This is a genomic window from Desulfosporosinus lacus DSM 15449 (assembly GCF_900129935.1).
Lineage (GTDB): Bacteria > Bacillota > Desulfitobacteriia > Desulfitobacteriales > Desulfitobacteriaceae > Desulfosporosinus > Desulfosporosinus lacus.
Genome location: NZ_FQXJ01000010.1, coordinates 1 through 174,907 on the forward strand (window position 1 = coordinate 1; position 174,907 = coordinate 174,907).

Here is a 174,907-nt window from a genome sequence, read left to right on the forward strand (position 1 = left end):
TTATTATTTATGATTTGTTTGAATTCCTAAATGTTCTTTTAAGGCTTCCTGAAGAATGGCTGAGAAATTCACATTGTGAGCTTCCGCCTCTTCATTAAGCCATGAGGGAATCGATAGTGTTTTCTTTACAGCCTTTGAACTCTTATGCCGGCGATAGGCTGTCATATCGATATCTATCATTGTCGTAAACTGTCCGTCATCTAAAGGAATATCCCTTGCCCTTGACGGATTTGGGATGACCTCATTTTCGTCTATGAGATAATCTAACCAAGTCGCTAAGGCATCACGTGCCATATAAATAGCGTTTGCAAGATCGTTGCCCTGACTATTGGTTCCGGGCAAATCAGGAAACCGTATAGCATATCCATTTTCTGTGGGCGTAAATATAGCGGGAAAAACGCAAACCATAGCGTTGCCTCCTTTATTATTTTTTATCTATATAGATCCTTGAGATGAGGGTTTATTTCAGCCCTGCATCTTTTAGGATTTGCTTTGCTGTTACTTCGTTAATTTCTCGGTGTCTTGGGACTTGTACGGAGTTTCTTGTTCCAACTGGGTTGTCGTGTTTGTATATGTCATGTTCGTCACCGTGACGTTTAAGGTACCACCCAGCGGATTCAAGCTTTTTTACTAGGTCCCGTCGTTTCATTAGCATCACCTGCCTTCTGATAATTATAATACGTATTTTACGTATTATCAATATGTTTGATGCGTAATTCATTTATTATATTAAAAGCCGCGAGAATCGAGCGGGAAAAACTTAAAAAGAGCCCCCTTAGAAACTCTTTTTAAGTGAGGATAATTTACCACCTTTCATGAGTGGCATACGTTTCAACCGTCCTCATATTCGTCTTGGGAACAGGCGGCCACTCTTTAAGCCTTTCGACCATATACTCAACAAGCTGGCTCGCGTCTTTGCTGCATTTCTCCTTCACCGCCGGATCAAGTCTGGCCAGTTGACCGAGGGTTTCCAGCAACTCCTGGAAGGCATCTGCGATAGTTTGGCAGCAAGCAGTGCATCTTTCTTCATACATCTCTTGTTTAATCTTATTAATCTCAGCCGCGATGACCAGGGGCGTACGTTCAGTGCTGGGTTCATCCATTTTGATTCCCGCCTTTTTAATAGCTTTAATGACAGCATACGCAGGCGGGTTTCGAATGGTGAAGGCTTGGCTATGAACCTGGCAAGGCACCTTCCAAAATTGGGAATCTGGTGACAATTCCGGCTAAGATCATGACGGGCAGCATTATATAATAAAAATGTCGTCGTGGACAGTCTGTTACGTGTAGGTGCCAACTCACCTGCTCGTGCCTGGAAGGGCTCCAACACTTTCAGGTCACGGCGACTTTTCAATTTCCACCTATTTCTAATTATAGCTTTTTTGAAGTCACCGCATCATCAGAAAAAACTGGATGAATTGACGAGATTGTGGCAACGGGTTATCGTCGCACAAGGCACGGAAAACAGTGTTTAGAACTCCGTTTTGACGAAATAGCCGGTTGCCTGAGGACACCGGAAGGCGGCAGCAGCAAACAGTTTTTGATTGTCAAAAAAGATGGAGTCCTGCACGCGAGACTAATATCCCCACGCGAGGCCGCCCGTCTGATGGGCGCGCCCGGATAGTTACACATCCTTCCCGGTACTAACAACGACGGTTATAAAGCTATGGGAGACGCCGTGGCGCTTCCTGTCGCTTCATTTATAGGTAAAAATATTTTTTGACAAAACTGGCGGAGGTTATTGGAAAATATAATACTATTATTGACGTGAAGGAAACAGATCCCAGCCTGCGGATCGAATTTGAAGCGAGGTAGGGCTTAAGCAGCACGCCGAAAAGTCAAGAGCGCCCTTTTCTCACTAAAAAAGCGAGATAAGGGCGCTTCTCTTTAACCAAATGATCTTGCACTTACATTATTCTTACTCCCCCTCTGGATATTGTTCCAAGAGTTCTCCCTTCCCGGCGATCACTTTAGCTGCCGCCACTTCTTCTGCGCTCTTCTCAAAAGTGACGGTAAATCTCCACTCCTCTCCGAAATCAAATAGATAAAGAAATTTTTGCTTCGGCATCAGGTTAAGCCGGAGTAACTTTACTTTATCGGCAAAGGGCCCCCTATCATTGCCAGGGGACCAATAGGTCTCTCCATTACGGGACCATGCTTTATTATCCATGAAAAAAGCATAGAGATGATCATCATTCAGTCCAAAGCCACGCTGAATGATTTGATGGAATTTGTGCAAGGTTGCGTCGGCAGGAATCTGAATTCGCCGCCACTGGCCCCTCCCTAAACTGACTTTCAAGATGTAAGACTCTGCCATTTCTAATACTGCTCCTCCTCATCATCGTCATGATCACAATTGTAACATATGATCGCCCAGTTTCATTTCAGGATCCGTTTAACCGAGTTGAACCACATAGTAATAGGTCAGGGATATATACAGTAGAGTCAAATCGAGTGGGAATACTTTAGTAATATGGAGTGAATATTCGGTGCCCTCCCCCATGACCCAATGTATCTCTAATTCCCATCTTTAAAAGAGACATACTCTGGTTTGTTTTCACTTTTTCGCTCTTTGCCAAGACTATTCAACTATTTTGATTTTTGTTAATTATTTAACATTCTTCTTTTTTACCCCATGTTAAGATTACATAAGACGAGTTAACTTGTTGGATCTAGTGACTAGAGGATAACGCAGCTCAGAGAAGAGGTGATATTAATATGGAGGTGCGTATAGTTGCCTGCGGCATATTCCAACTGGAGCTTGAGCGAGTTCTAGAGGAAATAAGAACTGAATGTGAATCTGATGCTGAGTTTAAAGTTATCTACACAGCACCGGCTCTGCATGTAGACTATGATAAACTGAAAGATGCCATCACCGAGGCTTTAAATAATAATGCGACGGAAGAACAAGCAGTCCTCTTTTTCGGCTCTATGTGCCATCCTGAGATGAACGAGTTCATAGAAGAATACAATGTTATCAAGTTGGAACCTAGGAATTGTATTGAATTGATTTTAGGTAAGGAGAGACAGAATGAGCTAGAAAAATCGGATAAGATATTTTACATTACTCAAGGTTGGTTGCAGAACTGGCGGGAAATTTTCAGTCAGGGACAAGGCTGGGACGAAATTGATGCTAGGCAGAATTTTGGTTTCTACGATAAAATCTTGCTCCTAGACACTGGAGTATCCGAGTTCAAGGATGAGGCTATCTTGGATTTTTTCGAATATACACAGGTACCAATCGAAATTGAAAATATTGATTTGGCAGTTTTTAAAAAGAGTGTGATTGAAACGCTAGAGAAAGCATTAGTCAAGTAAATTCTTACTAACATCGGTTAAATACGCAAAAAAAGTTTAAAGGAGTGAGTTTAATGGTTATAACTCAAGAAATTAAAGATGTAATATCAAAGGCTCCGTTTATTCCCATCACTACTGCTTCTGTCCATGGAGAACCGCACATGATCGTAGTAGGAAAAGTAGCAGAAATAAGAGAAGCTGATATACTAGGGTTTGGTATCTACAAGATGGAGGTCACTCAACAAAACATCAAAGATAACGGAATGATGCAGGTTGTAATAGCAACGATGGAAGGTGGCCCCAAAGGCTACAGGCTCACAGGCAAAGCATGCATAGAAGAGAAACTGGTTTTATTTAAGGCAGAAAAGGCAGAGGTGCTTCTGTAGAATCTCCTGAATGTACAATAATCCCGCTTATGACAGGCGGGATTATTGTGCATTTCAGGTTTTAGTATTGTTGGACATTTTTCTGATACACTCTATTTTAGCAACCCTTATTATGCATGAGGAGGAAAAGTATGAAGCATTGCATTATCTGTCTGCAGCAATTGGACCTATTTCAGGGACTAGAACGAGATCAATTTACTAACTTGTGTCAATGTACGAATAGAAAGAGATTGTCCAGAGGACACTACCTTTTTCGTCAAGGAGAGGCAACAAGTACCCTATACCTAATAAAATCGGGTAAGCTGAAACTCGTACAAACTGCCGAGGATGGCCATGAAACAATACTGGATGTATGCGGCCCCGGTGAAGTCTTAGGTGAATTGTCCTTATATCAAGAACAAAATGAGCACTCAAGCGCCATAGCTATGGAAGAGGTTTGCATATGCTGTTTCAGTAAACTCCAATTTGAAGGGTTAATCAAACAAGATCCTTCGTTTGCCCTGAGGATTATTGGCTACTTAGGGCAAAAACGTTATGAAACCATGTTGAAATTAGGAAAAGAATCCGGATTACCCGTTAAAGAGAGATTGTTGCAACTTTTTTATCGTTTAGCTGAACAATATGGACAAGAAAGGCCGACCTCAACTTTGATAGATCTAAAAATCACCCAGCAAGAATTAGCCGATATGATCGGCTCTTCGCGTATTATGGTCATTAAGGCACTTAAAGAGTTTAAAGCCGCTAATATAATTGACCGGGAAAAAAGATATTTCGTCTTGAAAAACGACCCTTGCATCAGTATTAATACCTTCGAATAATGTAACTACTCTTTAACTCAAAAATAAGATGCGTTGGCGTGAGAATTTTTATCTTCACAACCAGCACATTAAATATTCCTTGTGGCGCGCCGGATAGTTACATCCCTGTCGCTTCATTTATCGGTAAATCCTTTTTGACAAAATTGGCGGAGGTTATCTATGATGAACAGCGCAACCAACCGATTGAAAGAATTTCAAGCGGAGCATAACGCTTACACAAAGGGGCCGCTTAAGCTGGTGGGGCCTTGACGGCAAGGTATGATTCAAAAAGTATTATGTTTGTTAATTATAACTGTTTCATGTCCGGAACTGCTTGGCTGAAATCCGGGAAAAAATACGCGACCATCTTCTCATATTGATCCTGTGCAGACAGGCAGGTATCCATTAAGTACCCTTTTTCTGTTTTGTATTCTTTCAAACCACGATAATAAAAAAGCTTATATTCATAGTCAATGATAAAAGGCAGGATATCATTCTTCAGGCACTCTTTAAACATGATGATACGGCCCACCCGTCCATTACCATCCTGAAAAGGATGTATGCTTTCAAATTTGTAATGGAAATCTACTATATTCTCTATTATAATGTCCTTTTTTTGATGATAATCAGTAAGCAGTTTTTGAATTTCCCTGCTGACTTTTGAGGATGCCGTTGTTTTCATGTCGCCGACCACGTTTGGTCTGGTCTTGTAGTCCCCGACACGGAACCATTCCTTGCGTTCATCGGATGTGTTCCGTTTCAGGAGCCAGTGAAATTCCTTAATCATTTCCTCCGTCAGTTCCTCATCCGCATGAGCAAGCATATAGTCAAAACAGAAAAAGTGATTAACCGTTTCAATGATATCATCAACACTTGCAGCTTCATCCTGTTCCATATTGACAGTATTCGTTTCGTAAATGTACCGGGTCTGATCTTCAGAAAGACGGCTACCTTCAATCCTGTTAGAATTATATGCAAGCTTGATCTGTGTCTGATGGTACAGACCGCCTTTGAGCTTCATTTCCTTTTCTTCCAGCAATTGTCCCAATAGGCGTTGCTTCATGAACGTAACCTCTTACTGTATAATCTCCCATATTAATTATACCATATTTTTACTCCGTTTCATCGCCTTTTGGTGTCAACATAATATGGTTAAATATTCGCAGGTATGTTACTGCAATTGCGAATCATTAAATCGAAAAAGAGCACCCTTAATTGAGCGCTCTTCGGTCTAAACTGCCATGGATTGGTGTCATCTTAAATTCTTTATCTCCTCTTCGGACATACCTGTAATGTCGGAGATTGACTTGAAATCCATACCCTTCTTAAGAAGTTTTTTTGTTACTTTCTTTTTTTCCTCTTCTCTGCCTTCTTCTCTGCCTTCTTTTTTACTTTGCCTTATTGCCTCTCGTAACCTCAGTTCAGCCTCTCTAACCGCAGCCATTTCATCAAGAACTGCCTTGCGCCTATCATAATATTCTTCGCGTATCTTTGGATCATCGCTTGACTTTTCCCATTCGTCCATCGCTTGATTCAACACTGGGTCTTGCATTGCAATCTCCTCCAGTGTCTTCAAAATTTCCTCGTTCTCTGAGCCTTCTAAAAGAAATAACCAGCGTGCAAGCACGTCCTCCCATGGACTTACCAGCCTTTCTCTCCATTTTACGAGAAGTTTTGGTAGTTCTATGAAGTGTATTCCACGTGCAGCAGCCAGCTTCGCTAAAACCTTCCGTCTATGTTATGTTCTTAATTGCCCGGTATTTCTGCCTGCTGCTATTTGGCTTATCCGGCACAGTCATTTCGATCAACCCAAGTTCCAAGGCCGGACGCAAATAGTTATTGCTCAAAGTAGGACGGTGTTTAAGTCTGAGCCGTTCTAAAAGCTCTTTTGCCGAAAGCGTTTCACTCCCCAAGGCCATCATCAGGCGTTGAACTTGTTCGGTGACTTGCTCGCGCACTTGTTCGGTTTGAATAAGCTCCCGCAAAGCATCGCGAATTACCCTAAGCATAAATTCAATAAAGGCAGTGGAATCTGCGGCTTTATCCGCAACAGCCAGCACTTCATAATATTCGTTTTGGCGTTCGTGAATCAGGGTTTCTACCGGAAGCCAATGAAATACCGACTTCCAGGAGCATGTCACCAAACGTTTAAAACGTAGGCGCACATGCTCCTTTGACATTAGGGGTTAGGAGATTCACCCTACTTTAATCGCCCGCTCATGGCAGTTAATCTGACATTTTCCACACTGGGTGCAGGCCGATGCCTTAATGACATAAGCTCTTGAATTACCCTTAACTTTGATTTTCAATCTCCCAAACATACCAAGCCGGTCATAGTCCTCCTGCTTGATTTCTTTTAAGGCCAGTACCTTAGCCGGACATTTGCTGACACAGACACCACAGCCATCGCAGCGATTCAAATTAACGTTTACACTCATAAATCAACACTCCTATGACTACTTTGCACTTTTTCTTTTAATGCTCATTAGATGCACGATTGATAACTTGAACTTATAAGTCTTCAGGAATTAAAGCGGTAACCGGTTCCCCAGAGGGTCTCTATATATTCCGGATTGGCCGGATCTTTTTCAATCTTCTTCCTGATCTTTTGGATATGAACGGCCACAGTTGCCAGATCACCATAGTATTCCGCACTCCAAAGCTTATCGAAAAGGTGCTCCTTACTGAACACCAGGTTGGGATTGGTGGCGAAAAAGAGCAAGAGTTCGTATTCCTTGGCCGTGAGCTGCACTTCTTTGCCGTTGACATAGACTTTATGGGCGGCTGTATTGATTTCCAGCCCGCGGTAATTGATGATTTCCAGAGCTGAATTCCTGCCCGTCAAGCGTTCATAGCGGTTTAAATGGGATTTGATGCGGGCCATCAGCTCCGCTGGACTGAAAGGCTTGGTCAGATAATCATCGGCCCCATAATCCAGTCCCCTGATTTTATCAATATCCTCACTCCTGGCCGACAGAACGATAATCGGAATCTCCAGCTTCCGCCGGACTTCTTTGATAATCGTAAAACCATCTTTTTGCGGCAGCATCAAATCCACAATCAGAATGTCATAGACCCCGGTGAGAGTTTTCTGTAACCCTGCCTCCCCATCCATAACGATGTCCACCTTATAGCCGTTTAGCTGCAGGTAATCCCGCTCCATCTCCGCAATATTTAAATCATCCTCAACGATCAGGACACTTTTCATGATCTCCCACCCACTTTCATGACCTCTATTTCTGAACAGGCAGCTTAATTGTAAAACGGGACCCTTCCCCGCTGATACTGACAACCGTTATTTTTCCTCCCTGAGCCTCAATCAGCTCTTTGGCAATCGCCAGCCCCAGCCCTGTACTCACAAAATCCTTGGAACGTTCAAGGTCAATCCGGTAAAATCGGTCAAAGATGTGCGGGAGCCGGTCGGCCGGAATTCCCGGACCATTGTCTGCGATATTGATGCAAACATACTCCTCCTGCTTAGATAACTCCATGACCACTTTTAAATCCTGCTCCGGACCATATTTCACAGCATTGTCCACGATATTCCTGATTGCCTGATAGACCCGTTTCCCGTCAATCCTGACCGGATAATCCTGGTCTGTCTGATCCCGGTAGGAAAACTCAAGTTGCTTTTCTTCAAATTCAAACTTCAGTTCAATTGCCAAATCTTCCAGGTAGGCTTGGATGTTCAGTATTTCATAATTCATATTTAATTTGTCCATATCCAGTTTTGAGAATAAAAACAGGTCATCAATCAGCTTGTTCATATACACGGTATTACTGTAAATGGTCTTCAGGTACGGATTCAGTTGCTCCGGCTGGGTAACATATCCCTCCATGATCATTTCCAGGTAGCCCTGAATCGACGTGATCGGCGTTTTTAAATCATGAGAAATGTTCGCGACCAAATTCTTTCTGTTTTCCTCATACTCCTGATTGATTCGTTCGCTTTCCTGGAGTTTAAGGGCCATCTCATTAAATGAATGAATTAACTGCGCAAACTCATTTTGAACCTCTGGCTGAATCGACACATTATAATTGCCTTGGCCGATTTCGGTGAATCCATTCTTCAGCTGTTCGATCGGCTTAAAGACCTTCTTTTCCAAGCGCTGGTAAAAGATAAAGTGGACCATTTCCTTGGTAATAAGGATAAGTGCAAAAATTACGCCGATGGCCTTCAGTCCCATCCAATAGTACAGCAGGAATAAAAGAAACAGAGTTAAAAGGAAACCGATGGGGCGGAAAAACTTCATGGATCTGCGCATGCTGCGGAATTCCTCGTAATTCCAGTCCGGGAATTCCCCGTGCTTCAAATGACGATATTTCTCATGATGCAACTTTTCCTGATGAAGCCGATGATAAAACTTACGAAAATCATGGTTTGATCTCAACTTTGTTCACCTTCTTCCTTGATAATTTTTAACATTGTTTTTCCCTTTATCCTAAACCGCTCTTGCTGTTCTCATGTTTTTATTTTAATTCATAGTTTTAAATATACTATAAAGCAATTTTAAAAACTTTATAAAAAATTTATGTTGGATAGGAGTTTTATTTTCCACACATATACGATTTAATCTATTTGATGGTCTATATCAAGGTATTTTTGAGGAAAATTGAACTTGAACAGAATCAGTATTCGGCGAAACATGCTTGAGGGCAATCATATATTGTCGTTTCGCATAGGTACCTGGAACCTGCGCGGAACGACAATATATGACAGCCTGTTAGACGTTCCGCCGAGTAGTCTAAAGAGTAAAAGCATCTGCTTAATTTTGCAGATGCCCCTAATACTCAAAACTACTATATAAATGCTACCAATCAATTTGTTCTGGGTACTCTAATTTAAGACTGATATCCTCAGGGCTACGATTATACTCCTTAGCCGCCTCAAGTATGGTTCTTTCAATAGATCTGTACTCATCGCCCTTTTCAGTTAAGCGTTTAGCCATTATTGAAAGGTTTTTCAGCCTTTTAGACTTGTCCATACCCAAGTATCTTACATTCAAAACGTCTAAGTATTGTGTTATATAATTTTCTAGCCATGCATAGTCCTTGATCATCATATTGACCATCCTAGTATAGGTTTTTCCCTCAACGGTTTCCTGAAGGCATTTTGCTACCTCCGCCTGAAACAACCGAATCTGCACAATGTTATGATCCCAGATTACTGATTTATCTGACATCATATCGTATCTCTTCTTTGTCAGCTTGTACGCATGAAAGCGACAGAAATCGTTTAATGCCATAAGGACAAAAAGCATTTCAGGCCATATTACATTTATGGAGAGATAGACATTCTTATCATGGGTGATCATTCCCATGCGCTTCATCTTTTCTGTGTCCATCCCGTTTTCCACAAATATGATTTTCCTGTCACCCATCAGGGCATGACGAAGGTCATAGCAAACCCCGAGAACACGTAACCGCGTGCCCTCATGGTAAGGATGATCTTCTTCGTCACCTACTATTTCGTGGAGTGAATCATAAAGGGTTTCAAAGTCGCTTTGATCACCAGAAATTGTTACTCCAGCTAGATTTTCCGTAGCCGAAACTTTTAACATTAGCACACCTACCCTTATAAACAGCCTTATTTTACTTTTTCTTCACAAACAGCTTTTGTTCCTAATTCTAAGAATTCAAGTGGCCACTCTGTTTCTTTGGCAATCTTATTGATATCAGCAATTGCCGTTTTTACAGTTGCTACCCGCAATTTAGGAGATCCTCTGGGTGGATCAAATTCTTTCCTGATTTTCTCCTTATATTCTTTGATTATCTCAAGGACAGCCTTCTCACCTTGAAGCTTTATTGAAACAAAAGTCCGTACCTCTTTATCTCCTCTGAGTGTCTCTAGAAAAAACTCAATAGCCTCCTCTTTTGAAAGCTCATTGAGTTTTTGTTTAAGTTGAGTAAGAGTTAATAATTCAATCTGGTTTCGGCTCACATTCTCTACTCCTTACAAAGTCTTGGCTTCCATATCATTTTACTTTTTCAAGCAACACGGGTAAGCCATTCGACCGATTGAGCATGAAAAAGGCAATAAATTTTGCAACAGATTCATCGAAACCTGTAACTTTCTTCATCCTTTTACGAGAATTTTTCAACACATAATCTTTATGATCTATTGCAAATGCAAACGCTAATCCAGACGTCATACTGAACTCGTCTAGGTTAATCAATCTCGTAACCAGAAAAATATTAGGATTTAAGTTTTCTCTCATACCGATATCGATTAGCTTTATAGGTTCAGATTCTTTCATTACATCACTGAGCATGATTATTTCATTCTCTTGAGCATGGTCGGCTATTTTATACAGTCCTATATCAGATTTTTTCATTGCTATCAATAGCTCTTCATCCACTTTGCTGCTAGGTGGATATTTATTTATGTACTCAGAAAATGCATTGCTGCCATTTCTAACGCTTCCATATATGTTAAAATCATAAATGGCATCGTTTTCGGAAGTAGATTCAATAACGACTCTATTATTCTTGTCCAGAATTCCTAAAATTGAAGCAGCTTTCAGGTAGTCCTCCCCATTTACAAATTCTTTTAAAATCTGCATATGAATTTCAACTAGTCTCTTCCGGTAGCTTATATATTTCTCCTTTAAGTCCATCTCTAATTGCTCCTCGCTCAATTTGCTATTAACATTTTATATTTCCTTGCTCAATCCTCAATCCTCAATCCTACTCTATTTTCTCATGCATAGAAACATATTTCTAGTCTGCATTCTGTAATCTACGAGTATTAAAAAGCACCTGCCGAAATGATCCAGCAAATGCCCTTTATCATACCAAAATATTATGTTCCCGCATACACTATAAAAAGAACATACACTTCTCAAACCCGCTCATATCATGGCTTCCACTTGCCTCCGATAGCAATAGGTAAAGCTTTGATATGATCTCCACTTTTTCCCCTGCTCCACACCGTGCACGAAACTTTCGTATTCACACGGCGTTCCATCAACCTAAAGCTACTTCCTTATATCACAATATTTCCTACTTGTACTCTGAATTTATTCACTTTGGCTATCTGCTTTTTAGAAGGTTACTCGTTTAAAACTAGCAAGTTTGACGATAACAAGTTTTACTAAAACACATTCGGTTTACGGCAGCATTGTCTGAAAACACTCCATTATTACTTCCACATATTTCTCTCGATTTCCTCTTTAATATACGCGTAATTATTCGAATAAAACCAAAACAGGCATCCCCTAAAATGGACGACCTGCCATTCAACAACTATATTCCCGCACACATTTCGTCACCCTAAAAAGAACAGATACTTCTCAATCCCGCTCATACCAAGGATTTTAGTGCAATATCATAATTTCCCAAATGATTTATATAACAAAAGTCCTGCCTTCGTGTACACGGACATAGGCCCATGATAGTGTTGTGAACTTGTATTCGGCGAAACATGCTTGAGGGTTGTCATATGTTGTCGTTTCGCATAGGTACCTGGAACCTGCGCGGACCGACAATATATGACAACCCGTTAGACGTTCCGCCGAGTAGTAGCAACTGTCTCGGTCAATGACAGCAAACCAAAGTCCTGTTTTTATCCTCAACATCAAAAGCAATGTCGTAGAGTTACCGATACCTTTGATCAAGGGTCGGCGATTTTCTCTAACGGGGTTGCTTTCAAAACGACTCCATAGTGTTTTTTTCTTTCGCAAATATGCCAATTCATCAGAGAACAACTCCTCAAGTGAGATATCCAGTTTGACCGACAGGACTAATAATTTATCCACTTCAGGATATGCATCGCCTCGTTCCCATTTCGAAACAGACTGTCTGCTGAAGTCATCGCCAACGAACGCTGCCACATCTTCCTGAGTCAGTTCTTTTTCTTCTCTGCGCTGTTTTAATTTTTCTCTGAAATACATGCTGCTGTGTACCCCTCATTCTTTATCTATATTGTATGGGAGTATTATCACGGTGTCTAAAACCTGAATTCGCTTTGCGCAACTTGAAGTTGCGCTCGTCTGTAAAATGATAACCTAGGGGGATACCGGCCCAACAAAACTTACCCCGCAAGCGGTATCGACCTTCGGCAATCATTAGATTGTATCAATCTCTGTATGATTATTTCACATATTTTATCGTTGGGGGTTGGCGCAAAGCAATCTTACCTATCTCGGAACTGAAGCTTGAACTTCAGTTCAAGATTACCATATTTATTATCCAGAAATTTCTTCTTAGTTCGGCATAAAATTCTAATCTTCAATGATTTTGAATCGTTCAAAATCAATTCCCATTAACATACTTTTACACTTATCTATCCAATCGACCTCTAAACCTCTGCTGTTGAGCACCTCAAAAACCGTGTACACGGTAGATTCATCCATTAGCTCGTGAAAAATGAAATTTTATATTTCAGCAATATTAGAAGTTCTAATATATCGTGTTCCTCTGTCCAATTGTCCACGAAATTTTGAGGCACTCTCGTGCCTACGGACTGTCGAACCCGAGACTAACTTAATATTTTTTTGTTAATATACAAAAACCTCTCTCGTGTGGTTCGAGAGAGGTAACTGTTACTTCCAAATACCCAATGCATTCCGAAAATTATTTTAAAAATCATAGATGGATAAAGAATAACTCCCACCATTTTTAACAACTACTCCATTATCATTCAACCTGTCGAGGATCTTCTTAATAAGCTCTTGTTGCAATTCGTTACCCATACGGCGTAACTCAAGTTCAACTTCAGAGATGGTAAAAGGCCTTTTTTGCGATAATACAACATTTGAAACTTTATAATTTGGTGTTTCAGTAATAGGTGACATATCAATCTCTCCTTAAGATTTATTTTCAAACTTTTCCATCAATGTTTTAAGGGAGCCTGCTAATCCATTTCCGATTTCGTTCAGATAACTTGCATGATCTAAAGGCTCACTTTCCATAATGTATATAAAAAATAACGGAAATGCTCTATGGCTAAGAGTTAAATCAGTCTTTAAACGAGACACCTCTTCAAGTTTAACTAACTTCTCAGCCTGACAAAGAAATGGAGGATATTTTTCTAACCCTGTTTTAAGTTTTTTGTTAAAAACCACTACACAGTCTAAAGTTCCATGCCGACATGTTATTTCTTCAATTGTTTTTTCTATAGTATCATAGAAAACATTCTCTTGCCCTAGTGTTGCAAAAAATGTTTTTAGATTTACTAGAAAAAAACCATTTACTAAGAATTCTTGTTGATAGTTTTTTATCTGTTCATTTAATTTTTCAAGCAAAGGCTTCCAAGACTCACCAAGTGTATTTAATATATTATCTACGTTAATTACGAAATTCCGAGCAACTATTTTATCAACTTCAAGGAATGCGTCCATTCTTTTAATCATTGATCTATAATATTTTCTATTGGAAAGTAGTTCCTCCATTTGATATCTTATAATACTTTCTTGATTTTGGAATACCTCAAAAAAACTTCTACGTAAAACTGTCAAAAGCCATGAGTCATCCCATTGAATGAGTGCATTAAAATACTTCTGGTTTGAAACCACTTCTTTTATCGCTAACCAAAGTCCTGAAATATCCATTGGTAATGCTTCATTATTAATTATTACCAATGGCTTACTAGCATCGTTCAGATAATAATTACCTAACGCTACAATTACTTTTTGGAGTAAATTATCTGTTTTTATTACGCGATGATGGAATACTAAATTCTTATAAAGTTGCCACCTTCTTTGAAAAAAGTCTTCTACAGTACTAAGAGTAGTAATACTCTGGCAAAACAGAAAATTTTCACCGTTCTTCGTAAGAATCATAGATGAAATTAATCGGTCATATTCAATACTTCCAAAACTAAAACCTGAGTTTCTCATATCTCTTGTAATATAATCAAGACGATCACAGTCAATAGAAGAGTCAATAAGACGATGCAAGTCAGAAAATATTGAGTTTTTTTCCGAATATACATTTGTTACAAAGTAATCGACAAACCAATAAAAAATTTTCAGATGAGCTTCCAAAACTGTACTGGGGCTTCCCATCATTGTTATTATTGACTTAATCATTCTAGACGCAATTCTTTGGCCAATTTGTTCATGCAGCTGTGAACGCTCATCATCACCATAAAACTTAGTAGATTCAAGAAACAGTCTATGTTTTGCATTTCTTTTTGACTCGGGAATCTGAATAATTTTAAGCCATAAATCCTTTATAGCAGATTCTGCAATATGGCTAAAAGGGGGATGTCCGATATCGTGTAGTAAAGCTGCCAATCTGACAACCTGAAGAACTAATATGTAGGAAAAACCATATTCGGGCTTGATAACACTCGGAGTTAACCTAGTATAAAGTGGATCATCAATCTTAAAATCTTTATAAGAGTTAATTAATTCAACAAAATTTTCTCCAAGGCTAACCCTAAGCAGCTCGACAAATGTTCCATCAATGCTAATAATATTATTTATAGTTTGATTAATGGATGAAAAAAAAGAATCTCTGATTTCCTCATTTGCATTAATAATACTATGATAATACATCATGCTTCCCAAGTGCATGGTCCCAAGCGAATGTTCGAAACGCTTAGTCTTATTGGACGGAAATGTTAAATATGCAGTAGAGTTTTGCAAAACATTATGCAACCTGTTAAAAGCTTGTGTTGAAATAATATTTTTTTCGATATTGCTCAATAGTATTGTTCCATGTAACGAATCTGATATTTGGTTAATCTTCTTACTAGAATTCAAGTGACTAACCCCTCCTCGGATCGTAACGTTTCTCAATAAAGATATAACTTCTACGTAATATTTAATTATCCTCTAGTCAGTTGAATAAAATTAGTCATTGATCTTAGTGAATCTCAAGGCTCTCGCTTTATGAGCATTTTCCCTAGCATTAATGTATTTATCGAAAATCGCCTGAATGGGACTGACTGTGGATTGGGTATTGACCATTGGTAGCGAAGTGCAACCTCACCCAGTTAATCATGTAACCGGTTTGTTGAAATTGCACTTTGCTAAGCACAGACAATCATTCCAAACTTGGGGCGATGTGCAATTGTAATGGGATATTGTTTTTAAACCCGAATTATTTTGAACACCCGCTCTAACACACCCCACCTTATTTTACCATACGAAGAACGAGCCGAGAACGGGTGATCATGGAGTATTCTGGGGACGGCAATTATCTCACCACCTGAGGAGGTGGGAGTCTTCTACTCTCACTTGGATAAACAAATATGCTACATTCTTATCTTTGCGCCTGCTCGTGAAAAAATCTGGCCCAGGGCCATTGCCGCCGACCCTCGGAGCACCTTTCCCGATATTGACACCGTCAAGTGCCATAGTGTCCAGTTTAACCACCAAGCGATGGGCATGAACACGGATACCACTCCAATAACCGCCGCTTAACCCCTACTGACCACTCACCACATTAACCTTCTCGCCTTCATTGAGAAAAATCTGTCCTTCAGTGATGACCTCATCACCGACTTTCAAGCCATCGATAATCTCCGTAAACCTGTCATTGGCTAACCCTGTGGTCACTTGGACTTTTTTTACACTACCCTCTGCAACCAGATATACAACTGACCCACTGTTTTCAGTTTTGATGGCCTCATTAGGAACGGTCAGAACATTTTCTTTTACGGCTTCAGGTAAGACAACTTTGGCGAACATACCTGATTTCAAATCATCCGTAGTATTGAGCAGAATCTTGATCGTATAAGCCTTGGACTTGCTGTCCGCATTAGGGCTTATATAGTCAACCACCCCCTCTACTAGCTTGTTTTCCAGAGCATTCATTTTCAGAGAAATAATTTCTCCTTTTTCAATCTTAGCCACCACTTTATCCGGCACACTGATTTCGGCCATCATGGTATCTGTATCAATGATTGTTAAAGCAGCGGTGGAGCCGGAGATGATCTCCCCTTCATCCACATTCCGCCCGGAGACTGTTCCTGAAATGGGTGCGGTAATAACCGTATTTTTCAGCTGCTCAGAAGCATAATTTACTCCGGCGGCAGCTTGATTTACTTGGGCTGAAGCCACGCTGACTGAATCCGGCCCGGATTTTTCTTTGAGGAGTTTGAGATTATCCTGGGCCGTTCTCAAATCAACCTCTGCACTGGCGTATTGTTTTTGGAAATCATCCAGAGTCAGTTTGGCGATGACTCCGCTGGCATACAATTGTTGATTCAGATCATATTTTTTCTTGGCGTCCTCATAAGTGATTTGTTTATTTTCCACGGTTTGCTCGGCTTGCAGGACTTGCTGATCATAAGCGGAGCCTGCGGTCTTGGCCAGATTGGCCTCGCTTACTTCCAAATTGGCTTGCTGCTGCTGAAGCTGAGCTTGTAAGTCCCCTGAGTCTAAGGTAAACAGCACCTGACCTTTTTCCACTCTATCACCGGCCTCAACCTGAACCGTCGCTACCCTGCCCGCTATTTTAGAGGAAACGGTCACTTCTTGAACCGGCTTCAGAATACTGGCATATTCCACTTCCGTTGTCAGGGTGGCTGCACTTGCTGTCACTGTTGTGACATTTTTTATTGATGGCACAACTTCTGCTTCTTTATTTCCGAATCCGGATATTAAGGCAACCAAGATTATTCCGGAAATCACTACCCCTAAGCCCAGGCCTAGCCCTTTAATATGCTTCATAATCTTCTACCTCCCTGATAATTAGAATTGGCTTCTTTCGTTTCGCCAGATACTGGCGGGCATCATCCATCAAGGTATAAACTACCGGCAGAACAATGGGGGATAAAACTGTCGATGTAATCATGCCTCCGATAATTATGATGGCCATCCCGCTTCTCATTTCACTCCCAGCCCCGCTGGATAGCGCCGAGGGCAGCATACCGACAATCATGGTTGCAGAAGTCATCAGGATGGGTCTTAAGCGAGTGGTTCCCGATTCGATCAGGGCTTCTCGCAGGGGCATTCCTTGTTTCATCAAGGTTTGGGTATAGTCAATCAACAAGGTTCCGTTCTTGGATGCCAAGCCGTCAAGCAAAATCAAGCCGATCATGGACAGGATATTCAAGGATTGCCCGGATAAAGCGAGCAAGCCAAAGGCCCCGATAATTGCGCAAGGCAAGGAAAGCATTCTGATAAAGGGAGTTAAGAAGGATTCATACAAAATGATCAGAATGGCATAGACCAGAACAATCGCCACAACCAGGGCCTGAATCAGGGCGCTGAAGCTCTCGGCCATATTTTCCTGACTGCCGCCGAATTCTATCGTATAGCCATCAGGCAGAATGAAACCATCCAGTTGGTTTTCAATGAGCTTTGTCACATCTCCCAGGAGACTGTTTTGTAAATTTGCTGAGATGGTTACGATGTTCTCTCTATCCTCTCTGGATAGTTTTAAAGGACTTTCGGCGTACTCAATGGCTGCTACCTGATTCAGGGCAATCTGCTCTCCGGCGGAATTCTGAACTTTGACGGCTCCTAAGTCAGCGGGAGTTTGGATCTGGTCATCTATAAACCGGAGGACAATATCATATTCATTCCCGTTCTGCCGGTAGATGCCGGCCTTCGATCCCTGCAGTCCGGTTCTGAGAACCGTAGAAATATCCGGGGTATTTACTCCGTATTGAACTGCCGCCAGCCTGTCAACCTTCACCTGGATCTCGCTCTCACTGGTTCGCTCGGAATTAGTGACGTCAGCCGTCCCCGGGGTGGCTTTGACAATATCCTCTACTTTGTAGGACAACTCTTTTAAAACAGCCGGGTCCTCTCCACTAATGACTAGCTGAACGGGTTTGCCGTTTCCACCGGCAGATTGAGTTTCAGAAACGCTGAATTGAACTCCCGCCAGCGTATTCCCCCACTGGCGCATTTCTGTGGCAATTTCAGTCTGGCTCTTTTGCCGTTCACTTTTGTCCACCAGCTTGACGATAATATTGGCTGAGGATTTATCCGAGTTATATCCCACAGTGGTGAGATAATCCTTCACTTCAGCCATGGTCTGCAGTTGATTTTCAACCAGGCTGACCTTTTCCTCTGTTTGTTTTAAACCGGAACCCGAAGTAAGATTCAGCTCAATGGAGATCTGGCTTTGATCACTTTGGGGGGTAAACTCAGTTTTAATAAAACCCAGAGGCAGCAAGGAGACAGCCAGAATACAGCCGGCAATTAACAGGCTGACAACTTTCCACCTGTGATCCAGGGACCAGATTAATAGCTTCTTATATAGTTCAGTTGCCCGGTCCAGGACAGGGGGAAATCTTCTGGGTTTTTTGGTTTCCGGCTGAAGCTCTCCGGCTTCTTCCGGATTCTTCTTTTTTAGAAATAGGGAAGCCAGCATGGGGGTTACCGTAAAGGAAACTAAAAGGGAAAAGAGGGATGCCACGGCAACCGTGAGGCCGAATTCTTTAAAGAACTGGCCCACCATGCCCGACATAAAGGCTACGGGGATAAAGATGACCACATCACAGAGAGTTATGGCGATTGCTGCCATACCTATCTCCCGGCGCCCTTGGATGGCTGCCTGTTTTGGGTTTTTCCCCATGCCTAAATGTCTCTGAATATTCTCCAGAACCACTATGGAATCATCCACCAGAATACCGATACTCAAGGATAAAGCCATGAGGGTCATCATATTCAAGGTAAAATCAAAGGCATACATCATAAAAAAAGTGGAAACCAAGGAGGTGGGAATGGCCACCAGGACAACTAAGGATGACTGCCAGCTCCGCAGAAACAGCAAGAGTACAAGAGCTGTTGTAATGACTCCTTCCATAAGGCTGGATTTAACATCCTCCAGAGAATCGTTGATGAAAGTAGTACTATCCGTGGTTACTGTGACACTTACTCCTGCTGGCAGCTGTGCTTGAATCTTCAGCAATTCAGCTTTGACATTATTCACAGCCTCGACAACATTGGCATCACTTTGCTTTTGAATGCTGATGCCCAAGGCATTGGTTCCATTCAAGGTTAAGATTTGTTCTTGGTCGGGATATTCCAGCTGGATCTGGGCAATATCTGCCAGCCGAACTGTCCCTCCTTCCGAGTTGGGAATTAACAAATTCTTAATTTCATCGATATCTTTAAACTGTCCCACTACCTTAACGGCTTGGTCGCTGGTATCCAGACTTATCCGGCCGGCAGGCAGATTGCTGTTTTCTGTCTTTAGCTTTGTCAGCAAGGTATTGACATTAATTTGGTAATAATCCAGAGCTGTTTTGTCTAAGCGAATGGCCAGCTGCTTATCCTCGGCACCCTGAAGGCTGACCTGGCCAATGCCGGGTATCTTCGCTAAATCCTCTTTAATCTTTTCTGCTTCATTTTGGAGTTGGTCATAGGGGATTGTGCCGGTGAGGCCCAGAGTCAGGACAGACTGGGCATCCGCGTCAATCTTCCTGAGAATCGGGGAATTGACATCCTCCGGCAGTTTGCCTGAAGCTCCATCCACTGCCTTTTGCACGTCTAAAAAGGCTGAATTCATATCCGTTTCCATCGTGAAGGTTATAATTGTTTGTCCAATACCTTCTTTAGATATTGATTTCAGGGTATCAATTCCACTGATCCCGGAAACTGCATCTTCAATAGGCTTGACAACGTCCTCTTCTATCTCTTCGGCACCTGCACCGCTATAACCGGTGGTGACAGTGATGATGGGTACGTTGATCGAGGGGTATAAATCCGCGCCCAGACTCTTATAGCCGAAAATACCGATACCAATAAATAAGGCCAGCAAGACAAAGACTGCCGAGGGCCTCTTTACCGATAACTCAGTAATACTCATGATTATGTACCTCTTCCATTCTTTTTAATGGAATTATACAAGGCAAAGGTAAACTCCGGCTAAAGAGAAAATAATTATCTGTAAAGCAAATCTAAAAAATAATGAAGTGACCTTTTCCGGTCACTTCACAAGGGGTAAGGCAAAGCGGATGCCCAATCCTCCGTAATTGGAGTGAAAGGCAGATATTTCACCGCCATGATGCTCGATAATGGATTTGCAGCTGGCCAGACCTAATCCCATCCCCCCGTTTTGGTTCTGTCGGGATTTATCCACGGTAAAAAATTTCTGAAACAGCAGAGGCAGTTCCTTTTCCGGCACACCCGCACCATTATCCTCCACCTGGAAAAAGGCATACTCGCCACGGACATAGCCCCGCATATAGACCTTTAAGTCTTTTCTCTCCACATATCTCACGGCATTGCTGAAAAGATTCCCGAAAACCCGGCGTATCATGTGTTCGTCAATCAAAATGTGCTGGTTGGCTTTGAAGCTGTTTTCCCAAGCCAGCTCAAAATCAAAACCGGCTAATTCCGTCTCATATTCAGTGGCAATGCTGGCAAATAGCTTCTGGGCCGGGACGGATTTCACATCCAGCGCATCCAATTCCACCTCCCCCTTAGTATAGGAAGAGAAGGTGTTAATCAGCTCGGCAATATGCTTTGTCTTCTTGAGGATCAGCTCATAATATTCCTGGGTTTCCTTTTCGGAAAGATTTTTCTGCAGGGCTAACAATTCCACAAAGCCATTGATGGTCGTCAAGGGAGTCTTTAAGTCATGAGCCATAGCGGCAATCATCCCGATTTGTTCCTTGTGGGCCTGATAAAGCCTGTCTTCCATTTCATTAAAGTGATTGTATAGTTCTCCGATTTCATCCCTTCGTTTCGAGCTTAAGATCACAGGCCGACTTATGTTTACCCTTTTCAGCCGGGTATTCAGGAACTGAAGGGGTTTTGTAATGTTGAAATGTAAATAGACGGCTAAAATGACAAACACCATACCCGTGAGAATCAGGAAATAAAAGGCCACTTCTAATTGCACGGGCATTAAGGGTAATCTTAAGATTTTTGGCTTTTCTGTCATGAAATTTCTGATAAATACTGCCCCCGGAAAGATGATCAGCACAAAAACCAACATGAACAGCAGCGGCAGCTTGATCTTTAACTTCATAGCCCTTCCTACCCTTCCGTATATTTATAGCCGATACCCCAGATTGTCTTAATAAAGTCATACTTGCTGCCAAGTTTTTTGCGAATGTTTTTGATATGCACCGTGACAGTATTTATCTCACCGTATTCCCCTGCCCAAACATTTTCATAGATTTGCTCCCGGGTCAGGACGTTATTGGGATGATGCATGAGAAAGGACAAGATTTGAAATTCCTTGGTCGACAGCTCAATCTTCTCCTGGTCTAAGTAAGCCTCAAAGGTCTTTTTATTTAAAATCAGGGGTGACGGAGAAGGGAATCTCTGTGGCTCGGCCTCCTGTTTAAGTCCTTTCCATTCGTTGTACAATCGGTCAAACTTTCTGAAATGAGCTTTAATCCTTGAAGTAAGCTCTTGAACACTGAAGGGTTTGGTCATATAGTCGTCGGCACCGATCTCCAGGCCAATAATTTTGTCAATATCCCTATCCCGGGCGCTTAAAAACAGAATGGGAATAGTGTAATTATTTCTGATGTTTCGGCAGACTTCCAGACCGTCCATTTGGGGCATCATAATGTCCAGGACAATAAAATCCACCGGATTTTCTTTAAGTACCGCTAACGCCTCCGGGCCGGAATGGGCAGAAATTACTTCAAATTGTTCAAGGCGTAAACTTTTCGTGATCAGCTTGACAATGTCTGGATCGTCATCGACTACTAAAATTGTCTTCTCCACATGTTTCACCAACTTCTTTGCTTTGCTTTTCTTTATATCATAGCAAACATAAATAAAGCAAAAATAAAAAACTATAAAGATTTGTGATTAGAGTTCACCTTGTTGCACCGAATAATTACGTTCCTTCTAGCTATTGATTTTAATCAATGGCTTTTTTGATTTTCCAGGCATGCTATTAAGGTACTTCCTGCATCCAAGTACGATATAATAGCTCAATTCCTCGATCAATTTCTTCAATATTCATGCCGCCAAACCCAATCATTATTTGAGATCTATTACCGTCTTTGTGAAGAAAAGTTCTAGAGAGTGGGAATAACCGGACTTCGCTCTCCGCAGCACGCTTGATAAGCTCCTCTTCACTAAGAGGATTATCAACTAGCTCTATAACAACGTGGAGCCCCGCTCCTTGACCAATGATTTTAACTTGAGTGCCAAAATGACGGTGAATCGATTGTAGGAGTGCGTCGTGCTTTTCTTTATAAACTGTTCGCATTTTACGCAAATGCCGTTCCCAGTACCCCAGTTCCATGAACTTTTGCAGTGTTCTCTGTTCTAATAGAGATACATTCGTAAAATAATCCCTGAATAACCTACGATAGACAGTTAGTAATCGGTGAGGCAGAACCATATAACTTATTCGAAGCGCAGGAGATAATACCTTAGAAAAAGTACCTACATAGACTATATTCCCTTGCGGGTGTAATCCTTGTAACGCAGGAATTGGTTTGCCGAAGTACCTCAGTTCGCTATCATAGTCGTCTTCAATGATGACTCCCCCGACAGATTCTGCCCAATCAATTAATTTTAATCGTTTTGTCACTGGCATAACATAGCCTAATGGAAATTGATGGGAAGGCGTGACATATACAACGGTACTCTTGGTCTTCTGTAGACACTCCAAGTCTAGACCATCCGAATTTACAGATACGGTTGTGATAGAAAACGAATGATTTCGGAAAACAGCTTTTGGAACGAAATAGCCAGGATCTTCTACAGCTAATTTCGAATGATCTTCTTTCAATATGGGCGCTAAAATAGAAAGACTATCTTGAAGTCCCGAGCAAACAACGATTTGTTCAGGATCACAAGAAACACCACGAGAGCGCGACAGATATCTTTGAATCTCGCAGCGCAAATCAAAATCACCTTGCTGATTACCATCGGAAGCAAGGTGATTTTGATCATCCTTTAAACAATCAACATAAAGTTTACGCCACAGGTTAACAGGGAAACTGCCTGGGGAAAGACGAGCCGGATGAAAATCAAAGGCAAATGTTTTTCCGTCTTCAGAGCCTTCTTTCAGCGACGTGCATACTTGACGAAGAGGCGATTGGCGGAATTCAGGGTCTATTGATGAAACAAAGTATCCGCTTCTTGGCTTGCTGTGTATATACCCTTCTGCATATAACTGTTGATAGGCATACTCCACAGTATTACGGCTTACCGATAATTCACTGGATAAGTTTTTAATAGATGGAAGCTTGGTAGTTGGGGGCAATTCCCCTGTTAATATTTGATTTTTAATCTGGTTATAAATTTTATTGTGCAACGGCTGACGACCCTGACCGTCCAATATAAACATTGCTCTCACCTAATCCTTTATATGTAGGATCTTAATTACCGCCATTATATATAGGGTAATATCTAGCGTCAAGGCTCAGGAAAATTGCGCCAAGGGAAACTGCCCCTGTACATAATTTGAAAATTGCCCCTGTGTTTAGGGGGGATTATATCTTATAATCTGGGTGTCCGGTGGCTAACACATCGATTGCTTTGTGCAGATGTAATCCTAAAATTATTGAGTGCATTGCAGTAATAGCGGACACAATAGTAGTGTCAACCAATGGCCAAGTATGAGTTATCTAACACTTCTTCCAAACAGAAAGGATGTATTCTTATGCTTAATGAAAAATTATTGGAGGTACTTTCTCATCCCACAGACGGAGCCATCTCTATCGTGACCAACGGTGACGACGGTCCGCATTTAGTAAATACCTGGAATAGCTATATTGTGGTTACCCCTGAGGATAAACTATTAATTCCAGCTTACGGCTATAACAAAACGGAAAAAAATCTCAGCGTTCATAACGAGGTTACTCTTTCCATTGCCAGCAAGGAAATCCAGGGTTACAAGGCTAAGGGTACAGGCTTTATCCTGAAAGGAACTACCCGTTTTCTAAAATCAGGTGAAGACTTTGAGCGTATGAAAGAAAAATTCTCTTGGGTTCGAGCAGTATTAGAGATAACTGTGTCATCTGCGAAACAAATGCTTTAAATTAGCTACACTATGTTGAGGTTTCCAATATTGTATTGATACCCTTAGTATTATTAAAATATACTTGAAACCAGCATATCATTTTTGATAATGCTGGTTTTTTTAACCCATCCATATAGCTCCATTAAAAGTAATTGGTTCTAAATACTCAAACAAATCACTATAATTGCCTTCGTTCGTTTAACGAGTTCTAAGAAGTCTGTCCGATTGTCAATATAAATAGTCGATTGGGAGATGGGTTTTATGAATTTAAAAGTAGGCGATGTTAGCAACAACCGTCAAGCTTTACTCTTCATCATTGTCAATGCTACTGGCCAATTACATTAACACTGACAGCTGGTCCAGAATTTGTGACTTTAGTTGGTGAAAGGAAAGGCTCTTGATCAGGGACAAATCTCTGGGCCTGTCAAAGTTTACAGATAACTCCCGTATGATTTCCCCTGGACCCTTGCTGAGGACAATAATTCGGTCGGCCAAGAGCAGGGCCTCTTCGATGTCGTGGGTTACCAAAAGGATAGAAGGCTTGTACTCCTCCCAGAGCTTGAGGGTCAGCCGCTGCATTTCCAGCCTAGACTGATAATCCAGTGCGGAAAAGGGCTCGTCCATTAGGAGCAGCTTCGGCTTCATAATAAGAGCCCGTGCCAGCGCGACACGCTGCTGCATACCACCGGAGAGCTGTTCCGGGTAATAATCCAGAAAATCCAGCATGCCGACGCGTTCAAGAAAGATGCGGGTCTGGGCGCTGATATCTTCTTTCGCCATGTGCTGCCGTTTCGGTCCGAAAGCAATATTGTCCTTGATTTTCAGCCAGGAAAACAGTTGCGGGCTCTGGAACACCATGCCTCTCTCCGTGGCTGGGCAGGTGATTTTCTGCCCGCAGAAGGCAATATCCCCCCGATAGTCTTGATCAAAACCGGCAACCAGATGCAGCAGCGTCGACTTCCCGCAGCCACTGGGGCCGACAACGCCGACAATTTCACCCTGGCCTACCCGGAAGGTTACATTCTTCAGTACTTCAGTTTCCGTATTATCATGGCAATAGCTCTTATGGAGATGGTCGATTATCAATAAACCGTCAGAATGATCATTCATGTCTGATCACCTCTTTCCCGGGGTGCAGCTTCCTGATAACGGCGACAAGAAGTCTGTCTGAAATCCAGCCCAGCAGGGCGATGACGATCATGCAGATGATGATCATCTCCGTATCTCCCAGCATCCTGGCATTCATCATGACGGCACCCAGCCCTTGGGAAACGCCCGTCAGTTCTCCCAGCACCACATAGGCCCAGGAGATTCCCAGACCCAGCCGCATTCCCGACAAAATGCTGGCCGCCGCCGCGGGTATGATGACATAAAAAAAAAGTGCCCAACCCTTTGCCCCCAGCACGCGGGAAGCCTGAATCAGCTTACCCGGGACTTGCCTGACACCTATGGCTGTGTTGAGATAGACAGGGAAAAATGCGGCCAGGGCAATCAAAAATACGGCTGTCGAATGTCCCACGCCAAACCAAACCATGGCAATCGGCAGCCAGCCGATCCCCGGCACCATCCTGATCAGATGAACGAGAGGATCAAAGACCCGTTTGACTTTCAAAAAACTCCCTGTGAGAATCCCCAGGGGCAGGCCGAAGCACAGCGCAAGCAGAAAGCCCTCCATAACGCGCCTGATGCTTGCGGCGGAGTGCATCAGGAATTGCCCCGAATATGGCGACAGCCGGCTGCTGCCGGTCATAAAGTCCGCGAGGCCTAAAGCAATCTGCCTGGGCCCAGGCAGAATATATCCCGGCACCCGCAGCAGATAGGAAGCCGTGCACCAGGCCGTCAGAAGGACAGCGGGCAGCAGCAGGCCTAAAATATCGAGCTTAAACGTTAGTCGCTTTTTCATGCTAACTTTTTACGTTCTGGACAAACTGCAGGTTGATCATGGCCTCAATATCGGGAATTTCCTTAATGATGCCCAGATCGTACATCCGCTGGGCGAGATTTTTAACCTGCCGGACCATTTCGGGTGTGATGTTACAGGCCAGCTCCATGTTGCCCGACGCTTCCTCCAGAACCGCCTTGTCGGTGCCGAATTCCGCTGCCTTTGACAGCCAGGCGTCTTTATTTTGCCGGAGGTACTCTGTTGCCTTGGCGTGGGCGTCGACAAGAGCCTGAATACCCTGAGGGTTATCCTTAATTTCCTTTTCCGTCGACAGCATTGCCCCGTTAAGATAGCCGATGCTGTCGTCATAATAGGGATACTCCAGGATTTTCCCATACCCGGTTGTGACGGCAATGGAGGGATAGGGTTCGCCGCTGCAGAAGGCGTCAATTTGCTTGTTGGCCAGAGCCTGCCCCATATCAAAGAAATCGATTTGAACCAGGGTGACATCCTTCGCGGGATCAAGCCCGGCTCTTTTCAGAGCTTCCAGCAGCAGGATCTGATGCATAGTTCCCGGTACATAAGCGATTTTTTTGTCCTTCAGATCCGCCACGTTATTAATGCCGCTGTCAGCACCAACGACGAGAGCCGAACATTTATTAGTCAGACTGGCGACTACTTTGACGGGTTCCCCTTTGGATGCGGCTGAGATTGCGGTGACCCAGGTTGTCCCGCACATATCCAGGTCGCCGGCCAGCAGTGCCGTCTTTTGATCGCCGGGATTCGTAAAAGGGAGTACTTCAACGGTATGGGACGCCGGCAGATAATCGCCGTAATAAAAGGGCTGAATTGTCTGAGCTGTTTTCCAGGTACCGACCTTGAAGCTTTGACTTGCCGCCGGCTTTTCTGCCGAGCAGCCGGTCAGGGCCAGCAGCAAAACCGCCATGATCAGGCCGGCAAATTTTGTAACTGTGCGCATATATTCCTCCTCAAGTTTATTTTCCGGTTATGTACCGTGATGATATCCGGCTTCTTCAAACCACCCCCGGGCCCTTTGTATATCGAACCCATTCCATTCAGATGCTGAAACACCGATAGCCCTAGGTACAGCGCCCACATCCACAACAACCACATTTGCCCCCCAGGCCATCGCCGTCTTGGAGGGCGGATGCACACAGATATCCGGGGCACTGTAACCGGAGGCGAGGCGTGTCACGGCAGTGATCTGCGCCAGCCGCCGCTCAGCCAGCAGCCCCTGATCATACAGAGGGGTGCCTTTGACGGGCACTCTGGCCATAGCGCCTGATAGCTTGGCACCGTGTTTCATAGCCAGCAGGAAAGTGTCGGCAATTTCTTCATTTGTGTGCTCGACGCCGATGGGTTCAACCAGAAATGCCAAGTCCAGAGCGGAACCGCGAATTTCTTCGAGGGTTTCACCGCGCTCGCTAGGAGAAAACGGCGTATCAATGCCCTCCCTGAGCCGAATGGCATGATAGGCAATACTGAACCCGGCGCTTTTCAGTTCATCAGCTCTTAAAGCATTTATTTCGCCGGTATTGGCGACAAGGCGATAGCCTCCGGGGATTTCCTGCCGAATTTTCCTGGCAAGAGCGACCAGGTCGGAAAAGGCATAGTCTTCCGTCGTCCGGAGGGTAATCCAGTTGGCACCGTTGCCGACAAATTTTTCGGCATAGGAAACGATTTCCTCCGCGGTCAGTGTGTATGTATCCTGTGCCGCACCCCAGGCTTTGCCAAAGGAGCAAAAGCGGCAGTTCATGGCACAAGGCTTGTAATCCACACCGATTGACGCCCAGATCCGCGCCTTGTTTCCGGTTACCTCCGCTGCAACGCGCCTGGCCGCCGCGCCGAGAACATCTGCTGTTTGGGAATCCGGGTCGATCTCCAGCAGCTTGATAATGGTATCTCTGGGGAGGGATTCCCCCGCTAATGCCTTCTTTTCAGCATTGAGTAAGAGCTCTTCTGTCGTCATTTTTTATCTCCTTCAGATTCCTGCGTTCCACTGCTGTCCTTGATGACCTCAGGTCATCTCCATACATGAAGCCAAATCCGATATAATAATGATTCGTTAATGATCAAATGATGAATTTAATTATATCTAAAAATTCACTTTTTGAAAGATACAATATTATTTTACTTCAAGGTCACAATTTGTTCCAAAAAACGCTTAAATATCCTTGCGGAAAACGCAAAAAGCCGATTTTCCTTACTTGCAGGAGAATCAGCTTTTATTCATATATGCCTCCACGAATATCAATAGTCAATATATACGATTTGTTCCGTATGATTAATTTCGAAAATCACTATCACTTGAAACAATACAAAAACCGTCTACATTATTTGAAGATAGAATATCCATTGCAGCGATTATTAACGCTGAATCCGAAGCCGCTGCAAATACCTCCGGAAAGGGAGATTTGGAAATTCGGGCTTTTCCGCCTTACAGTAAGCTAGCTTAATCCCCGTCAAAAAGGGCAATTTCGCAAAACCCCGTCACCCACTTCCGCAACAACCTCCCGCCAGAGCAGCACAGGCTGCCGGGCCAATTCTGCCGGCACTATCTCCGTTAAACAGATTTGCCGGTCACTGAAGCTTTGTTTAACCTCCCGGAAGGCTGCCGCTGCCTGAGCCTCATGGTTATTTTCTAAAAGTATCCGGTCTGCAATCCGCTCCTTGAGTTCGGCCAGCAGCTTGCCGTCCAGGTACTCCGTCATGACCTTTTCCGGCGGGATCACCTTTCCCTGATCATAGGAGCGGATTTTCCCCTCCAGCCAGGCAATGAATTGGGGCGTACTCATGGCGTTCAGTTCGACGCGATATTCTTGCAGCCAGTCCTTCCAGACAGGACTAATATAACCGGCCACGCCTCTCTGGCGGCTTGATGCTTCCACTTTTTCCACCTCCAGCCCCATGAGCACCGCTTCTTCCGGCTCCAGGCCGAGATTGATGATCTTCACCTTGCGGCCCGGTCTGGCTTTGGTTTCATTTTGCAGGGTATCGTAGATGGTTGTGCCGTAGGCATCCGCATCGTGAATGCAGAAAAAAGTGATTTCTTCCCCTCCTTCCTCCCCCAGTGCGTCCAGCAAATCCTTGACTGCCCGGCTGGCGTAGCCCTTGCTGGTGAGGAGTGCCATATCGTATTTCTCCGGAAGCTTCTTCTCTTTAAGTACATTGAAGAAGCCTTCTTTTTCAATATACAAAACCTTGTTGAAGGTCCAGGCGGGCTTGCGGTAATTCTCCACGGCAATGGTGCCGATAGGGATATCCCGGCCTTCGTGGGGATGATACAGAGTTCCCCTGTCATCCCTGTACATCATCGGAATGTCGCCGTGCTCCGCTTCATAACCGCCGATCAGGTCTTTGCAAAAATAGGAGTAATCCGGTTCCTTGCCCAGTTCCCTGATCACATAAGGCCGGACGGCATAATAGAGCTGGCGCAGGCTGAAGCGGTATTCCCCATTGCCGCCGGCTTTGGCAATGGCTTCCTCCAGGCAGGCGGCGACGATTTCTTTCTGGGACCTCATTCTCGCCTGGGCGGCGGGGAGGGTCTTTTTTATTTTGTTCACCGCCTTGGTAATACTGGCACCGATAGTCTCGGCCATCACTCCCAGGTCCGGTTCTTTACCGTCCGTCACAATTGGCACATAGGGTGTCATGACATTGATTAAAAGCCTGACGGGTTTGGCCTTAAAATAATGGCTGAAGCCGCAGCTGAAAATCTTCAGCTCACTTTTATCACGGAAGATGTGAACATCTCCCGTCACCGGGGACTTATTGAGCAGAACCGTGATCCGGGGTTCGTCGGCAAAGTCGGCGTATGCTTCGACCACAAAGGGGATTTCTGCCTCATGGACCCCTCTGACGGATCCCACCGTAAAGGTGCCGCAGCTTCTGTAATAGCCTTTCCAGTACTCCAGCTCGCCGATCCGCCCCAGCCTCTCCGGGTTCGTTTTCGTAACCAGGGTCCTGAGCTCGGCCAACAGTGCTTCCGTTTCGGCGAAGGTCAGGGAAGCGGCGGCTGCCCCGTAGGTATACCTGTGGGATAGTTTCCCGGCTTTCTTACTGCAGCCGTCAAATTGGGCGATCAGTTCCCGGACCGGACCGCTGTAGGCCTGAAACAATTCAAAGAAGTTTTCGCTGGTATACCAATAAGGGGATGTCTTCCCCTGGTAGGTTTGACCTCGGGCATATTGCAGTGCCAATTTGGCCCAAGCCGGATCGATCTCCATTTGGCCCAGGGAAAAGCTGATTTTAGTCCCCCCTTCGCCGTACGGGCCTAAACTTTCCGTCAGGGCCGAACCGTCCTTTTGGCAATGGATCCGGTAGTTTTCCCCCCCGGTGGCAACCAAAAGCCGGCCGCCTGTGGCCTCCACCGCCCCGGCCACCACCCGCAGGCCGTTCCCCAACGCTCCCCGGGTGGGCAGGCGCAAGTATTTGGAGGATTTAAGGGGCCTGTTGATGGCAAACAAGCCGGGATCCATGCCGGGTCCCTGATCTTTGACATAAAAAAAACCGTCCTCAAAGCCGATTTCACACTCACCGCACACATCCAGGGCATTATCCGTGAGTTCTTTGCAAACCAGCAGTGACAGCTTATATTTAGGCACCCCCGCCTTTTGGGGCAGGGTTTCAATATTCCTGAATAATTTCCAGTCTTCCCGTTCAAACAGCATGGCCTGAGTTCACTCCTCCTGATTTGAGATGTTGGAATATCATATGCAATTTCCATCAATCTGTCAGGGGAATTCCCAGGAGGATAATTGCCTGGCACGCAATTATCTTTTTTTCCTCTTCAGCTATATTCAGAAATTCCGCAGAAAAGGCCCCCACCGTTTCGATGAGAGCCGAATGATTAGGATGGTTCGCTTTGACAAGCGCTCCAGATCAAAGTCACCCTTATTATTTATTTGATTTGATTTCCTCAGCTAACTCCAAAATAATTCCCTCTGGCCCACGAACGTAGCATAACTTATAACTTTCTTCATATTGCTGTATCTCAATTTGAACTGCCTTGATCCGTCAGAGAATTTTGGTTATCTCATGCGACTGCGAGCAATCCTTCCCTCCAATACTTTGTCCAGGATTTTAGTAATGTCTTCTTGCTGCGCTGGTTTTATTAATACTCGAAGAGGTGACACAACTTTAAAATCATCTTGCGGGCCAGAGGCTGTTATAAAAACGATATAACAGTCCTTATTGTGCTGCCTTATATACGATGCGGTCTCAAGACCGGTTATTTTTTTCATCCGGTTATCAAGAAAATAAAGGTCATAAAGAATTCTGTCTTGGTTGAATTTCTCCAGAAGTTCCTCCCCGCTGCTAAATTGAAAAAGATTAAATTTGACTCCAAATTTGCTTTCATACTCATGAATTAAAAGAACCACTAACTCCCGCTGAAGCGCCCCATCATCACATATACTAATATTCAGCAATAATATCACCTTTCTCAATTTTAATTGATTAAGTACAGAAGCTTAAAATAGATAACGGCGATTTTTAATTATAGTCCAACGAAAAGCAAGAATCATCAATTTGTTTGCAGTGTAACAACAACATTATACCTTTATATTGCATTCTATTGCAATCGCATTTTAGTTAAACTTATGTTGAACTGTTATCTAAGTGATGGAGGAATCTAAATGCCCCCTAAAAGCAGCAACTCATCGTACTCAAAAGAAGAACAGCAGTTTCTAAAAAATATAGGGTTTAAAATTCAATTCCTTCGGAAACAGCGAGGTATAAGTCAGAGTGAACTTGCTGAAAGTTCAGGCCTTAGTGATACTACGATTAGCCATCTTGAAAGCACCTCTGCTTATGGGATATCTATGATTGCCCTATACAGAATAGCGAAAGCCCTTGATGTAGACCCCAGCCAGCTTCTGACCTTTAGATGATTGTATTGAAAACGAAAAAGAGCAAGTTTCACCATGGTAGCGGTGAAACTGCTCTTTTTGAATCCAGCGAAACTTGTTGTTCCGCGAAGGATCATGGAACCTACGCGGAACGACAGTAAATGACTGCTCCAAATTTGTTCCGCCAATACAAAAGAATATGCAGACGAGCAATAGATCGTAGTCTCATTGGTGTTGACTTAGACGAATACTCACAAAAGCATGGAAACAAACCTCCTAAACCCGTGACTTTGTTTAGCATTATGACTATCCTCCGGAAAATTCATTCGTGCCTTCCGCAGCCTGTTGCACCTCATATTCGAGGAGAAGCATCCCACTGGGATAGGCGCGGTGCCGGACGAGCGCCAAACGCCGATGTACCCCGTGCGGGGAGAGCAACTGCACCCCACCGCCCAGAAGGATCGGAATGATCGCCGGTTCGACCGTATCAACCAGATTCCAGGCGAGAAGTTGGGAGAAGAGATTTCCTCCGCCGTAGAGCCAGATATCTCGACCAGGTTGCGCACGAAGCTCTCGAACTCGTGCTTCAAGGCCCTCGCTCACGATCTCGACATCAGGATGATCCACTGGCCGAAGCGACCGCGAGACGACGATCACTTGCTTTCGGCGAAAACTCTCGCCCGTTGCGCGTACGATCTCGTACGTGCGTCGCCCCATCAGCAACGTGTCGAATTGCGCATACAGCGCCTCAAAGTCGAACGAGGGCTCTGGCGTTATCCAATTAAAATCATCGTTTGGTCCTGCGATGTAGCCATCCAGACTACATGCGACCTGGTATCGCACCCGCCTCATACGATTATCACCTCCAACTTGATTCACTCTTATCCAACTGAAAGGACCTATGTCGTCAACGTCTTAGGATTACCGGAGTGCACAATAATTCCGATATAGGTATTATTTACGAAATAGGTTCGCAAATACAGATGAATATGAATACCACGTGATTACAAATAACGGGGATCAGCCCGCGTAAAACTGTCCTCTGAAACATTAAGCAACCGGTCGAGTTCAGCAATCATGGTCGGTTTATCTGCCGGCAGCTCACCGTTGATCCAGGCAAAGTTGGAAATATGGTCACTCATAAGCCGACCAGGTCCCTGTAAGTTCTCGACAAGCAGGCGAGTCTCCCTGATTGCGGCATGGGGACTCAGCAGCCGGAATTTACCCTGCTGGTATTCTTCGCCTAAAGGCGTTCCTTCTGCTGGATTATATGTGCGTAAACGTGTAAAATCCGGGGCGATAGCGTTTAGTACCCGGGCGCTTTCCAGGGCATGTTCCTGGGAACGCTCATTTCCGCCAATCCCAATTAAAATGTATTCACTCAATTCTATACCCGCTTCTTTCACTTTTCGCCCATTCTCAATCATCTCTGCCGCCGTAAAACCCTTTTGAATATTCGCCAGCACGATATCGTCTCCGCTTTCTAGACCGGAGTGAATCCTAGTCAGGCCAGACGCCCGCAACCGTTGCAATTCCGCCAAAGTTTTTAGTTTCAGAAACTTAGCCGAGCCATACATTGTCATCCGGGAAAGACGGGGAAACAACCGGCCGGCATATTCCAGAATTTCAGCCAATTGCTCAGTTTTCATAACTATCGTATTGCCATCCGGGAAAAAGATGCTCTCTACATCATTTCCGTACAGTTCTTGGGCCCTTTTCAGGTCCTCTTTGATATCTGCTACAGGACGAATCTTGAATTTCTTAGTCCTATACATTCCGCAGAAAGTGCAGCGGTTATGCGGGCAACCAATCGTCGCCTGGATAAGCAAACTTTCGGCCTCGCTGGGCGGTCGGTAAACAATACCTTCATAACGCATAGCAAACACCCTTTCCCAAAGAATCTCTTTTGTGAAACAATATCATCCGCTTGTCTATGAACATCAATCATGAATTTCCACATCTTTCCCAGATTTCCTCCCATGATGTTGGCAATAATCCAAAAAAAGCAGAAACCCGGCCGATGGATGGCAATACACTGACACCAAAGGTTCTCACAAACATTATAAACATCCATCAAAACCGGGAAAAGTTACAATCCCATTTCACGGGAAAGATTTAAAAACCAAAACAGTAAACTCTATCCTAAAACAAGCGGGGCTGAAATAAGCCCCCTTGCCTAGAGTTTACGATAAGCATAGAAGCTGAAAATAATTAATTAACTAGACGAAAGGCGGAATAAGCAATGAGACTTATTTATCCTGCTTGCTTTTACCCAAGCGAAGATGGTTATACTGTGGTCTTTCCTGATTTACCAGGATGCGTAACCGAAGGCGATACTTTACCTGAAGCTATGGATATGGCTATCGACGCAGCTTCTGGTTGGCTGTTAGGCGAAGTTGAGGAGAATAAGCAATTGCCTAAAGCTACAAATATTAAAAATGTAATCCCTAACGAATATGAGAATGGTTTCGTTAGTCTCATTGGTGTTGACTTAGACGAATACTCACAAAAGCACGGAAATAAAGCTGTAAAGAAAACCCTTACAATCCCCGCTTGGTTAAACACTATTGCTGAGGAGAATAATGTAAACTTCTCTCAGGTTCTGCAAAGCGCCCTAAAAGATCAGCTTGGTATTTCGTAATAAAAATAATTTCAGCAGCCTAACCGGCTGCTTTTTTATTGCCTGAAAACGCTGATTTATCTATTTAAACTTGCTCAGCAATTAATCAATCAATAAGGTCATTTTGGAATTTTGAAAGATGCTCGTACGGAAGAATAAGTCTTCCACGGTAGAGGCCACAACCATCGTTGACAAGGGAATTATTCATTGCCGAAAACATATTTACATCCAATTTTGATAATTCAAGCTGCTGCAACATGATACCTCTTTCATAAGCATCATCAAAATAAATATTTTCTCCTTTTGGAATTGCATCTCGTTTAACTCTTTCACTTTCCTGTCGCTTTTCGTAACCTAAATGATTGGCAGGACCGATTTCAGCAAAATCGTCCATTTCTTTTGTACGAAGTTGTACTTCCACATAACAACGGGCAATGTTATCATAAAATGTTATATGCAGCGAACGATAGCCACTAGACTCTGGATTTGCAACGTAATCTCTATAGTATGGGCTTACGCTCTCTCTTAACAAGGGCGATTTTTTCTGACCCATAAATGAAGACAGTTCTGCGGTAAATCCGCGTTCCTCAAGGAAATCAAGCAACTTGTTGGCAACATCATATAGATATTTATTTTCTTCATCCGCGCAAATCTCACCTTCTTTTAAATGACATTTGGGAAGAGAAATCACGATTCTGTATGCAATCAGGTCCCGAAAACAATTTAAATAGTTTTTCAGTTCAGGAAGAGACGGGTAATTGCCATGTTTAATATAATACTCATAAATATATTCTACGATGTATCCATTAAATTTTGCTTCCGCGCGTATCAGAGATTTAATTCGGCCCTTAAAAGTAAATGCAAGAAAAGGATATTCATTTGCCATAAGTTTATAGAATTCCCGAATCCGCTGAGACTGCGAAGTCAGGAATTCGTTGTGCTGCAAAAGTTCCGCAATTTGAAGCAGAAAATTACAGTGCAAAAGATCAATCTGATTATGAGTTTCTTTCGCCGACTGTTTCAAATCCTCAGCATATCTCTGTAATATTTTTAGAACGGTATCGCCTGAGTATAAATAATTATTTAATTTTTTCACAGCTGCACTTTCCTTTCCTGTAAGGTTTTCACCAAAACGATATCAATCCGAGTTTTCATAGCAATGATTCATTCTCTGCCTGCCTTGAGAAGACAAAAATGATGTGTGAGGACCTACCAGTTCCTTGGTTGAAGAGAATTTCTCACTAAAACGAGATTATCAATGAAAAAGAGTCAAGAAACAATATCCTTGAACCTTCCAATCAATTCCTACACATTAATTCCCAAAAGTTTCAACTGTTCATTGATCTTAGCTTCAAGCTCCGCGATTTCTTGTTTATCTTTCTCCAATTGCTTATTCACTTCATCAAGATCAATGGCTTGTTCTTCTTCAGACGTATCTACATAGCGAGAAATATTTAAGTTAAACTCGTTTTCTTTGCTTTCTTCAGGTGATGCCACGTGAGCGTATTTATCAACATCCACACGATTTTTGTAAGTTTCAATAATCTTATTGATGTTTTTATCAGTAAGTCTATTTTGATTCTTACCTTTTTCAAATTCGTTGCTTGCATCGATAAAGAAGATATCCTTTGTTTTACGATTTTTTTTGAATACTAAAATCGTCGTTGGAATTCCTACACCGTAAAACAAGTTGGCAGGTAACCCTATCACTGTATCAAGGTAGTTTTTCTCAATGATGGTTTGACGAATCGCGCCTTCTGCCGCACCTCGGAACAAGACACCGTGGGGCAGTACAATGGCCATTGTTCCCCTATCATTCAGGTGATACAAACTGTGTAAAATGAATGCATAATCTGCCTTAGTTTTCGGAGCAAGTTTACCATAGTCTCGAAAACGCGGATCTTTTAGTTTCGTTTCGCTATTGTCCCAGTGAGCAGAATAAGGGGGATTGGCGACCACGGCATCAAAAGAGCGCGGGTGGTCAATTCCTTTGGCGTCCGGCCCGTCGGGCCAATCCCTTTCAAGGGTGTCAGCATTAGACAGAGTCATGTTGTTAAATGAAACACCATGCATCATCAGGTTCATACGAGCTAAGTTGTAGGTTGTCGTATTCTTTTCCTGACCAAAGAATTTAATCGCCCCCGGTTTATCGCCGCCAGGCAACTCACTTTTAACGGTTAACAGCAATGACCCAGATCCACAAGTCGGGTCATACACAGAAAACGTATGATCTGATTCTTCTACCCCATCCGTTACGACTTTAGCCAAGATCTTAGAAACTTCATGAGGTGTGTAGAACTCCCCGCCTTTTTTGCCTGCACTGGCGGCAAACTGACCGATTAGATATTCATAGATTACACCAAGAATATCTTTGCCATCTTCCCCTTTGTAATCAATACCATTAACCAGCTTGACAATGCGGTTCAGTGATTTCGCCCGTTCATTGGTCGAGGAACCAAGGCGTGAGTCTCCAAGGTTAATGTCATTAAACACACCCCGAAAGTCTTTCACGGCTTCTTTGTTTAGTTCAGCGTTCTTATTGAAGTTATCAAAAATAGTTTGATAATCACTTGGAATCACCATGCTGTTATCAATTTTCTGAACTAAAGATTCCCAAGTATCAAGGGGTGCAATGGCATAGCCTAAACTTGAAGAAATATCTTCTAAGTAGTCATTCAAATCGTCACCGTTGGCTTGTTCTAAATAGGCTTTATTGATGGATTCGCCATCGGCAACATCAAGAACATTATTTTCAACTAAATACTGTTCTTGATGTTCGGACAGATACCGATAAAACATAAAGGCTAAAATGTAGTTCTTGTATTCTGAGGCGTCCATGCTTCCACGAAGCTCATTGGCCATGGCCCACAGCTTTGCTGTAATGGTTTGTAAGTTACTCATGTTGTTATTTTCCTCCTAGACAAACATTTGTTGCAGTAATGCTTTCTTCTGTTCTTGCAGGTGTTTCAGCTTACGCTGGTGAAGGGTGATGAGGTGATCGAGGTTAGCGAAAAAGGCTGTAATTCTCTCCTGCTCTGGCACAGAAGGTATGCGACACAAAACGTTAATAAACGAGTCCCAATATAGTCTTTTTCTGAAGTCGGTGACTCCATAAGAGAGATTGTCCATCTGAATAATCGCTTCATCCCGGCGTAAACAATAATCCATAAACAGAGGGTAAAGCTCTGCACTGGGAATGGCAGTAATATATGCAGGACTTACCATTCCTTCTGACTTTACAACTCCAATTGCCCCTTGCCACGCACGCATCATGTTAAGAACGAGATCGCCGAAATGAACATGTTTATATAGTGACTTATCTGCGCTTCTGCGCACTTTCTTCCCTAAAGTATCACTATCTAATTCTTCGTCTGAAACACCATGATGGATGGAAACGGAAAGGATCTGTAACGAATCGTATCCTCGTTCTTTCCTCTCTGTGTATATTTCCCCCAGCCTCCGTTGTTTCCAAGCGTCAGTGAATCCTGGGAAACGAACTTCCGGAAAATCCTCGCCATCTTTCGGAAACATTTTTTGAAGCAGCCCAGCCTTCAAATTTTTTAGGTTATTTAGCTTACGCTGATGAAGGGTGATGAGGTGGTCAAGGCAAGCGAAGAACGCACCCACTTTACGTTGTTCATTAAGTTCGGGAACTGGAACTTTCATCTCCATCACTTTGTTCTTAGATATGTTGTATCGCGAAACACCTTGGGCCAAGAACATAAATTTCTCCCGAATTAATGATGAGCGTAACATGAATGCTAAATAATATGGATCAAATTCTACTGTTGGTCTGTAACCAAAACAAAAACTATTTAGGTACACATTCTTAGTATTTTCAAGCCATACAGACGACATTCCAACTTCTTCAGGTGTTTCAGATGACGTTGTAAAGAACACATCACCATACTTAACTTGTTTTTGTTTATCATCAATCTCAACACTTTCCACACCATTAGGGTTAGAGATTGCATTACTAAAGACATTAACATAAGTGACAAATTTAGCATCACCATGTCCAAAATCTTCCTTAGCTTTGCCTGACAGTCCAGTGAATGTATCGCCCATTTTACCTAATACACGCTGCTCCCAAGCATCAGTAAACCCCGGAAACCTTATCTTAGGTACATTTTCTTTGTTTTCGCTCATTTCTGCTCTCCCTGTAGTTTCTTAACTTCCCTATCGAAATCAGAAACTATTTTTTGATGCTTATTGAATTCTTTATATTCGCCAATCGCCTTTTTCGCAGCTGTACTCTGGGAAATACGCCCATGCCCCTCCAAGATTTCATAGCGATTGAATTTCAAGTATTCATCAATACTTGTCGCAAAGTCCTGCATTCCCAATAAGGTTTCATCTTCAAGCAGACGCTCTACATAGTCAAAGTAAGCTGATACATTACGCTCCAGGCTGCGAATTTCCTTTTGGGAGAGATAATTCTTTGCAACGACTACATCTGACTGCAAGATTCGTCCGTCAGGTGAGTTCTTCCATGAAGTAAGCCCCATATGCTCTTTGTCTTTATCGGCGCTGTCATAAACAATTTCAGTAGCAGTTTTCCCTGTAATCGCATAATGAAACTTGTTCTGTACTGTTGCATAAAACTTCTTGGTAATATCTGAGTTCTTATCATAATCGAATGAAATTTCCGCAAAGACATCTGTGATCTGTTGCCATATCCGTCGTTCACTTGCTCGAATTGAACGAACGGTTTCAAGCAACTCACGGAAGTAATCCTTGCCAAAAACATTTTCGCCCTGTTTCATACGTTCCACATCAATCTTAAAGCCTTTTTGGATGTATTCTTTTAAGACATTCGTTGCCCATATACGGAACTTCGTCGCCTTTTGAGAATTCACACGATAGCCAATTGAGATAATCCCATCCAAGTTATAATATTTTACCGACTTTGTTTGGGTTTTTCCTTCCATTGCGCCATGTTGAGTGGTATGTGCAATTTCTGCACTAACCATTTTTTCATCGAGCTCACCAGTCTCAAAGATATTTTTCAAATGACGAGAAATTGATGTTCTATCAACATCGAACAATTCTGCAATAGTCTTTTGGGTTGCCCAAATCGTTTCATCTTGAACAAGAACTTCCACTTTTTCATCGGCGTCATACATTAAAAACTGTATCTCGTTCATTATATCCTCCCCTGCAATTCCTTCGACCGGTTTAACTTTCCGCCAATTCATCCGCTAATTGGTAAATTGCTTCCCGCAAACCGTTCCGGTATTTCATTTTAGGTAATGCCTGTATTTCTTTAGCATGGGCAAGTGTCTTATAGTCGGAACTTGCTTGAGAGATAATGTCGCGGATTTGCCCGGTATCATCCAGATCCTGCAAGCCGCAGCGATGACGGCTGAACAGCTCACGCATCCCCGCACTTGTGATAATATCCGTGATTCCCCACTTCACCCGGAAGTCAAGAAACATTCGGTCCAGGCTAACATTGTTCGCCTGCTGGATGATTTGTTCACTGTCACTTAGTCGCACAGGATATTTGAAGTCGGAACCTGCAGGCGGGAAGTAACCTTTGACGATGGCCACAGCCGCATTGATAATCTTAGTGGCATAGTTGCGGTCATCCAGCCCATTGGCAAATTGGTTGATTTTCTCTTGGGTCTCTTTGGCTTTTTCATTTTTGCCTTCGTGAACTTGGTTCAATAATTGTTCCACCAGCTCCGTAAGATAATCATAGTCTACTTTAACATCCTTCACGTGGGTCATCCGCAGTTCAATTTGATATAGAGGGATTTTCTTCTCTTTGACAATATGTGACTTGAGTTCATTGGTTAAGACTGTTGTCAACATAACTTCTTGATCTGAAGTCATCCCCAGTCTTTCTACTAACTCATCTGGATTGTCATAGTTAAATCCGACGTTTTTACCCTCAACTTCATCGAGATTATATTGCTTTAATTTTGCCATGCCTCTGTTATATTCACGAAGCAAATCAAGCATATTGTCCTTTTGTTTTTCAGAGGGTGGCAACTGTTGAAATTCAGTAGTCAAGCTGCTTAATTTCCCAATAACTTCTTTCACTTCATTAAATACATCTTCAAATGGTTTAGCAATAATACCATCCTTTTGATTAGATTCACGCTGTTCATCAACAGACAAAATGGCTGAGTCTTTATTGGCATAAACAGCCAGGGCTTTATTCATCAGCTTCTCGTTTTGCGCAGGCCAGCGGTAATTGACCACACGTCCCCATGGTTTCTCTTGCATATCCGCAATACGATTCGTTCTGGAATAAGCTTGAATTAACCCGGCACCTTTCAGGGTTCTATCCACATAAAGGGTGTTAAGTTCAGGCGCGTCAAAACCGGTTAATAATTGGTCCACCACGATCACCAAATCCAGGAATTTTCCGTCCGCAGCTGATTTATTTAAGCGTGAAGTCACATCTTGGGTGTAGCCTGAAACATCGTCCATCCCAAAAGCTGTGCCAAATTCAGCATTATACGCTTTCATGGCTTCGTGCAAGCCTTGATTTGCAGCCAGCATGCTATCATTATTCGATGTATTTTGACTGAAGGTAACGGCGACTTTTAAAGTCTGCCCGCCCTTCTGCTTATTTTCTTCGTTGACACGCTGAAACTCATAAAAATACATCATCGCCATTGGCGTACTTGCCTTACCACCGCCTACGTGAGTTGTCAACAAGGCATTATATTTTCCTCCATTAGAACGATTACGCCAATTTTTGAAAATGTCTTCCACTACTAATTTAATGTGATCTGGATTTTCATCGTAGAAACTTGGTTCAATCGCATCATCCATATCCTCTTGAGAGAGATGGTTGATTTTCTCTTGAATTTGCTCTTCACTCCATTTGGGATAACGTTCACGGTAAAACCCAGGAAGATATTTTTCTTTCATTTGTTTTTCATCAATTGTTGTCTCAAAGTCCACTTTAAAGCCCAAAACATTGCGGTCCGCAATGGCTTCACGAATGGTATAAGCGTGTAATAGCGGACCAAAAATTTCTTCTGTGCGCAGCCCGCTGGTTGTTTCATCAAACATGGGGGTTCCGGTATAACCCACCCAAGCGGATTTTTTAAAGGCTTTTTGAATTGCCTTAAATGAGTCGCCGCCGGTTGAACGGTGGGCTTCATCCACGATAAATACGATATTCTTATCCGGGGCTTTAAAGGTTTTGCGTTTCACCAACGTATCCAGTTTTTGCACGGAAGTCACAATGATGTTATTGTCTTTACTTTTGAGCTTACGGCTCAAATCTGTCGTGTTGTCTGTGTTTTGAACGCTGCCCCAAGTGTCTTCTGCAGCATCCGGATCATAGGCTTTGTAGTTTTCCATGGTTTGCCTGGTTAAAGCGATTCTATCCACCACAAAGACAACCTTGTCCACTTTGGGCATACGGCTGGCCAGCCATGCGGTTTTAAAACTGGTAATGGTTTTTCCCGATCCGGTTGTGTGCCAGATATAACCAACTTTATTCATACCGAATTCAAAATCGACACCTTTTAAGCTCTCGATAACGTTTTGGGTCGCATACACTTGATAAGGACGCATCACCTTTAACATTTGTTTATTCTTTGTTCCGTCCAAAATCATGTAGTTGGTGGCCATTTGATGGGCCATGGGAATGGAAAGCATTGAATCCGCAAATTCCTTCCAGTTGCGCACGATGGTATTGTCACTCTTGCGCTGCCAGTTAAAGGCGAAGTCTTTATTGAATTGATCCGGCGTAGTATTGGCCATATACTTCACATTGTTTGGCGTGATGGCCACCAAAATCTGTAGTGTAGAGAAAATATCACGATACTGATTTTCATTGGCATATTGGTGCATTTGATTGAGGGCGTCGTTGACATCACGGGTGTCACGCTTTTCTTCAATTTGAATGATGGGCAGACCGTTAATCAAGAGCGTCGTGTCAAAATAGCACTTTTGTTTTCCGGTGATAACCGCGGGGCGATAAATTTGATTGACCACTTGATAAACCGTATCCCCGGCCCCGATTTGCTTTTGATCAAAAACCGTCAGGAAGACATGACGTCCGTCATCTAAATCAATCTCGATTTGGGACACACCATTTAAGCCATACAAGAACTGCCCCGCTTCGTAAGGTGTCCGAAGGTCGGAGATGATTTTCTTAACTTGATTAAATTCCACCACACTTAAAGGATGGTCCAGGGTGTTTTGATTGTGTTGTTCTAAGATCGCCTTAAAGTTATCCCAGAGTTGTGCCGTGGTTTTAATATTGGGTTCATAGTTCCACAGTTTGGTCTTCACTACATAATTAACCTGTGATTCTTTGGCAACAAAGTCGCCGCTGCCTTCCAGATGCTCCGGTTTGGTAATTGTGCCACTGGTAATGTATTGAATGAGTTCTGTTTCAAATTCCTTCTCCTTCATTTCCTGCTCGCCTCCCTAAGCTTTTCTAATACGATGATGGTTTCTGAATTTGCCGCTCTATTTCTTAAGGCTTCCAGCCGCAATTGGTTGAAATAAAGTTCACCGATCAGTCGCTGTGTTTCTATTGCAGGAAAATCCGGCAATTCAAGTTCTTTCACTTGTTTCAGCGTGTATTTTAGAACTTGAGAACCCTGCAAGCCCATTTGAACCTGTTTCTTAATGGATTGATCTTCATTAAGTAAGTAAACAAGATATTTCGCATCAACTTTTTCGTAAGTTACTAACTTAACGTAGTTTTGCGTGTATAGATACCCCTGATGATTCACACCAACCAGAGTGGATTTTCCCGATATCAAACTGAAAATCAGATCACCTTGACAAAGGGTATTTATCTTGTCAAAGGTTCGCACTTGTTTGCTGTCACTACGATTAGAATCCAGGCCAACCAAATCTTCTTCAAGATCCGATTGTCCATAATAGATGTAAAGTGGCGCTTTATCATCGAACACTTCTTTAATCCTAAATTGCGGCGAACCACTCACCAGCTCGACCACGTCTTCCAATCTTTCCATGCAATTCGTGCCTTTCTAAAATTACATTTTTAATGTTTATATTCTATCAAGTTATTTTGCAAATGCAAGCATTAGTTTTGAAATAAAAAAGTTGCTTCCCCTGATTAAAGAGCAAACAACTTCCATTGACTGAGCAACTGCATTTACAAATGACGTATTTTTTTATATCGAATAATTTGCATTTTTAAAGAAACAATATCAGTTTATATTATGGCTACAATTTGATCTAAAGGGCATAATCTGAAAAATTTCAACCAGAAATCCGCTTAAACTCTTTTACCGTATAATCATTTACTTTTTTATTTTCTCTGCCCAAAGCTACAAGAATTTCGTAACACCCAGCTTTATCAGCCAGAACCTTCAGGTCGACATTAGGCCCCACAACTTCCGCATACTTGGCATTTGCTAAAACATCCGCTGGGACATCGGTCACATCAATGGTTGAAGCATCCAGTGATATTTTTCCCATCACGGGAGTCCTGTAACCATCGATGCACATGTACACCCCTTTTGGATCGCTATCAAGCTCACTTAATGTTCTTAAGTAACCGTCCTTATACCCAATATGAACCAGAGCCATCTTCGTATCTCTTTTAGTTACAAATGCCCCTCCATATCCCACGGTTTGTCCTTTCGGAATCTTCTTGATCTGTGATATTTTGGCGTAAATTTCTATAGTGTGCTTTGCTTCAGGTGAGATAGGATGAGCCGCATTGGGCGCTCCTCCCACCAATCCAATCCCTGGTCGGATCATATCAAAGTTTACTTGTTGATTATCCAACAATATAACGCTATCAGTGCAGGCAAAGGTAATTGGCGCTTTGGGAAGTTTGGCCAGATAGTTTTTCAGGATCTCAATCTGCTTATGGCAATTAGTGAAATCATTTCCTTTGATATCATAAAAGTGACTCATGTAAAAATGCACTTCGAGATCGGAAAGGTATTCGTTATAATTATTGCTTAAAATTTCGATCTCATCATCAAGTAAGCCAAGGCGGTTCATATGAGTATCAAGATGGATGATTACTGAGCCTTTCCCATTGTCTCGGCAAAATTTATTCCATCTGGACAGTTGCTCTAAACAATTCACACAAGGAATAATGTTATATTCTTTGAAGTATTGTTCTTCATTGATAAGAATTCCGGCCAGAGTATATATTTGGGCATCCTTTTGGGGCAAGATTTCTCTTAAGCTTATCGCCTCATAGAGTTCGGCAACAAAGAAATACCTCGCGCCGACATTGTATAAAGCCGGAGCCACATCAATCATTTGCAGTCCATGAACTTCTGCTTTTAAGACGGCGGCACAAATAGAATTGGTTTTCTCCGCCTTATTCTTAAATAACAGGTAATTGTGGACTACGGCATCAATGTCTCTGATGCGTACAATTGGCTTGAAACCAAATGCTTGATCCGGAATAGCTCTAAAGGAATCAGTCATTTTTCATCTCTCTCTTCTCTTTTTGGTGGCTTTTTCTTAAAACTTGTTTTCACCCTGTCTATATACAGTACACCATTTCATAAGCAAGATATAGTACCCTTCAGCTTGGTAATGATGTTTTTATGTTTCATAATCCGTAACTACTCTCTCATCTCTTACCTTGGTAACGAATTCCGAAATCTTCAAATGGGCATTTGAAAATTTAAGCGATATTTCTTATTATTATAAACGAGGCAGCACTTGACATAGCTCGGAATGCCGCTGTCGAAAGGTGCATCATTAATGCAAAATTTATTAAGGCCGAAATTAGCGGGTTGCCGCAAGACATTGGGCGGTTTGATGCGATTATCGGACGCAGAGTTCTGATGTATCAACCAGATGCAACTCACAGTGTTAAGAGTCTTCTGCCCTACCTGAAAACAAATGGGTTGGTTGTTTTTCAGGAGAGTGATTCAATGGGATCATTTAAGAATATGGATTTACCGCTACATACACAAGCTCAAGCCTGGATTTGGGATACCGTGGCAAAAGAAGGCGGTAATGTTCATATTGGCTCAAATCTATATTGCGTATTTAAGCAGGCTGGATTAACGATTGCCCAGGTAAGGGCGGAAGTCGTTTTACAAACACCTGAAACAGGCAGCGATCTTGCGTGGGTCGTAAAGATGATGCTGCCCCGGATCATCCAATCGGGTACTGCTACTCAAAAAGAAATCGCTATTGATTTATTGGAAGAAAGACTGAACAGTGAACGGCAAAATGCAGATGCAGTTTTTGTGAGGGATATGACCTTTGGTATCTGGGGAACATTGCAGGCTTGAGCTATCATGATTGGCGGCATCGATAACAGACTCAATAACATACCATCGGCAGAGACAGCGACAGCTTTCATGGAGAAAGGGAGGTTTGGAGGTTTGGAGGTTTGGTTTTTTCCGTCTTTCAATAAGCTAGCTTAATTCCCGTCAAAACAGGTAATTTCGCAAAACCTCGTCAGTTTCGGCGCAACACTAGAATTGGTGCAGGTTAGACCTTGCCCAACAAGGACTTTCACCTTGTAAGAAATACCAAGCTTACTTGGCGTACTAACGTCCCGCGTATTCCCGAAGTCTGCATACTACATTCATATTTTCTCAGATTTGGTAATACGTTATCGGAAGTGTTCCCGTTTCTCTCAACCCATGACTAAATCACTTCATTATGCATAATAATACTACATAACAATTGTTCCAATCGATGAAGGGTGGTACAATATGGATATAGATAGTAACAATATCGAAGGGGATGATCCTATGGCCTTAGCTAAAGAACCTAATAGTAATCTTCAACAAAACACCGCTAATGAGCATAACCAAAAAATCACAAAGGCTATTAAGGAAGTTACTTCTAAACACTCAAAACTACTCAAAAAATTGGCTGAGTAATTATGGAAGATATCGAACTATTATGTATTGATGATATTCTTATTATTCACAAAGAAGCCATTGAAATGTTCGGTGGAAGCTCCGAATATTATCAGGATACCGTAACAAAGGTTAAAAGCATAATTGACCAACAATACCCTCACTTCGATTACGATAAATATCCAACTCCTTATAAGAAAGCCTCCATGCTTTGGTATTTTCTTACCAAGAACCACTGTTTCGTTGATGGAAATAAAAGAGTTGGATTTTATGCCGCAACTGTCCATTTGAAAATAAACGGCTATTCTGATCAAATCGATGACGATGAAGCATAAGCTATTGAAATAACGTGCTTGCACTTAACAGGCGATGACTTAGACCAATATATAAATGAACTTTCAACATGGCTTGAAAAACGATTTACTGAGTAACGCAGATCCTGAGAGATCTGCGTTTGATTTTTCAAGACCCCTTAGATTTACATGTAAGGAACATTTCCGATAACGTCTATCTCACGACACATGTCACAAATGCCTAAAATCTTACGGAATTTGCGACATGTGTCGTATATACCCCCTTTATTTTTCCTGATTATTACCGTTTGAGCTTATCTAATCAAAAGGGCTTCTAATCCTTAGGATATCTTTTTGGGCTACGTGTATATAGATTTCAGTAGTCTTCGAATTCAAATAGCCTAATAATTCTTGGATATATCACAAATCAGTTCCACTTTCCAAGAGATGGGTTGAAAAGAATGCCTCGAAGAATGAACCGAAACATTTTTACAAATTCCAGCCTTTTTCTGTGCATTTTCAAATATTCTTTGTACGGTTCGTTCAGTAATATGTTTATTTGGATTTTCGCCTGGAAAGATCCAATCAATCACATTCAAACCAATATCGATCCACAGGATTCCAGCGTCTTCCCTTGATTCAACACAAATATTTCAATCCCCTTTTATTTGTAATATTTTACACATCAAGAAGCTTTTCCCGCACCTCCCGGTGTTTGTTATTTTCATACCGCAAACCTTAACCCATCGACGATGCGGACAATATCAATATTTCTTGCAATGCGTTTAAACTCTTTTTTAACAAAGTGCTCAATTACAACTGGTCCGACGACGTTATTATCCATCCTGAACGCTAAAAAACAATCTCTTGTAGTAATTGCACCATTACGTGATTATGCATATACTACTGTAATTGATAAATTATTAAAGGAGTGACAATCATGTCAATTGCCTCCCACAAGATTTTCGTTCAAAAACGAAACCTTATAAACCTTCCAAGAGAAATTAGAGAGTATCTCAATATTAATGAAGGTGATGTACTCGATATCCGGATAGATGACGGTAAAATTATTATTGAACCAATGAAGGTTGTCCCTTCTAGCCAAGCATACTTCTGGTCCGAAGCTACTAAAAACGATATGATTGAAGCCAAAAATGATGTTGATTCCGCTAATGTTCGTGAGTTTAAAACCATTAGTGAATTTCTTGACGGTATTGAACAATGACCAGAAGCTTTAAATCTACTCGTAAATTCGATAAGCAATTTAAACAACTAGACCGAAAGGCTTCCGAACAAGCAGAAAAAGCTATTGAGTTATTCATCTCTGATCCCAGCCATCCTTCTTTACGCTATAAAAAAACTCATGGGACGGATAACTTCTATGAAATCAGCGTTAATATGTCGGTAAGAATTATCATCGAAGTTACTTCTGAAAGAAACGATCAGATTAATACGCTTTATATCATCGGAACTCATGATGAAGTTTTCCCACCAAAGTAGCCCCAAGCGGCTATTTTTTTCTTTTCGGTTCCGCCGACTTTCAGATAAAGCCCGCAAGATCAGCTCGGCAGGATCTCCCGGTGCCAGATGGCTCATGCCAAAGGTCAGGATAGAAACCGCTTTAAGACGTAGACCTTCACGATCATACCGCCTTTATTTTTTAGTATTTGATAATGAGTACGTAATACCCACTCAACACAAAAGCCGTTCTCAATGAGACTAAGCTGGGGAATAAGCTTTCCTGGGTTAAAGACAAAGCTTCACACAGGCCTCTTAGTCAAAAGAATCCCGGAGGCCAGGGCTGTAAAAGGAGCCACGGCCACAAGTCCGAAGCTTCCCACAATCGTATGCATAATCTCCATGGAGACATACTTTAAATTAAAGATATCGACAACCGGCGTTCCTTGAGCCATGAAAAACATCAGCAAGGAAATATATCCTCCCGTATAGGCGAACAATAAGGTGGTCGTCATGGTTCCCACCACGGTCCGGCCTACGTTTAGCCCTGAAATTATCGCTTCCGCCCGGGTAATATCCGGTTTATTTTCCACCACCTCATGAACCGCGGCGGCGATGTCCATCGCCAAGTCCATTACCGCTCCTGCTGAAGCGATAAAAACGACGGCAATCAAGATTTGGGTCAAATTCAAATGGGCGTATCCCGCATAGAGCAGGCTTTCGGAATAAGGCAGCACGGCACCATGGATTTTAAAACTGTGGCCAAAAATGATGGCCAAAATAGTGGTGAGTAACGTTCCTGAAAGAGAACCCAAGACCGCTGCCATAGATTGACGGTTCAGCCCCCCCACCATAAAAATAATGATGGAAGTAGCCGTCACTACAAAGTACAAGGAAATAATGATGGGATTCCACCCTTTAAGAAGCAAAGGGACCAGCAGTTTCCAAATCATTAAGACCGTCATTAAAAAAGACAACAGAGCTTTTGCTCCGGTCCATCGCGCAAACAGAATCATGAAGACGGCAAAAATCCCGATCAAAATGCTCTCCAAATTAATGCGGTAATGATCAATCATCGTGACATTTCTAATGTTTTTGTCAGTATAGTCAATGACCGCCAGGGCTCTGTCACCTTTAGTGAAGGATTTATCCACTTCCAGTCTGCCCGTGAACCGGTTGTGAGCAAAGGCTTGCTGCCCTTTAAAGGGACCGTCCAGAACTTCTACTTGACAAACCTGTTCCCCTTCAAAAACAAAACTTACAGTCTTGGAAAGGTTATCGTTATTAACCTCCAATACTTTAACCACTGCCCGCATACTATCCGGATAGGTATTCTCTTTAAATCCCGTTGGCAGGAGAAGCAAAATTACTACAAAGATTATAACAAGAAAGTTAAAAATAAGTTCTCTTAAGGGTATTCTTTTTAGATAAGCAGCTTTCTTCTCTAAAGTCTCAAGAAGTATTCTCTGCAAAACATTCCCTCCCGGCAATTACCAAGGTATCAGTCCTGAGCGGTTTTGACCCCCTCAGGACTGATACCTTATTTAAACAGCTGATTTATGGATTTGACTTCGTCACAGGCGATTACTTCGCCCGTGCGCTTTTGGTGATCGCAGACAGTTTGTTGTAAATCTTAGTATTATCATAGTACCCGCCAAACATCTCTGAACCGGTACCTACAGCATAAACCGGTACAGGTACCCCTGTATGGGAATAGGAGGAGAAGCTTAGTCCGGCTTTGTTATTGATGATATGAGAGAGAGTCACTGATAAGGGGTTATAAGTCCCATAAAGGACATTTTCTTGATCATTTGACGGCTTTGTATCCGTTGCCATAAACTTGGAAAAGGCATTGCTCAACAAAGATGATTCGTAAGAAGTCAGAGTCGCTATATCTAAGCCATAGGCCGCTTTAATCTTATCGCTTAAATCTTCCAGCTTTGGAGTAGCAGGATTGGTTTCTTTGTACTGTTTACTGATTTTGTCAAATTCCTGATAAGACATAGTTACCGGCTGAAGCTTCTCGAAATGGGTGCTGTAACCTGTCAGAGAATAACCAATGGTCATACCGCCGCACTCGTGGTCAGCTGTGACAAGAATCAACGTATCCTTAGGATGGGCATTGTAGAAATCAAAAGCAGCTTTCACAGAATCATCAAAGGCGATGGTATCGTAGATGGAAGCTGTGGCATCGTTGGCATGGTTTGCCCAGTCGATTTTTCCCCCTTCCACCATCATAAAGAAGCCTTTATTATTATCCAATACTTCAATTCCCTTTTTGACATAATCCGCTAGGCCCAGTTCATCTGCCTCGCGGTCGATTTCATAGTCTAAAGCTGTCTCATAATTGTCTGGATCAATGGCAACAACTTTGCCTGAACGGTTATTTAAAGCCTGGATTTCTTCGTTAGTATTGGCTATGGTATAGCCTGCTTTCTCAACAATCTCGTAGATAGGTTGATCAGTTCCCTTAGGCCCGCTTTTTTGATCAAAATCCCCGCCGCCAAAATAATCAAAGCCGCTGGCAGCCAGTTGTTTTCCAATTTCATAAGCATCATTTCTATTGGCCACCTTAGCATAGTAAGCTGCCGGAGTAGCGTGGGTGATGGGAACGCTGGTTACAATACCAATCTTATAGCCTTTGGCCTTCAAATCTTCCGTGATCGGCCTGTAGGCATTAGTTTTAGTCTCGTCCATGTTTATTACCCCAGAAAGAGTTTTGTGACCTGAAGCGAGAGAAGTAGCAGTTGAAGCAGAATCGGGAATAAAGGAAGAAGAATCCTGAGTCATAAGGGCACCGTGAACAGGATACTTAGTGAAGCTCAATTGCTCAGGAGCGAGCTTTCCGGGCAGAGATTTTTCACCCAGATACATTTCAGCGCTGCTAACCTGGGCATAGCTCATGCCATCTCCGATAAACATAAAAACATATTTTGGGGTTTTTCCTTGATAAACCTCTTCCTTCGCTGACTTTGCTATCCCCAGGTTGGGCTGGGCAGCCAAAAGGGATATAAGTACTGTACCAATAACGACTATAGAAGCGATACCTTTGGAATGGTTTCTTTTGAACATTCCTATTTACACCTCCGAAAATTTTTCTTAATTGTACAACACTAGTATTAAGCGCCAATTACGTTTTTGTAAGCTTACTGTTATTTTTTTCTATTTTAGCCAAAAAAGAAAATGCGCCGGTCTAGAGAATCTCGATCCTCTCACCAACGCATCAATCCCATCTTCATTCAATTCTCTACGAAAACAAATCCCGTTGTTTGCCACCCCTAAGCTTTCGCCAACCCTTTCATTCATTTCGTCCCAGTCATTTCCCTTAACCGGCTCATGCTTTCCTTCCCGATAAGCAATAACCCTGAGGGGCATCCTCCAAGGTGATCTCTGCAACCCTGCCTCAGCAAAGATGGACTTCATCTCCTTCTCCTCCGGCAACAGACAGTTCCTCTAGTTCATCTTCAATATCCATAAGCTGCACAATCCACCGAGAGCGTTGTTCTCTTTCCGACATGAATTTTCCTAAAATCTCGCCTTTTTTATCATGCAACGATTGTCTGCGATCTTCGGTCTCCTGTATTCTGGTTCTTTGTTTCATGGCCTAACCCCTCCTGTTTATTAAAAATTCAAATAAATAAGGTTAAAAGAACCATGGGGCTGACTACCTCTCAATGCCAGACCTCTATGTCTTAATATTCTCATTATTTTGTAATATTATTATTCTACAAAAAATTCGAAATACCTTCTTTATTCTACTATTTTTTAATTTTAATAAAGAGTTTTGTCCTTTTTACGGCAAGTTAGATCAGCCAACTTCAAAACCTCGCAGGAATAAGGCACAGTTTATGTTATCGTACATAATCAAATTTCTTAAATCCCGTTTTTTCTTAGCTACTTTTGGAAACCCTGTGTCCTTACAGTTCTGGACGACATAATTTGAAGTGATTTCAAAATCTAATATAATGCAGGGTATATCATCTGCTTCTAGATTAGAGCATAATGTGGTTCTAAACTCATGCGCAAGCCCGCTATTTTTAATGATTTCCACACTTTCTCGAATTGACGATAGCTCTAACCCACCCATCCCTGTAATTTCTTCATATTTATTGAGAGGGGCCTTTAAGTCCATGGCAATAAAATCCAGCAGCTCATCGGCGATCAAGGTTCTCAAAATATCCGGATTAGTTCCGTTGGTATCTAGCTTTACAAGCAGCTTCATGGCTTTTAATTCTTCGATAAAGACTTTAAGATTACTTTGCAGCGTCGGCTCTCCTCCGCTAATAACTACTGCATCAATCATTCCTTTTCTTCTGGAAAGCCACTGGAAAATTTCTTCAGGCAAAATACCCCTGAAATTTTCCTTAGCTTCTATAAGGCCGGCATTATGGCAATAACTACATCTTAGATTACAACCCTGGGTAAAAACTACAGATGCTATCTTGCCGGGATAGTCGACAAATGATGTCTTCATAAATCCTGCAATCTTCATCAAACCGCCTCCCCAATCACGAATTTTTTCCTCAGGTTATACTCTTCCTTTTTGCCAAGATTGTAGTTTTTAACGGGTCTAAGATATCCTGTCACTCTGGACCAAACTTCAGCTTCGGCCCCACATTCAGGACAATTAAAATGCTCTCCACTGATGTATCCATGAGAATCACAGATACTGAAGGTGGGAGTAATGGAGATATAGGGAATCTTATGCTTGTTAAATATCTTTTGGATAAGCCTCTTGCAGACCTCGGTATCCTCAAGGGCATCTCCCAAATAGAGGTGCTGAACCGTCCCCCCGGTATAAAGAGATTGGAGCTCATCCTGTAGCTCTAAAACTTCAAAAATATCTTCCGTATAACCTACGGGCAGTTGGGTCGAGTTGGAATAGTAAGGAACTTGTTCACCTGCCGTAATGATTGAATCGTACTTTTTTGTATCCAGCATGGCCAGCCGATAAGAGGTTCCCTCTGCAGGGGTAGCTTCTAAATTATAGACATTGCCCGTCTCCTGCTGAAACTTAACCAGCAGTTCTCTCAAGTAATTCATCACACTAACCGAAAACTCTCGGCCTTCATTAGTTTCTATTCCTTTTCCCATGAAATTAAGTAAGGCCTCATTCATACCAACGATACCGATGGTACTGAAATGATTATGCCAATATTGCCCGGTTCTCTCCTTGGCATGTCTCAGATAATAGCATGAATAAGGGTACAGTCCCTTATCTGATTGCTGTTCAATCACTTTTCGTTTGATCTCCAAAGCCGTGCGCCCGATTTCTGCCATATGTTTCAAGCGTTCCATAAACTCCCCTTTTGTCTTGGCCAGATAGGCTAATCTGGGCAGGTTAATTGTAAATACACCGATGGAGCCTGTGAGAGGGTTGCTCCCGAACAAACCTCCGCCTCTTTTTCTCAGTTCCCCCGTATCCAACCTTAGCCTACAGCACATGGATACAGCATCTTCCGGCGACAAGTCCGAGTTTACATAATTGGCAAAGTAGGGAATGCCATACTTACAGGTAATTTTCATGAAAGCATCTGCTACAGGGCTGTTCCACTCAAAGTCATTGGTAATATTAAGGGTTGGAATTGGGAAGGTGAACACTCTCCCCTTAGAGTCTCCTTCCAACATCACTTCACAGAAGGCCAGGTTGAACATATCCAGTTCCTTCTGGAAATCTCCGTACTTATCCTCCCTATATTGCCCGCCGATTATGGCATGTTCATCCTTCAAGGTGGAGGGCACCCGAATATCAAAGGTAAGGTTAGAAAAAGGGCATTGAAATCCCACCCGTGTGGGAACATTAATGTTAAAGACAAATTCTTGCAAACACTGTTTGACTTGGGCAAAGGTTAATTGATCCTCCCGGATAAAGGGGGCACAAAAGGTATCAAAGCTTGACCAGGCCTGAGCTCCCGCGGTTTCACCCTGGGTTGTGAAGGTAGAATTAACGATTTGTCCCAGGAAGGATCGTAAATGTTTAGCAGGGCCGCTTTCTACCTTGCCCGGCACTCCTCCGAATCCATCCATAAGGAGTTGACGCAAATCCCAGCCGGCACAATAGGGCCCGAAAAAACCCAGGTCATGGATATGGCAATCTCCACTTTCATGAGCTTCTCGAACCTCTTGTGGATAGATCTCATAAAGCCAATACTTTTTGGTGAATACCTCTCGGATATAATTATTTAGTCCGTTAATACTTTTTTGAGTATTGGCATTCTCCTTGATTTGCCAATCCTTATCCCCCAAGTAGTCAGAAAACATGCCAATGGTGGCCCCGATCAAAGCATCCATTTCACGGCTGTTTTTCCTTTTCTGACGATAAAGAATAAATGCTTTGGCAGTCTTGGCATGTCCATTTTCAATAAGGACCTTTTCAACGATATCTTGGATTGATTCTACATCCGGTTGCTTGTCCTTATAATTTCTTTGTAAGAGTACTACAACCTGCCTGCCTATTTCCTCAGCACGCTCATAATCTGATCCTCCACAAGCAGCAGCGGCTTTAAAAATGGCATGCACTATTTTCTCTTGCTTAAAAGTCTCAAGTCTTCCATCTCGTTTAATAATTTCTGATATCATCCTTTAATACCTCCGATTCTTCCAATTTGAAAAGCCCCTTGACGCTGAGCGCCAAGAGGCTGTGTATATCCCTGAATACAACACTTACTTATGGAACCCCCCTATCGCTCGTAGAGTTATTGGTTCATTAAACAAAGGCAGGTCTTCTGACTCTGGTTCATTAATGCTTCACGCCTTCCCGGTATGTACCAGTGGCCTATATGAAACATCTCCCCATTACAGTGGCGGGACCGTGCAGGACTTTTACCTGCTTCCCTTTTAAGCTGTACTCGCAGTACTTAGCACCTTTATTTTCCATTATTTAATTAATATAATGTTATCGTACATTAGCCTAATGTGTCAACCATTAAGTTTATCTTATCATAGTGCTTATCGGCATCCTATGCCATGTGCTAACTATCCTCCGCAGTCGGTAAGCCGAACAATGCTTGTTTAGCAAAATTTCAGGATATGCCGACAGTTTATACCTAAAATATGGTATTCATATTGACAAGTTGTTCCTATAGAAATAGAATACATACTATAATTATCTTGATTTCATGATCATAATCCATAACAGGAGGTAATCATTATGCCAGATTTCGGCAATCCTTTTTCCGGACTTGCAAAAGACCGTAAATTAACTGACCAGGAATTAATTAGAGCCATTAGATTCATGATTTCCGCAGAATATGAAGCTATTCAATTGTATATGCAACTAGCTGAATCAACAGACAACGAATTAGCCATTGAAGTTTTGAAGGATATTGCTGACGAAGAAAAAGTCCACGCAGGAGAGTTTCTAAGACTATTGAAAGAGTTAGCTCCTGACGAAGAGGAATTCTACAAGGAAGGTGCTCAGGAAGTCGAAGAAGAAATTGAGGCCATGAAGAAAAAATAAGTCTATTTCTGAATGTAAGGTGGATGTAAGGGGCAGTGTGAAAACTCAGTCCCCAAAAACCGAAGTAGATACTGCAATCAAAAAGCGTTCTCATTTCACTGTCAAAGTGGAGTGAGAACGCTTTTATTTTATTGTTATAGCAGCAAAAGTCTCCCCTTTTAAAGCCTTTTAACGATAAGCGCCAAGGTCTTTAGCCTGGCCCAAGTCTTAATTTCATGACAAAGGTAAGGGCAAAAAATCCTGATGTAATCAGCACAATCGTAGCCCCGGTAGCTGTTCCCCAAAAGTAGGATAAGATTAACCCTGACAGTCCTGAAATAAGTGCAATCAGAACTGAGTAGATATGATATTGTCTCATATTTCTAGCGATATTTCGGGATGAAGCTGCCGGTATGATCAAGAGAGAACTAATAATCAGGATCCCTACCCATTGGATAGAGATTGTTACGATAACCGCCATAATTATGGCAAACAAGTATTCATAACGTTTAACCTTTATTCCTCTGCTGCGTGCCAAAGATGGGTTCATACTCGCCAGCAGAAGCTTATTGAAGATTACGACCCATAATGAGATAACTAGTACGAAAACAATTCCAAGTGTCAATAAATCCGAGGGGCTAATATTTAAAAAATCCCCAATCAGATACCCTGAATATTTGTTGAACCCTCCATTGCGTGTAAGTATGACTAATCCCAGTGCCACCGCAGTGGAAGAAAATACTCCAATTATGGTATCGGTGGAAGCTGTATTTGCTTCTTTAACCACAAGAATGGCTATAGTAATCAGCACTGAAAAAACCAACATTGAATAAATAGGCTTAATCTCCACGAAAGGGAAGATGTTCCCCACTATAACTCCGATTGCAATTCCTGTTAGGGCAGAATGCCCTAACGAATCTGAAAAGAAGGCCATTTTATTATTAACAATCATAGTACCCAGCAATCCGAAGATTGGGGTCACCAATAAAACGCCCAAAAGAGCATTCTTCATAAACCCATACTGCATCCATTCGAAAGGAAGTAATAAATCTACTAAGCTATACCATAAGTGCATTGGCCACCCTATCCTTCTCATCCTTTTGGAAACGATTAGACCAATCTAACCCAAAGGTCTGAATTACTTTGTCATTGGTAAAGACTTCTTGTGGAGTCCCGCAGCATTCAATCGTCTTATTATTAACGAAGGCCACCCGGTCAGCATACTCCGCTACCAAATTAAGATCATGGGAAACTAAAATAATGGATAAATCATAGTTTTTACGCAGGGTTGAAACTGTTTGATAGAATAGTTCCAATCCTTTCTGATCAATCCCTGATACGGGTTCATCCAATAGTAGGAGATGAGGAATTGGATCAAGGGCAAGTGCTAATAAGACTCTTTGTAACTCACCGCCCGATAACTCCCCTAAGCGTTTATTAATTAAGTGTTCCCCATGAGTTCGGGCTAGGCTTTCTCTAACACGTTCGCGTATGCTTTTAGGATAGCTGAACCAAATAGGAAGATTCGTATGTGCTGCAGCAAATAAATCAAGGACACTGGTTGGGGAAGTAGAATCTAACTCGAGTTTTTGCGGAACATAACCCATAGATGGTCTTGTTGTTCCATTATTTTTCGCATCAAGAAATTGGAGTTCGCCAGTATGAGAAATATCCCCTAGAATAGCCTTCAAAAGCGTGCTTTTGCCGGCACCATTGGGACCAATAATAGCTGTCAAATCTCCACAATGAATGTGAAGATTGACATCCTTTAATATTTCTACACCGCCGCGTTTAACCCCAAAGTTATTAATTTTGGTACAACATAAATTACATTCACAAGTTTTGCATTCGGAATTGACACATTTAGAATGATTCATTTCAGCGCCTCTTGTAAAGTTATTAAATTACTCTCCATAAGATTAATATAAGCATCTGCCTCCATTGGCCCCGTTACAATTGGATCAAGGGTATAAACCTTAGCCCCCGTCTCTTTGGCAATGGTATCCGCTGCTTTAACAGGATATTGGGGTTCAGCAAATAGAGCCTTTATCTCAAGGCTTTTAACCTGTTCTATGGTTTCGCTCAATTCTTTGGCACTAGGTGCTGAACCCGGTTCACGTTCAATAACCCCTACTGTATTCAAGTTAAATTCCTTTGCAAAATAAGGAAAGGCCTCATGGAATGTGACGATATTACGTTGTTGCACTCCATCTAAAGTTTGATGCATTTTAGTTCTTAGCGCTTCAAGCTTCAAGATATAGGCTTGGGTATTTTCCTGGTATTCGGAGGCATGAGTGGGATCCAAGGAAGCAAGTTGAGCTCCGATGGTTTTAACTTGGGCAATGGCATCGGTAACACTCAACCAAACATGGGGATTATCTCCTTCATCTCCATCTCCTTGGATTAATGGAATACCTTGACTTGATTCAATGACTTTCAGATCTGGAATTTGACTTATAACTTTATCCATAAAGGATTCCATTCCTGCCCCATTAATGACAAGGATTTGGGCACCCTCTAAATTCTTCATATCGTCAGGGGTAACCGCATAGTCATGCAGGCATCCGGTCGTAGGCTTAGTCAAACTTACAACATTCACATTAGGGATGTCCTTAGTAATATTTAAGGTAAAGATATACATAGGGTAGAATGAAGCTGCTATAGTTAAGGAGCTTTCGGTCTTAGTATCAGTGTTCTGACTGACAGTAGGCTTAGCAGCCTCGTTGTTAGCCCCACACCCACTTAATACCAATACCAGAACACTAAATAATACCACCCAGACAAGTTTTGACTTCTTCAAAATACATTTACCTCCTTCGCCAAATGCAACTGCCTTGCATTTGCATCTTCTAAATTGATTATACTCTACTTTTAATAATTGTAAACCATTATTTTACTTCTTAATCATTTATAAATTTATCAAAGTAGTGCCTGGTACTGCATTAAATTCCTGAAAAAGTAATTAACCGAGTAAAAATATTGCTAAAATATAAAAAAGGATTAAAATGGACATAGAAAGCAATTGAAGAATAGGAATGATCTTGTTGGACGAAAACTCAAAGTATAAAGAATTGCTGAATCGTGAAGGTATTAAAAGCACTCGCCACAGAAATGCTATCCTTGAACTCCTCGAAGAATCTGAATTTCCACAAACTGCAGAACAACTATTTATAACCTTACGAGAAAAAACTGCCTCAATTGATTTATCAACTGTATATAGAACGCTTGATACCTTTGCCTCGAAAAACTTAGTCATTAAATCCAATAGAGTAGATGATGGTAAAGCTTTATATGAACTTAACCACAATGAGCATAAACACCATCTTTTATGCGTGGGATGCCACAAGTTAATTTCGATTGAAGACTGTCCTATTGGTGACTTAAAGCAAACTTTAAAGAGTAGAATAGATTTTGACATTACAGGACATAAACTAGAAATCTATGGCTATTGTCATGATTGTAAAAAATACAAACTGCCTCCTGCAGATCATGACAACTTGTAAATCTTTCTATTTCAAAAGAAGTTTTTACTTTTGTTTAGATTTGCAGGAAATATTTTTTAGCTGGCGAATAAATTATAAACCGAAGTAAGTGATTATTCACAAAATAATTATATACAGAAGGTCCTAGAAGTCTGCCAAGATAGCTTAATAGTCTTTTTTACTCTTTTGGAACTGGGCTTGAGACAAGGCGCTGGCATGGCATTAGTTGAAATTATACCCTTGCCATGGGATGGCCGCGTGCCCCTGCAGCCAAGACTCGAACAACGATATTAGAAGTTAGTAACACTGCCATGATGGCAAGGTCTCGTGATGGCGAGAAGGGACCTTCAGAAAGTATGTAACGATAAGTCATACTTCTGTCTAAGAAAGAAAGAAGGAGTAATCTATATGTGTGAAGCCAATGCCTATCTTAAAGATGGCGAAAACGAAGTTATGTTCATGGAATCAGTCGATGTTATTGAGCCCTACGAAAATGGCCTAAAGCTTATCGACATTTTTGGAATGCAGAAGTTTATACAAGCCAAGATCAAAGATATGACCCTTCTTAACCACCGAATTGTATTGGAAAGAGTCGATAAGCAACTGTAAGAAAGGGGCTTCATATGTCCATTACATTTCAATCGATCGGTACAATCCATACACCTTATTTTGCCTTAAATGCCCCTCATCAATCAATCCCTAATGCACCCGGTGATTTCTGGATTACATTACATCCGGACTACGCCTCTGCCTTTGAAGGTTTGCGAACTTTCAACTATATATATGTTATATATCACCTAAATGAGGCGACCTCACCGATAGAACTCCTTACCAGATCCCCTTGGGCTCCTGAAATTGAAATCGGACTCTTTGCCAGCCGTTCTGCTAATAGGCCCAACCCCTTGGGCCTGAGTGTTGTTCAAATAAAAGAAATACGCAATAATGAATTAATTATTTCTGGAATTGATGCCTATAATGGAACTCCCTTAATTGATATTAAGCCGTATATTCATTTCCTCGACAGCAAAGAGGACGCAAATAATGGCTGGTTAGACGCTCTTCCTGAAAGAAAACATGCAATGGCTCATGCTCTTGGGCTTTCTCATAACCACCAAACAGTACAAGATGACAATCAGCACACTCATGATCATCATCACGATCTCTTACATAGACAAACTAAGCATCTGCACAATCATAATGACTAAAACAAATTAGCTTTCCTCCATTTTATAAATAAGTCAGGTCTAACCCCAATAAAAATATAGAGACTGATGTTAACATCAGTCTCTATATTTTTTATCAATTCAAAAAGACACCCACTTCCTATAAGTGGGTGTTCCTTATTCTGCTTCGGTGGAGTTAGAGCCCCACCGAAGTCTCGTTGTTCAGCTTTGGCTGAACGAGTACCCTCTGGGATCTAAGACCCAAGAGGGTTTTAATGTTGGTTAGGAGTAGGAGTAGGATTTGGAGTAGGTTGTGGTTGAGCATACTGCGGGTTATTTCGCGTATGGTCATTATACCCTGGCTGAACTTCCTTGGCTCCCGCTGGTTGAGGATCTTTACCATACTGTGCAGGACCGCCATACTTTTCATTAGGGTTCTCTTCATATGAAATCTCGTTGCCTTGGTTCCAAGGGCCTCTGCTATCTCCCATACCTGTGGACATATTCATGTACTTCTTAGAGAAATCAGAATCACGGAAGTCTTTATTCACTCCGCTGCCTTGCAGAGTATTGATCGCTTGCATGAAGGAGAAGTTATGTGATTCCTCACGACTTAACAGGAATCGGATCATGTCTTTAACCCCTGCGTCGTCTGTTTGTTGGAGAAGGCGCTCATAAATCAGTTTCGCACGAAGTTCAGCTCCGGCGTTTGACGTAAGATCAGTGTATAGATCACCAGTTGAGTTAATGTAGTTAGCCGTCCAAGGTTCACCACCTGAGTTAATCAGAAGTGGGCCACCTCCAAGCAGGGCCATATGATTAGCCGCGAAATCTTTAGGAATGCTATCGACTGGACCAATCAGCATGCCAAGACACTCACCCACCATTTCTAAGTGGCTTAATTCTTCAGCTGCTATGTCTTGCAATAAATCCCGAATCTTTGGATCATTGCATCCTAAACTCTGAGAAAAATATTGCATGGCTGCTTTAAGTTCACCGTTGCCACCGCCAAATTGTTCAAGTAATAGAACTGCAAATCGGGGATCTGGCTGATCGACATGTACGGTATATTCCATATCTTTAACATGTTTAAACATTCTATAAAACCTCCCTCAAATTTATAAATGAGTGATACACACGCATTTCAATATATAGTATCTGTTTCGGCTTAGATTTTTATACAGAGGTGTACCGATATTTGTTTGTTAATAATGGACACATAACAACATAGAGACACCTTATTCATACTTGACAACTTTTTATTTAATTGATATCATTATTAATGATTATGTCATGATAATTCCAAACAACTTAATAATCGTTGTTCGGTTGGGGTAAACTTCGCGAAAGCGAAGGACGCTAAAGTCATGGGTCTAAGGCATAAATTCGGAAGTTTTAAAAGCGCTTTTGAATTACAGGCTAAGATCGCCAGGCTACAAGCTTTGAACTTCTCAGGGGAGAGTAGTCACTTAAGACTGCTCTCTCTTTTTTGGGGATGTTAAAACAAAACTAAATTTTGGAGGTGCATTAATGGTGCCACACTGTTGATTGTCTTTGGTGTTCTTTTAATATTAATCCAAATAAGTTTTTTACGGCTACACTCGTTGGGAGCGCTACGCAGGTTTATTAGCGATATTTGAATACAAAAATGGTAATGCGACAGAATACTACAGTAAGTGACTGAGATGCGAATATTTACAATGTTGTTAGGCAAATATAGAATTTCTCATTTTGGAGGAGAGTCATATTGAAACAGATGGATAACGGACAGGTGAAACAGATGGGTATCGGGCAGGCATTCAGAGCAAATTTTCTGGGTCACGCTCCGAACTGGTACAAAACAACAATTCTTGCTTTTCTGGTGTTGAACCCTATTTTGATGTTTACCGTCGGTAAGTACGTTACCGGTTGGATGTTGATTATCGAATTTATCTTTACCCTTGCAATGGCGCTAAAATGTTATCCGCTCCCTGCAGGTGGACTTCTTGCGATCGAAGCCGTTGTAATCGGGCTTACTCACCCCCATTCGATCTATCACGAAGTTGAATTGAACCTGCCGGTTATTCTGCTCCTAATGTTTATGGTTGCCGGGATCTATTTTATGAAAGAAGGTCTCGTGTACCTGTTTACTAAGATCCTTACCAAGGTACGCTCTAAAGTCGCGCTTGCCTTCCTATTCTCTATATTGGGTGCAGTTCTTTCCGCTTTTCTGGATGCGCTAACCGTAACGGCGGTGATTATTGCCGTGGCATATGGGTTCTACAACATCTTCCACAAGTTTGCTTCCAGCGAAAAAGTATTCGACACGTATGACATCAATCACGACCATATTATTGATAACAAATATCAGGAGGACCTGGACCAGTTCCGTGGTTTTCTGCGCAATCTCATGATGCATGGTGCTGTAGGTACTGCCCTGGGCGGAGCAACAACACTGGTTGGTGAACCGCAGAACCTACTGATCGGCTCCATTATGAAATGGGACTTCGTCGATTTCTTTTTAAACAGCGCACCTGTGTCTATCCCCGTACTGATCGCCGGTCTTCTGACCGCCATCACCCTTGAAGCCACCAAGTTTTGGGGGTACGGCTATCAGCTTCCCGAGTCTGTTCGAAAGGTTATGGAAGATGACGCAAAAGCCAAAGATGCTGCCATGGATACTCGCGGACGTATACGCCTGATTATTATGGCTGTATGCGGCGTTCTGCTGATCTTCTCCCTGGCCTTGCACCTGGCAGAAGTCGGTATTATTGGTCTGATGATTATCATCCTGCTTACCGCATTCAATGGGGTTATTGAAGAAGGGCGCATCGGTCATGCCTTTGAAGAAGCAATGCCATTTACTGCGCTGCTGATCGTATTTTTCTCCATCGTGGCGGTTATTCATGACCAGCATCTGTTTACGCCAATCATTCAGTGGGTACTGCGCCAAGAAGGACAGAATCAGCTTGTCGCTTTCTTTGCGGCAAACGGTATCCTTTCTGCAATCAGTGACAACGTATTTGTTGCTACCGTATATATGACCGAAGCACAGAAAGCGTTTGAAGCTGGGGGCATTGCGCTGGAGCATTACAACAAGATGGCAGTTGCAATCAACATGGGTACAAACATCCCTTCCGTTGCTACACCAAACGGTCAGGCGGCGTTCCTGTTCCTGTTGACCTCTGCACTTGCGCCGCTGATTCGCCTGTCTTACATGGAAATGGTGAAACTGGCTCTGCCATACACCATCGTTATGTCTCTTACAGGTGTACTGGCAACAATGTACCTGTTGTAATCCTAAAAGCATCTAACGAATCATAAAATGTTACATCACTTATTAAGCATAAGGGGGTGTCGCAAAACTACTATAAAAAGTAGTTTGCGATACCCCTAGTTTGTTTTATTGCCATTGAAATCCGTCTGCGGGATCATAACTTATCTGCAATTTCTGAAAGTAGACTTTCTTATTATGCTTCTCTCCAATACGATTTCAGCCGTTTACCTCTTAATCCGTTATTTTCAAGTCATGGCTAGTGACTGAAACTCCTATACCCAAACGTCAAAAGTCTAAAAATCAAAAAAGGAGGCTCAATCAAATATGATTGAGCCTCCTTTTTTGACATTAATATACGCTAAGAGTCTTCCACTTAAATAAACCTTCTAAAACTACTTCATAGCGTTTGTCTTTCTTGATAATAAACGGGTCATAGAAGATTTTGATCCCGTCTTGTTCCTTCACTCCGAAATACCCTTCTTCTTGGGGCTTTCCCGAATGTGCTCCGACAAAGACGATGTTTGTGCAACATCCAGTTTGAGGAGCTTCATCGATGGTGAGGATTCCACCATGTTCTTTGATATATACAATGGCCTGTTCAGATAAATCAACCTGAAGGTCTACTTGGGGTATGACCATTCTTATATCTCACCCCTTTCACCTAAAAACTTTTAGCAACTGCACTCATAAATCCCACATTAAGCTTAAATTTACTTCGCAGAAGAAGCAGGAACAATTTTTTCTGTCTCCAATTTGCGTCCTTTACGCACTTTACTTGCAAACAGTACCGTGATTCCGACGGTAATTAAGAGTCCTGCTGGGTAGGAAATGCTAGTGGGTAGACCGAAGCCTTCAGGAGCTTGTAAAAGATAGGTAAAGGAAACGGCCGTCATGAATATAGCAGGAATTGTGGCAATCCAATGCAAGCGATTTTCCTTGACAAGATACATAGCTGCTGCCCATAGAAGGATCATAGCTGTAGTCTGATTTGCCCAGGAGAAGTATCTCCAGAGGAAGTTAAAGTCAATCAGGCTTAAGCCAAAAGCGACCGCAAAAAGGGGAATAGAAATTGCCAGACGTTTTGACATAGGCTTTTGGTCCATTTTAAAGAAATCAGCGATGACCATTCGTGCACCTCGAAATGCGGTATCTCCGGAAGTAATCGGCAGAATAATAACCCCAATAATGGCCAGGGTTCCTCCGATAGCCCCCAGCATGGTAATCGATACTGTGCGGACGACTCCAGCGGGACCACCGACTGCTAAAGCTTCTTGCAATCCGCCCGTTCCACCAAAGACTGCCATTCCTGCTGCAGCCCAAATGAGGGCGATAGCAGATTCTGCGATCATCATGCCATAGAATACTTTACGCCCGTATTTTTCATTTTGGACCGTACGAGCGATAAGCGGAGATTGGGTCGCATGAAAACCGCTGACTGCGCCACAGGCGATGGTAATAAAGAGTAAGGGCCACATGGGTAAATTCTTAGGATGGAGATTACTCAAGGTCAGTTCAGGAATAGGATATCCCTTGACAACCAATCCGACACCAACGCCGACAGCCATGATAATAAGCAGGAGACCAAAGACTGGGTAAATCTTGCCAATAATCTTATCGATTGGTAAAAGAGTTGCTAAGATATAGTAGATGAAAATCCCAGTAGTCACGACTCCTAAACTAATCCAAGAAGGAGTAAGAGTGACAATCAAATTGGCCGGACCGGCAACAAAAACCGTACCTACTAGAATTAAGAGTACGACAGAAAAGACATTAACAAAGTGGCGCATCCCTTGACCGAGATACTTACCTACAATATCCGGGAGCTGTGCTCCGCCGTTTCTCACGGAAAGCATACCACTAAAATAGTCGTGGACTGCACCCGCAAAAATTCCTCCGAGAACGATCCACAGAAAAGCGACCGGACCCCATAAAGCACCCGCGATCGGTCCAAAGATTGGTCCCAGCCCAGCGATGTTTAAGAGTTGAACCAGGCTTCCTCTGTTTGAGTCCATAGGAACATAGTCGACTCCATCCGTTTTGGTATAGGCAGGAGTTTCAAGGTTTTCATTGATTCCAAAAACCTTTTCTACAAACTTACCATAGACCATGTAACCAATGATAAGTGCTACAAATGAAAGTAAAAAAGTAATCACAAGAATCCTCCTCTCAGATTTAAAACTAGAATAATTGCTGTCAACTGACTGACCTTAGTTTAAATCATGCAAGGAGGAAGATGTTAAATTACAGTCTACAATGTCGAATATGATGTCTGAGAGTGAGTTTTCAAAGTGCGTTTTGTAAAAATACCATTAATTAAATCTCCAGAAGATCTTTTAATGCTTTGACATAGGCTCGGCTCACTGGTACTTCAGAACGTTTTTCGTCATTTAATATTAGAGTGTACGCTCCATTAAACCAAGGGACTAGTTCCTGTACAAAGTTTAAATTTACTAAGTAGCTTCGGTGAGGTCGGAAAAAAGGATAACTTGCTAATTTTTCTTCGAGTGTTTGTAGAGTGTACTTAGTTGAATACACTTTACTAGAGGTTTTGATAAAGACATCCCTAGTTTCACGGTAGACATAGAGAATATCTTTAGGATCAATTAAAACGACGCTTTCTTCCCCTTGAACTGCAAGTTTTGAAATTTTTGGAGCCTGAAATTGACCAGCCACCGTGGACACACTATCTTTGGCGATTTTTTTGAGAAGTTCCACCAGCGAATTATTGAGTGTTTCATTCTGCGAATCGAGTTTAGAGTCACCGACTCTTTGTCGAATTCGTTCAACTGTTTTTAAGACGCGTTCCTCATCAAAAGGCTTCAGCAGATAATCAATAGCATTGACTTCAAAGGCTTGAATGGCATGTTTATCATAAGCTGTTGCAAATACAATCATTAAAGCCGGATCTTCTTCAAGCAATTTCCTCGCCACGGTTAAGCCATCAAGATTGGGCATCTGGATATCTAAGAAGGCTACATCAGGCTTAAGAGTCAAGATTTTTTCTAAAGCTTCAGCGCCTTGGGTCGCCTCTCCCACAATCTTGATATCTTCGCATTGTTTTAAGAGATAAATCAATTCATCCCGAGCAAGTGGTTCATCATCAGCGACAACTACTGAAATCAAGCTATTCCCCCTCCCTGCTGCAGTGGAATTTTAAACCAGACGCACGTTCCCTGCTCCAGTTTACTGTCAATATGAAGTTGGGCTTCCTCGCCAAAATGGTACAACAGACGCTGGTTCACATTATATAGGGCCAGGCCTGTTCCTTCTTGAGATTCGATTTGAGTGTGGAGTAATTTTGAAATTCGTTCCGGGGAAATTCCAATTCCGTTGTCCTTCACAGAAACCAGGGCACACCCTTCAACTTCTGTTACATGAATGATAATTTCGCCGTTTTTTTCAAGCCCTTTTAATCCATGACGTATTCCATTTTCGACGAGAGGTTGAAGGGTAAGTGGCGGTAGAAGAACATTTCCCAGCAAAGGATTGATCTCAAGTTTAACACTTAAACGTTCTGTGAAACGAGCTTGTTCGATATCCAGATAAGCAGAAGTATGGTCCAGTTCCTGCCTTAAGGTAATGAATTCGTGAAGAGAGGCGTTTAAGTTCTGTCTGAAAAAGTTTCCAAGTTGAATGAGAATTTTACGTGCCATATCGGGTTGGGTGCGGACGAGAGCAACAATAGTATTTAAGGAATTAAACAGAAAGTGTGGGTTAATCTGAGCTTGGAGTGCTTTGATTTCAGCCTCTCGGATAAGTTGAGCATGGTTCTGGGCGTCGACCACTTCAAGCTGATGGGAGAGAAGTTTACCTAGGCCTTGGGCTACTTCTTCATCTACCGGTTTAATCTGTTTAGCGTTTGAAAAATAGAATTTTAAAACCCCAATCACTTGATCTGACTTCTTTAAGGGGACAATAATTGCTACCGCAAGCGGACATCCTTTTTGAGTACAGTGAATTTCAGCTAAGGATTTGGGTATGTACAGTTTTCCGGTTCTGAGTACTTGCTTCGTCGCATCAGTCAAAACCCTATGTCCCGGTAAATGATGGTCATCCCCTAAACCGACATGGGAGAGGATCTTTTCATGATCTGTAATTGAGACGGCGGAAACGCCCGTTGTTTTTAAAAGAAGCTTAGAAATTTGGGGTGCAGATTCTTCAGTAAGTCCTCTGCTGAGATTGACCAGCATTTGATCTGCAATATGGAGAACTTTTTGAGCTTGATTGGCTTCGATACGGTCCTCTTCGTGAATAACAGATCGTATGATCACGACAAAAAGTGCTATTCCAAAGCTATTGGCCAGGATCATCGGCAGGGCAATGACTTGAACCAAAGTAACCGCGCTTTCCCAGGGTTTAGCAACGAGAAGGATGATCAGCATTTGAGACGTCTCCGCAACAACCCCTGTCATAAATGCTTTTGAGGTAGGGAGGATTCTGCGATTCCCGATCTTAAGATAAACGAGGCCGGCAATTAAGCCTTCCGTCACTGTGGAAATCCCACAAGCTAACCCAGTAAAGCCACCGAGGAGGGTTCTGTGAATACCAGCGATCAGCCCTGCTCCAAGACCAACCCAAGGCCCCCCTAAAAGTCCGCCGATTACGACCCCAACGACCCGCGAGTTCGCGAGAGCCTCTTCAAAGCCGATTGCTTCTACGCGGGGAATCCAAAGAAGAGAGTCTGTACTGGGCCGAATCGAAATCCCTGTATACGTGCCGACGATTCCGAATAACCCAAATACTAGCGAAAGTTGAATGATCGTCCAACGATCGAGCTTATGATCGATGAGGTTACGAAACGTCGTTAGCCGGGTTAGAATAAAGGCGATGGCCACGATCAGCCCGATATGTTCAATCATTAGGAATAAGAGTTGCACAGTTAGGAGGCTCCTTTACATTTTATCCACCTTTAAACTATCACTTCTGAATTGTGATTTCAATTGATCAATTCCGAGACTCCCACTTATTGTGGGTGTTCCCTATTCTTCTAGTTTTACAGGCCAACCCCGAAAATGCCCTCTCCACATTTTGGGCAACACCCTTGATTCAAACGATTAAGCAAGACAGGTTCGCGCTGAATCACAGCCTCACCGCACTGGGGACAAAACGTGGTACTGCCGCCTCTAATATTTCCTAAATATACATAAGGAAGATGTTCTTTGGCAATATCCCATGCTCTCTCCAAGGTCTTTCGCTCTGTAGGCGGAACCGCCAGTCGATAAGCCGGATGGTAGGCACTCAAATGCCAGGCCAGCGGAACATTAAGCCGGCGCAGCCAACGCGCCAATTCGGTCAGCTCTTGAGGACTGTCATTTGCCCCTTGAATAACAAGTGTTGTAATTTCCAGATGAACCCTGCCAGCCAAACGCTCAACATTATCTAATACCCAAGCCAGTTTGCTTCCACAATAGTGGTGATAAAAATCCTCTGAGAATGCTTTTATATCAATATTCACTGCATCCAACCATGGAATCAGCTCCTCGAGAAAGCGTGGTGAAATAGTTCCGTTACTCACTAAAACTACCTGCCCTCCTTGTGCTCGTACGAGGGGGGCGGTATCTCGGATCATCTCAAACCACACGCTCGGCTCTGAATACGTAAAACACAGCCCCAAGGATTCCTTTTCCTGCAAAGAAAGCTCTGCCAGCTCTGGAGGAGTAACCTTTCTTCCAACTTTATGTTGTTGGGAGATCTCGTGATTTTGACAAAAGGAACAGCTTAGGTTGCAGCCAAAACCCCCAACGGAGAAAATCCAAGAACCGGGATAAAAATGATAAAGGGGTTTTTTCTCAATCGGATCCATATTCCAGGCCGCCACTTCACCATATGTTTTAGATACAACCTCTCCTTCTCGATTTTCCCTGACATGACACCGCCCTGACTGACCATGTCGCAATTGACAACGTTGGGGACACAGCAGACAACTCGCATTATAGGATTCCCTATGCTCCTTAATCGTCTCATGTTGCTTTTCTGTGTTACTTACCTTGTTTTGATCCTTTATATTAGTTTCATTATTCATAATGCCTCTTAACCTCAAAGCGCCAAAGCTCCACCGGGTCTCCTGCTGGAATCCCCGCCTTTTGTTTAGCAATATTAATTTGATCTGAAACCCTATCGACCCCTTCTAAATGGGGGAGTAAAAGTCCGCTTCTGCCACCTTGGCGAACAACAACACCATACTTCCAAGGATCCAACCCTTCAGGTCCTGATATTTTCTCAAGTTCCCCCAGAACATCTACCGTGAAACTTATGGTATCCAATTCCTCGCTTCGAACTGGACGAAAACGTGGATCTTGGGTTCCGGCAGCAATCGCATTATGTTGAATTTCTAACGCTAGATTTTCCTGCCAGGGTTCAGTGGTTCCAATACATCCCCGTAAATTTCCGCCTTGTTTTAGCGTGACAAAACATCCCCTCCGTCCAGTCAACTCGGGTGTGGACATGTAGCTTAAGTCCGATAGCCCAGAGTCCCCCTTCTTTAAATAGGTGGTTAGGCAACGTCGCGCCCACCGTGGCAAAGGTGAAGAATGATATAAATCTGCCACCAGATACCCTACACCAAACGGCCCTTCATAAGAAAGCACTTCAGGTGCTCCCTCTTTAGCAGCCAGCGCCAAGCGGAGACTCCGATACCCACATTCCCCAGCTTTGTCGATGAGGGAATCCGACAAATTATCTATTTTCTTAGAATCCCTCTGAAGAGTATTTACCACGAATTGGTCAAATTCAGGTCCTGCTGAATCAAAGCCATAGGGTCCGTCCTCTTTCAAGCGATGGGAGAGATCCCCACTAGCCACAATAGCATAGCGTCCGGGTAAATCCTCGAGGATTTGTCCTATACGCTCACCATACTCTTCCGGTCGTTCCAAAGGCATTCCTAAGAGAACAACCTTTCCTTTCCACCCTGCTTTTTGTAAAAAATAAAGGGGTACAAATGCGCCATGATCGATAGAACCCTGTATCGGAACAACTCCCGAGAGATTTTGAAATCGTGCCATTACCACTTGATCACTCTCAAAAGACAGACTGACCTGAGCTGCCCCAAACTGAGCAAAACTTCCTTGAATAATATTATCCACTGCGAGAGTCATTCCATCCTTGATAAGAGGGGCATGGGGTGAAACCAGGATTACCGTCTCAACCTCCGCTTGAGCTATGCGCCGTGCAACTTCCTGATAGGCGTCTAAGCTTGCTTGACATTTACGTTCCTCTCCCCGACCCACCTCTGGAATTAGGAGGGGCGGGTGTGGAACAAATATTGTATAAATTAAACTCATGATAAACACTTCCTTTTGAAATATCTTTTATATCTTAATATCCCAAATACCGCTTTTTCACTTTGTGTTCTTGCCTAGTTCACAAATATCCTGCTTATATTCATTTGTTATTTACGCTATACGCTTACAAAGCCTCATATTCAATACTAGGGTTCTCCTTTTACAACCCTAAAATACTAACTCAAATTCCTCCTTAATTTACAACCTTGAGTTTTTAAACTCCTGGTCTTCTTGATGACGTTGATAAAATCCGACTGACCGGGCAAAACTAACCTAAAGTATTCCTCTGCTACCTAAAATCCCAATATCTTGCTTGATTTATTCTTATAAAATCAGGTATACTTAAGTTTAGTTGTGTCATTCAAAAGAGCTTTACGCTAATACATAACAACTTCAAGGAGGTAGATCACCATGAATAAACAAACTCTCAATACTCAAAATGCACCTGCGGCTATCGGACCCTATTCTCAAGGGGTTAAAGTAGGAAACTTGATTTTCACATCCGGACAGCTCCCTATCAACACCCAAAGTGGAGAATTGGTCGCTGATATTGAAGGAGCAACTAAACAATCTTTAGATAATGTCAAAGCCATTCTAGAGTCTTCAGGTTCTTCTATGGACAAAATCGTTAAGACTGTAGTTTTTCTAAGAGACATGAATGACTTTGCTGCTATGAATACCGTATATGCCACCTATTTCCCCACTAATCCACCTGCCCGTTCGGCTGTGCAAGTTGCACGTTTGCCTAAGGATGCTATTGTTGAAATTGAAGCGATTGCTCTCGCTGAATAATACTTTTAACAAAAAGGGTTCCTAAAATTTCGATTACGAATTTTAGGAACCTTTTTTATCCCCAAAAATTGAATTTAACTTTGAAATCAATGCATCAAAATAACTCCTAGGATAAAAACCAAATTTATTATACTAATAATATAATTTTTGGAGGTATTTGCATAATAGCACAGAGAATATGTACTATACTACTGAGGACGTCATAAAAGCACAAGTTACATAATTTACTTACATATTTGAAAGGACGAATGAAATGACCTTAACAGAACGCCTAGAAACATTACCAGTCTCTAGATTTCATTATCTCCTATTGATCTCGGCCGGCTTAGGTTGGATGTTTGACTCTATGGACACCGGTATTATTTCCTTTGTCCTCCCCGTATTAATGAAGGCTTGGAACCTCAGCCCAGAGCAAGTTGGTACAATTGGAAGCATTGGACTTGTGGGTATGGCAATTGGGGCTATTCTTTCCGGAACTATTGCGGACCTTATTGGCCGCAAGAAGGTTTTTGCCTCGACCCTGATTATTTATAGTATTGCCACGGGATTATGCGGACTGTCTTGGAATTATGAATCCCTCTTGTTTTTTCGTTTTTTGGTGGGCTTTGGTTTAGGTGGTCAACTACCTGTCGCAGTAACGTTGGTGAGCGAATTTTCTCCAGCCAAACACCGTGGAAAATTTCTTGTCCTCTTGGAAAGCTTTTGGGCTATTGGGTGGCTCTTAGCTGCTCTAGTCTCATATGTCATCATTCCTTGGTTAGGGTGGCAATCTGCATTTTACATTGGTGCCCTCCCTGCCCTCTATGTATTCTATCTATGGAAGTCTATTCCGGAATCACCACGCTATTTAGCCTCAAAGGGTAAATTAGATCAAGCGGAATCAATTGTTAAGAATATCGAAATCCAATCAGGTATCCAACGCCCCGCAACGAAACAGGTCCCGCAACAGACTTCAAAAACTGCGCCTAAAATGGCAGTAAAAGAACTCTTTTCTAGAAGATTCATCAAGAGAACAGTCTTTCTTTGGCTTCTCTGGTTTGGTATAGTCTTCGCCTATTATGGAATCTTCACTTGGCTTCCTTCCCTATTAGCCCTCAAGGGATTCACTTTAACCAAGAGCTTCCAATATGTTATGACGATGACATTAGCACAAATCCCCGGGTATTTCAGTGCGGCGTATTTGGTGGACAAGATTGGTCGAAAGCCAACGCTGACTATCTATCTCATCGGTACAGCAATTTCCGCCTATTTCTTTGGACTAAGCACGGATGTCCAAACCATCCTTTTGATGGGATCTCTAATGTCCTTCTTTAATCTTGGGGCATGGGGAATTGTCTATACCTATACACCTGAACTTTATCCGACCCATGCTCGGGCCACTGGGTCTGGGTGGGCTGCCGGATTCGGAAGAATCGGAGGAATTCTGGCCCCTATAGTAGTCGGGTTAATGATAGGATCTTACCGGTTATCCTCACAATCTGTTTTCCTTATGTTTTCGACAGTACTAATTCTGACTACCCTCAATGTAATCATCCTTGGCGAAGAAACAAAAGGCAGACCCATGGATGAAGACTCTTAGGTTAAAATCATATTTTCATTAATAACGCAGATGAAGTAATAGGGCAACTGCTTCTTAACATTATTTAATTTCACAACAAGGGGGACGGTCTTTTAACCTATTAATTGTGTTAAAAGAGCTGTCCCCCTACACATTTAATCCAACGATTAACTTATATGGAACATTATTCTTAAAAATGCATACCGTGTATTATGAACTCAAGGATTCACACATTTATATAAGGGGGCTTGCCCATGAAATCGTTGATGGGGCAACGGGGTTACTCTCCAACTCAATTCAACAGGTTCTCCCCCATGCAACGGCAGGAAACTAAACCTGCTCAGCAGCAGGGGCCCGGGCCATCAATTGACCAACTGCAGAATTCCAGACCGGCTTCCGAATCAATGAATAAGCCGGTAGGTCAACCTATAACTCAACCAGTAACTCAACCGGCGTCTCCTATTCAAAAGCAAACAACCTTACCGCAACTTCAATCCTCCTCCACAACAGCAGAATCTCCTGACCTCTGGCAACAACAGGCTGGAATTCTTCTAAAAAAATACGGGCCTTCCCTCATGAAGCAATTCGGACCTCCCTTGGCACGCAAAGTAGGACTTCCCATCGCACAACACGTCGGCCCTCCTTTAGCACGTAAAGTAGGAATTCCTCTCATCCGGCGTGTCGGCCTACCTCTTGTACGCAAAGTATTCTTCCCTCTCGCCAAGCGAGCAGGATTTGCCCTCATTCGACGTATAGGCCTTCCGTTTTAGCCCCTTACTGGAAACTTAACTTATACAATTTCTAATTTAAGAAGGCTGTCGACAAAATTTGATGTCAACAGCCTTTTCAATGTTCAGTGCATTGCTTTATTTCACGATAAGAACAGGACAGGTTGCTTTTCTCAGGACGCGCTGACTCACACTGCCTAATACCGCTCCGGTTATTGGCCCGTAGCCATGACTTCCCATTACTACCAAGTCGATATTCTCATTGATAACTTCTTCTAAAATTACGGTCGATGGGTGTCCTTGTATCATTTTTTTCTTAAAGGGGACGCCGCTAATATCGATTCCTTTAATGGATTCTTCTAACGTCAGCCGCCCTCTTTCTTCAATCTCTTCTCGTGTAATTTCTATGGTATAAGCTGAATTATAACCCCAATAGGCTTCCGGATTATACGTGACAAACAAAAGCACGATTTCAGACTGGAACTTTCGGGCAAGATCCAAAGCATTTTGTAACGCTCGACGTGAATACTCCGAAGCATCCGTGGCTACCAATATCTTTTTAAACATGCTTCACCCTCCTCCTAATTCAGATCTTTAACTGTTTTCTGATGATCTGCCTAACTACGGGGATCTGCGGACTTGGTAAACTAAATTACAGCAAAAACAGAATATAATGACTACATCTGAAGATTATCATTATATATATTAGTAGTCAATAGCATACTCATATTGTCTCTATAGCTTTTAACTATTTCAAACCCCATTTACTTAACAATAAGAACAGGGCATTCTGCACGGTGGAGGACATGCTGACTCACACTTCCTAACAAAGAACCCGTAATCGGTCCATAGCCATGGCTCCCCATGACCACTAAATCAAATCCCTCTTTCTCAACTTCTTCTAAGATCATAGTCGCTGGATATCCTTGTACCTTTTTCCGTTTTAAAACGACATCTCCTACATCAATTCCCTCAAGTGTAGCGTCTAAGGCGCGCTCTCCTGATTCGTCAATTTGTTCCTGAGGAACCAAAACGCCATAAGTCACATTATAGCCCCAATACGCTTCCCTAATGTACGTAACGAAGAGAAGTTCAACCTCAGCGCCATATTTCTGTGCAATTTCTAAAGCAGTCTTTAGCGCTCGTTGCGAATACTCCGAGGCATCTGTAGCTACCAAAATCTTTTTAAACATAAACTCAGCTCCTAACTATTTAGATTATTTTGCTATGCTTATACACTCTATTCTACACTTATTATTTGAATCCTTCTTAATTTAATAAACATTTTAAAGTTTTGATTAAAAATTATCAGAAAGATAGAAAGGTCTCGCTAGTTTTTGGTTCAAAAAAAATATTTTGAGGAATAATTTACGCCGGAAACATATACACTCTTTACATAGAACATTTGTTCTGTTAAAGTAAAGTTATGACAGCTAATAGTACATTCTTTAAATGTAGGCTAGGTGATATATATGAAGATTTTAATGCAGCCAATCGAAATGATTGCATGGTTTACACTAGAAGGAACCCCTAATCCTATTCGATATAAAATGACTTCCGCTGATGCCTCCAACGCAGTTGTTAAGGTAGACCGAATCTTAACCCGCTCCGAAAAGAAACTTGCCGGTAATCGCATGATTATTTTTCGTTGCCAAAGTGAACTGAATGGGCTATTAAAACTCTACGAACTCAAATATGAGCTAAGTACTTGTAAATGGTTTTTATACAAAGCTTAGTTACCTACCTATTTTATCATTTTGAGACTCCCACTTCTTGTAAGGGGGTATTCCTTACTTCACCCAAAATATATTTTCTACCCCTTAGTTATGCCCATACAAACAGCCCCTATGATAGATTCCTACCATAAGGGCTGTTTACTTCACTATTCAAAAGGTTTGGGCATTCGTTTAATCCAAAATCCACCTTTGAAATTTTTAGGTTCATAAGAAACAACAAAAGCTTTGGGGCAATTTTTGTCGAGGATGTCAAGCAGCTTACGTTCATTGCTCCTCTTTGCTAAAACCTGCATCATTAGCCGTTGACCATCTTTACCATCGGCTAACCAAGAAGTAACACCATATCCAGATTCCCGTAATATTGAGGGCAATTCTATTTCAACACAATCTACTGTTACCTGAACGGTCACATAACCTAAAGCAATATATTCCTCGATTCGACTGCCGATATACACTCCTAATCCATAACCAGCACAATAAGAGGCTAGATTCCAATAATTATCAAGATTTTGCAGGACAATCCCCAGACCTGTCATATAAACAAAAATCTCAACTACAGAAAGAACAGATGCCAAAATCCTCTGCCCTTTTATTACGAAAATCATTCGCAAGGTGTATAAAGATACATAGACCACGTTAATTCCGATGATTGTAAGAATAAGTTCCATATTAGCCTCCACTTTCAACTCGCTTTAATCTGTCTCCCTATATTCTACCTTTTTAAACCCGCCTTGTCACCGAATAGATCTAATTTCCGTCATGCTACACCATTACCAGCCTGATCATAAATGTACTGTTTTTCTTTTTCATTCAATAGCTTTTCAGTGACATAAGCTATTAACATCCCCAACCACCCTAATTTCTCTCCGATTAATCCCGAAATAACCTCAGGACTCAAGATTGCCAGCATGATCCCTATAATAACTATAATCGCTAAGAACTGGGGCAGAATATTTTCAAAAGACTTCCAGGCCTTCTTCATAGCTAATAACGTCTTTTTTCTATCTTTTATAAATGAGAGGATAAGCAAGCAGGAAGCCACAATGTACATCATAATCGTAAACATGTTCATACACTCCTTTCTAAATACCTCAGCTTTTCAGCGCACAGATTTTACTCTAACCCAGTCTCTACCTCATCTGCTTCTTTGTCAATATCTGTATCTGGAATAATCAAGGCTTCTACTCGCATGTCCTAATGACGACAGGCCTATTTGTCCCTAAATATATAAGTCAACTCCTTATGACACAATTATGTCACAAACAATACTTAGTTTAGTGCTACAATTGAATTAGAAAAAGAGGGAGGTGTCATTTTGAACAAGAATATCCTAATTGCCGATGATAATGATGACATCCTGGAAATACTTCATAGATATGTCACCAAAGAAGGTTTTTCACCAATCATAGCCCATAATGGCGAAGAAGCCTTGAAAAAATTTTATGAATTCGCACCCGTGCTCTTGCTCTTGGATGTTATGATGCCAGAAAAAGATGGGTTCGAAGTTTGTAAGGAAATCCGCAGTAATTCGAACGTGCCTATCATCTTGATTACTGCCAAGGGAGATGACGGCGACCGCATCATGGGTCTGGACATTGGTGCAGATGACTACATTGTGAAACCCTTCAGTCCCGGTGAAGTCATGGCTCGCATTCGCGCAGTATTAAGGCGCCTTGATATTTCTGAGGAACAGAGAAAAGATATTGTGCGTCACCCCGGTCTGGAAATCAACATTTCAGATTATAAAGTGACATTAAACGGTCAACTTCTTAGTCTTACAAAGAAGGAAACCGAAATTTTTTGGCTTTTAGCATCCAACCCCGGAAAAGTCTTCTCTCGAGACAATCTCTTAACCAGCGTGTGGGGAGATGATTATTTTGGCGATGCCCGTACAGTGGATACTCATATTAAAAGGCTCAGATCAAAGCTTTCTATTAATGAACCCCTTAACTGGGATATTAAAACCATTTGGGGAGTAGGCTATAAATTTGAGGTGAAGCATGTTTAGGGAAAAAATTTCTTTCAAATTAACTGCCAGCTTTGTTATAATCATGCTCATTTCCATGCTTGCAATTGGCCTGGTATTCATCCAGATGTTCCGCCAATATGCCTTTGACAGTCGGGAAGAAACCATGCTGGTACGCGCTCGAAGCATAGCTGAGGTCATGGCCGAAAACTCAGAGAATTTTGGCCAAATTAGAGGTTTGGCTGGAACAATGCGTTTCCTTGATACCATGGCTGAAGCAAATGTTTGGATTACTGACAGTAAAGGCAACCCCTCAACGAAGCCAGGGATGGGGATGGGGATGGGCAAGGGCAATGGTAATGGGCAAAATTCCGGTTTTGGAAAAGGTATGGGTCAGGGGCAAATGTATAACTCTGAGCCACTGCCCTTAGAGGCAGAAGCGGTTATTCAAGAGGTTTTAAAAGGTAAAGAATCCGTCAGTGAAAGTTTCAGCAGCGTCTATAATGAAGCTACTCTTACGGTGGGTGTTCCTATCGTTGATTCCGACCACCGAGTTATTGGCTCAGTGTTGTTGCATACTCCTGTAACAGGAGTTACGGCAACCTTGAATAAGGCAGTTGGAATTTTGGCAATCAGTCTTTTTGTGGCACTTCTGCTAGCCATTGGCTTGGGGATTTTCTACTCCCTGCTCTTTACCCGCCCCTTAAAAGCAATGAATTCTACTGCTCTGGAAATCACCCGAGGAAATTATTCAGCTAGAACGGGAATCAATCGTAAGGATGAATTGGGACAGCTGGGTAACTCTCTAGACCATTTGGCTCTAAAACTGGGACATACTATCAACCAACTTTTTCAGGAGAAAGGAAAACTCGATGACATAATTTCGAGTATTTCCGAAGGAATCGTTGCCTTTGACACGACTCTAAAGCCCATAAGTGTCAATACCGCTCTCGCGGAAATTATGAATAGACCCCAACCTTATCTAGTTGAAGCTGTAGAAAAGGACCTCAATTCCTTAGAGATTGAGGCCCAGCTTACAAGAGTTATGGAAGATAAGAAACCTGCCCAAGTATTTAAAGACTGGCTGGACAAAAAACTTAAGCTTACTCTTTCTCCCATTATTGACAACCACGGAATGGTTACAGGAAGCGTTGCTCTTGTTCAGGATATCAGCCAAAGCGAGCGACTTGAACAACTAAGGAGAGATTTTGTCGCCAATGTATCTCATGAATTTCGAACCCCACTGACCGTCATCCGTGGTTCTGTCGAAGGACTTGTCGATGGAATGGTTGAAAACAGTGAGGATATCAAACGTTACCACCAAAGGATTCTTTCCGAAACACGTGGATTGGAACGTTTAGTTGGCGATCTTATGGAGCTTTCCCGCCTTCAATCCGGCAAAATTATGATTCACCAAAACAGGGTTCATATCTCTAGCCTTCTTGCAGACCTCGTGAAAAGTCTGCAAACAATTGCCGATCAAAAAGAGATTAAAATTCTCTATCAGCCCGAATCAGATCTGCCTCCTTTTCTAGGGGATTATGATCGTCTGCGTCAATTATTTGTTATCTTTTTGGACAATGCCATCAAATATTCGCCCCCTAATACCTTGGTCTGGGTTGAATCAAGAATTCTTGAGAACAATACTCTCTCCATCATCATTCGCGATCAAGGGTATGGAATCGCGGCAGATGAACTCCCCTATATTTGGGACCGTTTTTACAAGGTTGACAGCTCCCGTAAAGGCCTGGGCACAGGACTGGGACTTGCTATAGCCAAGCACCTGCTCGAGCTTCATGACGGCAAGGTTTCTGTTCAGAGTGAACTTGGCAAAGGTACCGAAATAGAGATTAAACTGCCAATGTAGTGAAAACTGCACTTACCATTACTAAATTCAGGGGAGGAAATTGAAATGATTCAAGCTGTTATTCCTGGCCGGGAAACTATGAACCTTGAAGTATTAGTCCTTGATTACAACGGAACATTAGCTTTAGACGGGCAAATGTTTGAATCTGTCAGAGAAAGTATCAGCCGTCTGTCGCCTTTTCTGGAAATCCATATTCTTACTTCAGACACCTTCGGTACCGTGGTACAGCAATGTGAAGGGTTATCCGTTCAGGTAAAGGTATTAGAGAGCATGGAACACGTCAAAGAAAAAGCAGATTATATGTTACAGTTCGGCACTCGTGAGGTTGTAGCTATCGGAAACGGAGCAAACGATCAATTTATGCTTAAACATGCCCGCTTGGGCATTGCCGTCATCGGCCGCGAGGGTGCCTCCACGCAAGCACTCCTCTCTGCCGATTTGATTGTCAATAACATAGATGATGCCCTTGGTTTATTCCTAGAGACCCAACGTCTCAAAGCAACCTTAAGACTCTGAAACACACAAAAGAAAAAACAGAGTGATCAAAATGCATATCCTCTAGATAAAGGTAAATTATATCAGTAACAAAGAATATTAAGGAGGCCCACATGGAATCCGAACTTAATGCTGATGTTTTACCTGCTCTGGTTAATGAGGACACATCCCTCCAAAGAATAGCTCTAGGAATACATGGTATACCTGAATTAAAGCACGACGAAAAAATGAACTATCTAGGCGAATTCCGCGAACGCATCATCCTGCGTTTAACAAAAAGGCAAGTTGCCGAGAAATTAATCTACCCAGAAATTAAGGAAGCCCTTAATCATGAAAAGAGCTCGAAGATGCTTATAAATGGAACCTTGAGCCCTCAATTTACCGATAAGTACATAGAACTCGCCCGAGAAATGGGGAAATCTTATACTATGATTCATGATCCCGAACTTACCGGTGAGACCGGATTGGTTGTAGTGAGCAATGAAGCAGTTGACATAGAAAATATTGATGTAACAAGCCCCAATGTCATATGACCTTGGGGCTTGTTACGCTTAAAATAGATTAGGAATATCTTCACAATAATCCAATAGAGAGTATGACTTATGGGCAGACTGTTATTCCTCGTCCCCAAAGGCAATCTCCACACGCTGGAGCATGGCCTAAGCAATCCATGTCTGCCCGAAGAACCATGTCACAGCCATCGACCCACTTACAATCAGAACACGATGCGTATTCCCCGTGCAGAACATTATAACGATAACTCATAAACTTAGGCGCGGTCCAGATTTCTAGCAACGATTGCTTCTCGAGGGAACCAAAGCTATAAGAATCAATCAACTTATATCTCCCAAAAACATACTCAGGATAAGAATGGAGAAATCGATAACAGGAAGAAACCTGTCCATCCCAACGTACAACCGCACTTTGTGTTTCTACAAACTTGCAATATCGATCTGTTTTCAACTCGCTTTGGGGCAAGACTACCTCCACGCCTTTTGACAGTCCCGCAAGCATAGCTGCTTGGAAAATTTTATCCATCTCGGAAGACTTAGCGGGATAATAAAGCGTTTCTGCCAGCATCTCTTCTCTCATGGGGATAACATGGGAAACAAAGATTCGAGTTACTCCCAATTGTGCAGCTTGGCGTACGGTTTCTACCAGATATGGAAGAGTGCTTTTCATAACTAGAAACTCCCATATAATCTCTGGTCCTCCCTTGACACTTTGTTCTGCTATACGACGTGTACTTTCTAAGATCCCTTGTACATTTTGATGGCGAATGGAAGCAAATGTCTGAACATCTGTCGTATCAACCGACAAAATTATCTTTGCTACTTTCCGAGAAACTAGAAAATCGATCAATTCATCATCTAACGTAGTCCCATTCGTTGTCACAGAAACTTTATACCTGGAAGCGAATAGTTCAACGGCTTGTCGAAAATTATTAGCAATCGTCGGTTCTCCAATCCCTCCAAGGATTACCTCCTGTAGATCAGGGAAAACTTTCACCTCACCGGCAATCGAATTCAAGACTTCTATCGACATATCCCCCATGGGTTCTTGCCACTTCTGTCGGTAACACATTTCGCAAGACAAGTTACAACGGTTGGTTAACTCCAGGTAAAGACGTTCAATAGAAGGCGCAGGATGAAAAACTAAGTCAACTACATCTTTCACGCTATGTCACTCCCCTCAACTCTGAGCCCTTCGTTATACTCTTTACAAAATAGCTCAGTAATCGCAGACAAACAACTATTAGAATCCCATTAAATTACGATTCCTTTTTTGCCCAATTTCCTCCATGTAGTGGACTCCAGGGTCAAAAGTTGCTCGGTGAAGACTTCCATGGCCTCTGAGGTTTCGTGATTTTTCGGTCCTATTAAGTAAAAAGAACGAGTCAGGGGATTTCCTTTAATTCGGATCGTCTTTAATTCCTTGGCATTTAACTCTTTGCGCACAATCCAACGTGAGACGAGTGCAATTCCTAATCCAGCTGTAACCGCCTGCTTAATGGCTTGACCACTTCCAAAGATATAAGATTTTCTGGCCTTGATTCCCCATTCTTGGAAAAGTTTATCGCTGAACGCACGAGTTCCGGAACCGCTTTCTCTGAGAATCCACACTTGGTCTTGGAGATGCTCATGGGTAACAATGGGGAGTCTTGCCAAGGGATGTTGGTTCGGTACTAATAAAATGATTTCATCCTCCATCAATGGACGGACGAGAATATCTGAATGATGATCGACTTCTCCTTCCACAAGGGCAATGTCTAAAGAGTTAGCTTGAACCCCCTGGATTATCTCTCTCGTATTAGCGATAGACGTTTCAATCTCTACCTTAGGATATTGAGCGGCAAATTCCGCTACTACAAAGGGCAAAATATATTCTCCGATTGTATAGCTGGCTCCCACCTTCAAATTCCCAGTCAGCACATTTGAAATCCTCTTGATTTCCTGTTTAGCCTTTTCCTGCAAAAGTAAAATTTGTTTAGCGTATTCATAGTATATCTCACCCGATTGCGTAAGTTCCAAATGCTTTGAAGAGCTGTTAACAAGCTTTGTGCCGAGTTCTTCTTCCAAACTCTGAATTTGCGAACTGACATTGGGATGAGATAGATAAAGTTCTTCTGCCTCCTGAGACAAATCCTTGTTTTCAACTATGGTAACGAAGATTTTTAAGGGATCATTAATCACAGATTACACCTCAGTTTCTAGATCTCAGCATTTATAGATTTGTATAATAATACTTCTTTTCTAACGATTCCACAACGTCTTGACCAACAGATAGCTTTCCTTTCTAAATTAAAAATTTTATCAATAAACTGATGGTAGGAGCCATAGTTGTTAACATTAGTTTAATGTATTATTATAAATAAAGAAAAGCTATTATTCTAATACCTGCTATTAATAATATAATAGATCTATTCAATTTTAAAATATTCTTTCAAGTTTAACAATAGATAAGAGGTTAAAGTAATGCAAACTGTACTTGTCATTGCTGTGGGAGGTGCACTCGGGGCTCTTTCCCGCTATGGTCTTGGAATATATCTTTCAAATAGATGGAATCATGGATTCCCCCTTCATACATTTTTGATTAATATCATGGGTGCTTTTCTCCTAGGCTTCTTGCATATATTATTTGTAGAACGACTAAACGTCAGCCCTCTCTGGCGCCTGGGAATCGGCGTCGGTTTTTTGGGTGCCTTTACGACATTCTCCACCTTTGGTTTTGAAGTGATTTCCTTACTTGAAGGCGGAAGTCTTTTAACAGCAGGTTTATATACCTTGCTCAGCATCATCGTAGGTTTTTCTGGGGTAGCACTAGGAGTAGGCTTAGCTCGTTTACTCTAAATCCAAATGATACTTTTCAAAGACGGTTACATCGTTAACGCGAACTAAAACACAGGGACGGTTCTCTTGACTTTATCCAGACAGAAGAACCGCCCCCATGTATACAACCAATCAGATACAATTGGCATGCAGGGTCCCTTCCCCCCTTACTATTACAAACAACTATCAATTGTCATTTATATAACAAATTCCTGTAAATATTAAGTAAATCCTCCAAGGAACTCTTCCTTGGAGGATTTACTATCTCTTCAGCATCATTCAACAACCCGCCACTGCCCTCTTTACCAGCGTCTTGGCAATATCAACCTTATAGGCATTTTTGGAAAGGGGCTTTGCTCCGACCAGAGCGAGCCTCGCTCCTTCAGCTATAACCTCTTCAGTCAATTCTTTCCCTCTTAAAAATCCCTCCGCCTCACTAACCCGAATCGGTTTCCAAGCTACCGCCCCCAATATAACCCGGGCATCTGTACAGATCCCCCTATCTATTGTAATAAGACTTGCAGCACTTACGATAGCGAAGTCGATGGGTTTCCTTAGGGTGAACTTAAGGAAATTTTGGCTGGCAACAGGGGAAGGCTTTGGGATATTAATCATTGTTATCATCTCATCAGGTACAAGTACATTCCCCATGGGAGTAAAGAACTCCTCCACTGAGATATCTCGGGTTCCCCCTCCACCTGCTATAGTAAGCGTTGCCCCAAGTACGGTTAGCACAACAGCCATATCAGAGGGACAGACTGCAAAACATTTCCTTGCTTCCATAATGGCATGGTAGCGATTCTCTCCAGTGACAGCAGGACATGTCTTTCCCCCTTTCCTGAAGCACTTAATCATACCGCCAATCTCATCAGGATAACGGTAGTACCAGCAACGGGTATCCTGACAAAGGTTTCCACCCATCGTAGCCATATTCCGAATCTGAGGAGAAGCAACAGTTACGGCCGCCTCCTTAAGTATTGAATAAGTCTTTTCGACTAACGGAGACGCAATTATATTTATTAGGGGTGTTAAGGCCCCAATCCTTAGCCCTTCGTCATTCTCTTCAATTGAATTTAATTGGGTTATAGTCTTGATATTTATTATTAGTTCAGGATAATCAGGGAGAATACGGTCTTTTAAAACACCAAGGAGATCCGTCCCACCTGCGTTAAGTTTCGCTTTCCCTTGATATTTGGCGAGTAGCTGGATCACTTCCCCCACCGAGCAGGCATTTATATGAGCAAAGGCTTTCATCCTCTTCCCCCTTTCTTCAGGGTATCCATCTTTCCTAAAGCACTTAAGATCTTATCCGGAGTAAGTGGATAGTCATAGATCCTTACCCCTATAGCATTGGCTACAGCCATGAGGACTGCCGAGGGTCCAGGAGAAGGAGCGATCTCACCAACCCCTATGGCATGGAAGCGATGGCTGGGAAAGGGGGTTTCAAGGATTGCATGTTCCATCTCGGGAAGTTCCGCAAAGGTTCGCCACTTGTAGTCAATCATGTTTGGATTCATGATGCGCCCGAGCCTCGTATCTAAAACCGTCTCTTCGAAGAGAGCGCTGTCAATACCGGCAGAACCCAGACACCCGTTGAGCTGATTTATTAGGGAAGGAGGGTCAATAATCTGTCCTACGTCTGTAGCACTCACGACTTTAATCAGATCAACCTTGCCCGTTTCCGTATCAACTTCCACTTCAGTAAAGATCATCATGAAGTTAGGAAGCGTGAAATCAGGCTGAAAACGGCCGCGGCCCAAACAGGTGCCATGATAACCAAGCCCCGCAATCCACGGGAGCTTTTCTTCGTCTTTCCCTTTTACATACACCATCCCGTTAACCGTCTCCAACTCTTCCGGGGTAACTTTGAACTTGGGAGCCATTAAGTCAAATAGTTGTTTTTTAGCCTTTTCCGCCGCCTCGATTACCGCGCTCCCAATGGCATAGGTTCCCCTCGAACCAACAGGTCCAAACTCAAAGGGGTTAATACTTGAATCAGCCGCTGTGACAGAAACCCATTCAAGAGGAATCTGCAGAATCTCAGCCACCATCTTACAGATGTTGCTGCGCTGACCTGTACCATGTTCAGCCAAACCAGAGTAGATTATGGCCTTACCATCGGGATCAAGGCGCACAAAGGCCTCGGATACATCCTCTCCGACATCGGCATTCCCGTGTACTCCAACTCCCACCCCTCTGCGCTTTGTACCCTCGACAGATGAAGGCTTTAACCACCCCTGCCATTTTTCTTGCCAACCAAAGACCCTCGCGCCTTCTTCGATGGCGTTGGTAAAGTCGATTCCCTTGGATACCCACCATTCTCCATCCCGCCAATAATACCCTTCACCGGGTTTTACGTAATTCTTCTTAAAAAAATCGACCGGATCGATGTTAGCCTTTTCCATACCCAAAGTGAGGATGGGAACCAAGGCGCATTTCAGTTCTTGACCCCCGAAACCTCGCACCTGCCCTGAAGCCGTTCGATTCGTGCACACTACTTTAGGTTTAAGATTCCAATTAGCACACTTCAACATGAGTTGCGCTTCACCGCACCCCACAGCAACCATACCCTGGGCCATTTCTGAGAAGGCACCGGTGTTAACGAACCAATCACCTTCCAAAAACGTTACACTGCCATCCATCTTCATGCCTACCTTGCCATGAATGCGAGATCCGAGGCGAACCGTAAAGGCAGCCAATTGTTCTGCCCTCCCGTAACAAATCTTAACAGGCCTCCTTGTCGCTTTCGCAAGTGCGGCTGCCGGAAAAACATACTGCCAAGACATATACTTGGAACCATAGCTCCCTCCAACAGGACTCCCCATCGACCGTACATTACTGGATCCCATCATTTTCTGAAGAGCAACTTTTAGGATATGGGGACCCTGAGAAGCCGACCAAACTGTTAAGGTATCCTCCCCTTCCCAAACCGCGATTGCTCCGGGAGATTCCGGGGGCAGTGGATTGGGTATATTCTCATAGGAATAAGTTCCTTCAACAATAAAATCCGCCTCGGCTATTCCCTGATCGATATCTCCAATGACAACCTCCTGAAGGGGGTTGGGCCCAAAAACCCGGATTCCCCGGGGCAAGACGTTACCCGGGAACTGCTCATACAATTGCGGCGCCTCAGGCTGCATAGCTTCTTCCACATCATAAACTGCCGGCAGGGGTTCGTACTCAACTATAATCAGGCGGAGTGCCTCTTCCCCAATCTCCTCTGTCTCAGCGGCTACCAAGGCAACCGCATCACCAACATAACGGACTTTACTGTCGAGGACTCGAACGTGCCTTGGTAATCCCCCCATCCAGTCAGGAATATCTTTGTAGGTTAGAACAGCCTTCACACCAGGGAGTTTCATCGCCTTGGCAGTATCGATACTCTTGATGAGAGCATGAGGGAAGGGACTTCTGAGTACCTTAGCGTAAAGCATATTGGGAAAACTAAGATCATTAATGAACTTGGTCTTGCCTGTAACGATGTCCAGAGCATCCTTGCGGGTAGTGGCTTTACCAATAAAGCGGTAGTCTTTCATTACTTAACCTCCCTTTCGGGTAACTGCCATCACCGCATCCAGGACATGATAATGACTGTTGCACCGACAGAAATTCCCTGCAAGGGCTTCTTGGACCTCGCCTCTTGTGGGAGAGGGGTTCTCTGTAAGGAGAGCCTTGGTGCTCATGATGATTCCCGGAGTACAAAACCCGCACTGGAAGGCTGTATGGTCAATAAAAGATTGCTGAATAGGATCAATGGACCCTGTAATAGGATCTCCTAAACCTTCAATTGTAGAAATCACCTTCTCTTCACACTCTACGGTCAAGAGCATACAGGAGAGGACCGCTTTTCCGTCCATCATCACAGTACAACAGCCGCAAGCACCGCGATCACAGGAAATCTTAGTACCAGTAAGCCCTAACCTTTCTCTTAGAGTGAACGCTAAGGTGTGAGAAGGAGAGACCTCGTGACAGCCCTCTCCCAATCTGAATAAGTGAGTATCACCATTAACGGTTAGAGTAATAGTGCTTTCGTATGGGCTTCTATTTATTTCTCCCATTATACTTCCTCCCCTAAATTAATCGCCAAAAGCTCTTTCCATTGCTCCCTCTGCGTCATAGTTAGCCCATATTTGATAACGTAAATCAGGTTTGCCGAAGCCTTATTTCGTATTTATATACCCTAAGCTTTTAGAAATAATTTCACTTGCATCTTTGGTCATCCCAGCAATCTCATCTATTTTCATTCGCATCCGCCTGCTGGGTCCCAATACAGCTATCGCAGCATTAATCTTTTGATCGTAGGAAAAAACCGGAGCTGCACACGCCACAATGTCAATAGTGTATTCTTCAAAATCAAATGCAATCTGCCTTTGCCTGACCTTTAGAACCTCCTCTCTTAGTTCTTCCTTGTCTGTGATTGTGTTTGGAGTCAAAGTCTTCAACTCGTTTCCTTTCAAGTAGCTATCAAATTCTTCTTCTGACAGTCCAGATAAGAATACTTTACCGGTTGCTGTACAATGAGCGGAAAACTTCTTGCCCAATGGAACTAAAACCTTTATGTCGGAAGGACTTTCCCATTGATCAATCAGCATTGCTCTATCCTCATACCAGATTGTCAGGTGAACACTTTCTCCAGTTTTCTGGGCTAAGTCTTTAAGTACATGTCCAGACATCTTTCGTATATCCATACTGTCAAAAAGCGCTAAGCTTAATCCAATCAGAGTGGATCCCAGCCTGAACCCCCCAGAATTTGGGTTTAACTGCACAAACCCGCCTGAAGCCAGAGTTGTCAAGATTCGGTAAACCGTCGTGCGGTTCATATTTAGCTTATTGCTCAGTTCATTAGCAGTCCACTCGGCTTGTTTAGGCGAAAAACACTTTAACAGTTCCATGGTTTTTAAAATTACTTTAATTGAGTACTTCTCTTCAGTTTCCAACTGGTTCACTCCTTGCACGGGAACATATTAATTCACAATGAGAACATATTGTTCACAATAAAATATTAACACGGTATGGGTTTTCCTGTCAAATCATTTTCAGAATAGTTTAAAAATTATCTCTTTTCCCCATCCTTTTACCCTTTAAATACTCTAGGACATGTAGGACATGTAGGACATGTAGGACATGGGGACAAGTTCTCTTGTCCAGGACAAAGGAACCGTCTCCCCTGTCACATGTCATTAGGAGTCGTTCCCATGGCATTCAATACCACTCATTCACCAAGAAATAGATTATATATAACACAAAAAATTAGTAATAACTGTATGTTGACACAGGCCCAAATTTGATTTATAGTAAGCTATATTCCAAGCAAGACAACTGAATATAGAATTTCTCTTATCAAGAGTGGCGGAGGGACTGGCCCAATGATGCCCGGCAACCGATAGCATAAGCTATGAGGTGCTAATTCCAACAGAACCGTAGGTTCTGAGAGATGAGAGTAGCGTGTTAAATAACATCACGACCGCTTCTCTTGAAGTGGTCGTTTTTATTTATCCAAACTACTGTAACCAAACTCCTCTCGCAAATTTAAACTCAATAGTATCTCTCTAAATAATTACTAGGAGGATTTATCATGACTGAGAAACGACAACTAGGCATCGAAACTATTTCCTTACATGGAGGGCAAAGCCCAGATTCTGCGACAAATTCGCGCGCTGTTCCAATCTATCAAACATCCTCCTTTGTCTTCAACGACACGGACCATGCTGCCAATTTATTTGCCTTAAAGGAGTCTGGCAATATCTACACTCGAATCACGAACCCTACACAAGACGTCTTTGAGCAACGCATTGCCTTGCTCGAAGGAGGGGTCGGTGCACTTGCTACCGCCTCCGGCCAAGCTGCTATAACCTATGCCCTTTTAAACATCGCCCAAGCTGGGGATGAAATAGTGGCCTCAAGCTCTCTTTACGGTGGCACTTTCACCTTATTCGCCTATACATTTGCTAAGCTTGGCATCAAAGTCCACTTCGTTGATGTTGACAAACCAGAAGAATTCCGCTCCAAAATTACAGAAAACACCAAGGCGCTCTATACTGAAACCATCGGAAATCCGCTCATTAATGTTGCCGATCTAGAGCAAATCGCTAATATTGCTCACGAAAACGGCCTTCCCCTTATCGTTGACAATACCTTTGCTTCACCCTATTTATGTCGACCCATCGAATACGGTGCGGACATCGTAGTTCATTCTGCTACCAAATTTATTGGCGGACACGGCACTTCCATTGGAGGAGTGATTGTCGACTCTGGAAAATTCGACTGGAGCAACGGCAAATTCTTGGGACTGAGTCAACCGGATCCTAGCTACCACGGCATTATCTTCACAGAAGCCTGCGGTAATGCTGCCTATATCACCAAAGCCAGAGTATCCTTGCTCCGCGACACAGGAGCCTGCCTTTCCCCTTTTAACTCGTTCTTGTTCTTACAAGGATTGGAAACACTTCCCTTGCGCATGGAGCGCCATGTTGAAAACGCAAAAAAGGTGGCGGAATTTCTCGATCAACATGAATTAGTCACTTGGGTTAACTATCCTGACCTTAAAAATAATCCCTATCATGCACTTGCTCAAAAATACTTGCCTAAAGGCTCTGGTGCAATCTTTACCTTCGGCCTTAAAGGCGGCCTGAGCGAAGGTAAGAAGTTCATTAACAGCCTTAAACTATTTTCTCACTTAGCCAACATCGGGGATGCCAAATCACTGGTTATTCATCCGGCAAGCACCACTCATCAACAGCTTGATGAAGAATCCCAGCGCAGTGCAGGAGTCTCGCCTGATATGATTCGCCTATCCATCGGAATAGAGACTATTGACGATCTGCTGTATGATTTGGATCAAGCCCTAGCGGCCAGTCAACAAGCATAAGTTCAAGCAGCAAAGTTATTTCTCGCAGTCCTTGCACCAAAATATATTAGGCGAACTCGATGTGCGACAGTTGTATCTTGAATTTCGAAAAGCCGCGTACATCGAGCCTAACGTCTCAAAAGGGGGTTTATCCATGCCTATAAAAATACCTGAAAATTTACCCGCTCTAGATATATTGCATCAAGAAAACATCTTTGTCATGGGGGAAGAACGAGCCTTTCACCAAGACATCCGTCCTTTGAAAATTGTAATACTCAACCTCATGCCGATTAAAGAAACTACCGAAACACAACTTTTGAGACTGCTCGGCAATTCGCCCTTACAAGTTGATATTGTGCTTTTGCGTATTGACACACATATATCTAAAAATACGGCACAGGAACACTTAGATTCCTTCTATAAAAATTTTGATCAAATCAAACACCAAAAGTTTGACGGTATGATTATTACAGGAGCCCCCGTTGAGCACTTAAAATTTGAGGAAGTAACCTATTGGGAAGAATTTAAAGCAATCCTGGATTGGACAAAAACCCATGTAACCTCCACTCTTCATATCTGCTGGGGAGCCCAAGCTGGTCTGTATCATCATTACGGTATCCCTAAATACCCTCTTGCCGAGAAAATGTTTGGGGTTTTTCAGCACAATGTTAACAAAAGCGGTTTGAATGGAATGCAACTCCTCCGAGGTTTTGACGATGTATTTTATGTTCCCCACTCTCGGCACACCGAAATCAAGCGTTCTGACCTTCAAATACACCCCGAATTAGAGATTTTATCTGAGTCTGACGAAGCAGGTATTTACATCGTCGTATCCAAAGACGGAAGACAAGTCTTTGTCACGGGACATTCAGAGTACGATACATTAACCTTAAAAGATGAATATGATCGAGACATTGCCAAAGGACTTTCTATTGCTCTTCCAAAAAGTTATTTTCCAAATGATGATCCTTCTAAAACGCCAATTCACAATTGGCGCTCGCATACAAGTCTACTCTTCCAAAACTGGTTAAATTACTATGTCTATCAAGAGACTCCCTATGATTTAGGCGGTCGTTAACTAACGATTATTTATCGATATCCAAATAGGGGTCGTGCTCAAACTTTCAGCACGACCCCTATTATTAGGAACTTCTTAAACATTGTTGCCATTAAGCGACTATTTCAGGTCATAAACTCTTTTGCCGCTTCTTCAGTATATTACAAGTGAACTCGTTCAGCTAAAGCTATAAATGTTACATATTAACATACCTATTGAGAAGCTCTTTCTTCATAATCTTTCCGCTATAGTTTTTAGGGAATTCAGTTAGAAATTCTACAACCCTTGGAGCTTTATAGGCCGCCATACGTTCCTTGCAAAAGGCAATTATCTCAGCTTCAATCGCTTGACAATCCGATTTCAAAGTGATAAACGCTTTAGGAATTTCTCCCTTAGAGGGATGCGGAATCCCAATTACTGCTGCCTCTAACACTGCAGGATGGGCATACAAAACCTCTTCAACCTCTCTGGGATAAATATTATAGCCGCCACAGATTAACATATGCTTTTTACGATCAACCACATAAATGTATCCATCCTCATCAACTCGCGCAAGGTCCCCAGTATGGAACCAGCCATCCACCAAAGCTTCCTCCGTCGCTTCAGGCATTTTCCAATACCCTTTAAACAGACCCGGACCTTTGAGAACGATCTCGCCTACTTCTCCTTGGGGGACACTTTGATTATTCTGATCTCCAACGATCACCTCCCAATTATCGGAAGGCAAGCCGATGGAACCGGCCTTCCCATGTCCTAAGCGTCCATAGGCAGCCGTTGAACCGGTTTCAGTCGCACCGTAATTCTCACAGAAATTCACCCTGAAAGAGTCTTCAATTTTGGCAATATACTCAGCAGGCATTGCCGCACCAGCTGACTGGGCATTTCGCCAAGCCCTCAGATTATACCTCTGGGGATCTTTCAGATAGGTTTCCAGCATATAAATATACATTGTCGGTACGGCTGCAAAATGAGTTACTTTGAACTTAGAGATAAGTTCTAAGGCCTTCTCCGGAAAAAAACGAGGTGCAGTTACTACTGCTGCGCCCTTATACATCGGTCCCAAGACCGTGGTGACAAAGAAAATGTGACAAAATGGAGTCCCGGTAAAAGAGATATCTTGATCGGTGATTAAATCTACATAACAAGAATTGAGTTCAGCCATCTTGTAAAAATTATTGTGAGTAAGCATTGCCCCTTTGGGTTGACCTGTTGTTCCAGACGTATAAAGTATCGTTACCACCTCATCCGGAGCACAATCGACCAACTCAAGTTCATCTGATTCCTCCTGCATAATTTGGGGATAAGAGAGAACATTGTCCAGCTCGTGTTCTCCGACTAAGATAATCTTTTCGATCGAAGGTATTTTCTCCCTCATCTTCATAAGACCGTTCATCGTCTCTCCAGCCAAAGCAACCATAACTTTAGGCTCAGAATTGTTGACGATATAGCAGACTTCAGAACTTTTAAACATGATGTTAAACGGTACCGCGATAGCTCCAAGCTTAACAATCGCAAAATAGGTGACAAGATATTCGGGGGAATTTGGCAGACAGATTGCCACACGGTCCCCTTTACTAACTCCCTGCTTTCTTAAGGCATTGCCCATCATATTCACCTGACGATTATATTCTTCCCAAGTATAGTTCCTTGTTTCTGAGAGCACTGCTGACCAATGAGGGATACGACGAACATTCCTTTCTATCATTTGAGCTAAATTCAACGTCATCCTCTCCTTACTTATAACTATCTTGAACCAAATATCTCAACAAGCTCACCAATTCTATCCTCGTTCTGTAGGGGCCATATATCAGAGTCATAACATATATTAATTATATATTAGCTGCTCCTTCGCGCCAATATATTTATTTAATATTCTGAATATTATTTATTTTAATTTAAGCTATAGTATTATAGTATTACTAGTCAACAGGCTCTTCGCGCCGAAGGAAATCCTGTGGGCGGTTGACACGGTGTACCAGCAAAGATGCCTGTAAAAAAACAACGGTTGCCAGACAATGGCAACCGTTGTTTTTAAGTACCTTCCTCACAAGTATCGGAATAAAAAGTTCGCATCTGTGAAAAATTGTTATTGAACTCGTTCAACTAAAGCTGAACATCGAGACTTCGGTGACGATACTCTCCACTGGAGAGTATCGTCACCGAAGTAGAATAAGGAACACCCACTTGAAGAAGTGGGTGTCTCGGAATTAATTAACTACTAAATAAGATCAGCGCTACATAGGAAACTGTATTTTTACCATTATAATAAGGTATTCCAGAGGTTTTCACCAAGTCCATTACGTCAATTCCATTTGCTTCAACTGACGACACGGCCTTATCAGGAAACTGGCACTTTTCTCCCGTAAGATAGGCACACTTTGTACAATAAGTACAGGGACCGGCATTCAACGGGAGGATTTCTTTAAAGTTGTAGTTATTTTCCATACACTCGAGTATCTTCCGAAATATTTTCGTGTGATTAGCCCCTCCCGCCATCATACCTTTCCAGTCAAGAGAACTTGCTATTGGGTGGACAGTCTGGAACAAAAGACCCTGCTTAAATCTTATGGCCCTCTCTTTCAAATCTTTGATAGGACCCACTGCAGGAGGGCACATCCAGTTTTTATTGTAAGATCCACAGGAATTCTGCTCACACAGCTTTCTGAAATCCTCATTAAACTTGATCTCAGCCACTTCAGCAACTGAAGCATGCGTTGCATTTAAAGCAAGGGCGTCCTTGACCAGATTATTTATAACAGTTTCCATTCCAATTGCCACCTTTTCTACTTCGTTACGCTTATGCTGGCGTTTTGTGGCAATGCCATACCAGCCGCCACTTCCACAGTTTTAAGAATTCCTGAAACTCCCGGGCAGCTGGGATGGGGGCTATATTTGGCAAAAATTTCATAAACCTTTCCTGTATGAAGTTTATGCAGAATTTCCTTGTAGGCATCAACCTCAGTCAACTCTTTGGCAATCTTTTGGTAATTAGGACAATCGCTTGTTATCTCCAGTTTTATCATCTTGCTTCTTCGAGAACTTGACTGACTGTCATCGCTCACCGCCTTGACATTAATGGTAAAACCACAGGCCCCGCAGTGAATAATTCCTGTTGCCATCTTAAGTCCCTCCAATGCTCTGTTAATGCAACTCTTCTTCATTCTCAAATTCAAACCTTACACCTGCTTACTATTATCCGCAAGTTTCGTACTTACTCCCATAATCATTATACAGCTGATACCCATTAGAACACCATCTAATATCAAGGGCGTTCCCCAACTTCCTGTGCTGTCTCGAATGGCACCCGAAATTACTGGCGATAATACTGCTCCAATTTCAGACACAAGATTCAGCATCCCAAAAGCTGCTCCGCGTAAATGAACAGGAGCAATTTCTGAGGTAAGGGCGTGGGCAACCGCTTGCAAGGCAAAAAAGATTAAACCCGAAACAAAGAGAATGACTGATTGCACAACCATATCATTTCCTCCGGACATGACATAGGCTGCAAAAACAAAGATAAAGACTGTCAAAAGTGCTTCCATCGCAATTAAGACATTGCGACGACCATTAGTTTTATGGGCTACCATATCTGAGATTTTTCCGCCTAAAGGAAAGCCGATTACCCCAGCTATAGCATTAAACGAAATAACCAACAGTGCGGACGCTAGAGTACCACCGCCAAAATCCTTGATTACGGCGCCCCCCCAAAAGCCATAAAACCAGAGATGCCATAATATCGCAATATAAGAAATATAAATAAGCACAAGATTTTTGTCCTTTAATATTGGGCTAACTTCATGCCCTTTCTTAATAAAGATAAAGGCAATTAATACAAACGCTAAACAGGTTAAGATAACTGCAATCATCACATCGTTTAAATGCAGAGCATTTGTTATGAAATAGACGGCCATAATGGCCACTAAGAATACAATAGCATATTTAAGCAAATTAAATAAAGCCTTGCCGAAATTCTCAGAACCCATTTTCCCTTGAGGTTTTAGAGCCTGACGAATAAAGATTGCAGCAATAATTGTAACTGTCCCCAAGATAAGAAAAGGTGCTTTCCAAGCATTGACACCCATCGAAGGTTGGGCCCACTCAATTAAGTATACTGTTCCTACCAAGGCAGCAGACAAGCCCACAGTGAGTCCGCCCATAACTACTCCCATGCCTAGACCAAGCTTATTAGGCGGAGTCACTTCGGCAACCAGTGAGCGGTCATTAGAATAGAGAACCCCTTCGCCAAGTCCGGTGAAAACCCGCAAGGCAATAAAGGCCACTAAGCCGCCGGTTAGTCCCGTTAATAAGGTGGTAATGCCCGCCCAAAAGATACTGATAACAACGATCGTCCTGTACCCAAACTTATCACCAAAGTACCCTCCCGGAAATTGTGTCAGCATGTATCCAGCGAAAAATAGACTTCCCAGCAAACCGCCCAGAGCATGAGGGTTACTGGCCGCTTCTAAAAAACCAACCTTGTTTGCAATCATCCAGGTAACGACCGGGCCCGTCAATGTTCGGTCAGCATAGGAGACTACCCAGCCAATAAAGAGCATTAGCCAAATCGTATGATACCTTTGCCATCCTTTTTCTTTCTGTTCTGCCATGTTAACCATCTCCTCCTACAATCCTTCTAAAATAGGTAAGAAGTAGTTATATCTTCTTCTGTCTGATTAATTCTTCCACCGTTTGAATCTTTGCATAATCAGCCAGCTGCTTCGCAATTAAAACAACCTCATCGGCTGTAGCAGCCATTTCTTCAGTCGCCGCTGCTTGATTTTCCGAGGAAAGGCTTGTTTTATTAATTCCCCCACTTATAAATTGAATCGCCTTTTTGATTTCCAAAAGTGACCCTGCAACTTTTTCAGCCGAATCCTTGCTTAAGCTTGAGAGTTTGCCCATTTCTTTTGCAACAACACTGAATCCTCGGCCAGCCTCTCCCGCTCTTGCTGCTTCTATAGACGCATTTAAAGCCAGGAGATTTGAATGTTTGGATATGTTTTTAATATCCTCTATGATGCTGTCGATCTCGTTTATCTTTTCTTCAGTTTGCGTGCTGAATTCATCCATTTCTTTAATAAAAGTTGATAGGTGTTGTGAACTCGAAGCAATTTCCTCAACACCAGCGTTCAATTGTTCCATAGAGGAGAAGAGCTTGGAAGTACCTTCTTCGATTTTTGCTTCTTTTTCGATGCTTTTGGAAACCGATACAATGGCAACAACCTCTCCATCTTCATCAAACACTGGCGTAAGAAGACCTTTTGCAGGAACCCCAAAGAATCTCGTGGGAACTATCGATGATAATTGCTTTTTACTTCTCTTAACAAGATTATAGTTTTCCATATTTTTAATGGGATCCCCAACTTTTGAAGGCATTTTGAGTTGGCCTGGTGCATAAGCTGCAATTATTTCTTTTCTAAGATCAAACACTATAGTGGTAATATCGTCCTGCATTACTCCGTTTAAAATTGGCATTACATCAATAAATTTTTGCAGATCTTTTTCTTCCATATTTAACTTCAACTCCTATTTAAAATAAGGTTACTTAAGGACGAATAATCGCTTTACTGTTTGAAGTGAAAATAAGAGAGATGAAGCACAATCATCTCTCTTATTTTTCGAATTGGCATAACTCCCAGTTTTGACTTAGGCTTTTCTGGCCGCGATTTCACTTTGCATTTTTGCAAGACTTTGAGGGGTAATTTTATAGAAGACTATAATGAAGAATAACCCTCCGAGCATTATGACTGCAGGAATCAGAGTTAATCCGTTCTTGATAGAGTCTATTAGCACCGGTGTCGCTTGCATATTTGCAACATATCCTGCCCCAGCAAGCACAGCCGTAATTATGACACTTCTGACAAGAATAGCTGCCTTGATTGGAAAACTAATTAAGGACATGATAAACCCTCTGGCATTCTTGCCGGTTTTCCATTCGCCATAGTCAACTGTAGACGAATACATAACAACACCTAAGGCATCAGGCATTCCATATCCTAAATAGGCAATGAACATTATAATCATGAAGGAAACATAATTCATCGGTAAGGCCCATACAGCCAAAAGTCCAATTATAAAGATTGAAAGTGACAAGATATACGTATTTCGTTCTCCGAATTTCTTAGCAATTGGATTGGCAATCAAAGCGCCAAAGAAACAGACCACGTTAAGTCCTGTCATGAATATTGCAATGACTGCTAGATTATTGACAACATATTTAAAATAATAGAAAGCTAATCCAAAGATAACAAACCTGCCTAAATATCTTCCAAGTTCGCCCAACATTAAGCCCATGAGAGGAGGGTTGACCACGATCTGTTTCAGCATCTCGCTAATAGGCATTTTTTCAACAGGTTTTCCTGATTGAACTGCGGTTCCGTGAAATGCATAGTCTTTGGTCATAAAGAACAAGGCATAATAAGAAGCAATCATGACAATTCCTGTAATTACAACGGTTAGGGTATAACCTGTCGCAGGGTTTCTTCCTTCGCCAAGGGCCAAGATCATCTTCATACCAATTAAGGAAAAGGCGATAGCACCTAAGGAATTAAACATCCCCCTGTTTGTCGACATAGCAATTCTTTCTTCTCGTACAGTTGTCATGGAGGAATTCAAGGCAACATGTCCAGCATAAAAAATATTCCAAATCAAATGACTGACGACAAATCCGACGGTAATAATAATAGCATTTATTGTTGGAGAGCCGATTTTTGAAAACTGTAAAACAAAGAACAATGCAGCAAAAGGTGGTCCTACAAGCAGCCATGAACGGTATTTACCCCACCTCATATTGCTCTTTTCCAAAAGGACCCCCGCAGTTGGAACCCATAAAATATCAAAGATGCTAGTGATCATTAGTACTGTACCAACCAGAGCCATTGGCAGCTTGGCGAAATCTGTTAAAAACGCCGCGAAATAGAATACCTCCATGTTTACAAATAACTGGAACCCAAAGGAAGGTAATCCGTAAAGATTAATAACCGACTTTTTTAATCTCTTTTCCATTTCCATAGTAAATCTCCTCTCAAACTCAATTTCTATAGCTAACCAGCTTTATTCTCATTATTTCCCCTCTTCGCACCTCCTTCTGTGTAATTCCTTGGGATTATCTGCCAAATGCGGGAATATTCAGAAATATTTCAGGCCAAAGGAGGGCAACCTCCGTCCTCGATAAAACATTCCTTTGCAGCACGTGCATAATGATTTCCTGAGGTCCGGTGTTGCCCTTAAAATCAGCCTTAATATGATTGACTTACAATAACAAATCCATGATAAACGTAAACATCGCATCTTCATACTTTTCGATCTTTGGTGCAATTGCCTGTTGAGGCTTACCCTCTAATTCTGGGTGCTCTGCTAAATATTCTTCCCAAGTCACATAATATTTCGAATCCATTTTATCCTCTCCCCCCAGTTTTAGTAGGTTCCGTTTTCATGAACATAATCCAAGACAGCTTTGAGATTTTCCACAACCGGACCACTGGCTTCCAAATGAATAATGCTCTTATCCGCTTGCCACCAATATCTTCCTCCTGGAGCGAGGATATCTAATAATTCCTTGGCCTTATCCACACACTGTTGCTTAGTCCCGGTTTGCAACAATGTCACTGGATAGAGCCCCGAGATGATGTGTTTTTGGCCCAGCTTTTCCTTAATAACTTTTGCATCTCCGTATTCAAACCTCATAATTGTGTTTTCTGGCAATTCATACAGATAATCGAGGTATCTCATCCAGTCTTGTTCCACAAACAGCTGGACATTTTGACCCATACTAGCCAATGTCTCGACTAACTTCTTGAAGGTCGGCCAGTATAATGTTGCAAAGTCCTTATCGCGCAAATAGGGCGCCATGTGAAGCGGAATAAAGGTATACCCTAACATTGAGGGATTCGGCAGAGTACCTTTCTTAATCATCAAAGGTAATACAGCTTCACAGGCTGCCGCCACCTTATCAGGATACCGTCTGACATCACCTGAAATCCCTTTGAAACTTCTCAGAAAGTCAGCCATGAAATCAAAGGGAGCTTCTGTTAGAGCACCAATCATCGTAGCAAAGCCATATTTGGCATTCATTTTTGCCCTGATTGCTCCCAGATAGGCCAGATCATCGGATTGAGCTCGCATCGCCTTAGCCAACGTCATAGCCACTTTGCCAGGTTCCCCGTTAAACCCTGTGTATAACCGAGGCAAAATCGTTTCGACAATACAATCATAAGGGGATGCTATAAATTGGTCATATTCCTCAGCCAGCATGCCCACGACATCGGGATGCTGCATGAATCCGCTGGAACTCATGACAATAGGGGTTGACCCTAGAATTTGATAGTGTGAAGGAATTCTGATGGAACCGCCAGGATAAGTGTCAGTGTAGAAATCTTGACAAAATTTATCGTACACTGGCTCTAATTTAGTTAGATCCCATTGACACTCTGCCAAGTCCAAACCGGCATGTTGAATAGCAAAATCTTGGGTTGCCGGGTTGCTGATCGGCACTCTTTTTGGGGTTTTTCCGCTGAACAGATCGCGGAAAATCTGATTTCGTTCATTCGTCCTAGCTGCAGCATCCGTCATCTTATTTCACCCACCCTTGACAAGTTTTCAGCCCTTCGGCAGCGTTTGTCGTGAAAGCGTCCGCGCCAATTTGCTTACAGGCATCTTCATTAACAGGATTCCCTCCAATGATTATTTTTACGCTATCCCTTAAGCCTGCTTCGTTCAACGCATTAACCGTATTTTTCATAGAGTCGATGGCAAGGGTCAGAACTCCGCTCATCCCAACAATTTGTGGTTTAACCTCTTTCACTTTCTCGACAAACGCACTGGGGGAAACGTCAATTCCTAAGTCGTAAACGTCGAAACCTGCTGCTTCTGCCATACTCCCGAAAATATTCTTGCCAATATCGTGTAAATCTCCTTCAACAGTACCGATAACAATGGAACCAAATTTTTGGGTAGCAACACTGCTTAGAACAGGTTTTAGTAAATCGATGGTTTTCGATAGTAATTCTCCGGCAAAAATCAAGTCACCAACGTAGTATTCGTTCTTTTCAAACAACTCTCCGACAATCGCCATCCCCTGTTGACAAGCGAAAACAACCTTCTGGGCATCTTCACCACTGGGGTTTGTAGCTACAAAATCGCTAATCATCGTTAAAATCGTGTTTTCGTCAAGGTCTCCTACTGCTTGAGTCAGTACCTGTAAATCGATCATGATTAAACCTCCTCTAATTTTAAACAAGTTAGTTATGAGAGATTGGAATATACCTAGATTTAACTGTATATACAAGATTAAGGAAAAAAATAATTCTCTTTATCATCCGAAATCTTAAGCGTCCGTTTTTAGAGGACCGATCTTGTTTTTGCGGTAAGCATTCAAGTAATTTCTGCAAAATCGATCTTTACCCAGTAAAGCATCTGTTATATACAGCGTTGTCACCAAATCCCGATTACAAGGATCTAAGATGGCAGAATCCATTCCTGCGTCAATCGCTAAGGTTAAGAAGTGTTGATTAACCACTTTTCTTAAAGGCATTCCAAAGGATATATTGCTTAACCCAGAAGTTACTTTAATAGCCGGGTATAAGGTTTTAACTTCTTTTAAGGTTTCGACAAAGTTCAGCAGAGATTGATTATCTGCAGACAGTGCCATTACAAGCGGGTCAATGTGGATCCTGTCAGGGCTAATATCATACGTTAGAGCCTTTTCAACCAAGACCTTTGTGATTTCCACCCTTGTTTGAATGTCCTTGGGGATCCCCCTGTTATCACATGTCAGTGCAATAACTTCCCATTTCGTCCCTTTAATAATCGGATAGATTATCTCACATTTTCCGCCTTCTTCAGATACAGAGTTGATCAATCCAGGACGTTTAGCATAAGGGAAAACTTTTTCAATAACGTTCGGATTTGGACTATCGATACATAAAGGAGTATCCACTGCGTTCTGAATAATATCCATCATCCATAATAAAGTATCTACTTCAACATCTGGTGAAGTGCTGGCACAGACATCAAGATAATCTGCACCTGCTTCTGTCTGGCGTATGGCAAGGCTTCGAATAAACTCTTCATCCTTTTGCTCTATGGCCTTTTTAACACTTGGTATAGTTCCGTTTATTTTTTCGCCAATAATAATCATTTGAGGCCCTCCTCGCTTCATATCTACTCCTGTATATACATGTCTTATGAGGATATATTAACAATATTCAATTTACTTGTCAAATTATCTTTTTCACAAGTCATTCAATTTAAACTCTTGCTACAATTTAAAATCTTGATTCAAATTACTTTTAACTGATGGACATACCATTTTTTTAAAGGAAACCTAATGGCACAAGGCCATAGGCACCTTGAAGCATGGAGAAAGACTAATATAGTCATGTTCGAACTATGGTTTGTTCCGTTGGATGCAACCAGTGAACTCGTTCAGCTAAAGCTGAACATCGAGACTTCGGTGGCATAAGGAACACCCCCTTGAATAAGTGGGTGTTCCGGAATTGATAAAGAAAAGAAGCAAAGAACTTTGTCAGTCCCTTGCTCCTTTGGCAATATACGTTATTTTCCATGCTTTATTGTATTTTAAAATATGTGCATTCACCGAAAATACTATTAAATCTAGGATAACTGCCCAATTCAACAAATTTAACAGCCTCAGCAATATCCTTCGTTCTACGGAATTCACTTGAAGAAAGTAACGCCAATTTTGAGCCAGTGCCAGCTGCATTGCCAATCATTTGAATTTTACTTTCCAGCTCAGGGGGAATCAACCCTATAACACAGGCGCTATGCGGATTCAAGTAGTTTCCAAAGGCCCCGGCCAAGAGGACTTCTTTAATATCTTGGGCTTGAATGCCATAGGTCTCCATTAAAACTCTGACCCCTGCCGCCATTGCTCCCTTGGCCATCTGAAGTTCTCTGATATCTGACTGAGTAATCATAATAGGTCTGCCATGACCGGTTATACCGGCTTCAGCAAGCAAAAATGCGCCTTGGCCTTCAAATTGTATGAGATTTTCCTTAAACCTTTGGGCCGCAGGATTTGTTAATTGGTCGAAGGCTAAGATTTTTCCTCTCTTATTAAGAATACCAAGTTCTACTAATCCCGCGACAGCATCAAGCAAAGCAGAACCACATATTCCTAAGGGTTTGCCTCCCCCTATCACGGAATACTCAAGCTTGTCCCGATAGTAAACATGGTCGATGGCCCCCGCGGCACCCCTCATCCCACTACTGATTTGGGCCCCCTCAAAAGCAGGGCCTGCCGCAGCTGAACAGGCAACTATCTTTTCTCTGGAACCAAGGGCAATTTCACCATTAGTTCCAATATCTATAACAAGCTTAATATCTTCACTCTGATCCAACTCGGTGGTCAACAACACTGCAACTGTGTCGGCCCCTACAAAACCAGCAATATTCGGCAGCATAAATACTTTTCCAGCCTGATTAATGCTTATTTCAAGTTCCGAAGCATCTAATGCCAAAGGTTCACTCAGGGCAGGTACATAAGGGGATACGGCAATACTCTGAGGATTTATGCCTAGAAAAATATGATGCATACAAGTATTCGCCGCGATAGAAATGGCGTAGATGTCATTCCTCAAAACAGACACTTTTTGTGCCGCTTCATCAATTAGTTTATTAATAGCCCCAACCACAGCCCTCTGCAGTTTTGTTAGACCATTTTCTTCATGGCTCGCAAAGGTGAGCCTCGAAATTACATCTGCCCCAAACGCAGTCTGAGGATTAAGGGTAGAAACCACACTTAACTCTTTCCCAGTATAAAGATCGAGCAGATAGCCCACAATGGTAGTTGTACCAATATCGAAGGCCATTCCGAGCATCGATTTCGCAGAATCCTGCGGTTCGATTCCAGCTACTTTACTTTGATACATAACTGCCGTAATCCGATTATTGGCACCTCTAATGACATCTGGCATCTGCCTTAGAATAGAGACTGTTGTCTCTAATTCACTCTCCTTATACCCTTGTCTGACTAGACTTTCTATCAAGCGACGCCAATCAGAACTCTGAGTTTCACGCGAAGGCTTATCGACTTCAATGGGTACTTTGAGGAGCAGTGGTTCAATCTTGGAAGTTCTTTCGCTGGCAGCTATTAAAATATTGTGTTTAAGTTTATTTTGGTTTGGAAGCTCCACTATTAGGTCATTGTGCACAGCAGTTAAGCATGCTAAACGAATACCTTCGTCTAATTCCTTCACTTGAAGTATTTCTTGTTCCCTAGTAACCGGTGTCGTCAATCCCTCAGAGACTTTGACCCGACATTTTCCGCAAGTTCCTTGACCGCCGCAGAGAAAATCAAACTCTAACCCGGCTTCATTCATAACTTCCTTGAGTTTGCTGCCATCCGCCGCTTCTACTAATACATTGCCAGGCTGAAAAACCACTTTATGATATTTCAAGAAAGCTCCCTCCACCCTGTATTATTAATACTCTAACCTTTACACTTTGGACTCCGGATTAATCACTGCTGCCTTGCAATTTTATATAGTCTCCCCTATAACTAGTGATACCTATGCCAATTGGCTTGTTCTCATTGTTATAAAGTTTCTGCTCAACCACTAATAAGGCCAGATCATCATAAATATTGAGATATCGTTTAATCTCTTTATTAGGTATCTGAGCACTAATACTAATTCTTTTCTTTAATGCAAAAATGGGCATACTATTCGAGACCATTTCCTGAAATGTGGCTTGTTCAATTTCCTTTTCTACAATAGGCATACCTTTGCTATATAGTAAATATTTTACATCGTAAGCAACGGGACTTCCTTCTGTATAGAATAACCTCCGAATCATAATAACATGCTTATTTCTGGTAGTTTGCAACTCATCTGCTAACTTTTCATCGGGCATAATAATTGACACTTCTAACAGTCTGGCGTTATCAACACTATTAATAGGGTTATTCATCTCATCATAATGTAAAGTATATTTGTTAACCTCTGGTTTTTGGACGTAACTGCCTTTACCAGGAACAGAATAGATGTATCCCTCACTTGCTAAAATAGCCAGCCCTTTTCTAACCGTCATTCGGCTGACACCATATTCTTTACAAAGTGCGGTTTCGGGAGGAACGGTATCACCAGGTTTTAATTCTGCGCTGTTTACTTTTTTCTTGATGTCTTCAACAATTTTGATATAAACCGGATCAGCCATTACCTTCTACTCCTTGTCCATTACCAACATTCATCCATTCCCTGCATAATTTAGCCCCTACTGAAGCATCTGTTGCAAACCCATCTGCACCAATGAATCTGAAGGCCTCTTGTGTAAGATGATTAGCACCTATAATGATCTTAACTTTATCTCTAAGGTGTGCTTCCATCAAAGAGATTACGACTTCTCTCATTTCATCTACAGTGCTCGTTAACACACCGCTCAGCGCTAAAATATCCGGATTATGTTTTTTTACATTTTTTACAAAGAGCTCTCTCGATACATCTACCCCCAGGTCAATCACATCAAAACCATTTGCTTCTAACATATACCTGAAAATGTCTTTTCCAATATCATGTATATCTCCTTTGACAGTGCCTATAACAATCTTTCCGGTTTTTTTATTGTACTTCGCATGGAAAAAGTCAGTCATTTCTTCTAGTTCCAATACTTGTCTAAAGATAAGCCCTGCCATGATCAAGTCTGCAATATAATAGTCTCTGCAGTCATAGAGTTTCCCTACCCTCTTCATTCCTTCATTCATTAAATCAAGCAGGTATAGAGGGTCAATCCCTTCAATTAAGACTTCCTTAGCCAATTTAAGAGAGTTTTCTTCGTCTAACTGTTCCACACATCTGACTAATGATTCCTTTATTTCGCCTAAGTCTTTCATCTTTTCCCTCCCCTAAACCATATTACGGCTTTGCAAGCTTAATCAATGCCTGTTTTATTGATGTTATATATACAGGTATAACAGGAATATTCAAACTAAATCTTATAATCTAAAATTTGTTTTGTCAAACGTTCGACAAAGATTTCAGAATTTGGTCAATCTTCGTTTACATATTAGGGGAGAATCCCCCCAATATGAGATGGGCGCACTCTTCTTTCTTATTTAAGTCTTAACTAAATACTACTCTATAATTACTCTTACACTTTTCTAGCATCATTTTTTATTTCAGCAAGGCTTTGAGGGGTAATTTTATAAACACATAATACGTGAACTCGTTCCCTAAAGCTGAACATCGAGACTTCGGTGACGTAAGTAGAATAAGGAACACCCACTTGAAGAAGAGGGTGTCTCGGAATTGATAAACCTACATAGAGATTGCAGGATATAGCGTTATTCCGGTCTTTTAAAGAGGCACCTCAAAATAATTTGAGGCGCCCCCTTTTTCCAGTCGATTATGCTTTGAAGATTTCTTAGCCTTGGTAGAAGATTTACTTAGCTGCTTGGTTATTGCTCAATCCCAAACCTTTTCTCTTCGCAATAATGTGAGCTTCGATGTTATTGGCGACTTCTACCGGATCATCTCCGAGAGCGACCTTCCCTCCGGTTAGTCCCTCAACATCTTGGGTCAATAATTTAACGAGTTGAGGCGCGCCCGTCACAAAGGGAGTCGGCGACAAATGAGTATACGCACCGTATGCCACAGCAAATACTCCATCAATCGTCGCTTTTTGCTCCATCCATTCAGGGGCAGTTACTGCAATAGGTAATTGAGGTACATCTACATCTAAATGATCTGCCAGCGCTGTAACAAGCATTGAGATTCTTCCTGTGTCTGTACAGGTTCCGAAACTCAAGACCGGCGGAATTTTTAGGGCACCGCATATTTCTCCTAAACCGCTGCCCGCCAATTTAACAGCATCCATGTTACAAAGCCCGGCCACTTCTAAAGCATGATTTCCGCATCCTGCAGACACCACCAAGATATCCTTCTTGATAAGTTCTTTAGCGAGATTCACCGTGTTCCAATCTTGAGGACCATTTCTGATAGTTGAGCAACTCACTAAGGCGACAACACCCTTAATTTTTCCGGCGGCAATGACATCAACCAGTGGATCAAGTTTACCGCCAAGAGCCTCCAAAACCGCTTCTGTGGAGAATCCCGCAATTGCCTTTTGGATAATTTTAGGGACCTGGGGGGTGATTTTCCCTTTACGCTTTTTGAAATTTTCGATACCTAGCTCAATGAGTTGATCTGCCATGGCGTCCGTTTCAGCAGGATGATACGGAATCTTATGTTGAAGGCCTGGTAGACCAATGATGGTGCTGACTGCTACCAAGGTTATTTGGTATTGTTCTGCATACATATCAATAGCCGGTGGCGAACAGTTCTCATCCATAGCAAGGACATCTACGGTTCCTGTCGCTAAGAGAGGCTCTATGGTCAACCAATTCCCCATTAAGCCCACAAAAACATCATCTACCGGAAATCTCTGAACTAATTCTTGTCCCGTTTCGATAGATCCAACGATTCTAAGCCCTTTGGCCCCAGCCGCTTTAGCCCGTTCTTGAACTTCCGCCATTTTAGCCTTTTGGATAGTTGCAACGCCAGGCCAAGGTTGGTGTCCATTAAACACGATATTAACGTAATCCGGGTCCATGATCCCCAAATCAACATTGACTTCGTGTGGTTTAGGCGTACCAAACAAAATATCCTGAGTCATTTCCAACCCAATTTGGGCATTATAGATTGTAGAAAGCCCTAGGCGCAAGGCTTTGAGCGCGAGGGAAACATAATCTCCATCGACATTAGTCAAGCAACTCGCGACACAATTTTGCTCCTCGTGAAGAGCTCCCGCCGGATAAATATGTAAGTCCTTCCAGACCTTTTTCCGCTTCTTTGGCGCAAAGGCTTCAACCATGAGATTTGGCTCTTCTACACCAATGTTCATTTGGGCATTGAGCAGATCCGCTAATTGTATGGCCATCTGGTTAGTATCCTGATTCGTATTGAGTCCAAGCTTTTCACACATCCATTTAAGTTTATTGACATCCGTGATTTTAAATGGTGTTTTCCCTTCTCCTGTGGCCTTAAGGGTTCTGAATGCTTCATAAGCATGATGGCTGTAGGTGCCTGCTCCCATAATATTTTGAAGCAACAACTTTCTCATTGCCATAGCATCAGGTCCGATTCCACAAACCCCTTTATCCTGACCAGTCTTCTCACTGATTCGGCAAGGTCCCTGAGCACATTGTTGACAAGTTAAGCCTTGGAGACAAAATTTACAGCGAATCTTTTCCTGCTCGGTCCAACGATCGAAGGAATTGGACATACCATCTTCCCTGATTCTTCCTATCATTGCTTCAACTGAATCATGGTAACTTATTCGACCCTCAGTCTTTTCCAATATAGTTTCAGACATTACCTATCCCCCTTTTATAATTACTATTGAAAGTTTGCTCATCTGCCGGGCTAAATATGTACGGCTCTGTGATAGTAAAGTAATTAAAGCCTTCTTCAAAGCAACTGATTCGGTTGCTATTTTGTTACTATTTTTCCCGTTCAATTCGGCGTGTAATAGTTCTTAATACAAATTGGAAAGATAAAATCAATAAATAGATATGGAGGGATAATAAATGAACGAAAGTACGGATATAAAAATGAACCAACCTAATTTAAAAGCAAAGAACATAGTATACTATATCTTGGGTGTTCTGGAGGTGCTATTAGCCTTTCGCCTAGTCTTCAAACTTCTTGGAGCAAATCCTCAAAGTCCTTTTGTTTCATTTATATATTCAGTATCACAAGCATTCTTATCCCCTTTTACTGGTATCTTTCGGTCGGCAGTCACTAAAGGGATTGAGGCTCAGTCCATTTTAGAGCCTACGACCATTATTGCTATGATTGTTTATGCAATTATAGCTTGGGGAATTGTCAAGTTAATTGAGATTAGCAGACCTCATCAAACACCAGAAAGTCGTTAGTGAACTCGTTCAGCTAAAGCTGAACATCGAGACTTCGGTGACGTAAGTCTCCGGTGGAGACTTACGCCGAAGACGCAGATCCACAGACGAATAACTTACGCGGCGTAGGATGGTGTTCTACCTCCTTTGCGCCAAGTGTTCCTATTGGGAAAGGCGCTCGGCGATCCTCTTTCCTACGCCAGTAGGCATTCCTATTGGGACCGCGGCTTCGGCGATACTCTCCACCGGAGACTATCGTCACCGAAGTAGAATAAGGAACACCCACTTGAAGATATTAAGAGCAGCCCGTAACAGTTTTTAATTGTTACGGGCTTCAAACTTAACTCAGCTAAAAGCAGTAAAATTTTCAGAAAGCAAAGAAGATGCCATCGTAATAATTAAACAGCTTGAATACACGTAACTCACGCAGATTTGGAGTATTTTCCTATCTGCATAATCTAAAGGATTTATGCCCTTTGCGTCGAAATATTATAACAGTTAGAATTTTTTGTTTATCCGGGTTATTCCTACAGTGATTAACAACAAATCGAGGAGACTGCTATGCCTAAGAGAAATATTGAAAGTTTTCTTGATCCTCAATACTTAGAAGAAATCCTCGCCAGTTTTTCTAAGGCTACAGGGCTGCACATTGAAGCCGTAAATAGAAAAGGAGAAACCCTTGCTATATTGGGTAATAAAAGCAGAAGCGATTTTTGTCAGTTTATCCGAAGCCATAGTAAAGGAGAAAAGAAATGTTTAGATTCATATAAAGAAGCAACTTTAGAATCAGCCAAATGGAATGAGCCCTATTTCTTCCGTTGCCATGCCGGACTTATTATATGGGCCGTCCCGATTATAGTAGATAGTGTATTCTTAGGAAGTATCATATGCGGACAAGTATTATTGTGGAAACCTGATGAATTTTTTCTTCAACAATTAAAGAAATCCAATTCTAAAAATATGGACTTTGATACTTTGCAACAAAAAGTAAAAGAACTCCCCATATCCTCTCCTGAGCAGTCCCAAGCTGCGGCAGACATGCTTTTTGTGGTGGTAAATCACTTGGTGAAAAGAAACATTCATACTATGGAGGAGGAAAATGCTTATCATTTAGAACGCCTTCAAATAAAAGCTGATCTGGAAAACAGAAAGAAGAAAAACGCTGCGGAATTTACAGACTATGGAACCTATTTAAAGAATGAAAGGCGTTTCCTAAGTTATATACGGCTTGGTGATAAAACCAGGGCCGAAAGTACTTTGAAGAATTTATTAACTGACCTCTTAACTAAGACCGCCGGGGATAAAGCTACTATTAAAATACGGGTGCTTGAATTGGCCTCCCTGTCATCGAGGGCCGCCGTCGAAGGAGGAGCTGATGCTGAACAGGTTATGGTTAAACTTCAGGATTTTAATAATGAGATTAACAGCATTGAACGCATAGAAGAATTCTTCTTCAAAGTCCATAAGGTCATAGGGGAATTCCTGGATGGAATTTTTAAACTCGCAGACAAGAAGCACCTCAGCTTAGTTAATAACGCCCGAAATTTCATTATGGAAAATTACCATAAACCACTGACACTTAAAGCAACTGCCGATCATCTCTTTATTAGCCCATCCCATCTATCTCGTTTATTCCGCTTAGAATTAGATTGCACTTTTAATGATTACCTAACTAGAGTCCGTGTTGAAAAAGCAGTAGAACTGATGAAGAAACCAGAGTTCAGTGTTGAACAAGTTTCTAAAGCAATAGGCTTTAAAAGCCAAAGTTATTTCGCTGAAGTATTTCGGAAATATATTGGCGTCACCCCACTGATCTATAAAAATAGCTTATTTTAGGAGCGATTCAATTGATATTTGATGATATTATCTATTCAATTGCTGAAGGGGAATCTGAGGATACGATAGAATTCTGCAAACAAGCTTTAGCACAAGGATATTCTGCCAATTCTATTCTTGAAAAGGGACTAATTACTGGTATTAACATCATCGCTGAAAAATACCGCACGGAAAAAGTTAATGTTCCGGAGGTTTTAATGGCCACCAATTCAATGCATGCGGGCCTATCCGTTATTGAACCAATCTTGACTGCCCCTGCCAAAAAAGGGCTTGGCAAGATAGTCTTGGGTACCGTCGCAGGAGATTTACATGATATTGGCCTCGGCATTGTCAAAACCATGGCTATGACAACCGGCGCCAAAATTATAGATCTTGGGGTTAATGTTACTCCTAAGAAATTTGCCAGTGCTGTTCGCAAGGAAAAGCCTAATATTCTAATGATTTCGGCCTTATTAACCACAACCATGTCTGTTATGAAAGATGTGATTGATGAACTGGACGCTCAGGGACTACGCAACGGGATAAAAATTATAGTAGGTGGAGCACCCATAACTGATGCCTTTGCCAAGGAAATTGGAGCAGATTATACATTTGAAGATGCATTTGAATTCCGCAAGTTTTTAAAGGAAAATCTAAGCAAACTGTTAACCTCCAAAAAAGGCAACTCATAAAAGAATGCAAACCCCTGAATGAACCATAATTAACTAAAAGAACTACTCTTGTTTTGCAGGAGTAGTTCTTTGCATATAAGCTTTTTTTCGACAAATTAATTTCGCTTCATCTCGCCCACTCCTCAAGCTTCTCCCCTAATATGATTGATTCGTTCTTTCCGGGTAAGAATCCTTAAAGTCGCGATCTGGCTCGATCTTTATTTCCATTTTGTGTTCCTGCTAAGATTTCCAATGTAACAACTTGGCCCCCATCGACATAGATGGATTCCGGGACCTTTATTCCTTTGACAATTGAGGTGAGGAGACCTGTATCCCCCTCAATCTCTCCGACTTCCCACCCAAAAAAGTCAGCAATCTCCTGAACTTTTTTTCTGTATCGCTCAAGATCCTTTATCCCGGGAGTCTTAATGAAGATTGCTTTTTGATAACTGCCATACAAAGTTTTAATCAATTTACGCGCTTTCTTTTCACCATATTTCTCTTCATATTCGCAGTATTCCGCTAAGGGAGTTCGCCCATAGTCCAACCATCCCTGGCTAAAATAATAAGTGAGAGAATTCTCCTTGAATAATTCCATATGCCTGGCAGTTGATCCTAACATTAGGCCAATACAATCGTGTGTCGCCGGAAATAAAAGCGGTATACGCGGTGACAGCAACCCAAGCATTGAATTAGAGCAACGTCCATAAGTAAGTATGATCAAATCATAGTCCTGGCTCTGATTAATTATTTCCTGCAGTTTAGCATGTAACCTATCCGGTCGGGCGTGGTAACTGTAATCTAGAAATTCACAATCCATTCCCTGGTTAAGTCCTTGCGCATGGATTTCATTCATAGTTGACTGGCAACCAATCAGCTTAATTCTCAACTGCTATCATCCTCCACAACAAGCTTGCTTAATCCATAGAATCTTAACCGCATAAGAACACCCAGGCCTCCACAATCCAGGTGTTCTTTGATTTGTATCAGGACTTTCCGACTTAAAGCTTCTCCTGACCAAGTGCTTTGTAAATGCTAAAGCACATGGCTATCATAATCAACATGAAGGGGAAGGCCGCGACAATAGAAACTGTCTGCAAGACTGATAACGCTGCAGTGCCGCCGCCGACTAAGATCAGAATGATGGTGAAAGATCCCTGTATGATACCCCAGAAGCTGCGTAATCCCTTGCCTGGGTCCATGTCACCGTTGGAAGTTAACATAGCAAGTACGTAAGTTGCGGAATTCGCAGCTCCAACAAAACAGGCAACAATGAGTAGAATTGCCAGAGGAGCAGTGATTGAATATAAAGGTAACTGTTGCAACATGGCGAACAAAGCGGTAGTATAGTCTGTTTTAACAGCGGCTTGAATGGCTCCATTAGAGAGCTTATCCAGGTTGAAAGCAGCACCGCCGTAAATCGACAGCCAGATCATGGAGAATCCGGAAGGCAATAAGGTCACTGCCAACACAAATTCGCGGATGGTACGACCCTTGGAGACACGGGCGACGAATTGTCCGACGAAGGGTGCCCAGGCAATCCACCATGCCCAGTAGAACACAGTCCAGCCGTTTATCCAGTCTATATTGCCCATCCACAGGGTCTGTCCGACAAAGTTTTGCAAGTAGGCTCCAAGAGTATCTGTAAAGTTGTTCAGGATAATAACCGTCCCCCCGAACAAGAAGATAAATACCATAAAACCAATCGAAAGCCATATCTTAATGTCGGCAGCAATCTGCATAGCCTTGTGCAGGCCGGAGATTGTGGCCAGAGTGAAGAGCAGCGTCATTAATGCGATGACTATTGAAACGGTCGTGGGCGTTGCCTGAATTCCCCAAATATATTGCAACCCTGTGGCTATCTGGTTAGAGCCGAGACCTAAGCTAGTGGCTACACCAAAAACGGTGGCAAACACTGCCAAGATATCAATTGCTTTGCCGATAGGCCCGTAAATCCGCTCCCCAATCAAAGGATAGAAAGCTGAACTGACTAAGAAGGGTAGATCCTTGCGGAATTGGAAGTATGCCAGAGCCAGACCCCCGATGGCGAAAATCACCCAAGGATGAATTCCCCAGTGGAAAAACATGATGCGCATGGCTGTACGCATAGCCTCAGGGGTACCCGCTGTATCCATCGGCGGGGATAGGTAATGCATCATTGGCTCGGCAACTGACCAGAACACAAGCCCGATACCCATACCTCCTCCGAACAACATAGAAAACCACTGGAAGTTACTGAACTCAGGCTTGTCGTCGTCTTTTCCCAGTTTGATTTTACCAAAACGACTAAAGGCTATTCCGAAAATAAAAATCGTAAAAAAAGCGACCGCCAACAGATATAGCCATCCGAAATCAGTCGTTAAAAATGCGAAGGAAGCACTAGCGACTTTACCCATTTGTTCAGGAAGGAACATGCCGAATATTACGAATAATACGATGATAACTGAAGAAATATACATAACAGAACGGTTTGTTGAGCTTCTACTCGTCATGAATAGCACTACTCCTCTCGTAAACTTTACGTTTAATGGATTAGTTTTGTATCCTAGTCCTGGTGCGTGGAGTCGCCAGTCTATAGATCTCTAGTCACCATTTATAACCGAAAGCAATCCTAGGGACTTTAAAGAATTGTGTTTATTAAGGTCCCTAGGATTTAACTGCGTTAGGCATTCTGCTAAGTTCACTTTGCCAGCATACGGTCTGCAAGCGCGACCGCTTCGTCGGCAGATTCAGCCCATCCGTCGGCTCCGATCTCATCTGCATAAGCTTGGCTGGTAGGACCTCCTCCAATGAAGACTTTGAACTGATCCTTAAGATTATGCTCTATCAAATAATCAATAATCTGCTTTTGCGCGCTCATCGTTGTTGTCAAGAGGGCACTCGCGCCAATTATGTCCGCTCCAACTTCTTGAGCCTTTAAAACAAAATCTTCGGCTTTAATATCAGTACCAATATCAAAAACCTTATAGCCTGCTGCCGTGAACATCGCTCCTGTTATATTCTTACCGATGTCGTGGATATCCCCTTCTACTGTTCCCAAGACAATCTTGCCTTTACTTTCCCCTTCACTCATACCTAATTTAGCTATTTCCGGTTCAAGCAGACCCAACCCGACTTTCATTGCCTCAGCAGACATCATTACGTCCGGCAGAAAGACTTCCCCTGCTTTCCATAACTCCCCTACAACTTCAATTCCTTTGATTAGGCCTTCTTGCACAGCGTCAACCGGATTAATTGATTCATCAATGACCTTCTGGGAAAGTTCCCCCACTATATCTTCATCCCCATCGATAATGGCTTGCTTTAATTCTAAAAATAGTTCCTTCATTTGATTTACTCCTCCCATTTCTCAATTATTTAGTCTAAGATCGTTGAGCGATGAACTCTAACAATTTTTTATCGATGTTCTCGTCAAGTTGGGGTGGTACGTAATTAGCCAAAACCTCTTGCCATTGTTTATGGGCCCTTTGGTTTGTGTCCAGTTTTTCCTTGGACCAAGCATCAAAGGCGGCGCGATCACTTAATTGTGGTGTGCGGAACTCCTTTTTATGGTTTCTTCGGGTATGTTTCTGCGTGAGGAAGTGTCCGCCCGGTCCGACTTTAGCAATCGCATCGTAAGCTAAACCGTCCTCATCAAAGTTGAACCCTTTCAAATAGTGCAAAAGCATTCCTGCCATTTCATCGTCCATCATAAATTTTTCATAGGAAATAGCCATGAAATATTGTAAAATCCCCGCAGTATGAAGAACAAAGTTGATACCCGTTACGCTAGCCGCCATCAACGTCATCATTGATTCATATCCAGCTTGGGCATCCACAATCTTGGAGTCATTTAAAGCCCCACCCGACCGACTGGGAACACCGTAGAAGCGGGCAATTTGAGCACTGGCTGAAATAAACAACGCAGTTTCCGGACTGCCGATTGAGAGGCTGCCGGTACGCATATCACTGAGAGCTGAGGTCGAGCCATATACAACCGGTGTTCCAGGATTAATACTTTGGGCTAAAGCTATCCCTGCCAAGACTTCAGCATTTTGCAGCGCTAAAGTTCCGACCAAGGCTGCCGGTCCAGTAGAACCAGCCATAACCAGAGAAGCAATAACAACAGCCTGTCCTGCTTCGGCATAGGCCATCAAGGCTCCCAGCATTCTCTCGTCATATTTTAAGGGAGTCAGGGAGTTAATTAGAGAAATGAGCACTGGCTTCTCTTTAATGACATCTTTGCCTCCAAAAAGTAACCCAGCCATTTCGATAGAGTCCTGTGCACGTTCCCGTCCCTCGGCACTGCCCATAAAACACTTATCCGAGTTTTTGATGGAGCTGTAAATCATTTTCAGATGTCTAATTTCATCCGGAATATCTTGGGGCTCAGCCACCGTCCCGCCTGTCATATGCAAGTTTTTGCTTGCTCCGGCTAGCTTAACAATATTCTCGTAATCCTGCATCGTGCTTTTACGACGGGTCCCATCAGCTAATTGGATAAAGGGAGCCCCGTAACCAGGCATATAGATTATATTTTCACCGCCACAGACCAAGTCGTGCTCTGGATTGCGAGCATGCAGAGTAAATTCAGCAGGTGCCAGCTTAATTTTCCCTTCAATAAATTCTCTCGTGAAATGGACCCGGTTTCCTTCTACCTTTAGTCCTTGGGCCCTAAAGACCTTCAAAGCCGGTTCATATTCAAACTCCATACCGATTTCTTCAAGAATCTTAATTGATTCATTATGAATTATTAGCACCTGCTCTTCAGTCAACACATTATACTTTGGCAACATAGTTAAACACCCCTTTATAGTTTGAAATAGTATCTTTCATAAAAAACCTTAAGACTTTCTAGAAAATCTTCAATAGTGGATGCTCCTGGGTTCCTAACTTGACACCCGTAAGTTTGTTATTATAGGCCATCATTGCATCAGTGGTTGCCATTGCCCTATATACCCAAGGCGCGTTAACCATAGGACCGTAGAGAATAAAACTGGCACCTTGAGTTACCGGATAGGTAAAGACGGCAGCCCCAGCCACTTCGAAAAAAGGAGTTCCTTTCGATCGCATCTTCTTCCACAAATACACAGCGTTTGAAGGAGCACACCCTCCCGGATAACCAAATTCCTGATTGACTACATGGATGGCCTCACTTGTCCAACTGGCGCTAGGTACATCCAAGACACCCGGGTCAACCAGAAACTGCTCGATTCCCGCTCTTTTAGCAGCGTCAATCAGGCCTTCTTTCTCCCCATCTCCCGTCAAGAGTTTGATTCTGGCTTTGGGCTTTAATGCTTTATTACTAAAGGCTAAAATGACAGCCGTTTTAATTCCACTTTCTTTAATAGCAGCTAACTCTTCCTCGGAATAATGCTCGTCGATGGAATTATAAATTAGTCTTTTGCGTATTTCAGGATCATATCCCAGTTCTTTCAAAGCACCCATTCGTACTGCAGGACTGATGCTGTCCAACAAAAAAGGAGCCTTAGAATTCTTCATCACAAATTCTACATAACGAGTTAAAGCCTCTACCGATTCACCTAAAACATCAAGAATAAAAGGATTACCTGTTTCAGCACTCAGCTCGGCTTCTTGATCCAGAAGCGCTTTCGCAGCATCTTCATCGAAAATTCCCTTCATTCCATCTTTGACAATTTTGTGACCCCTATAAAAGATGCTGCCAATTAGCACAGTTGGGTATTGTCCCGGTTGCCCGCCTACCTTTACTCCGTTGATATCGTAGACATGTTGTTGTGATGTATAATTTAACATTATAACTTCCCCCATATTTATATTGTTTTGGACACCTTCATCATCGCGAATGCGGCTTTTTCTTGGCATCGGGAACTATTATTTTTTCAAGTGCGGTTCCGCAATCCTGAGAAATTCACCCCCTAATATGCTAATGACATCTTCCATTTGTTAATTGATATTGCCTGCATTCATCATAACACCATAGTTCTTTCATATTAACACTACAGTTATGCTCGTTTTGCTACATTTGAGGCCGAAAATGAAAATTCCGATTATTCGTTTTTTTTGGATATTATTTTTATATTTTAAATCAAATAAAGTTACACAAGCTCATATTATAAAGTTAAAAACCAAAAACTCCACACTGATTAGCATGGAGTCTTAAACTTGGTCCAAATACTTCTTCTTTAATTTTCATTTTTGAACGCCTTTATAATCGAGGCAACCATAGCAAAAATAACAAACATGAAAGGAAATGCAGAAACGATGGAGGCCGTCTGCAATGCACCAAGGCCCCCGGCTGCCATTAAAGCAATTGCGGCCGCACCTACAACAAAACCCCAGAAGATCTTCAGTCCAGCTTTGGGGTTTAATTCCCCACCTGATGTGAACATAGCCAGGACATAGGTTGCAGAGTCCGCTGATGTAATAAAGAAGATCGCTATAATTAAGGTCGTTAGGCATGTCAGAACACCCGCCAGGGGGTAATACTGGAACATGGCAAAAATGGCTGTACTCATATCTTTTGCTACTTGTGTTGCAATACCTCCATGTTCAAAAACATCAATATAAAGCGCGCTGTTCCCCATGACTCCCATCCAGATAAAACTCATCAAAGCAGGGGCAATGACCACACCTAAAATAAATTCTCTAACCGTCCGTCCCCTTGAAATTCGGGCAATAAATGCACCAACGAACGGACCCCAGGCAACCCACCATGCCCAGTAGAAAATCGTCCAGCCCTTTACCCAACCCGGATTAGTGTTATATGCATCAGCCCAAAGACTCATTTGTATAATGTTTTGAACGTAAGAACCGATAGTTTCGACAAAGCCATTAAGAATGAATCGAGTCGGTCCAACGATTAGCATGAAAGTTAAAATAACAAAAAGCAACAGCATATTGACTTTGCTTAGAAATTTAATTCCTCGTTCAATTCCAGTTACTGCAGATGTTATAAATAATGCTGTAATTACTGCGATGATAACGACAGTTGTCGTGTTACCCGTGGGTAGGCCATAGGCATAATTTAACCCAGTGCCGATCTGCATGGCACCTAAGCCTAAAGATGTAGCCATCCCAAATATTGTTGCAAATACGGCCAAGATATCAACTAACTTGCCAATCCATCCCTTAATTCCCTGTTCTCCAAGCAATGGATAAAGGGTGGAGCTCACTAAAGCTGGTAAGCCTTTGCGGAACTGGAAGTAGGCCATCGACAAGCCTATAACAGCAAAAACGCTCCAAGGATGCAGTCCCCAATGAAAAAAAGTATAACGCATTGCAATCTGAGCTGATTCAATAGTAGAAGGTTGACCAAAAGGAGGAGACGCATAGTGCGTCATCGGTTCAGCTACACCCCAGAAGATAAGTCCAATTCCCATACCAGCTGCAAAGAGCATGGAAAACCAGCTCAAAGTACTGTATTCAGGCTTCTCACAATCTTTGCCCAAGATAATATTCCCATATTTACTTAGGGCAATAAATAGAGCAAATAACAGAAAGAAAGTCACGCCAATTAAGTAACTCCAGCCACAATTCTCCGTAATGAATTGCTGTACTGCGTTGAATGTGTCACCAGCCTCTTTAGGCTGACATAGGGTCCAGAGAACAAACAGAACCATAATGGCCGCCGAAAATGAGAAGATGGCAGGATCAATTTTGCCAATAAAACTCTTTTTATTACTCATTCTTCCTCCTCCCAAAACGGGAAATATAACCCCCCTTACTTCTCATCTTAACATCTTTTTTTTATTCTAGGTTGCCACAACAATGCTCGTTTTGCTACATTTATGCCATTTTTGAAAATTCTAACTACTTTAATTAATAGTTATTTAATAGTGTCATTTCAACCTTAATAATTAAACTAATATAACCCATTATTTAAAATGGTTAAAAAAACCATTAAGTTCCAATTACCATTAACGAAATTCACTGGAAATTATTAATGGGTTAAGTCTATAATCATAAAAGGAACTTATTTCTAAGCTGTATCTATTAGTTAATTGGGCGCCGATCATGGCACCTAACTCTGGAAAGTGAGTATCGACATAGTAAGGTGAGGAGAGGATCTTATGGACCATCCACCAAAGAGCCTATTTCAACTGATCGAAGAAGATAAGCTGGTTCGAATCATCGAAACTTTCACTAAGGCCACAGACATCACTATTGATATTAATGATGCTCTTGGTTTTCCTGTAGTAAAGCATGATTACTTTTATGGCTTTTGCCGCAGTATCCGCTCCAAAGATGCCGGTCTAAAGCGATGCATTAATTCCAATGCTACTCTGGGTTTCAATACCGTAGAGCAGGGCAATTCATGTATGGGCAAATGCCATGCTGGTGTCATGCTAATGTCGGTGCCAATCATCGTGGATGATCAGTTTTATGGCTCCATTACATGCGGTCAGATGCACCTCGAAAAACCACAAGCTCCAGAGATTGAGGATATGCTTCACGTTACTGCGGACTTGGGCCTGGACCCTGAATCCTTGACCCAAACTTTTCAGGAAATCCAAGTTATAAGCATGGAAAAATGCCAAGCTGCAGGTGGACTTATACAATTTGTGGTAAGTTATATAGTCGAACTAATCTATCGAGCTAAGATGCAAGAAGGGTTAAGTAAAGAGAAATTAAAGGCAGCCGAAGATGCCCGAATTATTGTAGAGCTTGAACACACATTGCATAAGGCAGAATTGAAAAACCTGCAGGCCCAAATCAAACCTCACTTCTTATTCAACACTCTAAATACTATCATCAGTTTGGTAACTCTCGGTGAAAACACCAAAGGATTAAATACTCTTTTCGCCCTGTCCAATTTACTAAGACATAATATAGATCAACCTGAAGAACTGGTTTCCTTGCTGGAAGAACTTCATTATGTCGAAAGCTATCTTCTTATTCAAAAAAACAGGTTTGGAGAGCGGCTAGAAGTAACCATAGATATTCCAATTGACCTCCAAGATATCCAAATCCCTTTCTTAAGTTTGCAGCCGCTGGTGGAGAATGCCTGCATCCACGGATTGGAACCTAAAGAGGGTATTGGTCACCTCTGGATTGTGGGTAAAAAGGTGAGGGGCCATGTGGAAATCTCTGTGATAGATGATGGAGTGGGCATGCCTGAACATTATGCTCCTATCGACTTAAACCAAGATCATCAGTGTGTCCCAGGGATTGGTCTGCGCAATGTTCATAGGCGCTTGCAACTTCAATTTGGCAAAGAATTCGGTGTCAGGCTGTTTCCTAAACAAGCGCTTACTACCGTAATTCTCTTAATTCCAAATCATAAAGTGTAAACTCCGAAATAGGTTTCTTCTCATCCTCACAACACATTGCCATCGATTACGATTATGGGTGTTCTTGACTCGAACATCCTCGTTCGAATCAGGCGGTTCCTCTAACCTCAAACGTCTTTTTATGTCCTGACCAACTTAAAGAGAGCATAAAAAGGACAGGCTGCCGCCTGTCCTTTACTGTCTGAAGAAAGTATGTTTAGGTTAAAAACTTGCAGGTACTTCAGTTACTTCCCCTAACGGTGTGTACTCCTGATTGAGAGCCTCTGCAACGGCTTTATAGGTGAGTTTACCATGGATAACGTTGACACCGCGGGCCAGTGCCAGATCGGTTCTGATTGCTTCAGCATAGCCCAATCCAGCTAGCTTCAGCGCGTATGGCAAAGTGGCATTGGTCAAGGCGAAGGTAGAAGTTCGAGCTACTGCTCCAGGCATGTTTGCTACACTATAGTGTATGACACCAAACTTTTCATAGGTTGGCTCTGCATGAGTGGTCACATGATCGATTGTTTCTACGCTGCCACCTTGGTCAATTGCCACGTCTACAATCACCGAACCTGGTTTCATAGCTTTAACCATTTCCTCAGTAACAAGCTTAGGAGCTTTTGCACCTGGGATCAGAACTGCTCCAACCAGTAAATCGGCCTTCTCGGCAGCCTGCATAATATTATAATTGTTAGACATTAATGTTTTGATTCGTGAGCCAAAGATATCATCCAGATAGCGAAGACGAGCAGTACTTACATCCAGAATAGTAACCTCTGCTCCCATACCGATTGCCATTTTTGCCGCATTAATACCAACAATACCACCACCGACGATGGTAACTTTCGCAGGAGAAACTCCGGGAACCCCTCCTAAGAGAATCCCCTTTCCGCCATGTTGCTTTTCCAAGAACTGAGCACCAATCTGAACCGACATACGTCCGGCGACTTCACTCATGGGTATGAGCAAAGGCAGACTGCCGTCAGCAGGCTGAACAGTTTCGTAAGCAATACCTACAACATTTTTCTTGAGTAACGCTGCGGTCAATGTAGGCTCGGGAGCCAGGTGAAGGTAGGTAAATAAAAGTTGACCGTCTTTAAACAGATTATATTCTGATGGCAGAGGCTCTTTAACTTTCATAATCATCTCTGCGCTCGTATAAACATCCTCCGGAGCAGCCAAAATTTCTGCTCCTGCGGCAATGTATTCCTGATTACTGATTCCACTGCCTACACCAGCGTTATTTTCAATAACGACTTGGTGACCGGCTTTACAAAATGCCACTACGCCTGCGGGGGTAAGCGCAACTCGGTTTTCGTTATTCTTAATTTCTTTCGGTACACCGATAATCATCCAAATTACTCTCCTCTCAGTTGGGGATTTTTAATAGCATTATCATCTCACACATACAAGTCTTTAAACCATACAAAATCTTGTGTAATAGACTCAATATATTGTCAGATAACTCGCTTTAAAATTATGTCTTTGGAAATTAGTACTCAGGTCATTTCTTTTCTTGTTCTTTTAAGGCGGCCAATTCTTCTGAATATGATCTTTCAGCGATCTTATGCCAAAGTTCAGCGCCTTTAATACCACATCTCTCTGGAACAAAAATCGGATCTAAGCCTAACTTCATCTGTGCTTCGTAGTCTTTTAAAGTAGCAAGACCGGGTTTTGTCAACAGTATGATGACGATAACATTGAACCAGGCCATGGCACCAACACCTGCGGAACCAAAATTCCAAACAACGTCAGCCGACATAATTGTACTGATGAAAACCATAAAAACGATCCCAACCCTTGAAGCTGTGATAGCCATTTTGTAACCGTTGCCGTTACTGTTGTTTCTAAAGAGATAACCAACATTAGAATCTGTGTAAAAAGCATAAGCCAAAACAGTTGTAAAGGTAAAGAAACCCAAGGCAATGGCTACGAAGCCGCCGCCAACCCCTGGAATAAATGTATTAACAGCTGATTGCGTAAAGTTCCCTGAAGCCACCCCCGGAAGAAATTCTGAAATGAATCCGCCGGCTGGATTAGCAACATTAAATGCATTTGTTGAAAGTATCATGATGGCTGTCGCAGTACATACAAACAAAGTGTCAACATAAACTGAGAAAGCTTGAACAAGGCCTTGTTTTGCAGGATGTGATACTTCGGCAGCACCTGCAGCCTGAGCGCCTGTACCTTGACCCGCTTCATTAGAGAAAATGCCCCTCTTAACACCCCAGCTAATTGCTAATCCGAATACCGCACCATAGACTGAGTTCATGTTAAATGCAGAACTGAAGATTAGGCCGAAAACATATGGGATCTTAGAAAAGTTAGCAATCAACATAATTAATGCCAGAGCCACGTAAGCGATGGCCATGAATGGAACGATCATTCCAGCTACTTTAGCGATTCTCTTGCCGCCGCCAAATATGATAAATCCAAGTAACCCTGAATATAGAACAGCAATAAATATTGGGTCTATACCGAAAGAAGCTTTTGCCGCAATAGCAAAGGAATTGGATTGAATCCCTGGAAGCAGGATGCCGCAAGATACCAAGGTAAGAATTGCAAAGGCAGCTCCTAAGCGCCTACTGCCTAAACCTTTTTCAATGTAGTAAGCGGGACCGCCGCGATACTCACCATGAATCTCTTGTTTCCACACCTGCGCTAACGCAGCTTCAATATAAGCTGAGCCCGCACCAAGGAAGGCTATCGCCCACATCCAGAAAACCGCACCAGGACCCCCGAAGAAGATAGCACTTGCAACACCTGTAATGTTACCGGTACCTACACGTCCGCCCAGAGCCATTGCAAAACCCTGGAAGGACGAAACACCGTTTATGGAACTTTTACCCCTAAAAAGCAGTCTAACCATGTCCTTGACCAAGCGCACCTGTGGAAATTTCATAAGCACTGAGAAATAAATACCGGCTGCCAAGCATAGGTAAATCATGACTTTACCCCAGAAGAAGTTATCTACACTGGTTGACAAAGCTAGTAAATCCATTAAGCAACCTCCTGTAGTTTTTTATTAATATGCTGTCATGTATAGCCAAACGGCCGTTTTGATTACACAAAACCAGCATAAACTAAAACATAAATTCAGATTGGCTTTTGCAATTTCATTCCATTCCTAGCTGGGTTACGTTATAATAAATTGGAACCACCTCTAATCAACTTAATTATCTCATAATTCAGAAATTTTGCTATTTAAATCCATGCTCAATCATCTGATAATATTGTCCTATAATTTAGTAAGCCTTATCAGAATATTGCACTTGAGTACAAATATTTTATACTGAACTCCATAAGTAAGTGGGCATGAGTATCCTTCAACTCATCGTTATTAACTGATTTTGAGGATGGTAATAGCATGTATAAAGTATTACTGGTTGATGATGAGGAATTAGAGCGCAAGATTTTATGGTTAACCTTACAAAACTCCAACCTTCCTATCACAATATTAGGAGAAGCTGGCAACGGACGAGAAGCCTTAGAAAAGGTCCATCTCACACGCCCTGATTTGATTATCATGGATATTAAAATGCCTGGAATTGATGGTATAGAAGCAACCCGACAAATTAAGGCACTTTACCCTGCCACAGAAGTCATTATTTTAACAGCCTACGGTAAATTCTCTTATTCTCAACAGGCTATAAGAGCTCAAGCCACAGATTATTTACTCAAACCAATTCAACCACACCAACTAATTGAGGCTGTAAAACTTGCTTTAGAGAGGCTTTCCCACAAAAAGTTTCAATCCTGCCCTGTCATGGATTTGACAATCCTAGAAGAGCAACTAAAGACAAGAAATCTTAAGGAGAGCAAACGTCAATTGACGTTACTTCTTGAACTTCTTGCAACTTCAAATCCTATTCCACTAGCCCCTCTTCTAAATTCTTTCGCCTTACGAATCATGGTCATCGTAACACAATCAGTCTTTTCTGCGGGTGCTGATCCCGCCAAGGTAACTTCATTTGAAAATGACCTTGCTCAAGATTTGCGCCATGTCTCGTCCCTTGAAGACCTGAAATCTTGGGGAGAAACAATGTTGGAAAAATGTATCGGTTTATTAAGCTTAAATCAACAGTTTGATCAAGGCCAGCTCTTAGTGCGCAAAGCTATGGACTATGTAGAATTAAACTATGCTAATAATATTTCACTAAATATGGTGGCAGCATATGTCCACGTCAGTCCAGCATATCTAAGTCGGATCTTTAATAAGAAAACAGGCGGAAGTTTAACAGACTATCTGGCCCAAATACGGCTCAAAAAGGCCAAACAACAATTGCGCCTGACAGTTGCAACCATTGACCAAATTGCCGCCGCTAACGGTTTTAATTCCAGCAGTTATTTTTCCACTATTTTTAAGAAAAACGAAGGTGTTACTCCGTCCGAGTACCGAGCGAATCATACGATTTAATAATAGGGATCAGCTTAGCATAAATAAATAGGGACTTAACACTAATTAAAGCGTTAAGTCCCTATTATTACTTTCATCAACTGCTTAAATATTTAGTCTGGCAACTTAGAAAGGGCTTTTTTGTTGCAGACAATTACTAAAATATCTCTTTCCTCAACTACTTCATTTGCGCCTGGGGCAATGACAATCTCCTCTCGGCCTTTTTTAATCGCCACCACATTAATTTTATAAACCGCCCGCAAATTTAGTTTCCCTATTGATTTATTGACGAACTGGGCAGGAGCAATTATTTCGAAAATGCTGTAGTCTAAGGACAATTCTATGAAATCCATAACATTGGTTCTAATTAGATTGTTGGCCAGGCGAATCCCCATATCTTGTTCTGGATAAACAATTTTATCTGCCCCAATTTTCTCTAATACCTTTCCATGTTGGACCGACTGGGCCTTAGCGACAACATAGGGGATTCCCATTTCTTTGAGCATCAAGGTGATTAATATATTGGCTTCAAGATCATCTCCGATTGCTACAATCGCCACATCTACATTCCGCACCCCTAATCCTCGGAGCGTCTCTTCCTCACGTGCATCAGCCTGCACTGCTTGGGTCACATCCTGCATGATGGCCTGAACAGCATGTTCGTTTTTATCTAAGGCAAGGACTTCGTGACCTAAGGCAGTGAGGGTCTTGGCGACACTCGTTCCGAATCGTCCTAAGCCAATTACTACAAATTGTTTGCGCACTTATTTCTCCTCCTAACCAATTAATATTCGTTCATCCGGATACTTAACGTGGGCTGCTTGTTTATCTCTTTTCTGGGAAAGTACAAACGCCAAGGTTAGCGGTCCCAACCGCCCTATAAACATCGTTAAAATAATCGCCATTTTACCAACCTCGGAAAGAGTCGGCGTGATTCCTAAAGAAAGGCCCACTGTACCAAAGGCAGATGTTACTTCGAAAAGAACGGTCATTAAATCTGAGTTTTCAGTGTGTGAAAGAATCGATAATATTAAGAAAATCAAAAATGCGGCTGAAGTCGTAACTGCCCAAGCTTTTCGAATAACATCCTTAGGTAAAGTCCGTCCCTCTAAAACAACATGAGGATCACTGCGATAGGTACTTAAGACAGATAAAATGATGGATATAAACGTTGTTGTTTTAATTCCTCCGCCCGTTCCTCCAGGAGAGGCTCCAATAAACATGAGCACAATCATTGAGAGTAACGTTGTGTCATACATACCCGCCAGATTGATGGTGTTAAATCCTGCTGTCCGAGGAGAAACCGATTGAAAGAAGGCCGCCAGAACCTTTGTCCCTAAAGGGAGTGGCCCTAAGGTCTTTGGATTAGTAAATTCCATGATGAAAATAAATACTGCCCCTAAAAGAATAAGGACTCCGGAAACCTGAAGGACAATTTTTGTATGAAGTCTAAACTTTTTCCGGTGTGCCAATAGTTCTGCCATAACAATAAAGCCCAATCCTCCGCAAATAATTAAAAGCATGATCGTAATATTAACGATGGGATCCCCGACGTAAGCAGTAAGACTAGAATAATTACCCATAAGATCAAAACCCGCGTTATTAAACGCTGAAATGGAATGAAAGACACCATAATAAAGCGCTTTACTCCAACCAAAATCAGGATACCAGCGTAAGGTTAGAATGAGGGCACCAATCGCTTCTATAGCAAAGGAAATCTGCAGGACATGCTTAGTCAATCGAACGATCCCCTCGACTGAAACTTGGTTTAGCGCCTCTTGCAACAACAATCGTTCCTTAAGGGTGATTTTTTTCCCTAGAATCATGGCAAACAGAGTAGCAAAGGTCATAAAACCGAGTCCACCTACTTGAATCAACAAAAGAATGACCCCTTGCCCAAAGAGCGTGAATGTCGTCGCTGTATCCACAACCACTAAACCTGTAACACAAACCGCCGAGGTTGCTGTAAAGACAGCATTCAAAAAAGGTAAGCCCAATCCATCCTGAGTGGCTTGAGGCAAGGTCAGCAATAACGCCCCAAACATAATAAGAACAGCAAATCCCGAAACTAATACTCGAGATGGTGACATGATTTTTCCTAAAGCGTTCAATCCCTTTTCCCTCCAAGTGAGTCTGCATTACAACAATCGATATCCTACCCCGGGTTCGGTAATAATATGCCGTGGGCGGGATGGGTCACGTTCCAGCTTTCGCCTTATTTGTCCAATATAAACCCGCAAATACTGTACTTCCTTCTCATAGGACGGCCCCCATACTGTGCGAAGTAAATAACTGTGAGTGATAACTTTTCCGGCATTAATCGCTAGATTTTTCACGATTTCATATTCCGTTAAAGTAAGCTTAATCTCTTGATCATCCCTTGAAACCCGCCGATGTACTAAATCAAGGGTTAAGTCTTCAAAATGCAAAATAGGCTGCTCCTCTACACCAATAGTATGGCGCATTGCCGCTCGGATTCTTGCTAACAATTCACCCATGCCAAAGGGTTTCGTCACATAGTCATCCGCTCCCCAGTCTAAGGCCGTAATTTTATCACCCTCTTGTTCCTTGACCGAAAGAATGATAATTGGCACTTTAGTCCATTCTCGCAACTGACGCACGACGTCTAACCCATCAATATCCGGTAACCCTATATCAAGGATTACTAAGTCCGGGCTGAACATTGCGACTGCATCAAGACCTTCTCTACCCGTCTTAGCGTCTTTTACAACATATCCGTGACTGGTTAAGGCCACCCGCAAAAATCGCCGGATCTGTGTATCATCATCAACAATCAAAATTCTTTGACCTTTATTTTCCATCTTGCTCTCCTTTATTCATCTCAGGAACAACACCGAGAAATTGGTCAGTTATTGGTAAGGTGAATGTAATTGTCACGCCACCCAGTTTATTGTTTTCGGCCCAAATCTCACCGCCATGAGCTTCAATAAGTCCTTTACAAATTGCCAACCCGAGCCCCGTTCCACTCACTTGCAGAGGGGAACTAAGTCGATAAAACTTATCAAAGACCTTGCTTAAATCCGCTTCAGGAATGCTATGGCCCCGATTAGCGACTACAATCTCTAACTGCTTTCCTTGTTGCCGAATCGCTATCATTATTTTGCTAGCGGCTTCGGAGTACTTAAGTGCATTATCCAGCAGGTTGATCAACACTTGCTCTATCAAAATCCCATCTGCTTGCACCAAAGGTAAGCCTTCCTGGATATCAATGTCTAAAGGCCGTCGAGTTAAGGCGTCTCCAAGCCTATTAATCGCCACTCCAATGATATCTTGAAGATCGCACCATTCTTTATTTAATCGAAGCATACCACTTTCCAGCCGTGCCATATCTAATAAGTTACTAATAAATCGATTCATTCGCTCTGCCCCATGCAGAATTGTTTTCAGCAACTCCTTGCGGACCTCAGGACTATAGACGACATTTCGATCTTCTAGAAGTCCGGTGACGGCCCCAATAATGGAGGCGAGAGGTGTCCGTAAATCATGAGAAATTGAATTAAAAAGGGCCGTGCGTAAACGTTCAGACTCTACTAAGGAAAGGGACTCTCTGGCTTGTTCCGCTAATTTAACTCGATTGATAGCCATGGCAGCTAATCCCGTAAAGGCTTCTAATAAGCGGATTCGCTCAGGGTCAAAATGTTCTTTACGTTCATTGCTATAAATCCCAAGAACTCCTTGGGTTCCCTGTTCTGTACTCAGTGGCAAATACAGGGCCTTAGCAGTGCCGAAGGTCTCCGTTCCTATGCCCGCTTTTTGTCCCCTTTCATAGACCCAGGCGGCAACTGAAAGTTCACTGTTATCTAAGAAACTCTTAAGTCCAGAGTCTTTTCTCAGCACCAATTGAGCCTTTTCATTAGGTAAAAGCAACATGACTTGCCCCTCCAAGGTTTTGGAGATATTACTAACAATACAATCTAACACTGCATCCAGGTTATCGACTGCTGCGATATCTCGACTTAGAGAATATAGTGCTGAAATGCTGCTCTCGCGCTGCCGTGAATAATTCACTTGTTTTCTCAACCGATCTGATAGAGTTCCGGTAATAAAACCAACTAACATAAAAATAGCAAAGCTGATTAAATACCGGAGATCAGCAACCGTAAATTTAAATATGGGAGGAACAAAAAAAAGATCAAAGGCAATCGTTCCTATTAACCCAGTGGCGATAGCGGGAAGAGTTCCCCAGCGGGCCGCACTAATTAGAATAGGGAGTATATAGGCTAAAGAAATATTAACCAGTCCTAAAAATGGACTTACTAAGCTAAAAAATAGCGTCATTACCATCACCATCAAGCTAGAAACCAGATAAGGAAGGATTTTTGGAGAAGCCCATCGTTGGGTATTAGTTCCTGCTTCTTCCCCATTCTTCACTTCCTGAACTTGAGCTGGTCCTGTCTCTTGTTGGCTTCCAGGGATAACATGAATACTAATACCCTGACTTTGCCGAATCACTTTGTCCACGACCGACCCATTAATTATCTCCCAAAAACGCGTATGCTCAGGTTTTCCAATAATAATCTGTGAAACATTGTGTTTTCTAGCTGTCTCTAAGATAGCTTCTGCGACACTGTCTCCAGTCATTCCAATAATTTCTGCTCCCAGTTCCTCTGCCAAGCGAAGATTTTTAGCCATTGAATCTTTCTCAGCCTCACTGCCGGGAAACCGTCGCAGAGTTTCCACGTGCACAGCAAATAATTCTCCTTGTACCTTCTCTGTCATTCTTTTTGCAATCCGAATCACCTGAGCTGAGAAGGGGCTGGCACTTATACAAACCAAAATCTTTTCTCCCGTTGGCCATGGTCCATTAATTCCATGGACTCGCCTATAGGATTCTAGCTGGCGATCCACTCGTTGAGCTGTATAGCGAAGGGCTAACTCCCTCAGAGCGTTGATATTACCAGGACGAAAGAAGTTTTTGAAACCTTCTGTTTCTCGGTCGGGAACATGCACCTTGCCATCTTTTAACCTTTGAATTAACTCCTCGGGCGGGATATCAATCAGCTGAATTTGGGACGCCGTTTCTAGGACTTGGTCGGGAACTGTCTCCCGCACAGTAACTCCAGTAATTTGGGTTACTATATCGTTGAGTGTCTCTAAGTCCTGAATATTCAAGGTCGCGTAAACGTTGATCCCCGCTGACAATAATTCTTTGACATCCATGTATCGTTTTCTGTGCCGCGATCCTTCTACATTAGAGTGGGCAAGTTCATCAATCAAGACAAGTTGAGGACTACGTGTCAAGACTGCATCCAAATCCATTTCTCGAAGAATCTTACCCCTATGGTCTTGAGATCTCCAGGGAATGACGGTTAAACCTTTGAGCATCCCCTCGGTATCCCCTCTGCCATGAGTTTCTACTAAACCCACAACCACATCTATACCTTCCGACAATCTGCCTAAGGCCGCTTCTAGCATCGCATAAGTTTTCCCGACCCCTGACGCAGCACCTAAGAAAATCGTTAGTTTTCCCTTTGCCATTACATCACCCTTAATTTATTCGTACATCTCTATTGTCTAACAAACCCAATCTTTAATACTGAATATAAGCCTTATTATAAATCTATTATCCATATAAAAGTCATAAAGAATTAAGAAAGGACCATAAAGAAAATATAAATATTTATATCCCATTCCGGGTAATGCGTATTGACGATGCAAGACAGGCCACGTTCCCTGACCAGCCTCCTGATAAGGTTGATAATCATAAAACTGATTCCTAAAGTCCAGAGGTGACTCCGGTTCATCGAGAACCAGCACCTTAGGGTCACTCGCTAGCGCCCTGGCAGTGAACTCGTTCAACTAAAGTTGAACATCGAGACTTCGGTGACGATAGTCTCCGGTGGAGATTATCGCCGAAAGCGCACGGCCCGTAACGAATACAATTGCCCTGAGGGTAGACTTACTCAGAAGGAGCAGATCCACATACGAGTACTTTCGCGACGAAGGGTGGAGTCTACCCCCACCGAAGCAGAGTACGGGGTCCTACTCCCACTTGCCACTCCATGCAAAAAGCCTCTCAACCGATTGGTCAAGAAGCTTAAAATACTGATCAAAATTTGCTCACCACCACTAATACCTCATCTTGCAAAGACTCACTAACAAACCAAGGTTTGTTCTACCGCGCCCATCACAATTGCCTTAGGCACTACCACCTGCATACCCCGGGAAGTATGATCAGTCTGAATGTTATTTCCGTATATTGCACAAAGGTTAAAATCTGTTAAAACCTCAAGCGTTGGCCCTTGGCAAACTAGACGCCCCTGTTGCATTAGAACAATTTCATCACAGTAATAAACAGCTAGATTCGGGTCATGTAAAGTGATAAGCATAGTGATGCCATGTTGCTTAGCTAATTGTCGCATTAGACTCATCATGTGATGTTGATTAGAAAAATCCAGATGAGAGTTGGGTTCATCTAAAAGCATATAAGGTGTATCCTGAAAAAGAGCCCTTGCCAATAGTACCAATTGCTGTTCTCCACCAGAAATGCCATTATAATCGTGATCCAGTAAATGTTCTATCCCGATTTGTTTAAAAACCCCTTTGGCCCGTTGCCTTGCTGCTTCCCCAGGCGCAGACCAAAGATTCAAACGAGCCGCCTCTCCCATCAATACCACCTCTAGACAAGGATAATTAAAAGGAGCACTAGTGCTCTGAGGCACAACACTAACCATTCGGGCAATCTCCACCCTTGAAAGGCGCGCTATATCCTGTCCCCGGAGATACACCTGCCCTTGGGTAGGTGTGATTAGCGCATTTAGGCAGCGCAGCAAGGTGGTTTTTCCCGATCCGTTTCTACCCAATAAGGCGCATATCTTGCCTTCCTCTATACGCATGCTGACGTCTCGCAAAATGGGCTTCAAGGCATAACCAGCTTCTAAATTTCGGACTTCAATACTCATTTTCCAAGCCATTCCTTTCTTTGGCGCAAGACCAGATATCCCAAGAACGGCGCTCCCAAAAGTGATGTTACAATGCTGATGGGTATCTCCGAACTAAACAGAGAGCGGGCAAGTGTATCCATCAAAAGCATCAGTGAAGCGCCTAGTAAAGCCGAAGTAAAGATCAGACGCCGATGTTCTGAACCGACCAAAGATCGGGCGATGTGGGGCACGACCAAGCCGATCCACCCAACGACTCCACAGGCAGAGACGGAAATGGCTACCATTAAGGTGGTAATGGCTATATAAATAATCCGCCATTTAACCACGTCCACACCTAAGGAAAGTGCCTGTTCATCGTCCTGGGACATGATATTCAAACGCCAACTAAAGGCAGCTATCAAAGCAGTGCCAATCATGGTGACTAGGAAAACGCTCCATACTGAGTCCCAGGTTGCCGTCTGAAAACTTCCCATGAGCCAAAAGACGATTTGCGCTAGCATGTCGTAAGTATTCGTTAAATATTTCAGAATAGAAACCCCCGCTTGGAAAACTGCCGAGACGATGATACCGCCTAAGATCAAAACTGCAGTAGAACGATCACGGCTTTTAACCGCTAGTACGTGTACGCAAAATACCGCTGCCACCCCAAACAGAAAGGACGAAAATTTTACAGCAAGGCTTAAAGGAGGAAAAAACATCAAAGCTAACACCGCCCCGAAACTCGCTCCAGCTGTTACTCCCAGAAGATCTGGCGAGGCCAAGGGATTGCGGAAAAGCGCCTGAAACACTGCCCCAGAAACTGCCAGGGCGCTTCCCACTGTGAAAGCTAGGACGATCCGTGGCAAGCGGATTTGCCAAAACACACTTTGCGCTTCGGGGGATGGAGGAACCATCCCCCCTCCTAACCCTATCTTGATCAATAGTATCTGCACCATCTCCAATGGAGAAATAGCATAACGCCCTGCACAAATTGCTATTAAGATGCATACTACCGGAAAAGTCAGTGTCAGGAGTAAAGCTTTTTTTTTCATAAATATTTGCTCCTTGTCAAGCGTTCCGGCACTACTCAGTATACCTGTCAAATCACCAACTAGAGTTTTCCTCCCAAGTCCGTATAGGTGTTGCCCATATAATTCTTGTAATAGTCATCAGTGAACTCCTTAAGATCAATGTTCGTAAACTTATCCCCATGCATGGTGCTAGCCAGCCACTGGATTCCCAAGACGCTTTGAGGAGCGGGAAAATCCCACCAACCGAGGTTAGATGGAAATATATAAACTTTTTTATTTTTGATAGCACTTACAGACGCCAAAGCAGGATTATTCAACACATCATTTACGCCGTAAATCCCTTTGGTCGAGCCCAGAAAAATATAATCGGGATTCCATTTTACCAGTTGTTCGGGAGATATTTCCGCCCAAAGGCCCACGGCATCTTTGGCTACATTAACGCCCCCCGCAGTCTCAATCATGCTGTTGGCCGCCATATCCTTGGTTGCAGCAGTATAAATGCTCTTAGGCCCAGCCATCAGCACCTTGGGTTTCTGGTCAGCAGGTAAATCTTTTAAACGATCCTTAATATTACTAACAGTATTTTGGCAATAGCTTACATACGCTTCAGCCTGTTGATCAGCACCTAGGATTTTGCCCATCAATTTAACCGCTTGATAGCTTTCATCCAGGGTTTCTCCTTTTAATGCTACAACTTTGGCACCAGCATTGGTAAACTGCTTTATTAAAGCTTGATCAAAATCAGCGTAGACAAAGAGCAACTGAGTCTTTAAAGCAAGTACTTCCTCCACCGAACCATCATTTTTGAACGCAGGCAGCGCTGCATATTTGGGATCAAGCTTCGACTTGCCTTTGCCCGTCTCGCCCATTAGCCCCTGATGTACCATCTTATCTTGCTTCCCTAGGGCATACACCAAATGCCCCATGTACTTTGATGTAGCGATGCGCTGCAGATTTTCAGGTATTTCCACCTGCCGCCCCAGCATATCGGTGATGACCAATTTTTCTTTCTGGGGCACCTGTGAATTTTCCACTACAGGCTTGGACCCTTGACTACATCCCGTTAACACTAACGACAATATTAGAATCGATAGCAAAACATATCTTTTCATCCAAATTCCTCCTTTTGTTATTCTATTTCTTCCATAGCTACCTCGAAAATCTCGTAGTCTGGCAACCCCCAAAACGCTTTTAGATCTAACTCTCGAACGCCTGAAATAGATAACCGCCGATTTCCTTTAATCCAGATACTATGTTTAATAAAAGATGAACAAAACTCGAATCTTGCAGGATTTGCAAGTCTTGCCCTACAAATCCCTTGAATAGCATCGGCCAAGCAGGTAGAACCGTAGACTTGAACCTGCACATCTGGAGATTTTATATATCCCAGCAGTTTATCCGCAATTAGCGCCATCCGAACGGCAAGCAATAGATCCGGGCATGTTTCGCCGTGATGGGTCAGCGCTTGTTTAAGCAAGGTCTTCTGAAGAGCGTTTGCACTAAGAGGGGATATTTGTGGTGTTCGCGGTGAAAATACTGTATCATGCTCGAAGTAAGGTTTAATATCAATAACAAGCGTCCCATCAATCGCATCCATATCAGCCACATATAGGGTATACTCCTGAATCCGATCCAACTTAACCAAGGTTAGAGCTACAGGATTAGGGCGAGACGGTGAGCGTAAAGCGAACACTCCGAATCTATGAGACAAAGGATTGACTTTAGATGGTACTGCGGTAGTGACGTCGCGAGGCGCTTGATGAAACCAAGTCAAAATCCATAAGTGAGAGTATTCTTCGATTCTCTCCAGTGCTCCGACATATGGTGAAAATACCCTTATCCCTGCCTGGATTCCATTTGTGGGCATGTCATCACGATTTGTTATCGATGATTCTACTATCCCGATGGGATTAAGTGTAATAGAGTTTTCCACTAAGTACACTCTCCTCTTCAAGCCCTATTATTTAGTAGGCTTAATTTGTGCTAGTAAAGGTTTAGCTTCCTTCGTCTGAAAGAATGATCAGACCGTGACAGCAGTCCTTGAATTTGTAGTATCCTTCTCTTCCGAGCTTGATATTTTGACCATACTACAGCCATGCTGAAATATCGCCATTCCACCTCCACCCTGCCGAACAAAATTCCACACCTTGGAATCAGTAATCACAGAACCAGCTAAAGTGGAAATACCAAATGCGAAAAGCCGAGGAGTTAACGGCGTGCTTGGCCCCACTAGAATCACAGTGCTATTTTTGGAAAGCTCCAAGAGGCGAGGAAGGGTCTTGTTAATCAGCGTAGTCCCCGTGATTAGGACATAATCTTGAAGTGGCAGTAGGTATTCGCAGGCTGGATCTGGAAAGTCTTTATGACCTGGTCGCCGTTCCAAGATAGACAATTCACATATCTCACTCAAGGACTCCAGATCGGGAAAGTGTCCGATCACTGCGACCTTCTTACTAAGGAATAGATGGCGATAATATTCAAAGGCGTTGGATCGTGGATGGCTACTCACAGAACGACCTGTCAGCTGTTTGACCCTTTCTTCAGTATTCAGTGCAGAATTTATTGCGGCAAGAGCTAAGGCCGCCTCGAAGTTGTTCCACGATTTAATATACTGCGCCAGTTCTTGAACACCCATACCTACAATATTACCTGCCATATTGATTGAGCCATGCCCTTCCAAAGGAGTCATAGCAATACCTGTGGCCTTTGATTTTACCAAAATCCAATTAAGCCCCATACAACAATCGCTCACTTTCAAGTCTTTGGGAACTGCATCAATAAGTTCATCATAAATCTCCCACATAAGTATTTATCTCCTTTCAGATATCTTGGTAATAAGGTTTATTTACACATGCTTTGCAAAACGTCTTGCTATCTACAGTTACTTCCCGACGATCTAAAACTATCTCACCACATTTTTCACATACCACATTATGTATTGGCTTTCCCGGCAAATCTTCCGGGAGGATACTGATAAACACTTTCTTCCACATAAACAATTCTTCATCCTTAAAACTCTGCATAAAAACTACAGGGTCTTCACCTGGTTGAGGATAAGCTACAATCTTTGGCGATACCCTTATAGCTTCATTCGCTGCCACGTTAACAAAGGTTGCTGCCATTTTCCCATAATCGACGACCTTTAATCTCCTTCGACCAAGAGTACATCCCGTTACAACACTCACGGCATCCGTCGCGCACCGATCCATTTCTACATACACAATTGAGTCACGAAAACTTAAGGGATCATCTATACCCAAAATTTGCATGCCGAGGCGTGCCATCCTCACCCCCAGTACCATACCCATACAGAGGTGACCATGATAAGCAACAGCTGCTTGGAGATCCTCATCCAAAGAACGCATTCTTTTTTCTCCTTTCAGAATGTCCTTTTTATTTAAATTTTTTCCATCGTCACGCCAATGTCGGAAGGTTTTCCAAAATACATCGAAGTGGTCACAATTGCATCGATGCCTGTCTGAGCGTATTCTTCGATATTGTCTCCATTGATTCCACCCGCTCCAAGTAGGGTAATATTCGGGTTAAGCCGTCTTATTTGATCAACCATGATTCTTAAATCATTGGCAGGAATCTTATCAAATTGTAATCCGTCAACACCTGATTCGATTAAAAGCCGTGCATCTTCAAGCGTTTCCACCTCTACGATAACCTTCTTTTCACAAGCATTTCCTTTAATTTCTTTCATTACCAGGGCCAGCTTATGAATATCGCCAAAGAAATTAACATGTTGTTTGAAGATTAAGATAGTTTCAGATAAGCCTAATCGGTGAGGAAAAGCCCCACCCGCAATAATAGACTTAATGGCAAGCTCCTTGGTTCCCGGAAAGGATTTCCTTGTAGCAACAACAGTAATCTGTGGATTAAGAAATTTAGCCTTATCCACCATCCTTTTCGTTCTTGTTGCAATACCTGAGCTGTATTCAATTATATTCATCGCCATTTTCCAAGCCATATGAAGACTTGATGCTAACCCTTCCGCTTCAATAAATATATCTCCTTTGTTAACAACCGAACCCGACGGCAACCATCGAATCGGCGTAATTCCAAACTTTGCAAAGATCCTTAAAACTTCCTCTACCCCTGATAAAACCGTATATTCTCTCGCAGCAAAACTTATCTTCCCCTTGAATCCACCTATACCAAGGGTCAGTGTTGTTAAATCAATATACGGCACATCCTCTTTGATCCATCGGTCTATTGTTTCATCACCGATATAAAGCATAGTCCCACCTCCATCTTTTTTATGAACTATTTCACCTTGATAAATCCATTTTTTTCGAATACTTTCATAGCCTCATCACTCTGTAAATACTCCAAGAACTTCGAAGCTTCAACACTATTTTTGGAGGCAGCTACTACTGCCGCTGGTAGTACAACCGGTTTATGAGAATTAGCTGGTGCTGTAGCCACGATTTTAACTTTGTCTGAGATGATCGCTATTGTATCCCAAACAAAGCCTGCTTCGGTATTGTCGGTCTCTACATAAGTCATCACTTGCATTAGATCCTTGCCCATTACCATCTTGGGTTGTAAAGTCTCCCATAATTTAAGGGTCTCTAGGGTTTCTTTCGTAGTCTTAGCTGCCGGAACTGATTCGGCTTCACCAATTCCAATTTTCTTAACCTCCGGCTTGGTTAGATCTTCAAAGCTATTGATAGAAGTGTTGCTCTTATTAACGATTAAGACAAGTTCATCACCCAGCAAATTTACCCTAGAGTCCTTCTTAATAAGCCCCTTTTGCTCTAGCGCATCCATTTGCGGCTTACCTTGAGAAATAAAAATATCAGCGGCAGCACCTTGCTCGATTTGATTTTGGAGCGAACCTGACGGTCCATAGTTAAATACCAAGTTCACTTGAGCATTTTTTGCTGTATACTGTCCTTTAATTTCTTCAAAGGAGCCTTTTAAACTGGGGGCAGTGGAAATCAAAAGTTCAATAGGTTTATTATAGGCAACTCCGTTGTCTTCCGGTTTTGAGGTTTGATTGACAACGCTGGAACATCCTGAGATAAACAGAACAAGTAATAAGATCGACCACGCAACAAATCTCAAGGCAACTTTAGCTTTACTTAACTTCCAGATTTTATAAAGTGGTTTCATGGCTTTCCCCTCTTCCTCATTAGATTTAGCAATGTGTGAACTCGTTCAACTAAAGATTAAAATTAGACAATTATTAGATCATCAGGATTAAATCGGAGGTTCCAAGGCTGTGGTTTATCCTTCAATTCAAACCACATTTGTTTGGTGATCTCCCATTGTATGTGATAACCGTCCTTTCCTAAAGTCGGGACTTGTATGGATAGATAGGTTGTTATCCTTGATGGAGTTTGACTTGCGAAATTAAGCCAACACCTAAACACATTGTCTTGTTTTTCATTTAAGGCCAGTTCGATTGCATGGGCACGAATACCCACAAATTCGATGTGTTTAACAATTTCGTTCTTGGCTTTTAAAGTTATTCCCCAATCCAAGGCCTCTACCTCAAACGGTGATATGTATTTTGCCAAAGAAAAGTTCTTGCACCCTGTTAATTGTGCTGATACAAGTGTAGGCGGCGACCTGAATACTTCTTCTGTCCCTCCTTTTGCTTCAATTTTCCCCATTGAAAGTATTACCAATTTATTGCAAACGCTATAGACTTCATCCATATTATGGGTTACGAACAGGGTTACTCCAAGATAATCTGCTAAATTCTCCGTCAGTTGTTTGACCATTTGGCTTCTTAGATAGTTGTCAAGTGCGGAAAATGGTTCATCCAAGAGTAACGCCTCTGGCTCAATAGCCAAAGCTCTGGCCAGAGCAACCCGTTGCTGTTGTCCCCCTGAAAGCTGGTTAGGATACCTTTTCTCCAAGCCTTCCAGCTTAATCATCTTCACCTTTTCCTTGATAATTGCCATTCTTTCCTCTCTCTTTTTATCTCCAATTCCGAAACCAATGTTCTCTTCCACAGTCATATTAGGAAAAAGAGCGTAGTTTTGAAATAAATAGCCCAGCTTCCTTTTGCGGCAGGGGAGATTAATGCCTTTCTGAGAGTCGAACAAAGTCCGGCCGTTGAGAACAATTCTGCCCCTATCCGGGGTATCAATTCCTGCGATACAGCGCAAGGTCATACTCTTTCCGGAACCTGAAGCTCCTAGAAGTCCAAGAATGTCCATGCCTGTCTCAAAATTAACCTCAAGTTCAAACCCTGGCAGTTTTTTTTGGATATCAACTAATATTTCCATACTATTTCCTGCCAGCGGCAGCGATCATCTTGCGCTGGTAATCCGTCCAATAATTCATTAACGTCATAACGATCAAGGAAACAATAAAAATAAGCATCACCCATATCAAAGCCTTTCTCATTTCTCCGCTTTCAGCTGCAAAGAAAATAGCAGCAGGAATTGTCAGTGTTTTCCCAGGTATATTACCACCAATCATGAGCGTTGCGCCAAAATCTCCCAAGGCCCTGGCAAAAGCTAATACCGTACCGGCAGCTACTCCCGGCCAAGCAAGCGGAATCGTTATTCTCCAAAATATTTTCCACTCTGAGACACCCAACGTACGAGCAGCATTAATAATATTTTGATCTATTTGTTCAAAAGCACTTCTGACCGTTCGATACATTAAAGGGAAAGCGACAACCGAAGCCGCAATCACAGTTGCTGGCCAAGAAAATATCACCGTCTTTCCAATAGACATTAAGAGTTTCCCAAGAGGTCCGTTCTTGCCAAAAAGTATAAGAAGCAAGAATCCTATAACTGTCGGTGGCAAAACCAATGGCAAGGTAAGCACGCCGTCAATCAATCCCTTGAATTTCCCCCTATATCCCGAAACAAAGCATGCAGCTGCAATTCCTAAGAAAAAGGTCACAATAGTTGCTATTATTGCTGCTCTTAGTGAAATCAGTAACGGGGCATAGTCCATTCCCAATAAATCACGATAAACACAATAACCCCCTCTCTATCGTCATGTACAATGGCACAATAAATAGGACTCCCAAAAAGAGAGCCCTAAATAAACTGGCTTCCCAGTCTAATACTTGCTACTCCTTTTCAAAATGGAAGGCCTACCCGTTTCCGGGAACACCCTGAGGACCTAAGGCCCTGTCCAGTGACCATGGATTTGCTCTTTAGGTCATTCTGGCTCGGAGATTTACTATTCTATTTTCCTTGATTTCGAAATACAGTTGATCTGCTTCACTGAGCTTTATCGAACTTCCTTAACTCCTCTTGCTTACCATGATCCAGCTTAATAATCTGATCTCCCAGCATTTCTGCTTCCTGAAGATCATGCGTTACTAAGATAAAAGGGATCTGCCATTGGACTTGAAGCTTGAGCAACTCTTGTTGAAGTGTACTCCGCGTGTCCTGATCAAGGGCAGAGAGCGGTTCATCGAGCAACAAAAGTTCGGGCTCGGTCATTAAGGCACGGGCGAGAGCGACTCTTTGTTTTTCTCCACCCGAAATCTGATTGGGATAGCGATTTCGCAAATGTTCAATCTTGAGCATTTCTAAGACATTGGAAACGGTAAGCACCTTGTTGGGGATACTCCCTTTCTGGGGCTTACCATACATCACATTTTTCTCCACAGTCATGTGCGGAAAAAGAGCATAGTCTTGGAAAACGTACCCTATGCGTCGCTTTCTAATTGGAATGTTTACACCCTGCTCAGAAGAGAAGACGATCTTGTCATTGATATTAATCTCCCCCGACGAAGGGGCCTGGAGACCTGCTACACATTGCAAGATCGTCGTCTTACCTGCACCAGAGGGACCAACAAGGGCAAGAATTCCATTGTTCAATGAGAATTCGATTTCAAGCTCAAAGGTTGGTAACTTTTTCTGAAAAAACGCCTTTAGCATTATGCCCCACCTCCTCGCGAGTCTCGTCGTGATCCTTTACCCCATCGGTTCAGTCCATAAATAACCAGAAAACTAAAAATAGTCATGATGATAACCAATACGCTTGCTTGCCCTGTGTCGCCCGCTTCATTAGCAAAGTAGATGGCAATCGGCATTGTTTGCGTCTTACCCGGAATATTTCCTGCAATCATCAAGGTAGCTCCAAATTCCCCCAGAGACCGAGCGAAGGCTAAGACTAAGCCCGCGACAATACCATTCAAAGCTAACGGAAGGGTTATGGTGAAGAACACCTTAAGTTCTCCAGCCCCTAATGTACGCGCTGCCTTCTCAAGATTTTGATCAACATTCTCAATGGCGACCTTTACAGATTGGTACATCAAAGGAAAGGCTACGACAGCGGCCGCGATTACTGCTCCCGCTAGGGTAAAGACAATTCGAGTATGAAACCATTGTTCGAACAACTTCCCTAAGGGACCGTTTTTCCCAAAAACATAAAGCAACATAAAGCCGATAACCGAAGGGGGAAGTACCAGAGGCAAAGTAATAACAGACTCTACAACATCTTTGCCGAAGAACTCACGTTTGGCCATAAGGGCAGCTATTGGTATAGAGGTACAAGTGACAATAATAACAGCGGCAAAGGCAACTTTCAGAGACAAAACTATCGGAACATAACTAAATTCCATCGGACTCCCCCGGAAATTTATTTTTTATTTTGCTAAGGTCTTAAACCCGTATTTTACAAATATTTGCTGGGCTTCAGAACTCTCTAAGTATTTTAGAAAATCCTCAGTAACTTGCTTGTTTTTAGTAGCCGAAATAACCGCTGCAGGATAGACAATGGCTTTATGACTGCTCTCTGGGACCACTGATACGACTTTAACCTTTGCTGACCCTTGAGCATCAGATTTATACACAAGTCCTGCCTCTACATTACCTGTTTCTACGTAATTCAGGACCTGGGTCACATCCTTAGCCAATACGAACTTCGGCTTTAAGGCATCCCAAAGTTTGAGGTTCGTCAATGATTCTTGTGCGTACTTTCCAGCGGGCACGGACTCAGGTGTACCAATGCTGATCTTATCAACATCTGGTTTAGTCAAATCTTCGAGGGACGTAACCTTGTTGTTATCCTTCCCCGTGACAAGGACTAATTCATTTCCTACTAAATCGACTTTACTCTCTTTAAGTAACAAATTCTTTTGTTCGAGGGCATCCATCTGGGTTTTCCCAGCAGAAATGAAAAGGTCAACCGGAGCACCTTGTTCGATTTGTTGTTGGAGTGTACCTGAAGCTCCAAAGACGAAGGTAAGCTTTACTCCGGTTGTTTTCTCAGCATACGCTTTCTGGATTTCCGTCAACGAATCTTTCATACTCGCTGCGGCAGATACCATGATTTCTGTAGATTCAACTTTTGGGACGTTTGTTGCGGATGGGGTATTACTTACTGTATTACAACCGACAGAAGATAGAATTAGCAGAAATCCAAAACTTAATACTAATAACCATGAGACTTTCTTCACTTATACTCCTCCTCAATCTTTCTTAGTAATCTCTAATCATGTTAGTTTATATTTGTTAGTGTTAGGAAAATAAGTATCTTTCATCGAACACGAACAAACGTAAGCTAACAAGACTGAACTACACTGCCATTATACGATATGTTATAATACAATAGCAAGACATAAGTGAGAAATTACTAATTGTATTCATTATGGAAAATACTCATGAGAGACAGGTGCGTTAGATATGTCCACTGATATTTCGTATACGCCTGAAGAAGTTGCCAAAATCCTTAGGATTTCCAAGTTCACGGTTTATGAGCTGATCAAGCGGGGTGAGCTGGCGGCTTACCATATTGGCCGCAAGGTCCGCGTTGAGGGCGCTGATATTGAGAGCTATAAGCAAAAATCTAAAGGGGTGAGTCCGCTGCCCTCCCTATTGGACCCCCCAGCACTGAGTGAGCGATTAAATCATACTACCACTCTTGACGAAAGCTTAGTTATCTGCGGTCAAGACATCGTCCTAGACATTTTAACCCGCTATTTGGAAAAGCAATTTCCACAGGTTCATTTTTTGCGTCGTTACATTGGAAGCATCGATGGACTGATGGCTTTATACCGCGGCCTTGCCAACGTTGTCACCGCTCACTTATGGGATAGTGATACTAATGAATATAACACCCCCTACGTTCGCAGACTAATGCCCGGTCACCAAACTTGTGTCATAAACTTAGTTTATCGAATGGAGGGATTTTATGTTGCCAAAGGAAATCCCAAAGGTATCATCACTTGGGGAGACCTAACTAAACCTGAAGTTCGTTTTGTTAACCGGGAAAGAGGATCCGGTGCAAGAGTGTTGTTAGATGAACAGCTGAGGCTTTCAGGAATTATTCGCAACGATATTCTTGGCTATGGAGATGAAGAAATGACCCATCTTGCCATAGCCAGTAAAGTTGCACGTGGGGAAGCGGACGTTGGGTTAGGGATTGAAAAAGTGGCCATGCAATTCATTAATCTTGATTTCATCCCACTGCATAAAGAACGCTATGATTTAGTAATACGCCTAGAAGATCTGGAACGCCCTCATTTTCAAGCCTTAATTAGCATCTTAAAATCCCCCTCCTTTCGCAATGAAGTGATGGGAATTGGCGGATATGACATATCCCGTATGGGAGAGATCCTCGCCAAAACCTAGTTGCTATCTTTCGATTGTCTACCATTAAGAACAGTTTTACGGTTCCAGCGCCTCAAATTTAGCATCGACGAGAAGTCCATTCTTATGTCCCGTATCTCTATGGCAATTGTTGCATCCTACTCCGTTTTTAATAAGTTTAGCATGCCCTTTAGGCATAGTCGGAGCCTCGGACTCTGGTTTGAAATCACCAACATGACAATTAATACAATTAGAATCGTAGACGACAGACTTCATTGGGAAAGAGTAATTTCCCTGAAAGTGGATTCCAATGTCTCTTATACCGCGAACGATGTAGTCAAGTCTATGAAAAGGCCCTCTATCTTCATGGCATGCCCGACAGTCTACAGTGCTATGAGGAGATTCATCCCAGGATACGACATACGGTTCTACTTCATGGCATTTCACACATGAAGACGGATTACAAAACCAAGCGTAGGAAAATCTATAAACAATATATATTACAAGAAAAACTAAGCCCATAAGAATTAAGCTCTTTTTAAAAGACTGCATACTTTAAATCACCCTTTTTTCTAAACACACCTTTTAATATAGGATTCTCAGTTCTTAATTTAATAATTCTTAATATTATATTTCTTTAATCGAAATAACTTTATAAAAAATAAGAGTAGTACTAGAGTTGCTTAACAACAACTCTGGTGCTACTCCCTATTTTTCCCCAAAATTCATAGGATTTATTGGAACCAGAATAGAACTTTGTTCTACCTTAATTACTTCTAGACTCTGAATCTTGATACCATCTCTATGAGATTATGTGAGCTTGCTTTTGATAAATCAGCCTGTTTCATTACCTCATCTGACTTTTCGACTACTGTTATGCTTTTCTGTGCAATATTCGTTGTCCCTTCAGCCCCTTGATTAGCGGCTACAGCAATTTCTTCGATTACTTTCGCCATCTCCTGTATTGAAGCGGTAAGTTCCTCCGAGGTTGCACTGAAGTCAGTTACAAGATTATCAACAAACTCCGCATCCTTATTATATTGCTCACTAATTTTAAGCATATTTTCATAGTCTCTAAGAACCTGCTTATCTATGAACTCTAGAACACTCGCAGAGCTTTCTGATAGGTTTCCGACTGATGAAACGACAATCTTTGTCACGTTCTGTATCTCATTAACAGTATTTTTAGAGTTCTCTGCCAGTTTCCTTATCTCATCTGCAACGACTGCAAAACCTTTACCTGCTTCCCCAGCCCTCGCAGCCTCAATGGCCGCATTTAAGGCTAGCAGATTAGTTTGGGATGTAATTTGCAATATCGCATCCGATAAGATATTGATCTGATCTACCGCTTTAGACTCTTCAATCGCTTTAATCATTTTTTCTTGCGTGTTTAGATAGATTGTCTGTGCATTGTTTTGGGAGGAGACTGCACCTTGGTTTAGTGTGCTTGCTCTTCTGCTGATTTCGCTCGCAGAGATGGCCCCCTGCTGGGCTTTAAGTGAGATTGAGCTCACTGCCCTCTCGATTTCAGTAACTGATGCACTCATTTCCTCACCTGATGCTGCAGTTTCCTCCATTCCAGCAGACAGTTCCTCTGTTGTTGCTGACACTTCATTGACCTGTGAGGTCAACTCGGTCATAGCTTGACCCGTAGCTATTACAGCGTTTTCAACATTTCGAGATTCGTTGATAACTCCTTTAACCACTTCTTTAACAGATTGTTGCATTGTGTCAATAGCTTTGCTGAGTACCCCTATCTCATCCTTCCTTTCCATGAGTTCCTTGGAAGCAGAGTGAGTGAAATCCCCTGTAGCTATGACCTTAATATGGTCTGTAGCCGACATAATAGGATTAGCGATCAACCTGGCTATAAAGTACCCCACTCCTAAGCTAATCAATAAAAGAATCGTTGAAGCAATCAAAATCGACCTGCCCATAGTATGTATCCCGGACATAACTTCATCTTTAGGGGCCGCCACAGCTAATGACCAGCTTGTTCCTTCAACAGGTGCATATCCAAGATATTTTACTATCCCAGTATACTCATACTCACCAACGCCCGTTTTCCCCTCGGTCATTAATTTTTCCAGCTTTACTAAAGACTCAAGTGAGGAATCCTGTTTAACATTTTCAAAGTCATTGTCCATGTTCATAACTAGTTCAACGTTACTATGAGCAATTTTCGTACCCTTTTCATTGATCATGAAAGCTTTGCCTGATTGGCCGAACGTAATATCATTGGTAATTTTGCTCAGATTAGCCCCATCCCTCAATGCAGCCAAAACGCCAACTATAACTCCTTCATGCTGTATCGGCACTGCATAGACGATAATTATGGACCCATCATCTTTGCTGACTAATGGTTCTGATATAGCTCTGTTCCCTGCTATTGCCTTCTGGAAATAGTCTCTGTCCTTAATATTAACCACTTTCCCGGTTGTCAATTCTGCCGATCCATCCAGTCCAGCAATAAGCATAGATATATGTCCGCTTCTTTTAGTCTCATCTTGAAGAATTTTGCTTTTGTCCTCCCAAGCATTGTTCAAATCCTTGATCCGATCTTGGTTGGCCACAGCTTCAAGAGTTCCTAACACAGCCTTCATTCTTTCGGAAACAACCCTTGCCCCTTCACCTGCTAACTCAGGCAGGTTTTGTTCAATCTGAGCCGTAATGGCTTTAGCACCGTCGATGTAGGATATCAGACCCAGGCCTCCACAAACGAAAAGTAAGAGAACTCCTATATATACAACCATTTTAATCTTTATACTTTTCATAATAATTGCTCCCATCAACTTCATTGTATTCTAATAGTGATTTGTTCAAGACTTATTAAGTACAAGATTGTTATCACCTTCATTCATTTTCTGGTATTAACACCACATCTGTTGCCTCTAAAACAAAACCTTTCAAATGAACACTATAGTTCTTGTTTGATATATTTTAGTCGTATTTTGGGCACTAACCGAGTGACTTAGGTCATTAAATTGAATGCTAAAGGCATAACTATGATCGATCTTTATAAAAAGCCAAAGGGACCGCCCCTTAATCTACAGTGAATTAATGGTCTGTCCCTTTGGCTTTTCCTACTTCTTAAGTTAATGACAATTTAAAGGGAGCTTCTTGCTCTGTCAGATTCATCCTTCTTATTTCCCCTTAGGCTTTCCCCAAGGACAGACCTTAATGCAAACCCCGCATATGGGCTTTCCGATTTCAGGCCGCTTTGCAAAATCTTCATTAACTTTTTCCACACATCGTGAAAAGTGAAGAGCTTCCTCTCTCGTTTGAGGATGATCTTCCCATGAGCCCCCTTTTATAGCCGAAGCCGGACAAGCCTCTTGACAATTTTTACATTTGCCGCATCGATTAGTTAGAATAGGATCCGGCTCAAATGGTGCATCGGTCAGTAACGTGGCTAACCGCACGCGTGGACCATATCCTGGGGTTACAAGCAAGAGGCTTTTCCCCTGCCATCCAAGGCCTGCAGCCTTAGCCATGGCTTTATGAGATATATGGCCCATCCAGTTAACCTTATCTACAACTTGTGAAGCAGGAATGGCAAGAGCGCGGAAGCCATTGCCGATAATCTCTCTTTGCAGACGCAGGTTAATATCATCTAATAATATATTCGCAGCCAGATAATGATGCAGGTACAAGGGGGTTGGTTCATTCACGATTTGTTCGAAAATATCCGGAGAAATGGCAACAGCAATCACGACAGCATGAGTGTAGGTCTCTAAAAGTCCCTGGGGTACGGTAGGAAGCCCTTCAACACGTGTCAAATCTGCTATCCCAACCAGGTCTGCCCCTAGCTCAATGGCCTTTCGTTTAATCATTAGAGCATTAATCGTCACAGTATCGCTCCCCTTCATTTTTTCCAAACCCTGATCGCACAAACATTTAACACCCATTTAGCATTCCACATACTTTCTGAATTTCCTTCAACACTATGCACCTCTTTATTAAAACAGCTTACTTAAATGAAACGAAAAATTGTATTATAGAAAAATTCCAGTTTATAAGTTCGGCTTAAACCGTACAAAAAACGTCGTGCCCGATAATCCCGTATCAATATCTATTTTAGCATTGTGCCTGGCACTAATGCTAAAACAGGTAGCCAGTCCCAAACCTGTACCATTCTCTTTAGTGGTAAAAAAAGGAGTCCCGACCTTCTCGAGGTTCTGACCCTTAATGCCAGTCCCTTCATCCTGCACCGCCAGAACGACCACATCCCCTTCCATGAACGTTTTTATCGTCAGTGTCCCGCCATCCGGCATCGCTTCCATTCCATTTCGGACAAGGTTCAAAATTAGCTGGCGAATCTCCTTCTCGTCCAGGGACAAGACTTCAATATCCTGAAGTTCTATTATAATGTTCTTGTCGCTAACCATCGCATCCGCCTGAATCAACGGGAACAGGTTCTCTAAAAGACTGTTGAGATTCAAGACCTTCAAATCTATGGTCTTAGTCTTAGCCAGGCTTAGGAATTCTGTGATAATGTTGTTTGCCCTGTCAAGCTCTTCGATCATCAGATCAAAATAACCCTTTGACTGTTTAAATTCTTCTTTGTCCCCTAATAACTGAAGGAACCCCCGAACGGTAGTCATCGGGTTTCTAACTTCGTGACCGATCCCCGCCGCCATTTGCCCCACAAGGTTTAAGCGGTCTAAACGAGCCATTTCCTTTTCAAACATCCTACGTTCGGAAATATCATGGTAATATACGGACAATCCTTCCTCAGATGGATAAACATGCACTTCATACGGTATATCAGAATTGCGTCCCTTAATCTCAAAATGTTCGGTTTCCCTCGTGTTCATGGCCCTTTTAAAAAAAGGGTGGAACTCAGCAAGCGACTCAGGGAAGACTTCCCAAATATTTCGACCAATTAACTCTTCCCGCCCCTTTAACCAATATTTCTCCGCCTCTTTATTGACATAGATGAACTGCCCTTGGTGATCTAGAGTAAAGAAGACATCCGTTATGCTTTCAAGAATATTGTTAAGCATAAGGCCTGTCTCTCTCAACTCTCTGGCAATTTTATTACGTTCGAATATTTCTTCTTTGAGCTTTTTATTCGTATGGAAAAGTTCGCTTGTTCGCTCAAGAACGAGCCTTTCCAGAGTTTTATAGCGATCTTTCCGCTCTTTCTCTAGCTGTTTCCGCTCAGTAATATCCCTCACAGACCATACGACAACCTGCTGCTCTCCAATGCTGGCCACTCCGATCTGAATCTCTACTGGGAAAGTTGCCCCATTTTTATGCATGGCCGTAGCGTCTAGTATCTTGATTTGACTTTTATCAAGATAATTCATAATATTCAGGAAAGAAAAGCTTTCTCCATGAAAAAGCTTTGATACATTCTTTCCCTGTAACTCCTCATGCTCATAACCGAACATCCCCGTTATCGCAGGATTTGAGTTAATAACTTGACCCAAAGTATCCATAGTGATCAAAGTATCTATGGAAGTTTCTCCAATCACGCGGGACAGAGCTTCAGCCTTACTCAAATCCGAAGTAGTTCGTTCCAAGCTTTCATTCATAGTTTGAAGCTCAAGTGCATCCTGCTTCAGCAATTCATTTTGAAGCTTAATTTGCTTCTTATGAAAATGTATCTTTACAAATGCCTCTATCTTTGCTTTGAGCATTTCTGGGTTGAATGGTTTAAACAAATAGTCAATCGCACCTAAAGAATACCCTTGTGCAATGTTTTCCGTGGAATGATAGATTGCTGTAATGAAAATAATGGGGGTATCTTCGTTCCTTTTTCTTGCCCTAACGAGCTTGGCAGTTTCAAATCCATCCATTCCAGGCATCTGTACGTCTAACAGAATCACTGCAAAATCATCTTTCAGTAAGCATTTTAAGGCCTCTTCTCCGGAGCTGGCAAAAACCAACTGATAGTCTGGTGATTTGAGTACAGCCTCCAAAGCCAACAAATTTTCTCGACGGTCATCAACAATTAAGATTTTCATTTTTTGCTCATCCTCGGTACCCCTCAGATTATTTTTATCTCTCTTAATGGATTCGTAATCGATTTTAGTATATTTTAGTATATTTTATTTTATTTTATTTGCTTTGCTTTGCTTTGCTTTGCTTTGCTATTTTACCTTACGATAGATTTTTTGCTCCGCATTAAATGCTTCATAACAATGAGAATAATTGTTAAAAGCTATGTCCTCCTTACCGCCTAAGCCCAAGATACCTGACATACTCAGGCTCTCATGAAACAGCCCATGAACACGGTTTTGCAGGACTTTATCAAAATAAATCATGACATTCCTGCAGACAATTACATTAAATTCATTAAAGGAATGATCTGTAGCCAAGTTATGCTGGGCAAATACCACGTTTCGGGTTAGAAAGGAATAGAAAATTGCTTTCTCCTGGTAGACCTTAAAATACTCCCCAAAATCGTTTATTCCTCCTGCTAGCAGGTAATTGTCTTTGTAGGCCTGCATTTTATCTAAAGAGTAAACCCCTTCCTTGGCCTTTCTTAGCAAATCTTCATTCATATCCGTGGCGTAAATCTTTGTTTTATGGTAAAGACCTTCCTCGTATAGTATGATAGCCATCGAATAAACTTCTTCCCCTGTGGAACAACCCGCATGCCAAATGCGGACAAAGGGGAGCTCTTTAAGAAGCGGAACTACGTTCTTCCTGAAAGACTTAAAAAAATATGGATCCCTGAACATTTCTGATACGTGAATCGAGAAATCCGAGAGCAACCGCGCCATTGCACAGGGGTCATGAAGAACCTTTTCCTGTAAACTGGACACATTTTTTAGCCTTTCAGCCCGAATGCGGTTCCAAATTCTTCGCCTTATAGAAGCTGACACATAATTTCTAAAGTCAAAACCACAGTAAAGGAATATCCCCTCTAAAAGCAACTGTATTTCAATTTTTTCTAATTCATCTGGGCTTTCTGTCTCAACAGTTTTCTCGTTTTTCTTTGAACTCACCCTATTCATCCTATCTATACAACCAAATCTTGATTAATGAAAATAACTGTTCAAGATTAACTGGCTTACTAATATAATCTGATGCACCCGCTTCGATGCATTTTTCCCTATCGTTTTTCATGGCCTTAGCCGTCAGGGCAATAATCGGCAAGTTCACATATTTAGGCATTTGACGAATGCGGCGTAATGCTTCATATCCATCCATCTCAGGCATCATAATGTCCATCAGTACTAAGTCAATATCCCAATTTTTTTCTAAAACCTCGATGCCCTCTCTGCCGTTCTCCGCAAATAGCGCCTTGATTTTTTGATTTTCAAGGGCTGTCGTAAGGGCAAATACATTTCGCATATCATCATCGACAACTAAAATTTTCTTACCCTCCAAGCGCGCATTTCCGTTCTCCACCTTTTGAACTTCATCTACCTTATTTAAAGCTACCGATGACGGTCTGACTGATCCTGTCCCTTGAACCAGAAAATTATCTAAATTGGCCACTGCCGCTTCGGCGTAAGATTTATCTAAAATCTCTTTTCTAACATCTTTGCCGGGCAGATAGAGTGTAAACGTACTCCCCTTTCCTTCAACACTCTCAATATCAATATACCCGCCCAATAACCTGGCGAGCTTCTGACTAATGGTTAATCCCAAACCCGTGCCCCCATACTTCCTGGCGGTTGTTCCATTGGCCTGCTGGAATGCCTCAAAAATCATGGTCTGCTTGTACTTCGAAATTCCAATGCCCGTATCTGTTACGGAAAAAGCCAATACCCACTCAGCATTCCTAAATATATTGTTCTTCGCAATCACTTGATCTTCTGCTCTTCTGACTTGGAGTGAGACACTTCCGCTGCCAGTAAATTTAAACGCATTGGATAGTAAATTCTTTAAGATTTGCAAGAGCCTTTGCTCGTCCGTAAAAGCTGTTACGGGCAGGTCTTCACTCATTACAACTGTAAAGTCCAGATTCTTTTGGCTCGCCACTGGCAGAAAATATTGTTCCACATAGCGCATCATATCAGCCAATTCCAATACCTCAGGCTCAATAGTTATCTTGCCTGCTTCTATTTTAGAAAGATCTAAAATGTCATTAATTAAAGCCAACAGTTCATTTCCCGAAGAAAAGATAGTTTTTACATACTCAATTTGACTAGATGTCAAATTGCCTTCTTTATTTTCGGACAGCATCTGAGATAGAATCAGCAAGCTATTCAGCGGCGTCCGCAACTCATGGGACATATTTGAAAGAAACTCTGTTTTATAATTCGAACTTTCTTCAAGCTGTCGAGCTTTTTCTTCAAGAGCTGCCTTCAAAGCTTCTAGTTCCGTTGCTCTCTTTTCAGACTGTTTATATTGCTCCTCCAGATTCTCATTAAAGGATTTAAGTTCCTCTTGCTGCAGCTGAAGTTCTTCTGATTGGGACTGAAGTTCTTCCGTCAAGACCTGCGATTCTTTCAAGAGACTTCCAATTTTCATCTGAGCTTGAATACGGTTTATAGTGATCCCTATGTTCTTTGAGACTTGTTCCAGCAATTCTTGTTGCAAGGGGCTGTACGCTTGAAGAGATGCCAGTTCCATGACAGCTACCACCTCTCCCTCAAACGACACTGGAAGTATAATGAGGCCCAGGGGTAAAGTGTGTCCCAAGCCCGAAGAAATCTTAATATAATCTTCTGGGACCCCGTCAATTATAATTGTTCTATTTTCTAAAGCACTCTGCCCCACCAACCCTTCTCCAGGGAGAAAAAGGTCCCCTACAAATCCTAGTGGACTAGGCGCATAAACTGCATACTTTCTGAGGCAATGAGTTTCCCCGTACTCCTCCATGATATAGAAGACGCCATAACTTGCTTCAACCATGGGGATTATCTTTGTGATCAAAAGATTGGTCAGAGCTTTTAGATCGTCTACCCCCTGGCATAGGGCTGTAATTTCTGCAGTTCCAGACTTCAACCAATTTTGAGCCTCTATTTTTTCAATAAATTCTTTTTCTTGCATGGCATGTTCTTCTAAGGAACGGGCCATATCATTAAAGGAGGCAGCAATTTCTCCAATCTCATCATTCGAATGGATGCCAATACGCGGTAAATTAATGTGTTCCTGAATTGACGAAAAACTGCTCATAACTTCAGTGACATTCTGTATCCCATCTGTAACCCTGCGGGTGATCCATGCAGTTATCCCCACTCCCGCAAACAATGTTACCAGAAGAGAAATGAAGAAAAACATGATTGCGCGGTTATAGGCAGCTGCTGACGAACTCATCAAGTCATCCAATGCCCCATCTTCAAGATCATTTAATTCCTCTACGTATTTGAATATCAGACGCCGTTCTTCAGCCCCTGCATTGATCAGCTTATCGAACTCCTCCTTCTGGTCAGAAGAAGCTAAAGTTATGCAATCCTCTTGCAGTTCAATGTAATTGAGGTTTTCGGTTCTTATCTGGCTAAGCAAATTCTTTGTGACATCACGGATGGCCGAAGCCTCAAGGGCATCCAGAGCCGTCTTGACCTTCTCTCTGGAATCCCGGATCGATTGAACAGTCTCTGCGAAACTATGACTATCGATCTCCAACAAAGCTATATCTCTTAAATACCTACTAATATTGTTGAGTTCATTTTCAACCATTTTTGAGTGGGTGATTTTTTGGTAGCGCTCCTTTTGATTGCTTTCCACACTCTTATTTGCTCGATCTAAGGAATAAATCGAGATCCCAAAGAATACAGCCATTATGGCCAAAATGGAGGCGAATCCCAGGAATAACTTCGTCTTGAGCCTCATCCTGCAACTTCCTTTCTGATTAGTCCGTCACTTGTTCACTTTAAATAATTAATCTAGTCATTCAACATTTGACAACTGATCTCCTTTGGTAAACGTGTCGATACTTGTCAAATAATTCTGGATCTTAACGGCATTCAACGTCAGTCCTCGATTTTAGCAGGAAAAGAATGCAGAAGAGCAAGCAGCCACCCCTTTACCCAAGGGAGCTCCTTGCTCTACACACAGTTAATAAGTATATCATTAATCCTTAAGATTAAAGTTGACGACACGACACCCTGTAATGTATCGATCAATTCGCCAAACTCCATCCTTATCTTTTGAAAGTCATTAAAAAATGTTTATGGTAACAATTTTAGCCACTTTATTAGATTCAGACATTCCTCTCAATGTATCTTGAAGTAAATCTAAATTCTCTCCCAGCATAAAAAGGTCACCGTAGTTCTCTGCAAATGAAGCCCTGGGGAACGTAAAGCTGGTATCATATTTAGAGGTATCTAGTTCCCCGTTAGATTCGGATGTTCGATAGGCAAAGGTTACCTCATCAAGATTATCGATCATACAAAATACCACTAAAGCATTTGTTCTCGAATTTGTTTCTATATCAGAATCTGGTGTTATAATCGGCCACTGACCTTCATATTTAATTTCCGGCGATGCGACTTCGTAATATATTGTTAGACTATAAGGTTTTTGACTAGTTTCCATCGAGATATACTGTTGCCTGAAGTGGTTATCAGGAACAGGGAGACGTTGTGCAATAGAACCAACTTTACTGGGATCTCCTACATATCGGGTTCTATAGTTTGAAATCTCCGCTAAATTGTACATTGGCTCACCAACGAGACGAGCTTCTTTTGTTCCCTTCTCTTCAGTGCTATTAGCTATATTAGGTAGGCAGTCTGTTCCACGTCCTACTCCTGCACCTATATATAGTGCGCTAAAAATAACAAATCCCAGTAGTAATAGCTTAACTGTTTTATTCATTTCTATCACAACCTTAAATAGAGTACGCCTCTCATCAATCTCAGTCTAATCTAGCTTCTTAATTCCTGTAACCTAATTCCAGGTTACATTTGTAAGTGAATAGTTGCCCTGCCACACTAATGAGTATTTCAATGATACTGTTATTGATCAGATTTAGCACATCTTCGCGACTTCATCTAATATCAATGCTTCTTTGAAGGGCTTAGTGATAAAGCCTTTTGCTCCGTACCTAATACTTTCTTCAATAATAGCTTTTTGTCCCATTGCAGAACACATTAATACTTTTGCATGGGCATTATAGTTGAGAATTTCCTTTAATGATTCTAGGCCACTTAATATCGGCATGGTGATATCCAATATTACCAGTTCGGGGTTCAAGTCCCTGTATTGAGAAATGGCTTCTTGACCGTTTGAAGCCTCACCAATAACGTGATGTCCTGCCTTTTCCAATACTGCTCGAAGCATATTGCGCATAAATGAGGAATCATCTACAACCAAAATTCTCATAATATTAACCCCGCTCTTCTCTGCAACAATAATCCAATGACAAAAAAATCCATACCCAAGGGCTGGCCTAAAACTTCCCTTGGCAACCCGGCGATCTTTACTTTTAAGTAGAAGACCCGTGGCTTTGCGTCCTTAGTTTTCACTAAGTTTGCCTTTATCAAGCTTATGTGCTATTTTGGACATGAACAAAAATTAGGTAAGCTCTGTAAAAGGCTATTGTCCTTTGAACACTTTTTACGAACCATGGTACTAGGTTTAACACCTTGTTCAGTATATTACCTCCACCTGTCCCTGTCAATATCGAATTACTTTTCTTGGTGCTTTTGCATTTATCTACAATATTAGACTTTTTTTGCAAAGGAGTCAGTACCATTGGACAAGAGACGCTTCTATAAGGAAAAAATACTCGAATGCGCCACAGACATTATTGAAACTGAGGGAATAGACCAGCTGACCGTCTTAAATCTAGCTAAAAAATGCAGTATCAGCAAAAGAACCTTTTATGAGATATTTTCTTCAAAGGAAATCTTAATCAATGAACTTAAGCAAATCGGTTATAACTTACAAATCATTGATGAGAGGGAGGCAATTATTGAAAAGGCCCGGGAAAGATTTGCTGAGAAGAGTTACAACAGAATCGACATGGAGGAGATAGCTAAGGCGGCTGGACTTCAGCGTGGGACATTGTATAAATACTTCAAATCTAAGGAAGAACTTTTAGAATACTGTATCGAACGTGAAACCGAAATGATTAAGCGAGAGGCAGGAGAAATATTATTAAATGTTGAAAATCCTGCAGAGGCCTTGGAAAACTATATTACTGGTTATTGCAATTACATAGGCGAGCCCTATCCAAATACTTTATTTTTAGAAGCCTATAACCAAATAGCCCATAATAAGAAGATTGATCAGTGTACAAAAGACATACATCATTTTTTTGTTAATCGTATAATGGATCTGCTTGAAGCTGGCATTAATAAGGGTGTTTTTCGCCCTGATCTGGATATGGAGGGTATTGCAGTATCTATATTGGCAACTTTAAATGGTCTTGACTTTTTTAGTAAAATTGACCCTTTGCTAGATATCAAGGTACATATAAAGAATAATGTACTGAATCTCTTGTTTAATACAATATTGGTAAAATAGGAAATTTTGATTGGAATCCATTTAATTATTGCAAGTTTATATTTTAACGTTTTACTTGACTTAAAGTGCCCTCTATGGTTTATGCTATTTAAAAAGCACAATTTGCTAAAGAATTCAGGTGCAAAATTACGTTAAGGTTAAATCTTGGTTATATCCAGGAATTGTAAATTATGCTTTGAAAACTGAATTTATTAAAGTTTAAATCTTGGAGGTTGTTAAGTTGGAAAAATCAAAGGTTTATTTTACGGACATGCACACGACAATGAACGAGAATTTGCAGCAGAAGTTAAGCCGCCTGATCAAAACAGCAGGAATTAGCCAAATTGATTTTGAAAAAAAATATGCGTCTATTAAGATTCATTTTGGTGAACCGGGTAATTTATCCTATCTCCGCCCTAATTTTGCCAAAACAGTTGTGGATATTGTGAAGGAGCTAGGCGGGAAACCGTTTCTCACAGATTGCAATACTCTCTATGTAGGTGGCAGAAAAAATGCCCTCGACCATCTTGATTCTGCTTACGTCAATGGCTTTTCTCCCTTTTCCACTGGTTGTCATGTGCTGATTGCGGATGGCTTGAAAGGTACTGATGAGGTGTTAGTTCCTGTTGAGGGTGGAGAATATGTGAAAGAAGCAAAAATCGGTCAAGCTATTATGGATGCTGATGTGTTTATTTCTTTGAATCATTTCAAGGGGCATGAGTTGACTGGTTTTGGAGGAGCGTTAAAAAATATAGGGATGGGTTGCGGTTCCCGTGCTGGTAAGATGGAAATGCACAGTAGCGGAAAGCCCCAAGTTTCCCACGAACAATGTGTAGGCTGTGGCATGTGCACAAAAATTTGTGCACACAGTGCGATTAGCCTCACAGAACGTAAAGCTTCCATTAATCACACAAACTGTGTTGGCTGTGGCCGCTGTATTGGCGTTTGCCCAACAGACGCTGTTCAACCTGCTTGGGGCGAGTCAAATGAAATCCTGAATAAAAAGATTGCTGAATACACCTGGGCCGTACTGCAGGGACGCCCTCACTTTCACATCAGTCTGGTAATTGATGTTTCTCCTTTCTGCGACTGTCATTCAGAGAATGATATACCGATTGTTCCGAATGTAGGTATGTTTGCGTCCTTTGACCCGGTTGCACTGGATGTTGCATGCGTGGATGCGGTAAACAGCCAACCTGTCATGGCAGGCAGTCTTCTTGAGAAAAGCACCCGTGAACACCATGACCATTTTACCGACGTCAGCCCAAACACTGACTGGAAAGTTGCAATCGACTATGCAGTAAAAATGGGTTTGGGCAGCAAGGACTATGAATTGATTGCAATCTAATGAAACAGATCTATAAACTATGAACATCGAGGCAGGAATCTATCCACTGTCTTGAACCCTATGCTTATCGGCATAAAAAAATGAATATTGCAGGATCGTTAAAGATAGGCCCGGCGGAGTTTATAACGCCCGAGGCCTATCTTTGTTCATATTTACTTTGACTTGAGACACAGATAAACGGCAATGGCTATTAGTTGGGTTAAGAGTCCCAAAGCGCAAACTCCATACCATCCAAAATGGGCATAGCTGTATGAACCGAGATAAGAGCCGAGAGCTCCTCCGGTAAAATACGAAACCATATAGACCGTATTTAATCTGTTGCGCGCTTCATCGTTTAGGGCGTGCACTCTGGCCTGATTAGAAATCTGACATGACTGAACCCCTAAATCAAGAAAAACAACACCCATAATCAATCCCCATAGTTTAAATCCAAAAGCAAGGAAACAAAGATAAGCAAACATCACCGCGATCATGCCTATTCCGAGTGTAAATTTCGGGCTTCGTTTGTCTGCTATCCTGCCAACTATCGGTGCGGCCATGGCCCCAGTCACACCAACCAACCCAAACAGCCCTGCAACATCAGCTCCCATATGATAGGGCGAACCCTCAAGTAAGAATACAAGCGATGTCCAGAAAGCACTGAATGCTGCGAACATCAGTGCTCCGTTCAGGGATGCTTCTCTTAATACAGGAAGGCTTTTTGTCAGGCTCATCATAGATGTGAATAATTCTTTGTATTTCATACTTGAAGTGGGAAGACATAAGGGCAACAATTTGCTCAAGGAAATTGCGAGGATAATCATCAAAGCCGAGGCAATGAAATAGACCATTCTCCATCCCCAATATTCTCCCACAAGACCACTGAAGGTACGAGATACCAATATGCCAATAAACAAACCGCTCATTACTGTTCCAATGATCTTCCCCCTCTCTTTTGGATCAGCTAGCTGCGCTGCAAAGGGAACAATCAGTTGAGGCACGACAGAAGTAAAACCTACAGCAAAAGATGCGATTGAAATCACAGTTATATTAAAAGAAAAAAACATGAACATCAATGAACCAGCTGAACAGAGTAACATCGTGACAATTAGAGACCTTTTTTCTTTAATATCCGCCAAAGGCAAAATGCACAGCATTCCGAGGGCATATCCAATTTGCGTTATCATAGCCACAAAGCCAACGCTAACTTGAGTGACTTGAAAATCATTAGATATTTCTACCAGTAATGGTTGTATATAATACAAATTGGCCACAGTGATGCCGCTGGCTACAGCCATTACCAGAACTAAAAAATTACTTAATTTAGAATCGCTTTGTTGAACGATGTTATCTTTCAAGAAATCTCAAACCCCTTTACTATGCATTAGTATTTATTAATGTTCACTGCTTGAAATTCAACATTACCTAGTCTATACTGATGTTAGCACTTTGAGTTAGCTCTAAGTCAAGTTTCCATAAAACTAATTATCCTTTATAAAGGAGACGTTACATTTGGGATACTCGATTAGCCAAGTTGCAGAAAAGTTTGACCTCACTGCTCACACGATAAGATATTATGATAAAGAAGGTCTCTTGCCATTTATAGATCGCAGTAAAGCTGGAAACAGGGAATTTTCAGACAGTGATCTTGAGTGGCTGAAACTCATTTGTTGTTTGAAAAATACGGGAATGCCGATTAAACAAATTAAGCAGTATATCGAATGGTGCTTGCAAGGAGATGATACCTTGGAAGTCCGACGACAAATGTTTATTGATCATCGCAAAGAGGTTTTAAAACAAATGGATGATTTAAAGGAAAATCTTAAAACAATCGATTATAAGCTTGAATTATACGATTCCGGTTGTAGTATACCTCTAAACGGAAACAAATCATAGAATTTTTATGTGCCTGGAAGAACAGCCTTTGGCATCAAAACCGTGCACATGGAGTTAAAATCAAATGTTGCACCGATGCAACATTTGCCGCTTTGTTCCTTAATAAAGTTAAGCTCGGACGCGATTTGCTCAGGAGTCCTGTTGGAAATTTCCATCCTCATACAGACTGCCCATCCTTAGCGGATTGCTCAAAGTCTGAGTTGGATATTAAGTGGAAAAATCGAAAGATTCTGGTTGCCTAAGAGCGAAAAAGCGGGTTAGTTAGCAAGCCTAAATACAAATACTAAAAAGCTGCCGTAAATAATTACGGCAGCTTTAGCACATTCTCTCCCAATCTTAGGCCTTTTAGCAACATTAATTCTCTTCCGAAGACTGTCCCCTAGCCCTTATTTACTATTTTTCCAAATTTAATTCTGCTTTGGTCATTTGTATTACGGCCTTAAATAAGTCTCCATCAATTTCAATATTGAAACTTCCTTTTTGAACTTCTATCAGACTTTTGGCAATCGATAATCCCAACCCGCTTCCTTGACTGCTTCTGGATTCATCCCCTCGTTTAAACCGCTCCATTAGCTCGTCAGAAGAAATATTTAATTCATAGGCCGAGATATTTTTAATGATCAGTGTTACCCCAGTGCCTGTATCAATAATATCAATATAGACTCGTGACCCTTCCAGCGCATATTTAAATATATTTGATAACAAATTCTCGATAGCTCTCCACAAAAGTTTTCCATCGGCTTTGATATATACTTTATCGTTAGTGTGACCAAGCTTGAATTCTAACTTACTCTCTTGTATTTTATCATCAAGTTCCCCTAACCCCTGAGTTATTAACGATAAAAGATCGATTTTTTCGAAATTTACCAAGATAGTCCCACTTGAAGCCTTAGCTGCTTCAAACAAATCTTCTGTTAACACTTTTAATCGTTGCGACTTCTGATCAATTATTTCGAGATATTCTTTGACCTTTGTCTGATCCTTCTCTTGCTTCAATAAATCGACATAGGTGATAATAGAGGTTAAGGGAGTTCTAATATCGTGAGATACATTAGTGATTAATTCTGCTTTTAACCGTTCACTTTTGGTCTCACTTTCAACTGCTTTGTATAAGCCGTCAGTGATGCTGTTTATATCCGCAGCAAGTTTAGCAAGCTCTCCCTCTCCAGCTACATTGATAGTGTAGTGAATATCTCCATCTTTTACCCGCTTTACCCCATCTTTTATGGCATTAAATTCCTTTACCTTCTTAAAGGCTAACCAAGTTGCTACTCCAAGCGTTATTGGAAACATAAAGAATGTTATGGCTACTATTACTGGATAGCCTATTACTATTAAGACGACTTTCACTGCCATACTTCCACTATTGTAGATATCGTTGATGAATTTAAATAGTTTATGAAAGATGCTATAGGTCAAGGTGTGCTTAATAAATGTCCTGTTTTTAAGATGTTTTACTAAGGACAGAACCAATACGCAAACAAGGGCAACTATTAGTAAAGTGATTGGAAATATTAATTTGAAGCTCTTGAGATTATCCAATTGATCCATAGCCCCAACCCATAATGCAATCAACACAATACACATGCCTATGTTGAAATCATTATAGATTCTGTTGATAAAGTTTAGTTGAATCTCTTGGTCTTGGTCTGGTCTTCTACCTGTAACTAATATTAGATATATAAAACTTGCTGCAAATCCTAGTAAAAAGCCCGCTATTTGATAGAGACCATTAGTAATTAATAGTTTATTTTCTTTCCATTCTAAAATTTTGGAATTTAAATAATCCTCCGTAAAAGCAATATACATAATGTCTTGTAACCCTATTTGATCAATACTCGCACTAACCCAGTAATAATCCCTACTATTGTTGATTTCCCGCGGAAATATCTCTCGTTCAGATCCATCAAAAATCATATAGGACGGATGGGATTTGAAATAGTTCTTAGCTTTATCTGGGCTATTAGTAAATTCATTTCCGCCACTGTTTGCATAATAGAGAAGACCTTGATAATTAGCTAATCTTTGCATCGTTAAGTCATAATCATTAAGGTCATATTTGATTAAATTATCTTTGGCTTGTAAAATTTTATCGGCATAGACTTCTCTGAATGTCTTAAAATTTTCCTCAATCGTTAAATTAGGGTTATAACTCCTTGAGTTGTATTCAAACTCTCTAAACAAATTGCTTTCTTCATTTTGAATCTTTTCTTCGGTAAGAGTTCCGCCAGTTAAAATAAATTGCTCGCTCTTATATCTTTGTACTTTTCTCAAACTTTCAACGATTTCTGAGCTGTCTCTTTGATAATCGTTGCCCTGATAATAGCTGTTTTCAAAAATAATATCAAAGTCAGCCCTATGCAAGAATGCAATATTCAAAAATATTGTTACGGCACTAGCGAAACACAGTACTGTAATTATAAAAACAATAACCTTTGTTACAAGTGAATGGCTATATTTTTTCCACTTTATATCCAATTCCCCACACCACCTTCAAATATTTCGGTTCTTTTGGATTTATTTCTATACCTTCTCTTATCTTCCTTATATGAACTGCAACAGTGTTTTCCGGAGAAAAGGCAACTTCCTTCCATACCTTTTCATATATTTCGTCGATGGAAAACACCCTTCCCGCATTGGCCGTCAAAAGCTTTAATATCTTATATTGGACGGGAGTTAGCTTTACTTCGTCACCATCAACCGTTACAACTTTACACTCGTCATCTATTACAAGTCCGCCAGTTTTATAGACATTACTTTTTGTTTCCATGCTCCCCAGTGTCATATATCTTCTTAGCTGAGACCTCACTCGTGCAATTAATTCCAAAGGATTAAAGGGCTTGGTAATATAATCATCAGCCCCCATATTTAAGCCCATTATCTTGTCAGTATCCTCAGATTTTGCTGAGAGCATAATGACTGGAATATTTTTATCTTCTCTGATCTTCATAGTTGCCCTTAATCCATCCATTTGAGGCATCATAATATCCATAATAACCAAATGTATTTCATTTTCTTCAACGACTTCCAGAGCTGCCAGTCCGTTAGAAGCTCTGAATACTTTATAGCCTTCGTTCTCTAAATAGATTTTTATAGCATCTAATATTTCTTTATCATCATCGCAAACTAGTATATTCATGATGTATCACTCCTACGTATTGGTTTATACAATCATATCACACCCTTTATTATTTCCTTTAGGTAATGATATCAACTAAATCTTATGATAATCTTAATCTAATTCTTAAGAACTTCTTAACAATTAACCATGGAACCAACAATTGAGAGGCTAACGCCAATCCTCCAGGGCACAAGCGATCACCGTGGTTTCACTTATCGCTGTCCTTAAATGGCCAAGTGTCTTTGATTTAAAACAAAGAAACCCTCTTTTGCTAGAATTCTAACAAGAGAGGGCTTCAAGAAAACAAGTCAGGCTGTGAACTCCCTAGGATTCCGGAAGAGAAAATCTGTCGAATCGGTCCGGTTGAAATGAATTAAGATCGATCCGCTCAGTTCTGCCTTTCAAGATTAGATCTGCTGCGATGAGACCAGCGGCAGGAGCATGCATAAAGCCATGTCCGCTGAACCCATTAGCTAAAATAAACCCGTTTAATCCTGGTACTTCGCCAATAATCGGAAGAAAATCAGGCGTTTGTTCGCAAATACCCGTGTAGGTCCGCAACCATTTTATATCGATCGTCGAAGGGATTGCCTCCATGACCGCCGTAAAGAAATCTTCAGCCACAGACTTATCAACCCCTTCTTCAAACCCAGGCCAGGTGTATTGATCGGTTCCTCCTAATAATACCGTCTTAGCGCTGACTTCCTGATGTAAATAGAAACCAGTAGCCAGATCCGTAATTAGGGGAGTCTTCGGAGGCACATCAATCGGGTTAGTGCAGACGTAAACCTGACGGCGAAAGGGTTGCACTGGAAGCATAATCCCTGCCGTTGCCGCTAACTGGGCTGCATGGGGACCGACGGCATTCACTATAAGCGGGCTCCAAATAGTCCCTTGCTTGGTTTCGACGCCTTTAATCCGCTCTCCATCAAGGATAATTTTCGTTGCTTCCCGTCCAAAATGAACATCAGCGCCTTTTCGACGTACCGCCGCGTAAACCGCTGCCAAAACCGCATACGGGTCTGCATAGGAATCCCATGGGCAAAATGTACCGCCCTGAAAGCGGTCTCTGTCAAGGTATGGGAAATTCCTTAGCAATTCTTCCTGTTCCAGCAACTTCATAGGAATGCCATCAGTCTCAGCTTCTTCAACCGTCAATTGCAATTGATTCCACAACACCTCATTATCAGCCAGCATTAATCCTCCTTTTTCCAGATACTCAATTGGGGTATCAAAAGTTGACTCAAAATTAAGGAAGAAATCCCTGCTCAGAAGACTCAAGCGCCGGAGCAGAGGACTGCTAAATTGGTGGCGTATACTTCCGGTTCCTATGCCAGTGGACCCCATTCCAAGCATCTTTTCCTTTTCCAATATGGTTATTGACAGTCTGGAATCCGCCTCCAGAATATGATAGGCAATGCTTAATCCAATAATGCCGGCACCAATAATGATTATATCTGGCTTCAACTCTTTACTATTTATATGCATTAATTTCACACCCGCCAATTTCACATCATTAATCATTAATACCTTTATAATAAGGGATAAATCCAGCTCCGTACCACACAATAGTCTATAGTTTAACCCGCCATCTTAACTGCATTTCCTTTTGATCCTAATAACCAATCGATAAAAATCTGATAGATACACCTTTCGTACCATTGACTTCAACTGCGGAACCATAAGATCAGATGGGCATTCATCAGAATAGCGATAAACAACATAAAAACTAGTGATTGTCTCTAACTCCGAACTTAATTCCGGATAATGGTCTGCAAGTCTCTGATAATAGTCATAAGGAGTTTCATCAATTTGCCGAGGACACTTTTTCCAGCATCCCCATCGGAGTAATTGACCGTAGGCATGATCAGTAGACATGCGGACAGGTAAAAGCAGTATGATTAAATTGCTGACTTTTTTTATGTTTTTTAAGACCGAAGCATAGATATTCTTCCATAAGAATATAGGATTAAAGCCTGCCCTGCGGCTCTTGCCAACCTGCCGTTGAAATAACCATGAAATCAAAAAGCGTATGAAATAAAAGACGATCATTATTACACAAACGCATAACATAATCAGCAAGAACCATGTTACTCCCTGCAAGATGATATGTTGCCAGGTTGAATCCGCGTTGGGCAGAGGATTAAAATTCTGCTTGGTTGCCGATTGATCAGTCAAATCGGCCCTAGTGTTGCTAATACTGAATTTGTTCCATAATGAAAATACGCTGACCAGAATATTTACCAAAAAGAGAAGAACTTTACCGAACATATCAATTGCACCTCCGGCAGTCCCCGATATATGAGGAAAAAGGGAAACGGTTTCCGCCGAAAGATATAGAAGCATCGTTATTGCTATACTGAGGACCCACCCAGACAGAGGGTTAATCTTCTCACCGGTATTATTATCTATATATAATGGGAGAAGATTAACGAAAACGGCAGCGATTATCCAGGTAATCCCTCCTGGAAGTGAGATCTTAGCAACACCCATGCTTATAAACACTAAAAAAGTTAAGAATATACACCAATCAAAATGACTGTAAACATTAGGAGTGCTTTTATGATAAGCCAGATAGAGTGAGCGATATCCCAGCCACAGAATTGAGCTGTGAACCAAAATAATATTGAAAACAGTTAATCCTTCTAGGGGAATCGAGAACAAGATAAAACCCGTCTGCCAATTTGTCGAAGATACGAATATGCCAAGCAGGAGTATATTGATTCCCACTATGGTCAGTCGCTGAAAATTTCCAGCTGCCAATATCATATTGATCAATGTCAAAACGCCAGATAGAACGAAGAAAAACAAGGGATTTAAAAGAGGACTCCCTTGAAATAAACCCATTAAAAAAAAGATCAAAAGGATTAGAAAGCACGTCTCCGAGGAAATGAGAGCCAACCTGAGAAAGACATTATGATATCTCATGTTCGTGTTCTGCCTCCTTATAGCCTCCAGGGTTTGTTGTTTTGCTTTCTCTGAAAGCATTGAGACTTAGCTGAACGAGTTCACTGGATGGAATAGAATATCACCTGACTTATTGCGGACGGCATATGCTTAGGAGGACTGCTGCCAATGACAATTAGGGTTGTTCCCCATGGCAGATGATAGGCTTCTGATTTCAGGATATCTTCCAAGCTTCCTAAAACTGCAAATTCAGCACGAGCCAAAGATTCCAGAACTAACCTGACTTGATCAAAATCTCTATTCACAGGCAGTATGACCGCTCCAGGTTGTTCCTTTTTGGGCATGTTGGCAATCAGACCAAAAGGAATTCTGCTATTATCTGCCCACACAGCCAGGGAAGCAGCTACAGAGAGTGCCTCTTCAAAAAGATTTTCCTGGGGCTCCGGCTGAATAAAATCCTCGGCATCTATAGCAATACATATCTGCAGGCTTGCTGATGATTCGATAATTCTAGCCAGCAACCGATCTTGCTTAGCGCTTGCCTTCCAGTGAATGGACCGAGCTGGCATATCCGGTGTATATTCTCTTAATCCCACAAACATAATAGGATCAAATAAAAATGGCCGTTTATCTCGCTCTAAACCACTGAAATCGGAAGGATGTGTCTTGATTTCCTCCAAGGCAAGCAACCGAGGATAAACAATCACACTCTTAGTCCCGCCCCAGTATGCTTGACGATAAAAAAGGCCCAACACATCCCGGGAATACAAACGGAGCGCAGGAATTTTGTAATACCCACGCCTGTGCACTGCAAATTGGTGACTAACAATCGTTTTAGCATTCGGGCCGAGATAAACCTGCCCCTGGATATCTCCCATAGTTTCAGGATCTTGAGGGGATAACTGGAGTATTGAAGTCAGGGATTGTGACCAGTTGTAAAGACCAGGCAACCATTTTTTGTTTTCCATTGATATTGAAAAAACGGTTTCTTCTCCAGGAAACAATTGCAAAGGTTTGAACTTTGTTTCGACCTTCAACTTGGACAAACCCGCTTTAGACCACAGACTAGCTATTTCAATGATGATAATTATAATAAGTAATAAAAAAGCAGGTAAAAAGTTCCTAACTTTCAGCAGGTAGAGAAATATAATCAATAAAACAAACCTTGATAGTAATAGGGTAAATACAGAGGTAAGGTTAGGAATGGCTAACGGTTTTTCCATATTTTAATCACCGTCTTTTTCAACCGGGACAGGAATAATAGCCAATAATTCTTCTAAAACCTGACCAGCTTTTACTCCTCTTAGGCGATCCTCTCGTTTTAAAAGTAAACGATGGTTAAGTACATATCCCGCAAGATATTTTATATCATCAGGAATGACATATTTTCGTCCCCTAAGCAAGGCCAGGGCACGGGCTGCACGAACTAGAGCAAGACTGGCTCTGGGACTGGCTCCAAAGGCTACCGCAGAGTGAGTGCGGGTTGCCCTGACCAGCTCTATTATGTAACTGCGAATCGACTGGTGCACAAAAACATTACGGGATAGCTCCTGCCACTCTTTTACGTCCTTCTCTCCGCCCACTGCTTGCAACTTCAGGAGAGGATTTTCTTTGCCATGAGTTAATAACAAGTTTTCCTCATCTTCAGCATTTGGGTAACCCATAGAAATTTTTAACATAAAGCGATCCAGCTGGGCTTCCGGCAGTGGGAAGGTTCCATCATGTTCAATGGGGTTTTGGGTGGCCACCACGAAAAATGGGTGAGGAAGTCTGGTCGTTTGTCCGTCTATGGTTATCTGTCTCTCCTCCATTGCCTCCAGCAAACTGGACTGAGTACGGGGAACAGTGCGGTTGATTTCATCAACCAGCAGGATATTCGTCACTACTGGGCCTGCCCGGAAGGAAAAACTGTTACTTTGGCGGTCGAAAACGTAAAAACCAGTGACATCCGTCGGCGTTAGGTCAGGAGTACACTGAATCCTGTGAAAATCTGCATTTAAAGAAGCAGCTAGGGCTTTGGCTATTAATGTCTTGCCCACACCAGGAACATCCTCGATCAGAACATGTCCTTCTGCAATAAAACCAACTAACAAAAGAGTCAAAGAATCCTCTTTGCCAAGAACAATACCGGAGATATTTTCTTTTAAACGCTGTAAGCTGCTCGGCAACATTATGCTTCCTCTTTTCTATAAGAACCTTCAACTTCGCCTCAGTATGAACTTTATAACAACTTATTATAATTATCAATTGTTTTTTGAATAATCATTTTTATCAAAAAAGCATAGTCTTTTCTCATCTCTGAAAAAAGACTATGCTTTTTAAGAACCGTGATTATTGTGTTTCAATTTAGTCAGTTGGTTCCGGCAGGTCAAATCTCTAATGCTTCTTTTGCCATCTGCTCATATTCATCGAGACCAGATATTATTGCAAATTCAGCAATTCCAACTGGGTAGGCAGACACTAATTCAATGATGTGCGACTTCATCTTCGGCCAAAAATATCCCCCCACTTCTTTGTAGGCCTTAATAAGCGAATCAAGCCCTTCTTCACCAAACATCTTATAATAGATAACAAAGTCATTCGACATATCAGTCACCCTAGCTTCAGTCCAATCAATCAAGCCAGTCACATTTGCATTTTTATCCACCAAAATATGCCCTGCATGTACATCTCCATGAATAAGCCCGGTCTCTTTAGGCCACATTTCTTCATCATTCAGCCATGCCTGCCATCGATTCCATAGTGACTCGCCCACTCCAAACTTTGCCTTCACTGAATCCATACGCTCTTTCATCGATTGTTTTGCCTCTTCTGGAGTATGAACAACCAACCCAGCTTCAATTGCCTTTTTATTGGGAATGCTGTGCAGCGACGCCAGTGCTTTTCCAAGCGTTTGATGAAAGCACTCCGGTACATTTTTCTCATCAATTTCCCAGACATAGGCATGTGTATCAGGATCTATGGTACCTGCCGGTATGCCGCATAACCTCTTGTACGCAATCAGCTCGTCTGTGTACACCGACCAGTTTGGCGCTTGAAATGTAAAGTATTGGTTCACCAGATCTAAGGCATTTTTCTCTACTTTCGTTCTAGGAATAACATCTTGACGCCTGGGAAAACGCAGCACCCACTCATTACCTTCTAGATCGGTTGCAAATACAACCTGAAAGTCAAGGCCCGATTCATTAAATTCTAAAGTGTTTTTTTTCAACTGCAGACCATGTTTTTCCGCTGTTTCAATGACTTGATTTATTGTTTTACTCATTGATCATCACATCCTCTATATATTATTACGTACGTACAAGCAGTTGGTTTACATTTAGAAAGCCATCAGTGTCCCACCAATTTTCCTAGTCTTAGGAAGCTTTTCTAATCTTCGTGTTAATATCCATCATATATCACCTAGAAATTATTATTTTAGGTTACATACTGTTGATATCTTTCATAATCCGCTTCCTTACATTCTAAAGATATTAACACTCCGCTACCTTCATAAAGAGTTGATTTTATCGTTGCATTATCATTCAGATAGGATACAATATTTCCTTTGTCATACGGAATTAACATCTCACAGTGGACATAGTCTGTGAAAGCCTTTTGCCCAATTACGTTCACTAAATCAACAATTCCTTCTTTCCTCTTGGCAGAAATGTATACGCAATCCTCTGTAATTTTTGGAATTTCAACATTGAGCAAATCTGTTTTGTTGTAAGCATAGATAACAGGAATATTATCTGCTCCAAGCTCCTTTAAGGTCTCCCTCGTAACCTTCATTTGTTGATTATACTGAGAATTTGAGTAATCAACGACGTGAATCAGAAGATCGGCTTCTGCAACTTCTTCTAACGTTGATCGAAACGCTTTAATTAAATGGTGAGGCAATTTACTTATGAAGCCTACTGTGTCCGTTAATAAGAAGGATTTATTATCCGGTAACTTAATGCTTCTAACGGAGGTTTCTAACGTGGCAAACAACATATCCTTTTCAAACACCTGCTTCTCAGTTGATGGATTAAATAAATCTATCATGGCATTCATTAGGGTTGACTTGCCTGTATTTGTGTACCCTACTAAAGCAATCACAGGAATCTCTTTCTTTTTACGCTTTTTCCGTTGGTTTTGACGTTGAGTTACAAGTGTCTCCAATTCTTTGTTTAATCCACTGATTCTATCTTCAATCTTTCTACGGTCCAGCTCTAGTTTTGTCTCCCCAGAGCCTCTGTTTTTCAGGCCGGAACTTCCCCCCTGACGACCTAATGATTCTCCCAGACCAATTAATCTGGGCAACATATATTGTAGTTTCGCTACTTCTACCTGTAGTTGGGCTTCCCGGGTTTTAGCCCTCTGAGCAAAAATGTCCAAAATCAGAACCGTTCGGTCTATGACCCTGCATTCTAAAATTTCCTCTAGGTTACGAATTTGAGAAGGAGATAACTCATCATTGAAAATTACTAGATTAGCATTCTTCTCAGCAAATAATGCTAATACTTCTTGGATTTTACCCTTGCCTAAATAATAGGATATATTCAAGCCATTCAATTTTTGGATCTTTTCACCAACTACCTCTAGATCACACGCATTTGCTAAGTTAAACAATTCCTCCATTGAATCTGTAAAGTCCTGCTGATTGTTAAGTTGAACCCCTACTAGTATCGCTTTTTGTTTTTGTTCCATATATATTCCTCCCATTTGAATGTAAAGAAAACTTGGCTGGCGCCCGAAGACACTGTCTTCTCACGTATTAGTCATTCTGTCAGCCGCAGACGCTGGCCATGGATGGCGAGAAGGGACCAAAGGCGGCAGCCCTAGTTGCACTTATACTTTCTGATAGCACAAAAAAACACAGGCTGGTTACCTGTGTTATGAGTAAACGGGAAGATGCCTACTAAAAAGTTCAGAAAACTTGGCTAGCGCAAGCAACAACACACTTTTCCATTGATTAGTGGTGCTAGCTAGCGGTATGGGGGTCTGACTAGTACAAAGAAATTTTGTTCTTAAAATACCAAAACAAGCGTCTTACTGACTAACGCAAGGTCTCTCAAAGAATCGCACCAGAAATAACTCATTCTTTAAGGAGATTTATTGATATAAAAATACAACAAAAAGAGGGCAGATTGGTCCCTCTTTAACGAATTTCATTATACGTATATATCGTTAATAAGGTTCTCTTAAAAATAGGCATACCAAATCCCGATTACTCTACACAGCGGTAGAGCCTTTAAGCACTATTAAATTAGTTACATAAAGTATTTAAATCGGAGTCTAATATGACAAATACCCATTTTAAGACAACCCTCCATCCATTTAAAATCAGTCATATTATATCACACATATGTTGAACTTGTATAGAAATCTTCCATGCCCAAAAGTCTATAAGATTTTAAATTAGTCCTAATTGATCCATTGTAAATTTTGGGCATAAGGAATTGCCCATCCTCCATGTATTGTGTTAAGCTATCCTTAGAGGATGAGATACTCCTTTCCGAACTTTTAGTATAGTAATTCAAATGATTAGCAGACCCGTCTCATCTTACTTCTTGCTATAAAAGGAGGCACTCAATTTGGAGACGACAGCTTTAATTCTATCGATCATCTTTTTTGTCGCTGGTCTGCTGGGGACTATACTGCCTATTTTACCTGGTGCCATCCTGATTTACGGAGGCATGCTTCTTTATGGGTTCATGACGAAGTTTTCAACACTAGATGCAAATTTCTTTCTCTTACAAGCATTAGTGCTAGTTTTAGTCTTTTCCGTGGATTTTGTTGCTTCTGCTGCTGGCACACGTCGCTTTAATGGCAGCAAACAGGCAGCTTGGGGTGCAATCATCGGCACAATCCTTGGTTTGATTTTCTTCGCACCGCTGGGTATCGTCATTGGCCCCTTCCTTGGTGCTGTTGTGGCTGAATTGTTGCGTGGTATACAAATAAATCAAGCAATCCGTGTTGGGTTTGGTACTTTGGTTGGCATCCTCGGTGGGACAGTATTGAAATTATGTGCTGAAATCTTAATGATTGTTTATTTCTTTATACGTATTTAATGGGACTAAAGCAAACCGTTTTTAATAACATTCTATTAATTTCTTACTGCAAAGAACCCTGTTTATATGCCTTTTAATAGCCATTTACATAGGCCGCCTCGCTAGATAGTCGCTAATCTTCTAAATAATTCCCCTGGAAATACTGACTCCTGTTGCAGATACAACGCATCTGCAACAGGATTTTATTCTTATCAACATTTATCAAACAATAACAAACAGGATGTTTAGTTGGCAGGTTCCCATTTACATCTTACAGGAGAAACAATTGCTTCTTCCTTTTTTAATTCCTTAAATGCTTTATCAATTTCTTTACGGTCCAGACCTGTTAATTTCTCTACTTCTCCCGCACTTACAGGTTCTCCTGCATCTCTCATTGCTTTTAGTACATCTTCTTTAATACTCATTTTACTCAGTCCTTTCAAAAAACGTTGCTATATTTGCTCGTATTTGTAGTTTAAATTCTTAACTTGAAAATGTAAACGTTCATTTTCTATTATCCACTTTTTTAAATGCCTATATGCTAGGACAAGTTGAGAAATAATAATGGCTGTATGACAACATTAGTTTTCATACAGCCATTATTATTTCTCCTCCAGCCTTTACTCTAAAAATCCCTCCATACTCTCTCGCGAAAGTGTCCATCGCAGTTTAATTGCTTGCAAAGCTACACTATAACTGATTTGATCCCAGCTTTCCAAAGCATGATCTAAGTCAAAGCTAGTACTTCCCATGAACAGATGTTGAGCAAGCAAAATAAGTGCTCTATGATTACTCGCAAAACCCTGTTCCAAGATTTTGCCGAAATCGATTTCTTCTAGAGTGGTATATCTTTTTGTTGCTGACCAAATCTCCTTAGTTGAAGTAAGTATGTAATAGGCTGAGTAATAGCCAGACTCATTAGATTTTTTCTGTGTTAAAAGAGCTAAGAAATGTCCCTTATGTTGGCTATTGGCGTAGTAAATTTGTTCAAAATTCATTTTCAGTCTCCCTACAATTTTAATTATCCTTGTCTAAGGTATTCGCTTCAACCTCCACGACATTGAGTCTAGTATATACTTATTAGGGATTGACTACTACTATTTTCCCCTACAGGCCTGAATTAACGATCTTCTCGGAATATTATTGCGGTTCATCTCTAAGATGGCAATGCTCAAGATGAAGTTGCTCGCCGTATTAATTGACTCGCCAAATACATGCCGAGACCGATAACGCTCTCGATATGCAATAGATGTTCAACGGACGGCTCGTAAAGGATGGTGGCATTAGCTTGAACTTCTTCGTCCCCTTCCCAAACAATCACACACAAGGGAATTTCGGGGAAAGCTTGGAAAACAGCTGACGCATCCCCAAAAGATGCAGCTTTTCCACCTAAAGCAGTCGCACACGCCAATAATTGTTTGGGCTGATCTCCAAATGCCTTGACAAGGCCTAGGATCGAACTTTTGTGAAAGGCAGGATAAAATAGCATCCCACCGTTGGGTATTTCCTTTAAACTTACCCATTTTTTAGCGGTTTCTTGAGCTGTTTTGGCATAGGCAAGGTAATTCAAGATTATGATAGCTGCATTAATATCTGGGACATGTCCATCTATTTCCCTGTAGATCGTCTCAGTTTTGCAATCTAAAATATACTCTGAGTTAAAGAAAGTCACAACGAATTGTTGGATTTCTCCAGAGTAGGTCACAGCAAGCTGTGTGGCGATTTCCTCCGGTACCTTTTTTTTTAGGTCCTGCCAGTATTTATCATAAGCAACTCGGTAATTTGTTTCCATTAATCAACCACCCTCTCCTTTTGCACAAAGGCGCTTGAAACAAAAATACACATCTTGGCTCCAAGGACCTGGTGAATCACACTAAGTTCCTATATTATTGGTATCAATGAAGTTCATCGGTTGCCAGACTTAACCCGTAGGAATAAGAAGACACTATAGTCCTAATACTATTCTAGGTTGGAAACAACAAATAATTACCCAATAATAAGTATTCAAATAATTTGAGAAAGAAGTTGTTTTAAATGGAATTACTTGATGCCATGAAAGCCAGACGAAGCATTCGAAAATTTAAATCCGACCCCATTCCAGAATCACTGATTACTCAACTTATCGAATCCGCGCGATTAGCTCCATCTGGCAGTAATATTCAACCTACACGCTTTGTTGTGATTAAAAGTGATGAAGCTCGCAGACAATTAGGCCAAGCTACTCCTTTACCATTCGTCAGTCAAGCGCCCGTTGTCATCGCATGCTGTGTGTCCACAGAGTCCTTTGGAGGCTTAGGAACTCGAATGCGAGAACTCATGGAAGCGGGAGCTTTCACAGATACCCCCCTCGAGAAGATGGACACAGAAAGTTATGCAAAGCGTAACCCAATGGATCAAGCCACTGCCGAAGCCTATCTTCGCTTAAACGCAGCCATTGCTATCGATCACATTACATTACGTGCTATTGACCTCGGTTTAGGCACCTGTTGGGTCATGATGTTCGATCAAGAGAAAGTAAAGCAGATCCTAGGATTAGGCGAGAATTATAATGTTGTGGCCTTATTACCCGTAGGTTATCCTGACCAAAACCCCACCTCTCGTCCTAGAATTGAGTTAAGTGAGATCTTGCTTAAAGAAGTTTAATTCCGTCAAATGTGCTTTATGGACCAATAGTTGTAAACTTATCAAAAGCATTGGCTAATTCAATTAAAATTAAGGCATACGACTTCTACTACTTTCCACGTTCTATTCTGAAATTCCTTCCAAGATTAGCAATAATAAGCATGGTTCCAGTTGGTAGGCCCTTTCGGGTAACCACGGATCAAAACCTGCGTGGCATTACGCACTGTTAACCGCGCCCTATTCCCATCTGGTTCCGAATTACCTATCAAATAGCCCATACCTTTGGTGCCAGTCAATCTTTCTCATTATCCATGGGAGCCTAGATGGATAGATTTTTTGGTATTTCAACGGTCTTAGCCTTAACTGGAGCCTTCTTCACCTTAGCGTATGCCCCTTTGAAACAAATAATTGAGGGAACATCCAAGGAACTATGGCCGGGAAAAATGTCCATAGTCGAAGATGGAATGCCTAAAAATGCTATGGGGGTACAATATACAGTTGTTGTTGCCATGATCTTATTAGTATCTTTTGGCGGAGAAGCTGCTGTCAAATTCTTTAATAAGCTAGTTCTAATGACTAATGTGGCCATGACACTGCCCTATATGTTTATATCTGCTTCCTTTGCCGCCTTTAAAAAGAATCAAACGATCAAAAAGCCCTTCAAAATTTTCAAAAGTTACCACAGTGCTTTAATCTGGACTGTAATGGTGACGTTCACAGTAGGATTTGCAAACTTCTTTACAATCATCCAACCAGCCATTGACGGGGATCTGTCCTCTACTATTTGGAGTATTGCCGGACCGTTGTTTTTCTCTATTGTCGCCTTATTAAGGTACACGAACTACGAAAGGAAACCAAATTCTGTAACTCCTTAAATCTCCTATTGTTTAAATGGAGGGGACAGGTTCCTTGTTTTTAATCAAAACAAGAAACCTGTCCCCATGTTTCAGAGTTTCAAAGCCTCATTTAGGCAAGTCGTCAACAGATATGCTTGGCCTCTTACTTCATCCCTTTTCATTTTTCCTAAAATCTATGAACCAGCTTATAAAGTTTATTACATGAAGCGGCAATAACTACAGTACATGCACCCAAGAAAATACACAATCCAAACATTGAAATCCATGCTAACATAAGCGACGCCCCCTTCGTATTTATTCACTCATTGCACACCTCTTGGTACACTTGATCTAAAATGAGATAATTGGATAATTGAATGATAACTTCCGAAACATCAGTTTATGCAGATAACTATCTTGGAACAGAAGTTAACGAATTATTTGGTTGATAGTGATTATTTTCACTATATTGCATGAATATAGTTCTTTACGTAAGACGTGTATCACTTGGAAGTCTCTCCGAAAGTTATCGTCATCAATTCCCGGTTCATTGAAAACCTATTCACTCTCCTTTAAACTCTACTCCTTATTTAAAGCCTAACATAGCATCAGCTTCAAATCCATAGGATAACAATATGTTCACAATCATATATATTTATTTTTAAGAAGACCATCCCACCTCACATACATAATTATACACAGAAAAACTACCTCGTAAGAGATAGTTTTTCGCTTGTTACCTGGCGATACGAAAGGCACGATAGTGTCCTGTGGACAGTATCGCCGAGCCACCCACCCCAAAGAAACGCTTCGTGGCGAAGGGGAGCCTTTCGCCACACTGCGACTCGTGACGCACACTCCTGCAATGTGGATCCGAACGGGTGGAATCCCGACTCTCCAAATTCGTCGGCGCCGACGAATTTAAGACGCCCCAGATAAAGTGGCAAGGATGACACATAAAGAAAGACCATCTCTGAATGAGATGGTCTCTCGCTTGTTACCTGGCGATGACCTACTTTCCCAGGAGCTATGCTCCAAGTATCCTTGGCCCTGGAGGTCTTAACTTCCGTGTTCGATATGGGAACGGGTGGAACCCCTCCGGCATGATCACCAGATGCCAACTCGTAGTTCGAAATACGATGTTCGTGGTTCGAACTT

The 174,907-nt window shown here is 42.0% G+C and carries 163 protein-coding genes, 1 rRNA gene, 4 pseudogenes and 5 riboswitches; of the genes and pseudogenes, 41 read left to right on the top strand and 127 right to left on the bottom strand.

What is annotated here, in order from left to right:
• Positions 1-3: 3 nt before the first annotated feature.
• The 4 genes and pseudogenes from BUB11_RS14310 to BUB11_RS14330 all read right to left on the bottom strand — a co-directional run bounded on the left by BUB11_RS14310 (position 4) and on the right by BUB11_RS14330 (position 2,317).
• Positions 4-408, bottom strand: coding sequence for a type II toxin-antitoxin system HicB family antitoxin (locus tag BUB11_RS14310; protein ID WP_073030454.1), 405 nt, complete (start codon positions 406-408; stop codon positions 4-6).
• A gap of 52 nt (positions 409-460) precedes the next feature.
• Complete coding sequence (locus BUB11_RS14315; RefSeq protein ID WP_073030597.1) at positions 461-649, bottom strand: type II toxin-antitoxin system HicA family toxin; 189 nt, start codon at positions 647-649, stop codon at positions 461-463.
• 154 nt (positions 650-803) lie between these two features.
• Positions 804-1,031: pseudogene (locus BUB11_RS14320) on the bottom strand (DUF3102 domain-containing protein); the annotation flags it as partial.
• Between the two features lie 887 nt (positions 1,032-1,918).
• Positions 1,919-2,317: a plasmid pRiA4b ORF-3 family protein gene (locus BUB11_RS14330; protein WP_073030455.1), complete on the bottom strand. Its 399-nt coding sequence runs from the start codon at positions 2,315-2,317 to the stop codon at positions 1,919-1,921.
• 401 nt (positions 2,318-2,718) lie between these two features.
• On the opposite strand from BUB11_RS14330, the gene BUB11_RS14335 reads away from it, so the two are divergent.
• The 4 genes from BUB11_RS14335 to BUB11_RS27570 all read left to right on the top strand — a co-directional run bounded on the left by BUB11_RS14335 (position 2,719) and on the right by BUB11_RS27570 (position 4,710).
• Complete coding sequence (locus tag BUB11_RS14335; RefSeq protein ID WP_073030456.1) at positions 2,719-3,318, top strand: DUF1638 domain-containing protein; 600 nt, start codon at positions 2,719-2,721, stop codon at positions 3,316-3,318.
• Positions 3,319-3,371: 53 nt separating this feature from the next.
• Positions 3,372-3,683 (top strand): pyridoxamine 5'-phosphate oxidase family protein, encoded by a 312-nt coding sequence (locus tag BUB11_RS14340; protein WP_014902319.1) that lies wholly within the window; start codon positions 3,372-3,374, stop codon positions 3,681-3,683.
• 131 nt (positions 3,684-3,814) lie between these two features.
• Positions 3,815-4,501, top strand: a complete 687-nt coding sequence (locus tag BUB11_RS14345) for a Crp/Fnr family transcriptional regulator (protein WP_073030457.1) — start codon at positions 3,815-3,817, stop codon at positions 4,499-4,501.
• Positions 4,502-4,539: 38 nt separating this feature from the next.
• Positions 4,540-4,710: a hypothetical protein gene (locus BUB11_RS27570; RefSeq protein ID WP_159436939.1), complete on the top strand. Its 171-nt coding sequence runs from the start codon at positions 4,540-4,542 to the stop codon at positions 4,708-4,710.
• A 77-nt stretch (positions 4,711-4,787) separates the two neighbouring features.
• Here the strand turns inward: BUB11_RS27570 and BUB11_RS14350 are convergent, their stop codons facing one another.
• The 18 genes from BUB11_RS14350 to pdxR form a co-directional block, all read right to left on the bottom strand.
• Positions 4,788-5,543: a Fic family protein gene (locus BUB11_RS14350; protein ID WP_073030458.1), complete on the bottom strand. Its 756-nt coding sequence runs from the start codon at positions 5,541-5,543 to the stop codon at positions 4,788-4,790.
• Between the two features lie 189 nt (positions 5,544-5,732).
• On the bottom strand, positions 5,733-6,194 hold the full coding sequence (locus BUB11_RS14355) for an Rpn family recombination-promoting nuclease/putative transposase (RefSeq protein ID WP_200797926.1): 462 nt from the start codon (positions 6,192-6,194) through the stop codon (positions 5,733-5,735).
• Between the two features lie 19 nt (positions 6,195-6,213).
• On the bottom strand, positions 6,214-6,660 hold the full coding sequence (locus tag BUB11_RS14360) for a Fic family protein (protein ID WP_242947553.1): 447 nt from the start codon (positions 6,658-6,660) through the stop codon (positions 6,214-6,216).
• A 15-nt stretch (positions 6,661-6,675) separates the two neighbouring features.
• Positions 6,676-6,918 (bottom strand): 4Fe-4S dicluster domain-containing protein, encoded by a 243-nt coding sequence (locus tag BUB11_RS14365; RefSeq protein WP_073030459.1) that lies wholly within the window; start codon positions 6,916-6,918, stop codon positions 6,676-6,678.
• An 83-nt stretch (positions 6,919-7,001) separates the two neighbouring features.
• Positions 7,002-7,688 carry a response regulator transcription factor gene (locus BUB11_RS14370; protein WP_073030460.1) on the bottom strand — a complete coding sequence of 229 codons (687 nt, stop codon included), beginning with the start codon at positions 7,686-7,688 and terminating at the stop codon, positions 7,002-7,004.
• Between the two features lie 25 nt (positions 7,689-7,713).
• Positions 7,714-8,871: a HAMP domain-containing sensor histidine kinase gene (locus tag BUB11_RS14375; protein ID WP_073030461.1), complete on the bottom strand. Its 1,158-nt coding sequence runs from the start codon at positions 8,869-8,871 to the stop codon at positions 7,714-7,716.
• A gap of 420 nt (positions 8,872-9,291) precedes the next feature.
• Positions 9,292-10,041 (bottom strand): DUF6904 family protein, encoded by a 750-nt coding sequence (locus BUB11_RS14380; RefSeq protein ID WP_073030462.1) that lies wholly within the window; start codon positions 10,039-10,041, stop codon positions 9,292-9,294.
• Between the two features lie 26 nt (positions 10,042-10,067).
• A complete protein-coding gene (locus BUB11_RS14385; protein WP_073030463.1) occupies positions 10,068-10,421 on the bottom strand; it encodes a hypothetical protein in 354 nt (117 codons plus the stop codon).
• Between the two features lie 34 nt (positions 10,422-10,455).
• Positions 10,456-11,097 carry a DUF7986 domain-containing protein gene (locus BUB11_RS14390; RefSeq protein WP_073030464.1) on the bottom strand — a complete coding sequence of 214 codons (642 nt, stop codon included), beginning with the start codon at positions 11,095-11,097 and terminating at the stop codon, positions 10,456-10,458.
• Between the two features lie 729 nt (positions 11,098-11,826).
• Positions 11,827-12,372: a helix-turn-helix transcriptional regulator gene (locus tag BUB11_RS14395; protein WP_073030465.1), complete on the bottom strand. Its 546-nt coding sequence runs from the start codon at positions 12,370-12,372 to the stop codon at positions 11,827-11,829.
• Positions 12,373-12,702: 330 nt separating this feature from the next.
• Positions 12,703-12,834 (bottom strand): hypothetical protein, encoded by a 132-nt coding sequence (locus BUB11_RS28805; RefSeq protein WP_282434004.1) that lies wholly within the window; start codon positions 12,832-12,834, stop codon positions 12,703-12,705.
• Between the two features lie 225 nt (positions 12,835-13,059).
• Positions 13,060-13,275: a hypothetical protein gene (locus BUB11_RS14400; RefSeq protein WP_073030466.1), complete on the bottom strand. Its 216-nt coding sequence runs from the start codon at positions 13,273-13,275 to the stop codon at positions 13,060-13,062.
• 12 nt (positions 13,276-13,287) lie between these two features.
• Complete coding sequence (locus BUB11_RS14405) at positions 13,288-15,189, bottom strand: HD domain-containing protein (RefSeq protein ID WP_073030467.1); 1,902 nt, start codon at positions 15,187-15,189, stop codon at positions 13,288-13,290.
• Positions 15,190-15,855: 666 nt separating this feature from the next.
• Positions 15,856-17,103, bottom strand: coding sequence for an efflux RND transporter periplasmic adaptor subunit (locus BUB11_RS14415; protein ID WP_073030469.1), 1,248 nt, complete (start codon positions 17,101-17,103; stop codon positions 15,856-15,858).
• Positions 17,090-20,197 (bottom strand): efflux RND transporter permease subunit, encoded by a 3,108-nt coding sequence (locus BUB11_RS14420; protein ID WP_073030470.1) that lies wholly within the window; start codon positions 20,195-20,197, stop codon positions 17,090-17,092. Before BUB11_RS14420 ends, BUB11_RS14415 begins: the two co-directional genes overlap by 14 nt.
• A 120-nt stretch (positions 20,198-20,317) precedes the next feature.
• Complete coding sequence (locus BUB11_RS14425; RefSeq protein ID WP_073030471.1) at positions 20,318-21,364, bottom strand: sensor histidine kinase; 1,047 nt, start codon at positions 21,362-21,364, stop codon at positions 20,318-20,320.
• Positions 21,365-21,372: 8 nt separating this feature from the next.
• Complete coding sequence (locus BUB11_RS14430; protein ID WP_084110297.1) at positions 21,373-22,074, bottom strand: response regulator transcription factor; 702 nt, start codon at positions 22,072-22,074, stop codon at positions 21,373-21,375.
• 175 nt (positions 22,075-22,249) lie between these two features.
• Positions 22,250-23,656 carry a MocR-like pyridoxine biosynthesis transcription factor PdxR gene (gene pdxR, locus BUB11_RS14435; protein WP_073030473.1) on the bottom strand — a complete coding sequence of 469 codons (1,407 nt, stop codon included), beginning with the start codon at positions 23,654-23,656 and terminating at the stop codon, positions 22,250-22,252.
• A gap of 315 nt (positions 23,657-23,971) precedes the next feature.
• Here pdxR and BUB11_RS14440 point away from each other — a divergent pair, with 315 nt between their 5' ends.
• Positions 23,972-24,349, top strand: a complete 378-nt coding sequence (locus BUB11_RS14440; RefSeq protein WP_073030474.1) for an FMN-binding protein — start codon at positions 23,972-23,974, stop codon at positions 24,347-24,349.
• Positions 24,350-24,667: 318 nt separating this feature from the next.
• Here the strand turns inward: BUB11_RS14440 and BUB11_RS14445 are convergent, their stop codons facing one another.
• The 7 genes and pseudogenes from BUB11_RS14445 to BUB11_RS14480 all read right to left on the bottom strand — a co-directional run bounded on the left by BUB11_RS14445 (position 24,668) and on the right by BUB11_RS14480 (position 31,663).
• A complete protein-coding gene (locus tag BUB11_RS14445) occupies positions 24,668-25,441 on the bottom strand; it encodes an ABC transporter ATP-binding protein (RefSeq protein ID WP_073030475.1) in 774 nt (257 codons plus the stop codon).
• Entirely contained in the window at positions 25,434-26,234 is an 801-nt protein-coding gene (locus BUB11_RS14450) for an ABC transporter permease (protein ID WP_073030476.1), read from the bottom strand. Before BUB11_RS14450 ends, BUB11_RS14445 begins: the two co-directional genes overlap by 8 nt.
• A gap of 1 nt (position 26,235) precedes the next feature.
• Positions 26,236-27,192: an ABC transporter substrate-binding protein gene (locus tag BUB11_RS14455; RefSeq protein ID WP_073030477.1), complete on the bottom strand. Its 957-nt coding sequence runs from the start codon at positions 27,190-27,192 to the stop codon at positions 26,236-26,238.
• Positions 27,193-27,219: 27 nt separating this feature from the next.
• Positions 27,220-28,203, bottom strand: a complete 984-nt coding sequence (locus tag BUB11_RS14460) for a radical SAM protein (protein WP_073030478.1) — start codon at positions 28,201-28,203, stop codon at positions 27,220-27,222.
• 324 nt (positions 28,204-28,527) lie between these two features.
• Positions 28,528-28,620 (bottom strand): annotated as a pseudogene (locus BUB11_RS14465) (NYN domain-containing protein); the annotation flags it as partial.
• A 76-nt stretch (positions 28,621-28,696) separates the two neighbouring features.
• Positions 28,697-30,904, bottom strand: coding sequence for a hypothetical protein (locus BUB11_RS14470; RefSeq protein ID WP_073030479.1), 2,208 nt, complete (start codon positions 30,902-30,904; stop codon positions 28,697-28,699).
• A 360-nt stretch (positions 30,905-31,264) separates the two neighbouring features.
• Positions 31,265-31,663 carry a LytR/AlgR family response regulator transcription factor gene (locus tag BUB11_RS14480; RefSeq protein ID WP_073030480.1) on the bottom strand — a complete coding sequence of 133 codons (399 nt, stop codon included), beginning with the start codon at positions 31,661-31,663 and terminating at the stop codon, positions 31,265-31,267.
• 207 nt (positions 31,664-31,870) lie between these two features.
• Here BUB11_RS14480 and BUB11_RS14485 point away from each other — a divergent pair, with 207 nt between their 5' ends.
• The gene (locus tag BUB11_RS14485) at positions 31,871-32,125 is read left to right on the top strand and encodes a helix-turn-helix domain-containing protein (protein WP_073030481.1); all 255 of its coding nucleotides are present in this window, start codon (positions 31,871-31,873) and stop codon (positions 32,123-32,125) included.
• 264 nt (positions 32,126-32,389) lie between these two features.
• Here BUB11_RS14485 and BUB11_RS14490 read toward each other — a convergent pair whose 3' ends face one another.
• Positions 32,390-32,935, bottom strand: a complete 546-nt coding sequence (locus BUB11_RS14490) for a dihydrofolate reductase family protein (RefSeq protein ID WP_073030482.1) — start codon at positions 32,933-32,935, stop codon at positions 32,390-32,392.
• Positions 32,936-33,087: 152 nt separating this feature from the next.
• Positions 33,088-33,960, bottom strand: coding sequence for a radical SAM protein (locus tag BUB11_RS14495; RefSeq protein ID WP_073030483.1), 873 nt, complete (start codon positions 33,958-33,960; stop codon positions 33,088-33,090).
• A gap of 139 nt (positions 33,961-34,099) precedes the next feature.
• Here BUB11_RS14495 and BUB11_RS14500 point away from each other — a divergent pair.
• A pseudogene (locus BUB11_RS14500) lies at positions 34,100-34,249 on the top strand (type II toxin-antitoxin system HicA family toxin); the annotation flags it as partial.
• 76 nt (positions 34,250-34,325) lie between these two features.
• Positions 34,326-34,724, top strand: coding sequence for a type II toxin-antitoxin system HicB family antitoxin (locus tag BUB11_RS14505; RefSeq protein WP_073030484.1), 399 nt, complete (start codon positions 34,326-34,328; stop codon positions 34,722-34,724).
• An 85-nt stretch (positions 34,725-34,809) separates the two neighbouring features.
• Here the strand turns inward: BUB11_RS14505 and BUB11_RS14510 are convergent, their stop codons facing one another.
• The 7 genes from BUB11_RS14510 to alr all read right to left on the bottom strand — a co-directional run bounded on the left by BUB11_RS14510 (position 34,810) and on the right by alr (position 45,104).
• Entirely contained in the window at positions 34,810-35,799 is a 990-nt protein-coding gene (locus BUB11_RS14510) for a nucleotidyltransferase family protein (RefSeq protein WP_073030485.1), read from the bottom strand.
• A gap of 209 nt (positions 35,800-36,008) precedes the next feature.
• Complete coding sequence (locus BUB11_RS14515) at positions 36,009-37,604, bottom strand: type I restriction-modification system subunit M (protein WP_073030486.1); 1,596 nt, start codon at positions 37,602-37,604, stop codon at positions 36,009-36,011.
• Positions 37,605-37,619: 15 nt separating this feature from the next.
• Positions 37,620-38,852, bottom strand: a complete 1,233-nt coding sequence (locus tag BUB11_RS14520; RefSeq protein ID WP_073030487.1) for a restriction endonuclease subunit S — start codon at positions 38,850-38,852, stop codon at positions 37,620-37,622.
• Positions 38,849-39,850 (bottom strand): RhuM family protein, encoded by a 1,002-nt coding sequence (gene rhuM / locus BUB11_RS14525; protein ID WP_200797927.1) that lies wholly within the window; start codon positions 39,848-39,850, stop codon positions 38,849-38,851. The genes BUB11_RS14520 and rhuM overlap by 4 nt, the downstream gene beginning before the upstream one ends.
• Positions 39,851-39,881: 31 nt before the next feature.
• Positions 39,882-43,091, bottom strand: a complete 3,210-nt coding sequence (locus BUB11_RS14530; RefSeq protein WP_073030488.1) for a type I restriction endonuclease subunit R — start codon at positions 43,089-43,091, stop codon at positions 39,882-39,884.
• Positions 43,088-43,663, bottom strand: a complete 576-nt coding sequence (locus tag BUB11_RS14535) for a restriction endonuclease subunit S domain-containing protein (protein ID WP_073030489.1) — start codon at positions 43,661-43,663, stop codon at positions 43,088-43,090. The genes BUB11_RS14530 and BUB11_RS14535 overlap by 4 nt, the downstream gene beginning before the upstream one ends.
• 250 nt (positions 43,664-43,913) lie before the next feature.
• On the bottom strand, positions 43,914-45,104 hold the full coding sequence (gene alr, locus BUB11_RS14540) for an alanine racemase (RefSeq protein WP_073030490.1): 1,191 nt from the start codon (positions 45,102-45,104) through the stop codon (positions 43,914-43,916).
• A gap of 224 nt (positions 45,105-45,328) precedes the next feature.
• Here alr and BUB11_RS14545 point away from each other — a divergent pair, with 224 nt between their 5' ends.
• From BUB11_RS14545 to BUB11_RS14550, 3 genes are all read left to right on the top strand, one after another.
• Positions 45,329-45,925 (top strand): methyltransferase domain-containing protein, encoded by a 597-nt coding sequence (locus BUB11_RS14545; protein WP_282434006.1) that lies wholly within the window; start codon positions 45,329-45,331, stop codon positions 45,923-45,925.
• 429 nt (positions 45,926-46,354) lie between these two features.
• Positions 46,355-46,525: a hypothetical protein gene (locus tag BUB11_RS27820; RefSeq protein ID WP_200797924.1), complete on the top strand. Its 171-nt coding sequence runs from the start codon at positions 46,355-46,357 to the stop codon at positions 46,523-46,525.
• 2 nt (positions 46,526-46,527) lie between these two features.
• A complete protein-coding gene (locus BUB11_RS14550) occupies positions 46,528-46,839 on the top strand; it encodes a type II toxin-antitoxin system death-on-curing family toxin (protein ID WP_242947554.1) in 312 nt (103 codons plus the stop codon).
• A gap of 359 nt (positions 46,840-47,198) precedes the next feature.
• On the opposite strand, the gene BUB11_RS14555 is transcribed toward BUB11_RS14550, so the two are convergent.
• Complete coding sequence (locus tag BUB11_RS14555) at positions 47,199-47,390, bottom strand: tyrosine-type recombinase/integrase (RefSeq protein WP_242947561.1); 192 nt, start codon at positions 47,388-47,390, stop codon at positions 47,199-47,201.
• Between the two features lie 347 nt (positions 47,391-47,737).
• On the opposite strand from BUB11_RS14555, the gene BUB11_RS14560 reads away from it, so the two are divergent.
• Both BUB11_RS14560 and BUB11_RS14565 read left to right on the top strand, forming a co-directional pair.
• Positions 47,738-48,022 carry an AbrB/MazE/SpoVT family DNA-binding domain-containing protein gene (locus BUB11_RS14560; RefSeq protein WP_073030491.1) on the top strand — a complete coding sequence of 95 codons (285 nt, stop codon included), beginning with the start codon at positions 47,738-47,740 and terminating at the stop codon, positions 48,020-48,022.
• Complete coding sequence (locus BUB11_RS14565; RefSeq protein WP_073030492.1) at positions 48,019-48,297, top strand: type II toxin-antitoxin system RelE/ParE family toxin; 279 nt, start codon at positions 48,019-48,021, stop codon at positions 48,295-48,297. Before BUB11_RS14560 ends, BUB11_RS14565 begins: the two co-directional genes overlap by 4 nt.
• 260 nt (positions 48,298-48,557) lie before the next feature.
• On the opposite strand, the gene BUB11_RS14570 is transcribed toward BUB11_RS14565, so the two are convergent.
• The 6 genes from BUB11_RS14570 to BUB11_RS14595 form a co-directional block, all read right to left on the bottom strand.
• Complete coding sequence (locus BUB11_RS14570; protein WP_084110298.1) at positions 48,558-49,727, bottom strand: YibE/F family protein; 1,170 nt, start codon at positions 49,725-49,727, stop codon at positions 48,558-48,560.
• Between the two features lie 112 nt (positions 49,728-49,839).
• Positions 49,840-51,327 (bottom strand): alkaline phosphatase, encoded by a 1,488-nt coding sequence (locus BUB11_RS14575; RefSeq protein WP_073030493.1) that lies wholly within the window; start codon positions 51,325-51,327, stop codon positions 49,840-49,842.
• A 90-nt stretch (positions 51,328-51,417) separates the two neighbouring features.
• Positions 51,418-51,678, bottom strand: coding sequence for a hypothetical protein (locus tag BUB11_RS14580; protein ID WP_073030494.1), 261 nt, complete (start codon positions 51,676-51,678; stop codon positions 51,418-51,420).
• Entirely contained in the window at positions 51,659-51,856 is a 198-nt protein-coding gene (locus tag BUB11_RS14585; RefSeq protein ID WP_073030495.1) for a hypothetical protein, read from the bottom strand. The genes BUB11_RS14580 and BUB11_RS14585 overlap by 20 nt, the downstream gene beginning before the upstream one ends.
• A 207-nt stretch (positions 51,857-52,063) precedes the next feature.
• Positions 52,064-52,747, bottom strand: a complete 684-nt coding sequence (locus BUB11_RS14590) for an anaerobic ribonucleoside-triphosphate reductase activating protein (protein WP_073030496.1) — start codon at positions 52,745-52,747, stop codon at positions 52,064-52,066.
• The gene (locus BUB11_RS14595) at positions 52,747-54,834 is read right to left on the bottom strand and encodes a ribonucleoside triphosphate reductase (protein WP_073030497.1); all 2,088 of its coding nucleotides are present in this window, start codon (positions 54,832-54,834) and stop codon (positions 52,747-52,749) included. Before BUB11_RS14595 ends, BUB11_RS14590 begins: the two co-directional genes overlap by 1 nt.
• 119 nt (positions 54,835-54,953) lie before the next feature.
• Positions 54,954-55,138, bottom strand: a riboswitch (cobalamin riboswitch).
• A 267-nt stretch (positions 55,139-55,405) separates the two neighbouring features.
• On the opposite strand from BUB11_RS14595, the gene BUB11_RS14600 reads away from it, so the two are divergent.
• Complete coding sequence (locus BUB11_RS14600) at positions 55,406-55,714, top strand: ferritin family protein (protein ID WP_073030498.1); 309 nt, start codon at positions 55,406-55,408, stop codon at positions 55,712-55,714.
• A 190-nt stretch (positions 55,715-55,904) separates the two neighbouring features.
• On the opposite strand, the gene BUB11_RS14605 is transcribed toward BUB11_RS14600, so the two are convergent.
• From BUB11_RS14605 to BUB11_RS14615, 3 genes are read right to left on the bottom strand one after another with little or no spacing between them, the layout of a single operon-like run.
• The gene (locus tag BUB11_RS14605) at positions 55,905-56,768 is read right to left on the bottom strand and encodes a metal ABC transporter permease (protein WP_073030499.1); all 864 of its coding nucleotides are present in this window, start codon (positions 56,766-56,768) and stop codon (positions 55,905-55,907) included.
• A complete protein-coding gene (locus BUB11_RS14610) occupies positions 56,752-57,570 on the bottom strand; it encodes a metal ABC transporter ATP-binding protein (RefSeq protein ID WP_073030500.1) in 819 nt (272 codons plus the stop codon). Before BUB11_RS14610 ends, BUB11_RS14605 begins: the two co-directional genes overlap by 17 nt.
• A complete protein-coding gene (locus BUB11_RS14615) occupies positions 57,567-58,493 on the bottom strand; it encodes a metal ABC transporter substrate-binding protein (RefSeq protein ID WP_073030501.1) in 927 nt (308 codons plus the stop codon). Before BUB11_RS14615 ends, BUB11_RS14610 begins: the two co-directional genes overlap by 4 nt.
• Before the next feature lie 235 nt (positions 58,494-58,728).
• On the opposite strand from BUB11_RS14615, the gene BUB11_RS14620 reads away from it, so the two are divergent.
• The 3 genes from BUB11_RS14620 (at position 58,729) to tsaA (BUB11_RS14630) (ending at position 60,380) form a co-directional block, all read left to right on the top strand.
• A complete protein-coding gene (locus tag BUB11_RS14620) occupies positions 58,729-59,196 on the top strand; it encodes a Fur family transcriptional regulator (protein ID WP_143187623.1) in 468 nt (155 codons plus the stop codon).
• Between the two features lie 387 nt (positions 59,197-59,583).
• On the top strand, positions 59,584-59,784 hold the full coding sequence (locus BUB11_RS14625) for a CooT family nickel-binding protein (RefSeq protein ID WP_073030503.1): 201 nt from the start codon (positions 59,584-59,586) through the stop codon (positions 59,782-59,784).
• A 14-nt stretch (positions 59,785-59,798) separates the two neighbouring features.
• Complete coding sequence (gene tsaA, locus BUB11_RS14630) at positions 59,799-60,380, top strand: tRNA (N6-threonylcarbamoyladenosine(37)-N6)-methyltransferase TrmO (RefSeq protein WP_073030504.1); 582 nt, start codon at positions 59,799-59,801, stop codon at positions 60,378-60,380.
• A 230-nt stretch (positions 60,381-60,610) separates the two neighbouring features.
• On the opposite strand, the gene BUB11_RS14635 is transcribed toward tsaA (BUB11_RS14630), so the two are convergent.
• On the bottom strand, positions 60,611-61,435 hold the full coding sequence (locus BUB11_RS14635; RefSeq protein WP_073030505.1) for a manganese catalase family protein: 825 nt from the start codon (positions 61,433-61,435) through the stop codon (positions 60,611-60,613).
• Between the two features lie 226 nt (positions 61,436-61,661).
• Positions 61,662-61,779: riboswitch (cyclic di-GMP riboswitch) on the top strand.
• Between the two features lie 315 nt (positions 61,780-62,094).
• On the opposite strand from BUB11_RS14635, the gene nhaB reads away from it, so the two are divergent.
• The gene (gene nhaB / locus BUB11_RS14640; RefSeq protein WP_242947562.1) at positions 62,095-63,615 is read left to right on the top strand and encodes a sodium/proton antiporter NhaB; all 1,521 of its coding nucleotides are present in this window, start codon (positions 62,095-62,097) and stop codon (positions 63,613-63,615) included.
• 327 nt (positions 63,616-63,942) lie between these two features.
• On the opposite strand, the gene BUB11_RS14645 is transcribed toward nhaB, so the two are convergent.
• The 6 genes from BUB11_RS14645 to amrA all read right to left on the bottom strand — a co-directional run bounded on the left by BUB11_RS14645 (position 63,943) and on the right by amrA (position 70,874).
• Positions 63,943-64,233, bottom strand: coding sequence for a CC/Se motif family (seleno)protein (locus tag BUB11_RS14645; RefSeq protein ID WP_073030507.1), 291 nt, complete (start codon positions 64,231-64,233; stop codon positions 63,943-63,945).
• Between the two features lie 71 nt (positions 64,234-64,304).
• Positions 64,305-65,747: a carbon starvation CstA family protein gene (locus BUB11_RS14650; protein WP_073030508.1), complete on the bottom strand. Its 1,443-nt coding sequence runs from the start codon at positions 65,745-65,747 to the stop codon at positions 64,305-64,307.
• Between the two features lie 160 nt (positions 65,748-65,907).
• Entirely contained in the window at positions 65,908-66,717 is an 810-nt protein-coding gene (locus BUB11_RS14655; RefSeq protein WP_073030509.1) for a LytR/AlgR family response regulator transcription factor, read from the bottom strand.
• The gene (locus tag BUB11_RS14660) at positions 66,714-68,471 is read right to left on the bottom strand and encodes a LytS/YhcK type 5TM receptor domain-containing protein (RefSeq protein ID WP_242947555.1); all 1,758 of its coding nucleotides are present in this window, start codon (positions 68,469-68,471) and stop codon (positions 66,714-66,716) included. The genes BUB11_RS14655 and BUB11_RS14660 overlap by 4 nt, the downstream gene beginning before the upstream one ends.
• Positions 68,472-68,587: 116 nt before the next feature.
• Positions 68,588-69,616, bottom strand: coding sequence for an AmmeMemoRadiSam system radical SAM enzyme (gene amrS, locus BUB11_RS14665; RefSeq protein ID WP_084110299.1), 1,029 nt, complete (start codon positions 69,614-69,616; stop codon positions 68,588-68,590).
• Positions 69,609-70,874 carry an AmmeMemoRadiSam system protein A gene (gene amrA, locus BUB11_RS14670; protein ID WP_073030510.1) on the bottom strand — a complete coding sequence of 422 codons (1,266 nt, stop codon included), beginning with the start codon at positions 70,872-70,874 and terminating at the stop codon, positions 69,609-69,611. The genes amrS and amrA overlap by 8 nt, the downstream gene beginning before the upstream one ends.
• A 411-nt stretch (positions 70,875-71,285) precedes the next feature.
• Here amrA and BUB11_RS14675 point away from each other — a divergent pair, with 411 nt between their 5' ends.
• From BUB11_RS14675 to BUB11_RS14685, 3 genes are all read left to right on the top strand, one after another.
• Entirely contained in the window at positions 71,286-71,666 is a 381-nt protein-coding gene (locus BUB11_RS14675; RefSeq protein ID WP_073030511.1) for a RidA family protein, read from the top strand.
• A gap of 253 nt (positions 71,667-71,919) precedes the next feature.
• Positions 71,920-73,245: an MFS transporter gene (locus BUB11_RS14680; protein WP_073030512.1), complete on the top strand. Its 1,326-nt coding sequence runs from the start codon at positions 71,920-71,922 to the stop codon at positions 73,243-73,245.
• Between the two features lie 233 nt (positions 73,246-73,478).
• Positions 73,479-73,994 (top strand): hypothetical protein, encoded by a 516-nt coding sequence (locus BUB11_RS14685; protein ID WP_073030513.1) that lies wholly within the window; start codon positions 73,479-73,481, stop codon positions 73,992-73,994.
• Between the two features lie 96 nt (positions 73,995-74,090).
• Here BUB11_RS14685 and BUB11_RS14690 read toward each other — a convergent pair whose 3' ends face one another.
• Both BUB11_RS14690 and BUB11_RS14695 read right to left on the bottom strand, forming a co-directional pair.
• On the bottom strand, positions 74,091-74,519 hold the full coding sequence (locus BUB11_RS14690; RefSeq protein ID WP_073030514.1) for a universal stress protein: 429 nt from the start codon (positions 74,517-74,519) through the stop codon (positions 74,091-74,093).
• A 197-nt stretch (positions 74,520-74,716) separates the two neighbouring features.
• Complete coding sequence (locus tag BUB11_RS14695; protein ID WP_073030515.1) at positions 74,717-75,145, bottom strand: universal stress protein; 429 nt, start codon at positions 75,143-75,145, stop codon at positions 74,717-74,719.
• Between the two features lie 279 nt (positions 75,146-75,424).
• Here BUB11_RS14695 and BUB11_RS14700 point away from each other — a divergent pair, with 279 nt between their 5' ends.
• Positions 75,425-75,688 carry a hypothetical protein gene (locus BUB11_RS14700; RefSeq protein WP_073030516.1) on the top strand — a complete coding sequence of 88 codons (264 nt, stop codon included), beginning with the start codon at positions 75,425-75,427 and terminating at the stop codon, positions 75,686-75,688.
• A gap of 146 nt (positions 75,689-75,834) precedes the next feature.
• Here BUB11_RS14700 and BUB11_RS14705 read toward each other — a convergent pair whose 3' ends face one another.
• Positions 75,835-76,356: a DUF2179 domain-containing protein gene (locus BUB11_RS14705; protein ID WP_073030517.1), complete on the bottom strand. Its 522-nt coding sequence runs from the start codon at positions 76,354-76,356 to the stop codon at positions 75,835-75,837.
• Between the two features lie 89 nt (positions 76,357-76,445).
• Positions 76,446-76,754 carry a hypothetical protein gene (locus tag BUB11_RS14710; RefSeq protein ID WP_345788581.1) on the bottom strand — a complete coding sequence of 103 codons (309 nt, stop codon included), beginning with the start codon at positions 76,752-76,754 and terminating at the stop codon, positions 76,446-76,448.
• Between the two features lie 249 nt (positions 76,755-77,003).
• Between BUB11_RS14710 and BUB11_RS14715 the strand changes: the two genes are divergently transcribed.
• The 4 genes from BUB11_RS14715 to BUB11_RS14730 all read left to right on the top strand — a co-directional run bounded on the left by BUB11_RS14715 (position 77,004) and on the right by BUB11_RS14730 (position 80,549).
• Positions 77,004-77,696 carry a response regulator transcription factor gene (locus tag BUB11_RS14715; protein WP_084110300.1) on the top strand — a complete coding sequence of 231 codons (693 nt, stop codon included), beginning with the start codon at positions 77,004-77,006 and terminating at the stop codon, positions 77,694-77,696.
• Positions 77,689-79,521 carry a HAMP domain-containing sensor histidine kinase gene (locus BUB11_RS14720; RefSeq protein WP_073030519.1) on the top strand — a complete coding sequence of 611 codons (1,833 nt, stop codon included), beginning with the start codon at positions 77,689-77,691 and terminating at the stop codon, positions 79,519-79,521. The genes BUB11_RS14715 and BUB11_RS14720 overlap by 8 nt, the downstream gene beginning before the upstream one ends.
• 45 nt (positions 79,522-79,566) lie before the next feature.
• On the top strand, positions 79,567-80,037 hold the full coding sequence (locus BUB11_RS14725; protein WP_073030520.1) for an HAD family hydrolase: 471 nt from the start codon (positions 79,567-79,569) through the stop codon (positions 80,035-80,037).
• A gap of 92 nt (positions 80,038-80,129) precedes the next feature.
• Positions 80,130-80,549 (top strand): YueI family protein, encoded by a 420-nt coding sequence (locus BUB11_RS14730; RefSeq protein ID WP_073030521.1) that lies wholly within the window; start codon positions 80,130-80,132, stop codon positions 80,547-80,549.
• Positions 80,550-80,616: 67 nt separating this feature from the next.
• Here the strand turns inward: BUB11_RS14730 and BUB11_RS14735 are convergent, their stop codons facing one another.
• Both BUB11_RS14735 and BUB11_RS14740 read right to left on the bottom strand, forming a co-directional pair.
• On the bottom strand, positions 80,617-81,693 hold the full coding sequence (locus BUB11_RS14735; protein ID WP_073030522.1) for a radical SAM/SPASM domain-containing protein: 1,077 nt from the start codon (positions 81,691-81,693) through the stop codon (positions 80,617-80,619).
• 89 nt (positions 81,694-81,782) lie between these two features.
• A complete protein-coding gene (locus tag BUB11_RS14740; RefSeq protein ID WP_073030523.1) occupies positions 81,783-82,709 on the bottom strand; it encodes a LysR family transcriptional regulator in 927 nt (308 codons plus the stop codon).
• 282 nt (positions 82,710-82,991) lie between these two features.
• On the opposite strand from BUB11_RS14740, the gene crcB reads away from it, so the two are divergent.
• Positions 82,992-83,366, top strand: coding sequence for a fluoride efflux transporter CrcB (crcB, locus tag BUB11_RS14745; RefSeq protein WP_073030524.1), 375 nt, complete (start codon positions 82,992-82,994; stop codon positions 83,364-83,366).
• 258 nt (positions 83,367-83,624) lie between these two features.
• Here the strand turns inward: crcB and BUB11_RS14750 are convergent, their stop codons facing one another.
• The 4 genes from BUB11_RS14750 to BUB11_RS14765 form a co-directional block, all read right to left on the bottom strand.
• Complete coding sequence (locus tag BUB11_RS14750; protein ID WP_073030525.1) at positions 83,625-84,599, bottom strand: FAD binding domain-containing protein; 975 nt, start codon at positions 84,597-84,599, stop codon at positions 83,625-83,627.
• On the bottom strand, positions 84,596-86,881 hold the full coding sequence (locus BUB11_RS14755; RefSeq protein ID WP_073030526.1) for a xanthine dehydrogenase family protein molybdopterin-binding subunit: 2,286 nt from the start codon (positions 86,879-86,881) through the stop codon (positions 84,596-84,598). Before BUB11_RS14755 ends, BUB11_RS14750 begins: the two co-directional genes overlap by 4 nt.
• Positions 86,882-86,884: 3 nt before the next feature.
• A complete protein-coding gene (locus tag BUB11_RS14760; RefSeq protein WP_073030527.1) occupies positions 86,885-87,403 on the bottom strand; it encodes a (2Fe-2S)-binding protein in 519 nt (172 codons plus the stop codon).
• A gap of 102 nt (positions 87,404-87,505) precedes the next feature.
• Complete coding sequence (locus BUB11_RS14765) at positions 87,506-88,282, bottom strand: IclR family transcriptional regulator (protein WP_073030528.1); 777 nt, start codon at positions 88,280-88,282, stop codon at positions 87,506-87,508.
• Positions 88,283-88,679: 397 nt separating this feature from the next.
• Positions 88,680-88,786: riboswitch (SAM riboswitch) on the top strand.
• A 134-nt stretch (positions 88,787-88,920) separates the two neighbouring features.
• Between BUB11_RS14765 and BUB11_RS14770 the strand changes: the two genes are divergently transcribed.
• Together BUB11_RS14770 and metA are read left to right on the top strand one after the other, a co-directional pair.
• On the top strand, positions 88,921-90,213 hold the full coding sequence (locus BUB11_RS14770; RefSeq protein ID WP_073030529.1) for a homocysteine synthase: 1,293 nt from the start codon (positions 88,921-88,923) through the stop codon (positions 90,211-90,213).
• Between the two features lie 133 nt (positions 90,214-90,346).
• On the top strand, positions 90,347-91,270 hold the full coding sequence (gene metA / locus BUB11_RS14775) for a homoserine O-acetyltransferase MetA (RefSeq protein WP_073030530.1): 924 nt from the start codon (positions 90,347-90,349) through the stop codon (positions 91,268-91,270).
• A gap of 175 nt (positions 91,271-91,445) precedes the next feature.
• Here metA and BUB11_RS14780 read toward each other — a convergent pair whose 3' ends face one another.
• The 14 genes from BUB11_RS14780 to cooS all read right to left on the bottom strand — a co-directional run bounded on the left by BUB11_RS14780 (position 91,446) and on the right by cooS (position 107,578).
• Positions 91,446-92,975: a class I adenylate-forming enzyme family protein gene (locus BUB11_RS14780; RefSeq protein ID WP_073030531.1), complete on the bottom strand. Its 1,530-nt coding sequence runs from the start codon at positions 92,973-92,975 to the stop codon at positions 91,446-91,448.
• Positions 92,976-93,460: 485 nt separating this feature from the next.
• Positions 93,461-94,015 carry a DUF2284 domain-containing protein gene (locus tag BUB11_RS14785; protein WP_073030532.1) on the bottom strand — a complete coding sequence of 185 codons (555 nt, stop codon included), beginning with the start codon at positions 94,013-94,015 and terminating at the stop codon, positions 93,461-93,463.
• Positions 94,016-94,032: 17 nt separating this feature from the next.
• Complete coding sequence (locus tag BUB11_RS14790; RefSeq protein WP_073030533.1) at positions 94,033-94,368, bottom strand: DUF6951 family protein; 336 nt, start codon at positions 94,366-94,368, stop codon at positions 94,033-94,035.
• 57 nt (positions 94,369-94,425) lie between these two features.
• Entirely contained in the window at positions 94,426-95,856 is a 1,431-nt protein-coding gene (locus BUB11_RS14795; RefSeq protein ID WP_073030534.1) for an MFS transporter, read from the bottom strand.
• 46 nt (positions 95,857-95,902) lie between these two features.
• A complete protein-coding gene (locus tag BUB11_RS14800) occupies positions 95,903-96,760 on the bottom strand; it encodes a methyl-accepting chemotaxis protein (RefSeq protein WP_073030535.1) in 858 nt (285 codons plus the stop codon).
• A 135-nt stretch (positions 96,761-96,895) separates the two neighbouring features.
• Complete coding sequence (locus BUB11_RS14805) at positions 96,896-98,254, bottom strand: MFS transporter (RefSeq protein ID WP_073030602.1); 1,359 nt, start codon at positions 98,252-98,254, stop codon at positions 96,896-96,898.
• Between the two features lie 247 nt (positions 98,255-98,501).
• Complete coding sequence (locus BUB11_RS27825; RefSeq protein ID WP_200797925.1) at positions 98,502-98,645, bottom strand: hypothetical protein; 144 nt, start codon at positions 98,643-98,645, stop codon at positions 98,502-98,504.
• Positions 98,646-98,665: 20 nt separating this feature from the next.
• Complete coding sequence (locus BUB11_RS14810) at positions 98,666-99,820, bottom strand: uroporphyrinogen decarboxylase/cobalamine-independent methonine synthase family protein (protein WP_073030536.1); 1,155 nt, start codon at positions 99,818-99,820, stop codon at positions 98,666-98,668.
• A 1-nt stretch (position 99,821) separates the two neighbouring features.
• Entirely contained in the window at positions 99,822-100,460 is a 639-nt protein-coding gene (locus tag BUB11_RS14815; RefSeq protein ID WP_073030537.1) for a cobalamin B12-binding domain-containing protein, read from the bottom strand.
• Between the two features lie 114 nt (positions 100,461-100,574).
• Positions 100,575-101,387, bottom strand: a complete 813-nt coding sequence (locus BUB11_RS14820; protein ID WP_073030538.1) for a methyltetrahydrofolate cobalamin methyltransferase — start codon at positions 101,385-101,387, stop codon at positions 100,575-100,577.
• A gap of 430 nt (positions 101,388-101,817) precedes the next feature.
• A complete protein-coding gene (locus tag BUB11_RS14825) occupies positions 101,818-103,668 on the bottom strand; it encodes an ASKHA domain-containing protein (RefSeq protein WP_073030539.1) in 1,851 nt (616 codons plus the stop codon).
• A gap of 58 nt (positions 103,669-103,726) precedes the next feature.
• Positions 103,727-104,425, bottom strand: a complete 699-nt coding sequence (locus BUB11_RS14830) for a GntR family transcriptional regulator (RefSeq protein ID WP_073030540.1) — start codon at positions 104,423-104,425, stop codon at positions 103,727-103,729.
• Positions 104,418-105,098 carry a cobalamin B12-binding domain-containing protein gene (locus BUB11_RS14835; RefSeq protein ID WP_073030541.1) on the bottom strand — a complete coding sequence of 227 codons (681 nt, stop codon included), beginning with the start codon at positions 105,096-105,098 and terminating at the stop codon, positions 104,418-104,420. Before BUB11_RS14835 ends, BUB11_RS14830 begins: the two co-directional genes overlap by 8 nt.
• Positions 105,099-105,646: 548 nt before the next feature.
• Entirely contained in the window at positions 105,647-107,578 is a 1,932-nt protein-coding gene (gene cooS, locus BUB11_RS14840) for an anaerobic carbon-monoxide dehydrogenase catalytic subunit (RefSeq protein ID WP_073030542.1), read from the bottom strand.
• Between the two features lie 214 nt (positions 107,579-107,792).
• On the opposite strand from cooS, the gene BUB11_RS14845 reads away from it, so the two are divergent.
• The gene (locus tag BUB11_RS14845; RefSeq protein ID WP_073030543.1) at positions 107,793-108,140 is read left to right on the top strand and encodes a YggT family protein; all 348 of its coding nucleotides are present in this window, start codon (positions 107,793-107,795) and stop codon (positions 108,138-108,140) included.
• A gap of 61 nt (positions 108,141-108,201) precedes the next feature.
• Here the strand turns inward: BUB11_RS14845 and BUB11_RS28030 are convergent, their stop codons facing one another.
• Entirely contained in the window at positions 108,202-108,405 is a 204-nt protein-coding gene (locus tag BUB11_RS28030; RefSeq protein ID WP_207650041.1) for a hypothetical protein, read from the bottom strand.
• Positions 108,406-108,680: 275 nt separating this feature from the next.
• On the opposite strand from BUB11_RS28030, the gene BUB11_RS14850 reads away from it, so the two are divergent.
• Together BUB11_RS14850 and BUB11_RS14855 are read left to right on the top strand one after the other, a co-directional pair.
• Positions 108,681-109,955, top strand: coding sequence for a PocR ligand-binding domain-containing protein (locus tag BUB11_RS14850; protein WP_073030544.1), 1,275 nt, complete (start codon positions 108,681-108,683; stop codon positions 109,953-109,955).
• Between the two features lie 11 nt (positions 109,956-109,966).
• Complete coding sequence (locus BUB11_RS14855; protein WP_073030545.1) at positions 109,967-110,626, top strand: cobalamin B12-binding domain-containing protein; 660 nt, start codon at positions 109,967-109,969, stop codon at positions 110,624-110,626.
• A 172-nt stretch (positions 110,627-110,798) separates the two neighbouring features.
• On the opposite strand, the gene BUB11_RS14860 is transcribed toward BUB11_RS14855, so the two are convergent.
• The 6 genes from BUB11_RS14860 to BUB11_RS14885 all read right to left on the bottom strand — a co-directional run bounded on the left by BUB11_RS14860 (position 110,799) and on the right by BUB11_RS14885 (position 118,251).
• A complete protein-coding gene (locus BUB11_RS14860; RefSeq protein WP_073030546.1) occupies positions 110,799-111,494 on the bottom strand; it encodes a DUF1638 domain-containing protein in 696 nt (231 codons plus the stop codon).
• 112 nt (positions 111,495-111,606) lie between these two features.
• Positions 111,607-113,097, bottom strand: a complete 1,491-nt coding sequence (locus tag BUB11_RS14865; protein ID WP_073030547.1) for a glycine betaine uptake BCCT transporter — start codon at positions 113,095-113,097, stop codon at positions 111,607-111,609.
• Positions 113,098-113,285: 188 nt separating this feature from the next.
• Positions 113,286-113,933, bottom strand: a complete 648-nt coding sequence (gene mtgC, locus BUB11_RS14870; protein WP_073030548.1) for a glycine betaine-specific corrinoid protein MtgC — start codon at positions 113,931-113,933, stop codon at positions 113,286-113,288.
• Between the two features lie 34 nt (positions 113,934-113,967).
• Positions 113,968-115,380, bottom strand: coding sequence for a glycine betaine--corrinoid protein methyltransferase (gene mtgB / locus BUB11_RS14875; protein WP_073030549.1), 1,413 nt, complete (start codon positions 115,378-115,380; stop codon positions 113,968-113,970).
• 58 nt (positions 115,381-115,438) lie between these two features.
• A complete protein-coding gene (gene mtgA / locus BUB11_RS14880) occupies positions 115,439-116,359 on the bottom strand; it encodes a [methyl-Co(III) glycine betaine-specific corrinoid protein]--tetrahydrofolate methyltransferase MtgA (protein WP_073030550.1) in 921 nt (306 codons plus the stop codon).
• A 389-nt stretch (positions 116,360-116,748) separates the two neighbouring features.
• Positions 116,749-118,251: a glycine betaine uptake BCCT transporter gene (locus tag BUB11_RS14885; RefSeq protein ID WP_073030551.1), complete on the bottom strand. Its 1,503-nt coding sequence runs from the start codon at positions 118,249-118,251 to the stop codon at positions 116,749-116,751.
• A gap of 384 nt (positions 118,252-118,635) precedes the next feature.
• On the opposite strand from BUB11_RS14885, the gene BUB11_RS14890 reads away from it, so the two are divergent.
• The gene (locus BUB11_RS14890) at positions 118,636-119,856 is read left to right on the top strand and encodes a sensor histidine kinase (protein WP_073030552.1); all 1,221 of its coding nucleotides are present in this window, start codon (positions 118,636-118,638) and stop codon (positions 119,854-119,856) included.
• 201 nt (positions 119,857-120,057) lie between these two features.
• On the opposite strand, the gene ald is transcribed toward BUB11_RS14890, so the two are convergent.
• Complete coding sequence (ald, locus tag BUB11_RS14895) at positions 120,058-121,191, bottom strand: alanine dehydrogenase (protein WP_073030553.1); 1,134 nt, start codon at positions 121,189-121,191, stop codon at positions 120,058-120,060.
• A 151-nt stretch (positions 121,192-121,342) separates the two neighbouring features.
• Positions 121,343-122,839, bottom strand: coding sequence for an alanine/glycine:cation symporter family protein (locus BUB11_RS14900; RefSeq protein ID WP_073030554.1), 1,497 nt, complete (start codon positions 122,837-122,839; stop codon positions 121,343-121,345).
• A 366-nt stretch (positions 122,840-123,205) separates the two neighbouring features.
• On the opposite strand from BUB11_RS14900, the gene BUB11_RS14905 reads away from it, so the two are divergent.
• Complete coding sequence (locus BUB11_RS14905) at positions 123,206-124,255, top strand: response regulator transcription factor (RefSeq protein WP_073030555.1); 1,050 nt, start codon at positions 123,206-123,208, stop codon at positions 124,253-124,255.
• A 92-nt stretch (positions 124,256-124,347) separates the two neighbouring features.
• On the opposite strand, the gene BUB11_RS14910 is transcribed toward BUB11_RS14905, so the two are convergent.
• From BUB11_RS14910 to modA (BUB11_RS14995), 17 genes are all read right to left on the bottom strand, one after another.
• On the bottom strand, positions 124,348-124,998 hold the full coding sequence (locus BUB11_RS14910; RefSeq protein WP_073030556.1) for a potassium channel family protein: 651 nt from the start codon (positions 124,996-124,998) through the stop codon (positions 124,348-124,350).
• 12 nt (positions 124,999-125,010) lie between these two features.
• Positions 125,011-126,345, bottom strand: coding sequence for a TrkH family potassium uptake protein (locus BUB11_RS14915; protein WP_143187624.1), 1,335 nt, complete (start codon positions 126,343-126,345; stop codon positions 125,011-125,013).
• 27 nt (positions 126,346-126,372) lie between these two features.
• Positions 126,373-127,056, bottom strand: coding sequence for a response regulator (locus BUB11_RS14920; RefSeq protein ID WP_073030557.1), 684 nt, complete (start codon positions 127,054-127,056; stop codon positions 126,373-126,375).
• The gene (locus BUB11_RS14925) at positions 127,046-129,733 is read right to left on the bottom strand and encodes a sensor histidine kinase (protein ID WP_073030558.1); all 2,688 of its coding nucleotides are present in this window, start codon (positions 129,731-129,733) and stop codon (positions 127,046-127,048) included. The genes BUB11_RS14920 and BUB11_RS14925 overlap by 11 nt, the downstream gene beginning before the upstream one ends.
• Before the next feature lie 617 nt (positions 129,734-130,350).
• Positions 130,351-131,157 carry an ABC transporter ATP-binding protein gene (locus BUB11_RS14935; protein WP_073030560.1) on the bottom strand — a complete coding sequence of 269 codons (807 nt, stop codon included), beginning with the start codon at positions 131,155-131,157 and terminating at the stop codon, positions 130,351-130,353.
• On the bottom strand, positions 131,154-132,170 hold the full coding sequence (locus BUB11_RS14940) for a FecCD family ABC transporter permease (protein WP_073030561.1): 1,017 nt from the start codon (positions 132,168-132,170) through the stop codon (positions 131,154-131,156). Before BUB11_RS14940 ends, BUB11_RS14935 begins: the two co-directional genes overlap by 4 nt.
• Before the next feature lie 59 nt (positions 132,171-132,229).
• Positions 132,230-133,261 (bottom strand): ABC transporter substrate-binding protein, encoded by a 1,032-nt coding sequence (locus BUB11_RS14945; protein ID WP_073030562.1) that lies wholly within the window; start codon positions 133,259-133,261, stop codon positions 132,230-132,232.
• Positions 133,262-133,278: 17 nt separating this feature from the next.
• Positions 133,279-134,082 (bottom strand): tRNA (N6-threonylcarbamoyladenosine(37)-N6)-methyltransferase TrmO, encoded by an 804-nt coding sequence (gene tsaA, locus BUB11_RS14950; protein ID WP_073030563.1) that lies wholly within the window; start codon positions 134,080-134,082, stop codon positions 133,279-133,281.
• Positions 134,083-134,169: 87 nt separating this feature from the next.
• Positions 134,170-134,952 carry a DUF364 domain-containing protein gene (locus BUB11_RS14955; RefSeq protein ID WP_073030564.1) on the bottom strand — a complete coding sequence of 261 codons (783 nt, stop codon included), beginning with the start codon at positions 134,950-134,952 and terminating at the stop codon, positions 134,170-134,172.
• A gap of 16 nt (positions 134,953-134,968) precedes the next feature.
• Complete coding sequence (locus BUB11_RS14960; protein ID WP_073030565.1) at positions 134,969-135,514, bottom strand: FmdE family protein; 546 nt, start codon at positions 135,512-135,514, stop codon at positions 134,969-134,971.
• A gap of 32 nt (positions 135,515-135,546) precedes the next feature.
• Positions 135,547-136,392, bottom strand: coding sequence for a ModD protein (modD, locus tag BUB11_RS14965; protein ID WP_073030566.1), 846 nt, complete (start codon positions 136,390-136,392; stop codon positions 135,547-135,549).
• Positions 136,393-136,418: 26 nt separating this feature from the next.
• On the bottom strand, positions 136,419-137,270 hold the full coding sequence (modA, locus tag BUB11_RS14970) for a molybdate ABC transporter substrate-binding protein (protein WP_073030567.1): 852 nt from the start codon (positions 137,268-137,270) through the stop codon (positions 136,419-136,421).
• Between the two features lie 62 nt (positions 137,271-137,332).
• Complete coding sequence (locus tag BUB11_RS14975) at positions 137,333-138,394, bottom strand: sulfate/molybdate ABC transporter ATP-binding protein (RefSeq protein WP_073030568.1); 1,062 nt, start codon at positions 138,392-138,394, stop codon at positions 137,333-137,335.
• Between the two features lies 1 nt (position 138,395).
• Positions 138,396-139,076, bottom strand: coding sequence for a molybdate ABC transporter permease subunit (gene modB, locus BUB11_RS14980; RefSeq protein WP_073030569.1), 681 nt, complete (start codon positions 139,074-139,076; stop codon positions 138,396-138,398).
• A 104-nt stretch (positions 139,077-139,180) separates the two neighbouring features.
• Positions 139,181-139,314: riboswitch (molybdenum cofactor riboswitch) on the bottom strand.
• Positions 139,315-139,348: 34 nt separating this feature from the next.
• On the bottom strand, positions 139,349-140,014 hold the full coding sequence (locus BUB11_RS14985; protein ID WP_073030570.1) for an ATP-binding cassette domain-containing protein: 666 nt from the start codon (positions 140,012-140,014) through the stop codon (positions 139,349-139,351).
• Entirely contained in the window at positions 140,014-140,700 is a 687-nt protein-coding gene (gene modB, locus BUB11_RS14990; RefSeq protein WP_073030571.1) for a molybdate ABC transporter permease subunit, read from the bottom strand. The genes BUB11_RS14985 and modB (BUB11_RS14990) overlap by 1 nt, the downstream gene beginning before the upstream one ends.
• 24 nt (positions 140,701-140,724) lie before the next feature.
• The gene (modA, locus tag BUB11_RS14995; protein WP_073030572.1) at positions 140,725-141,537 is read right to left on the bottom strand and encodes a molybdate ABC transporter substrate-binding protein; all 813 of its coding nucleotides are present in this window, start codon (positions 141,535-141,537) and stop codon (positions 140,725-140,727) included.
• A gap of 226 nt (positions 141,538-141,763) precedes the next feature.
• On the opposite strand from modA (BUB11_RS14995), the gene BUB11_RS15000 reads away from it, so the two are divergent.
• Positions 141,764-142,711, top strand: a complete 948-nt coding sequence (locus BUB11_RS15000; protein WP_073030573.1) for a helix-turn-helix transcriptional regulator — start codon at positions 141,764-141,766, stop codon at positions 142,709-142,711.
• Between the two features lie 36 nt (positions 142,712-142,747).
• On the opposite strand, the gene BUB11_RS28285 is transcribed toward BUB11_RS15000, so the two are convergent.
• The 8 genes from BUB11_RS28285 to BUB11_RS15040 all read right to left on the bottom strand — a co-directional run bounded on the left by BUB11_RS28285 (position 142,748) and on the right by BUB11_RS15040 (position 153,898).
• Positions 142,748-142,945, bottom strand: a complete 198-nt coding sequence (locus BUB11_RS28285) for a multiheme c-type cytochrome (protein WP_242947556.1) — start codon at positions 142,943-142,945, stop codon at positions 142,748-142,750.
• A gap of 500 nt (positions 142,946-143,445) precedes the next feature.
• The gene (locus BUB11_RS15010) at positions 143,446-145,443 is read right to left on the bottom strand and encodes a methyl-accepting chemotaxis protein (protein WP_073030575.1); all 1,998 of its coding nucleotides are present in this window, start codon (positions 145,441-145,443) and stop codon (positions 143,446-143,448) included.
• Positions 145,444-145,812: 369 nt separating this feature from the next.
• The gene (locus BUB11_RS15015) at positions 145,813-146,577 is read right to left on the bottom strand and encodes a 4Fe-4S double cluster binding domain-containing protein (RefSeq protein WP_242947557.1); all 765 of its coding nucleotides are present in this window, start codon (positions 146,575-146,577) and stop codon (positions 145,813-145,815) included.
• Positions 146,578-146,682: 105 nt separating this feature from the next.
• Positions 146,683-148,641, bottom strand: a complete 1,959-nt coding sequence (locus BUB11_RS15020; protein WP_073030576.1) for a PAS domain S-box protein — start codon at positions 148,639-148,641, stop codon at positions 146,683-146,685.
• Between the two features lie 126 nt (positions 148,642-148,767).
• A complete protein-coding gene (locus tag BUB11_RS15025) occupies positions 148,768-149,628 on the bottom strand; it encodes a CheR family methyltransferase (RefSeq protein ID WP_427846316.1) in 861 nt (286 codons plus the stop codon).
• A gap of 10 nt (positions 149,629-149,638) precedes the next feature.
• Positions 149,639-152,407 (bottom strand): response regulator, encoded by a 2,769-nt coding sequence (locus tag BUB11_RS15030; RefSeq protein WP_073030578.1) that lies wholly within the window; start codon positions 152,405-152,407, stop codon positions 149,639-149,641.
• A gap of 327 nt (positions 152,408-152,734) precedes the next feature.
• Positions 152,735-153,391 (bottom strand): DUF4825 domain-containing protein, encoded by a 657-nt coding sequence (locus BUB11_RS15035; protein WP_073030579.1) that lies wholly within the window; start codon positions 153,389-153,391, stop codon positions 152,735-152,737.
• A 153-nt stretch (positions 153,392-153,544) separates the two neighbouring features.
• Positions 153,545-153,898, bottom strand: a complete 354-nt coding sequence (locus tag BUB11_RS15040) for a response regulator (RefSeq protein WP_073030605.1) — start codon at positions 153,896-153,898, stop codon at positions 153,545-153,547.
• A gap of 78 nt (positions 153,899-153,976) precedes the next feature.
• Positions 153,977-154,061, bottom strand: a riboswitch (cyclic di-GMP riboswitch).
• Positions 154,062-154,270: 209 nt separating this feature from the next.
• Between BUB11_RS15040 and BUB11_RS15045 the strand changes: the two genes are divergently transcribed.
• Positions 154,271-155,044 carry a TetR/AcrR family transcriptional regulator gene (locus BUB11_RS15045; protein ID WP_073030580.1) on the top strand — a complete coding sequence of 258 codons (774 nt, stop codon included), beginning with the start codon at positions 154,271-154,273 and terminating at the stop codon, positions 155,042-155,044.
• A gap of 220 nt (positions 155,045-155,264) precedes the next feature.
• Positions 155,265-156,371, top strand: coding sequence for a DUF362 domain-containing protein (locus BUB11_RS15050; protein WP_073030581.1), 1,107 nt, complete (start codon positions 155,265-155,267; stop codon positions 156,369-156,371).
• Positions 156,372-156,523: 152 nt separating this feature from the next.
• Here the strand turns inward: BUB11_RS15050 and BUB11_RS15055 are convergent, their stop codons facing one another.
• On the bottom strand, positions 156,524-157,648 hold the full coding sequence (locus BUB11_RS15055; protein WP_084110303.1) for an MFS transporter: 1,125 nt from the start codon (positions 157,646-157,648) through the stop codon (positions 156,524-156,526).
• 214 nt (positions 157,649-157,862) lie between these two features.
• Between BUB11_RS15055 and BUB11_RS15060 the strand changes: the two genes are divergently transcribed.
• Positions 157,863-158,246, top strand: coding sequence for a MerR family transcriptional regulator (locus tag BUB11_RS15060; protein WP_073030583.1), 384 nt, complete (start codon positions 157,863-157,865; stop codon positions 158,244-158,246).
• 5 nt (positions 158,247-158,251) lie between these two features.
• On the opposite strand, the gene BUB11_RS27575 is transcribed toward BUB11_RS15060, so the two are convergent.
• From BUB11_RS27575 to hflX, 9 genes are all read right to left on the bottom strand, one after another.
• Positions 158,252-158,407 (bottom strand): hypothetical protein, encoded by a 156-nt coding sequence (locus BUB11_RS27575; RefSeq protein ID WP_159436940.1) that lies wholly within the window; start codon positions 158,405-158,407, stop codon positions 158,252-158,254.
• A 232-nt stretch (positions 158,408-158,639) separates the two neighbouring features.
• On the bottom strand, positions 158,640-160,724 hold the full coding sequence (locus tag BUB11_RS15065) for a sensor histidine kinase (protein ID WP_073030584.1): 2,085 nt from the start codon (positions 160,722-160,724) through the stop codon (positions 158,640-158,642).
• The gene (locus BUB11_RS15070) at positions 160,699-161,385 is read right to left on the bottom strand and encodes a response regulator transcription factor (RefSeq protein WP_073030585.1); all 687 of its coding nucleotides are present in this window, start codon (positions 161,383-161,385) and stop codon (positions 160,699-160,701) included. The genes BUB11_RS15065 and BUB11_RS15070 overlap by 26 nt, the downstream gene beginning before the upstream one ends.
• A gap of 306 nt (positions 161,386-161,691) precedes the next feature.
• Positions 161,692-162,891 carry an NAD(P)/FAD-dependent oxidoreductase gene (locus BUB11_RS15075; protein ID WP_242947558.1) on the bottom strand — a complete coding sequence of 400 codons (1,200 nt, stop codon included), beginning with the start codon at positions 162,889-162,891 and terminating at the stop codon, positions 161,692-161,694.
• Between the two features lie 69 nt (positions 162,892-162,960).
• Positions 162,961-164,136 carry a DUF4129 domain-containing protein gene (locus BUB11_RS15080; RefSeq protein WP_345788582.1) on the bottom strand — a complete coding sequence of 392 codons (1,176 nt, stop codon included), beginning with the start codon at positions 164,134-164,136 and terminating at the stop codon, positions 162,961-162,963.
• A 239-nt stretch (positions 164,137-164,375) separates the two neighbouring features.
• Positions 164,376-165,497 carry a DUF58 domain-containing protein gene (locus BUB11_RS15085; RefSeq protein WP_073030587.1) on the bottom strand — a complete coding sequence of 374 codons (1,122 nt, stop codon included), beginning with the start codon at positions 165,495-165,497 and terminating at the stop codon, positions 164,376-164,378.
• A 3-nt stretch (positions 165,498-165,500) separates the two neighbouring features.
• A complete protein-coding gene (locus tag BUB11_RS15090; protein ID WP_073030588.1) occupies positions 165,501-166,445 on the bottom strand; it encodes an AAA family ATPase in 945 nt (314 codons plus the stop codon).
• A gap of 197 nt (positions 166,446-166,642) precedes the next feature.
• On the bottom strand, positions 166,643-167,539 hold the full coding sequence (locus BUB11_RS15095; protein ID WP_073030589.1) for a macrolide 2'-phosphotransferase: 897 nt from the start codon (positions 167,537-167,539) through the stop codon (positions 166,643-166,645).
• 152 nt (positions 167,540-167,691) lie between these two features.
• On the bottom strand, positions 167,692-168,948 hold the full coding sequence (gene hflX, locus BUB11_RS15100; protein WP_073030590.1) for a GTPase HflX: 1,257 nt from the start codon (positions 168,946-168,948) through the stop codon (positions 167,692-167,694).
• A gap of 887 nt (positions 168,949-169,835) precedes the next feature.
• Here hflX and BUB11_RS15105 point away from each other — a divergent pair.
• Entirely contained in the window at positions 169,836-170,312 is a 477-nt protein-coding gene (locus tag BUB11_RS15105; RefSeq protein WP_073030591.1) for a DUF456 domain-containing protein, read from the top strand.
• Between the two features lie 224 nt (positions 170,313-170,536).
• On the opposite strand, the gene BUB11_RS15110 is transcribed toward BUB11_RS15105, so the two are convergent.
• The 3 genes from BUB11_RS15110 to BUB11_RS15120 all read right to left on the bottom strand — a co-directional run bounded on the left by BUB11_RS15110 (position 170,537) and on the right by BUB11_RS15120 (position 172,083).
• Positions 170,537-170,716 carry a transcriptional regulator gene (locus BUB11_RS15110; RefSeq protein ID WP_073030592.1) on the bottom strand — a complete coding sequence of 60 codons (180 nt, stop codon included), beginning with the start codon at positions 170,714-170,716 and terminating at the stop codon, positions 170,537-170,539.
• Between the two features lie 195 nt (positions 170,717-170,911).
• On the bottom strand, positions 170,912-171,289 hold the full coding sequence (locus BUB11_RS15115) for a hypothetical protein (RefSeq protein WP_073030593.1): 378 nt from the start codon (positions 171,287-171,289) through the stop codon (positions 170,912-170,914).
• Between the two features lie 173 nt (positions 171,290-171,462).
• Complete coding sequence (locus BUB11_RS15120) at positions 171,463-172,083, bottom strand: DUF3786 domain-containing protein (protein WP_073030594.1); 621 nt, start codon at positions 172,081-172,083, stop codon at positions 171,463-171,465.
• Between the two features lie 242 nt (positions 172,084-172,325).
• Here BUB11_RS15120 and BUB11_RS15125 point away from each other — a divergent pair, with 242 nt between their 5' ends.
• A complete protein-coding gene (locus BUB11_RS15125) occupies positions 172,326-172,934 on the top strand; it encodes a nitroreductase family protein (RefSeq protein ID WP_073030595.1) in 609 nt (202 codons plus the stop codon).
• A 242-nt stretch (positions 172,935-173,176) separates the two neighbouring features.
• A pseudogene (locus tag BUB11_RS15130) lies at positions 173,177-173,788 on the top strand (APC family permease); the annotation flags it as partial.
• A 960-nt stretch (positions 173,789-174,748) separates the two neighbouring features.
• On the opposite strand, the gene rrf reads toward BUB11_RS15130, so the two are convergent.
• A 5S ribosomal RNA gene (gene rrf / locus BUB11_RS15135) occupies positions 174,749-174,864 on the bottom strand.
• Positions 174,865-174,907 lie beyond the last annotated feature (43 nt).

Bases quoted from the DNA above. Each gene is read 5' to 3' on its own strand.
- BUB11_RS14645 (WP_073030507.1), bottom strand. From the start codon at position 64,233: ATGGTCATACCCCAAGTAGACCTTCAGGTTGATTTATCTGAACAGGCC.
- BUB11_RS14695 (WP_073030515.1), bottom strand. From the start codon at position 75,145: ATGTTTAAAAAGATTTTGGTAGCTACAGATGCCTCGGAGTATTCGCAA.
- BUB11_RS14530 (WP_073030488.1), bottom strand. From the start codon at position 43,091: ATGAAGGAGAAGGAATTTGAAACAGAACTCATTCAATACATTACCAGT.
- modD (WP_073030566.1), bottom strand. From the start codon at position 136,392: ATGCTTTATATCGGTGATGAAACAATAGACCGATGGATCAAAGAGGAT.
- BUB11_RS14495 (WP_073030483.1), bottom strand. From the start codon at position 33,960: ATGCGTTATGAAGGTATTGTTTACCGACCGCCCAGCGAGGCCGAAAGT.
- alr (WP_073030490.1), bottom strand. From the start codon at position 45,104: ATGACTGATTCCTTTAGAGCTATTCCGGATCAAGCATTTGGTTTCAAG.
- BUB11_RS14905 (WP_073030555.1), top strand. From the start codon at position 123,206: ATGTATAAAGTATTACTGGTTGATGATGAGGAATTAGAGCGCAAGATT.
- BUB11_RS14490 (WP_073030482.1), bottom strand. From the start codon at position 32,935: ATGAGGCGGGTGCGATACCAGGTCGCATGTAGTCTGGATGGCTACATC.
- BUB11_RS15000 (WP_073030573.1), top strand. From the start codon at position 141,764: ATGTCCACTGATATTTCGTATACGCCTGAAGAAGTTGCCAAAATCCTT.
- BUB11_RS14470 (WP_073030479.1), bottom strand. From the start codon at position 30,904: ATGCTGTTTGAACGGGAAGACTGGAAATTATTCAGGAATATTGAAACC.
- BUB11_RS27825 (WP_200797925.1), bottom strand. From the start codon at position 98,645: ATGGATTCGAAATATTATGTGACTTGGGAAGAATATTTAGCAGAGCAC.
- BUB11_RS15080 (WP_345788582.1), bottom strand. From the start codon at position 164,136: ATGATATTGGCAGCTGGAAATTTTCAGCGACTGACCATAGTGGGAATC.
- pdxR (WP_073030473.1), bottom strand. From the start codon at position 23,656: ATGTTTATATTGGACGGTCAGGGTCGTCAGCCGTTGCACAATAAAATT.
- BUB11_RS14575 (WP_073030493.1), bottom strand. From the start codon at position 51,327: ATGTTCAAAAGAAACCATTCCAAAGGTATCGCTTCTATAGTCGTTATT.
- BUB11_RS14710 (WP_345788581.1), bottom strand. From the start codon at position 76,754: ATGTTTACGATTATGATGTACATTGTGGCTTCCTGCTTGCTTATCCTC.
- tsaA (WP_073030504.1), top strand. From the start codon at position 59,799: ATGTCCATTACATTTCAATCGATCGGTACAATCCATACACCTTATTTT.
- BUB11_RS14560 (WP_073030491.1), top strand. From the start codon at position 47,738: ATGTCAATTGCCTCCCACAAGATTTTCGTTCAAAAACGAAACCTTATA.
- mtgB (WP_073030549.1), bottom strand. From the start codon at position 115,380: ATGTTGCCAAAGTATAATGTGTTGACTGAAGAGCAGGTGCTAATAATT.
- BUB11_RS14330 (WP_073030455.1), bottom strand. From the start codon at position 2,317: ATGGCAGAGTCTTACATCTTGAAAGTCAGTTTAGGGAGGGGCCAGTGG.
- BUB11_RS28805 (WP_282434004.1), bottom strand. From the start codon at position 12,834: ATGGATGAATCTACCGTGTACACGGTTTTTGAGGTGCTCAACAGCAGA.
- amrS (WP_084110299.1), bottom strand. From the start codon at position 69,616: ATGAATAATGAAACTAATATAAAGGATCAAAACAAGGTAAGTAACACA.
- BUB11_RS14760 (WP_073030527.1), bottom strand. From the start codon at position 87,403: ATGGGAGAAATAAATAGAAGCCCATACGAAAGCACTATTACTCTAACC.
- BUB11_RS14935 (WP_073030560.1), bottom strand. From the start codon at position 131,157: ATGAGTATTGAAGTCCGAAATTTAGAAGCTGGTTATGCCTTGAAGCCC.
- BUB11_RS14890 (WP_073030552.1), top strand. From the start codon at position 118,636: ATGGACCATCCACCAAAGAGCCTATTTCAACTGATCGAAGAAGATAAG.
- BUB11_RS14450 (WP_073030476.1), bottom strand. From the start codon at position 26,234: ATGAAAAAGCGACTAACGTTTAAGCTCGATATTTTAGGCCTGCTGCTG.
- BUB11_RS14885 (WP_073030551.1), bottom strand. From the start codon at position 118,251: ATGAGTAATAAAAAGAGTTTTATTGGCAAAATTGATCCTGCCATCTTC.
- mtgC (WP_073030548.1), bottom strand. From the start codon at position 113,933: ATGAAGGAACTATTTTTAGAATTAAAGCAAGCCATTATCGATGGGGAT.
- BUB11_RS14415 (WP_073030469.1), bottom strand. From the start codon at position 17,103: ATGAAGCATATTAAAGGGCTAGGCCTGGGCTTAGGGGTAGTGATTTCC.
- BUB11_RS14940 (WP_073030561.1), bottom strand. From the start codon at position 132,170: ATGAAAAAAAAAGCTTTACTCCTGACACTGACTTTTCCGGTAGTATGC.
- BUB11_RS14685 (WP_073030513.1), top strand. From the start codon at position 73,479: ATGAAATCGTTGATGGGGCAACGGGGTTACTCTCCAACTCAATTCAAC.
- BUB11_RS14750 (WP_073030525.1), bottom strand. From the start codon at position 84,599: ATGAAAGCCTTTGCTCATATAAATGCCTGCTCGGTGGGGGAAGTGATC.
- BUB11_RS14460 (WP_073030478.1), bottom strand. From the start codon at position 28,203: ATGACGACAGAAGAGCTCTTACTCAATGCTGAAAAGAAGGCATTAGCG.
- BUB11_RS14785 (WP_073030532.1), bottom strand. From the start codon at position 94,015: ATGGAAACTGTTATAAATAATCTGGTCAAGGACGCCCTTGCTTTAAAT.
- BUB11_RS15035 (WP_073030579.1), bottom strand. From the start codon at position 153,391: ATGAATAAAACAGTTAAGCTATTACTACTGGGATTTGTTATTTTTAGC.
- BUB11_RS15115 (WP_073030593.1), bottom strand. From the start codon at position 171,289: ATGAATTTTGAACAAATTTACTACGCCAATAGCCAACATAAGGGACAT.
- BUB11_RS14720 (WP_073030519.1), top strand. From the start codon at position 77,689: ATGTTTAGGGAAAAAATTTCTTTCAAATTAACTGCCAGCTTTGTTATA.
- BUB11_RS14725 (WP_073030520.1), top strand. From the start codon at position 79,567: ATGATTCAAGCTGTTATTCCTGGCCGGGAAACTATGAACCTTGAAGTA.
- BUB11_RS14310 (WP_073030454.1), bottom strand. From the start codon at position 408: ATGGTTTGCGTTTTTCCCGCTATATTTACGCCCACAGAAAATGGATAT.
- BUB11_RS15020 (WP_073030576.1), bottom strand. From the start codon at position 148,641: ATGAAAATCTTAATTGTTGATGACCGTCGAGAAAATTTGTTGGCTTTG.
- BUB11_RS14955 (WP_073030564.1), bottom strand. From the start codon at position 134,952: ATGTGGGAGATTTATGATGAACTTATTGATGCAGTTCCCAAAGACTTG.
- BUB11_RS14730 (WP_073030521.1), top strand. From the start codon at position 80,130: ATGGAATCCGAACTTAATGCTGATGTTTTACCTGCTCTGGTTAATGAG.
- BUB11_RS14900 (WP_073030554.1), bottom strand. From the start codon at position 122,839: ATGGATTTACTAGCTTTGTCAACCAGTGTAGATAACTTCTTCTGGGGT.
- BUB11_RS15010 (WP_073030575.1), bottom strand. From the start codon at position 145,443: ATGAAAAGTATAAAGATTAAAATGGTTGTATATATAGGAGTTCTCTTA.
- BUB11_RS14345 (WP_073030457.1), top strand. From the start codon at position 3,815: ATGAAGCATTGCATTATCTGTCTGCAGCAATTGGACCTATTTCAGGGA.
- BUB11_RS14370 (WP_073030460.1), bottom strand. From the start codon at position 7,688: ATGAAAAGTGTCCTGATCGTTGAGGATGATTTAAATATTGCGGAGATG.
- modB (WP_073030571.1), bottom strand. From the start codon at position 140,700: ATGGAATTTAGTTATGTTCCGATAGTTTTGTCTCTGAAAGTTGCCTTT.
- BUB11_RS14700 (WP_073030516.1), top strand. From the start codon at position 75,425: ATGAAGATTTTAATGCAGCCAATCGAAATGATTGCATGGTTTACACTA.
- BUB11_RS28285 (WP_242947556.1), bottom strand. From the start codon at position 142,945: ATGAAGTCTGTCGTCTACGATTCTAATTGTATTAATTGTCATGTTGGT.
- BUB11_RS14440 (WP_073030474.1), top strand. From the start codon at position 23,972: ATGCTTAATGAAAAATTATTGGAGGTACTTTCTCATCCCACAGACGGA.
- amrA (WP_073030510.1), bottom strand. From the start codon at position 70,874: ATGAGTTTAATTTATACAATATTTGTTCCACACCCGCCCCTCCTAATT.
- BUB11_RS15120 (WP_073030594.1), bottom strand. From the start codon at position 172,083: ATGGAAACAAATTACCGAGTTGCTTATGATAAATACTGGCAGGACCTA.
- metA (WP_073030530.1), top strand. From the start codon at position 90,347: ATGCCTATAAAAATACCTGAAAATTTACCCGCTCTAGATATATTGCAT.
- BUB11_RS14680 (WP_073030512.1), top strand. From the start codon at position 71,920: ATGACCTTAACAGAACGCCTAGAAACATTACCAGTCTCTAGATTTCAT.
- BUB11_RS14975 (WP_073030568.1), bottom strand. From the start codon at position 138,394: ATGGAAATATTAGTTGATATCCAAAAAAAACTGCCAGGGTTTGAACTT.
- BUB11_RS15055 (WP_084110303.1), bottom strand. From the start codon at position 157,648: ATGGCTGTAGCCAGCGGCATCACTGTGGCCAATTTGTATTATATACAA.
- nhaB (WP_242947562.1), top strand. From the start codon at position 62,095: ATGGATAACGGACAGGTGAAACAGATGGGTATCGGGCAGGCATTCAGA.
- BUB11_RS14850 (WP_073030544.1), top strand. From the start codon at position 108,681: ATGCCTAAGAGAAATATTGAAAGTTTTCTTGATCCTCAATACTTAGAA.
- BUB11_RS14580 (WP_073030494.1), bottom strand. From the start codon at position 51,678: ATGAAGTCCATCTTTGCTGAGGCAGGGTTGCAGAGATCACCTTGGAGG.
- BUB11_RS14625 (WP_073030503.1), top strand. From the start codon at position 59,584: ATGTGTGAAGCCAATGCCTATCTTAAAGATGGCGAAAACGAAGTTATG.
- BUB11_RS14755 (WP_073030526.1), bottom strand. From the start codon at position 86,881: ATGAAAGACTACCGCTTTATTGGTAAAGCCACTACCCGCAAGGATGCT.
- BUB11_RS14535 (WP_073030489.1), bottom strand. From the start codon at position 43,663: ATGGAAAGATTGGAAGACGTGGTCGAGCTGGTGAGTGGTTCGCCGCAA.
- BUB11_RS15030 (WP_073030578.1), bottom strand. From the start codon at position 152,407: ATGAGGCTCAAGACGAAGTTATTCCTGGGATTCGCCTCCATTTTGGCC.
- BUB11_RS14315 (WP_073030597.1), bottom strand. From the start codon at position 649: ATGAAACGACGGGACCTAGTAAAAAAGCTTGAATCCGCTGGGTGGTAC.
- BUB11_RS14360 (WP_242947553.1), bottom strand. From the start codon at position 6,660: ATGTCAAAGGAGCATGTGCGCCTACGTTTTAAACGTTTGGTGACATGC.
- BUB11_RS14565 (WP_073030492.1), top strand. From the start codon at position 48,019: ATGACCAGAAGCTTTAAATCTACTCGTAAATTCGATAAGCAATTTAAA.
- BUB11_RS14705 (WP_073030517.1), bottom strand. From the start codon at position 76,356: ATGGAACTTATTCTTACAATCATCGGAATTAACGTGGTCTATGTATCT.
- BUB11_RS14835 (WP_073030541.1), bottom strand. From the start codon at position 105,098: ATGAAAGACTTAGGCGAAATAAAGGAATCATTAGTCAGATGTGTGGAA.
- BUB11_RS14420 (WP_073030470.1), bottom strand. From the start codon at position 20,197: ATGAGTATTACTGAGTTATCGGTAAAGAGGCCCTCGGCAGTCTTTGTC.
- BUB11_RS14595 (WP_073030497.1), bottom strand. From the start codon at position 54,834: ATGATATCAGAAATTATTAAACGAGATGGAAGACTTGAGACTTTTAAG.
- BUB11_RS14340 (WP_014902319.1), top strand. From the start codon at position 3,372: ATGGTTATAACTCAAGAAATTAAAGATGTAATATCAAAGGCTCCGTTT.
- BUB11_RS14690 (WP_073030514.1), bottom strand. From the start codon at position 74,519: ATGTTTAAAAAGATATTGGTAGCCACGGATGCTTCGGAGTATTCACGT.
- cooS (WP_073030542.1), bottom strand. From the start codon at position 107,578: ATGTCTGAAACTATATTGGAAAAGACTGAGGGTCGAATAAGTTACCAT.
- BUB11_RS14925 (WP_073030558.1), bottom strand. From the start codon at position 129,733: ATGGCAAAGGGAAAACTAACGATTTTCTTAGGTGCTGCGTCAGGGGTC.
- modA (WP_073030567.1), bottom strand. From the start codon at position 137,270: ATGAAACCACTTTATAAAATCTGGAAGTTAAGTAAAGCTAAAGTTGCC.
- BUB11_RS14395 (WP_073030465.1), bottom strand. From the start codon at position 12,372: ATGTATTTCAGAGAAAAATTAAAACAGCGCAGAGAAGAAAAAGAACTG.
- BUB11_RS14810 (WP_073030536.1), bottom strand. From the start codon at position 99,820: ATGACGGATGCTGCAGCTAGGACGAATGAACGAAATCAGATTTTCCGC.
- BUB11_RS14845 (WP_073030543.1), top strand. From the start codon at position 107,793: ATGAACGAAAGTACGGATATAAAAATGAACCAACCTAATTTAAAAGCA.
- BUB11_RS14425 (WP_073030471.1), bottom strand. From the start codon at position 21,364: ATGAAGTTAAAGATCAAGCTGCCGCTGCTGTTCATGTTGGTTTTTGTG.
- BUB11_RS14820 (WP_073030538.1), bottom strand. From the start codon at position 101,387: ATGATTATTATTGGCGAAAAAATAAACGGAACTATACCAAGTGTTAAA.
- BUB11_RS15015 (WP_242947557.1), bottom strand. From the start codon at position 146,577: ATGGGTGTTAAATGTTTGTGCGATCAGGGTTTGGAAAAAATGAAGGGG.
- BUB11_RS14350 (WP_073030458.1), bottom strand. From the start codon at position 5,543: ATGAAGCAACGCCTATTGGGACAATTGCTGGAAGAAAAGGAAATGAAG.
- BUB11_RS15075 (WP_242947558.1), bottom strand. From the start codon at position 162,891: ATGATTAATGATGTGAAATTGGCGGGTGTGAAATTAATGCATATAAAT.
- BUB11_RS14335 (WP_073030456.1), top strand. From the start codon at position 2,719: ATGGAGGTGCGTATAGTTGCCTGCGGCATATTCCAACTGGAGCTTGAG.
- BUB11_RS14610 (WP_073030500.1), bottom strand. From the start codon at position 57,570: ATGAATCATTCTAAATGTGTCAATTCCGAATGCAAAACTTGTGAATGT.
- BUB11_RS14505 (WP_073030484.1), top strand. From the start codon at position 34,326: ATGAGACTTATTTATCCTGCTTGCTTTTACCCAAGCGAAGATGGTTAT.
- BUB11_RS14770 (WP_073030529.1), top strand. From the start codon at position 88,921: ATGACTGAGAAACGACAACTAGGCATCGAAACTATTTCCTTACATGGA.
- BUB11_RS14780 (WP_073030531.1), bottom strand. From the start codon at position 92,975: ATGACGTTGAATTTAGCTCAAATGATAGAAAGGAATGTTCGTCGTATC.
- BUB11_RS14920 (WP_073030557.1), bottom strand. From the start codon at position 127,056: ATGGAAAATAAAGGTCAAAGAATTTTGATTGTTGATGATGATACACAG.
- BUB11_RS14795 (WP_073030534.1), bottom strand. From the start codon at position 95,856: ATGGCAGAACAGAAAGAAAAAGGATGGCAAAGGTATCATACGATTTGG.
- modB (WP_073030569.1), bottom strand. From the start codon at position 139,076: ATGGACTATGCCCCGTTACTGATTTCACTAAGAGCAGCAATAATAGCA.
- BUB11_RS14600 (WP_073030498.1), top strand. From the start codon at position 55,406: ATGCCAGATTTCGGCAATCCTTTTTCCGGACTTGCAAAAGACCGTAAA.
- BUB11_RS14800 (WP_073030535.1), bottom strand. From the start codon at position 96,760: ATGGAAGAAAAAGATCTGCAAAAATTTATTGATGTAATGCCAATTTTA.
- BUB11_RS15040 (WP_073030605.1), bottom strand. From the start codon at position 153,898: ATGAGAATTTTGGTTGTAGATGATTCCTCATTTATGCGCAATATGCTT.
- BUB11_RS14520 (WP_073030487.1), bottom strand. From the start codon at position 38,852: ATGAGCGAAAACAAAGAAAATGTACCTAAGATAAGGTTTCCGGGGTTT.
- BUB11_RS15085 (WP_073030587.1), bottom strand. From the start codon at position 165,497: ATGGAAAAACCGTTAGCCATTCCTAACCTTACCTCTGTATTTACCCTA.
- BUB11_RS15070 (WP_073030585.1), bottom strand. From the start codon at position 161,385: ATGAATATACTAGTTTGCGATGATGATAAAGAAATATTAGATGCTATA.
- rhuM (WP_200797927.1), bottom strand. From the start codon at position 39,850: ATGAACGAGATACAGTTTTTAATGTATGACGCCGATGAAAAAGTGGAA.
- BUB11_RS14515 (WP_073030486.1), bottom strand. From the start codon at position 37,604: ATGAGTAACTTACAAACCATTACAGCAAAGCTGTGGGCCATGGCCAAT.
- crcB (WP_073030524.1), top strand. From the start codon at position 82,992: ATGCAAACTGTACTTGTCATTGCTGTGGGAGGTGCACTCGGGGCTCTT.
- ald (WP_073030553.1), bottom strand. From the start codon at position 121,191: ATGATTATCGGTGTACCGAAAGAAATTAAGAATAACGAAAACCGAGTT.
- BUB11_RS14960 (WP_073030565.1), bottom strand. From the start codon at position 135,514: ATGCGTTCTTTGGATGAGGATCTCCAAGCAGCTGTTGCTTATCATGGT.
- BUB11_RS27820 (WP_200797924.1), top strand. From the start codon at position 46,355: ATGGATATAGATAGTAACAATATCGAAGGGGATGATCCTATGGCCTTA.
- mtgA (WP_073030550.1), bottom strand. From the start codon at position 116,359: ATGTTAAATTATACATCACAACAACATGTCTACGATATCAACGGAGTA.
- BUB11_RS14985 (WP_073030570.1), bottom strand. From the start codon at position 140,014: ATGCTAAAGGCGTTTTTTCAGAAAAAGTTACCAACCTTTGAGCTTGAA.
- BUB11_RS14815 (WP_073030537.1), bottom strand. From the start codon at position 100,460: ATGATCGATTTACAGGTACTGACTCAAGCAGTAGGAGACCTTGACGAA.
- BUB11_RS14830 (WP_073030540.1), bottom strand. From the start codon at position 104,425: ATGGCTGATCCGGTTTATATCAAAATTGTTGAAGACATCAAGAAAAAA.
- hflX (WP_073030590.1), bottom strand. From the start codon at position 168,948: ATGGAACAAAAACAAAAAGCGATACTAGTAGGGGTTCAACTTAACAAT.
- BUB11_RS14485 (WP_073030481.1), top strand. From the start codon at position 31,871: ATGCCCCCTAAAAGCAGCAACTCATCGTACTCAAAAGAAGAACAGCAG.
- BUB11_RS14585 (WP_073030495.1), bottom strand. From the start codon at position 51,856: ATGAAACAAAGAACCAGAATACAGGAGACCGAAGATCGCAGACAATCG.
- BUB11_RS14365 (WP_073030459.1), bottom strand. From the start codon at position 6,918: ATGAGTGTAAACGTTAATTTGAATCGCTGCGATGGCTGTGGTGTCTGT.
- BUB11_RS14445 (WP_073030475.1), bottom strand. From the start codon at position 25,441: ATGAATGATCATTCTGACGGTTTATTGATAATCGACCATCTCCATAAG.
- BUB11_RS14390 (WP_073030464.1), bottom strand. From the start codon at position 11,097: ATGGACTTAAAGGAGAAATATATAAGCTACCGGAAGAGACTAGTTGAA.
- BUB11_RS15095 (WP_073030589.1), bottom strand. From the start codon at position 167,539: ATGAGTAAAACAATAAATCAAGTCATTGAAACAGCGGAAAAACATGGT.
- BUB11_RS14790 (WP_073030533.1), bottom strand. From the start codon at position 94,368: ATGGCAACAGGAATTATTCACTGCGGGGCCTGTGGTTTTACCATTAAT.
- BUB11_RS14635 (WP_073030505.1), bottom strand. From the start codon at position 61,435: ATGTTTAAACATGTTAAAGATATGGAATATACCGTACATGTCGATCAG.
- BUB11_RS14620 (WP_143187623.1), top strand. From the start codon at position 58,729: ATGATCTTGTTGGACGAAAACTCAAAGTATAAAGAATTGCTGAATCGT.
- BUB11_RS15090 (WP_073030588.1), bottom strand. From the start codon at position 166,445: ATGTTGCCGAGCAGCTTACAGCGTTTAAAAGAAAATATCTCCGGTATT.
- BUB11_RS14550 (WP_242947554.1), top strand. From the start codon at position 46,528: ATGGAAGATATCGAACTATTATGTATTGATGATATTCTTATTATTCAC.
- BUB11_RS14865 (WP_073030547.1), bottom strand. From the start codon at position 113,097: ATGACGAGTAGAAGCTCAACAAACCGTTCTGTTATGTATATTTCTTCA.
- BUB11_RS14605 (WP_073030499.1), bottom strand. From the start codon at position 56,768: ATGCACTTATGGTATAGCTTAGTAGATTTATTACTTCCTTTCGAATGG.
- BUB11_RS14945 (WP_073030562.1), bottom strand. From the start codon at position 133,261: ATGAAAAGATATGTTTTGCTATCGATTCTAATATTGTCGTTAGTGTTA.
- BUB11_RS14590 (WP_073030496.1), bottom strand. From the start codon at position 52,747: ATGAAGATTGCAGGATTTATGAAGACATCATTTGTCGACTATCCCGGC.
- BUB11_RS14380 (WP_073030462.1), bottom strand. From the start codon at position 10,041: ATGTTAAAAGTTTCGGCTACGGAAAATCTAGCTGGAGTAACAATTTCT.
- BUB11_RS14675 (WP_073030511.1), top strand. From the start codon at position 71,286: ATGAATAAACAAACTCTCAATACTCAAAATGCACCTGCGGCTATCGGA.
- BUB11_RS15125 (WP_073030595.1), top strand. From the start codon at position 172,326: ATGGAATTACTTGATGCCATGAAAGCCAGACGAAGCATTCGAAAATTT.
- BUB11_RS14400 (WP_073030466.1), bottom strand. From the start codon at position 13,275: ATGTCACCTATTACTGAAACACCAAATTATAAAGTTTCAAATGTTGTA.
- BUB11_RS15110 (WP_073030592.1), bottom strand. From the start codon at position 170,716: ATGAGTATTAAAGAAGATGTACTAAAAGCAATGAGAGATGCAGGAGAA.
- BUB11_RS14805 (WP_073030602.1), bottom strand. From the start codon at position 98,254: ATGGAAAAGAGATTAAAAAAGTCGGTTATTAATCTTTACGGATTACCT.
- BUB11_RS14455 (WP_073030477.1), bottom strand. From the start codon at position 27,192: ATGCGCACAGTTACAAAATTTGCCGGCCTGATCATGGCGGTTTTGCTG.
- BUB11_RS27575 (WP_159436940.1), bottom strand. From the start codon at position 158,407: ATGAGGATGGAAATTTCCAACAGGACTCCTGAGCAAATCGCGTCCGAG.